The sequence below is a fragment of the Couchioplanes caeruleus genome (assembly GCF_003751945.1).
In the GTDB taxonomy this organism is placed as follows: Bacteria; Actinomycetota; Actinomycetes; order Mycobacteriales; family Micromonosporaceae; genus Actinoplanes; species Actinoplanes caeruleus.
Genome location: NZ_RJKL01000001.1, coordinates 3,997,379 through 4,221,915, shown reverse-complemented (window position 1 = coordinate 4,221,915; position 224,537 = coordinate 3,997,379). Strand labels below are relative to the sequence as shown.

Annotated in this window: 217 protein-coding genes, 5 tRNA genes, 3 rRNA genes, 6 pseudogenes and 4 riboswitches (2 of these 235 running past the window's edge); of the genes and pseudogenes, 136 read left to right on the top strand and 95 right to left on the bottom strand. The window is 69.8% G+C overall.

What is annotated here, in order from left to right:
* Both EDD30_RS18905 and EDD30_RS18900 read left to right on the top strand, forming a co-directional pair.
* Positions 1 to 707: the 3' portion of a DUF8083 family protein gene (locus tag EDD30_RS18905; RefSeq protein WP_071803352.1), read on the top strand. Its footprint begins 133 nt before the window's first position; only the last 707 of its 840 coding nucleotides appear in the window; its start codon lies off the left edge, out of view; the stop codon is at positions 705 to 707.
* A 304-nt stretch (positions 708 to 1,011) separates the two neighbouring features.
* Positions 1,012 to 1,221 carry a BldC family transcriptional regulator gene (locus EDD30_RS18900; protein ID WP_014687221.1) on the top strand — a complete coding sequence of 70 codons (210 nt, stop codon included), beginning with the start codon at positions 1,012 to 1,014 and terminating at the stop codon, positions 1,219 to 1,221.
* A 127-nt stretch (positions 1,222 to 1,348) separates the two neighbouring features.
* On the opposite strand, the gene EDD30_RS18895 is transcribed toward EDD30_RS18900, so the two are convergent.
* Complete coding sequence (locus EDD30_RS18895) at positions 1,349 to 1,720, bottom strand: PPOX class F420-dependent oxidoreductase (RefSeq protein WP_071803353.1); 372 nt, start codon at positions 1,718 to 1,720, stop codon at positions 1,349 to 1,351.
* Between the two features lie 18 nt (positions 1,721 to 1,738).
* Between EDD30_RS18895 and EDD30_RS18890 the strand changes: the two genes are divergently transcribed.
* From EDD30_RS18890 to EDD30_RS18875, 4 genes are read left to right on the top strand one after another with little or no spacing between them, the layout of a single operon-like run.
* Positions 1,739 to 2,515, top strand: coding sequence for a class I SAM-dependent methyltransferase (locus EDD30_RS18890; RefSeq protein WP_071803354.1), 777 nt, complete (start codon positions 1,739 to 1,741; stop codon positions 2,513 to 2,515).
* A complete protein-coding gene (locus EDD30_RS18885; protein ID WP_071803355.1) occupies positions 2,512 to 3,072 on the top strand; it encodes an RNA 2'-phosphotransferase in 561 nt (186 codons plus the stop codon). The genes EDD30_RS18890 and EDD30_RS18885 overlap by 4 nt, the downstream gene beginning before the upstream one ends.
* A 56-nt stretch (positions 3,073 to 3,128) precedes the next feature.
* Entirely contained in the window at positions 3,129 to 3,698 is a 570-nt protein-coding gene (locus EDD30_RS18880; RefSeq protein WP_071803356.1) for a hypothetical protein, read from the top strand.
* The gene (locus EDD30_RS18875; RefSeq protein ID WP_084556129.1) at positions 3,695 to 4,990 is read left to right on the top strand and encodes a PrsW family intramembrane metalloprotease; all 1,296 of its coding nucleotides are present in this window, start codon (positions 3,695 to 3,697) and stop codon (positions 4,988 to 4,990) included. Before EDD30_RS18880 ends, EDD30_RS18875 begins: the two co-directional genes overlap by 4 nt.
* A gap of 5 nt (positions 4,991 to 4,995) precedes the next feature.
* Here EDD30_RS18875 and EDD30_RS18870 read toward each other — a convergent pair whose 3' ends face one another.
* The gene (locus tag EDD30_RS18870; protein ID WP_071803357.1) at positions 4,996 to 5,244 is read right to left on the bottom strand and encodes a hypothetical protein; all 249 of its coding nucleotides are present in this window, start codon (positions 5,242 to 5,244) and stop codon (positions 4,996 to 4,998) included.
* A gap of 111 nt (positions 5,245 to 5,355) precedes the next feature.
* Here EDD30_RS18870 and EDD30_RS18865 point away from each other — a divergent pair, with 111 nt between their 5' ends.
* Genes EDD30_RS18865 through EDD30_RS18855 form a run of 3 tightly spaced genes read left to right on the top strand, consistent with a single transcriptional unit; the run spans position 5,356 to position 6,846 of the window.
* Positions 5,356 to 5,739 carry a hotdog fold thioesterase gene (locus EDD30_RS18865; RefSeq protein WP_084556130.1) on the top strand — a complete coding sequence of 128 codons (384 nt, stop codon included), beginning with the start codon at positions 5,356 to 5,358 and terminating at the stop codon, positions 5,737 to 5,739.
* A gap of 37 nt (positions 5,740 to 5,776) precedes the next feature.
* Positions 5,777 to 6,169, top strand: a complete 393-nt coding sequence (locus tag EDD30_RS18860) for a hypothetical protein (RefSeq protein WP_071803359.1) — start codon at positions 5,777 to 5,779, stop codon at positions 6,167 to 6,169.
* Complete coding sequence (locus EDD30_RS18855) at positions 6,166 to 6,846, top strand: DUF2786 domain-containing protein (protein ID WP_071803360.1); 681 nt, start codon at positions 6,166 to 6,168, stop codon at positions 6,844 to 6,846. The genes EDD30_RS18860 and EDD30_RS18855 overlap by 4 nt, the downstream gene beginning before the upstream one ends.
* Here the strand turns inward: EDD30_RS18855 and EDD30_RS18850 are convergent.
* The 4 genes from EDD30_RS18850 to EDD30_RS18835 form a co-directional block, all read right to left on the bottom strand.
* Positions 6,824 to 7,141 carry a hypothetical protein gene (locus EDD30_RS18850; protein ID WP_071803361.1) on the bottom strand — a complete coding sequence of 106 codons (318 nt, stop codon included), beginning with the start codon at positions 7,139 to 7,141 and terminating at the stop codon, positions 6,824 to 6,826. The genes EDD30_RS18855 and EDD30_RS18850 overlap by 23 nt on opposite strands.
* A 104-nt stretch (positions 7,142 to 7,245) precedes the next feature.
* The gene (locus EDD30_RS18845) at positions 7,246 to 8,289 is read right to left on the bottom strand and encodes an SGNH/GDSL hydrolase family protein (protein WP_084556131.1); all 1,044 of its coding nucleotides are present in this window, start codon (positions 8,287 to 8,289) and stop codon (positions 7,246 to 7,248) included.
* Between the two features lie 114 nt (positions 8,290 to 8,403).
* Entirely contained in the window at positions 8,404 to 8,709 is a 306-nt protein-coding gene (locus EDD30_RS18840) for an STAS domain-containing protein (RefSeq protein ID WP_071803396.1), read from the bottom strand.
* A 16-nt stretch (positions 8,710 to 8,725) separates the two neighbouring features.
* Entirely contained in the window at positions 8,726 to 9,154 is a 429-nt protein-coding gene (locus EDD30_RS18835) for an ATP-binding protein (protein WP_071803363.1), read from the bottom strand.
* 195 nt (positions 9,155 to 9,349) lie between these two features.
* On the opposite strand from EDD30_RS18835, the gene EDD30_RS18830 reads away from it, so the two are divergent.
* On the top strand, positions 9,350 to 9,946 hold the full coding sequence (locus EDD30_RS18830) for a PilZ domain-containing protein (RefSeq protein ID WP_071803364.1): 597 nt from the start codon (positions 9,350 to 9,352) through the stop codon (positions 9,944 to 9,946).
* Positions 9,947 to 10,530: 584 nt separating this feature from the next.
* On the top strand, positions 10,531 to 11,517 hold the full coding sequence (locus tag EDD30_RS18825; RefSeq protein ID WP_211277671.1) for a mechanosensitive ion channel family protein: 987 nt from the start codon (positions 10,531 to 10,533) through the stop codon (positions 11,515 to 11,517).
* Between the two features lie 1,000 nt (positions 11,518 to 12,517).
* On the opposite strand, the gene EDD30_RS38345 is transcribed toward EDD30_RS18825, so the two are convergent.
* The 3 genes and pseudogenes from EDD30_RS38345 to EDD30_RS40705 form a co-directional block, all read right to left on the bottom strand.
* Positions 12,518 to 13,039: a hypothetical protein gene (locus tag EDD30_RS38345; RefSeq protein WP_143162549.1), complete on the bottom strand. Its 522-nt coding sequence runs from the start codon at positions 13,037 to 13,039 to the stop codon at positions 12,518 to 12,520.
* Between the two features lie 69 nt (positions 13,040 to 13,108).
* Positions 13,109 to 13,522, bottom strand: coding sequence for a hypothetical protein (locus tag EDD30_RS18820; RefSeq protein WP_071803366.1), 414 nt, complete (start codon positions 13,520 to 13,522; stop codon positions 13,109 to 13,111).
* A gap of 288 nt (positions 13,523 to 13,810) precedes the next feature.
* Positions 13,811 to 13,953, bottom strand: a pseudogene (locus tag EDD30_RS40705) (IS5/IS1182 family transposase); the annotation flags it as partial.
* A gap of 506 nt (positions 13,954 to 14,459) precedes the next feature.
* Here EDD30_RS40705 and EDD30_RS18810 point away from each other — a divergent pair.
* Both EDD30_RS18810 and EDD30_RS18805 read left to right on the top strand, forming a co-directional pair.
* Entirely contained in the window at positions 14,460 to 15,149 is a 690-nt protein-coding gene (locus tag EDD30_RS18810) for a GntR family transcriptional regulator (protein WP_071803367.1), read from the top strand.
* Entirely contained in the window at positions 15,146 to 16,048 is a 903-nt protein-coding gene (locus tag EDD30_RS18805; RefSeq protein ID WP_244945311.1) for a phosphotransferase family protein, read from the top strand. The genes EDD30_RS18810 and EDD30_RS18805 overlap by 4 nt, the downstream gene beginning before the upstream one ends.
* A 6-nt stretch (positions 16,049 to 16,054) precedes the next feature.
* On the opposite strand, the gene EDD30_RS18800 is transcribed toward EDD30_RS18805, so the two are convergent.
* Complete coding sequence (locus EDD30_RS18800; RefSeq protein WP_071803368.1) at positions 16,055 to 17,416, bottom strand: NsdA family TPR-like regulatory protein; 1,362 nt, start codon at positions 17,414 to 17,416, stop codon at positions 16,055 to 16,057.
* Between the two features lie 914 nt (positions 17,417 to 18,330).
* Here EDD30_RS18800 and EDD30_RS18795 point away from each other — a divergent pair.
* The 22 genes from EDD30_RS18795 to EDD30_RS18705 all read left to right on the top strand — a co-directional run bounded on the left by EDD30_RS18795 (position 18,331) and on the right by EDD30_RS18705 (position 32,971).
* Positions 18,331 to 18,573 (top strand): DUF6284 family protein, encoded by a 243-nt coding sequence (locus EDD30_RS18795; protein ID WP_071803398.1) that lies wholly within the window; start codon positions 18,331 to 18,333, stop codon positions 18,571 to 18,573.
* A complete protein-coding gene (locus EDD30_RS39205; RefSeq protein WP_170047126.1) occupies positions 18,573 to 18,725 on the top strand; it encodes a hypothetical protein in 153 nt (50 codons plus the stop codon). The genes EDD30_RS18795 and EDD30_RS39205 overlap by 1 nt, the downstream gene beginning before the upstream one ends.
* A complete protein-coding gene (locus EDD30_RS18790) occupies positions 18,722 to 18,994 on the top strand; it encodes a hypothetical protein (protein WP_071803369.1) in 273 nt (90 codons plus the stop codon). The genes EDD30_RS39205 and EDD30_RS18790 overlap by 4 nt, the downstream gene beginning before the upstream one ends.
* The gene (locus EDD30_RS18785; protein WP_071803370.1) at positions 18,991 to 20,031 is read left to right on the top strand and encodes a DUF2637 domain-containing protein; all 1,041 of its coding nucleotides are present in this window, start codon (positions 18,991 to 18,993) and stop codon (positions 20,029 to 20,031) included. Before EDD30_RS18790 ends, EDD30_RS18785 begins: the two co-directional genes overlap by 4 nt.
* Positions 20,032 to 20,129: 98 nt before the next feature.
* Positions 20,130 to 20,285, top strand: a complete 156-nt coding sequence (locus tag EDD30_RS39200) for a hypothetical protein (RefSeq protein ID WP_170047128.1) — start codon at positions 20,130 to 20,132, stop codon at positions 20,283 to 20,285.
* A 95-nt stretch (positions 20,286 to 20,380) separates the two neighbouring features.
* Positions 20,381 to 20,569 carry a hypothetical protein gene (locus EDD30_RS18780; RefSeq protein WP_071803371.1) on the top strand — a complete coding sequence of 63 codons (189 nt, stop codon included), beginning with the start codon at positions 20,381 to 20,383 and terminating at the stop codon, positions 20,567 to 20,569.
* A 13-nt stretch (positions 20,570 to 20,582) separates the two neighbouring features.
* Positions 20,583 to 20,732: a hypothetical protein gene (locus tag EDD30_RS39195; protein ID WP_170047130.1), complete on the top strand. Its 150-nt coding sequence runs from the start codon at positions 20,583 to 20,585 to the stop codon at positions 20,730 to 20,732.
* Between the two features lie 44 nt (positions 20,733 to 20,776).
* Positions 20,777 to 22,345: a type IV secretory system conjugative DNA transfer family protein gene (locus EDD30_RS18775; protein ID WP_071803372.1), complete on the top strand. Its 1,569-nt coding sequence runs from the start codon at positions 20,777 to 20,779 to the stop codon at positions 22,343 to 22,345.
* A 25-nt stretch (positions 22,346 to 22,370) separates the two neighbouring features.
* Complete coding sequence (locus EDD30_RS18770; protein WP_071803373.1) at positions 22,371 to 22,631, top strand: hypothetical protein; 261 nt, start codon at positions 22,371 to 22,373, stop codon at positions 22,629 to 22,631.
* A gap of 20 nt (positions 22,632 to 22,651) precedes the next feature.
* Positions 22,652 to 23,230 carry a hypothetical protein gene (locus EDD30_RS18765; RefSeq protein ID WP_071803374.1) on the top strand — a complete coding sequence of 193 codons (579 nt, stop codon included), beginning with the start codon at positions 22,652 to 22,654 and terminating at the stop codon, positions 23,228 to 23,230.
* A gap of 94 nt (positions 23,231 to 23,324) precedes the next feature.
* Positions 23,325 to 23,681, top strand: coding sequence for a hypothetical protein (locus EDD30_RS18760; protein WP_071803375.1), 357 nt, complete (start codon positions 23,325 to 23,327; stop codon positions 23,679 to 23,681).
* Positions 23,678 to 25,906, top strand: coding sequence for a cell division protein FtsK (locus EDD30_RS18755; protein WP_071803376.1), 2,229 nt, complete (start codon positions 23,678 to 23,680; stop codon positions 25,904 to 25,906). The genes EDD30_RS18760 and EDD30_RS18755 overlap by 4 nt, the downstream gene beginning before the upstream one ends.
* 143 nt (positions 25,907 to 26,049) lie before the next feature.
* Positions 26,050 to 26,298: a hypothetical protein gene (locus EDD30_RS18750; RefSeq protein WP_071803377.1), complete on the top strand. Its 249-nt coding sequence runs from the start codon at positions 26,050 to 26,052 to the stop codon at positions 26,296 to 26,298.
* Positions 26,295 to 26,672, top strand: coding sequence for a hypothetical protein (locus tag EDD30_RS18745; protein WP_071803378.1), 378 nt, complete (start codon positions 26,295 to 26,297; stop codon positions 26,670 to 26,672). Before EDD30_RS18750 ends, EDD30_RS18745 begins: the two co-directional genes overlap by 4 nt.
* Positions 26,669 to 26,956 (top strand): hypothetical protein, encoded by a 288-nt coding sequence (locus EDD30_RS18740; protein WP_071803379.1) that lies wholly within the window; start codon positions 26,669 to 26,671, stop codon positions 26,954 to 26,956. The genes EDD30_RS18745 and EDD30_RS18740 overlap by 4 nt, the downstream gene beginning before the upstream one ends.
* A gap of 143 nt (positions 26,957 to 27,099) precedes the next feature.
* Positions 27,100 to 27,510 carry a thioredoxin domain-containing protein gene (locus EDD30_RS18735; protein WP_071803380.1) on the top strand — a complete coding sequence of 137 codons (411 nt, stop codon included), beginning with the start codon at positions 27,100 to 27,102 and terminating at the stop codon, positions 27,508 to 27,510.
* Positions 27,507 to 27,818 (top strand): hypothetical protein, encoded by a 312-nt coding sequence (locus EDD30_RS18730; protein WP_071803381.1) that lies wholly within the window; start codon positions 27,507 to 27,509, stop codon positions 27,816 to 27,818. Before EDD30_RS18735 ends, EDD30_RS18730 begins: the two co-directional genes overlap by 4 nt.
* On the top strand, positions 27,815 to 28,042 hold the full coding sequence (locus EDD30_RS18725) for a hypothetical protein (RefSeq protein ID WP_071803382.1): 228 nt from the start codon (positions 27,815 to 27,817) through the stop codon (positions 28,040 to 28,042). The genes EDD30_RS18730 and EDD30_RS18725 overlap by 4 nt, the downstream gene beginning before the upstream one ends.
* A gap of 355 nt (positions 28,043 to 28,397) precedes the next feature.
* On the top strand, positions 28,398 to 29,369 hold the full coding sequence (locus EDD30_RS18720) for a bifunctional DNA primase/polymerase (RefSeq protein ID WP_071803383.1): 972 nt from the start codon (positions 28,398 to 28,400) through the stop codon (positions 29,367 to 29,369).
* Complete coding sequence (locus tag EDD30_RS18715; protein ID WP_071803384.1) at positions 29,366 to 30,952, top strand: hypothetical protein; 1,587 nt, start codon at positions 29,366 to 29,368, stop codon at positions 30,950 to 30,952. Before EDD30_RS18720 ends, EDD30_RS18715 begins: the two co-directional genes overlap by 4 nt.
* Before the next feature lie 355 nt (positions 30,953 to 31,307).
* Positions 31,308 to 31,577 (top strand): helix-turn-helix domain-containing protein, encoded by a 270-nt coding sequence (locus EDD30_RS18710; RefSeq protein ID WP_244945310.1) that lies wholly within the window; start codon positions 31,308 to 31,310, stop codon positions 31,575 to 31,577.
* A 71-nt stretch (positions 31,578 to 31,648) separates the two neighbouring features.
* Positions 31,649 to 32,971, top strand: a complete 1,323-nt coding sequence (locus EDD30_RS18705; protein ID WP_071803385.1) for a site-specific integrase — start codon at positions 31,649 to 31,651, stop codon at positions 32,969 to 32,971.
* A 109-nt stretch (positions 32,972 to 33,080) separates the two neighbouring features.
* On the opposite strand, the gene EDD30_RS18700 is transcribed toward EDD30_RS18705, so the two are convergent.
* The 7 genes from EDD30_RS18700 to EDD30_RS18670 all read right to left on the bottom strand — a co-directional run bounded on the left by EDD30_RS18700 (position 33,081) and on the right by EDD30_RS18670 (position 37,835).
* Positions 33,081 to 33,157: transfer RNA gene (locus EDD30_RS18700), tRNA-Phe, on the bottom strand.
* Between the two features lie 32 nt (positions 33,158 to 33,189).
* A tRNA-Asp gene (locus tag EDD30_RS18695) sits at positions 33,190 to 33,266 on the bottom strand.
* Between the two features lie 56 nt (positions 33,267 to 33,322).
* A tRNA-Glu gene (locus tag EDD30_RS18690) sits at positions 33,323 to 33,395 on the bottom strand.
* A 148-nt stretch (positions 33,396 to 33,543) separates the two neighbouring features.
* Positions 33,544 to 34,485 carry a MerR family transcriptional regulator gene (locus EDD30_RS18685; RefSeq protein WP_071803386.1) on the bottom strand — a complete coding sequence of 314 codons (942 nt, stop codon included), beginning with the start codon at positions 34,483 to 34,485 and terminating at the stop codon, positions 33,544 to 33,546.
* Positions 34,475 to 35,080, bottom strand: a complete 606-nt coding sequence (idi, locus tag EDD30_RS18680; protein WP_071803387.1) for an isopentenyl-diphosphate Delta-isomerase — start codon at positions 35,078 to 35,080, stop codon at positions 34,475 to 34,477. Before idi ends, EDD30_RS18685 begins: the two co-directional genes overlap by 11 nt.
* The gene (gene crtI, locus EDD30_RS18675; protein WP_071803388.1) at positions 35,073 to 36,590 is read right to left on the bottom strand and encodes a phytoene desaturase family protein; all 1,518 of its coding nucleotides are present in this window, start codon (positions 36,588 to 36,590) and stop codon (positions 35,073 to 35,075) included. Before crtI ends, idi begins: the two co-directional genes overlap by 8 nt.
* A 72-nt stretch (positions 36,591 to 36,662) precedes the next feature.
* Positions 36,663 to 37,835 (bottom strand): polyprenyl synthetase family protein, encoded by a 1,173-nt coding sequence (locus tag EDD30_RS18670; protein ID WP_123678819.1) that lies wholly within the window; start codon positions 37,833 to 37,835, stop codon positions 36,663 to 36,665.
* A gap of 79 nt (positions 37,836 to 37,914) precedes the next feature.
* Between EDD30_RS18670 and EDD30_RS18665 the strand changes: the two genes are divergently transcribed.
* Both EDD30_RS18665 and EDD30_RS18660 read left to right on the top strand, forming a co-directional pair.
* The gene (locus EDD30_RS18665; RefSeq protein WP_071803390.1) at positions 37,915 to 38,820 is read left to right on the top strand and encodes a phytoene/squalene synthase family protein; all 906 of its coding nucleotides are present in this window, start codon (positions 37,915 to 37,917) and stop codon (positions 38,818 to 38,820) included.
* A 1-nt stretch (position 38,821) separates the two neighbouring features.
* Positions 38,822 to 40,156: a cryptochrome/photolyase family protein gene (locus EDD30_RS18660; RefSeq protein ID WP_071803391.1), complete on the top strand. Its 1,335-nt coding sequence runs from the start codon at positions 38,822 to 38,824 to the stop codon at positions 40,154 to 40,156.
* A 112-nt stretch (positions 40,157 to 40,268) separates the two neighbouring features.
* Here EDD30_RS18660 and EDD30_RS18655 read toward each other — a convergent pair whose 3' ends face one another.
* Positions 40,269 to 40,586, bottom strand: a complete 318-nt coding sequence (locus tag EDD30_RS18655; RefSeq protein ID WP_071803392.1) for a hypothetical protein — start codon at positions 40,584 to 40,586, stop codon at positions 40,269 to 40,271.
* 100 nt (positions 40,587 to 40,686) lie between these two features.
* Complete coding sequence (locus EDD30_RS18650) at positions 40,687 to 41,778, bottom strand: serine hydrolase domain-containing protein (protein WP_244945309.1); 1,092 nt, start codon at positions 41,776 to 41,778, stop codon at positions 40,687 to 40,689.
* A 39-nt stretch (positions 41,779 to 41,817) separates the two neighbouring features.
* On the opposite strand from EDD30_RS18650, the gene EDD30_RS18645 reads away from it, so the two are divergent.
* Entirely contained in the window at positions 41,818 to 43,179 is a 1,362-nt protein-coding gene (locus tag EDD30_RS18645; RefSeq protein ID WP_071803393.1) for a dihydrolipoyl dehydrogenase family protein, read from the top strand.
* A 30-nt stretch (positions 43,180 to 43,209) separates the two neighbouring features.
* On the opposite strand, the gene EDD30_RS18640 is transcribed toward EDD30_RS18645, so the two are convergent.
* Positions 43,210 to 44,067 carry an MEDS domain-containing protein gene (locus EDD30_RS18640; protein ID WP_071803394.1) on the bottom strand — a complete coding sequence of 286 codons (858 nt, stop codon included), beginning with the start codon at positions 44,065 to 44,067 and terminating at the stop codon, positions 43,210 to 43,212.
* Between the two features lie 91 nt (positions 44,068 to 44,158).
* Between EDD30_RS18640 and EDD30_RS18635 the strand changes: the two genes are divergently transcribed.
* The 6 genes from EDD30_RS18635 to EDD30_RS18610 all read left to right on the top strand — a co-directional run bounded on the left by EDD30_RS18635 (position 44,159) and on the right by EDD30_RS18610 (position 52,928).
* Entirely contained in the window at positions 44,159 to 45,013 is an 855-nt protein-coding gene (locus EDD30_RS18635) for a Rieske (2Fe-2S) protein (protein WP_211277673.1), read from the top strand.
* Positions 45,014 to 45,503: 490 nt separating this feature from the next.
* Positions 45,504 to 47,024: ribosomal RNA gene (locus EDD30_RS18630) — 16S ribosomal RNA — on the top strand.
* 386 nt (positions 47,025 to 47,410) lie between these two features.
* Positions 47,411 to 50,519 (top strand): 23S ribosomal RNA (locus tag EDD30_RS18625).
* Positions 50,520 to 50,637: 118 nt separating this feature from the next.
* Positions 50,638 to 50,754: ribosomal RNA gene (rrf, locus tag EDD30_RS18620) — 5S ribosomal RNA — on the top strand.
* The 16S, 23S and 5S rRNA genes sit together here, the layout of an rRNA operon.
* Positions 50,755 to 51,095: 341 nt before the next feature.
* Positions 51,096 to 51,941, top strand: a complete 846-nt coding sequence (locus tag EDD30_RS18615; protein WP_143162929.1) for a hypothetical protein — start codon at positions 51,096 to 51,098, stop codon at positions 51,939 to 51,941.
* A gap of 132 nt (positions 51,942 to 52,073) precedes the next feature.
* Positions 52,074 to 52,928 (top strand): bifunctional helix-turn-helix transcriptional regulator/GNAT family N-acetyltransferase, encoded by an 855-nt coding sequence (locus EDD30_RS18610; protein WP_071808290.1) that lies wholly within the window; start codon positions 52,074 to 52,076, stop codon positions 52,926 to 52,928.
* Between the two features lie 17 nt (positions 52,929 to 52,945).
* Here the strand turns inward: EDD30_RS18610 and EDD30_RS18605 are convergent, their stop codons facing one another.
* The 3 genes from EDD30_RS18605 to EDD30_RS18595 all read right to left on the bottom strand — a co-directional run bounded on the left by EDD30_RS18605 (position 52,946) and on the right by EDD30_RS18595 (position 55,252).
* Positions 52,946 to 53,509, bottom strand: a complete 564-nt coding sequence (locus EDD30_RS18605; protein ID WP_143162930.1) for a hypothetical protein — start codon at positions 53,507 to 53,509, stop codon at positions 52,946 to 52,948.
* A 484-nt stretch (positions 53,510 to 53,993) separates the two neighbouring features.
* Positions 53,994 to 54,365 (bottom strand): hypothetical protein, encoded by a 372-nt coding sequence (locus tag EDD30_RS18600; RefSeq protein ID WP_071808292.1) that lies wholly within the window; start codon positions 54,363 to 54,365, stop codon positions 53,994 to 53,996.
* A gap of 56 nt (positions 54,366 to 54,421) precedes the next feature.
* Entirely contained in the window at positions 54,422 to 55,252 is an 831-nt protein-coding gene (locus tag EDD30_RS18595; protein ID WP_071808293.1) for an alpha/beta fold hydrolase, read from the bottom strand.
* A gap of 85 nt (positions 55,253 to 55,337) precedes the next feature.
* Between EDD30_RS18595 and EDD30_RS18590 the strand changes: the two genes are divergently transcribed.
* Positions 55,338 to 56,300 carry a sigma-70 family RNA polymerase sigma factor gene (locus tag EDD30_RS18590; RefSeq protein WP_394328304.1) on the top strand — a complete coding sequence of 321 codons (963 nt, stop codon included), beginning with the start codon at positions 55,338 to 55,340 and terminating at the stop codon, positions 56,298 to 56,300.
* A 519-nt stretch (positions 56,301 to 56,819) separates the two neighbouring features.
* Here EDD30_RS18590 and EDD30_RS18585 read toward each other — a convergent pair.
* On the bottom strand, positions 56,820 to 57,851 hold the full coding sequence (locus EDD30_RS18585) for a medium chain dehydrogenase/reductase family protein (RefSeq protein WP_071808341.1): 1,032 nt from the start codon (positions 57,849 to 57,851) through the stop codon (positions 56,820 to 56,822).
* A 106-nt stretch (positions 57,852 to 57,957) separates the two neighbouring features.
* Between EDD30_RS18585 and EDD30_RS39190 the strand changes: the two genes are divergently transcribed.
* Positions 57,958 to 58,302, top strand: coding sequence for a TetR-like C-terminal domain-containing protein (locus EDD30_RS39190; protein ID WP_244945308.1), 345 nt, complete (start codon positions 57,958 to 57,960; stop codon positions 58,300 to 58,302).
* The gene (locus tag EDD30_RS41795) at positions 58,241 to 58,474 is read left to right on the top strand and encodes an ATP-binding cassette domain-containing protein (protein WP_084557128.1); all 234 of its coding nucleotides are present in this window, start codon (positions 58,241 to 58,243) and stop codon (positions 58,472 to 58,474) included. Before EDD30_RS39190 ends, EDD30_RS41795 begins: the two co-directional genes overlap by 62 nt.
* A 70-nt stretch (positions 58,475 to 58,544) precedes the next feature.
* On the opposite strand, the gene EDD30_RS18565 is transcribed toward EDD30_RS41795, so the two are convergent.
* The 5 genes from EDD30_RS18565 to EDD30_RS18545 are packed head-to-tail and all read right to left on the bottom strand — an operon-like array spanning position 58,545 to position 64,783.
* Entirely contained in the window at positions 58,545 to 60,902 is a 2,358-nt protein-coding gene (locus tag EDD30_RS18565) for a bifunctional salicylyl-CoA 5-hydroxylase/oxidoreductase (RefSeq protein ID WP_071808295.1), read from the bottom strand.
* Positions 60,899 to 62,542: an AMP-binding protein gene (locus EDD30_RS18560; protein ID WP_071808296.1), complete on the bottom strand. Its 1,644-nt coding sequence runs from the start codon at positions 62,540 to 62,542 to the stop codon at positions 60,899 to 60,901. Before EDD30_RS18560 ends, EDD30_RS18565 begins: the two co-directional genes overlap by 4 nt.
* A 23-nt stretch (positions 62,543 to 62,565) precedes the next feature.
* Entirely contained in the window at positions 62,566 to 63,477 is a 912-nt protein-coding gene (locus tag EDD30_RS18555) for an acyl-CoA thioesterase (RefSeq protein ID WP_071808297.1), read from the bottom strand.
* Entirely contained in the window at positions 63,474 to 63,956 is a 483-nt protein-coding gene (locus EDD30_RS18550) for a cupin domain-containing protein (protein WP_071808298.1), read from the bottom strand. The genes EDD30_RS18555 and EDD30_RS18550 overlap by 4 nt, the downstream gene beginning before the upstream one ends.
* Positions 63,957 to 63,964: 8 nt before the next feature.
* Positions 63,965 to 64,783 (bottom strand): fumarylacetoacetate hydrolase family protein, encoded by an 819-nt coding sequence (locus EDD30_RS18545; protein WP_071808299.1) that lies wholly within the window; start codon positions 64,781 to 64,783, stop codon positions 63,965 to 63,967.
* 83 nt (positions 64,784 to 64,866) lie between these two features.
* Here EDD30_RS18545 and EDD30_RS18540 point away from each other — a divergent pair, with 83 nt between their 5' ends.
* Positions 64,867 to 65,280: a RidA family protein gene (locus tag EDD30_RS18540; RefSeq protein ID WP_071808300.1), complete on the top strand. Its 414-nt coding sequence runs from the start codon at positions 64,867 to 64,869 to the stop codon at positions 65,278 to 65,280.
* Here EDD30_RS18540 and EDD30_RS18535 read toward each other — a convergent pair.
* A complete protein-coding gene (locus EDD30_RS18535; RefSeq protein WP_071808301.1) occupies positions 65,270 to 66,124 on the bottom strand; it encodes a PaaX family transcriptional regulator in 855 nt (284 codons plus the stop codon). The two genes, EDD30_RS18540 and EDD30_RS18535, sit on opposite strands and share 11 nt — an antisense overlap.
* A 192-nt stretch (positions 66,125 to 66,316) precedes the next feature.
* On the opposite strand from EDD30_RS18535, the gene EDD30_RS18530 reads away from it, so the two are divergent.
* A complete protein-coding gene (locus tag EDD30_RS18530) occupies positions 66,317 to 67,114 on the top strand; it encodes an FHA domain-containing protein (RefSeq protein ID WP_244945306.1) in 798 nt (265 codons plus the stop codon).
* Between the two features lie 21 nt (positions 67,115 to 67,135).
* Here the strand turns inward: EDD30_RS18530 and EDD30_RS18525 are convergent, their stop codons facing one another.
* The gene (locus EDD30_RS18525; RefSeq protein ID WP_071808302.1) at positions 67,136 to 68,695 is read right to left on the bottom strand and encodes a serine/threonine-protein kinase; all 1,560 of its coding nucleotides are present in this window, start codon (positions 68,693 to 68,695) and stop codon (positions 67,136 to 67,138) included.
* 107 nt (positions 68,696 to 68,802) lie between these two features.
* Between EDD30_RS18525 and EDD30_RS41490 the strand changes: the two genes are divergently transcribed.
* From EDD30_RS41490 to EDD30_RS18485, 8 genes are all read left to right on the top strand, one after another.
* Positions 68,803 to 68,937 carry a hypothetical protein gene (locus EDD30_RS41490; protein ID WP_280526153.1) on the top strand — a complete coding sequence of 45 codons (135 nt, stop codon included), beginning with the start codon at positions 68,803 to 68,805 and terminating at the stop codon, positions 68,935 to 68,937.
* A 32-nt stretch (positions 68,938 to 68,969) separates the two neighbouring features.
* Complete coding sequence (locus tag EDD30_RS18515) at positions 68,970 to 69,560, top strand: fibronectin type III domain-containing protein (protein WP_143162931.1); 591 nt, start codon at positions 68,970 to 68,972, stop codon at positions 69,558 to 69,560.
* Between the two features lie 76 nt (positions 69,561 to 69,636).
* Entirely contained in the window at positions 69,637 to 70,881 is a 1,245-nt protein-coding gene (locus tag EDD30_RS18510; RefSeq protein ID WP_071808305.1) for a cytochrome P450, cyclodipeptide synthase-associated, read from the top strand.
* Positions 70,878 to 71,270, top strand: a complete 393-nt coding sequence (locus EDD30_RS18505) for a hypothetical protein (RefSeq protein WP_071808306.1) — start codon at positions 70,878 to 70,880, stop codon at positions 71,268 to 71,270. The genes EDD30_RS18510 and EDD30_RS18505 overlap by 4 nt, the downstream gene beginning before the upstream one ends.
* Positions 71,271 to 71,274: 4 nt before the next feature.
* Entirely contained in the window at positions 71,275 to 73,272 is a 1,998-nt protein-coding gene (locus EDD30_RS18500) for an ATP-binding protein (protein WP_244945305.1), read from the top strand.
* A gap of 89 nt (positions 73,273 to 73,361) precedes the next feature.
* A complete protein-coding gene (locus EDD30_RS18495) occupies positions 73,362 to 74,822 on the top strand; it encodes an MFS transporter (RefSeq protein ID WP_071808308.1) in 1,461 nt (486 codons plus the stop codon).
* A gap of 20 nt (positions 74,823 to 74,842) precedes the next feature.
* A complete protein-coding gene (locus EDD30_RS18490; RefSeq protein ID WP_071808309.1) occupies positions 74,843 to 76,204 on the top strand; it encodes a carotenoid oxygenase family protein in 1,362 nt (453 codons plus the stop codon).
* A gap of 82 nt (positions 76,205 to 76,286) precedes the next feature.
* On the top strand, positions 76,287 to 76,925 hold the full coding sequence (locus EDD30_RS18485; protein WP_071808310.1) for an ABC transporter permease: 639 nt from the start codon (positions 76,287 to 76,289) through the stop codon (positions 76,923 to 76,925).
* Here EDD30_RS18485 and EDD30_RS18480 read toward each other — a convergent pair.
* The 11 genes from EDD30_RS18480 to EDD30_RS40695 form a co-directional block, all read right to left on the bottom strand.
* Complete coding sequence (locus EDD30_RS18480) at positions 76,897 to 77,904, bottom strand: aldo/keto reductase (RefSeq protein WP_244945304.1); 1,008 nt, start codon at positions 77,902 to 77,904, stop codon at positions 76,897 to 76,899. The genes EDD30_RS18485 and EDD30_RS18480 overlap by 29 nt on opposite strands.
* 9 nt (positions 77,905 to 77,913) lie before the next feature.
* Positions 77,914 to 78,657, bottom strand: a complete 744-nt coding sequence (locus EDD30_RS18475) for an amino acid ABC transporter ATP-binding protein (RefSeq protein WP_071808312.1) — start codon at positions 78,655 to 78,657, stop codon at positions 77,914 to 77,916.
* Positions 78,654 to 79,415, bottom strand: a complete 762-nt coding sequence (locus EDD30_RS18470) for an amino acid ABC transporter permease (RefSeq protein WP_071808313.1) — start codon at positions 79,413 to 79,415, stop codon at positions 78,654 to 78,656. The genes EDD30_RS18475 and EDD30_RS18470 overlap by 4 nt, the downstream gene beginning before the upstream one ends.
* Positions 79,416 to 79,420: 5 nt before the next feature.
* Positions 79,421 to 80,284 carry an ABC transporter substrate-binding protein gene (locus EDD30_RS18465; protein ID WP_071808314.1) on the bottom strand — a complete coding sequence of 288 codons (864 nt, stop codon included), beginning with the start codon at positions 80,282 to 80,284 and terminating at the stop codon, positions 79,421 to 79,423.
* 185 nt (positions 80,285 to 80,469) lie between these two features.
* Positions 80,470 to 80,583: riboswitch (SAM riboswitch) on the bottom strand.
* A 65-nt stretch (positions 80,584 to 80,648) separates the two neighbouring features.
* On the bottom strand, positions 80,649 to 82,304 hold the full coding sequence (locus EDD30_RS18460; RefSeq protein WP_211277952.1) for a GH3 family acyl-acid amido synthetase: 1,656 nt from the start codon (positions 82,302 to 82,304) through the stop codon (positions 80,649 to 80,651).
* Complete coding sequence (locus EDD30_RS18455) at positions 82,255 to 82,938, bottom strand: hypothetical protein (RefSeq protein WP_211277953.1); 684 nt, start codon at positions 82,936 to 82,938, stop codon at positions 82,255 to 82,257. Before EDD30_RS18455 ends, EDD30_RS18460 begins: the two co-directional genes overlap by 50 nt.
* Positions 82,939 to 82,962: 24 nt before the next feature.
* The gene (locus tag EDD30_RS18450) at positions 82,963 to 83,652 is read right to left on the bottom strand and encodes a DUF6182 family protein (RefSeq protein WP_071808317.1); all 690 of its coding nucleotides are present in this window, start codon (positions 83,650 to 83,652) and stop codon (positions 82,963 to 82,965) included.
* Positions 83,652 to 84,770: a hypothetical protein gene (locus tag EDD30_RS18445; protein ID WP_071808343.1), complete on the bottom strand. Its 1,119-nt coding sequence runs from the start codon at positions 84,768 to 84,770 to the stop codon at positions 83,652 to 83,654. The genes EDD30_RS18450 and EDD30_RS18445 overlap by 1 nt, the downstream gene beginning before the upstream one ends.
* 136 nt (positions 84,771 to 84,906) lie before the next feature.
* A complete protein-coding gene (locus tag EDD30_RS18440; protein WP_071808318.1) occupies positions 84,907 to 85,329 on the bottom strand; it encodes a hypothetical protein in 423 nt (140 codons plus the stop codon).
* Positions 85,330 to 85,910: 581 nt separating this feature from the next.
* Positions 85,911 to 87,008 (bottom strand): hypothetical protein, encoded by a 1,098-nt coding sequence (locus EDD30_RS18435; protein ID WP_071808319.1) that lies wholly within the window; start codon positions 87,006 to 87,008, stop codon positions 85,911 to 85,913.
* 619 nt (positions 87,009 to 87,627) lie between these two features.
* The gene (locus EDD30_RS40695) at positions 87,628 to 87,891 is read right to left on the bottom strand and encodes a hypothetical protein (RefSeq protein WP_071808320.1); all 264 of its coding nucleotides are present in this window, start codon (positions 87,889 to 87,891) and stop codon (positions 87,628 to 87,630) included.
* 417 nt (positions 87,892 to 88,308) lie between these two features.
* Between EDD30_RS40695 and EDD30_RS18425 the strand changes: the two genes are divergently transcribed.
* Positions 88,309 to 88,380: transfer RNA gene (locus tag EDD30_RS18425), tRNA-Lys, on the top strand.
* A gap of 229 nt (positions 88,381 to 88,609) precedes the next feature.
* Here the strand turns inward: EDD30_RS18425 and EDD30_RS40690 are convergent.
* Positions 88,610 to 89,176 carry a site-specific integrase gene (locus EDD30_RS40690; RefSeq protein ID WP_071808321.1) on the bottom strand — a complete coding sequence of 189 codons (567 nt, stop codon included), beginning with the start codon at positions 89,174 to 89,176 and terminating at the stop codon, positions 88,610 to 88,612.
* A gap of 615 nt (positions 89,177 to 89,791) precedes the next feature.
* Here EDD30_RS40690 and EDD30_RS39185 point away from each other — a divergent pair.
* A complete protein-coding gene (locus EDD30_RS39185) occupies positions 89,792 to 89,950 on the top strand; it encodes a hypothetical protein (protein WP_170047576.1) in 159 nt (52 codons plus the stop codon).
* A gap of 184 nt (positions 89,951 to 90,134) precedes the next feature.
* The gene (locus EDD30_RS41485) at positions 90,135 to 90,263 is read left to right on the top strand and encodes a hypothetical protein (RefSeq protein WP_280526152.1); all 129 of its coding nucleotides are present in this window, start codon (positions 90,135 to 90,137) and stop codon (positions 90,261 to 90,263) included.
* Positions 90,264 to 90,411: 148 nt separating this feature from the next.
* Here the strand turns inward: EDD30_RS41485 and EDD30_RS18415 are convergent, their stop codons facing one another.
* The 3 genes from EDD30_RS18415 to EDD30_RS18405 form a co-directional block, all read right to left on the bottom strand.
* A complete protein-coding gene (locus EDD30_RS18415) occupies positions 90,412 to 91,470 on the bottom strand; it encodes a HupE/UreJ family protein (RefSeq protein ID WP_071808322.1) in 1,059 nt (352 codons plus the stop codon).
* A gap of 81 nt (positions 91,471 to 91,551) precedes the next feature.
* Positions 91,552 to 92,610 carry a cation diffusion facilitator family transporter gene (locus EDD30_RS18410; RefSeq protein WP_342353739.1) on the bottom strand — a complete coding sequence of 353 codons (1,059 nt, stop codon included), beginning with the start codon at positions 92,608 to 92,610 and terminating at the stop codon, positions 91,552 to 91,554.
* Positions 92,611 to 92,773: 163 nt separating this feature from the next.
* Entirely contained in the window at positions 92,774 to 93,436 is a 663-nt protein-coding gene (locus EDD30_RS18405) for a HupE/UreJ family protein (RefSeq protein WP_071808323.1), read from the bottom strand.
* Between the two features lie 589 nt (positions 93,437 to 94,025).
* On the opposite strand from EDD30_RS18405, the gene EDD30_RS42050 reads away from it, so the two are divergent.
* From EDD30_RS42050 to EDD30_RS18390, 3 genes are all read left to right on the top strand, one after another.
* Positions 94,026 to 94,226, top strand: a complete 201-nt coding sequence (locus EDD30_RS42050) for an Imm1 family immunity protein (RefSeq protein WP_071808324.1) — start codon at positions 94,026 to 94,028, stop codon at positions 94,224 to 94,226.
* A gap of 111 nt (positions 94,227 to 94,337) precedes the next feature.
* Positions 94,338 to 94,661 (top strand): hypothetical protein, encoded by a 324-nt coding sequence (locus EDD30_RS18395; protein WP_071808325.1) that lies wholly within the window; start codon positions 94,338 to 94,340, stop codon positions 94,659 to 94,661.
* 732 nt (positions 94,662 to 95,393) lie between these two features.
* Positions 95,394 to 95,792, top strand: a complete 399-nt coding sequence (locus tag EDD30_RS18390; RefSeq protein WP_071808326.1) for an ATP-binding protein — start codon at positions 95,394 to 95,396, stop codon at positions 95,790 to 95,792.
* Between the two features lie 105 nt (positions 95,793 to 95,897).
* Here EDD30_RS18390 and EDD30_RS18385 read toward each other — a convergent pair whose 3' ends face one another.
* The gene (locus EDD30_RS18385; RefSeq protein WP_071808327.1) at positions 95,898 to 96,563 is read right to left on the bottom strand and encodes a GAF and ANTAR domain-containing protein; all 666 of its coding nucleotides are present in this window, start codon (positions 96,561 to 96,563) and stop codon (positions 95,898 to 95,900) included.
* Positions 96,564 to 97,543: 980 nt separating this feature from the next.
* Here EDD30_RS18385 and EDD30_RS42045 point away from each other — a divergent pair.
* From EDD30_RS42045 to EDD30_RS18365, 3 genes are all read left to right on the top strand, one after another.
* Positions 97,544 to 98,161 carry a DUF5994 family protein gene (locus EDD30_RS42045; RefSeq protein ID WP_425321270.1) on the top strand — a complete coding sequence of 206 codons (618 nt, stop codon included), beginning with the start codon at positions 97,544 to 97,546 and terminating at the stop codon, positions 98,159 to 98,161.
* On the top strand, positions 98,074 to 98,319 hold the full coding sequence (locus tag EDD30_RS18370; protein WP_071808330.1) for a DUF5994 family protein: 246 nt from the start codon (positions 98,074 to 98,076) through the stop codon (positions 98,317 to 98,319). Before EDD30_RS42045 ends, EDD30_RS18370 begins: the two co-directional genes overlap by 88 nt.
* Before the next feature lie 902 nt (positions 98,320 to 99,221).
* Complete coding sequence (locus EDD30_RS18365) at positions 99,222 to 100,280, top strand: PP2C family protein-serine/threonine phosphatase (RefSeq protein ID WP_244945303.1); 1,059 nt, start codon at positions 99,222 to 99,224, stop codon at positions 100,278 to 100,280.
* A gap of 241 nt (positions 100,281 to 100,521) precedes the next feature.
* Here EDD30_RS18365 and EDD30_RS38340 read toward each other — a convergent pair whose 3' ends face one another.
* Together EDD30_RS38340 and EDD30_RS40680 are read right to left on the bottom strand one after the other, a co-directional pair.
* Complete coding sequence (locus tag EDD30_RS38340; protein WP_071808332.1) at positions 100,522 to 100,719, bottom strand: hypothetical protein; 198 nt, start codon at positions 100,717 to 100,719, stop codon at positions 100,522 to 100,524.
* A gap of 172 nt (positions 100,720 to 100,891) precedes the next feature.
* A pseudogene (locus EDD30_RS40680) lies at positions 100,892 to 101,101 on the bottom strand (MerR family DNA-binding transcriptional regulator); the annotation flags it as partial.
* Positions 101,102 to 101,115: 14 nt separating this feature from the next.
* Between EDD30_RS40680 and EDD30_RS18355 the strand changes: the two are divergent.
* Positions 101,116 to 101,661: pseudogene (locus EDD30_RS18355) on the top strand (IS5 family transposase); the annotation flags it as partial.
* Positions 101,662 to 102,258: 597 nt separating this feature from the next.
* Positions 102,259 to 102,331: transfer RNA gene (locus tag EDD30_RS39175), tRNA-Lys, on the top strand.
* A gap of 206 nt (positions 102,332 to 102,537) precedes the next feature.
* Here EDD30_RS39175 and EDD30_RS38335 read toward each other — a convergent pair.
* Complete coding sequence (locus EDD30_RS38335) at positions 102,538 to 102,735, bottom strand: hypothetical protein (protein ID WP_143162933.1); 198 nt, start codon at positions 102,733 to 102,735, stop codon at positions 102,538 to 102,540.
* A 229-nt stretch (positions 102,736 to 102,964) separates the two neighbouring features.
* Between EDD30_RS38335 and EDD30_RS18350 the strand changes: the two genes are divergently transcribed.
* Positions 102,965 to 103,501: a DUF4396 domain-containing protein gene (locus EDD30_RS18350; RefSeq protein WP_071808333.1), complete on the top strand. Its 537-nt coding sequence runs from the start codon at positions 102,965 to 102,967 to the stop codon at positions 103,499 to 103,501.
* 205 nt (positions 103,502 to 103,706) lie between these two features.
* Positions 103,707 to 104,573, top strand: coding sequence for a L,D-transpeptidase (locus tag EDD30_RS18345; protein ID WP_084557137.1), 867 nt, complete (start codon positions 103,707 to 103,709; stop codon positions 104,571 to 104,573).
* A 49-nt stretch (positions 104,574 to 104,622) separates the two neighbouring features.
* Here the strand turns inward: EDD30_RS18345 and EDD30_RS18340 are convergent, their stop codons facing one another.
* Positions 104,623 to 105,147, bottom strand: coding sequence for a DUF2269 domain-containing protein (locus EDD30_RS18340; RefSeq protein ID WP_211277954.1), 525 nt, complete (start codon positions 105,145 to 105,147; stop codon positions 104,623 to 104,625).
* Entirely contained in the window at positions 105,144 to 105,341 is a 198-nt protein-coding gene (locus EDD30_RS38330; protein ID WP_143162934.1) for a hypothetical protein, read from the bottom strand. The genes EDD30_RS18340 and EDD30_RS38330 overlap by 4 nt, the downstream gene beginning before the upstream one ends.
* 110 nt (positions 105,342 to 105,451) lie before the next feature.
* Between EDD30_RS38330 and EDD30_RS18335 the strand changes: the two genes are divergently transcribed.
* From EDD30_RS18335 to EDD30_RS18310, 6 genes are all read left to right on the top strand, one after another.
* Positions 105,452 to 106,012: a TetR/AcrR family transcriptional regulator gene (locus EDD30_RS18335; RefSeq protein ID WP_071808334.1), complete on the top strand. Its 561-nt coding sequence runs from the start codon at positions 105,452 to 105,454 to the stop codon at positions 106,010 to 106,012.
* A 54-nt stretch (positions 106,013 to 106,066) separates the two neighbouring features.
* Positions 106,067 to 106,510 (top strand): DUF6153 family protein, encoded by a 444-nt coding sequence (locus EDD30_RS18330; RefSeq protein ID WP_071808335.1) that lies wholly within the window; start codon positions 106,067 to 106,069, stop codon positions 106,508 to 106,510.
* 87 nt (positions 106,511 to 106,597) lie between these two features.
* Positions 106,598 to 107,263 carry a DUF305 domain-containing protein gene (locus EDD30_RS18325; RefSeq protein WP_084557139.1) on the top strand — a complete coding sequence of 222 codons (666 nt, stop codon included), beginning with the start codon at positions 106,598 to 106,600 and terminating at the stop codon, positions 107,261 to 107,263.
* A 225-nt stretch (positions 107,264 to 107,488) separates the two neighbouring features.
* Entirely contained in the window at positions 107,489 to 107,698 is a 210-nt protein-coding gene (locus tag EDD30_RS18320) for a heavy-metal-associated domain-containing protein (protein WP_071808336.1), read from the top strand.
* 2 nt (positions 107,699 to 107,700) lie between these two features.
* Positions 107,701 to 108,663, top strand: coding sequence for a hypothetical protein (locus tag EDD30_RS18315; protein ID WP_071808337.1), 963 nt, complete (start codon positions 107,701 to 107,703; stop codon positions 108,661 to 108,663).
* An 11-nt stretch (positions 108,664 to 108,674) separates the two neighbouring features.
* Entirely contained in the window at positions 108,675 to 110,942 is a 2,268-nt protein-coding gene (locus EDD30_RS18310; RefSeq protein ID WP_071808338.1) for a heavy metal translocating P-type ATPase, read from the top strand.
* Between the two features lie 63 nt (positions 110,943 to 111,005).
* Here the strand turns inward: EDD30_RS18310 and EDD30_RS18305 are convergent, their stop codons facing one another.
* Positions 111,006 to 111,305 (bottom strand): metal-sensitive transcriptional regulator, encoded by a 300-nt coding sequence (locus tag EDD30_RS18305; protein WP_071808339.1) that lies wholly within the window; start codon positions 111,303 to 111,305, stop codon positions 111,006 to 111,008.
* 25 nt (positions 111,306 to 111,330) lie between these two features.
* On the opposite strand from EDD30_RS18305, the gene EDD30_RS18300 reads away from it, so the two are divergent.
* Positions 111,331 to 112,206 (top strand): DUF1775 domain-containing protein, encoded by an 876-nt coding sequence (locus tag EDD30_RS18300; protein ID WP_170047581.1) that lies wholly within the window; start codon positions 111,331 to 111,333, stop codon positions 112,204 to 112,206.
* Between the two features lie 47 nt (positions 112,207 to 112,253).
* On the opposite strand, the gene EDD30_RS18290 is transcribed toward EDD30_RS18300, so the two are convergent.
* A complete protein-coding gene (locus EDD30_RS18290) occupies positions 112,254 to 112,862 on the bottom strand; it encodes a TetR/AcrR family transcriptional regulator (RefSeq protein ID WP_071808349.1) in 609 nt (202 codons plus the stop codon).
* 149 nt (positions 112,863 to 113,011) lie between these two features.
* On the opposite strand from EDD30_RS18290, the gene EDD30_RS18285 reads away from it, so the two are divergent.
* Positions 113,012 to 113,959, top strand: a complete 948-nt coding sequence (locus EDD30_RS18285; RefSeq protein WP_143162936.1) for an MBL fold metallo-hydrolase — start codon at positions 113,012 to 113,014, stop codon at positions 113,957 to 113,959.
* Between the two features lie 57 nt (positions 113,960 to 114,016).
* Here the strand turns inward: EDD30_RS18285 and EDD30_RS18280 are convergent, their stop codons facing one another.
* Complete coding sequence (locus tag EDD30_RS18280; protein WP_244945302.1) at positions 114,017 to 114,811, bottom strand: C40 family peptidase; 795 nt, start codon at positions 114,809 to 114,811, stop codon at positions 114,017 to 114,019.
* Between the two features lie 6 nt (positions 114,812 to 114,817).
* Positions 114,818 to 114,940, bottom strand: a riboswitch (cyclic di-AMP (ydaO/yuaA leader).
* 789 nt (positions 114,941 to 115,729) lie between these two features.
* Between EDD30_RS18280 and EDD30_RS18275 the strand changes: the two genes are divergently transcribed.
* From EDD30_RS18275 to EDD30_RS18270, 3 genes are all read left to right on the top strand, one after another.
* Complete coding sequence (locus tag EDD30_RS18275; protein WP_071805134.1) at positions 115,730 to 117,154, top strand: MFS transporter; 1,425 nt, start codon at positions 115,730 to 115,732, stop codon at positions 117,152 to 117,154.
* A 780-nt stretch (positions 117,155 to 117,934) separates the two neighbouring features.
* Positions 117,935 to 118,105 (top strand): hypothetical protein, encoded by a 171-nt coding sequence (locus EDD30_RS39170; protein WP_170047240.1) that lies wholly within the window; start codon positions 117,935 to 117,937, stop codon positions 118,103 to 118,105.
* Between the two features lie 598 nt (positions 118,106 to 118,703).
* Entirely contained in the window at positions 118,704 to 119,105 is a 402-nt protein-coding gene (locus EDD30_RS18270; RefSeq protein ID WP_071805133.1) for a DUF6766 family protein, read from the top strand.
* Between the two features lie 106 nt (positions 119,106 to 119,211).
* Here the strand turns inward: EDD30_RS18270 and EDD30_RS18265 are convergent, their stop codons facing one another.
* The 6 genes and pseudogenes from EDD30_RS18265 to EDD30_RS40675 form a co-directional block, all read right to left on the bottom strand.
* Positions 119,212 to 119,424 (bottom strand): hypothetical protein, encoded by a 213-nt coding sequence (locus EDD30_RS18265; RefSeq protein ID WP_071805132.1) that lies wholly within the window; start codon positions 119,422 to 119,424, stop codon positions 119,212 to 119,214.
* Between the two features lie 911 nt (positions 119,425 to 120,335).
* Entirely contained in the window at positions 120,336 to 120,716 is a 381-nt protein-coding gene (locus EDD30_RS18255; protein WP_071805131.1) for a response regulator, read from the bottom strand.
* A gap of 490 nt (positions 120,717 to 121,206) precedes the next feature.
* The gene (chrA, locus tag EDD30_RS18250; RefSeq protein ID WP_071805130.1) at positions 121,207 to 122,607 is read right to left on the bottom strand and encodes a chromate efflux transporter; all 1,401 of its coding nucleotides are present in this window, start codon (positions 122,605 to 122,607) and stop codon (positions 121,207 to 121,209) included.
* A gap of 32 nt (positions 122,608 to 122,639) precedes the next feature.
* Complete coding sequence (locus EDD30_RS18245) at positions 122,640 to 122,789, bottom strand: chromate resistance protein ChrB domain-containing protein (protein WP_244945301.1); 150 nt, start codon at positions 122,787 to 122,789, stop codon at positions 122,640 to 122,642.
* A complete protein-coding gene (locus EDD30_RS18240) occupies positions 122,786 to 123,295 on the bottom strand; it encodes a Chromate resistance protein ChrB (RefSeq protein WP_244945300.1) in 510 nt (169 codons plus the stop codon). The genes EDD30_RS18245 and EDD30_RS18240 overlap by 4 nt, the downstream gene beginning before the upstream one ends.
* A gap of 92 nt (positions 123,296 to 123,387) precedes the next feature.
* Positions 123,388 to 123,576 (bottom strand): annotated as a pseudogene (locus EDD30_RS40675) (IS701 family transposase); the annotation flags it as partial.
* A 153-nt stretch (positions 123,577 to 123,729) separates the two neighbouring features.
* On the opposite strand from EDD30_RS40675, the gene EDD30_RS18230 reads away from it, so the two are divergent.
* The 3 genes from EDD30_RS18230 to EDD30_RS18220 all read left to right on the top strand — a co-directional run bounded on the left by EDD30_RS18230 (position 123,730) and on the right by EDD30_RS18220 (position 125,876).
* Positions 123,730 to 124,476, top strand: coding sequence for an aminoglycoside phosphotransferase family protein (locus EDD30_RS18230; RefSeq protein WP_211353777.1), 747 nt, complete (start codon positions 123,730 to 123,732; stop codon positions 124,474 to 124,476).
* Positions 124,477 to 124,684: 208 nt separating this feature from the next.
* Positions 124,685 to 125,125 (top strand): VOC family protein, encoded by a 441-nt coding sequence (locus EDD30_RS18225; RefSeq protein WP_071805198.1) that lies wholly within the window; start codon positions 124,685 to 124,687, stop codon positions 125,123 to 125,125.
* Between the two features lie 187 nt (positions 125,126 to 125,312).
* Positions 125,313 to 125,876, top strand: a complete 564-nt coding sequence (locus EDD30_RS18220) for a hypothetical protein (protein WP_143162666.1) — start codon at positions 125,313 to 125,315, stop codon at positions 125,874 to 125,876.
* A gap of 78 nt (positions 125,877 to 125,954) precedes the next feature.
* Here EDD30_RS18220 and EDD30_RS18215 read toward each other — a convergent pair whose 3' ends face one another.
* From EDD30_RS18215 to EDD30_RS18195, 5 genes are all read right to left on the bottom strand, one after another.
* Positions 125,955 to 126,977 (bottom strand): right-handed parallel beta-helix repeat-containing protein, encoded by a 1,023-nt coding sequence (locus EDD30_RS18215; protein WP_143162665.1) that lies wholly within the window; start codon positions 126,975 to 126,977, stop codon positions 125,955 to 125,957.
* A gap of 126 nt (positions 126,978 to 127,103) precedes the next feature.
* A complete protein-coding gene (locus EDD30_RS18210; RefSeq protein ID WP_071805195.1) occupies positions 127,104 to 127,661 on the bottom strand; it encodes a PadR family transcriptional regulator in 558 nt (185 codons plus the stop codon).
* Positions 127,662 to 127,697: 36 nt separating this feature from the next.
* Complete coding sequence (locus EDD30_RS18205; RefSeq protein WP_071805194.1) at positions 127,698 to 128,513, bottom strand: crotonase/enoyl-CoA hydratase family protein; 816 nt, start codon at positions 128,511 to 128,513, stop codon at positions 127,698 to 127,700.
* A gap of 145 nt (positions 128,514 to 128,658) precedes the next feature.
* Positions 128,659 to 130,716 (bottom strand): NADPH-dependent 2,4-dienoyl-CoA reductase, encoded by a 2,058-nt coding sequence (locus EDD30_RS18200; protein ID WP_071805193.1) that lies wholly within the window; start codon positions 130,714 to 130,716, stop codon positions 128,659 to 128,661.
* 94 nt (positions 130,717 to 130,810) lie between these two features.
* Positions 130,811 to 131,131, bottom strand: coding sequence for a hypothetical protein (locus EDD30_RS18195; protein ID WP_071805192.1), 321 nt, complete (start codon positions 131,129 to 131,131; stop codon positions 130,811 to 130,813).
* Positions 131,132 to 131,328: 197 nt separating this feature from the next.
* On the opposite strand from EDD30_RS18195, the gene EDD30_RS18190 reads away from it, so the two are divergent.
* On the top strand, positions 131,329 to 131,751 hold the full coding sequence (locus tag EDD30_RS18190) for a PRC-barrel domain-containing protein (RefSeq protein WP_071805191.1): 423 nt from the start codon (positions 131,329 to 131,331) through the stop codon (positions 131,749 to 131,751).
* A 70-nt stretch (positions 131,752 to 131,821) separates the two neighbouring features.
* On the opposite strand, the gene EDD30_RS18185 is transcribed toward EDD30_RS18190, so the two are convergent.
* Entirely contained in the window at positions 131,822 to 132,262 is a 441-nt protein-coding gene (locus EDD30_RS18185) for a PaaI family thioesterase (RefSeq protein WP_084556364.1), read from the bottom strand.
* A gap of 63 nt (positions 132,263 to 132,325) precedes the next feature.
* On the opposite strand from EDD30_RS18185, the gene EDD30_RS18180 reads away from it, so the two are divergent.
* Complete coding sequence (locus tag EDD30_RS18180; protein WP_071805202.1) at positions 132,326 to 132,985, top strand: winged helix-turn-helix transcriptional regulator; 660 nt, start codon at positions 132,326 to 132,328, stop codon at positions 132,983 to 132,985.
* 92 nt (positions 132,986 to 133,077) lie between these two features.
* On the opposite strand, the gene EDD30_RS18175 is transcribed toward EDD30_RS18180, so the two are convergent.
* Positions 133,078 to 133,785 carry a rhomboid-like protein gene (locus EDD30_RS18175; RefSeq protein WP_211277772.1) on the bottom strand — a complete coding sequence of 236 codons (708 nt, stop codon included), beginning with the start codon at positions 133,783 to 133,785 and terminating at the stop codon, positions 133,078 to 133,080.
* 78 nt (positions 133,786 to 133,863) lie between these two features.
* Here EDD30_RS18175 and EDD30_RS18170 point away from each other — a divergent pair, with 78 nt between their 5' ends.
* Entirely contained in the window at positions 133,864 to 134,040 is a 177-nt protein-coding gene (locus EDD30_RS18170; RefSeq protein WP_071805190.1) for a YegP family protein, read from the top strand.
* Between the two features lie 98 nt (positions 134,041 to 134,138).
* Positions 134,139 to 135,647 (top strand): glycosyltransferase family 2 protein, encoded by a 1,509-nt coding sequence (locus tag EDD30_RS18165; protein WP_071805189.1) that lies wholly within the window; start codon positions 134,139 to 134,141, stop codon positions 135,645 to 135,647.
* 8 nt (positions 135,648 to 135,655) lie between these two features.
* On the opposite strand, the gene EDD30_RS18160 is transcribed toward EDD30_RS18165, so the two are convergent.
* Entirely contained in the window at positions 135,656 to 136,414 is a 759-nt protein-coding gene (locus tag EDD30_RS18160; RefSeq protein ID WP_211277771.1) for a VanZ family protein, read from the bottom strand.
* A 41-nt stretch (positions 136,415 to 136,455) separates the two neighbouring features.
* On the opposite strand from EDD30_RS18160, the gene EDD30_RS18155 reads away from it, so the two are divergent.
* The 4 genes from EDD30_RS18155 to EDD30_RS18140 all read left to right on the top strand — a co-directional run bounded on the left by EDD30_RS18155 (position 136,456) and on the right by EDD30_RS18140 (position 142,393).
* Positions 136,456 to 137,961, top strand: coding sequence for a CehA/McbA family metallohydrolase (locus EDD30_RS18155; RefSeq protein WP_071805187.1), 1,506 nt, complete (start codon positions 136,456 to 136,458; stop codon positions 137,959 to 137,961).
* Positions 137,962 to 138,327: 366 nt separating this feature from the next.
* Positions 138,328 to 138,672 (top strand): hypothetical protein, encoded by a 345-nt coding sequence (locus EDD30_RS18150; RefSeq protein WP_071805199.1) that lies wholly within the window; start codon positions 138,328 to 138,330, stop codon positions 138,670 to 138,672.
* 51 nt (positions 138,673 to 138,723) lie between these two features.
* A riboswitch (cobalamin riboswitch) is annotated at positions 138,724 to 138,928 on the top strand.
* A 124-nt stretch (positions 138,929 to 139,052) separates the two neighbouring features.
* Positions 139,053 to 141,398: a ribonucleoside-diphosphate reductase subunit alpha gene (locus EDD30_RS18145; protein ID WP_071805186.1), complete on the top strand. Its 2,346-nt coding sequence runs from the start codon at positions 139,053 to 139,055 to the stop codon at positions 141,396 to 141,398.
* On the top strand, positions 141,398 to 142,393 hold the full coding sequence (locus EDD30_RS18140; RefSeq protein ID WP_071805185.1) for a ribonucleotide-diphosphate reductase subunit beta: 996 nt from the start codon (positions 141,398 to 141,400) through the stop codon (positions 142,391 to 142,393). The genes EDD30_RS18145 and EDD30_RS18140 overlap by 1 nt, the downstream gene beginning before the upstream one ends.
* On the opposite strand, the gene EDD30_RS18135 is transcribed toward EDD30_RS18140, so the two are convergent.
* Positions 142,348 to 146,004, bottom strand: a complete 3,657-nt coding sequence (locus EDD30_RS18135) for an ATP-binding protein (RefSeq protein WP_123678348.1) — start codon at positions 146,002 to 146,004, stop codon at positions 142,348 to 142,350. The two genes, EDD30_RS18140 and EDD30_RS18135, sit on opposite strands and share 46 nt — an antisense overlap.
* A gap of 144 nt (positions 146,005 to 146,148) precedes the next feature.
* Here EDD30_RS18135 and EDD30_RS18130 point away from each other — a divergent pair, with 144 nt between their 5' ends.
* A complete protein-coding gene (locus EDD30_RS18130; RefSeq protein ID WP_170047616.1) occupies positions 146,149 to 146,727 on the top strand; it encodes a response regulator transcription factor in 579 nt (192 codons plus the stop codon).
* A gap of 20 nt (positions 146,728 to 146,747) precedes the next feature.
* On the opposite strand, the gene EDD30_RS18125 is transcribed toward EDD30_RS18130, so the two are convergent.
* Positions 146,748 to 149,120, bottom strand: coding sequence for a SpoIIE family protein phosphatase (locus tag EDD30_RS18125; protein WP_071808514.1), 2,373 nt, complete (start codon positions 149,118 to 149,120; stop codon positions 146,748 to 146,750).
* A gap of 315 nt (positions 149,121 to 149,435) precedes the next feature.
* Between EDD30_RS18125 and EDD30_RS18120 the strand changes: the two genes are divergently transcribed.
* A complete protein-coding gene (locus EDD30_RS18120) occupies positions 149,436 to 151,031 on the top strand; it encodes a tetratricopeptide repeat-containing diguanylate cyclase (RefSeq protein WP_244945299.1) in 1,596 nt (531 codons plus the stop codon).
* Positions 151,032 to 151,061: 30 nt separating this feature from the next.
* On the opposite strand, the gene EDD30_RS38325 is transcribed toward EDD30_RS18120, so the two are convergent.
* Both EDD30_RS38325 and EDD30_RS18105 read right to left on the bottom strand, forming a co-directional pair.
* A complete protein-coding gene (locus EDD30_RS38325; protein ID WP_143162959.1) occupies positions 151,062 to 151,832 on the bottom strand; it encodes a hypothetical protein in 771 nt (256 codons plus the stop codon).
* A 52-nt stretch (positions 151,833 to 151,884) separates the two neighbouring features.
* On the bottom strand, positions 151,885 to 152,385 hold the full coding sequence (locus EDD30_RS18105; protein ID WP_071808518.1) for a sigma-70 family RNA polymerase sigma factor: 501 nt from the start codon (positions 152,383 to 152,385) through the stop codon (positions 151,885 to 151,887).
* A gap of 130 nt (positions 152,386 to 152,515) precedes the next feature.
* Between EDD30_RS18105 and rho the strand changes: the two are divergent.
* Positions 152,516 to 153,745, top strand: a pseudogene (rho, locus tag EDD30_RS18100) (transcription termination factor Rho); the annotation flags it as partial.
* Positions 153,746 to 153,760: 15 nt separating this feature from the next.
* Here the strand turns inward: rho and EDD30_RS18095 are convergent.
* Complete coding sequence (locus tag EDD30_RS18095; protein WP_071808521.1) at positions 153,761 to 154,573, bottom strand: L,D-transpeptidase family protein; 813 nt, start codon at positions 154,571 to 154,573, stop codon at positions 153,761 to 153,763.
* A 221-nt stretch (positions 154,574 to 154,794) separates the two neighbouring features.
* On the opposite strand from EDD30_RS18095, the gene EDD30_RS18090 reads away from it, so the two are divergent.
* Entirely contained in the window at positions 154,795 to 155,433 is a 639-nt protein-coding gene (locus EDD30_RS18090) for a CGNR zinc finger domain-containing protein (protein ID WP_071808520.1), read from the top strand.
* A 60-nt stretch (positions 155,434 to 155,493) separates the two neighbouring features.
* Complete coding sequence (locus EDD30_RS18085) at positions 155,494 to 156,396, top strand: zf-HC2 domain-containing protein (RefSeq protein ID WP_123678345.1); 903 nt, start codon at positions 155,494 to 155,496, stop codon at positions 156,394 to 156,396.
* Positions 156,397 to 156,404: 8 nt separating this feature from the next.
* On the opposite strand, the gene EDD30_RS18080 is transcribed toward EDD30_RS18085, so the two are convergent.
* The 3 genes from EDD30_RS18080 to EDD30_RS18070 all read right to left on the bottom strand — a co-directional run bounded on the left by EDD30_RS18080 (position 156,405) and on the right by EDD30_RS18070 (position 157,580).
* Positions 156,405 to 156,638 carry a hypothetical protein gene (locus EDD30_RS18080; RefSeq protein ID WP_071803628.1) on the bottom strand — a complete coding sequence of 78 codons (234 nt, stop codon included), beginning with the start codon at positions 156,636 to 156,638 and terminating at the stop codon, positions 156,405 to 156,407.
* A gap of 52 nt (positions 156,639 to 156,690) precedes the next feature.
* The gene (mscL, locus tag EDD30_RS18075; protein ID WP_071803634.1) at positions 156,691 to 157,131 is read right to left on the bottom strand and encodes a large conductance mechanosensitive channel protein MscL; all 441 of its coding nucleotides are present in this window, start codon (positions 157,129 to 157,131) and stop codon (positions 156,691 to 156,693) included.
* 95 nt (positions 157,132 to 157,226) lie between these two features.
* Positions 157,227 to 157,580 carry an anti-sigma factor antagonist gene (locus tag EDD30_RS18070; RefSeq protein ID WP_071803627.1) on the bottom strand — a complete coding sequence of 118 codons (354 nt, stop codon included), beginning with the start codon at positions 157,578 to 157,580 and terminating at the stop codon, positions 157,227 to 157,229.
* Positions 157,581 to 157,764: 184 nt separating this feature from the next.
* Between EDD30_RS18070 and EDD30_RS18065 the strand changes: the two genes are divergently transcribed.
* The 7 genes from EDD30_RS18065 to EDD30_RS18035 are packed head-to-tail and all read left to right on the top strand — an operon-like array spanning position 157,765 to position 165,832.
* Entirely contained in the window at positions 157,765 to 158,631 is an 867-nt protein-coding gene (locus EDD30_RS18065; protein WP_071803626.1) for an STAS domain-containing protein, read from the top strand.
* Between the two features lie 4 nt (positions 158,632 to 158,635).
* Positions 158,636 to 159,046 (top strand): STAS domain-containing protein, encoded by a 411-nt coding sequence (locus tag EDD30_RS18060; RefSeq protein ID WP_071803625.1) that lies wholly within the window; start codon positions 158,636 to 158,638, stop codon positions 159,044 to 159,046.
* The gene (locus EDD30_RS18055; protein WP_071803624.1) at positions 159,043 to 159,450 is read left to right on the top strand and encodes an ATP-binding protein; all 408 of its coding nucleotides are present in this window, start codon (positions 159,043 to 159,045) and stop codon (positions 159,448 to 159,450) included. Before EDD30_RS18060 ends, EDD30_RS18055 begins: the two co-directional genes overlap by 4 nt.
* Positions 159,447 to 160,478: an ATP-binding SpoIIE family protein phosphatase gene (locus EDD30_RS18050; protein ID WP_071803633.1), complete on the top strand. Its 1,032-nt coding sequence runs from the start codon at positions 159,447 to 159,449 to the stop codon at positions 160,476 to 160,478. The genes EDD30_RS18055 and EDD30_RS18050 overlap by 4 nt, the downstream gene beginning before the upstream one ends.
* Positions 160,475 to 161,818, top strand: coding sequence for a sensor histidine kinase (locus tag EDD30_RS18045; protein ID WP_071803623.1), 1,344 nt, complete (start codon positions 160,475 to 160,477; stop codon positions 161,816 to 161,818). Before EDD30_RS18050 ends, EDD30_RS18045 begins: the two co-directional genes overlap by 4 nt.
* Entirely contained in the window at positions 161,815 to 163,353 is a 1,539-nt protein-coding gene (locus tag EDD30_RS18040; protein ID WP_071803622.1) for a SpoIIE family protein phosphatase, read from the top strand. The genes EDD30_RS18045 and EDD30_RS18040 overlap by 4 nt, the downstream gene beginning before the upstream one ends.
* A gap of 25 nt (positions 163,354 to 163,378) precedes the next feature.
* On the top strand, positions 163,379 to 165,832 hold the full coding sequence (locus EDD30_RS18035; protein WP_071803621.1) for a hypothetical protein: 2,454 nt from the start codon (positions 163,379 to 163,381) through the stop codon (positions 165,830 to 165,832).
* A gap of 42 nt (positions 165,833 to 165,874) precedes the next feature.
* Here the strand turns inward: EDD30_RS18035 and EDD30_RS18030 are convergent, their stop codons facing one another.
* Positions 165,875 to 167,950: a S9 family peptidase gene (locus EDD30_RS18030; RefSeq protein ID WP_394328216.1), complete on the bottom strand. Its 2,076-nt coding sequence runs from the start codon at positions 167,948 to 167,950 to the stop codon at positions 165,875 to 165,877.
* Positions 167,951 to 168,075: 125 nt separating this feature from the next.
* Between EDD30_RS18030 and EDD30_RS18025 the strand changes: the two genes are divergently transcribed.
* Entirely contained in the window at positions 168,076 to 169,218 is a 1,143-nt protein-coding gene (locus EDD30_RS18025; protein WP_244945298.1) for an FAD-binding oxidoreductase, read from the top strand.
* A gap of 16 nt (positions 169,219 to 169,234) precedes the next feature.
* On the opposite strand, the gene EDD30_RS18020 is transcribed toward EDD30_RS18025, so the two are convergent.
* Positions 169,235 to 169,912: a dihydrofolate reductase family protein gene (locus EDD30_RS18020; RefSeq protein ID WP_084556160.1), complete on the bottom strand. Its 678-nt coding sequence runs from the start codon at positions 169,910 to 169,912 to the stop codon at positions 169,235 to 169,237.
* A 140-nt stretch (positions 169,913 to 170,052) separates the two neighbouring features.
* Here EDD30_RS18020 and EDD30_RS18015 point away from each other — a divergent pair, with 140 nt between their 5' ends.
* Positions 170,053 to 170,829 (top strand): poly-gamma-glutamate hydrolase family protein, encoded by a 777-nt coding sequence (locus tag EDD30_RS18015; RefSeq protein WP_071803619.1) that lies wholly within the window; start codon positions 170,053 to 170,055, stop codon positions 170,827 to 170,829.
* Between the two features lie 115 nt (positions 170,830 to 170,944).
* On the opposite strand, the gene EDD30_RS18010 is transcribed toward EDD30_RS18015, so the two are convergent.
* Together EDD30_RS18010 and EDD30_RS18005 are read right to left on the bottom strand one after the other, a co-directional pair.
* Positions 170,945 to 171,511 (bottom strand): dihydrofolate reductase family protein, encoded by a 567-nt coding sequence (locus tag EDD30_RS18010; protein WP_071803618.1) that lies wholly within the window; start codon positions 171,509 to 171,511, stop codon positions 170,945 to 170,947.
* A gap of 31 nt (positions 171,512 to 171,542) precedes the next feature.
* The gene (locus EDD30_RS18005) at positions 171,543 to 173,549 is read right to left on the bottom strand and encodes a SpoIIE family protein phosphatase (RefSeq protein WP_071803617.1); all 2,007 of its coding nucleotides are present in this window, start codon (positions 173,547 to 173,549) and stop codon (positions 171,543 to 171,545) included.
* 113 nt (positions 173,550 to 173,662) lie between these two features.
* Between EDD30_RS18005 and EDD30_RS18000 the strand changes: the two genes are divergently transcribed.
* Positions 173,663 to 178,057, top strand: coding sequence for a HAMP domain-containing protein (locus EDD30_RS18000; protein ID WP_071803616.1), 4,395 nt, complete (start codon positions 173,663 to 173,665; stop codon positions 178,055 to 178,057).
* Entirely contained in the window at positions 178,050 to 178,598 is a 549-nt protein-coding gene (locus EDD30_RS17995; RefSeq protein WP_071803615.1) for a response regulator, read from the top strand. Before EDD30_RS18000 ends, EDD30_RS17995 begins: the two co-directional genes overlap by 8 nt.
* A 4-nt stretch (positions 178,599 to 178,602) precedes the next feature.
* On the opposite strand, the gene EDD30_RS17990 is transcribed toward EDD30_RS17995, so the two are convergent.
* Positions 178,603 to 178,929, bottom strand: a complete 327-nt coding sequence (locus EDD30_RS17990) for an STAS domain-containing protein (RefSeq protein WP_071803614.1) — start codon at positions 178,927 to 178,929, stop codon at positions 178,603 to 178,605.
* Positions 178,930 to 179,075: 146 nt separating this feature from the next.
* Here EDD30_RS17990 and hemL point away from each other — a divergent pair, with 146 nt between their 5' ends.
* Genes hemL through ccsB form a run of 6 tightly spaced genes read left to right on the top strand, consistent with a single transcriptional unit; the run spans position 179,076 to position 184,953 of the window.
* Positions 179,076 to 180,410, top strand: coding sequence for a glutamate-1-semialdehyde 2,1-aminomutase (gene hemL, locus EDD30_RS17985; RefSeq protein WP_071803613.1), 1,335 nt, complete (start codon positions 179,076 to 179,078; stop codon positions 180,408 to 180,410).
* The gene (locus tag EDD30_RS17980; RefSeq protein WP_071803612.1) at positions 180,407 to 181,063 is read left to right on the top strand and encodes a histidine phosphatase family protein; all 657 of its coding nucleotides are present in this window, start codon (positions 180,407 to 180,409) and stop codon (positions 181,061 to 181,063) included. The genes hemL and EDD30_RS17980 overlap by 4 nt, the downstream gene beginning before the upstream one ends.
* Positions 181,060 to 181,623, top strand: a complete 564-nt coding sequence (locus EDD30_RS17975) for a TlpA family protein disulfide reductase (RefSeq protein ID WP_071803611.1) — start codon at positions 181,060 to 181,062, stop codon at positions 181,621 to 181,623. The genes EDD30_RS17980 and EDD30_RS17975 overlap by 4 nt, the downstream gene beginning before the upstream one ends.
* On the top strand, positions 181,623 to 182,381 hold the full coding sequence (locus tag EDD30_RS17970; RefSeq protein WP_071803610.1) for a cytochrome c biogenesis CcdA family protein: 759 nt from the start codon (positions 181,623 to 181,625) through the stop codon (positions 182,379 to 182,381). Before EDD30_RS17975 ends, EDD30_RS17970 begins: the two co-directional genes overlap by 1 nt.
* Positions 182,378 to 183,985 carry a cytochrome c biogenesis protein ResB gene (resB, locus tag EDD30_RS17965; protein ID WP_071803609.1) on the top strand — a complete coding sequence of 536 codons (1,608 nt, stop codon included), beginning with the start codon at positions 182,378 to 182,380 and terminating at the stop codon, positions 183,983 to 183,985. Before EDD30_RS17970 ends, resB begins: the two co-directional genes overlap by 4 nt.
* Complete coding sequence (ccsB, locus tag EDD30_RS17960) at positions 183,985 to 184,953, top strand: c-type cytochrome biogenesis protein CcsB (RefSeq protein WP_123678343.1); 969 nt, start codon at positions 183,985 to 183,987, stop codon at positions 184,951 to 184,953. The genes resB and ccsB overlap by 1 nt, the downstream gene beginning before the upstream one ends.
* On the opposite strand, the gene EDD30_RS40670 is transcribed toward ccsB, so the two are convergent.
* The gene (locus EDD30_RS40670; RefSeq protein ID WP_244945297.1) at positions 184,950 to 185,945 is read right to left on the bottom strand and encodes a hypothetical protein; all 996 of its coding nucleotides are present in this window, start codon (positions 185,943 to 185,945) and stop codon (positions 184,950 to 184,952) included. The two genes, ccsB and EDD30_RS40670, sit on opposite strands and share 4 nt — an antisense overlap.
* Before the next feature lie 88 nt (positions 185,946 to 186,033).
* Here EDD30_RS40670 and EDD30_RS17950 point away from each other — a divergent pair, with 88 nt between their 5' ends.
* Genes EDD30_RS17950 through EDD30_RS17940 form a run of 3 tightly spaced genes read left to right on the top strand, consistent with a single transcriptional unit; the run spans position 186,034 to position 189,038 of the window.
* The gene (locus EDD30_RS17950; protein ID WP_071803607.1) at positions 186,034 to 187,494 is read left to right on the top strand and encodes a menaquinone biosynthesis decarboxylase; all 1,461 of its coding nucleotides are present in this window, start codon (positions 186,034 to 186,036) and stop codon (positions 187,492 to 187,494) included.
* Entirely contained in the window at positions 187,491 to 188,387 is an 897-nt protein-coding gene (gene mqnP / locus EDD30_RS17945; RefSeq protein WP_071803606.1) for a menaquinone biosynthesis prenyltransferase MqnP, read from the top strand. The genes EDD30_RS17950 and mqnP overlap by 4 nt, the downstream gene beginning before the upstream one ends.
* 3 nt (positions 188,388 to 188,390) lie before the next feature.
* Positions 188,391 to 189,038, top strand: a complete 648-nt coding sequence (locus tag EDD30_RS17940) for a UbiX family flavin prenyltransferase (RefSeq protein ID WP_071803605.1) — start codon at positions 188,391 to 188,393, stop codon at positions 189,036 to 189,038.
* Here the strand turns inward: EDD30_RS17940 and EDD30_RS17935 are convergent.
* On the bottom strand, positions 189,011 to 189,286 hold the full coding sequence (locus EDD30_RS17935; RefSeq protein WP_071803604.1) for a BldC family transcriptional regulator: 276 nt from the start codon (positions 189,284 to 189,286) through the stop codon (positions 189,011 to 189,013). The genes EDD30_RS17940 and EDD30_RS17935 overlap by 28 nt on opposite strands.
* Positions 189,287 to 189,508: 222 nt before the next feature.
* Here EDD30_RS17935 and EDD30_RS17930 point away from each other — a divergent pair, with 222 nt between their 5' ends.
* From EDD30_RS17930 to EDD30_RS17920, 3 genes are all read left to right on the top strand, one after another.
* Positions 189,509 to 189,970, top strand: a complete 462-nt coding sequence (locus tag EDD30_RS17930) for an Lrp/AsnC family transcriptional regulator (RefSeq protein ID WP_071803603.1) — start codon at positions 189,509 to 189,511, stop codon at positions 189,968 to 189,970.
* A gap of 6 nt (positions 189,971 to 189,976) precedes the next feature.
* Positions 189,977 to 191,074 carry an L-cysteine desulfhydrase Cds1 gene (gene cds1, locus EDD30_RS17925; RefSeq protein WP_071803602.1) on the top strand — a complete coding sequence of 366 codons (1,098 nt, stop codon included), beginning with the start codon at positions 189,977 to 189,979 and terminating at the stop codon, positions 191,072 to 191,074.
* 92 nt (positions 191,075 to 191,166) lie between these two features.
* A complete protein-coding gene (locus tag EDD30_RS17920) occupies positions 191,167 to 192,582 on the top strand; it encodes a hypothetical protein (RefSeq protein WP_071803601.1) in 1,416 nt (471 codons plus the stop codon).
* On the opposite strand, the gene EDD30_RS17915 is transcribed toward EDD30_RS17920, so the two are convergent.
* The 3 genes from EDD30_RS17915 to EDD30_RS17905 form a co-directional block, all read right to left on the bottom strand.
* Positions 192,579 to 193,202, bottom strand: coding sequence for a putative glycolipid-binding domain-containing protein (locus tag EDD30_RS17915; protein WP_211277695.1), 624 nt, complete (start codon positions 193,200 to 193,202; stop codon positions 192,579 to 192,581). The genes EDD30_RS17920 and EDD30_RS17915 overlap by 4 nt on opposite strands.
* A 266-nt stretch (positions 193,203 to 193,468) precedes the next feature.
* Positions 193,469 to 195,271, bottom strand: coding sequence for a DEAD/DEAH box helicase (locus EDD30_RS17910; protein ID WP_071803630.1), 1,803 nt, complete (start codon positions 195,269 to 195,271; stop codon positions 193,469 to 193,471).
* Between the two features lie 494 nt (positions 195,272 to 195,765).
* Positions 195,766 to 196,647, bottom strand: coding sequence for a hypothetical protein (locus EDD30_RS17905; RefSeq protein WP_143162573.1), 882 nt, complete (start codon positions 196,645 to 196,647; stop codon positions 195,766 to 195,768).
* A 1,117-nt stretch (positions 196,648 to 197,764) separates the two neighbouring features.
* Between EDD30_RS17905 and EDD30_RS17900 the strand changes: the two genes are divergently transcribed.
* On the top strand, positions 197,765 to 198,175 hold the full coding sequence (locus tag EDD30_RS17900) for a hypothetical protein (RefSeq protein WP_071803599.1): 411 nt from the start codon (positions 197,765 to 197,767) through the stop codon (positions 198,173 to 198,175).
* A 237-nt stretch (positions 198,176 to 198,412) separates the two neighbouring features.
* On the opposite strand, the gene EDD30_RS17895 is transcribed toward EDD30_RS17900, so the two are convergent.
* Positions 198,413 to 200,269, bottom strand: coding sequence for a C40 family peptidase (locus EDD30_RS17895; protein ID WP_071803598.1), 1,857 nt, complete (start codon positions 200,267 to 200,269; stop codon positions 198,413 to 198,415).
* A 216-nt stretch (positions 200,270 to 200,485) separates the two neighbouring features.
* On the opposite strand from EDD30_RS17895, the gene mqnE reads away from it, so the two are divergent.
* The 7 genes and pseudogenes from mqnE to EDD30_RS17860 all read left to right on the top strand — a co-directional run bounded on the left by mqnE (position 200,486) and on the right by EDD30_RS17860 (position 207,071).
* Positions 200,486 to 201,655: an aminofutalosine synthase MqnE gene (gene mqnE, locus EDD30_RS17890; protein WP_071803597.1), complete on the top strand. Its 1,170-nt coding sequence runs from the start codon at positions 200,486 to 200,488 to the stop codon at positions 201,653 to 201,655.
* 185 nt (positions 201,656 to 201,840) lie between these two features.
* Positions 201,841 to 202,269, top strand: coding sequence for a hypothetical protein (locus EDD30_RS17885; protein WP_071803596.1), 429 nt, complete (start codon positions 201,841 to 201,843; stop codon positions 202,267 to 202,269).
* Positions 202,270 to 202,281: 12 nt separating this feature from the next.
* Positions 202,282 to 202,614, top strand: a complete 333-nt coding sequence (locus EDD30_RS17880; RefSeq protein WP_071803595.1) for a DUF4229 domain-containing protein — start codon at positions 202,282 to 202,284, stop codon at positions 202,612 to 202,614.
* A 177-nt stretch (positions 202,615 to 202,791) separates the two neighbouring features.
* Positions 202,792 to 204,084: pseudogene (locus tag EDD30_RS17875) on the top strand (M14 family metallopeptidase); the annotation flags it as partial.
* Between the two features lie 63 nt (positions 204,085 to 204,147).
* A riboswitch (cobalamin riboswitch) is annotated at positions 204,148 to 204,288 on the top strand.
* Between the two features lie 64 nt (positions 204,289 to 204,352).
* A complete protein-coding gene (locus EDD30_RS17870; protein WP_071803593.1) occupies positions 204,353 to 205,270 on the top strand; it encodes an ABC transporter substrate-binding protein in 918 nt (305 codons plus the stop codon).
* Positions 205,267 to 206,310 carry a FecCD family ABC transporter permease gene (locus EDD30_RS17865; protein ID WP_071803592.1) on the top strand — a complete coding sequence of 348 codons (1,044 nt, stop codon included), beginning with the start codon at positions 205,267 to 205,269 and terminating at the stop codon, positions 206,308 to 206,310. The genes EDD30_RS17870 and EDD30_RS17865 overlap by 4 nt, the downstream gene beginning before the upstream one ends.
* A complete protein-coding gene (locus EDD30_RS17860; RefSeq protein ID WP_071803591.1) occupies positions 206,307 to 207,071 on the top strand; it encodes an ABC transporter ATP-binding protein in 765 nt (254 codons plus the stop codon). The genes EDD30_RS17865 and EDD30_RS17860 overlap by 4 nt, the downstream gene beginning before the upstream one ends.
* A gap of 57 nt (positions 207,072 to 207,128) precedes the next feature.
* On the opposite strand, the gene EDD30_RS17855 is transcribed toward EDD30_RS17860, so the two are convergent.
* Positions 207,129 to 207,890 carry a VOC family protein gene (locus tag EDD30_RS17855; RefSeq protein WP_071803629.1) on the bottom strand — a complete coding sequence of 254 codons (762 nt, stop codon included), beginning with the start codon at positions 207,888 to 207,890 and terminating at the stop codon, positions 207,129 to 207,131.
* A 307-nt stretch (positions 207,891 to 208,197) separates the two neighbouring features.
* Here EDD30_RS17855 and EDD30_RS17850 point away from each other — a divergent pair, with 307 nt between their 5' ends.
* The gene (locus tag EDD30_RS17850) at positions 208,198 to 208,623 is read left to right on the top strand and encodes a hypothetical protein (protein WP_071803590.1); all 426 of its coding nucleotides are present in this window, start codon (positions 208,198 to 208,200) and stop codon (positions 208,621 to 208,623) included.
* On the opposite strand, the gene EDD30_RS17845 is transcribed toward EDD30_RS17850, so the two are convergent.
* Positions 208,620 to 210,644 carry a HelD family protein gene (locus tag EDD30_RS17845; protein ID WP_071803589.1) on the bottom strand — a complete coding sequence of 675 codons (2,025 nt, stop codon included), beginning with the start codon at positions 210,642 to 210,644 and terminating at the stop codon, positions 208,620 to 208,622. The genes EDD30_RS17850 and EDD30_RS17845 overlap by 4 nt on opposite strands.
* 238 nt (positions 210,645 to 210,882) lie before the next feature.
* Here EDD30_RS17845 and EDD30_RS17840 point away from each other — a divergent pair, with 238 nt between their 5' ends.
* Complete coding sequence (locus EDD30_RS17840; protein ID WP_071803588.1) at positions 210,883 to 211,737, top strand: menaquinone biosynthetic enzyme MqnA/MqnD family protein; 855 nt, start codon at positions 210,883 to 210,885, stop codon at positions 211,735 to 211,737.
* A 98-nt stretch (positions 211,738 to 211,835) separates the two neighbouring features.
* On the opposite strand, the gene EDD30_RS17835 is transcribed toward EDD30_RS17840, so the two are convergent.
* Together EDD30_RS17835 and EDD30_RS17830 are read right to left on the bottom strand one after the other, a co-directional pair.
* The gene (locus EDD30_RS17835; protein ID WP_123678342.1) at positions 211,836 to 212,801 is read right to left on the bottom strand and encodes an alpha-hydroxy-acid oxidizing protein; all 966 of its coding nucleotides are present in this window, start codon (positions 212,799 to 212,801) and stop codon (positions 211,836 to 211,838) included.
* Positions 212,802 to 212,808: 7 nt separating this feature from the next.
* The gene (locus EDD30_RS17830) at positions 212,809 to 213,753 is read right to left on the bottom strand and encodes an aldo/keto reductase (RefSeq protein WP_071808084.1); all 945 of its coding nucleotides are present in this window, start codon (positions 213,751 to 213,753) and stop codon (positions 212,809 to 212,811) included.
* A gap of 279 nt (positions 213,754 to 214,032) precedes the next feature.
* On the opposite strand from EDD30_RS17830, the gene EDD30_RS17825 reads away from it, so the two are divergent.
* Complete coding sequence (locus EDD30_RS17825) at positions 214,033 to 215,631, top strand: glycoside hydrolase family 64 protein (RefSeq protein ID WP_071807331.1); 1,599 nt, start codon at positions 214,033 to 214,035, stop codon at positions 215,629 to 215,631.
* A 205-nt stretch (positions 215,632 to 215,836) separates the two neighbouring features.
* The gene (locus EDD30_RS38320) at positions 215,837 to 216,289 is read left to right on the top strand and encodes a hypothetical protein (RefSeq protein WP_143162825.1); all 453 of its coding nucleotides are present in this window, start codon (positions 215,837 to 215,839) and stop codon (positions 216,287 to 216,289) included.
* 630 nt (positions 216,290 to 216,919) lie between these two features.
* On the opposite strand, the gene EDD30_RS17810 is transcribed toward EDD30_RS38320, so the two are convergent.
* The 3 genes from EDD30_RS17810 to EDD30_RS17800 are packed head-to-tail and all read right to left on the bottom strand — an operon-like array spanning position 216,920 to position 221,229.
* Positions 216,920 to 217,750 (bottom strand): SWIM zinc finger family protein, encoded by an 831-nt coding sequence (locus EDD30_RS17810; RefSeq protein ID WP_071807334.1) that lies wholly within the window; start codon positions 217,748 to 217,750, stop codon positions 216,920 to 216,922.
* Position 217,751: 1 nt separating this feature from the next.
* The gene (locus EDD30_RS17805; protein WP_071807335.1) at positions 217,752 to 220,793 is read right to left on the bottom strand and encodes a DEAD/DEAH box helicase; all 3,042 of its coding nucleotides are present in this window, start codon (positions 220,791 to 220,793) and stop codon (positions 217,752 to 217,754) included.
* Positions 220,794 to 220,848: 55 nt separating this feature from the next.
* A complete protein-coding gene (locus EDD30_RS17800) occupies positions 220,849 to 221,229 on the bottom strand; it encodes a VOC family protein (protein ID WP_071807336.1) in 381 nt (126 codons plus the stop codon).
* Between the two features lie 70 nt (positions 221,230 to 221,299).
* Between EDD30_RS17800 and EDD30_RS17795 the strand changes: the two genes are divergently transcribed.
* The 4 genes from EDD30_RS17795 to EDD30_RS17780 form a co-directional block, all read left to right on the top strand.
* Positions 221,300 to 222,052, top strand: coding sequence for a TetR/AcrR family transcriptional regulator (locus EDD30_RS17795; RefSeq protein WP_244945295.1), 753 nt, complete (start codon positions 221,300 to 221,302; stop codon positions 222,050 to 222,052).
* Positions 222,053 to 222,085: 33 nt separating this feature from the next.
* Positions 222,086 to 223,321, top strand: coding sequence for a cyclic dehypoxanthinyl futalosine synthase (gene mqnC / locus EDD30_RS17790; protein ID WP_071806975.1), 1,236 nt, complete (start codon positions 222,086 to 222,088; stop codon positions 223,319 to 223,321).
* A gap of 328 nt (positions 223,322 to 223,649) precedes the next feature.
* A complete protein-coding gene (locus EDD30_RS17785; RefSeq protein WP_071806976.1) occupies positions 223,650 to 224,345 on the top strand; it encodes a demethylmenaquinone methyltransferase in 696 nt (231 codons plus the stop codon).
* A 134-nt stretch (positions 224,346 to 224,479) separates the two neighbouring features.
* Positions 224,480 to 224,537 carry the start of a hypothetical protein gene (locus tag EDD30_RS17780; protein WP_071806977.1) on the top strand. The gene runs 236 nt beyond the window's last position, so 58 of the gene's 294 nt are visible here — the first part of the coding sequence; it begins with the start codon at positions 224,480 to 224,482; the stop codon falls past the right edge of the window.

The following is a 224,537-nucleotide window of genomic DNA, read 5'->3' as shown; positions in this document are numbered from 1 at the left end:
AGCGCACCGCCGTGCTGGAGGCGCTCGGCGCCGGCTGGACTCGGCTGCCCGACCTCCCCGATGAAGCGTACGTGCTGGAGTGGGGCGACACGCTGCTGATCTGTCCCTGGAACCTGCGGCTGCGCGTGGCCGAGGCCGCGCTGAACGCCCGCGACGGGGTGCCGAGCGTCCTCGCGGACGCGTTCGTGCCCCCGGTGCTGGCCGGTCAGGCCAAGGCCGTCGTGGAGGACTGGCGCAGTGGGGCCAAGGTGCTCGAGCACGGGGTGCCCCGGGTGCACGAGCAGGTCGCCACGTGGGGTGTGCCGCTGCGCTGGTTCGTCTTCGTCGACCTGGACGAGCGGGAGATCAACCTCAACGGCGGCCGGCGCTCGCTGCGCTACCGCACCGAGATCTCGAAAGCTCGCCGGCGTGCGCACCGGGGGGTGTCGGTGCTGCGCAAGTCGCTGGGCGACGCGCCGATCACCGAGGCCGTCGAGGAGGGTACGCGCTGGCTCGAGGAGTTCCATCCGCGGTCGATCGTCGAGCTGGACTACGGCGGCCTGACCGGGCTGCTGCAGGACACCGATCTGCGCGACGACGATTCACCCGGATTGGTGGCCGCCGGTCTGTCGGCACTCTCGAGGGGTGACGCGGACGCCGCCACGGAGGCGTACGAGAAGCTCGTCGCCCGCTGGCGTGCGGTGCAATTGCTCGAGCGTTGCAACTGAGGCCCTGGGGGTAGCGCCATGACCAGCCGAAACGAGGACGAACCCGCCCGGATGGGCAGACGAGAGAGCGCTCTCTAGGCGAATACTCTTCGTGATCGCCCTCCCGCGAAGCGTGACTTTCGGTCCAAACAAGACACTTTCTGGCGTAGAAAACCCGTATAAATCGGTCATGCTTCAACCGTCTATCTAGGGACGTTCGGCCGTTCGGCCCATGTCGGACATCGGGGACTAGCCGGACCATGAGAGACGCACCGGCCGGCGGGACCCCGGCCGATGTCTTTAGGTACCTGTGGAGGAGTGACCGATGGCATCGCGTACGCATGATCCTGAGCCGCTACTAACCCCGGCCGAGGTGGCGTCGATGTTCCGCGTCGACCCGAAGACCGTCACCCGGTGGGCAAAGGCGGGGAAGCTCAGTGCAATTCGCACTCTGGGCGGACACCGTCGCTACCGGGAGTCGGAAGTTCGTGCCTTGCTGCAGGGGCAGATCCCCACGCAGCGCCAGGGCGACTGAACGCGGTCGAGGCGAAGGATCGATATAAGGGGCGAGCGCCGGGGAAGGCGATCGCCCCTTCTGCGTTCCTGGGATTCGACTCGAGGGCCGCCCTCGGTTCTCGGGTTTTGCTCGACGGCACAGAAACTCAGGACACCAGGATGGTCGTCGTGCCGTGCAGGCCGCGGCGCAGCCGGCTGCCCAGCAGGGTCAGGTAGCCCATCAGGCCGTACTTGCGCTTGAGGGCCTCGCCGACCCGTACCCGATCGGCCTCGCCGCCGATGCGCGCGGTCGCCTCGATCGCCTCGCCCGCCGGGTTGCCGCGCAGGTCGCAGGCGGCGACCGTGACGCGGCCGGAGTTGCGGATGCGCTTGAGCTTTCCGGTGCCCTTCGGCGTCCAGAAGGCCAGCCCCGAGCCGTCGGGGACCACCCAGAGCGGCGTCGCCACGGCCCGGCCGTCGCGCCGGAAGGTGGTCAGGAGGACGTACTTCTCGGTACCGAGTTGCTCCAGCGTCGGCATGGGTCAAGAGTAGTGACAATGGATCAGCCGACGCTCGGGGACGTGTTCGGAGAGATGATCCGGGACGCGTACGCGGTGCGCACCGGGATCGGGCCACGGCCGCTGGCCGGCGGGCGGGTGCCGCGGCCGGTCATCGAGATCATCGAGCGCGACGACGGCCTGATCAACGGTGCGCCCGCCGACCACTACCTCGCCGAGCCCGGCGAGTGGCAGCCGCATGACGTCCGCGCCCTGCGACTCTGCCGCGGTGCGGTGCTCGACGTCGGCTGCGGCGCCGGGCGTACGGCGCTCGCACTGCAGCGCCGCGGCATGGCCGTGACCGGGCTGGACACGTCACCGGGTGCCATCGAGGTCGCCCGTCTCCGAGGGCTGCGGGACACCGTCACCGCCACGGTCGACGACTATGCCCGGGCGCCGGCCCGCTACGACACCTTCCTGCTGCTGGGCAACAACCTCGGCCTGCTGGAGGGGCCCGGGCGCGCGCCGGCCTTCCTCGCCGCGCTCGCCGCGCTGGCCCGGCCGGGTGCCCGGATCGTCGCGCAGGGCACCGACCCGTACGGAACGACCGATCCGGTGCACGCCGGCTACCACCGGCGCAACCGGGAGCGGGGTCGCATCGGCGGCCAGCTCCGGCTCCGGCTGCGGTACCGGCTGCTGGCCACCGACTGGTTCGACTATCTGAACTGCTCCGTCGACGAGCTGGAGGAGTTGCTGCGCGGCACCGCCTGGCGGCTCAAATCCGTCGACACCCAGGACCGGCCTTACTACCTTGCGGTCATGGAGTTGCACACGTGACCACACTGACCCGAGAGCAGGTACGACTCAGCAAACGCCTGTCCATGCTGCTGCGCCACCGGCCCGAGGCGGCCGGTCTCACCCTGGACGCGAACGGCTGGGTGCCGGTCGCCGACCTGCTGGCCGCCCTGTCCATCGCCCGCGCCGACCTCGATGTGGTCGTCGCCGGCAACGACAAGGCCCGCTTCGCGATCGCCGCCGGCACCGACGGGGTCGAGCGGATCCGCGCGAACCAGGGGCACTCCCGGCGGGTGGACATCGACCTCGGCCTGCCGCCGGCGGAGCCGCCCGCGCTCCTGTTCCACGGCACGCCCCGGGAGAACCTGCCGTCGATCATGAAGGACGGGCTGCGGCCGCGGAGCCGCCATCACGTCCATCTCTCGCCGGACGTGCCGACCGCGCTCATCGTCGGGCGCCGCAGGTCGGCGGACGTGGCGATCCTTCAGGTCGAAGCCGCTGCGATGACGACGGAGGGCCACGTCTTCCACCGCAGCGACAACGGTGTCTGGCTCACCGCCGCCGTACCCGCGGGGTTTATCCGCGAACGATCCGCATAAACGGACAAAACACTCTCCATCGGGGGCCTGTACGCGGGGACCGTTAGCGTATGGGGATGGGAGGGGTTACGCGCAGTCAGCGGACGAACCTCCTCGGTGCTGTCAGCCTCGTCGCCGCCCTCGGTGGGCTCGCCTTCGGACTTCCCGCCCTCAACCACGCGCTGCCGGCCGACCGCCCGGTGCCGACGGATCGCCCGTACGAGATCGGGGGCGGGGTGAGCGTCGTGCCGCCGCCCGGCGCGCGCATCGACGTCACCGAGACCCGGCCGGCCGACGACTCCGGCACCGTTCTCTTCCGCCTCGGCCCGGTCCGCTACCTGGTCAGCGTCCAACCCTTCGACGGCACCCTGGACACCGCGGCCGCACGGCTGCGCCAGCGCATCACCGGCACGTCCGGCTACCAGGTCACCGGCACCGAGCTGACCGTCGCGACCGTGAGCGGCCTGGCCGGGGTCCAGGGAGGCTACAGCGGCCCCGGCCGCGGCGGCCGGTATGCGGTCTTCGTCGCCGACGGGCGCACCATCGAGGTCACGGTCAGCGGGGACGACCTCTACCTGGGCCGGACGCTACCGGCCATCGACGCCAGCACCGGCACCCTCCGGTACACGCCGGAGCAAGCCGGATGACCGCGGAGTCCCGGTTGCGCAGCGCCCGGTCCGCGCCCGTGCAGCCCGGTGCCGAGCCGGACCTCGGCCTGCTGCGCCGGCCCGCCTTCTGGATCGTGATCGCCGTCGTCCTGGCCGGCGCCGCCCGGACGTCCCTGATCGCGGCGCGATTCGCGCAGGCGTACCCGCTCGCCCTGATCACCGCGACGGCGCTCTTCGCCCTGCTCGCCGTGCCGTTCTGGTTCATCGTCTCCGAGCTCGACTTCCTCGAAAGGGAGCCGCCCGCCCTGCTGATCCTCGCCTTCGCCTGGGGCGCGCTGGTGTCGACGGCCGTCTCGATCCCGGGCAGCGCCGCGCTCGACGACCTGATGGCCAAGCTCGGCTCGCCCCACCTCGCCGCCGACTGGGGCGCCGCGCTGGCCGGCCCCACGGTCGAGGAGATCGCCAAGGCGCTCGGCGTGGTCGCCATCGTGCTCGTCGCCCGGGCACAGGTGAACAGCGTGCTGGACGGCGTCGTCTACGGCGCGATGGTCGGTCTCGGCTTCCAGATCGTCGAGGACATCGTGTATGCGATGGGCGCGGTCGCCCTGGCCGGCCGCGGCGACCACGTCGAGCCGGTCGTCACCACGTTCCTGCTGCGCGGTTTCGTGTCCGGGGTGTGGAGTCACACCCTCTTCGGTGCGCTGGCCGGTGCGGGCATCGGATATCTCGTCGTGCGCGCCGACCGGCTCGCGCGGGTCCGGATCGGCGTGGCCATGCTCGGCGTGCTGGGCGCCTGGGCGTCGCACGTGCTGTGGAACTCGCCGCTGCTGCGCGACGGGCTCGGCAACGGCGCCGTGGCGCTGCTGGCCGTACTCGTGCTCAAGGGTCTGCCGCCGTTGCTGTTGACCTGGCTCCTCGTGCGGTCCGCGCACGACCGCGAGGCGGACTACTACACCGCGCAGTTGGCGACGCTCGACGATCCCGAGCTCGTCACGCCCGCCGAGCTCGACGCCCTCCGGTCGGGGTCGCGGCGGGCCAGCGCACGGTGGCACGCCCGGGTCCGTGCCGGGTTGCGCGCCTGGGCCGCCGTACGCCGCCTGCAGCGCGCGCAGGCCCGGCTGGCGGTCGAGATCAGCCGCGGTACGCCGGATCTGAGCCGCCGGTGCCAGGAGGTCCGCCGGCACCGCCGCACGCTCGCCGGACTCGGCCATCCGGAGGCGGTCGTCCCGGCCGGCAAGGGGCCGTGGCGACGTACGGCCTCGGCCGCCTTCTCCACCGCCCTCGCCGTCGCCGTCCTCTGGGCCGCCGTCAGCACCCTGGGCGGGCGATGACCGGATCAGGCGGTCGGGGGAATGCCGCCGTCGCCGTCGACGATCGCGTCCGGGGTGCCGTCCTGGTCGAGGTCGACCATGGTGATGTCGACCTTGCCGTCGTTGTCGGTGTCGAACTGGAACAGGTCGGCCTTGCCGTCGCCGTCGGTGTCCGCGACCCACACGTCGGGCCGGCCGTCGCCGTTGGTGTCGGAGGCGAGCAGGTCGACGCGGTCGTCCCCGCGGGTCTCCACGATCTCCTGGGGCTCGCTCATGGCAATCTCCTCGCTCTGGTCCGGGCTCTGGGACCAACGTAGGACCCGGTTCCCACCCTCGCGACCCGTGAACCCAACTCGCCGGTAGCGTTGCCCCCCGTGACTTCAACTATGAACGGGCTGCACGGCGCCCTGGCCGAGCGGATGGGCATCCAGATCACCGAGGCGACTCCGGAGCGCGTCGTCGCCACCATGCCGGTCGACGGCAACACCCAGCCGTTCGGGCTGCTGCACGGCGGCGCCTCGTGCGTGCTGGCGGAAACACTCGGATCGGTCGGAGCGGTCCTGCACGGCGCGACCGTCGACCGTCCGTTCGCCGTCGGGGTGGACATCAACGCCACGCACCACAAGGCCGTGCGCTCCGGGGTCGTCACCGGCGTCGCCACTCCGGTGCACCGGGGCCGGACGGCGGTCACCTACGAGATCGTCATCACCGACGAGGACGGCGACCGGGCCTGCACCGCCCGGCTCACCTGCCTTTTGCGGGGCGCTTGAGAGGCGCTGGTTGACGAATCCGCGTACCTTTCTTGACGTGACCGACGTACCACAGCACGCACTGGACGACGCAACGCAGGTGCTGCACTGCGCGCTCAGCGGCGACAGCGACGCTGTGGTCGGCACGTTCGACGCGGTCGTGGACCGCTCGGGCGTGGTGGGCGCCTACGACGTGGCGTGGTGTCTCGCTGCGACGATGGTGGGACGCAACGTGCCCACGGGCGGCGCCTGGACCCTCGATTTCCCCGGGATCGACGACGCGCGCTACGACAAGCGGTGGGTGGCGCGGTTCGTCAGCGCGTACGTCAACGGCGACGTCCCGACCGGCGAGGCCCTCTTCGGCGCGGCCATCGCGGACGGCCAGCTCCCGGACTGCCTGCTCGCGCTGGCGGGTTCCACCGTGGCGACCCTTCGCCACCGCGCGGCATGACCGAGGATCCCCTTCTTTCCCGCGTCCGCAAGCTGCTCGCCAAGGCCGAGGATCCGGCCTGCACGCCGCCGGAGGCCGAGGCGTTCATGGCGAAGGCCGCCGAGCTCATCGCCAAGTACGGCATCGACCGGGCGCTGCTCGCCGGCGCCGATCCGGCACTCGACCCGGTCGGTGACCGGGTGGTGGCGGTGGAGCCGCCGTACTCCCGGGACAAGGCCGCGCTGCTCGGAGCCGTCGCCCTCGCGCTGCGCTGCAAGGCCGTTCATCTGGAGCGGCGCGGCACCGCCCGGGTGCATCTTTTCGGGCACGGCGCCGACTTGGAACGGGTGGAACTGCTCTTCACCTCGTTGCTGGTCCAGGCGGCCCACGGGCTGGCCGCGGCCGAGGTGCCCGGACACGACCACCCCGCGGCGTTCCGGCGATCCTGGCTGGCGGGCTTCACCGAGGCGATCCGGGCCCGGCTCACCGCCGCGGAACAGGCGGCGGTCGCCTCGGCGCCGGGCGCCGAGTTGGTCCTGGTCGACCGCACCGAGCTGGTCGAGCGCCGCCGCGACGAGACGTATCCGAGGCTCGCCCGGCCGGGTCCCCGCCGGCTGTCCGGGACCGGCCGGCGGCAGGGCTACGCCGCCGGCCGGTCCGCGGACCTGGCCGGCGCTAGAGGCCTTCGCAATTCTTGAGGTAGAGCGCCTTGGCGTACTGCGCGGCGGCCGCTTCGTTGTACATCGACGCCTGGGACATGTACCAGCCGTTGTCGGCGAGCGCCTTCTTCGCCCGCGTGGTCCCGGACCACCGAATATCGGCATCCACTTCGGACAGGCCGCGGGCCTTGAAGTTGCGCCGCATCTGCACCTTGCCGACGCGGAAGTTCTCCGCGGCCTGCTCGGCCTCCCGCATGCACGCCATGGCCTTCTCACTGAGAGCCTCGGCGAGCGACCAGGCGGCCTGCTCCTCCGCGTTGCTGAATCTCGGCACGTGCTTCCTCCCGCGAACTCGGTTCCCGGTTAGCACTACGTAACACGTGCCGATTGCGCTAGGTCCCTGCAAGAAAGGTCAAACTGTCCCGATGTCGCCGGACCTCAGACGTCGAGCAGGTTGCCCGGCCCGGTCCAGCGTCGGACCACGCGGGTGCGGGTCTCGAGCTTGCCGTCCACCCGTACGCGATAGGTCTGCGGGACGTCCCGCAGCGTCAGCCAGGCGCGGACCCGGCGGTTGACGCCGTTGACCTGCACCGTGGTGGTGCGCAGCCGCCAGGTGCGGCACTCGGTGTGGTGGTCCGACCTGCCGCCGACGTTCACCTTCCGGAGCAGGCAGCGGACCGTGTTCTGCATCCTGTACGGGTTGTTCCCGGTGAAGCCCGAGGCGCCGAGGACGGGCGCCATGGCCCGGTACCAGTTCCAGGCCATCTTCGAGTAGCCGAACTCATTCGGGTGGCGCAGGTCGTGCAGGTCGATGCCGCTGACCGAGGACTGGTCGACGACCTTGATCCGGTCGTCCCGCTTCTCCGCCACGAGCTTGGGAATCAGACCGTTGTAGACCCGGCCGTCGGCGGCCTCGCGGGGCACGCGCGACATGGCGATCTGGGCGACGAAGATGTACGCCTCCGGTCGGGCCGCGCGGACCTTGTCGATCATCGCGGAGAGCTTGCGGGCGATGGCGTTCGGGTTGTGGCCCTCTTTGACGCTGTTGGTGCCGACATGCATCAGCACCACGTCCGGGCGGGCGGCGGCCAGCCAGCCGTCGAGCTGAGCCGACAGCTCGTCGATGTTCCAGCCGCCGTGGCCCTCGTGGTTGTTGTCGGAGCCGACGCCGTTGCGCTGAGAGCCCACGAAGTTGATCTGCACTCCGCCCTTGAGCAGCCGATCCGCCAGCGCCTTCCGGTACGAGTTGCCCGACGGTGCACCGGTGCCCTTGGTGATCGAGTCGCCGAGCGGCATGACCCGGAGGAGCTCGACGGCATTCGTCCGAGGCGCGCCGACGCTCGCGAGCGCGGGGCGCGCCGGCTCGGCGGAGGCAACCCGCGGCGATCCGGCGCTCGTCGTCAGGCCCGCGGCGAGCACGCCCGTCATGGCCATGACGCCCATCCGGCGGGCGCCGGACCAGCTCTGCCCCAGGACTCCCACTGTGCATCCCCCGATCGTCAGCGGCTCTCGCTGAACAGATCGGTCGTGACGGCACCTACACGATTTCCGACCGGTAGCCGTGGGTTGTGATCAAGGTGCGAGCGGGTATGGGGGCTATTCGAACAGCTCGAGGACCCCGGACACCTCGAGCACGCGGTGGACGAGCCCGTGGGCGTTGACGATCGACAGCTTCACTCCGGCGGCCCGCCCGGCGACGAACCCGTCGATGAGCGCGCCCATGGCCTCACTGTCGAGGAAGGTGACCCCGCCGAAGTCGACCACGATCGCCGCCGCGCCGTCCTCGTCGATGGCCTGCAGAAGCGTGGTCCGCAGCTCGTCCCGGGCGTTGATGTCGAACTCGCCGGCCAGCCGGACGGCACCCGCGTCCCGGGCGATCCGATAGCTGACGTCGCGGTCCATCATTCGTGATCATGATTCAGGCAGGGACCGGGAACTCGGCCCAGACGTGTTTGGTGTCGTCCTCGACGTACCAGCCGATCTCGAGCGAGAACTGCTTGGCGAATTGGAGCCCTAACCCGCCGTGCCCGAGCGGACGGCCCGCCTGGTATTCAGGCGGCGCGTCCGGCGAGTGATCGGCGACGTCCAGCACGAACCGGTCCCCGGCCCGCCCGAGCCGCACGATCGTCGGCGGCAACCCGTGCCGCAGGGCGTTGGTGGCCAGCTCGGTGGCGACCAGGACGACCTTCTCGGGAACCTCGTCGAGGGCTTCGCCCTCCGCGAGGACCTGCCCGGTGATGGCCTTGTGCAGGGAAGCCCGCAGGGTCCTCAACTGCGTGGGACTGTCCAGCACCCACCGCTGGATCTCGATCGTCCGGGGCGGAGACTGCGCGCTGATGAAGGCCATGCGGTCTTATGCCCACCGACGTGGCTCATCATGTACGCAGATGCCCCGATGTCCGTTTTCGGACCCCCGTTCCAATGGCACAGGTCATATCTCCTGATAAACGGACCTTCTCGGACGATAATGACCTCAACTGCGGTCTTCGAGAGGCGAGGTGTACGGGTGCCACAAAACGCGAAACACCTCACCGTGGGAAGCTTGATCAACCCTGAAGTCCAGGGGACCGAGTGGGAGACCCGGGTCGACGACCTGGAGGACGACATCCTGCTGATGCCTTCTCCGGCTCCGGAGCTGGAGGTCGGCACCCCGGCGGTCGGCGCCCAGATCGCGATCGCCTGGAATCGCCCCCCGCATCGCTACCGGGTGCGCACGGAGATGGTCGGCACCATCGGCGAACGCTGGCGGCTGCGCATCCTGGGCGAACCGGAGCCGGTCACCCGCCGGACCTTCTTCCGTGGCGGCGGTGGCGAAGCGGCGCTCCTCCGCCACGAGGAGGACACGCAGTGGCAGGTCGCGTCCGTCCATGACATCAGCGAGGCGGCACTGCGCTGCGCCGTCGACGAACTGCAGTTCGTCGAGGGTGACCCGATCCACGCGCGCGTGACCCTGGGCGACGGGCACTTCGAGGTGAGCGGGACGGTTCTCCTCACCCGGGAGGCGGACAAGCCGACCGAGGAGACCGCCGAGGTGGTCATCCTCTACACGCTGTCGGAATCCCAGGCCCAACAGGTGCGCCGCTATCTGCTCGAATGGCAGTTGGCCGAGCGGCGCCGCGCCAGCGCGGATGACGACTAGCGCTGTCGGTTGCGACGGCTTCCCGCTCTGCGGCGGGCAACCTGAGCTCAGTCGGAAGCGAGTCGGAATTCGCTTCGTATGACGCCGTATTCAGCGGGAACGACCCAGCAACTGAACCGCCTGCGACCAGATCCGTGACGCTGATTCCGAGATGCCGGCCGGCGGTGTGCCGATCGAGATCGTGCAGATGATCCTTGGGCACTCCTCGCCGGAGGTCACCCGCCGTGGGCGAACTGGCTCCGACAGCAGAACGCCCACCATACGTTTCCGCAGGTGGGCGACGCTCAAAGCCCGGCGAGAGGCTTGGTGGCCAGGGGCGGGGTCGAACCGCCGACCTTCCGATTTTCAGGCCGCGAGTGCGCTTGTTGGCTGATGCCGACCGTTGGCCAGTGACCTGCGCTGCCGCAGGTCAGGACGCATCCGCGTTGTCGCTGGTTGCTGTCTAGACCCATCCATTGTCAACGCTTGTGTGAGCAATCCGTGAGCAGTCCGCAAGGACCTTCCCGGGCGGTGTAGGTGCCGATTCGTTCGCGCACAGACGGCACTGGGCAGCACACCTACAGCCGATCGAGGGACAGCGCGGGTTGCGCACCCTGCCTAGACGCGTCGACTTCACCTTCGTCATCGACGACGGACCCGATCCCGTGCTGCAGGACTCTCCAACAGACGTGCGAGAATCAGCAACCATGGTCTTGGCAAGCGGTTCCCTTGGCGACCTTGTGAACTGGCTCCGTAGTAGCGGGCTAGAGATCGTCTTGTTCATCACCGGTTCGGTCCTTTTAGCCCGATATGTACGGTGGATGGCGTACCGGATCACTCGTCGCATCGACGTGACATCGTCGGCCGGCGACGGGCTAGTACGTTCTGAGAACGCCAAGCATAGCCACGTGCTTACACAGGTCATCACGTGGTCGATGATTGTGCTGATCTATTGCGTCACGGTGATCAGCGTAATCAGTAGGCTCGGCGTGCCCATTACCGGACTCGTGGCTCCCGCGGCAGTGGTCGGTGTAGCAGTAGGCTTCGGCGCGCAGCGGCTAGTACAGGACATTCTGGCTGGCCTTTTCATCATCGTCGAACGCCAGTACGGTTTTGGCGATGTCGTCCGGATCTCTGCGTTGGGTAAAGAAGACGGAATTTCCGGAACTGTCGAGGAAGTCAGCCTTCGAGTCACACGGCTCCGCACGGTCAGCGGCGAGGTGGTAATAGTAGCAAACGGGCAAATTGTGCAGGTAACCAATATGTCGAGAGACTGGGCCCGGGCGATCGTTGATGTTCCGGTGCCGTGGAGTGCAGATATCAATCTAGTTCGAGAAATTCTGCACCGGGTCAGCGAAGAGGTCACCGTCGATGACGATCTCGGTAAGCTGCTCTTGGATGCGCCGTCCGTAGTGGGTGTGGAGCGAATGGAGTTGGATACCTTGCATGTACGTGTGGTGGCTCGTACCTTGCCCGGCAAACAGTTCGAGGTTGGGCGAGAGTTGCGCGAACGAGTCGCCGTGGCCTTTCTGGCCGAGAATATCGCGGTCGCCCCGGGACTAGGCACTGCCGAGCCGATGGGAATGTCCTAATGCGTCGGCATTTGTTGAATGGGCACTTCCGTATCTCCACCCTAATTCTTGCGCTTATATTCGCGATTGCCTTGGTGACGTATTTCTTGGTGTAATGCAGGGTCCACGTCGCGGTTTCGAGCACCGCAACTTTGGCCTGCCGACAAGCATCGCCGCTTGCGCCATTTGCGGCTCAGCTCTTTGTTCACAATCCTAGCCCACCATCGCTGATGATCTACAACGCGGCTAAGCTGGGTTCATAGAACGCACGTTGACGGCGCCCAAACCACGTCATGTAAAACCGGTATGTCGAGGGATATTCTGTTGCCCCAGCCTAGCTCGGGCCCCCATTACCCGGACCGGCTCTCCCGGCTCGGGTACGTGGCGACCGATCATCGGAGGCTTGTGGTGAATGTGTCGCTGGACTTCCGTTACCTAAGGAGGCTACGTGAAAAACAACAATAACAGAAGTCTGTGGACCAAAGTCGCATTCTTTCTCAAGTTGGCACTCATGGCGTTCGTTGCCACCGCTGGATGGGCGGTCGGATCTCTTATAGGTCCAGCCGTTTTCGACAACCCTGCCACAGGACCAGTTCTTGGTTTGGCTATTGGCCTGAGTCTCGGTATAACTTTGCTTACTCTCGGCAGGACGAGGCAAAGAATATCCAGGCGCTGAGAGGTGTCTACACCAAGGAGCGGTGTTTCCGGCGTGACATGACGGGCTGAGGTCCGGCGAGGGGCACCGCAAGTGATGCGTCGAACGTGCGATTCCCCGGTAGAAGATCGAAGGTGACGGTGGAAGTGTCGTCGGAGTAGGCCCCCGCACGGCGCGCAGCTGGCCACGGGGACGGTCATCCAGGCTCGCTACCGCATGACACTTGCTCATCGGCACCGCTTTATCCAGCATCATCCGGTCCGCGCGGCATCTTCCTGCATCGTGCCGAATTAGTCCGTTGCTGCTGCTGAGAACAGTTCAGCCGATCGAACCATTCTCGGTCAAGCGCCAGGCAACGCGGACTCGCTAACCAGACCGATTCGAGCGCGGACAGTTGGCGTCCACAATCGCTCGAAAGGCAACGGAGTCACCATCTTGGAGGGCCGAGAGCGATCTTTCATTATCCAGTTTGTCTTGACCTTCGAGGAACGCGGTGAAGTATACAGTTTCCCTAACCTTCAGAATCTGCGCCAAGGCAATCTCTTTCCCCTCTGGGGCCATTTTCTCGAAGTATTGCCTTCCCCAACTGCAGAACCAGTAAAGAGTAGCGTCGCTGCGCCCAGTATTTAACCTGTAGGCACTAAGGCTATTCGACGATTCTTCCTCATACATTTTCCCTTCGGGCCATTTCCACCCTGGTGCAAGAGCCAGTTTGGAAGCTTCATCGCGATACTCCGCTTCCACCTGCTCCGAATTGATCCAGCCGGGTTCTAACTCCTCCCCTTGGGTTGGCGCATTACCGCAGCCTGAGTTCAAGATTATGAATATCGACGATGCGATTAGTTTCGCCAGCAAAGCTCGCCGCAAGGATTCAACCTGCCTTTTCACGTGAAAATGTGATGTTGAGCAGAATATGCATCTGCTCAACACCACAAGTCAAAATCCGCTACTACGAAGCTACTTGGTCCAACAGGCGTACCCACTGGTTTTGCTGCCGTTCGCCTTTACCCAGACGGCGCAAACGCGGTGGCCCGACGGCCAGTTCTCATTGATGTGCCACCACGGACCATCGTAGTCATCCCCGGGCAGGACCTCGACCGTGGGGCTAGTGCGCTTCTTGGTTCCCTGCTTGATTTCAAGGTATCCGGTATGCGAGTGGTCGCCGAGGTTCCTGTGCTTGCCTCTCACCTCGCCGACGTAGTTACCGAGCCGGCAGACCGCCAGCATGGTCCTGCCATTAAGCCCGCCGCCGGTAGTGGTGTTGTACCAGATGCAGCTCACGCGAGGTGCGGCGTTCGCCGGGGAAGGGGCCAGCCCCAAGGACAACACGGCGGTGATCGCCGCAAAGGAGGCGAGCAGGGTCCTGCGCATACAACTACCTTCTTTCAGAGTACGCCGTGGATGAAGAGGCTTGCGTAAGCAACGACGCGTATCCATTGCACGAAACAAGGAGCCCTTCTCCACCGGCGCTTGGTCAACTATCAGATCTCAGCCGCAGCGTCGGGCCTTCCGGCCTCCCTCATCAGGGCTTCTGATCCGGAACGGGACGGTATCAAACTTGATCTAGTCTATGGGGTCTTGCAAGACAGAAATCACATTGACCTAACGGAATGTGTGAATGCGGATTAGCGGGGATATTTGCCGATTCGGTCGGACCAGGGCGCGACGGTAGTCGCGCAGGATCTTGTAGGTCTTGAGCCGGGCCAGGGCATGTTCGAGCCGAGCCCGGACCTTGCGGTGCCGCGTGCTGTAGTCCTTCTTCCATGCCGCAGGTCGCTGCCGTCGCGGGGCTTGCGGTACGGCGTGGGGCGCCATCCCCCGACGCGGCGGCCGACGGCTACCTCATGGCGCTTGGCTGTGGCAACGAGGAGGGCCTACTTCCCCTCCTGGACGACGGACGCCAGGACGACCTGCTGAGGCAGGGGCGCGATTACCGACGCGCCATGGTGGCACGCAGCCGGCACCATCGAGGCTGGACTTTGGCACGTTGACTCCCGTTCCTCTGGCAGAGGGCGAAGCCGTTGTTGCCGTCGACGTCTCCGCCACTTGGTGGCCCACCGACGGCAGCGGCGTGTCGTACACCAGTGACGCGTTCGCCTGGCGAATCCGAGTGCGCGACAGTGATGGTTGGCGAGTATCTGAAGTCCAAGCGCCCGCGTGGTGTGGAGGCTATGTACGACTTGACGCCTGCCATCCATGAAAGCTCTGTCGCCTCGGTGGGGGCCACGGGGGTTGCCGCGAGCCGACGGTGGCCGCATCCGAGCCGCTTCCCCTAGCCTTGAGCCAACACACAAGCGCAAGGAGACCCGTGGAGAGCGCACGAATCTCAGGTGCCGGGTATCGCGAGATTGCCGAGACACTCCGGGACTCGATCAACAGCGGCGAGCTTGCTCCGGGTACGCAGCTTCCGGCCGAGATGGAGGTGTGTCGGCGCTGGGGCGTGTCTCGTGTGACGGCCCGCAGAGCGCTCGCCTCACTTGAGGCCGACGGCCTGGCGGACTCAATTCAAGGCCGCGGCCGGTTCGTGAAAGGCCCCGAGGGCACCAGAACGACCGGGAGTCGCGCAGAGGCCATCGCCGCAGAGATCCGCGGCGATGTCACTGCGGGACGCTTGTCACCCGGGGACCGGATCGCCAGCGAGGCCGCCCTCAGCGAGCGCCATGGCGTCGCACGCGGTACCGCTCGTGAGGCATTACTCATCCTCGACCGCGAGGGGTTGACCACGGTTGTCGCAGGCCGGGGGCGGTTCGTTGCAGCGCCCGATGAGCAGCTCCTCGACAATCGTGCAGAGGAAATCGCACGCGATCTACGTACGCAAATCGCCACCCAGCAGCTAGCACCAGGTGACTCTCTCGCTGGCGAGGGAGAGCTTGCGAGCGTATATGGCGCTGCTCGCGGCACGGTCAGGCGAGCGCTTGAGATGCTTGAGCTTGAAGGCATTGTGAATCGGGTTCCCGGCCGGAGCCGCGTCGTTGCCGACGTCAAGGAAACTCAGTGACCGACCGAACGCCGTTCAGTGCCGAATCAGCCGGAGAAGTCCTCAAGGATGCCTGCTCTGCAATCGGTGCAGACGCCACCACTGCGAAGCTCCTGCGCCTCGGTGAAAACGCCATTTTCATCCTCGACACCCCGGCGGTTGTCGTACGCATCGCCCGTGGACCGCGCTACGCGGCCGACGCGGAAAAAGAGGTTCGAGTAGCGAGTTGGCTGGCGCAAAACGGCATCAGCGCCGCTCGCCTGTTCTCCACCCCGCAACCCATCAACGTGGACGGTCATCCGGTCACGTTCTGGGAGGTCGTGCCAGATTCAGGCAGTAAAGTCCAGGCGGGCGAACTCGGTTCGGTGTTACGAGCGGTTCACGCGTGCCCGGTTCCAACTCAACTCGACCTTCCCGCCCTCAACATCTTTGGCCGGGTAGAGGGACGCATCGATGCTGCTAGCGGGATAGGCGGCGCCGTCCTGACGTTCTTGCGCAAGCGGTTGCACGACCTGGTGGATGCCTACGAACAGCTTGTATTCAATGGCGAGCCGGTCGCGTTGCACGGCGATGCGCACGTCAAGAACCTTATCCGTACGCCGGAGGGCGAGGCTGTCCTCATCGACTTCGAGGGGTTCTGTCTAGGCCCTCGCGAGGTTGATCTGGCAGTTACTGCTACTGAATACGAGATCGGTTGGCACAGCGACCGCGATTACGAGAACTTTTGCTCGACATATGGCATGGACGTTCGCTCGCGGCCCGGGTTCCAGATCCTTCGCGATGTCAATCTGCTCAAGATGACCACGTGGCTCATGCAGAATGTGCAGGAGTCACGCGAAGTCGCGGACGAGTTCGAACGGCGCCTTGAGGCGTTGCGATGTCCAGCCAAACTAGCTGGCTTGGCCTGGCAGCCGTTCTGATGCTGATCAGCTCGGCACCGCGCTGAGCGCCCCGTCGAACACCGCCAACGCCCGCGTTACGTCCGCATTCCTGCGATGGGGCATGAAGTCGACGTAGAGATCCCGAATGTAGCGCAGGTAGCGTTCGCTCTTGAGCGGCCCAGCCAGCTCGATCGCCTTGATGGCGATTTCCGCCGCCTGCTCGATGTCTGCGGCGTCGCCGTGCAGGCAGCTCACCGCGTGCACGAGTCGGATGAAGGCGTGCGTCCGGACGTAGCCGGGATCGGTCAACTCGATGGCACGCGACACGAACTCGACTGCCAGTCCGGGATTACGAAGATCGCGGAAACAGTGAGCCGCCTCGCCCGCAAGTTCTGCGTCGTCAAAGTACTCGATCCACGGCGGATCTTCGCAGAGCACGCGCTTGTCGAAGAGCTGCTCCGCTTCCCGGAGCGCTATGGCGCAGTTTCGGCCGTCGCCCGCGCCTGCGCGTGCGCGTGCCTCCATCGCGAGGAACATGGCCGTGACGGTAGGGGTCGCTGCCCCGCGGGCACCCTCCTGGGCAGCCCGCGCAAGCTGCGCCGCTTCGCTGAAGAATCCGAGGTAGTTGGCCTGATGGCTCATATTGGACAGGAGCCGACCCCCCATGACGCGGTCGTCTCCCGCCTGCGCCAGTCGAAGCCCCTGCACAAAATACCGCTGAGCGAGCCCGTGACGGCCGAGGTCGTAAGCAGTCCACCCGAGCAATTGGGCTGCTTCCGCTGCGGCTGAGAACAGCTTGCGCCCAACGGCCTCCGAGTAGGTGCCGTCGAGAAGTGGCAGTACGTCGTGCCGGAAGTACTGTGCGAGGGCCGATCGCGCGTGCCCTCCGCCGAACTGGAAGTCAAGCTGCATGAACAGCTTGATGGTTGAGCAGATGGCGGCAACCTCGGGCATCCCCACCCGCCTGCCGGTCGGGCTGGTCTGAAGTGGCTCCGGCCGACCCAACAACCACGCCATCAGCGGCGCGGTCCACGCAACGGACGTCGCGGCGGCCTTCTGCAGTTCGACCGAATCGGCGATGTCGTGTTCGGCCGTGCTGGCGAGGCCGCGGAGCGTCTCAGGAAGATCTTCGCTAAAGCTCAACGGCAGCAGGACTCCCGACTCGGAGACGAATCCGAGCGCCTCGGGAGTGACCAGCTCGCCGAACGCCTCGCTGAATACCTCGGCGACGACGGCCGCCGTACGCGGCCGAATGCCTCCGCCTTTGAGCCATCGCCCGACGTTGATGTGAGTGCAACTGATCTTGATGCCGAGGCGATCGGCGCGGGTCTGGATACGGAGCGCCAACCCCTTATTCGACCAGCCCGCACGTTGAATCGCCTGCGCCAGTAGGTCGTTCGACACCACGCCCCCTTCGCCTGATTCGCAGTCAATCGCGGCCAACGTGGCAGGTCAAGACCGTGCACCCCCAGGATGCACCCCCATGGGCATCGATGCACCCCCTCGATCACCCTGCCGATCCGCTTACGAACCGGCTTAGCTGGTCTCAGCGCCAGCGAGCGAGGAACCCGGGCAGTCGAACCGCAGTGCTTGACAGGGTTCAGGTATACGTGTTCTATGGTGCCTAGTACATGCATACAACCGAACAGGGTTGTCTCGGCGGGCGGATCGGATCTCCGCTTCGTCCATCCGGGCCACCGGGCATGGCTGCATCGGCGAGAACTCCATAGAGGCAGTGTTGACCGAACTGCGTAGTGCGAACCGGTCAGGTGCTCTACCTCCCGCTGGGAAGCGGGGAACGTTCCAGGCGGCACCAGCAGTACAGCGACAGGTCTAGGCCCCGCTCAGCGGCCAGCAGAACACTGGCTGTCCCGTATCCCGTCGGCATCGGCGGTGGGCACGCGATGAGGCGACCGGCGCAACCCCGGCGAGGTACGGCGGGTGGTGTGCGGCGGCGTGAGCGCGCGGTGGCGGACAAGTAGACCTAGCTCGACTCGAACGGCCTGCCCGAAGGCCGAGATCGACGCTTCCGGGCGGGCCGGCCCCCTATGTTGGCCGGTCCGCCGGGCGTTCCTCGTACCGCATTGCCTAGTTCTCCGATCGATTGCAAGGAGATCCACGTCATGGCTTCCCTCGCTTCGCTCGTCACCGTTTCCGCACGTCAGGGTGCCTGCTGGCGCCAGTGCAAGGGCTGCACGAACCTGGCGCCACTCGCGCCGGCCGAGACTCACTGCCGCGGCTGCCGCGCCGGGCACCGCCCGGTGAGCGCCCGCCGGACACTGCGGGCCGCCTGACCTGTTCCGGAAGGACTTCCGTTGACCATGGACGACTTTGACTCCGTTGAGCCGTCTGCCGCCGACCTCGCCGCGATCGAGCGTGAGGAATCGCTGATCTTCGCCGAGATCGAGGTGTTGACCGCCGAGATCGGCATCCTGGCCGCCGCCGACCGGGGCGGCCCGTCGCCGCTGGACTGGCGCCGCCTGCGCCGCGCGAATCGCCGCGTCATCCGCGCTGCCCTCGACCTGGCCGTGAAGCACCACGACGACGCGCGGGAGGTGGCCTGATGCACCTGCGCAAGCTGGGCGGCCTGGTGCTGCTGGCCTTCGCCGCGTTCTACGCGATCACCAACCCCACCGAAGCCGCCGACTTCATCCGCACCATCGCGTCGGGCATCGGCTCGTTCGCGTCTGAACTCGCCACTGGAGACAACTCATGACCACTGCAACCGGTCCGGGCCTCGTGAAGGACAAGCCCGTGAAGAAGCGTTACGCCGTCCGTTACCTGATCGTGAACGCCGCTGGCGACCTCCTCTGGAACGGCAACGCAGACATCACCAGCGACCCAATGCCGCTCGACGGCGACCTCGCGGAAGTAGCCCTCTGCCACGCCGTCACAGCGAACACCCTGCGTGCCGACTGCGACCGAAGAGGCATCGGTACCCCCGGCAGGGTGCTCATCACCGCCATGTGGGAGGTCGCCGGATGACCGCCGCCACGACGGGGGGCAGCGCCTATCCGCCGAACGTCAATGACCTGCTGCCGCGGGCCATCGAGTACGCCAAGCAGCTCGGCAAGGTGCCCTCGCGCAACATGCTGATGAAGCACTTGAAGGTCGGCGCGGACAAGGCCAAAGCGGTACGCGAAACCCTGCAACGGCTCGCCGAACGCGACCAGGACGCTACCGACCTGCACCTGCACATGGTGAGCCGAGGCAGCCTTGCGGAGGCGCCGCGGCTGCACCTAGCCCCCAACCCGGAGGCCGACTCGGACTCCGCCGATGACGCACCGGAAGACCTTGCGTCGGTGCTGCCGCTCACTGCCGCGCCCGAGGAGCCACAGCCGCCAGCAGCACCCGATTCGGTCCAGCCGGGTCCGCCCTCGGCGATCGCCGTGCGGCGCATCCCGGTGGCCCGCTACGGCATGGCCGCCTTGCTCACCGTGATTGGGGTGCTGTTGGCCGGGGTGATCGTCGCTCCGATCGCCTTGTCGAGTCAGGACATCATCGCGTGGGCCGCGAGCCCGACCGGGCTGGGCTTGTCCGGGCCGTGGCCGCTGATGACGTTCTTCGCCCTGGACGCCGCCGCCGCGGTATGCGTCGGCCTGGTCGTCTACTGCGCCTGGCGCGGCGAATCGGCGGGGGTGTTCGCGTGGCTGGTGTGGGCGTTCGCCGGCATGTCCGCCTACGCCAACTACTCCCACAGCGCCGGAAGTCCGGCACGTGACGCGGTGTGGTTCTTCCCCGCCATGAGCCTGGCCGGGCCGTTCCTGCTGGAAATCGTCGTACGACATGTGCGCCGCTGGGTGCAGGAAGGCACCGGTCGCCGTACCCGCCATCACGTGGCGTTCGGTCTGACTCGCTGGATCCCCGGCGTCGGCGCGCTGCGCGAGACCTACGGCGCGTGGCGGCTGGCCCGCCTCGACGGCATCGACGACGCCGACCAGGCCGTCTGGGAGTACCGGCGGCTGTGCCCGGATGGCTCCATCCGCGTGCTGTCCGCTCTGCGCGCCCGCGACCAGCTCTGAATTCGCCCGGCGGCACGACCCCACGGCTTCCCAACCAAGCGTCGTGCCGCCGGCCCCACCCCGTCAGCCCTCAAGGACCTTCGGGAGAGGTGCCCAGTATGTCCGAGCGTCACCTGCACATCCAGCACGCCGAGGTCATCGACCGCAACCGCCGTCAGCGTCTCGCCACGCAGGTCGAGGCGCAACGTCAGGCCGATCAGCGCCGCGAGGCTCAGGCCCGCCGCGCGCAGCGCGACGACGCCGACGAGTTCTGACCCGCGTCTTGGGGCGCGGCCCGGTGTGACGGGCCACGCCCCACCCTCCTTCTTCACCTTCTGCCCCGACCCTGTTGTGAAGGACGTGACCTGCCATGACCCGTTGCTGGGACGGCACACCCGAAACCCCCGCCGAGACCCGCTTCTTCAATCTGCGGGAGTCCGGCTACGACGGCCCGATCGACTCCGACGGCTACCGGGTGACCGACCCGGACGTCCTCGCCACGTTCGCCCGCATGGACGCCGTGTGCGCGGCCCGGATGGCTGACGAAGACGAGCAGTGAGCGGAGACGACGGATGCTGACTGGAAAAGCGCTCGCCCGGGTCATCGGTACCGGGCTCCTACTCACCGCCGCCGGGTGGATCCTTGCCGGCTATCCCGGCCGTCGTCTCGCCGGTGCCGGCCTCATCCTCCTCGGGCTGGCACTGACGGTGCTGCCGCGCTAGGGCTGCGCACCCGCGCGTCCAGTTCCGCCGGGCTGATCGGCCGCTTGGACCGCGCGTCGCGCCGCAACTCGGGAACGGCGTCGCGGTGGGACATCTTCCGCACCTCCTCGAGCTGGGCGATGCGCCGCAAGGCCACCGTCATCCGCCCCTCCCTGCGGGCCTTGTCCTGGTGGCAGCGGATGCGGGTCCCGGTCAGGCAGTTTGCGACGCCGCTGGCCCGGGTGGGCTGGCAGACTGTGCACACCTCCGGCGAGGAATCCACACTGCGCATCGGCATCCCCGGCACCGGCAAGACCGCTGAGATGGCCTGCCTGGTCCTCGACGCCCCCGGCGGGGTGGTCACCACCTCCACCGCCACTGACCTGTACGAGCTGACCGCCCGGCTGCGGGCGGCGCGCGGCCCGGTCGCGGTGTTCAACCCCGGCGGTCTCGGCGCCATCGTCTCCACGCTGCGCTGGTCACCGCTGAACGGCTGCACCGACCCGGCCACCGCCGCCCGCCGCGCCGCGGACCTGATGGGACCGGGAACGCCGGGCACCGAGGGGGAGCGGTGGGAGGCTCAGGCCCGTCGGGTGCTGGCGGTGTGGCTGCACGCCGCCGCCCTCGGCCGGCACCGGATGAGCGACGTGCAAGCCTGGATCGCCGACCCGCACGCCGCCAAGGCGACCATCTTGGCCGCGCTGCGGCACTCGCCTCGGCGTGAGCAGATGCGCCAGGCCGCCACTCAGTCGATCGACATGAGCCCGCGCACCCGTGACGGCATCATGCTCGCGATGGCCCCGGCCCTGGCATGGACCACTCTGCCCTGCGCGGCGGTCGCCGGAGACCCCGCCACCAACGATGGCGGGTTCCGCGTCGCGGACCTCACTGACCGGCGCGGCACCCTGTATCTGCTCGGCGACGACGACGGCACCGTCGGCCCCCTGGTCGGCGCGCTGGTCGCCGAGATCGCCTACCAAGCCCGGCACACCGCCGCGACCCGCCCAGCCGGGCGCCTCGACCCGGGCCTCGCGTTCGTGCTGGACGAGGTTGCCCTGGTCTGCCCGACACCGCTGGACCGGTGGATGGCCGAGCTGCGCAAACGCAACATCGTCATCCACGCCGCCTGCCAGGGCTACGGCCAGCTCCGCGACCGGTGGGGCAAGGACAAAGCCTCAATGATCCTCAACACTGCCGCCGCGGTGCTGGTCTACGGCGGCTGCAAAGACGCCGACGACCTGGCCGCGTTCACCACACTCGCCGGCGACCGCGAAGAAACCACCGAAACCCGCAACGCCGACGGCCGGGTCAGCTCCACCACGACACGGATCGTGCCGGTCATCTCACCCGCGATGCTCGCCGGCCTGCCCAACTTTCAAGCCCTGCTGATCCGCCGCGGCATGCCCGTCGCTCTCGCCCGCACCCCGATCGTCTGGAAACGCCGCGACGTACGCCGCGCCCGCCGCGGCCTCATCCGCGTCCCCGCCGACCTGCCCACCCCCGCCCGGCCGCTCACCGAACGCCTCGCCCGACTCATCCGCCGCCCCCACCACCCGGCCTGGTCTCCGGCTGATCCGCACCGCCACCGGCGCGCGGCCGACCCGAGAAGCCAGCCCACCCGCACCGCCGCCTAGTCACCATCCAGAAAGGACGTCTCGCATGCGCCTGTTCAGCGACGACACCCGCCGCGACCGCGAAACCCTCATCCAGGCCCGCCAGCACCTCGCCGAGGTCAGCGACCGCGACCGCTACGAATCCGACGACTACCTCGACGCCAACGACGCAGTCATCGACGCCGAACAGCCCCTCAAGTGGTGGCAGCGCCTCGACATCGACCTCGACCTGCACCACCGCCGCGACGACGGCGACGCGGACACCCCCGACTCGGCCCGGCGCCGTGCTGACGCCGACGAGTTCTGACCCCTCAGGAGAAGCGCTTGATGTTCAGCTATGAACACCTGACCGCCCGGCAACAAGCGATCTACGACGCCGCCGAACAGCAAGCCCCCGCCGAGGGCCGAGACACCCAAGACGTCCTGCTGGAGCACCCCGGCGACCTGGATGACAAGGCCCACGTCGCCGAGGTGTTCGGCGGCCCCGGCGCCGGAGCCGCACTGCGCGAGGCTGTGCACCGGCGGACCCTCGACCACGCCGCGCAGCGCAGCGACAGCGATGAGGACCTGCCGGTCGTGCGGCGCCTCGATGACGGGCGCACCGCGATCGTGCGCGCCATGTACGACGGGCGCAGCCTGCTCGAATACGCCGACGGCAGCCGCGAGATGGTGAGCGCCTGCGACACCCAGCAGGTCGGCCCCGACCCGGACGTCATGGCCACCGCCCAAGCGTTGCAGGACCGCGCCGACGCCGCCCGGACGGCGGCGGACCTGGACATGGACCCGGCCAGCGCCGCTGTCCGTCACCAGACCGCAAGCCAGCTCCAGCACGCAGCCGACGACCAGCGTGCCCGCGCGTTCGACTGGATGAAGCCCGCCGAGCGCCATGACAGCGACGAGTTCTAGCTGCGCCCGGCGGCGCGATCCCACGGCTTCCCACCAAGCGTCGCGCCGCCGGCCCACCCCGAAACCCCACCCGATCGACCTCGGGAGACACCTGATGCTGCCCCACCCGACCACACCCACCCGAACGCGCTGGCGGAGCCTGCTGCGCGGCTTACTGTCCCGGGTCCGGCCCCGTCGTCTGTGGTGGCTCGGCACCCCGTACCGGGTCACCATCGCCGCCGTCGCGGCCGGCGGGTACGTCCTGCAGATTCACCACACCCAGGGCGTCGAGTGGGTGGATCTGCCCCGACGTACCCGGGTCTGCGACCACCCTGACGAGCGCGAATTCGTGGCCACCGTTGCCGCCCTGGCCGAACGCGGGCTCGTCTGGGTCCTGCCCTGGCAGCTCGACGAACACGGCAACCTCACCGCCCCCGTCGTCCCACTCGTGCGAGAGGAGAACCGCCGATGACGACCCCACGCCCGGACCCGGACGACGTCGACCGGACCGCCGCCGAGAACGACGTCGCCGACGCTGAAGTCGTCGACCTGGACGCTGCCCGGTCGCGGCGCACCGGCATCACACCGCTGGACGACCCGAACGGCGCAGACCTCGACCTCGACGACACTGGCGCAGACGAGCCGGTGATGGTCGACAGCATCGCCGCGCAGCGCCGCCCGCGGTTTTCCCTCGCCGCGTTCCGCGATGCCGAGCGGGTGAACATCATCCCGTCGTGGCTGCGCTCGACCACGGAGTTCGGCAAGAACGCCGCTTGGGCGGCCGGGTTCGGCGCGCACACGCTGACTTTCCACAGCGTCCGGCTGCCGGTGTACGCCGTGAAGCTGACCGCGCGAGCGCCCCGCGGATTCGGCCGGGTGTGCAAGGGCTATAACCGGTGGCTGTGGGACCTGGAAGGTGAGCCGGTGCGCCAGTCCGTGGTCCGAGCGGCGATCAACAAGCCGGAAGAGGCCAAAACGTACGACCGGTTGACCAACAAGCGCGATCGGCGCGTCCGCTGGCGTGGCCTGATCACCATGTTCCTCGCGATCATGCTCACGGTGGCCATCGGCGCGTTGATGCTGGCCCCGGTCATCGCGCAGTACACGTGCCTCGTGGTGCTGGTCGCGGTGCTCGGCTACCTGGGCACCTCGGCAGACAAGCCGCTGTTGGGCACGGCCGTGGTGCGTCACGACGCCGCGCCGCTGACCTCCGTCGAGGTGTTCACTGCTCTGGCGGCGCTCAACATCAAAGGCATCAACGACGCCATCCGGCGCGGCGACGACGGCAGACGCTGGTTTCCCGCGCCGATCCAGCGCGAGACCGGCGTCGGCTGGCGCGCCGAGGTCGAGCTGCCGCGCGGCGTGACCGCCTCCACCGTCGTCGGGAAGCGCGAAGAACTGGCCGCCGCGCTGACCCGGCCGCTGGGCTGCGTGTGGCCGGAAGCCAACGCCGACGTTCACCCCGGGCGGCTGATCCTGTTCGTCGCCGACAAGGACATGAGCCGGGCCAAGCAGAAGCCGTTCCCGCTGCTCAAGTCCGGCACGGTGAACCTGTTCAAGGCCGTACCGTTCGGCACCGACCCGCGCGGCACGCTGGTCACCATCACCCTCATGTACGCGTCAATGATCATCGGTGCGTTGCCGCGATTCGGTAAGACGTTCGCACTCAGGTTGGCGCTGCTGCTGGCCTGCCTCGATCCGCGGTCGTGGATCCTGGCGTTCGACCTCAAAGGCACCGGCGACCTGTCGCCGCTGGAACCGGTCAGTCACGCCTACCGCGCCGGTGACGACGAGGAAGACATCGAGTACGTAGTGACCGCGCTGCGCGAAATCCACACCGAGATGCGCCGCCGGACCAAGGTGATCCGGGACCTGCCGCGCGACCTGTGCCCGGAGAACAAGGTCACCGACGAGCTGGCCTCCAACCGCAAACTCGGCCTGCACCCCATCGCGATCGGCATCGACGAGTGTCAGCGCGGCTTCGAACACCCGAAGTACGGCGCGGAAATCGAAGAGATCTGCGAGGACCTGATCCGCCGCGGCCCGGCCGTCGGGATCTTCCTGCTGCTGGCCACCCAGCGCCCGGACGCCAAAAGCCTGCCGACCGGCATCTCCGCCAACGCGGTGCTGCGGTTCTGCCTCAAAGTGATGGGTCAGACCGAGAACGACATGGTGCTGGGCACCTCGATGTACCGCAACGGCATCCGCGCCACGATGTTCTCCCGCCGTGACAAGGGCATCGGCTACCTGGCCGGCGAGGGCGACGAGCCGGTCATCGTCAAAACGTTCGAAATCGACGGCCCGGCCGCCGAGGCCATCGTCGCCCGCGCCCGCACGGCGCGGGAGCGCTACGGCAACCTCACCGGCCACGCCGCCGGGGTCGTACTCGACACCACCGCCGTGCGCCGAGACACCATCCTCGAAGACGTCGCCGCGGTCATGACCGACGCCGAGGCGAAGCTGTGGTCCACCGTGATCGTCAAGCGTCTCGCCGTGCTGCGCGGCGACGCCTACGCCGGATTCACCGCCGACCAGCTCCGCGAAGCCCTCAAACCCTGGGGCGTGCGGACCGGGCAGGTGTGGGGCAGCGACCCGGACACCGGCGAGACCGGCAACCGCAAAGGCATCACCCGCGCCCACGTCCTCGACGCACTCACCAAACGTGACCGCGACGCGGGCGGCAGCGGCCGGAAGTAGGCCACGTTTCGCCGCTAGGTCTAGCGCCCGGCATCGCTAGACCTAGCGGCACCGCTAGCGACACCAAGAATCCCTGGCCAGCGCCCTAACCCCTAGCGGCGCCAGCCCACGGTGCCCTCAAAACCGGCTCAGGAGGCTCCCGGATGGACCCCATCGCCCTGCTAGCTATCCTCGCCGCCCTCGGTTACGCAGCGTTCTACCTGATCATGTGCGCCGCGTTCCCGTTCGGCCACTGCCGCCGCCCCCGCTGCCAAGGCGGACGCCTCTACTCCCGCATCTACACCAAAGCCTTCCGCGACTGCCCCCGCTGCGAAGGCACCGGCCGGCGCGTCCGCATCGGCCGCCGCGTCTATGAATACCTGCGCGGCGAGTACAAGGCGGGCAACCGATGACCGCCCGCACCATGCGCCGCCACCACCGCACTGCCACCGCCCACACCGGCTGGTGTGCCGCCGATCACCGCTGCAACCTTGCCGAGCACCGCAGCCACGACATGGTGATCGACCTGCCCGACCACGGCCGCGCCGTCCTCACCCGCGTCCAAGGACCCGACGGCCGCCAACACGCCGAAATCCGCGCCCGCATCGTCCTGCACACCGAAGACACCGCCGCCCGCTGGCAACTGCGCACCGCCCTGGCCGGCCTACGGCAACTCCTCGGCCACGTCGCCATCCGCCCCGGCGTGATGCGAACCCCAGCCACCCGACACACCGCCATCACCACGGCACCCGCCACCCAGCCTCCGACCCGAAGGAACGCCGCATGACCTCGAACCAGCCCAGCCCGCGCAGCGACCACCAACGCTGGCAACCCACCGCACGATCCGCACACGGCCGCCACGTCCAGGCATCCCAGCACCGGCAAGCCCTCATCGAGGCCATCGCCGCACGCGGCCAGCAGCTCGGCATGGCCCCCGGACAGGTCAGCGCCGCCATCATCGCCGCCGACGACCAGCTCCGCGCTCACGGCTGGCACCCCGAGCAGTTCGCCTACGGCGACCCCATCGACGACTTCGTCACCGGCGCAGACGCCGACTACGACGAGTACTGACCCGATCCGGCACGGCACTGACCCTGCCGGAGGCAGCCCCCGATGACCAGCTCCGTCACGGCGGCCCTCGTCGTCGCCGTTCCCGCGAACGCACACGCGACCGGCTTCGTCGCCGCCGACCACCGCACCAGGAAGGCCGCCCGATGACCCTCACCGCCGCAACCCCCACCACCGACATGCACACCCCTGACGTGCCCGACCTCCGGGAACTCCGCACCACTGTCCTGCGTTTCCTGCTGGCCCTGACCGACGCCCACGGACTGCCCATGCCCGCCGACATCGGCCTGACCGACCACACCGAACGCGGCGGCTACCGCCACCTGGAGTTGCGCATGGACCGCAACGCCGCCCACGACTTCCACCGCTGGGCCGCCGTACTCGGCCTCACCGCGCAGCAACCGTCCGACTTCGACCTCGACACCACCCAACCCTGGCGAGCGCTCACCGCCAGCCAACACCACCCCGACGGCCCGTTCACCGGATGGGGGCTGATCGAGGTCTCCTGCTACCTCGACCTGCCGGCCCGCGCCCAGACCCGGGAGGGTGCCGCGTGACCGCCACAATCCGCGTCGGGGTGATCCCCGCCGTCGAGCACGGCACCGGGTTCGTCGCCGTCGCGGTGCGCTTCCCCGCCGCGCCGGTCGCGCACCGTGTCACCCGGCTGTTCCACCGCCCGGACGGCACCCAGGGCGGCATACCCGCCCGCTTCGACGGCACGGAACAGTGCCGCACCGAGATACGGCCCGCCTGCCGCCCGGACAGCGACCCGGGCGAACGGCTCTACGAACTGTCCGTCCCAACCGCGCTCGCCCGCGGCGCTACCGCATGCGGACACGACGACTGTTTCGGAGGTGCCGCATGAACATCCGCCTGATGGGGGACGGCAATCAGGTCGCCGCCGCCGTCGCCGTCCTGGAAACACTGCCCGGCCTGCGGATCGCCTCGGTGTCGCGGCCGTACGCCAACCGCCGCGACCCCGAACAGATGCGCATCTACCTCGACGTCGAGATCACCGCTGTAACGGTCGGTGGTGACCAACGCGCCGTCGAGGCCAACACCGGCGAAGCCAGCGATATCGCGGCATGACCGGCGCCGCCCCGGCCGCGCTGGTCTGCGCGGCCGGGTGCGGCATCGCTCTGCACCCAGCCGCCGCCGCGGGTGGGCACACCACGCACCCCGGATGCGACCCCACCGTGCCGTCCTCGGGCGGGCCGCACGTTTTCCGGTGGCTGTGCCTGGGCTGCGCTGCAAACGGCCCGGCTGATTCCGCCCGGCACGCCGCGAGTCTGATGCGAATGCACGACGTGTTCGCCTGCCCAGCCGCACCGTCGATCAGCGCCGAGGAACGCACCTTGCGCGTCGCCTGCCGCCGCGATCTCTCCCGCCGCTATCCCGGCCAGGCGCCGCCTTGGCCACCCGCCGATCGAGAAGGAGGGTTCTCATGCTCGACCCCGGCCCGCTGCGTGCCGCCGCCCTCGGCCACGCCGCCCGCGGGTGGCACGTCCTCCCGCTGCGCCCCGACAACCGACCCAGCGACCGGGACCATCCGAAGAAGCCCGCGTTCCCGGACCACGGCGCGGACCGCTGCTCCGGCACCGATCCGCGTTGTCGTGCCGGGCACACCGGGTGGGAGCCCCGGGCGACCTGCGACCCGGCCCGCATCCGGCGGGCGTGGCAGCACACCGCGTTCAACATCGGCATTGCCTGCGGCCCCTCCGGGCTTGTGGTGATCGACCTCGACGTCCGCAAACCCGGCCAGCAACCACCGCCGAAGTGGGCCGACATGAACCCTCGTCACGGCGCAGACGTGTTCGGGCTGCTCTGTGCCCAGCACACCGACGACGGCGCCCCCGACGTCTGGGATACCTACACCGTGGGCACGGCCAGCGGCGGCACCCACCTCTACTACCTGCACCCCGACGGGCTGCCGCTGCGCAACACCCAGGGCGAGCGCGGCGGCCTGGGCTGGCTGATCGACACCCGCGCCCACGGCGGCTACGTCGTCGCCGCCGGCTCCACCGCCGCCGAGCGGCCGTACCGGGTGCTGCACGACCGGCCGCCCGTCGTGCTACCCGCCTGGATCGCCGACTTGCTACGCCGGGCCGCACCGGCCGGGCCGCGCAAGGTCCAAGGCGACTTCTCCGCATACCGGCGCAGCGCGTACGTGCGCGGTGCGATCAATCGCACGCTTGACCACCTCGCCGCCGCTCCCGTCGGGGAACGTAACACCGCTCTTCTGGGCGGGGCCGTGTCCCTCGGCCAGCTCGCCGCCGGAGGCGCCCTGCACGAAGCAGAAGTGATCGAGGCGCTGACCCCGACCGCCTTGGCAATCGGGCTCTCCGAGCGGGAAACCGCCCGCACCATCCGCTCCGGGCTGCGCTACGGCGCCTGCAACCCGAGGAAAGTGGCATGACCGACGTCGACCAGCACGACCGCCGCCGGCCCCGGGTGAAAGTCGGCACTGGCCCGGAGACGATCCGCACCCTCAAGCGGGAGCTGACCGAGGGCTTGCTGCCCGACACCTACGTCTCCGACGGCGCGCTCACGCACATGGAAACCGTCTCGGGCGGCCTGGCCGGCGCCGCCGACGAGGACTCACCACTGCCGGTCGCCGCGAGCCCGCTCAACCCGGCCGGGCTCGCGGGACTGCTCGCGCAGCACGCGCACGTCTACCGCACCAAGTACCGCAAGAACGCAGGAGGCGAGATGGAACCCTACGACGAGGAATGCACCCCACCACGCGAAGTCCTGTCGGCGGTCCTTGCCGGCAAGACCTGGCCCGGCGTGCCCGCCCTACGGGCGATCATCGGCGCGCCGGTGCTGCGCCGCGACGGCACCCTGTTGCAGATACCCGGCTACGACCCCACGACCGGCCTCTACCTAGCGTCCAAGGTCGACCTGCCGCCCGTACCCGACCGGCCCAGCCCGCAGCAGGTGGCAGAGGCGCGGACGTTTCTGCTCGGCCGGTTCCTGCGCGACTTCCCGTGGGCGTCGGCGGCCGACCGGGCCAACTACGTCGCCCTGCTGGCCACGCCGATCCTGCGGCACTTCACCCGATCTCTGACCCCGTTCGGGATGATCGACGCGACCATGCCCGCGTCGGGTAAGAGCATTCTGACCGGCGGGCCGGGGATGCTCTACGGGCAGAAGATCCTCACCTGGCCCGACGAAGACGGCGAACTGCGCAAGTCGATCACCGCCGTGTTCGCCGAACAGGTCGGCGTGGTCATCTGGGACAACCTCGCGGAAGGCACCGTCATCGACTCCGCAGTCCTCGCCCAGTTGATCACTCAGCGGGAGTGGTCGGACCGGCAGCTCGGCGCGTCGCGCAACATCGCCAGCGTGAACGACCGGCTGTGGATGGCCACGGGCAACAACCTGCAAGTCGGCGGGGACATGGCCTCGCGCACCGTGCGGGTGCACCTGGATCCGAACATGCCGCACCCGGAGGCGCGGGATCAGTCCGGGTTCGGTATCCCGCACCTCGACCAGTGGATCACAAGCCCGGCTCATCAGATGACGGTGCTGTGGCACCTGCTGGTCATGGTTCTCGACTGGACCCGCCACGGGGCGCCCCGCGCCGCCGGGCTCTCCATGCGGCAGTTCACGCCATGGGCGCAAGCCCTCGGCGGGTTCCTCGCCCATCACGGCATCGGCGGGTTCCTGACCAACATCGCCGACGTGCGCGAGGTCGACGAGGACGCCACCCGCTGGCGCGGCTTCCTCTCCGCCTGGCACGAACGGCACGGCGCCTCTCCGGTCACCGCGGCCGAGCTACGCCGCAGCGCCGAACCGGTCCACCTCGGCACCGACCTGCATGACCCCTGGGACGGGCTGTTCATCACCACCAAGAGCGGCCGGCTTCCCAACGCCATCGTCCTCGGGCGCATGCTCACCGGGCAGAACGGCAGGTGGCGCGGCAACTACGTCATCCGCGCGGAGACCTCGGAACGCGGCGACCGCTCCGTGTTCCGCGTCGAGCACCACGACGGGTAACCCGAAACCGCTGAAACATCTCCGCATCTCCGCAAGCCACCCACCAAACGTCCCTCTACCAGGGACAACAGGCTGCGGAGATGCGCTCACACCGATCTCCGCACATCTCCGCATCTCCGCAACCCCACCCCTCCCAAGATCATGCGGAGATGCGGAGATGTGCGGAGATGGTTTTCAAGCATCTCCGCAGCTCAAAACCGCAGGTCAACCGCCCTGCTGCGGAGATGCGGAGATGTTTTAGCTAACCCACCCCGATTCGAAAGCCCGTGCACGCCGCCGCCTTGAGAGCCACGCGGGGACGTCGGCGTGTCCTCAGGTGCTTTCAGTGGGCCATTCCCAGCACAAGGAGAACCGCGTGACGACCACCGTCTTCCCGCTGACCAGTAACGAACCCGACAGCCGAACCGAATGGTTGACCCCACAGCCGCGCCCCGCGGCGACGTACACCGTGAAGGAAGTAGCCAAACTGCTTCGCCTCAGCCTCGGCGGCACCTACCAGGCCATCAGGGCAGGGGAGATCCCCGCCAAGCGCATCCGCGGCCGTTGGATCGTGCCGGTGACCCGATTCCATGCGTGGCTCGACGCCCAGGACGATGACCCGGCCGGGACCCAGCTCGCCGCATGACCATCCAGCCGCAGACCCTTGGCCGCCGGTATGTGCCAGCGGCCCCATCATCGCCATGAGAGGGGATCCGCTTGCGAGGCTCCGTCTTCAAGCGCTGCCAGTGCCGCGACGACAACGGCAAACGCATCAAGAACTGCCGCAAGCCCCACGGCTCGTGGTCGTACACAGTCGATGCCGGGACCGATCCCGCTACCGGCAAACGTCGACAGACCACCCGGGGCGGCTACAAAACCAAGACCGAGGCGGAGGACGCACTCACGGAAGAGTTGGGCAAGCTCAACGCCGGGACGTGGACCGACGACCGTCGGATGACGCTGGGCAAGTGGCTCGATCAGTGGGTGGAGAGCCTGATTGCGGCCAAGAAGTCGCCCAACACCATCAAGAACTACCGAGGGCATATCCGCGACGCATGGAAGCCGCATCTAGGTCACGTGCTGCTGCGCGATCTTCGACGCAGCCATATCGAGCAGGTGCTTGCCGACCTGGCGCTGCCGATCGAGGGGGAGCGCCCTACCGGCAACGTTGGTCGGCGGATTGAGCAGCGAACGCCGGCCACCATCGACGGGTACCGGCGTACCATCCGCGCTGCGCTCTCGGCAGCGAATCGCCGCGGACTGATCGCGGTCAACCCCGCAGTCGGGCGAATGGACTCGATTCCGGTGGCGGACACGATCGATGAGGATGACGAACCTGAGGTATGGCAGCCCGAGGAGACGGCCCGGTTTCTGGAACATGTGTTCGATGATCGGCTTTCGGCGCTCTATGAACTCGCTGCGTACGCTGGCCTGCGCCGGGCTGAGTTGTGCGGGCTGCGGTGGTCAGACATCGACGCGAACGGCGCCGGCCTTAGGGTGCGCCAGACGATCGTCTCCGTCACTCGTAAGCAGGTGACGCCTGAGCAGGCCACCTGCCCGGTGTGTAGTGAGATCCACGTGGGCCGTCTGTTCAAGGCACCCAAGTCGCGCAAGGGGCGCCGTTGGGTGCCGCTCGCCGCTCCTGCTCAGGAAGCCCTCTCCCGGCATCGAGGGGCCCAGGCGCAGGAGCGAGAGTTCTTCGGGGTCGACTACCAAGACCATGGCCTGGTCTTCTGCCGGGCGGATGGAACGCCGCTACGACCGGACCGCGTGACGGTCGAGTTCCGCCAGCACGTAGCGAACTGCGGCCTGCCGCCGTGCCCTCTGCACGACACCCGGCACGGCGCGTGCTCCCTGATGCTGGCCGGCGGTGTACCGATCGAGATCGTGCAGATGATCCTCGGGCACTCCTCGCCGGAAGTCACCCGGCGGGTCTATGCCCACTTGATGCGCTCCCAGACGGCCGCGCAAGTGGAAGCAGCGGCCAAGCTTCTGACGCATCACCGGCCCGCTCGCCGAGCTGCCGTGAGCAATCTGTGAGCAATCCGCACGATCGGAAGGCGGGCGCGGTGGGCGAGTCGGCGCCAACAGCAGAACGCCCACCATACGTTTCCGCAGGTGGGCGGTGCTCAAAGCCCGGCGAGAGGCTTGGTGGCCAGGGGCGGGGTCGAACCGCCGACCTTCCGATTTTCAGTCGGACGCTCGTACCAACTGAGCTACCTGGCCGTGCCGTGCGAGAAATCCGCGCGGCTGGGCACTGGCGGTCCTGACGGGACTTGAACCCGCGACCTCCGCCTTGACAGGGCGGCGAGCACTCCAACTGCTCCACAGGACCTTGCTGATGCTGCTCATTCTTACCACTTGCGCTTGCCCTGACCTAAGTCAGGTCCGTACCCCCAACGGGATTCGAACCCGTGCTACCGCCTTGAAAGGGCGGCGTCCTAGGCCACTAGACGATGAGGGCAACTCCGCCATCATTGCACATTCACAATTCCTGCGGTGTGGGCCCCAACCGGCCCCGCTTGAGGCTTGGAAAGCATACGTGATGGGCCGCCCATCATCCAAACCGGTATCCCCTTCGCCGCGCCGAACCCTCTGACCAGGGCAGACCGTCAGCGGGGGGCGGGGCATCCGCGGGCGGCCGCCGCCACCAGCCGGACCGCTTGGTCGAGGCTGTCCAGGCGCACGACACCCTCCGGCAGTCGATCGGCGGGCCATCCCGGCCCGGCGGCGGCAGCCAGCAGGGGGCCGTGGCCGGACGACAGCAGCCGCGTCCACTGCGTGGGGTCGCCCGTCTCGGCAAGCTGCGACCACAACACCACCGCCGCCGGTCCCGTGCGCGCGACCGCGTCCGTCAGTGCCTGCGGTGGCACCCGGGCACCCAGCAGTCGACTCGGGACGCCTGCCTCGGCCAGCGCCGCGGCGAGGGCCTCCAGCGGCAGCGTGTGCTGCTCCTCGTCCGCCGCGGCGAGCATGACCCGAGGGGCCTGGCTGCTGGGTGGCCTGGCCACGGAGCCCAGGACCTCGGTGATGGAGCGCGAGAGCAGGTGCTCGACCTCGATGAAACGCCGGGTGGCCGCGTAGCGGTCGCCGATGCCGATCAGGACGGGCATGATCACGTCGTGCCACGCGCCGATGACGCCGCGGCCGGCCACCGCGGTCTCGAGGATTTCCCGCAGGGCGGGCGCGTCGAGACGCATGGCGGCGCGGGCCAGGCCGCGGGCTGCGGGGCCGGCTCTTCCCGTACGGATGGTGTGCCCGCCGCCGTCGCGGGTCGTGACGGTGAGCCCGCCGCCCACCTCGGGCCAGACGACGTCGATGGGCATGGGCACGCGCCGGGCCCACGCCGCCGCCTCGGCCGGTGCGACGCCCTGGGCGGTGAGCCGGCGCATGACCTGCAGCCGCTCCAGGTCCTCATCGGTGTATCGCCGGTGCTGCCCGGGCAGGTGCTGGCTCGGCCCCAGCCCGTACCGCTGGTGCCAGGTGCGCAGCGTCGTGACGGCGACCCCCAGACGGCGCGCCACCGCCCCGGCCGTCAGGGCCTCATCGGCCACCCGACCGCTCCGCCTGGTCGTCGGGATGCAGGTGCCGCCGGAGCCGGTCGGTGACGCCGGGCAGCCAGGGGGCGTACACCCGGGGCTCGCGCTCTAGGGCGAGCTCCAGCTCGTCGAGCGGCGCCCACCGCACCTCGGCTACCTCGTCGGGATCGGCCAGCAGAGGCGCGTCGGCGTCCAGCCGGCCGAGCAGGACGTGGTCGTACTCGTATTCGACCCGTCCGGTGGTGGGGTCCTCCGCGTAGTACGAATACACTCCCACCTCGATCAGGTCGACGCCCTCGACTCCCACCTCCTCGGCGAGGCGGCGCTTGGCGGCGACGTCGAGCGGTTCGCCGGGCGCGGGATGCCCGCAGCACGTGTTGGCCCAGCGCAGCGGAAACCGGGTCTTGGCGGCCGCCCGCTGTTGCAGGAGCACCCGGCCCGAGGCGTCCTGCAGGAACACCGAGAAGGCGCGGTGCAGCAGCCCTGGGGCGCGGTGGGCCCGGTCCACGGTGGCCTCGCCGGTGATCGACCCGTCCTGGTCCACCAGCTCGACCAGATGGGCCTCGCGGGACCGCGTCCCGCCGATCTCCTCGTCCCGCAGCTCACTCATGCCGGCCTCCCACCATCTGCTCGGGCCCCTGGGTGGAGCCGGTTATCCGCGAGGCCGCCAGCTTCCCGGAAATCAACACCATCGGTACGCCGACACCCGGCTGCGTCCCGGAACCCGTGAACACCACGTTGGGTAGGGAGGGATGCAGATTCCCGGGCCGGAAGGGGCCCGTCTGCGTGAACGTGTGCGCGGACGCGAACGGTGTGCCGGCGGCCATGCCCTGCTCCGCCCAGTCGGCCGGCGTGATGATCCGCTCGACCTCGACGCCGTCTCGGAAGCCGACATATCCGCGCTGCTCCAGTACGCGGAGCAGCTCGTCCGCGTAGCGCCGGTCGAGACCTTTTCGCCAGGCGAGCGGCGCCGAGTCGAGGTGGGGCACCGGAGCGAGCACGTAGTAGCTCTGCCGTCCCGGCGGGGCGACGCCCGGGTCCGTGCGGCTGGGGTTGGTGACGAGCAGCGACGGGTCGCTCATCAGCAGGCCCTGGCGGATGACCTCGTCGAACGTGCCCTTCCACGCCGCCCCGAAGTGGATGTTGTGGTGCGCGATCCGGGAGTAGGCCCGGCCGGAGCCGAGGTGGAGCACCACGCACGAGGGGGAATACCGCAGCTTGCGCGGCCGCGCGGACGGCGGCAGCAGGTCGCGGAAGGCTACCGGTAGATCGGGATTGAGGACGACGACGTCGGCGGCGATGCGCTCGCCCGAGTCGGTGACTACGCCCGTCGCGCGTCCGCCGGCAGTCTCGACCCGGGCGACCGTCGTTGCGTAGCGGAACTCGACGCCGTGCTTCTCCGCGGCTCCGGCCAGCGCCTTCGGCACGGCATGCATGCCGCCTCGGGGAAAGAAGACCCCGGCGACCGCGTCGAGATACGCGATCACCGCGTAGATCGCGAGCGCGTCGTGCGGCGCCAGGCCCGCGTACATGGCCTGGAAGGAGAAGATCCGCCGGGTACGGGGATCGCGGAAGTACTGGTTGATCTTCGGCTGCAGCCGGCGGAAACCGCCCATGCCGAGCAGCTTGACGAGGCTGAGGTTGAGCAGGTCGAGCGGTGTGTCGAGATTGCGGTCGATGAAGTTGTCTCGTTCGAGGCGCCACAGTTTGCGGGCGAAGTCCACGAACCGGAGATAACCGTCGGCCTCCCTCGGCCCGCACACCCGGGAGATCTCCGCCGTCATCCGCACGGTGTCGGTCAGCACGTCCAGTGTGGATCCGTCCGGGTAGTGCGCCCGGTAGGCCGGGTCGAGGGGAGTCAACTCGAGCCAGTCGGACAGCTTCTCGCCGACGGCGGCGAGCGGCTCGGCGATCAGCTCCGGCATGGTCAGCACGGTGGGTCCGGTGTCGAACTCGTACCCGTCGACCGAGAGCCGCCCCGCCCGCCCACCCGGCACCGGCTCCCGCTCGACGACCGTCACCTGCCGGCCCGCGCCGGCGAGATGAAGAGCGCACGCCAAGCCGCCGAGCCCGGCCCCGACGACGACGACGCGATCGGTCGGCCCTGTCACTCGTCGCACGTCACCAGCTCCAAAACGGTCGAGGGGGAGTGAGCTCAGCGGCTCCGGGCGGTCGTCCGTGGCCCGATCCCATCATGCTGGCCGGTGGGTGGCGGTGGTGGCCAGCTCGGTCAGGGCGGCACGTGCGTCGTCGTGGACGGGTGCGTCGCGAAGGGCCGTGACGGCATGATCGACCCGCCGCCGGATCATCGCCTCGACCCGGGTCACGGCCCCGGTCTCCGCGATGATCTCCGCCTGCCGGGCGATCCGCTCGTCCGTCGCCGCGCGCGACGCCGGCGAGGCGGGTTCGGGCCCGCCGGAGCCGTCGGCGGGGTTGACGGCTCCGGCGGGAGTATGGGCCAGCGCGGCGCGCTGGGCGGGCGTGGCGAGCTGTCGTGCCAGCATCACCAGGACGGTCGGCTTGCCGGTGCGCAGGTCGTCCCCGGCCGGCTTGCCGGTCACGGCAGGATCGCCGTAGACCCCGAGCAGGTCGTCGCGGAGCTGGAACGCCTCGCCGATCGCGAGGCCGTACTCGTGGTAGGCGTCGTTGACCGCGGTCGTCCCCGGCCGCGCCGGTCCGGCGAGCGCGAGCCCGAAGAGCAGGGGACGCTGCACCGTGTAGCTCGCGGTCTTGTGCCGGGCGACGACCAGCGCCCGGTCGAGTGACCACTCCTGCGGCTCTGTTTCGCCCAGCACGTCGAGGTATTGGCCCGCGACCGCCTCCACGCGCATGCGGTCGTAACAAGCGCGCACCGCAAAGTGGGTGGCCGTGGTGAGCGCGGCCTGGGCCAGAAGCTGATCGGCCCAGACGAGGCAGAGGTCGCCGACCAGGATCGCCGAGGTGGCACCGAAGTGGTCCGGGTCGCCGAGCCTGCCGCCGTGACGATGCTGAGCGGCGAAGAGGCGATGTGCCGTCGGGCGGCCGCGCCGGGTGTCGGAGCCGTCCATCACGTCGTCGTGCACCAGCGCGAACGTGTGCATGAGCTCGAGTGCTGCCAGCGCCGGCAGCACCGGGTCGATCGGCTCGCGCCCGCCGATGACACCGCGCCAGCCCCAGTGGGCGAACGTCGGCCGGAGCCGCTTGCCGCCCGCGAGCACCAGGTCGCGGCTGGTGCGGGCGAACCGGCCGAGCGCCGGGTCGACGGCGTCGAAGGTGGCGATCTGACTGCTCAGAAACTCGGCCAGCGTTCCCTCGACCGCGGTCACCAGAGCGTCCGAGGGGCTCGGTTGACTGGGAATCCCGCAGCGGAGGCTTCCCACCAGCATGTCGTTGGCCACGACGAGGAGATTACCGTAAGCTGCGTGTTGCGTCGATTCCTGCGTCGATTCTCTTTCAGGAGGTCCGGTGGACACCGATCTGGCGGCGGCCTACGAACGCTGCCGTGAGCTGCACCGGAGCCATGGCCGCACCTATTTCCTCGCCACCCGCCTCTTGCCGGCGTGGAAGCGGCGGCATGTGCACGCTCTCTACGGCTTCACCCGCCACGCCGACGAGATCGTCGACCGCACCGAGGAGCTGCCGCCGGCCGAGCGTGCCGCCCGCCTGCGGGAGTGGTCGGACGGCTTCGTCGCCGGCCTGCGGGGCGAGCCGGTCGACGACCCGCTGCTGCCGGCGGTGCTGCACACGATCGCGGTCTTCGACCTGAGCATCGACGACTTCGACGCCTTCCTCCGCAGCATGGCCATGGATTTGACCGTCACCTCCTATGCCACCTACGACGACCTCCTCGCGTACATGGAGGGCTCGGCCGCGGTCATCGGCACGATGATGCTGCCGATCCTCGGGTCGAGCGATCCGGCCGCCGCCCGCGAGCCGGCCCGCCAGCTCGGGCTCGCCTTCCAGTTGACCAACTTCATCCGCGACGTCGGCGAGGACCTCGACCGCGGCCGTGTCTACCTCCCGGAGGCTCACCTGGCCGAATTCGGGGTCACCCGGGACGACCTGCGGCAGGCGCGGACGGCAAGACGTTCGACATCGGCCATCAAGGCGCTGATCAGGGCGGAGGTGGCCCGCGCCGACGAGCACTACGCCGCCGCCGCGCCCGGCATCCCGCTGCTGCTGCCCGGCTCACAGGCCTGCATGAGGACGGCCTTCCAGCTCTACGCCGGCATCCTCGACGAGGTGGCGGCCGCCGGCTTCGACGTCTTCGGCCGCCGGGCCACCGTGGCCGGGCGCCGCCGGGCCGGGGTGGCGATGCGGTCCCTGCTGACCCGGCCCGGCCGCCCGGTGCCCGCTCTGGTGCATTCCTGACATGCGTACGGTGATCGTGCTCTTCACCCGAGACCTCCGGGTGCACGACAATCCGGCGCTCGCCGCGGCCTGTGCCAACGCGGAACGCGTCGTGCCGCTCTTCGTCCTCGACCCGCACCTGCGAGCGTTCTCGCCCAACCGCTCCCGTTTTCTGCACCAGTGCCTGGCCGACCTTCGCGCGAGCCTGCGGGCGCGCGGCGCGGACCTGGTCGTCCGCGAGGGCGACCCGGTGGCCGAGACCGTCCGGCTCGCCGGCGAGGTGGAGGCGGACGGCATCGCTCTCGCTCAGGACGTCAGCGGCTACGCGCGGCGCCGCGAGGGTCGGCTGGCACGGGAATGCGAGCGGCACCGCATCTCACTGCGGCTCTTTCCCGGGACCACCGTGGTCCCGCCCGGCGAGGTTCGTCCGGCCGGTGGCCAGGGGCACTACAAGGTCTTCTCCCCGTACCACCGCGCCTGGGAGTCGGCGAAGTGGCGGGACGAGGTGGCCACGCCCGCCCGGATCCTGCTTCCGGACGACCTCGCCGCCGGCAGGCTGCCCGCACTCCCCGGCGGAGAATCGCCCCAGGCGGTGGCGGGCGGCGAGACCGAAGGGCTGCGGCGGCTGAAGGCCTGGCTGCGTCAGCTTGGGCCGTACGACGACCTGCACGACGACCTGGCGGCCGATGGCACCTCGCGGCTGAGCGCGTACCTTCGCTTCGGTTGTCTGTCGCCGTTGACCGTGGCGAACGCGGCGCGGGAGGTCGACGGTGCCGGACCCGCGGCGTTCGTCCGCCAGCTCGGCTGGCGCGACTTCTACTACCAGGTCACTCACGCCTTCCCGACGATCTCGACGGAGGCCTACCGCAAGGCCGGCGACACCGACTGGCGAGGCGACCCGGACGCGCTCGCGCACTGGCAGGACGGGCTCACCGGAGTTCCCGTGGTGGACGCCGGCATGCGGCAGTTGCGGGCCGAGGGCTGGATGCACAACCGGGCCCGGTTGATCACCGCCTCTTTCCTGACCAAGCATCTCGGCCTCGACTGGCGCGACGGCCTGAAGTGGTTCTTCCGCTGGCTCAACGACGGCGACGTCGCCAACAACTCGGGTAACTGGCAGTGGGTCGCCGGCACCGGCAACGACACGAAGCCCTACCGGCGCTTCAATCCCATCCGGCAGGCCGAGCGCTTCGACCATGACGGCGTGTACGTTCGTCGTTACGTACCGGAGTTGGCTTCGATCGCGGGCAAGGCCGTGCACCAACCCTGGCGCCTGCCGGATACGGTGCGGGCGAGGCTGGACTACCCGGGGCCGCTGGAGTCGCATCGCGACGAGGCGGTCTGGTTGCGGCCGTGAGGTTTCCGCCCGGCGTGCCGGACGGAAAGCGGGTCCTGCCGACCCGTTGCGTTCGTCCGTTGAAGGCCGGCAGGATCCGCGACCACCTGCCCACGGGGCCGGCGCCGAAACCTCAGTTCGGCAGCGCCCGCCGCGTGCCGTACCGGTGCACCGCGATGCCGGCGAAGGCCGGCGCCGTGCGGGTCGCCGCATCCTTCGGCCCGGTGCCGGTGTCGCGGTAACTCATGACCGTCACGGCGTTGACCCGCCGCAGCACCTCGTCCGCGAAGTTCCTGCCACCGATCTCGTACTCGCCGTACCAGAACGGCACGTCCGCTTCGAGGGGCAGCGTGCTGCCGAGGCGGAGCCTGTCCAGCAGAGTCAGGAAGGCGGGGGTGAGCCCGACGCTGCCCGCGGACGATGCCGCGGGCAGCGCCAAGGCGGCGGTCATGAGGATGGCGGGTACCAGCCCGGCCCGCCATCGCCCCCTCACGACCGCCCCTACTCGGTGTTCCTCTTCCGCGGGGGTTCAGAATCGGACGCGGCCCGGCCTAGCTGAGCGATTCCACCGACGAGATCGAGGCGTCGATCGCCGTCACCCGGTCGAAGTCGCCGAGCCGCCGCGTGACATAGGCGATCGCGCGACCCCGGGCCGGATCCGCCCAGCCGGCGTTGCCGCCGAGGCCTCCCATGCCCCAGGTGCCGTCGCTCTCCCGCCGCACGCCCAGACCCCACGTGGTCTCCGCGCCGATGAAGCGGTCGAAGCCGGTGAACTGGGCCGTGGTCATCTGGTCCACCGACGAGCGGCTGAGCAGGCGGTGTCCGTCGAGTTCCCCGCCGTTCAGCAATCCGGCGTAGAAGCGTGCCACCGCCTCGGCGGTCGTGTGCAGGTTCACGGCCGGCACGACCGCGCGGCGCCACGCCTCGCCGTTGACCACGGTGAGGTCGCGCGCGCCCTCGGGGTTCGCCAGCGCTCGGGCACGCACCGACCCGGGCTCCAGGCGTTCCGGCATGTCGGGGTCGTCGTACTCCAGGTCGGCGCACCGGTCGAGGTCCGCGCCGGCCAGTCCGAACGCGAGGTCGAGCCGCCATGGCCCGGCGATCTCCTCCGCGACGAAGGGACCGGGGGCGCGGCCGGTGATGCGCCGGACGAGTTCTCCGAGCAGGTGCCCGTAGGTAAGTGCGTGCTCCGCCGCGACGGTGCCGGGGGGCCACTCGGGGCTCGCGGTCGCCAGGTCGCCGCAGAGCAGGTCCCAGTCGGCCCATGCCGCCGGCCCGCGCGGCACCGGAAACGTCACCAGGCCGGAGGTGTGGGTCAGCAGTTGTCGTACGGAAGTGTCGGTCCGGAACTCCGGCCAGTGCCGCGCGACCGGATCGTCGAGATCGAGCAGCCCCCGCTCGGCCAGCAGGAGAACCGCGGCGGCGATGACGGGCTTGCCCACCGAGTAGGCGTTGACCAGCGTCCGCGCATCCCACGGCCGGGTGCGGCCGGGATCGCGCCACCCCTCCCGCAGGTCCACGACCACGGTGCCGTGGCGCAGCACGCACAACGCCGAGCCACCGCTCGCATGCTGGGCGAACGCCTCCCGTACGGGCTCGTAGCCGGGGGCGACCCACCCCGTTGTCCACAGGTCTTCACACACGCCGCGCACCGTACCCGCGATCGGTGGAAAGCTGGCCCCATGGGTGAAGCAGAGCAGGTCGACATCGTCGTCATCGGTCTCGGCGTCGGCGGCGAGGAAGCCGCCGGCCGGCTCGCCGGGGCCGGGCTCTCGGTGATCGGCGTCGAGCACACACTGGTGGGCGGTGAGTGTCCCTACTGGGGATGCATCCCCACCAAGATGATGATCCGCGCCGGCAACGCGCTCGCCGAGGCCCGTCGGGTCCCCGGCATCGCCGGCGCCTCGCAGGTCCAGCCGGACTGGGCGCCGGTCGCCCGCCGGATCCGCGAGGAGGCCACCGACACCTGGGACGACAAGGTCGCCGTCGATCGCTTCACCGGCAAGGGCGGGCGGTTCGTCCGCGGCCGCGCCGCGATCACCGGCCCCGGTCGGGTCAGGGTCGGCGAGCAGGAGTTCCTCGCCCGCAGGGGCATCGTGGTCGCGACCGGCACCGCGGCGGTCATCCCTGCGATCGACGGCCTGGCCGGCACGCCCTTCTGGACGAACCGCGAGGCCGTCGAGGCCCAGACCCTGCCCGCCACCATGCTGGTCCTCGGCGGGGGCGCGATCGGCCTCGAGCTGTCGCAGGCCATGGCCCGTTTCGGGGTGGACATCACGATCATCGAAGGCGGCGACCGAGTCCTCGCGATGGAGGAGCCGGAGAGTTCCGAGACGGTGGCCGCCGCCCTCGCCGAGGACGGCATCACCACCCGCACCGGTGTACGAGCCCAGCGCGTCGACCACTCCGGCGATCTGTTCTCGCTCACCCTCTCCGATGGATCCACGGTGGCCGGGGAGCGCCTCCTCGTCGCCACCGGCCGTGCCGCCCGCCTCGACGGCCTCGGGCTGGACACCGTGGGCCTCGACCCGTCGGCCCGTTTCCTCACCACCGACGAGTGGATGCGCGCGGGCGACAAGATCTGGGCTGTCGGCGATGTGACCGGCAACGGTGCCTTCACCCACATGGCTATGTACGAGGCCGACGTCGCCGTCCGAGACATCCTCGGCCAGGGCGGCCCTCCGGCGGCCTACCACGCCAGACCGCGGGTGACCTTCACCGATCCGGAGATCGGGGCGGTGGGGCTGACCGAGAAGCAGGCACGGGAGGCGGGCATCGACGTGCGCGTCGGCTACTCCAGCCTGCCGTCGTCGTCGCGCGGCTTCATCCACGGCCCGGGCAATGCGGGCTTCATCAAGCTGATCGCCGACCGCTCCCGCGGGCTCCTCGTCGGCGCCACCAGCGCCGGGCCCAGCGGCGGCGAAGTGCTCGGAGCGTTGTCGGTGGCGGTCACGACTGCGGTGCCGATCGCCGCCCTGCAGGGCACCATCTGGGCCTACCCGACGTTCCATCGAGCGATCGGAGACGCGATGCGGCAGCTCTGAGACTGGTCCGTCCGCCGGTCCACCGACGACTCAGTGCTCGGCGTGGCGCACCAGCATGCGAAGGGCCGGGATGTCGGCCGCTCCCGCCACCGTCAGCGTCCGCTCGACCGGTTCGGTGCAGACCACGATCATCCGGCGCCGGCCGGGCAGATTCGCGGCCGTCCGCAGGATGACCGCGGCGGCGCCGGGGTCGAGGAAGCGCAACTGGTTCAGGTTGAGATGGACGTCCTGATCCAGCCGTACGGCCTCGGCCAGGGCGTCGCTGAGGGCGCCCGCGCGGGTGTGGTCGAGCTCGCCTGCCACCCGTACGCCGGGCGGCACATGCTGGCGGCAGATCCGCAGCAGCGGATCCTCGTGATAGACCGTGGCCGCGACCGTACGGGGATGGACGCGCGACGCGTATCCCAGCGTGACCGGGTCGAAGCTCTCGCGGTCGTACTCGCAGATGGCCGTGAACCGGCCGTCCTCGAAGAGCCGCCCCACCTCGGACTCGAACACGAGGAGCTGCTCCGCGTTGGCCTGAGGGCGTGCCGCCCAGCACATGTCCGCCGTGATCCGGAGCCCCCGGTGGCCGTCGGCCAGAGCCTGCCGCAGTTCGCGGGTGAGCAGCTCGACCATGGTCGTCGCGACCGGTGCGGCGGCGTCGCCCCAGAGCCGGTCGCTGGGCGTCACGCGGACGTCCGCACCGGCGTCGAGGCCGCGGTGCAGCAGGTCGGCGCGGAGGTCGTCGACGCTCACCGCGGACGTGAAGCAGATGACGCGGTCGCCCCGGTCCCGGCCCGCGGCCACGAACGCGGCCAGGATGTCGAGCCGCTCGTCCGGGTCGGAGAACGTCAGGCAGGCGTGGTCGCCCGGCCGGAGCCGGTCCACCGGTGTCGCGAGGGCCATGTGTCCTCCCATCTCGGAGCACCTACGTACCCGGATGGATCGGCGTGCATGCGAAGGAATGACCGCGCCCCGAGCGGGGTAACACCTTGGCATGGTGCGGCAGATGATCTCCCGGCTCGAGAAGACCACTGCCCTGGATGCGGTCAGCGACCGCCTCCAGAGCGCCGTCCAGGCCGTGGCCAGGCCCAAGCGGCTTCGCGACCTGCTGCACGGCACCTGGCTGGGACACCCGCTGCACCCCGTCCTCGTGCAAGTACCGGTCGGCGCGTTCATGAGCGCCGCGGTGTTGGACGCACTACCCGGCCAGCGGAAGGCGGCGACCACGCTCATCGCCGTCGGGACCGCCGCCGCGGCTCCGGCCATCGCCGCCGGCTGGGTCGACTGGTCCTCGCTCTCCCGGGACCAGCGCCGGATCGGCCTGATCCACGCGACGGCCAACGCCGTCGCTCTCGGCCTCTACGCCGGGTCGCTCGTCGCCCGTTCCTCCGGTCGGTGGGGGCGGGGCCGCCTCCTTGCGTACGCCGGGTTGAGCGTGGCCGGCGGTGGGGCCTACCTCGGCGGTCACCTGTCCTATGAGCAGGGCGCCGGAATGAACGTGGCCGCACCGGAGAAGCTGAGACTGCCCGCGGACTGGGCCGAGGTGGGGGAGGTCGCCTCACTTCCCGAGGGCCGTCCGACGGTACGGACCATCGACGGCGTACGGGTCCTGCTGTACCGGGTCGGCGACGACGTGACGGCCATGGTCGAGCAGTGCGGGCATCAGGGCGGCCCCCTGGGCGAGGGTGAGATCGAGGGCTCGGGTGCGGACGCCTGCGTCGTCTGTCCCTGGCACGGAAGCACCTTCCGGCTCACCGACGGAGTGGTCCAGCACGGGCCGGCGGCAGGGGATCAGCCCACGCTTCGTACGCGCATCAGGGACGGCGTCCTGTCGATCGCCACCCCCTGACCACCGTCTGCCCAGGTCAGCGCCGTGTGTTCGGCGACACGGGGGGCCGATTTGGCGCTGCGGGAACGACCGGGTAATGTTTTGCGAGCCGGCAGGGAAACGGGCGAGGCAAGCGGAACGACCTGAGAGATCAGGGAGATCGGCTACCGGCCGTCCTGCCAAATCCTTCGAACTTCGGGATCGTAGCGGTGCTGCCTTGCGCAGAGTCGCCCCGAGCCCGGGACGAAGGGTGCGCTAGGAACGAACGGCACGAACCGGGGAATACCGGTTGACAGGGCCTGAAGGACCTAGTAAAGTTGAACGAGTGCCCCGAGGGCGGGTCGCCAAGCAAGGCGGCAAGTTTCTCGGTGTGTGGTTGTTCTTTGAGAACTCAACAGGGTGCTTGATAAGCCAGTGCCAAGAATGATTTACCCGGCCAGGCGTTTTGATTGTCTGGTGGGATTCCTTTGGCAGCATTACATGTTGCCGGGATGGATTCACAACAAGGTTTTTGTTGGAGAGTTTGATCCTGGCTCAGGACGAACGCTGGCGGCGTGCTTAACACATGCAAGTCGAGCGGAAAGGCCCTTTCGGGGGTACTCGAGCGGCGAACGGGTGAGTAACACGTGAGCAACCTGCCCTGGACTTTGGGATAACCCTCGGAAACGGGGGCTAATACCGGATACGACACGCCTTCGCATGGGGTGCGTGTGGAAAGTTTTTTCGGTCTGGGATGGGCTCGCGGCCTATCAGCTTGTTGGTGGGGTGATGGCCTACCAAGGCGACGACGGGTAGCCGGCCTGAGAGGGCGACCGGCCACACTGGGACTGAGACACGGCCCAGACTCCTACGGGAGGCAGCAGTGGGGAATATTGCACAATGGGCGGAAGCCTGATGCAGCGACGCCGCGTGAGGGATGACGGCCTTCGGGTTGTAAACCTCTTTCAGCAGGGACGAAGCGTAAGTGACGGTACCTGCAGAAGAAGCGCCGGCCAACTACGTGCCAGCAGCCGCGGTAAGACGTAGGGCGCGAGCGTTGTCCGGATTTATTGGGCGTAAAGAGCTCGTAGGCGGCTTGTCGCGTCGACTGTGAAAACCCGCGGCTCAACCGCGGGCCTGCAGCCGATACGGGCAGGCTAGAGTTCGGTAGGGGAGACTGGAATTCCTGGTGTAGCGGTGAAATGCGCAGATATCAGGAGGAACACCGGTGGCGAAGGCGGGTCTCTGGGCCGATACTGACGCTGAGGAGCGAAAGCGTGGGGAGCGAACAGGATTAGATACCCTGGTAGTCCACGCTGTAAACGTTGGGCGCTAGGTGTGGGGGACCTCTCCGGTTCTCTGTGCCGCAGCTAACGCATTAAGCGCCCCGCCTGGGGAGTACGGCCGCAAGGCTAAAACTCAAAGGAATTGACGGGGGCCCGCACAAGCGGCGGAGCATGCGGATTAATTCGATGCAACGCGAAGAACCTTACCTGGGTTTGACATCACTCGAAAACTCGCAGAGATGCGGGGTCCTTCGGGGCGGGTGACAGGTGGTGCATGGCTGTCGTCAGCTCGTGTCGTGAGATGTTGGGTTAAGTCCCGCAACGAGCGCAACCCTCGTTCGATGTTGCCAGCGCGTTATGGCGGGGACTCATCGAAGACTGCCGGGGTCAACTCGGAGGAAGGTGGGGATGACGTCAAGTCATCATGCCCCTTATGTCCAGGGCTTCACGCATGCTACAATGGCCGGTACAAAGGGTTGCGATACCGTGAGGTGGAGCGAATCCCAAAAAGCCGGTCTCAGTTCGGATCGGGGTCTGCAACTCGACCCCGTGAAGTCGGAGTCGCTAGTAATCGCAGATCAGCAACGCTGCGGTGAATACGTTCCCGGGCCTTGTACACACCGCCCGTCACGTCACGAAAGTCGGCAACACCCGAAGCCGGTGGCCTAACCCCTTGTGGGAGGGAGCCGTCGAAGGTGGGGCTGGCGATTGGGACGAAGTCGTAACAAGGTAGCCGTACCGGAAGGTGCGGCTGGATCACCTCCTTTCTAAGGAGCAACTAGACCGCGAAAGTGGTCCAGTAGCCCGCACTGCCCGGATGTGGTGGTGGGGTGCTCACAGGCGGAGACACTGGCCAGTGTTTGTCGGCAACGGTCACCACGATCTAGTACAGCCTCGTTTTGCGGGGTGGGAACGACACGGTGATGCGGCTGGCGGAACATGATTAGCACCCTGTTGGGTCCTGAAAGAACAACCGTGGCGGTCGTGGACCGTGGGTTGTTGTTTCGGACTTCGCCAGGCATGACCTGGCTGCTCATACCGCTCGAAATATGTCGGCTGGTGCCGTGATCGGGGTTTGGTGGGTGGTCGTGTGGGTTGTGGGTTGGTTGTTGGTTGAGAATTGCACAGTGGACGCGAGCATCTTGTTTTCTGTGGTTAAGTTGTCAAGGGCGAACGGTGGATGCCTTGGCACCAGGAGCCGATGAAGGACGTGGGAGGCCGCGATAGGCCTGGGGGAGCTGTCAACCTAGCTGTGATCCCAGGGTGTCCGAATGGGGAAACCTAGCACGAGTCATGTCGTGTTACCGCTAGCTGAATTCATAGGCTAGTTGGGGGGAACGCGGGGAAGTGAAACATCTCAGTACCCGTAGGAAGAGAAAACAACAGTGATTCCGTGAGTAGTGGCGAGCGAAAGCGGATGGAGCCTAAACCGTGCGCGTGTGATACCTGTCAGGGGTTGCGTGTGCGGGGTTGTGAGACCCGCATGTCTGTGCTGACACGCAGGCGAGGAGTTACAAAGTTGCTGGTTAGTCGAACGACGTGGGAAAGTCGGCCGTAGACGGTGAGAGCCCGGTAGACGAAAATCTGTGACCTCCTTGTGGTGTTCTCGAGTAGCAGCGGACCCCTGTAATCTGCTGTGAATCTGCCAGGACCACCTGGTAAGGCTGAATACTTCCTGGTGACCGATAGCGGACAAGTACCGTGAGGGAATGGTGAAAAGTACCCCGGGAGGGGAGTGAAATAGTACCTGAAACCGTTCGCCTACAATCCGTCAGAGCCTTTCGGGGTGATGGCGTGCCTTTTGAAGAATGAGCCTGCGAGTTAGTGGCATGTGGCGAGGTTAACCCGTGGGGGGTAGCCGTAGCGAAAGCGAGTCTGAAGAGGGCGTCTGAGTCGCATGTTCTAGACCCGAAGCGGGGTGATCTAGCCATGGGCAGGTTGAAGCGTGGGTAAGACTGCGTGGAGGACCGAACCCACCAACGTTGAAAAGTTGGGGGATGACCTGTGGTTAGGGGTGAAAGGCCAATCAAACTCCGTGATAGCTGGTTCTCCCCGAAATGCATTTAGGTGCAGCGTCGCGTGTTTCTTGCCGGAGGTAGAGCACTGGATGGTCTAGGGGGCCTACAAGCTTACCGAAATCAGCCAAACTCCGAATGCCGGTAAGTGAGAGCGCGGCAGTGAGACTGCGGGGGATAAGCTTCGTAGTCGAGAGGGAAACAGCCCAGATCACCAGCTAAGGCCCCTAAGCGTGTGCTAAGTGGAAAAGGATGTGGGGTCGCATAGACAACCAGGAGGTTGGCTTAGAAGCAGCCATCCTTTAAAGAGTGCGTAATAGCTCACTGGTCAAGTGGTTCCGCGCCGACAATGTAGCGGGGCTCAAGCACACCGCCGAAGCTGTGGCACTCACACAATGACTCCGCCATGATCCTTGAGGTTGTGGTGCAGGTGTGTGGGTGGGTAGGGGAGCGTCGTGTAGCGGGTGAAGCGGCGGAGTGATCCAGCCGTGGACGCTACACGAGTGAGAATGCAGGCATGAGTAGCGAATGAAGGGTGAGAAACCCTTCCGCCGGATGACCAAGGGTTCCAGGGCCAGGCTAATCCGCCCTGGGTGAGTCGGGGCCTAAGGCGAGGCCGAGAGGCGTAGTCGATGGATAACGGGTTGATATTCCCGTACCCGCAAAGGAGCGCCCACGACGAACCTCACTGTGCTAACTGCTTGAAGTGCCGGCGGTCTTCGGACCTAAGGCATGGAGACCAGGACCCTGGTGGGTAGTAGTTGAGCGATGGGGTGACGCAGGAAGGTAGCTGATCCCGGCCGGTGGTTGTGCCGGGGTAAGCGTGTAGGCCGGACTATAGGCAAATCCGTAGTCCATGAGGCTGAGACGTGATGCCGAGCCGATTCAGGTGAAGTCAGTGATCCTATGCTGCCGAGAAAAGCCTCTAGCGATGTTCCGAGCGGCCCGTACCCCAAACCGACACAGGTGGTCAGGTAGAGAATACCGAGGCGACGGGCGAACTGTGGTTAAGGAACTCGGCAAATTGCCCCCGTAACTTAGGGAGAAGGGGGGCCGGACGCGTGAAGCCCCTTGCGGGTGGAGCGTGGTATGGCCGCAGAGAGCAGGGGGAAGCGACTGTTTACTAAAAACACAGGTCCATGCGAAGTCGTAAGACGATGTATATGGACTGACGCCTGCCCGGTGCTGGAACGTTAAGGGGACCTGTTAGCTCTTCGGGGCGAAGCGGAGAACTTAAGCGCCAGTAAACGGCGGTGGTAACTATAACCATCCTAAGGTAGCGAAATTCCTTGTCGGGTAAGTTCCGACCTGCACGAATGGCGTAACGACTTCCCCACTGTCTCAACCACAGGCCCGGCGAAATTGCAGTACGAGTAAAGATGCTCGTTACGCGCGGCAGGACGGAAAGACCCCGGGACCTTTACTATAGCTTGACATTGGTATCCGAATGTAATTGTGTAGGATAGGTGGGAGCCGGTGAAGCTCGGACGCCAGTTCGGGTGGAGGCAATCTTGAAATACCACTCTGTTGGATTTGGGTATCTAACTTGCGGCCCTGATCGGGTCGAGGGACAGTGTCTGGTGGGTAGTTTAACTGGGGCGGTTGCCTCCTAAAAGGTAACGGAGGCGCCCAAAGGTTCCCTCAGCCTGGTTGGCAATCAGGTGTTGAGTGTAAGTACATAAGGGAGCTTGACTGTGAGACTGACAGGTCGAGCAGGGACGAAAGTCGGGACTAGTGATCCGGCACTTGCGTGTGGAAGCGGTGTCGCTCAACGGATAAAAGGTACCCCGGGGATAACAGGCTGATCTTCCCCAAGAGTCCATATCGACGGGATGGTTTGGCACCTCGATGTCGGCTCGTCGCATCCTGGGGCTGTAGCAGGTCCCAAGGGTTGGGCTGTTCGCCCATTAAAGCGGTACGCGAGCTGGGTTTAGAACGTCGTGAGACAGTTCGGTCCCTATCCGCCGTGCGCGTTGGATACTTGAGAAGGGCTGTCCCTAGTACGAGAGGACCGGGACGGACGAACCTCTGGTGTGCCAGTTGTCCCGCCAGGGGCACGGCTGGTTAGCTACGTTCGGAAGGGATAACCGCTGAAAGCATCTAAGCGGGAAGCTCGCTTCGAGATGAGGTATCCCACCACCTTGAGTGGGTAAGGCCCCCAGCTAGACGACTGGGTTGATAGGCCGGAAATGTAAGCCAGGTAACTGGTTCAGTTGACCGGTACTAATAGGCCGAGGGCTTAACCACATCATATTTGATACTCTATGCGTCCACTGTGTGATTCACAGCAAACAACCACCCCTCACCCCCCTGGGTGATATTCCAGGGGGTTGCTGGTGAAGAGGTTGTTTCCGCTGATAGATGTTTCGGTGGTTATAGCGGAGGGGAAACGCCCGGTCTCATTCCGAACCCGGAAGCTAAGCCCTCCAGCGCCGATGGTACTGCACTCGGGAGGGTGTGGGAGAGTAGGACGCCGCCGGACTTAACGTGAAGAAACGCCCACCCCCTGGCCGGGGGTGGGCGTTTCTGCGTTTACCTGAAAGGTTTCCAGGCCGATCCCGGGTAGAAGGGGTCGGCCTTTCGCCATTTCTGGGAATCAACTTCCGCCGTCGAATCAGCGATGGACCCGGCTGGTGCGGTGGGCCGGGCGATCGCCGAGGTCAACCTGGCCGCCACCCCTGTACGCCCACCTCGGGCAGTTGTCGACGGCGGCGGGCACGCCCGCGCATTCGGCATCGCCACTGGATACCGGGGTGACGCAGGGCGTAGGTTGACCTTCCTGAAGGGACGCGCCGTGTAGGGAACCGAGGGGTCGGGTAATAGGTGGACATGATTGTCCGGGTGCTGCGGGCGGCCGTCCTGGCGGCTGCCCTTGCGTTGGGCGGGTGCTCGCTGGCCGACGACGGTGGGCGGGACTACAACCCGGCCCATCAGCCTGACTACGTCCTTCCCGCCCATGACGGCTCCTCGGATCCCGCGCCGCTACCGACGTGGCCGGGGTCCGGGACTGGCCTGGGACTCCCCGGGTTGGGCCAGGCCGCACCGAGCGAACCGGACCAGAGCGTCCGCGGCGGCACCGGGTACGCCGCCAAGCCGTACACCTTCCAGCTCGCCAGTGGCGCCGATGTCGTGCGGGTGAGCGTCGCCGACCTCGGCGGCGCGCTGTACGACGTCTCCACCCCGGGCGACTCGAAGGCGGCGCCGACCGTCGACGTTGACAAGGCGTCCGTGGTGGCCCGCCTGCGGAACACCGGAAAGGCCGGCCCCTCCCTCGTCACCGTGCTGCTCGCCCGGGACGTGCGGTGGCATGTGCGGCTCACCGGCGGCGCCAGCGACGAGGCCGTCGATCTCACCGGGGCGACGCTCGGCGGGGATGTCGAGCTCAGCGCCGGCACCAGCCGTGCCGAGGTGACCCTGCCGGCGGCCGCCGGTACGCAGAAGGTCGCCCTGAGCGGCGGTGCGAGCCTGCTCGAGGTTCGCCTCGGCGGCTCCGCGCCGGTGCGGGTCGCGGCTCGGGACGGGGCCGGAGATGTCAGGATCGATGGTCAGCCACAGGCCGGGGTCGCCGGAGGCTTCGTCTACGCCGCGCCCGGCTGGGAGACGGCCAAGGACCGGTTCGACATCGACGCCGCCGAGGGCGTCTCTTCCCTCACCGTCACCCACGGCTGACCGCCGCCACGGCGATCGTGGGAACGAGGGTTCGACGCATGTCTGGAGACGCTTCTCGATCGGCGTGGCCGGCGAGTGAATGAGCGGTGGCAACCGTCTGACCAAGGTCAGAGAAGCTGCTACCGTCAGAAGATGGACCAGGCCGAGCTGGTGCTGGAGTTCAACCGCAACTACACCCGGCGCATCGGGGACCTGACCGACCGGTATCTCGGACAGCGCCGCCCGCTGGGCGAGGCCCGGCTGCTCTTCGAGATCGGCGCGGGAGCCGAGGTGCGCGATCTCCGCATGCGGCTCGGGCTCGACTCCGGCTATCTGAGCCGGCTGCTGCATTCCCTGGAGGCCGAGGGCCTCGTCGAGGTCGCCGCGCGGCCGGACGATCGCCGGGTGCGAGTCGCCGAGCTGACCGATGCAGGGGTCCTTGAGTTGGCCGACCTGGACGCCCGTTCGCGGGAGGCGGTCGATGCGCTGCTCAACCCGCTCACCCCGGAGCAGCGGGAGCGGCTGATCGCCGCCCAGGAACAGGTATGGCGTCTGCTGCGGCTCGCCGCCGTGGACATCCAACGGCTCGACGACGCGTCGGGGATCGCGCGGGAGTGCCTGCTGACGTACGCGGCCGAGCTCGAGGACCGGTTCCCGGAGGGTTACGACGCCTCCACCCTGACACCGCCGGGGCAGTTGGCGCTGCTCGTGGCTTGGGAGGACGGTGGTGCGGTGGGCTGCGTGGCATGGCGGCGGCTCGGGCCGAAGACGGCCGAGGTGCGGCATCTCTGGGTCGGGCGGCGGGCTCGCGGCATCGGGCTGGGGCGCCGGCTGCTGCAGGAGATCGAGGCGGATGCGGCGGCGCACGGGTTCACGACGATCCGGCTCGGCACGCACCGGGCGCTGACGGAGGCGATCGAGCTGTACCGCAGCAGTGGGTACCGCGAGATCGAGCCCTACGACGGCTCGCCGTACAACCAGATGGCCTTCGAGAAGGGCGCCGCCTAGCCGGTCGACGCGTGGATCTACGGCGCCTTCTCGCACAATGCCTTGATCGGCATATCCGCGTCGGGAACGTGGCCGGGCGGCCACGGGGAGCCGTACAGCTCGGCCGACATCACCACGGTCATCCACGGCACCCACGGGCTGCGCAGCATCATCGGCTGGGCGCCCGCGAAGTAGAGGTTCACCGACCAGTCGAGGGGATTCGGCTGGATCAGGATCAGCGAGCGGAATTCGTACTCCTGTTCGCCGTTCCGGTCGCGCAGCACGAGTCGCTGGCTGGTGATGGTGGCGGCCTGCCGTCCCTCGTGGCGCCAGCCGGCCCGGGTCCGGGCGCAGTTGCCGTTGCTGGTGAAGAAGTAGCCGCCGCTGGCGAAGATGCCGCTCGAGTAGTCCACGTCTGCGGAGAAGTACGCGAGTACGTCGACGGGAAAGGCGCCGTACTCGTGCTCCTCCGGGCGGAGCGCGACGGTCGGCGTCACCGGAGCGGGGTGCCCGCCGCGGTGGACGAGGCGGGCGAGCAGAGACATGGAGCGCCATCCCGCGTCGGTCTGTTCCTTCGTGAAATCCCACGTCACCCTGGTCACGACACCCACCGTGACACGCTCCGCCGAGCCGCCACCAGTGCTTTCGCCCGGCCGTGCGGCGAATTGCCCGGAGCGCGGAGACCCCTCAGCCGAACGTCCGGTATGAACCCCCCACCGGATGCCACCCGGACGAAGGACAACCCGGCGAGTCGGCACCCGGAAGCCTCACCGCCTGGTAAGGCCGGTCGCGGCACAACACGCGCCGAAGGTGGAGTGCGACCCGCAGGGGCAGGGGTGGGCGTGCCGGACGACGCGAAGCCGCGGCGGCGCATAGGCGACGAAGGCCATGCCCAGCGGGTCCCTCGCCGAGCGCATGGCCTGCGCCACGGACTCCCGGCGGACCAGGAAGTTGTCGAGGAAATGCTGGCCGAAGCGGGCTCCCAGACTTTCGTCTGGACCGCCACATAGGAAACCGGCGCCAGGAGCAGGATCGGAAGCGGCAGGTTGCCGAGGTAGTCGAACAGGTCGGTCAGTGCGGACATGGTCAGCGCCCGCCCTGGACACCGCCGCGCTCGGTCAGCATCGGATGGGTGGCGTCACTCTCCTGGTTGTCGCCGAGGGCGGGCCTGCGTCCGTCCAGGAAGTACGCCAGGGTCCAGCCCTTCTTGCGCTGCGTCAGGATGAAGACCACGAGCAGCAGGAAGTACGTGGCGAAGCCGGCGAAGAGCCCGATTCCGTACGCCGCGAACAGGGTGGTCTGTTCGGGGAAGAGCGCCAGTATCGCGCCGCCGCCGACCGCGCCGACGAGGGACAGCAGGTCGAGCAGCTTGACCGAGCCGCGGTAGCGGTTGACGAAGTAGGTGTTCCAGCCGATGACGACGCCGAAGAAGAACGCGCCCCATTCGATGAAGGTCATGGATTATGGTTTGCGGCTCCGTATCCTTCGGACAATCCGTCATTCATCCCGTACTCTTAGTGATCTTCCTCGAGGAAGGCGAGAGTCGTCGACGCGAACAGCGGGGACAGGAACAGGTTGTAGTGGGTGAGGCCCGGCAGGATCGCCAGGGCGTGCCCGCCCTTGGGCCGGCCCTCACCGGTCCACCCGCCGTCGCGGAGCCCGCCGTCGAGCAGCTCGAAGATCTCCACGAAGTGGCTCGGCGGCACCAGGTCGGCGTCGGCGCCCATCACCAGCGTCGGCACCTGGAGGCCGCGCACCTCCTCGGTGAAGTCGAAGTCCTTCGCCATCGCCGCGCCGATCTTGTCGAGCAGCCGCGGGAAGTCCTCCGGCCGGGGAGCCACGCGCTGGTAGAGCTCGTACATCGGGGTGTCCTTCATGAACTCGGCCGCCGCGGCGCCGACCTGGCCCTGCTGTGCGAGGATTTCCGGGTACGTGGCGTCGCGTCGGATTCCGGCCGACGCGGTGACCAGGCGGCCCACCTTCTCCGGGTGGCGGATCGCGACCAGCAGCGCCACGCCGCCGCCGAGGGAGTAGCCGACCACGTCCGGGCGCTCCAGCCCGAGGTGGTCGATGAGGGCGGCGACGTCGTCGGCCATCGACCGGATGTCGAGCGGGCGGTCGATGTCGGCGGTCCGGCCGTGACCCTGCAGGTCGACCAGGACGACCTGGTGGTTCTCGCTGAAGGTGCCGATGAGCGGCCCGAACATCTCGCCCGAGCCGAGGCCGCCGTGCAGGAGGACCATCGGACGTCCCGTCCCGTAGGTCTCGTAGTAGAGGTTGATCCCGTTGACGTCCGCGTACCGGCCCGAGCCGGCGCTGTCGGCGGTCCACTGGGTGGCGGTCATGTCGACTCCTCGTGCGCTTCGTGCGATCTGACGTAGGGGTAGACCGGGTCCGCACCCCGAACTCATCGCTGAGTTCGGCTATTTTTTGCCCGTGGATGATGTGGCGCGGCTCGAGGCGTACCGGCCCGAGCTGACGGCGTACTGCTATCGCATGCTGGGTTCTGCCTTCGAGGCCGAGGACGCGGTGCAGGACGCCCTGCTCCGGGCCTGGCGCGGCCTCGACGGCTTCGAGGGGCGTTCCGCGCTGCGGTCCTGGCTCTACCGGATCGCGACGAACGTCTGCCTGACAATGCTGGACAGCGCCCAGCGGCGGGTCCGGCCGATGGACCTCGGACCGGCCGGGTCGGGCCGGTCGACCGGCGCGGGGGAGCCGCGACCGGAGGAGATCTGGGTGGGACCGGTGCCGGACACCCGGGTGCTGCCCGAGCGCGCCGACCCGGCGGACGTCGTCACCGTCCGCGAGTCGATCCGGCTGGCTTTCGTCGCCGCGCTGCAGCATCTGCCGCCGAAGCAGCGGGCCGTGCTGATCCTGCGCGAGGTTCTCGCCTGGTCGGCGCAGGAGGTGGCCGACCTGCTCGACACGTCGGTCGCCGGCGTCAACAGTGCCCTCCAGCGGGCCCGCGTCACGATCGCGGCCGCGGACACCGACGCCGATGTTCACCGGCCGCTCGACGACGAGCAGCGGACGCTGCTGACCCGCTACGTGACGGCGTTCGAGGCGTACGACCTGCGGGCGCTGACGACGCTGCTGCACGAGGACGCGACGCTGTCGATGCCGCCGCTGCCGCTGTGGCTGCGCGGCCACGACGACATCGCCGCCTGGATGTCCGGCACGGGCAGCGGGTGCCGCGGCTCCCGCCTCGTGCCGGTGGTGGCCAGCGGCCTTCCGGCCTTCGGCCAGTACCGGTCCTGCCTGGACGGCACCGGCCACGACCCCTGGGCGCTGATCGTCCTGGAGATCTCGGCCGGGCGGATCGCGGCGGTCAACAATTTCCTCGACACGGCCCGCCTGTTCCCGCTCTTCGGTCTGCCCGCCCACCTGGAGTAGGAGCGGCGGAACTCACATCATTGCGGTAGAGCAGAGGGCGACCGCGGAGCACGAGACCGCACGCGCTGTTCGGCGGCACGGGTCCGGTCAAGTCCTCGCGGTAGGCGGCCCGGCACACGTGCCGTAGCCCGTCATCGTCGCGATCAGCTCGTAGTTCTCCCGCAGCTCCACGTTGTGGAACGGAGACATCGGGCCGAGCAGCATGGCCTGCCGCGGGCTGAACAGGGCGTGCCAGAAATGGGGTCGGAGTCCGTGGACATGGTCACCGGGACGAGCTGATCCACGGGGTCGAGTGGCAGGTCCGGGTAGGAGGAGTCCGGCTCGCCGATGGGTTGGGCCCGGTAGCAGTGCTCCCCGTCCGGCAGCGTGCCGTCGAGTGGGCACATCTGCGAGTACAGCGGGTGGAAAGAGGACTCGGAACTGGTGCTGTAACGAAAATACTTGCGGCTCCCGTCGGGGAAGTGCACTGTCGCCATCCACGGACCCATGGACCGTAGGGTACGAAGGTCGCGTCCCTGTTCACGGAGTGAGGACGACTTTGCCGGCCGTGGTGCCGGACTCGGCCAGGCGCAGAGCCTCGGCGGCGCTGGTGAGCGGGAACCGGGCGCCGATCCGGGCGGTGATGTGCCGCTGCGCCATGGCGGTCAGGACCTGGGTGAGGTCCTGGCGCAGCCGGGCCTGGAAGCGCCGTCTGGCCAGGCCGCGGCCGGCCCAGATGTTGTAGAAGTAGGCGTGCCGACCGTTGGGCAGCGCGTTCCACGCCCACACCCTGCCCAGGACCTTGAGAACGGGAAGCTGCTTGGAGCCGGAGTCGTCGCGGGTGGCCGCGCTGCCGTAGGCGACCAGGGTCCCGCCCCGGGCGAGCAGCCGCCACGAGTCGGGCACGCTGGCGGGACCGAGGTGGTCGAAGACCGCGTCGACGCCGCCGGGTGCCAGCTCACGCACGGCGGTGGCCACGTCGGTGCGGTAGTCGATCGGGATGACGCCCAGCTCACGCAGGCTCTCGTGGTGGCGGGGGGAGGCGGTGCCGATGACCCGTACGCCGGCGAGCCGGGCCAACTGCACCAGCGTGGAGCCGACACCACCGTTGGCACCGTGCACCAGGATCGTCTGACTGGCCCGGATCCGGGCCTTGCGGTGCAGCATCTGCCAGGCGGTGATGCCGTTGACCACGACGGTCGACGCCTCCACGGGGTCGAGGCCGGCGGGCAGCGGCACCAGGTCGGCGGCATCCACGACCACGTGGCTGGCCCAGCCACCCACCTTGGTCAGTACGGCGACGCGCTCGCCCAGCCGGGCGGTGGCGTCGTCCCCGATCGCGTGGACGACGCCGACCAGGTCATAGCCCGGCACGAACGGGAACGGCGGCTGGTCGTAGTAGCGGCCCCGGCGCATCTGCTGCTCGGCGAAGGAGACCCCGGTGGCCTCCATCCGGACCACCACCTGTCCCGGGCCGGGGACCGGCACCGGCACCGTGCGCACCTGCAGTCCTTCGGGCTCCGCCACGCCGGGGAGCACGATCTCGGTCCGCTGCTCGGTCGTCTCGGTCATCGCCGTCATCTCCAGATCGCTACCGCCTCTCAGGAGTGTTAGAGGCTCTAACGGAAGTATTATGGGCTCACTGAGCGGTTGTCAACCGCGAAAGGAAGGGAAGGCGATGGCCGACGACGACAGGCTCATCTTCGGCACGCCGGTGCCGGGCTACTCCGCCCCGCCCGAGGCGACCACGATCGCCGACAGCCTCATGAGGGTCCTCGTCGAGGCGTTCGCCGGGGACGCCGCGCCCGCCGGCCGGGCGCTCACCTTCTGGACCCGGCTGCACGGCGTCGTCAGCCTCGAGATCGCCGGCCATTTCGCCGGCATGGACTTCGACCCGGCCCTGCACTACGCCGCGGAGACCTGTGGAGCGGTGGTGAAGGCCGGTGCCCGCCCTCGTCGATATGCGTCTGCGGGTCGGCCGCGGCGACTACGTGAGCATCGTGGGACCGTCCGGGTCGGGTAAGTCGACGTTGCTCGACATCCTCGGCCTGCTGGCCGCCGGCGCTCCGGCCGTCGGCGCCGTGGTGGGCCTGCTCGCGGGGCTCTACCCGGCCATGCGCGCCGCCCGCCCGTGCGAGCGCATGAGCTCGGCCTGTGCGGCCTCGACATATCGGGTGACCGCGGAGTTGTGGTAGATGCCTGCCGCGTCGGTGTCGATCCAGCCCACCCGGGTGCGGTGCACCCCGCGTGGGGTGTAGGCGTCGCTCACCGCGGCGTCCAGCGCAGATGCACCTGCTGGCCGGCCTGCTGCCGCAGGAGCGCCAGCCGCGGCGGGATCTTGTCGGTGCGCGACGTCGGCGGCTTGCGGCTGCCGGCCCGGAACTGGATCGGCCAGTCGGCACCCTCGCCCCGGTAGCCCTGCTCCGCCGCGGCGTGCAGCGTCCACTGGGGATCGTAGAGGTGGGTACGGCCCAGGGCGCACAGGTCCGCCCGGCCCGCCAGCAGGATGGAGTTGACGTCGTCGTAGGAGGAGATGGCACCCACGGCGATGACCTTGGCGCCCGCCGGCCCGGCGACGAGCTGGCGGATCCGGTCGGCGAACGGGGTCTGGTAGGAGCGGCCGTACGCCGGTTGCTCCTCCTCGGTGACCTGCCCGGAGGACACGTCGATGGCCGCCGCTCCGTGCTCGGCGAAGGCCCGGGCGATCTCGACGGCGTCGTGCTCGGTGTTGCCGTCGGGCACCCAGTCGGTCGCCGAGATGCGTACGGTCACCGGGATCTCGCCGGGCACGGCCGTGTGGACCGCGTCGAAGACCTCCAGGGGGAACCGCAGGCGGTTGGCCAGCGTGCCGCCGTACTCGTCGGTGCGCTTGTTCGCCACCGGCGAGAGGAAGGAGGACAGGAGATAGCCGTGCGCGGCGTGGACCTCGACCAGGTCGAAGCCCGCGTCGACGGCACGCCGGGCGGCGTCCACGAAATCGGCCACCACCTTGTCCAGGTCGGCGCGGCCGGCCTCGCGGGGTAGATGACAACCCTGACCGTACGGCAGCGCCGACGGGCCGATGACCTCCCAGTTGTCCTCGGCGAGGGGTCGGTCCATGCCGTCCCACATGAGCCCGGTGGAGCCCTTGCGCCCCGAGTGGCCGAGCTGGACGCCGATCTTCCCCGTCGTCCGGGTGTGCACGAAGTCGGTCACCCGCCGGTACGCGTCGCGCTGCTCGTCGTTCCACAGCCCGGTGCAGCCGGGGGTGATCCTGCCCTCCGGCGAGACGCAGACCATCTCGGTCATGACGAGCCCCGCGCCGCCGAGCGCCTTGGAACCGAGATGCACCAGGTGGAAGTCGTCGGGTACGCCGTCGGTCGCCGAGTACATGTCCATCGGCGACACGATGATCCGGTTCTTCAGGCGCAGCGGCCCGATGCCGACCGGCTGGAACATCGCGGGCACGACCTCGGTCGACCCCACCGCCTCGGCGAACGCCGCCTCGATGCGGTGGGCGAACTCCGCGTCGCGCTCCTTGAGGTTCTCGAAGGTGATGCGCCGGGAACGGGTCAGCAGGTTGAAGCAGAACTGGGCGGGGTCCTGCCCGGCGTACATGCCGATGTTCTCGAACCACTCGAGCGAGGCCTGCGCCGCGCGCTGGGTCGACTCCACCACCGGCTTGCGCTCGGTCTCGTACGCCTCGAGCGCGTCGGCGAGCGACGGCCGCTCGTGCAGGCACGCCGCCAGGGCGAGGGCGTCCTCCATCGCGAGCTTCGTGCCGGAGCCGATGGAGAAGTGCGCGGTGTGCGCGGCGTCCCCGAGGAGGACGACGTTGCGGTCGTGCCAGCGCCGGTTGCGTACGGTCGTGAAGTTGAGCCACTTCGAGTTGTTGGTGAGCACCTCGTGGCCGGCGAGCTCGCCGGCGAAGATCGCCTTGATCTTCTCGACGGCGTGCTCGTCGGAGGCGCCCGGCGGCAGCGCCACGCCCTCGGTGGCGTCGAATCCGGCGCGGCGCCAGACGTCCTCGTGCATCTCGACGATGAAGGTCGATCCGCTCGCGGAGTACGGGTACCCGTGGATCTGCATGGTGCCCCACTCCGTCTGCTTGACGAAGAACTGGAACGCCTCGAAGACCAGGTCGGTGCCCAGCCAGATGTACTTGTTCGCCCGGTGGTCGAGGGCCGGCGCGAAGGTGTCCGCGTACTTGGTCCGGATCCTCGAGTTGACGCCGTCGGCGGCCACCACCAGGTCGAACGACGTACGCAGCTCGTCGGCGTCGGGGGCCTCGGTCTCGTAGTGCACGGTCACGCCGAGGTCCGCGGCACGCCGCTGGAGCAGGTGCAGCAGGTCCTTGCGGCTCATCGCGGCGAAGCCCTGCCCGCCGACCGTGAAGCTGTGCCCGTCGACGTCGATGTCGATGTCGGTCCAGCGGGCGAAGCGGCGGGCCATCTCGTCGTGGATGACCGTGTCGGCGTTCTCGATGCCGCCCAGCGTCTCGTCGGAGAACACGACGCCGAAGCCGAAGGTGTCGTCGGGGGCGTTGCGTTCCCAGACGGTGATCTCGTGGCCCGGGTCGAGCTGCTTCATCAGGGCGGCGAAGTAGAGGCCTCCGGGGCCGCCGCCGGCGATGGCGATTCTCACGCGGATTCCTGCTCTCGTTCGACGTGCTGCCGCAGCACGTAGCGCTGCAGCTTGCCGCTGGGGTTGCGGGGGAGCGACGTGCAGAAGCGGACTTCGCGGGGATATTTGTACGGCGCCAACTGCTGCTTGACGTAGTCCTGGATCTCCTTGGCCTTCGCCGCGTCGCCCTCGACGCCGTCCACCAGCACGACGAAGGCGCACACGATAGAGCCCCGGTCGGCGTCGGGCTTGGCGACGACCGCGGACTCCGCCACGTCCGGGTGCGTGTTGACGGCCGACTCGACCTCCGGCCCGCCGATGTTGTAGCCCGACGAGACGATCATGTCGTCGGTCCGTGAGCAGTAGAAGAAGTAGCCGTCCTGGTCTCGGTAGAAGGTGTCGCCCGTGACGTTCCAGCCGTCGACGACGTAACCGGCCTGGCGCTCGTCGTCCAGGTAGCGGCAGCCGACCGGGCCGATCACGGCCAGCCTGCCCTCGGCGCCGGGTGGCAACTCCTTGCCGTCGGGTCCGAGGATCGTCGCCCGGAAGCCGGGCACCGGCTTGCCGGTCGCGCCGGGACGGATGTCGTCCCCGGCCGCGGAGATGAAGATGTGCAGCAGCTCGGTGGCGCCGATGCCGTCGATGATCTTCAGCCCGATGGCGGCCTCGGTCTCGTCCCGGACGCTGCGCGGAATGTGCTCTCCCGCGCTCACCGCCACGCGGAGGCCGCGCAGCTTCTCGATCTTTCCGGACTTCAGGATCTGCCGGTACGCCGTCGGCGCGGTGGCCAGCGCCGTGACCCCGTGCTCCGCGACGAGGTCCGCGAGCTGCGTCGGTGTCGCGCTTTCCACCAGGAACACACAGGCGCCCGCCCGGAACGGGAAGACCACGAGCATGCCGAGCCCGAAGGTGAACCCGAGCGGGGCCGTACAGGCGACGACGTCGTCGGGGGTGAGCTTGAGGACCTCCTGGCCGAACGTGGCGTCGATGGCCAGCAGGTCTCGGTGGAAATGTGTGGTGATCTTGGGAGTGCCGGTGCTGCCCGAGGTGGGCCCGAACAGGGCGACGTCGTCGGCGGCCGTCGCGACGGCCGCGAACCCGCCCGGCTTGGCGGCGCAGAGCGCGGTCAGATCGCCCTCGCCGGGGCCACCGAACGGCACCACCGCGAGGTCGAGGGCCCCGGAGTCGCGGACGGTCTCCACCTCCGCGGTGAACCGGTGGTCCACCAGCGCGATCGCCGGTCGTGCCTTGGACACCACCGGGGCGAGGTCGCGGGCGCGCAGCGCCGCCATCGTCGTGACGGCGATGCCCCCGGCTTTCAGCACGCCGAGCCAGCAGGCCACCATCCACGGGTTGTTGGGGGAGCGGAGCAGCACCCGGTTGCCGGGTTCGAGGCCGAGGTCCTCGACCAACACCTGGGCGACCTGGTCGGCATGCCGCTGGAGCTCCCCGTAGCTCCACGTCTCGCCCGAGTCGGTGCGGATCGCCGGTCGGTCGGGGCCGAAGGTGGCGACCGCGACGTCCACGAGCTCCGCGGCCGCGTTGAGGCGTTCCGGATACTGCAGCAGATCGGTGGTGAACTCGAGATGCGGCCACTGGTCGAACGGCGGCAGGTGGTCGCGGGCGAAGGTGTCGGTGTGGGCCGAGGGGGAGAGCTGCATCGGAAGTCCTTTCCAGGGGTGGGTCAGGACGCGCGGATCATGCCTTCCTGCACGACCGTGGCCAGGTGTTCTCCGTCGCGGGTGAAGAAGCTGCCCTGGCCGAGCCCGCGCCCCGAGCCGGCGGAGCCCGCCTGCTGCGCGTAGAGCAGCCAGTCGTCGAGGAGGCCCTCGCCGGGGACGCGGTGGAACCACATCGCGTGGTCCAGGCTCGCGGTGACCAGGCCGGGCCTCGCCCAGGGCAGGTCGAGCACGCGCAGCACCGGCTCGAGGATGGTGTAGTCGCAGACGTAGGCCAGGGCCGCCAGGTCGCGTTGGGTGCGGGTCAGGCCCTCGACCGGCCGCAGGGCGTCGTACGGCTTCACCCAGACGGCCTGGTGCGGCGCCCGTTCCCCGTCGACGGTCAGGTAGACCGGCCCGGGAAGATGCCGCATGTCGAAGCTGCGTCCGCCGCCCCAGTACGCCTTCGACTCCTCGGTCATCGTCCCGCCCTCGCGGGGCGCCAGGTATTCCGCCGAGGTGGGCAGCGTCTCGGGGCCGGGGACCTCGGGAGGCCGGACGGCGAAGGTGCCGGAGGGCTCGCCCTTGGCGAAGGAGGCGAGGGCGACGTACACCGGCTTGCCGGACTGGAAGGCGCGGACCTGCCGCGTGGCATAGCCGCGTCCGTCGCGCAGCACCTCCACCTCGTAGCGGACCTCCGCGCCGATGTCGGCCGGGCGCATGAAGTAGGAGTGCATGGAGTGCAGCGTCTTGCCGTCCTCCGGGCCCTCGGGAACGGTCCGCATGGCGGCCGCCGCGGCCGCGGCCACCAGGTCGCCGCCGTACGCCTTCGGCCAGGGGCAGGGCTGGGTGACCGCGGTGTAGGCCACGTCGAAGTGCTGCGGCTCGGCCTCCTTCAGGGTGATGGAGGCGCTGAAGATCTCCGAGGTCGGCGTCACGGGCGCTCGCTCCAGTCCCGCAGCGCCTCGTCCGCGACGTCGTCGAGGTTGACCACGATGTTGTCGGGGGTGCGCGTGGTCATCCAGGTGAGCGGGTTGTTGCGGTCCAGGTTGCACTCGACGTGCGGCATGTAGGGCGGGACGAAGACCCAGTCGCCCTCCGCCATGTCGATGTAGTCCTCGAACTTCGCTCCGAAGTAGATGCGCGCGCGGCCCGACAGGACGAATCCCCCGGTTTCCGCCTCGCCGTGGTGATGCGGGACCGACCGGAAGCCGGGCTCGTTGCTGACCTTGCCGAACCAGAGCCGTCGCGCCGGCGTGTGCTGGGGGCTCACGCCCGCGATGCGCGTGGCACCCGCCGACTGTCCGGTCAGCCCGGATTCGAGTCCTCCTCGGGTGACGACCGGAACGACCAGGCCGTTGGTGGCGTACATCGAGTTGTCCCCGTCGAGCGGGAAGTCACCCTCGGTCAGATGCATGTCGACTCCTAGTCCTTGACGACGATCCGGTTGCGCAGAACGCCGATGCCGGTGATCTCGGTTTCCAGGACGGCGCCGTCGGCGAGGTAAACCGGGGGCGTCATTCCCATTCCGACCCCTCCGGGCGTGCCGGTCAACACCAGGTCGCCGGGGCGCAGGCGGGTGAAGGTCGACACGTACGCGACCAGCGCGGCGGCGTCGAAGACCAGCGAGCTCGTGTCGCCGCGCTGACGCTCGACGCCGTCGACCCGGCAGACGACCTCGAGGCCCGCGGCCGGGTCGAGCGCGTCCGCGGTGACCACGACCGGGCCGATCGGCGTGGTGCGGTCCCACGCCTTGCCCTGGAACCACTGCAGGGTCCGCTTCTGCCAGTCGCGGACCGACACGTCGTTGGCGATCGTGTAACCCCAGATGGCGGCGGCGGCCTCGGCCCGGCCGGCGCCGCGGATCTCGGCGCCGACGACCACCGCCAGCTCGGCCTCCCAGTCCACGTGCAGCCCGGGTGGCAGCGCGATGTCGTCGGCCGGGCCGGTGAGGGTGTCGGCGTACTTGGCGAAGAGGGTCGGGTGGGCGGGCAGCTCCCGGCCCATCTCGAGGATGTGGTCGGCGTAGTTCAGGCCACAGCAGATCACCTTGCGCGGCGCGGGAAGGGGCAGCGCCATGCCGGCGGGCCGCACCGGCTCGCCGATCAGGCCGCTCACCGGCCGGTCGGAGAACTCGTCGAGATAGGCGGACAGATGCGGTGCGGGCAGCCGGCGCCACCCGTCGCCCGGGTCGACCGCGGCCGTCGTGCTGCCGTCCGCCGGGGTCACCGTCGCGAACCTCATGCGTCGCACTCCTCCAGGCCGGGTATGCAGTTTTTTTCACGCTCGTCAGCTAAAGTCAATAGTCTAGACCCGACGGAGGCCCGATGCTGCCCATTCCTGTCAATCCGGATGCCCTGCCCGCCCCCAGCGGTTACTCGCACGGCACTCTGGTCGGCAACACGCTGTATCTGGGCGGCCAGACCGCCCTGGACCGAGACATGAGGATCGTCGAGGGCGGCATCGTCGAGCAGTTCCGTCAGGCCTTCGGCAACGTCCTCACCACGCTGCGAGCGGCCGGAGGCCGGCCTGAGGACCTCGTCAACATCACGATCTACCTCACCGACATCCCCGACTACCAGGCGCACGGCAAGGAGATCGGCCGGGTCTGGCGCGAGCTTGCCGGGCCCGTCTATCCGGCCATGGCCGGCATCGGCTGCACCGCGCTGTGGCAGCCGGAGGCGCTGATCGAGATCCTGGGCGTCGCCGTGATCCCCGAGGAGCGGCTCGTCAGGCCGTGACCCCGCCCATCACCGAGCTCGCGAAGCGGTGCGCGGGCTCGGTGAGCCGCCCCCTCAGCTCGTCGAAGAGGGCGGCCGCGCGTACGCCGTTCCAGTCGCCCGGCAGGAGCTCCGGCGGCAGCCCCGGATCGAGGAACGGGAGCCGTCGCCACGCGGTCAGCGCCCGGACGTAGTCGTCGAACGCCTCCCCGTCGCCGCCCTCGGCGCCGCTCACCCAGCGCGCCAGCACCGGATCGAACGAGTCGAGGAACTCGCCGTAGAGCTTCTGCAGCCCTTCCAGGTCCCACCAGCGGCCCGCCAGCTCGGCGACATTCCCGGGCGCCGGGTAGTCGGCGTCGAACAGGTCCACGAACCCCGACAGCTCGTAGCGCTCCAGGACCTCCTCGGTCTCCCGGCGCAGGTGGCGAGGCGCGATCCACACGCCCGAGGCCACCGTGCCGAACCCCAGCCAGCTCAGCCGGGAGCGCAGCACGTGCCGCTGCTGGCGCTGGGACTCGGGAACGCTGAAGACCGCGAGCAGCCACCCGTCGGCCAGCTCGGCGCGCGGCCGGCCGAAGATCCGCTGGTCGCCCTCGTCCAGGATGCCCCGGGCCTGCTCGGACAGGCTGTATCCGGCCGAGCCGCCGACCTTGCGCGCCTCGAGCAGTCCCCGGCGCTTCAGTCGGGAGATCGCCGAGCGTGCCGACGGCGCATCGATCTTGAGCCGGTCCATCAACTGGATCAGCGCGGACACGCTGATCCAGCCGCCGGCCTCGCGCGCGTACAGGCCGTAGATCGTGACGATGAAGGCGCGGGGCCGGGTCGACCTCGGCTCCTCCTCGGTCGCACCGTCCGCCGTCGTCACGAGGTCACGATATCGCGGGCCCTTACAACCGTACGTACGTCTTGTTCGTGCGCCAGGCCGGCCGGCGGGTCGGCAACATGGTCGCGCCGCCGCTGCTCACCGGGCTGGTGATCGGCTGGGATGTACCCGGCTGGCATGAGCGATCCGCAAAGCGCCGGTTCCATCCGTGGCGGATCCTGCGACAATGGCCCGGTGTCACGCGATGGAGCCGGCGCCGGTCCGTCGTTCCCGGCGGTCCCGCCGGCGGGCGACCGGGTCGACTGGCGGGGCATCGTCATCCAGGGCGCGGGCGACCCGCCCGCGATCGTGAACCTCGCACCGGGCGACAGTGCGACGTTCGGCCGGGGCACCGCCGAGCTGCCGGTCGATCTTGCGCTGCCGGACGCCGGGGTGTCCCGCCTCGCGGGCGCGATCACCGCGGTGGAGGACCACTGGCTGATCAGCAACCTCAGCCGTCGCAACACGTACGTGGTCAGGAATCCCGAGGGCGGCGGCGAGTTCGTGAAGCTCGCCCCGCGTCGCCTCGACATGCCGGTGCCGTTCGAGTTCTCCCAGGTGTTCCTGCCCGGCCTGCAGGATTCATGCTCTTTCTACGTGTTCGCGTCGCAGCATCTTTACGCCGATCACCACGAGCGTCCCGACGGCACGGCCGACGCGACCCGGATGGCGTTCCCGCTGGACGAGACCGCGAAGTACTTCCTCGTGCTGGTGGCCCTCTGCGAGCCGCGGCTGCGCGACCCCTCGTCACCGGTGATCCGTACCGTTCCGGAGATTCTCGACCGCCTCGGCGGCACCTGCGATCTCACCCGATCGGCCGTGAACTTCCACATCGATTACCTCGCCCGCTCCAAGCTCAGGGTGAAGACGCCGAGGCTCACCGCCGACGGCGGAGAGGGCTCGAAGGCGGACTGGCAACGCGCGGCGTTGATCTCTCTGGCCCTTCAATTCGACCTGGTACGCGAGGAGCACCTGAGCCTCCTGCCCCGCTGATGAGCGCAAGCGGGTCAGGAACTACTTCGGCTGATAGGCATCGAGGTTCGCGCGCAACCGCGGCATGTACTCCCGCAGGGCCGGGCGGTCGGGCACGCCATTGGCCGCGCGAACCATCTCGGCGGAGGTGCGCCATGTCGCGACCAGGTTGATCCTCGGGTCTCCCGGGATGTCACGCAGCTCAGGCGCGAATCTGCAGAGGAAGTCGCCCACGTGCGGGATGGACATATCCGGCGGGAACGGTGGTTTCGGCACCACCTTCCGCTGTTCCGCCGGCAGGTAATACTGCAGGACGCTGGGCGTCCACCGGGCGATGCCGTACTCGTCCTTGCCGGGATCGTGCAGAGTGGGATCGAAGTTGCTCTCCGTCTTGAGAATGGCCGCCACCAGGTACGGCGTCACGGCGGGATAGCTCGGGCACTTCGTCCCGGCCGTCACGATGAGGTCGTAGTACTGGGGCGGGATGTCCATGTCCGTGCGGAAATACCGCTCGTATCCGCTCGCCGAACTCTTCGGCTCCGGGGTCGCACCGGCGCTCGCTTCCCAGGGCTTCCACACCGCGAGGGAAGCGATGCACGAGGCCACCGCGATGGATCCCACCGCGCCGGCCGTGCGCCGGTTGCGGGAGAAGCGCCGGATGATGCTCGAGGAGGCGACGGTTCTCGTATCCGTCGCCGAGTCCCCCTGGGCCGCGGCGCGTGCTCTTCTCGCCAGCTCCGCGGCGGTGTGTGCGGCGCGACCGGCATGATCCGGGGCCAGGCAGTCGGCGATGAACTGCTGCCACTGGGGAGGAATGGTGGCCGGCAGCGAGAGATTGCCGCGGCCCTCGGCATACGCGGAGGCCGCCGCCATGCGGGCGCGTGACGTCACGCCGGGGAACGGCAGGCGGCCGGAGAGAAGCTGACATGCGGTGACCCCAAGTGCCCAGATGTCCGCTGTCTGGCGTACGAGGGTGCCGTCGGGGGTGATGCCCTCGGCCCACCGTTCCGGTGGCATGTGATCGGCGGAACCGCCGGGCGGTAGATAGGCGTGCGTGCCGTTCAACTCGGCGGAGAGCCCGAAGTCGGCCAGCCGGACCGAGCCGTCCGCCATCAACAGGATGTTGCTCGGTTTCAGATCGCCGTGCACCCACCCGGACGCGTGCAGGTGGGCGAGGCCGGCACAGATCTCCTCGATGAGCCGGGGTGCATCGGCCAGCCCTCGACCGTCGGCGTCGGCCAGTGCCGCGGCCGTCGAGCGTTCGGCAAGCTCCATCGCGATCACCGTGGCCCCGTCGAGATCGGGAGTGCCGGGATCGTCGACCACATAGGTGCCCAGCACCGAGATCACGTGGGGATGGTCGAGCCGCCGGTGCGCGGAGAGTTCGCGGTCCGTCATGGCGGCGAGATGGGAAAGCTGACGTGGGGTCAGCGTGCCGGTCGGTAGGAACTTCAGCGCGGCGTGCCGCGGTCCCTCCGCCGCTCCTTCGTGCACCGCGGCATAGACGCTGCTCCAGCTCCCGCTGGCCAGTCCCCGCGTCACCTGCCACGGGCCGACGCGGTAGCCCGCGGCGACATGCACCGTCCAGTGCTGGTCGTCCATCGACGCTCCTCGGCTGTTGCCCTGCCTCGGCCGGAGGGGCCCGCCCCTCCTCGGTGGGAGAGGCCTGCCTCGGTGGGGAGAGGCCCGCCCTTCCTCGGCTGGAGAGCATGGCAAACGAGATCGTCGATGTCCAAAAGATCAACGACCTGCGGGATCGGAGCGACCTGGAAGAAGCGGCTCAGCCGGCTGCGTCGGTGGCCGATCCGTACCTTGACGCGGCCTATGGGAAGGGGTGCCGGTGACCGTTCGTAGCTGGAGTCTGCGGCTGGCGGCTGTGACGCTTATCCCTGTCGGGCTCGGCGGCTGCGCGGTGCCCGAGGTGCTCGGCGGCGCCGGCACCGAGGCGGCGGAGCCGGTGGCGGCCGAGCCGTCAGCCGGCTGGATCGTCGTGCAGGAGGGTGCGCGGCAGGAGGAGCCGGTTCCGGTGAAGGCGGCGCCGACGCCCACCGCGGTACCCACGCTCGCGCCCCCGGCCCCTGCCGAGTCGTCGTCGCCCGAAGATGCCGGCGAGCCGATGGATCCCCGCTGCAACGGCAGCCTCCAGCCCGGCAAGATCGCCGGGCTGGACGTGGTGGCCGGCGCGACGAGTGCCACCGTCCGGTGGTTCCACGCCAGTGACAAGAACGTGCGCACCTACCGCATCACGAGCATCCCCCAGCGACTGGTCTCCGGCCGGCAGGCTCCGCTGAAGTGGCAGGAGGTCAAGCCCGGCGACAAGTGCTCCCCGCTCTCCGCCACCATCACCGGACTGCGGCCCGGCACTCCGTACACGTTCTCGGTCGACGTCGTCCGTGCGACCTCCTGGCAGAACGGCAATCTCGCGGCCACCATCGCCCGGTCCGCCGTCGTCACCACCGCCACCTGACGTCAGGGATCCGGTGCCCTTGTAAGGCCTTGATACGGTTGCTAGAGCATTTAGCAACCGTGAGAGGCCCGTTGCCATGGTCCCGGCCGAGTCCGGTTTCAGCATCCTGTCCGACGACTTCGCCGCCGACCCCTACCGACATTTCCCGCGGCTGCGGGAGCAGTTGCCGGTGCACTACGAGCCCTCGATCAACAGTTACTTCGTCTCCCGTCATCACGACGTAAAGAGGGTGCTGACCGACCACGAAGGGTTCAGCACCGAGACGTTGCAGGAGCGCGCCGAGCCGGTGATGCGCGGGCCGGTCCTCGCCCAGATGACCGGGGCCGAGCACACCGCCAAGCGGAAGATCGTCGTCCGGGGCTTCACCGGGCAGGCCCTCCACGATCAGGTACGCGCCATCCACGCCAACGCCGCGGAGCTCATCGCGCCGTTCCTTCCCCAGGGCCGGGTGGACCTCGTCAACGACTTCGGCAAGCCCTTCGCCGTCCACGTGACGCTGGACGTCCTCGGCCTGGACAAGGCGGACTCGCGGCAGATCGCCGCCTGGCACAGCGGGATCGCCGAGTTCATCACCACCATCGCTCTCACCCCCGAACGCCGCCGGCATTGCATGACCTGCGCCGAGGAGCTGGAGGCCTATCTCGTCCCGATCATCGAGCAGCGGCGTCGCCGGCCCGGCGACGACCTCATCTCGATGCTGTGCACCGCCGAGTTCGACGGCATCGCCATGAGCAACCGCGAGATCATCGCGTTGGTCAACAACGTCCTGGTCGCCGCCGCCGAGCCCGCCGACAAGACCCTCGCGCTGCTCTTCAAGCACCTCATCGACCATCCCGCGCAGTTGGCCGAGGTCCGCCGGGATCCCGCCCTGCTACCCGCCGCGATCGCCGAGACCCTGCGCTACACGCCACCGGTCCAGCTCATCCCCCGGCAGGCGGAGCGGGACGCTGTGTTCGCGGGCGGCACCGTACCCGCGGGCGCCACCGTCTTCTGCATGATCGGCGCGGCCAACCGGGACCCCGAGGTCTTCGCCGCCCCGGACGCCTTCGACATGCACCGCCCGGACCTGGGCACCGCCCGCGCCTTCACCGCCGCCGCCCAGCACCTTGCCTTCGGTGCCGGGCTCCATCAGTGCGTCGGCACCGCCTTCGCCCGTGCCGAGATCGAGACCGTCGCCGCGATGCTCCTGCCCCTGCTCGACGAAGTGCGCTTCAGCGAGGGTTTCCGCTACCTGGAGGCCGGTCTGTACACTCGCGGCCCCGTATCTCTGAGCCTGGACTTCACTCCCGTTCCGCCATCCCCCTCCAGGAGACGGCAATGACGCCGACCGACATCGCCCGAGCCCTGAACGATCTGCTGTTCGATCCGATCCCCGACCTCGCCGAGGCCATCGACCGGCACTTCGCCCCGGGTTACCGCCAGCGCACCGACGGTGTCTGGAGCGACCGCACCGCCTTCGCCCAGCACATCACCCGCCTGCGCTCCGTCGTCCAGAGCGGACAGGTCGAGGTCCACGAAGAACTCCGCGACGGGCTGCGCTACGCCGATCGCCACACGGTCACGATCACTCAGCACAACGGCCGCACCTCCCGCACCGAGGTGTACCTCTTCGGCGAGTGCGCCCCCGACGGGCGTTTCCATCGCATCGAAGAGACCACTCGGCTGGTCTCCGGCCACTCGGAAGACGAGAACCTGGGACGCATCCGCTGAGATGGTGTCCCTGGGTGAGAGGCTGAGCAGTGCGCGGGCGCGCGCCTTCATCGGCCGGGAGACGGAGCTCAGACGCTTCGAGGAGGCGCTGAGCGGGGATCCGCAGGCGCCGTTCGCGTTCTATGTGTTCGGGCCCGGTGGCATCGGCAAGTCGGCGCTGCTGCGGCGGCTGACGGACCAGGCACGCTCCGCGGGACGCCCGTTCGTCGAGCTCGACGGCCGGTTCACCAGCCGGGACCCGGCCGACTTCGAGCGCGCGGCCGGCGGCTTCCTGGATGTTCCCGGCACGGTGCTGTTCCTGGACTCGTTCGAGCACTGTCAGTGGCTGGAAAGCTGGCTGTGGCAGCGGCTCCTTCCCCGCGCCGCGGCCGGTGCCCTCGTCGTACTGGCCGGCCGGATCCCGCCGCAGGCGCAATGGGCGGCCGATCCCGCCTGGGCCGGGGTTCTGCACGTCACCGAGCTTCAGCCGTTCTCCGAGGAACAGTCCCGGAGCCTGCTGACCGCGGCGCAGATCCGGCCCGAGCTGCGGGACCGGGTGCTCCGCTTCGCCGGCGGCAACCCGCTGGCCCTGTCGCTGGCGGCCGCCGCGGGAATGCCGGGCTGGAGCAGGGACGACATGCGGGCGCCCTCGGCCGACGTGCTGCGCACCCTGCTGGCCGGGTTGATCGGCGAGGTGCCGACGGCGGCCCACCGCCGCGCCCTCGAGGTCGCGGCGCAGGCGCACTCGACATCCGAGGAACTGCTCGCCGCGGTGCTGCCCGACGAGGATGCCCCCGAGCTCTTCTCCTGGCTGAGGGATCTGCCCTTCATGGAGGCCACCCATCGGGGGCTGCACCCGCACGACGCCGCGCGCGAGACGCTCGCCGCCGACCTGCGCTGGCGCGCACCCCACGCCTTCGTGGCGATGCGCGAGCGGTTGATGGAGGAGTATCTGCGCATTCTGCGTGAGGCACCCGAGGAGCGGGTCTGGACCGTCACGGACGAGCTCTTCTACCTCTTCCGCGAGGTGGAGAGCCTGGCCCGGGTGCGTACGTGGTCTCGCGACGAAGAGGTGCACGACCGTCCTCTGCACGAGGATGACATCGATGTCATCCTGGGCATGGCCGAGGAGACCGAGGGGCCCGAATCCGCCGAGCTGGTCCGCTACTGGATGGATCGCCAGCCGCAGGCGTTCAGCGTCTATCGTCTCGTCAGCACGGGCCGGACCGTCGCTTTCACCGCCCGGCTCGCCCTGTCGGCCCCGCCCGACCCCCAGGATCTTGTTACCGACCCCGTCGTGGCGGCGGCCTGGCGTCATGCGGACGCCACCGCGCCGGTGAGCCCGGGCGAACACATCGGCATCAGCCGATTCACGGTCTACCCCGAGCGATACCAGGTTCCCTCGCGGGTCATCGACCTGAGTAGTTCCCGGGCCCAGGCGGAGTCCGCCCGGGCCCGCGGTCGCGCGTACGGCTTCGCGGTCTGGCGCGACGCCGAGGCCTGGTCCGCGCGCGTCAAGGGCACCCTTGTGGACACCGGCGAGCGGCCGCGGGTCGGTGCCCACACGTACGGAGTGTTCGGCATCGACTGGCGGCGGATGCCCGTCGAGAACTGGCTACGCCGTTTCATCTCGGCCACCGACGTACCGTTGCAGTCCGGCCCGTCCGGAGTCTCGCGCAGCGCCTTCGACCAAGCCGTCCGCGAGGCCCTGGTGCACTGGCGCGATGCCGCCGCCTTCGCCGCCTGTGCCCTGATGCGCGTCCGCCTTGCGGCCGACCTCGCCGATCCCGTCGCGGAGCTGCGCGACCTGCTGCGCCAGGCCGTCGACGAACTGGCCCAGGATCCGCGCGGAGTGCGGGCCCGCGACGCCCTGACGGCGGGCTACTTCTCCGGTGCGCCCACGCAGGAGGCCGCCGCCCGCCGCCTCGGCTTGCCGTACGGTACCTATCGCCGCCACCTGCGCCACGGCCTTGACCTGCTCTGCGATGCCCTGTGGCAGTGGGAGCTGCACGGCGTCCGATAGGCCGGGTGGACAGGTGCGGACAGGACTGGACAGTCCTCGCCCTCGCCAGGCCTGGAGAGTGAACAGCGCTCGCCCACAGGCTGTGCGTCATGAACCTCCGACGCCCCCAGGGCAAGGCACGCCTCTCGCCGACGGTCGCGCTCACGGCGCTCGCCGCGGCGCAGTTCACCGTCATGCTCGCCACCTCGATCGTGAACGTGGCGCTGCCGCAGATCCGTGCCGGGGTGGGCCTGTCGGACGGCGGCATCACCTGGGTGGTCAACGCCTACGGCCTGGCGTTCGGGGCGCTGCTGCTGGCCGGAGGACGGGCGGCCGACCTGCTCGGCCGCCGCCGGGTGCTGATCGCCGGCCTCGCGCTGTTCGCGGGATCCTCCCTCGCGGCGGGGCTGGCCGCGTCCCCCGGCGTGCTGATCGCGGCCCGCGCCGTGCAGGGTATCGGCGCCGCCGCCATCGCCCCGGCCGCGCTCGCCCTGGCGATGGGCCTGTTCCCGTCCGGAGCCGGGCGCGGCAAGGCCCTCGGCGTCTGGGGCGCGGTCTCCGGCGCGGGCGGGGCCGGCGGCGTGCTGCTGGGCGGCGTACTCACCCAGGCGTGGGGCTGGTCCTGGGTCTTCCACTCCATCGCGCTCCTGTCGGCGCTGGTCATGGTCGCCGTGGTGGCGCTCGTACCAGAGGCTGCCGCGCAGAAGGCCGGGGGCTTCGACCTGCTGGGCACCGCCACCGTCACGCTCGCCCTCACCAGCCTGGTCTGGGGGCTGACGACCGCCCGCGGCGCCGGCTGGACGGACGCCACGGTGCTGGGCGCCCTCCTCGGCGCGGGTGCGCTGCTCGCCGCCTTCGCCGTGATCGAGCGTCGCCGCCCGGACGCCCTGATACCACCGCGGTTGTTCGCCACCGGCCGGGTCGCCGCGGGCAACCTGCTGATGGCACTGCTGGGATCCGTGTGGATCGCCTTGTTCTTCTTCCTGCCGCTCTACCAGCAACAGGTCCTCGGTATGAGCCCCCTGGCCACCGGGGCCGGGCAACTCCCGCTCGCCGTGGCCAACATGCTCGGTGCCGCCCTGACACCCGCCGTCGCCCGGCGCCTCGGCGGCACCGCGACCGTGACGCTGGCCCTGCTCACCGAGGCCGCCGGACTGCTGTGGCTGTCCCGGATGAGCACCGACGGGAGCTACCTCGTCGACGTCCTCGGTGCGAGCGTCCTGGTCGGACTCGGCCTCAGCGTCGCCTTCGTCCAGCTCACCGCCCTGTCCGTGGACGGCGTCCCCCCGCAGGACGCGGGCCTCGCCGGCGGGCTGGTGAACACCACCCGCCAGGTGGGCGGCGCGATCGGCCTCGCCGCGCTGGCCACCCTGGCCGGCTCCGTCACCGCCCAGGCATCCACCCACCAGCCCCCACTGGAGGCGCTCACCGCCGGATATCGAATCGCCTTCGCGGTGTCGGCCGCGGTCCTCGCCGTCACCGCACTCCTGGCCGTACCGCTCACCCGCCGCACCGGCCGGACCCGCGGCGCCCTGCCGCGCCGAACAGCCGCGACCACGACAGCCAACTGACTGCGCACAGAGGAGAGAAGATGACCAGCAAGCCGTACCTGACCGGCCACTACACCCCCGTCGCCGACGAGGTCACCGGCCTCGACCTCACCGTCGAGGGCACGCTGCCCCCCGAGCTGACCGGCCGCTTCATCCGCAACAGCCACAACCCCAAGCCCGGCGTCACCCCCACCCACTGGTTCAAGGGCAGCGGCATGGTTCACGGGATCCGCCTGCGGGAGGGCCGCGCCGAGTGGTACCGCAACCGCTGGGTGCACACTCCCGCCCTGGACGGCGCCCCGTACATGACCGAGCGCGGCCCGGACCTGGCCGCCAGCACCGCCGGCACCCACGTCATCGAGCACGCGGGACGGCTGCTCGCGCTCTGCGAGGCGAACCTGCCGTTCGAGCTCACCGCGGACCTGGAGACGGTCGGCGCCTTCGACTTCGACGGCAAGCTGCGCACCGCCATGACCGCGCACCCCAAGGAAGACCCGGTGACCGGCGAGCTGCACTTCTTCGGCTCGTCGCCGTTTCCGCCGTACCTGATGTACTACGTCTCCGACGCCAAGGGCGAGATCGTCCACAGCGCCGAGATCCCGGGAGCGACCGCCTCCCTCAAGCACGACTTCGCCATCACCCGCCGGCACGTGGTCTTCGTCGAAGGCAACGTCACCTTCGATCCCACCGAGCACTCCGGCATTCCGTACGCCTGGAGCGACCAGCAGCCGGCGCGCATCGGCGTCATGCCCCACGGCAGTGACGGCACCCGGCACATCCGCTGGTTCTCGATCGAGCCCGGCAACATGCTGCACGTCTCCAACGCGTACGAGGACAGCCAGGGCCGCATCGTCCTGGAAGGTCCCACCGTGGACCGCGAGGGTTTCCAGCTCTCCTGGAACTGGTGGGTCGGCGCGCCCGGGCGTGGCAGCGAGCCCAACGCCCGCTCGTACATCCGCCGCTGGATGATCGACCTGGCGGCCGGCACCGTCGACGAGCAGATCATCGACGACCTCGCGGTGGAGTTCCCGACCCTCAACGAGGACTACCTGGGCGCCGAGAACCGCTACGGATATGCGGTGTCCTTCCCGGACCAGGAGGGCTTCGGCGGCTACGGCGTCGTCAAGTACGACCGCACCACCGGCGCCCGCCGGATCCACCAGGTGGGCGACGCCCGGATGCCCAGCGAGGCGGTGTTCGTCCCCGCGGCCGGCGCCACCAACGAGGACGACGGTTACCTGCTCACCGTGATCTCCGACCTCAAGCAGGACTCCTCGCAGTTGCTGGTCCTGGACGCCGTCGGCCTCAACCGGGTCGCTACCGTCCACCTGCCGCGCCGGGTGACCGCCGGCATCCACGGCTCCTGGATCCCCGACAGCGAGCTGGACAACAACGAGAACTGACCCCGCGACGGGCGGCGCCGGATCCACAGGCCGGCCGCCGCCCGTTTCTCCTCACCGACCAACCACATTGGAGGCTTCCGCCATGTCCCTCGCCACCGCCGTTGCGCCGATCGCTCCCCGCGCCGGTCGTCCCCGCCGCCTGATCGAGATCGACAGCCGGGCGACGTACGTCAGCTTCGGGCTCGCCTATCTGGGCGGCCACGGTGCCGCCGCGGTCTCCCAGGGCGACACTCCTCTGCTCGACCTGCCCGGCTGGCTGCCGACGGCGCTGCTCGGCATCGGGCTGATAGTCGGCATCACCCAGGCCACCATCGCCTCGTCACGGGTCCAGCGCGCGGCCAGCGAGCCGGACGTCCTCGCCTGCAAGCTCCTCGGCGCCGGCTGGGTCATCGGCTTCATCGCCCTGTTCTTCGCCATCACCGCCCTGACGGCCCACCTCGGCATGCCGGAACTCCAGTCCATCCTGTGGCCGATCGGCTCCGGCCTCGTCGTCGGCCTGCTCTATCTCGCCGAGGGCGCCGTACGCCGCAATCTCATGCACTACGGCCTCGGCGCCTGGCTCGCCCTCATCTCGACCACGGCACTCTTCTTCGGCACTCCCGGCCTGTTCTGGATCCTCGCCATCGCCGGCGGCGGCGCCTACGCCGCCGCCGCGGTCCTCGAACAACGCCGCCTCATCTCACTCGCCGAGGTCAGTGCGTCTCGGATATCTCGGCGATGAAGGCGTAGGGATAGTCCGGCGTCGGCGGCTCGCTGACGGCGTCCAGGCGCTGCGTGGCGGCCGGGTCCAGGTGCAGGTCCGCGGCCGCCAGGCAGTCCCGCAACTGTCCGGCGGTGCGCGCGCCGACCAGCGCGGCGCTGACGCCGGGCCGGTCCATCACCCAGGCCAGTGCCGTCTGAGCCGGGGTGAAGCCGTGCTGATCGGCGACATCCAGCAGCGTCTCGACAATGCGCCAGGTCCGGTCGGTCCCGCGCCGGGAGAGCGCCTCCAGGCCCCGATCCGGATCGTCTCCGAGCCGGCTGTCGGACGGCAGCCCCTCTCCCCGCCGGTACTTGCCGGTCAGCCAGCCCGCGCCGAGCGGACCCCACACCATGGCACCCATGCCGAGCGACTCCACAGCGGGCAGCAGCTCCCACTCCGGCTCCCGCACAAGCAAGCTGTACTGGGGTTGCAGCGATATCGGCGCTTCGACGCCGCGCCGGACACAGCCGGCATGGGCCAGGACGATCTGCCATCCGGTGAAGTTGCTCAGCCCGGAGTGAGTGATCTTCCCGGCACCGATCGCCTCTTCTGCGAACTGCGCGAATTCATCCAGAGGTACGCGAGGATCGGGGCCATGCGCCTGGTACACGTCGATCCGATCGAGACCCAGCCGGCGCAGACTGGCCTCCAGGGCCCGATGCAGGTATTCCCTGCTGAGTCCCGCGCCCGGCTGGCCGGTGATCGGGAACCGCGCCTTGGTGGCGATGACGAGACGGTCGCGCAGCTCCGGACGGGCCTTCAGCCATCGTCCGATGATCTCTTCACTGCGGCCGTCGCCGTAGACGTCCGCGGTGTCGATGAGGGTGCCGCCCGCCTCGACGAAGGCGTCGAGGATCGCGTGGGAGGCATGTTCGTCGGCCTCCTGCCCGAACGTCATCGCCCCCAGCGCAAGGCGTGAAATTTCTGGTCCTGCGGCGCCGAGCCTGCGAAGTTCCATTGATCAAGGTTAAAGGACCTGGGAGAGGAACCGGCGCAGCCGGGGGTGGGTGGCCCGCTCGAAGATCTCGGCCGGCGCGCCGGCCTCGAGCACGACACCCCGGTCCATGAAGGCCACGGTATCGGCGACCTCCCGAGCGAACCCCATCTCGTGGGTGACCACGACCATGGTCATACCCTCGGCCGCCAGGTCCGCCATCAGGCCCAGCACGCCCTTGACCAGTTCCGGGTCGAGTGCGGACGTGGCCTCGTCGAAGAGCATCACCTGCGGCTGCAACGCCAGGGCGCGGGCGATCGCGACGCGCTGCTGCTGCCCGCCGGACAGGTGGGCCGGCCGGGCGTCGGCCTTGGCGGCGAGCCCGACGAGCTCCAACTGGGCGCGGGCGATCGCCACCGCCTCGTCCTCGGAGAGCTTCTTGAGCCGGCGCAGCGCCAGAGTGATGTTGTGCAGCACGCTCATGTGGGGAAAGAGATTGAACTGCTGGAACACCATCCCGACCCGCTGCCGCAGCCGGTCCGGGCTTTCCCCCAGTACGCTGCGGCCGTCCAGCAGCACGTCACCGCGATCCGGCTCGATCAGGCGGTTGATGGTGCGCAACAGCGTCGACTTGCCGGAGCCGGACGGGCCGATGACACACGCGGTCTCCCCGCGGGCCACGTCGAGGTCCACGCCGCGCAGCACCCGGTTCGGCCCGAACGCCAGGTGGATGTCGCGGAGGCTCAGGCTGACCGAGGTGGTGGTGGCGGCCGTCATCGTTCATTCCCCTGTACTGCGCCGGACAGTGCCAGATCCGTGTCGTCGTCGTCCGTGGCCGGCGGCCGGCCGTGCCGCAGCCGTCGGTCGATCCAGTTGACGACGTGGGTCAGCGGCACGGTCAGCGCGAGATAGAAGAGCCCCGCCAGCAGCAGCGCGGACTCGTTGCCGGTCGTGGCGGCGTGGTCCTGGCCGATCCGGAACAGCTCCCGCTGGCTGGCCACCAGGCCGAGGAAGTAGACCAGGCTGGAGTCCTTGATCAGGGCGATCAACTGGTTCACCCAGGCCGGCAGGACCCGGCGGACCCCCTGCGGGATGATCACCAGCCGCATCGACTCGGACCAGGAGAAGCCCAGCGCCCGGGCCCCCTCGAGCTGGGCGGCCTCCACGGACTGGATGCCGGCCCGGAAGATCTCGCCGATGTATGCCGCCGCGATGAGCGACAACGCCAGGATCCCCAGCGGGTACGGGTTGGGCCCCCAGATCTCCATGCCGAGCGGTGCCAGCCCGACCCCGATCAACAGAATGGTCGCCGCGGCGGGGAGACCGCGGAACACGTCGGTGTAGACCCGGGCCGGCCAGCGCAACCAGCGGGTACGCGAGATGCCGGCGACCGCCAGCAGCAGGCCGAGCACCGAGCCGAGCAGGGCGGCGGAAACCGCCAGCACCAGCGTGTTGCGAAGCCCGACGGTCAGCATCTCGGGCAGCGCCGCCCGCATCGACGACCAGTCGAAGAAGGTCTCCCAGAGGGTGCTCATCCTTGTCAGGAGGTGGCCGAAGCCGACGTGCTCGGCGAAGCTGCGGCCTTTCCGCTGCCCGGCGTGAAACCGGCGGGAATCGGGCGGCCCGGGTAGTACTGCTCCTGGAGTCGCTTCCAGGTGCCGTCGGCGATGACCTCGTCGAGGCCCTTGTTCAGCGCCTCGCGCAGCGCGTTGTTGCCCTTCGCCACCGCGTACGCGGTCGGGGCGGGACTGAGCTGCTTGGCCGCCACCTTGATCTTGAAGCCGCTGTCCGCGGCCGACTTCTCGCCGATCTCCGCAGGCGCGATCCAGGCGTCGGCCGTGCCGGCCTTGAGCTGGTTGATGGCGCCGTTGTAGTCGGGCACCCGCACCGGGTCGAGGCCCTTGCCGGTGGCGTAGTCGTCCTGGACGGTTCCCTGCACGACCACGACCCGCTTGCCGCTGAGCTGGTCGAAGCTGGTGATGGTGGAGTTCGCCGGTACGTCGAGTCCGAAGTAGCCGAAGTCGTACCCGTTGCCGAAGTCGACCGTCTTCTTGCGCGCCTCGGTCACGGTGATCGAGGAACTGCCGACGTCGAACTTGCGGTTGTTGACCTGGGACAGCAGGGCGGAGAAGTCGGTGCCGACGAACTCCACCTTCAGACCGAGCTTGGCAGCGACCGCGGTGAGCAGGTCGTTGTCGAAGCCGGTGAACTTGCCGTCCTTCAGATAGACGTTCGGCGGCGCGTCGGTGAGCGTCCCGGTCCGCAGTACACCGGGCTGCTGTAGGCCGTACGGGTTGTCGGCCGAGCTGGACGCCGCGTCGCTGCAAGCGGTGAGCATGGTGGTGCCGAGGATCGCGGCAACGCCGAGGGCGGCGGCCCGGATGAGGGCAGGCAGAACTCGCACAGGGGTCTCCTGAGAAAGGGGCGTATCGAGAAAGAGGGGTGTGGGCGCGGTCTAGCGCGCAGCGCAGGGCCGACACACGGCGCTGCAGATCCGCATCATGTCGACGTGCCGGCGCCGGGTCAGGGCCGGTGCGCCAGAACTGCGGGAAGACATGGTTCTCCTAGGTCGGTAATGACCTGGGAACCAGGCCACGCTTGCACGGGAGCCTTGCTCCGGTGCCTGGTCTTCACCCGGGGCACCCCACCGCGGAGGAGGGTTGCCGGCCAGCAAGCCGGGGCTCGATGCTGGCGCTCATGACCTGGATTCGAGGCTAGCAGCCCCTCACGGTGGGTCGTCCAGCCGTTATGACAACGCTCACGCTCTGTCATAGGGGACTGAGCAGACGCTCCCAGCTCGCGTCGTCACGCTGGAAGACGCGGTCCTTCACCTGGGCGGGACGCACGCCCTGCGCGACCCGGTGGTGCCAGTCCTCGGCGAACCGCTCGGCCCCGACCACGTGCAGCTTCGCGGCATCCAGCCGGCCGCCGGCCCGGGCGGCGCGGTAGCCGTCGGCGATGCCGCTCAGCGCGGCGTCCAGCGCCGTCGTCAGCGCCCCGACCTCATCGGCTCCCCAGTCGGTGAAGGAAGCCACGGCGAACTCGTAGCTCCCCCGGATCGGACGGCAGGTCGCGTTGACGACCTCCAGGCCGGTGCGGTCCAGCGCGGTACGCAGCGCGCGGACGACGTGCGACTCGCGGAGCCGCTCGCCGGCCACATCGCTGAGGTTGCGACGCCCGGCGTACTCGACGCGGGGCACCCCGGCCACCCGGTCGACCACGCGCACCACGTCGCCCACGGCGTGCCGGTAGAGCCCGCCGACGTGGGTGAAGACGACGTGGTACTCCTGCCCCTCGGCGAGCTCCTCCATGAGCAGGGTCGCACTGTCCGGGCGCAGGTCCTCGTCGGCGGGGACGAACTCGTACAGGGCGGCCGGAACGATCAGGGAACCGGCCGTCGCGTGGCGGTCCAGGGCCACGGCGACGGGACCCTCGGACGCGGCGACCGGAGCCGGTAGGACGGTCACCCGGGGACCGAAGCTCTCCCGGAGCCGAGGCAGGTAGAGCGAGGCCAGCCCCGTCGTCCAGCAGAAGATGAGCTCCATGTTCGGCCAGACGTGAGCCGGCAGCAACGTGCCGTGGTATGCGGCGAGCCGCTCCAGCTCCGCGGCCCGGGCGCGGTTGGCGGCGCCGAACGGCCTCCCGTCGAGCGTGCCGTCGTGGAGATCCTTGACGATCCTCGGCAGCCACTGGGCGAGCTGGTACGGCAGTGCCGCCACCATGGCGGGGTTGATGCCGATGACGCAGCGCAGATCGGACTCGACGGCGAGCCGGAGTCGCGCGTAGGACCGGTCCCACTGGTGCTCGGTCCAGACCTCGGCGCTCAGCGTGGACCAGGGCGCCCGGGTGCCGGGCTCGGCCGCCAGATGCTCACCGAAGGCCGCGCCGAAGTCGACCTGGCTGGCCCCGGCGTGGGGTCGGCCCGAGGCGGTGGTGGCGAGGCGGGGGACCGGGTCGTGTTTGAGATTGAGAGTGGTGTCGTCGCGTTCCAGTACCCGCGGGAAGTGTTCGGCGAAGTTGGCCCAGGCCGCGTAGTAGAAGGGAAAGAAGCTATGCCGCATGAAGCTGCGGGTGATCGGAATCTTCTTGTTGTCGCCCGTACTGCCGCTGCTCATGAAGAACACGACCGGATCGTCGGCCGTGAGGACATGTGATTCGCCGTCGGCCGCCCGGTGGATCCACGGCGCCAGGGCGTCGTAGTCACGGATCGGCACGGCGGCGCGGAACTCGTCGACGTCGCGGATTGCGGCGAAGCCGTGCTCCACCCCGAAGGCCGTGCCGACGTTCTCGGTGAGCACGTGGGTGAGGGCGCGCCGCTGGTGAGAGACGGCATCCGCCAGCGCGGCGCGGAGCCCATCGCGTTCGGCGACGGTCCTACGCCGGTACTGGGCGACCCGCGCTGCGATTTCCGGATCGATGGCCACGATCACTCCTCACGATTCTCTCGACCTGACGGGCGATGTCGTCGACGTCGGCGGCGGTGCCGATCACGCTGGTCGGCACGTTCTGGACCTCCGCCAGCATGAGCCGGCGGAGATCGGCCTGGAAGCTGACGAACGCCTTCCGGCTCGGCCGGTCGCCGTAATGCTCGAAGCGGTTGACGGCGGCGCCGTTCCCGGAGCGCCGCCATGCGACGCCCGGGTCGGTGTCCAGATAGACGACCTCCCGCGGCGGCGGAAACGAACGCCACCAGGCGAAGATCTGTTCGTTGATCAGCCCACTCAGGCGGCACTTGGCCAAGATCTTGTAGTAGTAGGAGTCGACCACCACCGGGCCGGCCATGCCGCCGGCCAGCGCTTGATCGCGCAGGAAGACCACGGCGGTCTGCACGATGCTGAGGACGAAGTCGGCGGAATAGCGACGGCCCGCCTCCCTCAGCGCCTCCGTGAGGAATTCGGTGCGGAGCCGCGAGACCAGGGGAAAGCCGTCGCCGAGAAAGTCGTCGTCATAGGAGGCGACGCGCCAACCGGTGCGGCGCGCCAACGCGGACAGAACCGATGATTTGCCCGCATGGTCGGCACCGAGGAGCACCCAGAATTCCGAGCCGGGCATGAGCACCTCCGCAAGCGAAGCGAAATCGGCTCAGCGTATCGAGATCGGCGAATTCGTGATGTCCCCGCGACGGTCGGAGGTGCTCAGGCAGGTGTACGCGCGCAGGCGGTCAGGATCGGTGGTGTCCCGGTGCACCCGGATCATCGCCGCGGTCCGTAGGTCCGCGTCCGCCAGCTCCGGTACATGATCGATGACCAGCGCCGAACCCGGCCGGAGCAGGCCGCGGAGGAGCGCTTCGGCCAGCGTGTGGTTCAGGTGGACGAGATAGGCGGCGGTGCTCAGACCGGCTGTCGCCAGGCGCAGCCGGCAGGAGTGCGTTCCCACTTCGCCGACGGTCACCCGGGCCGGAACTCGCAGGGTGCCCGCCGGGAAGGCCTTGAGCAATCGGCGCAGCCCCGTGAAGTCCGCGGGCGGTGCTGGTCCGTACCAGGCGATCGTCTCGTCCGCGGCGAGGTGCGACGGAGGGAAGCGGTCCCGCAGGTTCACGGGATTGCCCGCCAGGAAAGCGGTGCGGGTCAAAGCGGCCAGCCAGTCCGCGCCCTCCTCGTCGGTCAGGCCCGCCGCGAAGCGCAACGCCGACTCCGCGAACGTTGTCACGTCGAATCGGCGCAGCACGGCGACGACGGTGTGGTCATGCTCCGGCTCGAGCGTGGCGGCATTGATTCCGGCTCGGATCAGCCGCTCGTGCAGGAGGGCGGCGAGGTGCTCCTGGGTCGCCATCAGCAGAAGACCGCCCGCGCAAGCTGCCGCACGGGCGGATTGCCACGGCTCAGCAGGGCCGAGGTGAGCCGGTACGGGTCGACGTAGTCCAGGTGGCCCATGCTGCGCCGCAGAACCCGGTCCATGCCGACCGGGTCGGCGGGGAAGCCGGCGGCGAGAAGCCGCCCGGCCCGGACGACCGACTGGCGCAGGAGATCCATCCGGAACGACTGCTGTACGCCGCGACCCAGCACCGCGATGAAGTACAACCGCAGGCCCAGCCGTACCGCGTCGGTGTCACCCGCATCCCGCACGGCGGCCAGCAGATCCGCGACGGTGTACCCCGCCCAGCCCCCATGGCGGCTGGAGCGGACGACGCCGTCGATCGGGACACGCTCCACCACCTCCCGGGAGATGACGCCACCCACCACTTCGAGAACCTTGGACAGGAGTACGTAGTCCGCGTGCAATTCCCGGTCGTACAGCAGGACGACACGGTCGTACTCTCCGGCCAGCGGCAGGAGATCCCGCAGAGCGCAAGCCAGGTAGTTCGGCTGCCCCTCGGCCGACACGATCCTGCGCAGCGGAACCCCGAACCGCGTGGCATCGAGATAGACAGGGCCGCCGTCGTTCCGAAGATCCAGGCACAGCCCATGCGCGGTGAGCAGGTGCAAGACCCCGGCCATTTCCAGTCCGGGCGGCTGAACGGCGGTCAACCCGGGATCGTGCAGCCCCAGGGCCGCATAATGACCGGCCCAGATCCGCAGCAATCGAGCGCTCACCGGATGCACCCACCCGGTCGCCTCCACCCGTTCCTCGTAGGACCGGAGTACGGCGTAGGAGGGAGGCGAGGCCCGTGCCTGATACCGCACATAATGCCTACCGATGGCCTCCTCGGTCAGCGACTCAGGATCCAAGGCCGGACATTCGCTATCCAGGTACGCCCAAAAGCCCAGCGTCTGCGCCGTGACGTTGTACGTCGTGAGGCTGTACCGATAATCGACGTCGGCCACCAGGGCGGTCGCCCGGCACAACACGTCGACCCACAACAGCCCTTTGACATGACTGGGCGTCAACGGCTTGGTCGGCGTCACGGTGACCGGCGCGACGAGCACCCGAGGCCGTGCGTACGTCGTCATGGTCTCCCTCTCGCCGAGCCGATCCACTCACGATCAACGATGAATGCTCCCGGCGTCCCGGCGCATCCCCTCGTCGTCCTGGAACGACGCAGATATCCGACGCATCGTCGTCACCGGTCAGCACGCCGATCATGGGCTATCGGCGATAGATGAGGATGGCGTGGCCGACGGTGTCGATGTGTGTGCTGCTGTCGAGTAGCTCTTGCAGCCGGCGCGGGCCGGTGGGGATGTCAGTTCCGGCGGGGATGCAGGTCTGGAGACGCAGGCAGGTGGTGGAGACCACGATGAGTCCGTGTACCTGGTCTGCTGGGACGGTGAGGGGATGCCGGGCGTTGATGCCGTAGTAGGTCGGCTCGCCGCGGCCCTCGTAGACCAGCCAGACCGGTTCGCCGGGGTACTTGTCGGCGAGTCGGTCGCCGAGTCGGGCGAGGTCCTGGCCCCAGTCGACGTTCGAGTCGGTGAGCTGCGTGTGGGTCCGGCTGGTGCCGCCGAACGCCTCGTTGGAGTAGGGCAGGTAGTAGGGAAAGGTCCGTAGCGATGGACTCGGGCGACCCCGCACTTGTCGCTCGCCGAGGCGGGTTCGCCGGTGAGCCGGGCCAGCTCCGCGCCGGTCTTGCCGTCGTCGACCACGACGTGGTCGATCTTCTCACTGACTCGCACGTCGATGGTGACGGCAGCCCCGGTCCGGACGTAGGAACCCGGGCGAGGCGAGATGTAAGCCACCGTCGGCGCCGCGGCGGCGGTGACCTCGTCCGCCGACGCCGGAACCGCGGTCGTAACACTGAGAAGGAGAGTGAAAAGCAGCGCAACCGCGGCTCTTCGCAAAGTGCTCAAGGTAAGCCCCCGCTGATCAAATCTGCGCGGCAGCCTATCCCCATTCATTCAACTGGGTCGATCTGATAGGCCGTGGGCGGGGACCGTCCGCAAAGGAGCGCGGCGAGCAGGGCGGCGGTCTGGGCCGCGTCAGCGTCCGCTTCGGAGGCCCTACCACCTCACCCGGACCGGAACGGACCTTCGCCGTCGACGATGCACACCTGCGTAACGCCGACCCGCCGGACTGGACGCCACCGTTCGCGCAACGCCTCCGCCGTCCGAAAACCTGAGCGGATCGATGCGACGCACGCCGCCTTACAGGCGCGGCTACCTCTCACTGGGCATGACACGTATCGCCATGGCGGCCAGGTCGAGAGCCGACGACAGTGAATCCCTTGCCATTTCGGGTATGCGCCCGATGCCTAGCCCGCTCGCGTTGATCAAACGCATGAGCTTCCCATGGTGTTCTGGACCGACCGCGCGGTGTTGATGGAGGTCGAGTGCTGCGTTCGCGTCTTCGCCCCGGAGCACATCGGTGACCAGCCGACTGATCGTGTTCTCGACGACGGCCGGCGGTACTTCAGTGGCGAGGTCGATGGCCGCGAGGCAGAGGCGGGTACGGAACACGGAGAGTCCGGGTGCCGAGGGGATTTCTAGTGACCGGCCGAGCAGTTCAGCCTGATCCGTCGGCCGATCAACGCCGGTGGTTTGTGCGTGCCAGTTCTGCAAGAGATCGCGTACCACCAGTTCCCAGGGCTGCTTGATGGTGGTTTCCCTGAGAAGGGCGGCGGCGGCAGCTCTGTCCCCTTGCATCGTGAGCGCTATGACCGCCACCTGCCGTCCCTCGTGCAGGGTGGGGCCGATTCCGTCGCAGCGGCGCACGTGGGCTAGGGCGTCGTCCCAGCGTCCGGCGACGGTGAGCGCGCGAGTCCCATCAGCAAGCATGATGTCGCGTAGCCAACTGATAGTTTGATCGCGCGCGAGGGGGTCTGTGGGTAGTTGCTCAGGACGCAGCTCAAGGCCATCGATGACGGCAGGGGCATGGCCATGGACCACCTGGTACAGGTCGGTGAGCAAGCTGTACGCGTCGTCTCCGTCGCCCGCTCTGATGCGCAGGCGGGCCAGGTTGACGACCGTTTCGAGGGCGATGCGGACGTTGGAGCCGTTCAGCGGAGCTTGGCTCAGGTAGAGGTTCACGTGGCGGTGGCACCAGGTGCGGGCGAGTTCTGGGTCTCCGCAGTCGGACGCGACGAGGGCCGCGCCGTTGAACGCCACGGACGCTTTGTTGAAGTCACGGTTCCGATGGGCGCTCTCGGCCATTTCTACAAGCCGAGCGACGCGTACGTCGAGCGGTATGGCCGGCGGGCGATTGCGGGCGACGAGGGGGAATCGGGCCGTGATGGTCGAGGCGAGGGGCAGGGTCATGGGTCCTCCTCTGCTGCGGGCGGTCGCCCGTTGACAACGCGGATGGCGATTCGGCCACGGTGATGCCTCGGCATAGGGCCACTCGTTCGGGGTTGCCGGGGTGGGGGCGGGCGTTCCCGCCGCGGCGGCATGACGGGGGTCAGAAGGACATCGTGAGGATGGTGTCGGGTCGACTGAAGTCGCCGGGCTCGCGCGGTCGGTTCCGGCCCGGTGGGCGGTGACGGTGGGCTGGTTGGTGCGGCCCGCCGTGTCCCACCGGTCGTCGAGCAGGCTGTTTGAGAAGAGTGACGAGCTGGTCGCGGAGCACGACGGCGCCGGCGGAGTTCGGGACGGTTTGGGCGGTTTTCACTGCTCTTATCTTACTGTGGGCCTGTCAAGAAGACGGTGTAACCCAGATTGTTGAGGAATACTTGCGGGCTGCGGCAAGTCGGCCTTTGAGGGCCATCTCGAAGGCGTTCCACGCTGGGCGCGGCAGGCGACCGCATCCTGGCCGGTCGGGCGCTCACCCTCGCCGCAGTCGGCGCTCCAGAGAAGGTCGCCGCTTTCCTCGATCAACTGGATCTCGGTGGCGGAATGGGCAAGGCCATGCCCTACGCCCCGGAAAGGAGGCCCTCCGGGATCAGTGCGGGAAGGCGTGTGGCGTCCGGGTCGCCGTGAGCTCGTCACGGAACTCTTCGATGTGCAGGGCGACCTGTCGCATGTCGAGGGTGTTCTCCAGCCGGTCCAGGTAGAGCGACCGGGCGGCCAAGGCGTCGAGTCGGACGGTGAAGTAGACGGCCATCAGCGGATTGACGAACAAGGTGCTGCCTCGCGTCCGCCGCGTGAACTGCACGTCGCCGGACGCGCCACGGGTGGCTGCCGCGATCCAGGTCCAGCAACTCAAGCTGGGTGAATGCCAGGTTGGCCAGGTGCACCTCGACGCCGAGGTCGGCCAAGGCCAGGGCCAAAAGGTAGGCCGGCATAGACATCGAAGCCGCCGCCGGCGCCGGCGCCGGCGACCAGGACACGACGAGATCCGCTCAACGCGGCGAACAGCGGAGGCGTCGACAACGAGTCTCTGCTGTCGCGCTTGCGGTCGTGCTGCGGGGGAAGGTGTGTCACCTCACCATGATCTTCAGATGGACCGCCCGCTCGCCAACGGATTTGGTACCGCATCGCGCGCGGGACGCACGGGTACACCGACCAGCGCGCAGCCTCGCCGCCCCTGTGAATTCGCCCCGCAGGTCGTCGATGACCTCAACGGTCGCCAAGCGGGTATCGCTTAGGATTACGTGCCTCGTCCAGGTACCCTGGCCGTCGCGGGCCGCTAGCTCAATGGCAGAGCTGAGGACTTTTAATCCTTAGGTTCGGGGTTCGAGTCCCCGGCGGCCCACCCTCTGACCTGCATGTTTAGTGACCTCGACTGTCGGCCGTGGATGGTGGGTGCTCACTGGGTGTCTCGAGGTGCCGCTGCTTTCGATGCTTCCTTCCACGGCGCCGAGTGGGTGTGGCCTGCCGTTCCGCAGTGCCGGGGCGGGTGGGCGGCTGTGGATTGCCGCGGGGGTGTGGTGGCGCCCCGCGGTGGCGGCCGGTCATCTTCTTGCGGGCGGCGCGGGCGGTGGTCAGGACGAGGCGGGCGGTGGCGCGGCGGCTTTGTGTTGGGCGGCGGGCAGCACGCTGGTGTAGGTGTCGGCGGTGAGCACGATGCTGGCCTGCCCGAGTTGGTCTTGGACGGTTTTGAGGTCGGCTCCGGCGGTGTGGGCGAGGCTGGCCGCGCCGTGGCGCAGGTCGTGCAGGCGTACGGGTGGCAGCCCAGCGGCGGCGATGAGTTGCTGGAGCCGGTGGGTGAAGACGTTCGGGTGGTAGGGGTGGCCGTCGGTATCGGTGAACACGTACCCGTCGGGCCGCCACGCCCGGCCGTCTGCGGTAGCGCGGCGGCGTTGGTCCTGCTGGTAGCGGCGGAGCAGGGTGACGGTGTGCGGGTCGAGGGCGACGGCGCGGCGGCTCGCCGTGGACTTGGGTGGGCCTTCGATGATGCGGTAGCCGACGGTGGTGCGCTGGTTGACGATCACCAGGTGGCCCCGGTCGAGGTCGACGTCGTGCCAGCGCAGTCCGGCGGCTTCGCCGCGGCGCAGCCCGCGTAGGGCGATGAGCCACCACAGCGGGTAGAGCGGGGTCGTCGGCGGCAAAGGTGAGGAACTCGGCGAGCTGCGTGGGGGTCCAGACCGCGACCGAGGGCCGAAGGCCGTCGGCGTGCCATTGCGCGACGCGGTGCTCGGTCCAGACGAGGGCGTGCGGGCGACCGCTGGTGGGTAGTTCGACGCGGCGGGCGGGGTTGTCGGTGATCAGGCCGTCGCGGATGGCGGTGTTGAGTGCGGCGCGCAGGGTGGCCCGGATGCGGTGCACGGTGGCGGGACTGCGGGGTCGCCCTGACGGGGTGGTCCCGGCGAGCAAGGTGGTGAACATGACGTCGAAGTGCTGGCCGGTCAATGCTGCTAGGCGCACGTCGCCGAGGGCGGGGATGAGGTGTTCCTCGACGTGGTACGTGTAGATGCGCAGCGTGGTGGGACGGATGCCGCGGCGGGTGGTCAGCCAGTGGCGCAGCCAGCGGGCGACGGTCCAGGACCGGCCGGCGCGTTGCTCGCGGGACAGGGCGAGGACCTCATCGCGGGCCCGGCGGGCGGCGGCTTGCGAGGGGAAGCCGCCGCGACGTATCTGTTCCGAACGACCCCACAAGTCCGGATTGCGGCAGCGGAAATGCCAGCTGCCGTGGCCGCGCTCGCTCAGCCGCGGGCAGGATCGGCGTGGAACTTGCCCAGTTCACCGCCATCTACGTGCTGTGCCAGGTGGGTGAGGTGGTGGTGACCTTCACTCCGTGGTCGCGGGTCGAACGCGCCGGATTCGGCAGTCTGGCGACCGTCGGCCTCGCCCTCGGCGTGCTCCTTGCCGTCCCTCAGTTCTGACCCACGGCAATCTCGCCTACTTCGGTGGCACCTTCCCGAAGCGGGCCGCCCTGGGGTAATGCTGCGTAGGGGGTAGTCGCATGAGTGATCTCGCCTCAACATTCCGCCGTGGGCGCCGGTTCGGCCAGTTCCCTGGTTACGGTGGTGCTCTGACTGCTCCAGCGGTGCGAAGGGGGTGCTCGGGGTGAGTGACCCACACGTGCAGCGTCCGCAGGGCGGCACGGCCACCGAAGTGTGGCGGGCGGTGCTGCTGATCACTGGACTAGTGCTGCTCTTGCTTGTGGCGGGCTACCTGTTCGTCTCCTACTTGTAAGCGGCAACCGCCGTTTGGCACACGGATGCCGGGTTACAGGCCCCGCCGAGATCCCGAGTCGCGGCCACCGTGACCATCGCCGGGAACGGTCAACGCGTGTCCCGGCGCAGGCGGCGGGTGCGTGGACCCCGGCTGGTTGACCGTTTGGTTACTCCACGGGTTTCGAGCGGGGGTCGGCGAACCAGGTTCGGGTGAACTGGCGTGCGCCGTCGAGGTCGAATGTCGTGCATTCGGCGGTGTCGTAGGCGTTGACGAGTTTGATGGGCTCGGCCTGGCCGTCGACGGCGCTGCCGACGACGCGTCCGGAGGCGGGGTCCTCGACGAACGCTTTCAGTTGGGCCACCTGCTCGGCGGGCAGGGTGGGCGGGTAGTGCACGATCACGAACCCGTCGCCGATGACGTGTCCGAAGGCGGTGTCCGGGGCTTTCTCGCCGGGTCCGAAGAAGTCCTTCATCGGGTGAACCCCGGACTGCGGATACGTCTCGGTGCGGGCGCGCAACTGGCAGTCGCCCATGCTGCTGACCTCGGCGGTGCTGGGCGGGTCGTCGCTGCCGGTCACGGCGAGGACGATGGTCGCGGCGCCTCCGGCGGCCAGCAGTGCCGCGTACGCGAGGTCGGGGTTGCGCAGCCGCTGCGGCAGCCGCGGCAGCCCGCGGCCGATGAGGACGAACACGCCGATGGCGAGGAGCTGGCCGAGCTCGACGCCGACGTTGAAGGCGACGACCCGGGCGAGTTGCCCGTCCGGGGGCAGACCGAGGGCCTGCAGGCGGGTGGACAGGCCGAGGCCGTGGATGAGCCCGAAGCCAAGCACCATCGCGGCGAACCACCGCCAGCGTTGCGGGCGTCCCATGAGCCCGATGACGGCGACGGCGACCAGGCTCAACGCGATGACCATGTCGACGAAGGTGGCGTTGACGCGCCATCCGGCGAGGGTGGCCGCGATCAGGGTGACGCTGTGCCCGAGGGCGAACAGCGAGATCATGGTGGCGGCGCGACGGCCGGTGCCGGTGACGATCAGGACGCCGGCGATGAACAGCAGGTGGTCCCAGCCGGCGATCATGTGGGTGAAACCGAGGGTGAGGAAGTCGGTGACGCTCTCCGCGCCCGCGCCGATGCCGTGCGCCGACGCCGGTGCGGGCGCACCGAGCAGCACGACGCAGCCGGTCACAGCGGCGGTGGCGAGGCGTGCGACGCGGCGTGGCGGCATGGCGGTCTCTCCCAGGTGTCACGGGTGTCGGTGCGTTAGTCGGCGGCGTGGGCCTGATAGTTCCCGCCGCTAAGGCGCAACCTATTGGCTGGCTGGCGGGTCGGCGCGTCGGTGGTGCGAGAGGGCGACGTGGTGGTGGTCGCCGGCATGGCGGGCCGGGTCGGTGTGCAGGGTGGCGCCGGACAGCCGAGGGATGGCGTGGGTGAGCTGGTGCTCGGCGTCCGCGGCGACCTCGTGAGCCTGTAGCAGGCTCAGGTGGTCGTCGACGACGAGGTTGGCCTCGGCGTGCAGGCGGTGGCCGATCCAGCGCATCCGAACCGCCGTGACATCCCGGACCCCGGGGATGGTGCGCAGGGTGGCCTCGGCCTGGTCGACCAGGTGCGGGTCGACGGCGTCCATGAGCCGGCGGTAGACCTCCCGGCCGGCGTCTTTGAGCACCATGGTGATGGCCAGCGTGATGGCCAGGCCGATCACCGGGTCGGCCCAAAGCCAGCCCAGCGCGACACCGCCGGCACCCAGCAGCACCGCCAGGGAGGTGAACCCGTCGGTGCGCGCGTGCAGGCCGTCGGCGACCAGCGCGGCCGAGCCGATCCGTCGCCCGACGGTGATCCGGTAGCGGGCGACCAGCTCGTTGCCGGCAAAGCCGATCAATCCGGCGGCGGCGACCCAGCCGAGATGGGTCACCGGCTGCGGGTTGAGCAGCCGCCGGATCGCCTCGTAGCCGGCGAAGGCGGCCGACGCGGCGATGGTCGCCACGATCAGGATGCCGGCCAGGTCCTCGGCGCGGCCGTAGCCGTACGTGTAGCGGCGATTGGCGGCACGGCGCCCGAGCACGAACGCGATGCCCAACGGGACGGCGGTGAGCGCGTCGGCCAGATTGTGCAGGGTGTCGCCAAGCAACGCCACGGAGCCGGACCACACCACCACGACCGCCTGCAGCCCGGCGGTGAGCCCGAGGATCAGCAGGGAGATCCACAACGCGCGCAGGCCCACCCGCGACGACTCCAGCACCGAGTCGATCTTGTCGGTGCTGTCATGCGAGTGCGGCCGCAACAGATGTACGAGCCGATGCCGTAACCCGCCCGCCGCGCCGGAATGTTCATGACCGTAGGCGTGGTGGTCGTGCTCGTGGGCTGGCACGCGGATGGGCCTCTCGTGACGGTTGCTCCTCGGCTGCCCGCAATCGGGCCTGTTGGTGCCACGATAGGCGCCGCACACCCTCGACGACTACCTTGCAAATGCCTCTGACCTGCAACAACACCAGCCTTGCAGGCCCGGCGAGGCCCGGCGGAAGTGCCGGAGGCTACGCGAAACCGGTGATGGTCAGCGCGCCGGCGGCGAGTGTCCCGGCGACGATCAGGCCGAGGTGGGACAGGCGCGGATCGCGCAACCGGGGCACACGGGTGCGCAGCACGTCGGCGGCGATGGCCATCAGCAGCAGCGCCGCCAGCTGGCCGATCTCGACGCCGACATTGAACGCCAGCACCCGCGGGACCTGCCCCTCGTCGGCGAGGCCAACGTCCTGCAGCCGGGTGGACAGGCCCACGCCGTGGATCAGACCGAAGGCGAGCACGACCGCAGCGAACCAGGTCCAGTCCTTCGGCCGGCCGACCAGCCCGACGACGCCGACGACGACCAGGCTCAGCGCCACCGCGATGTCGACGAGCACCGGGTTGACGTGCCAGTCCGCCACCGTGGCGGTGAACAAGGTGATGCTGTGCCCGCCCGCGAACACGCTGATCAACTTCACTGCGCGGCGCCGGGTGCCGGCCAGCAGCGCCACACCGCCGACGAACAGCAGATGGTCCCAGCCCAGTAGCATGTGCCGCACCCCGAGATTGACGAACCCGTACGCCGTCTCACTCGAGCCACCGACACCGTGCGCGAACGCCGCCGACGGCGCACCTAGCATCACCGCGACCGCGCACATGGTCACGGCGCACGCCTGGCGCCACTTCGCTGTCATCCGATTCTCCGCTGATCTTCCGGCGACCAGGTCGCAAGCCGGCTGGCCTCGTGAGGCATGTTCGCAGAAAGACTTCCATCAAGGTTCGGCGCTCCAACGCCCGGGCTTCCTTTCCGTGCGATGCAACCAGGGCCACAGGCAACCAGGGCCACAGCAACGGCACGGTTGTCGCGTGGCCCGATAACCGGGTGTTGCTGACCTGCCGGATACCGCGGGAATCGTCAGCGCCGCCGATCGCGGTGTGGCGCAGGGTGGAATGCCTCAGCGTCGCCCCGCTCGGCGACGGGTTATCTCGTGATCGGCCGAGGCGCGGACCCGTCAGCAGATCGACTGGATCGCCGGCGAGACCGGCGAAGTCGACGGTACGTCCGACGTTTGGCTGTTCAGAGCGGCGGCTCCGCCATCGATACCGGGGCACCCCCGGTACCTAGCACCTCGGTACCCGACGCTGATCGGTCGTCCTGACCCGAGTCTTCCCGTACGGCGGACGTGGCTTCACTTCCTGGTGGGGACCGCTGTCCGCTGACCAACGCGATGACTGCCACCTGCGAGTGGACCTCGACGTCGAGTCCGGCCGCGCTGCGGTGCAATGGTTGCCCACCAAGAATCGGCCATCGAACCGGGCGTTACGGCACACCACAGCCCGCTAACCGTCACCGAATGCACCGACGACCCACCCATCAAGATTCCCGCCGACCGCGCGCTCGTCACGCCAGGCGCCGTCATCCAGGCGATTCGTCAGTACATCCAAACGGGTCAGCGGCCAACAAACCTTTCCTGGAACGGCTGAAGTCGTAGGCGGCCGGCACCCCTACTTACCGATCTTGCTGTCAACGGTCGAGAAGTGAAACACCGCCACTAGCAAGAAGCGCATTGCCTACGCCTAGTGGATACTCCTCAAATGGGACAGGACGCCGACCGGCCGGCTCTGGTTCGGCTGCCCGCGGCGAGGGCTACACAAGCCGAGCTGAAGGCCAGGCAGGCCAAGCTGTTTGAGATGCTGGCGCGGACGGCCGACGCCATCGCGCGGACGGAAGAGGAACGCGCCGAGTTTTACGACAACGCGGCGGCCCACCTCCCGGGCGCGATCGAGCGTGCTGCGCGCGCCCGCCGCTTCGCGGAGGCGGAGAGAGCTTCAGCTTCGGCGTTCCGGAGTCATGAGCTGCCATCGGAAGAACTCCGGCACGTGGTCCGTGACTGCGGTGTGGGCGCTGACGATCAGTAGCGACTGAGTGGCCTTGGTGCTTAACCTGAGGGCTATTTTCAGCATGGGCTCGAGCCGACGACCAGCAGAGCTCGACGCCACGGCTTGACCGACGTTGTGCAGAGCAAATTCGGGATGCTCACCAGTCGGTAGCGCCGCGACGCCTGGTGGCGTGCTTGTCCCTCGTTCGAGCGAGTCTGACAAGTCGCGACCGTGCTAGCTGTGGTTGACCGCTCGACTGAAGCGGTCGACACTTTGGTCACCACATTGTCACGACGGTCCGGTTTGCTCTAGAGGGTCTTAGCTTCGCTTCACGCAAGGAGGCCTCTGTGGAGGCGCGTCCGCCGTACCTGTTCACGGGCGGGGTGCCAGATCCCCGAGTGCCGTGTCTGACGCTGGTCAGCGATGTCGACTCGGCGGTGATCGAGGTGGCAGTACATGGCCAGTGGGGGCGACGGCTCGCGGTCGACGCCTCCGCCGTGGTCCGCAAGTGCCTGGTGGAGCAGCCGCGAGCGGTGATCGTGGACCTGCACGACCTGGATGACGCATCCGGCGAGAGCATTCCCCTATGGCTGTCCGAGTATCGGGCCGCCATGAGGATGCAGCCGCCGGTGCAACTGGCGCTGTGCGTGCCCACGGGTACGACGGTGGAGCGTCGATTACGGCATGTGGGGTCGCACCGCTACCTGCCGATGTACGCCACCATGCCGCAGGCACGCGCTGCGGTGACCAGCAGAACCCCCCCTGGTCGACGTGGTACGCAGGCAGCTATCGCCGGACCTGTCCTCGGCGAGAGTGGCCCGGGACCTGGTACGGCAGGTGTGCCGGGCCTGGGATCTGGGGCAGGTGTTGCACCCGGCTCGCCTGGTCGTCTCGGAGCTCGTGGCCAACGCGGTGACGCACGCCCGCACCGAGATGCTGGTCAGCATCTCCCGACGCGGCGCCGGCCTGCACCTGTCGGTCAGCGACCGTGATCCACAACCGCCGCAGCTGGTCGACCCGGTCTCGTGGACCGTACGGGAGCCAGGCGATGACTGGGGTCAGGGACTGCACCTGGTGCACCGCTGTGCCGCCGCGTGGGGGTCCATGCCGACCACCGACGGGAAGGTGGTCTGGGCCACGGTCCGTCATCGCGAGGGAAGAACCGCATGACGGCGACTTAATCCTGAGCGGCTCTCCCCCGCCGGCGAACAGGCGGCGCCAGCGCCCTCCTGCCGCGTGTCCGTTGAGGGTTCGGCTAGCGGACGCACTTTCGGTCTACTGCTCGGGGTGTGCGTCGTGGATGAGCGTGGTGGCGACCTCGTAGGTTGCACGGCCGGTGGCTTGTGCTTGCTGGGCCAGCAGGGCGAACGCGTCGTCTGGACTGCACTGGGTACGGCTCATGACGATGTTCTTGGCGCGTTCTATGACCGCTCGGTGCTGCATCGTGGTGTGCCGGTGCTGCGATAGCGCCATGTGGGGGTCGTCGCCTACGGCAGGGGCCAGCAGGACGGCAGCACTGCCGGCGAAGCCTTGCGCGAGGCTCATCGCGTCGGTGTCGAAGGCGGCCGGGCGGCGGGCGTAGAGGTTCAGCGAGCCCGGGATGCCGTCGGGCAGCCGCAACCCGACTGAGGCGCAGCTCGCCGCTCCGGCTTCAACGGCCCGGCGGGTCCAGCGCGGCCACCGTGATTCGGTGGTCAGATCCGCGGCCGTCACCGTTGCGGCGCACGCCGCCGCGTCCAGGCAGGGACCCTGACCCTGCTCGTACTGCCATTCGTCCAGCAATAGGGCGAAGTTGCTCGTGACCACCGGGGTATGCGCGTAGTTGCCACGCAGCAACGTCACTGATATCTCGTCGGCTGCGCCGATCGTTTGCCGGCCTCGCTCGATGAGTGCGGCCAATGCGTCATCCAGGCTGGTCTCATCGAAGTTGCGCGCGTCCATCGGCTCACCAGATCGGCGATTGTCGGCCACTCATGCAGGCCGAGTCCCCCTCAGGCGCCATGCCAACCCTGCCGATTCGCCTGCGTTGCCGCGGCCCGCAGGCTCGTCGACGCGCTCGCCGCGGTCTTCCCTATCGGCGTGCCTTTCGCCCCGCGCGGCAGCGACCGCGAGCTGCCCCGTGGGGCCGTACCGAGATCGGCGCGCTCCTCGAGTGGCGCGAGGCTCTCGACGCGGTGATCGACACCCGCCGCACGTTCGGCCGCCGGCGGCCCAGTTAGCGTCACCGCGCCACCTGTGACGCTAAGACGCCCCTGGCGCGCATCCGTCGGATCCTCCGCTCGGCTTTTCCGTCCGACGATCCTGCGGCGAGAAGCGCCCACCCTTCGTGAGGGTGCGCTGGCGTTGCCGTACATCCTGCGCTTTCCGCGGTTACTGACGGTGTTGCAAGGGTCGGTGAACTTGACCGGGAGTCTTGCGGGCCTGAATCTTATGGGAGACGACCTGCCGAGGTCGCCGATTGCTGTCTGTTCGACGTACTTTCACCTGGCTCGCTTCGAGACCCGCGTGGATGGCGATCTGTCTAAGCGGTGCGCTGAGCGCAACCCGAACGATGTCCGCCCCGGTGGCTTCGTCTCCGGTCAGGTCGAGCTTGTCGACGCAGGTGCGCGCATCGCATTGATCCAGTGGGCCCTTCGGGGAGCTGGGCCGGCCGGCTGGGATGAGTCTGTCAAGCGCGCCGAGCCGAACAGGCGTACGATGAGCGCATCCCGGAACCGACGACATCCCGCTTTGAGGTGCCCGCCACACCGGCTCCATCCACTCAGGGATGTCATGTCCAACAATCTTGATCAGACTCGCACGCCGCCCGCCGGACCGCCGCCGAGTTCTGCAGGTCGCTCGCAGAACCTGACGATGCCGGACGCAACGTCACCGGCAGGCCGAGTACCGCGCACCCGCACCGGCGCCGCCTGGTCCGGCATATGCGTCGCGGCGCTGCTCTTCGTCGTGCTGATCGTCTTCATGCTGCAGAACACCCGCCACGTCGAAGTCACGTTCTTGTGGTTGCACGGCAGCCTGCCCCTGGCGCTGGCCCTGCTCATCGCCGGCGTCGGCGTCGGGATCGCCACCGCGGCGATCGGCACCGCGCGTATCGCCCAGTTGCGGCGGCTGTCGCGCCGCCGTTGAGCCGTGACGTCGCCGAACCGCACGCCTGCTCACGCCGAGCCGTCGACCTGCGCCGGCCCTGCGCCGGCTCGCTGCGGCGTCCGACGAGCCGGGCCATACCGACGCCTGGAAGGAACCCACCTACCGTGTCCATCAACGAACCTCGTACCTTGAGCGTCGCACCATCGCCGCGACTGATGCAGGAAGCCACGTCCTCCCGCACGACGCTGCTCGATGGAGGCTGGTGGCCGCAATCAAGCGACGCCTGCGCTGAACTTCCGTCGCTGATCGCGGCGATGGACAGCTCCCGAGGCCCTGTCACCCATGTGCTGTTGAACGCCGCCGAGTGGGATCTACCCACCCGGGCCGGATCACCGTCGAGGGCCGAGTTGTCCGCCTGGGCTGGTACACCTCCCAACCGGCCGGTCTGCTGACCCTGATCTGCGACTTCGGCAGAGACCGCTTCGACCTGCTGGTCGTGCCCGCGCAGGCCACAGCCGCCTGCGCCGCGACTGCGATGACCGCCGCGGCCACCACGGACAACCAGCAGCGCACGCCCGCGCTGCTCGCCGACATCGAATGCGGGAACTGACCACGAATAGGCGGCTGGTCAGGCGGCGTACCAGACAGCCCGGGTGCTCAGTGCCAGCCGGAGCCGCGCGAGCTTGGGCCGGGCGACAGAGTGCCTCCGACAGCACACCCGGTGAGGCACCGCACCGAGGACACACCACGATAGAAGCGGAGATTGAGATGACATCGAGGATGCAACAGATCAAGGCATTCCTGGCAGGCCCCCGAGGACGGCGTCTGGTCACGCGGGGACGTCGGGAAATGGCCAAGCCGCAGACCCAGCGCAAGCTCCGCGAACTAGCCAACAGGTTCAACCGCAAGCGGTGACTCCTGCGTCAATGGCAGCGGTGGCGGACATCGGATCCCGTGTTCTGGGCCATTGATTTGAGCGGACAAGGCTCGGGCGGGTCAGCACTCGCTGTTTGCAGCGCCTTTCCGCCCACTCGAGGTCGTGCCGCGGCGCACCGCCAGGTGCGCCTATCGCGCAGCAAGGCAGTTCTGGCCCGGCTCTGTCGAATTAGGGCCAATCTTGAGGCCGCACCAAGCGGCGCACCACGAGCCTTCCCTTGCGGACGCTCGGATCGGCCGACGCCCCGCGATCGCGGCATGACCAGCTTGTAGGAGCGGCGCCGGTCCGGCGTCAGGCGATCCCGTGACCCGCAAGCCCAACGGTGCGACTCTATGCTGCGGGGCGTGACCGACAGTGGAACCGCCGGTATGGATCTGAGCGAGGTGCTGCTCCAAGTGGAGAAGGCCGCACCTGTCGACGCCGTGGTGGCGGTGACTCGCAGCATCGGGACGCATCTCAGCGCGTTGTGGGTGTCATTTCTGGTCGCGGACATGAGTGGTCGTGCCCTGGTGCGGCTGTCACACGTCCCGATCGGTGCCGTGTCCGACGGACGCCAGCAGGACCGGGACGTCGCGATGGTGCTGCCCTTCGACGGCGGACCTCAGGAGCAGGCACTGCGGACACAGCGCGTGCTGGTCGAGGAGTGCGGTGACCTGTTCGTGGTGAGAGCCCCGGTAACACAACGCGGGGAAGCCATCGGACTGCTGGAGGTCGCTCTGCCTGCGGCGCCGTCAGAAGCCACCGTGCAAGCGGTGTCACGGACTGCACACACACTCGCTTTCGTCATCATCGCCAACCGCCGGCATACCGACCTGTTCGAGTGGGGACAACGCACCACTGCCTTCACGCTCGCTGCGGAAATTCAACGGCGGCTGTTGCCTGCATCGTTCGCCTGCGAGGCCGACTCGTTCACCCTGGCGGCATGGTTGGAACCGGCAGCCAGCATCGGTGGCGATACCTTCGACTACAGCATCGCCCGGGACCAGCTGCATCTGAGCATCACCGACGCGGTCGGCCACGGCGTTCAAAGCGCGTTGACCGCGACCCTGTGCGTCGGCAGCCTGCGTAACACCCGCCGCCGCGGCGGCACCCTGCTCGAACAGGCACAAGCCGCGAACGACGCGCTGCTCGACCACGCTCCGGGCGGGTTTACCTTCGCCACCGGCCTGCTCGGCCGCCTCGACCTGCGCACCGGGGTCCTCGCCGTCGTCAACGCCGGACACCCCATCCCTCTGCTGATCCGCGAAGCGACCGCCCAACCCGTGGCGCTACCGGCGAACCGGCCTTTCGGGGTGCTCCGTCACCGGGCCTACCTCGAGGCCGAAATCGTCTTGCAGCCCGGCGACCGGCTGGTGCTCGTCACCGACGGCATGTTGGAACGCGACGCGGCCGCCCTCGACCTGCCGGCGCGACTGCAGGACCTGAGCGCACTGCACGCCCGTGAAGTCGTCCGCGTCCTCGGCGACCTCGTCCTCGAGGCCGCCGGGCCCACTTTGCCGGACGATGCCTGCCTGCTGGTGCTCGACTGGCACGGCGGCCACGGCGACACCCGACACACCACTGCCGGCGCCGACCCCCACCGCGCCAGCACACCAATCAGCGCCGGAGCGCTCAGTACCCGTACGGCTTCGTAGCTGTTGTCCCGCGCGTGGGTCAGGGCCAGGCTGCCTGGCCGGCCCGGATACTGCGTGAGCCCGGCCTCGGTACATCAGCTGCCTGGAGCGCCTGAGCTGCCGGGTACGTCGCCTGACAGCCGGGCGTATTTCGTGGCCAGTTTCCGGCGTCGATGTCGGCGAGCAGCGCGGGCCGTTGCTTCGGTGCCCGCGACCGGTTCATCTGATGTCGCCGTGCTCGGCGCCTGAAGCGGTAAGCCGGTCAGCGCGCCGGTCGATGGCCTTTGCCTGGGGTGGTGACCTGATCGCCGAGGGAATGTAGCCGGGTGGTGGTGGCGGGGTCCGGTGACTCTTCGACGCTGCGGTGGAGAATGGCTTCGGCTACGTCGAGCTGCTCTGCGGTGCCGTGCATTGTGGCGGCGGTCCGTTGCCGGGTGGACATCTCGTCGTGCGAAGTCATTGGCGTAGCTGTATCCGGCCGGTGCGCGGCTGAAGGCCGTGGATCGAGCTTCTGACGTCCGGCCGCACGGTGAGCGCATCGGGGCCGGTAGGTGTCGCGGGCAGGTTGGTGGGATCGGAGGACGACAAACGGTCCCTCTCATGGTGGAGAAGGACCGTGAGGCGTCGGGGTTTCAGGCTGCGTCGGCTTGCTGTTGGCGTTGGTGGCTCTGGTGGAGCCGAAGGGCTTCTTCGAGTTGGTCTTCGAGGATGATGATGCGGCAGGCGGCTTCCAGGGCGGTGCCGTGGCCGACCATCTCCCGGGCCCTGGCGGCGAGGCGCAGCTGGTAGCGCGAGTAGCGGCGGTGCCCACCGGCCGAGCGGAACGGGGTGAACAGCTTCGCCAGCCCGTAGAGGCGTTCAGCGCGAGCCCGCCGGCGGTGTCAGACCCGAGCCGGCCGATCATGCTCTGGGGCGCTCGCGAGGCGGCTGGACCACAAAGCTGCATCTCGCCTGCGAGCAGGGCGGTAAGCCGTTGTCGATGCTGCTGACCGCGGGCCACCGGGGTGACAGCCCACAGTTTGCCGCGGTGCTGGCCGAAATTCGGGTGCCCCGCTGCGGGCCCGGCCGTCCATGAGTGCGGCCCGATCTGGTCCTGGCAGATCGGGCCTACACCTCTCGCGCGAACCGCGGCTACCTGCGCCGACGGGGAATCAGAGCGTGCATTCCGAGCAAGACCGACCAGGATGCCCACCGCCTGGCGAAAGGCTTCCGCGGCGGACGCCCACCCGCCTTCAACCCCCAGCTCTACCGGCAACGCCACGCCGTCGAGTGCGGCATCAACCGCCTCAAACGACACCGAGCCGTGGCCACCAGGTTCGACAAACTCGCCGTCCGCTACGAAGCCACCCTGCACATCACCGCCATCAACGAGTGGCTACACGCACTTCGAGACGCGCCCTAGTCCGGTCAACAAATGCGAGCGCGGATCGCGCGGCGTCGGGCGCGGTCGCTAGAGCTGGGTTTGCTGGCCATCGTGATGTCCTCCAACGGAGTTCCCACGCCCCTCCGCGAGTCACGGTGGAATGCATACGCAGCGTCGTCGACGACTTGTCCTCGGTCGCACAATCGTCGGCGGCGTGGGCGCCTATGATGATCGGCTCGGAGTCAGGCCAGCGTGATGGCCGAGATCAACGATGCGGCCCGCGAGTTCGAGTGCACAAGAGTTCGACAGCGACCTTCACCCGATAGGAGTGATCGACCCACAGTACCACCGCACCATCAGATGCCCGCACGGTCGCGGACCTGTCGCACCCGGCCGGCAGCACGCCTCGGCGTCCCTGTGCGGTCTCCGCCTTGCCGCAGATCGCGCACAGAGCCGGGTGGACCGACGGCGAGGAGCGGGCTGGTCGCTCCGTGGTCGCTCGGATGTTTCGTACCCCCACCGGACGCGGCCGGATCCCACCGGATTTCCGCATGGAATGGCTGTTCTCATTCACTCGGACGTACCTGGACGTAGCCGGACTCTGCCGGACCGTGCGAGAATATAGTCCGCTTTTCTGGCCGCATCGAGAATGGCATTCACCTATGGACTTTTAATCCTTGGGTTCGGGGTTCGAGTCCCCGGCGGCCCACCTTCTGACCTGCATGTCTAGCGGCCTCGTCTGTCGGCCGTGGATGCTGGGTGCTCGCTGGGTGCTCGCTGGGTGTCGCGCGGCGCCGCTGTTTGCGGTGCTTCTTTCCGTGGCGCCGAGTGGATGTGGCCTGCGGTTCCGCAGGGCCGGGGCGAGTGGGCGGCTGTGGATTGCCGCGTAGGTGTGTCGGCGCCAGTGGCGGCCGATCATTTTCTTGCGGGCTGCGCGGGCGGTGGCAAGTACGAGGCGGGCGGTGGCCGCGGCGGCTTTGTGTTGGCGAGACTGGCCGCGCCGTGACGCAGGTCGTGCAGCCGCACGGGTGGTAACCCGGCGGCGATCAGGTCCTGGAACCGGCTGGTGAAGACGTTCGGGTGATACGGGTTGCCGTCAGGGTTGGTGAACACGTAGCCGTGGGGCCGCCATACCCGGCCGTCGGCGGTGGCGCGGCGGCGTTGTTCCTGCTGGTATCGGCGTAGACCGCCACCGTCCCGGCCTTGTCCCGAACGATCTGCGCGGCCAGCGCAGCCGTCAACGCTTGGCCCTGCTACGCGGCATGAGGGCAAGAAGATGGCGGTCACGTCTTCTCCGAGATACCCCCAGGGGGTATTGTGAGTTTGTCGAAGGAGGTCGGTCATGAACCACTTCATTGATCACTCCGGCCACCCGCAGCAGCACGCTGGCCTCGCAGCTCCGCACGCCGGTCATGCTCATCACTCGGGTCCTGCGCCGACGGGCACGTCGTGGCGGATGGCGGCGCAGGCGACCCTGCACTGCTTGACCGGCTGCGCCATCGGGGAGGTGCTCGGCATGGTCATCGGTACCGCGCTGGGCTGGTCCGCTTGGCCGACGGTGGCCCTGGCGGTCGTGCTGGCGTTCGTGTTCGGCTACGCCCTGACCATGCGCGGCGTGCTGCGCGCCGGCGTCGACGTGCGCACCGCGCTGAAGGTTGCTTTGGCAGCGGACAGCATCTCCATCGCCGTCATGGAGATCTTGGACAACGCCGTCATGCTCGTCGTTCCTGGGGCCATGGAGGCCGGCCTCGCGAGCAGGGTGTTCTGGGCCTCGCTGGCGTTCGCGCTGGCCGTGGCGTTCGTGCTCACGGTCCCGATCAACCGGTGGCTGATCTCACGCGGCAAGGGTCACGCAGTGGTGCACCAGTACCACCACTGACCTGCACCCGGCGGGCGGCGGCCGTGCCTCCATGAGGGGGCCGGCTGCCGCCGCATGGATTGCTCTTCACCGTGTTGATCAGGTCGTCCGGGGTGACCGCACGCCGTCGGTTCAGCACGCGAAGTGCTGAATCCGCCGTGCGAGCAACCGATGGTAAGGCGAACGACTGCCGGATGGTCCGCATCGAACACGGGGAGGCGCGTGTATGTCCCTGTCGCGTGTCGTCAATGTCCTCGCCGGTGTGGCCGTGGCCGCCGGTGTGGCGGTCGGCGGCCATGCCTTCGATGTGCCCGCCGTGGTGGCGGCCGCCGTGACCGGTGTTCCTTCCGTGCCTGCCGCGGCGGAGGTTACCGTTGCGCCCAGTTCGAAGGTGCGCTCTTTCGTCGTCGTACAGGGGCCGAACGCGCCAGTGAAGAACGCTGCGACACAACTGCCGGCGGCTCCTCTTGTTACTGGGTCGCCGGTGACGTCGTGCGCCGCGACGGTCCGGCAACGCGCCGTCGAGACGGCGCTGGCCACGGTGCCTGCTTACTCCTCGGTTGTCGTCGACGGCCGGCAGTCTCAGGGTGACTGCGCCGTGATTCGCCGTTTTCAGCAGCGGTTCGGCATCGAGCCGGCCGCAGGGCAGGCCGACGCAACAACGGAGGACGTCGCGCGCCGAATCTCTGACAGCTTGACGACCGAAGCGCAGCAGCAGTGTGATGCGAGGGCCGGTGTCAGCGCCTGTGTCGACCTCACCCGGCAAACCGCCTGGGTAGTCCGCGACGGTGAGATCATCGTCGGGCCGACCATCGTGCGCACAGGCTTCCGGGGGCACGCCACGCCCGCCGGGACGTACCGGATCAACAAGCGTGAGCTTCGCGAGTGGTCCGATCCTTATGAGGTGTGGCTGCCGTATTGGCAGCGGTTCATCGGCGGCATCGGTTTTCACGAGACCACCACCTATATCCACGACGGCACACGGGGTTCTCACGGCTGCGTCAATCTGCTGCACTCCGACGCGGTCGCGATGTGGGATGCCCTTCAGTCGGGTGCCGTCGTGCACACCTTCGGTCGTCGCCCCGGTACCTGACACACCACCCCGGGGCGGCATCGCGGTGGCCATCCACGCCCCGGCTACGTCAATCGATGCCGCTGGTCCGCTCTTGACGACGGCGTCCGTAGCCGGTCATTCCGCGAGGCTTGAACACGGCCAACACCGTAGCGGTGAGCAGCACGGCCAGGCCGCCGATCGCGTGCACGATCGGCGACAGCCGGGCCTCACTGAACTGACCGCTGCTCAGCCCCGTCCTGGTGACCGTCGCGGCCAGGTGGCCGATCGGCGTCAACTGCAGCAGCAGGATGACCGTGGCGACGACAACAAGCAGGAACTTGATGAGCACCCAATAGTGGCGCAGCAGACCCCACTGCGTACCCAGCGACGACAGCAGACCAGTGAGGATCGACGCGAACGCCAGCGGCACGATCGCGTACCGCGCCGACAGATCCATGGCCACGTACGCGGCGCGCACAGTGTGGTCATCGCGGCTGCGCAGGCCGGCGACGGCCAACACCAGGAACACCGCGACCGCGCCGAACCAGCCCACCGACGACGAGACATGAGCCGTCAGGGCGGCGCGGCGAACACCCGGAGACAGCCTCATCACCGCGTGCCGGTACCGATGGTCGGACCCGTCGAGGGCAGAGGGCCGCCCATGGAGTGGTCGCCGGGCCCCAGCAGCTTGTGCAGCACGGCCGCCAGGATCAGCACGGCCAGCACGATGGCGAAGACCTTCACCCACCGCGGCGTTCGGTTCGAGGGGTCGCTGTTGTCGGCGCGCCGACCTGGTGGACTGCTCATGACTCTCCCGAGGACGGCGCGGGTCACTACTCTGACCAGACTTATCGAGACAACATGTCTACGTCAAGACGCCATGTCGCGATAGTGGCATTCCGTTCTACACTCGGTCGGTGCCCCGGCTGTGGAACGACACCATCGCGGCGCACCGCCAGACGGTGCGCGACGCGACGCTCGACGCCGCCGAGGCGCTGGTCGCCGAACGCGGCCTGGCGTCGGTCACGATGTCGCAGATCGCGCAGACCACCGGCATCGGCCGGGCGACGCTGTACAAGTACTTCCCCGACGTCGACGCGGTCCTGCTCGCCTGGCACGAACGGCAGGTGCACCGCCACCTGCACTCGCTGACCCAGGCCGGCGACGGCGGCGCCGACCCGGCCGGGCGGCTGCGGGCCGTCCTGCAGACCTATGCGGGGATCCGCCACCGGCAACCGGCCGGTGAGCTCGCTGCCGGGCTGCACCGCGGCGCGCACGTCGCACACGCCCACCAGCACCTGCGGGACTTCGTCACGAGCCTCATCCGCGACGCCGCCGCGGCCGGTGACGTGCGCAGCGACATCGCACCCGACGAACTCGCCGCCTACTGCCTGCATGCGCTCGGCGCCGCCGCCGGGCTCAGCGACGCGGCTGTGGCGCGGCTGGTCGCGGTCACCTATGACGGCCTGCGAGCGTGATCGCCGCGCCTCCTGCCAGGGCAGCGCCGGGTCGGCCGCGCTAGCGTGGACGGCGTGACGACGGCAGAATCGGCATCTCTCGGACATGCCGTCCGGTGGGCGGTCCTGCTCTGCACCCTGTTCGGGCTGGCCACGATGCACACGCTCGGTCACGCCAGCATGCCCATGGATTCCCACGACCACTCGGTCGTCGAGTCGAGTGCCGGGCATTCAGCGACAGGTGAGTCGTTCGTCGGCGTACACGAGAAAGCCGTTGCAGGGCCCTGCCCGGACGGCCACTGCGGCGGCCAGCACGGCGCCATGGCCGGCTGGAGCATCTGCCTGGCGATCCTGGGCGGCCTGGCGATCGCGGGCCTTTTTGCCGCGCTGTTACTGGCCCGGCCGAAGAGTCGGGCCCGCGGCCCCTCGCGCGTCGTCACCTCGTCGAGGGCATCCCGCGCGCCACCGTGGCGCGGGCAGGGATTACGGGTCGCGTCGCTGGCGGTACTGCGCATATAGAACTGCCTGCCCCGCATCGGCACCCGCCGTTGCCAGGGCGTTCGCGCGCACACCGACCTCGACATTCTTCGAAAGGTTCGACCCGCAATGATGCGATCTACTGCTCTGCCCACCGCCGTGCTGCGCCGCGGTCTGCTCGCCGGTGCTGCCGTCACGGCCACCCTGGTGCTCTCCGCCTGCGGAGGCGACAGCTCATCGTCCGGCACCGGAATGGACCACGGCGGCATGACGGCCACGAGCGCCGCGCCAGCCGCGAGCGCACCCTCGGCGAGCGCGACGTTCAACGACGCCGACGTGACGTTCGGCCAATCGATGATCCCGCACCACCAGCAGGCGATCGAGATGGCGGCGATGGCCGACGGCCGGGCCTCCGACGCCAAGGTGAAGGAACTCGCCGCCAAGGTCAAGGCCGCGCAGCAGCCGGAGATCGACACGATGAACCAGTGGCTGACCGCGTGGGGCAAGCCGGCCGCCATGCCCGGCATGAGCTCGGACGCGCACGGCACGGGCCACGAGTCGATGCCCGGCATGATGAGCGACGCTGACATGGACAAGCTGATGGACGCCAAGGGGGCGGCGTTCGACAAGCAGTTCCTCACCATGATGATCGCCCACCATGAGGGTGCCATCGAGATGGCCAAGCAGGAGACGGCGCAGGGCTCCAGTCCGGAGGCCAAGACGCTGGCCGAGAAGATCATCACCGATCAGCAGGCTGAGATCACCACGATGAAGGGCATCCTCGGCCAGCGGTAATGACACCCCGGCCGGGCGCCTTCGCCGAAGGTGCCCGGCCGTTTGCCGTGTCGGAAGGTTGCGTCGCGGACATACGCCTGGACGGCGGGGACAGGGTTTCACTGCTGCCGCCAAGGGGGCGGTAACTGCTCGTCGGCGTGCCGACCATTCCTCTCCTTGATACCCCTAGGGGGTATGGGTATAGTGGTGGCAGTTCACCGCTCGCTCTATCGACAGGAGACCGCCATGGCAACGACGAAGACCTACACCGTGACCGGCATGACCTGCTCGCACTGCGTCAACTCGGTCAGCTCCGAGATCACGCAGATCCCCGGCGTCACCGACGTCCACGTCGACCTGGCCGGCGGATCGGTCACCGTCATCAGCGAGCAGCCCGTCGACGATGCGGCCGTGGCCGCGGCCGTCGACGAGGCCGGATACGAACTAGCGAGGTAGTCATGCGCACCCCTGTCAAGATCGGTGGTTACGCGCTCGGGCTGGCGGCCGTGTTCGCGACCGCCCTCGGGCTCGGCCACGTCACCGGCGAACCCCCGGCCGTTCCCGCCGCGCATAGCGGTTCCGCCGGGCAGCACGACGCTGCAGCCGTGCCCCCGGAAGGGGGCGGTACGCACCTGCCGGGCGGTCTGCAAGTCACCCAGGACGGCTACCGCCTGAACCCGGTGACCGCCGCCCTGGCCACCGGTGGTGCGCAACCGTTCCGGTTCCAGATCATCGGCCCCGACGGCGCCCCGGTCACCAGTTACACCCGTAGCCACGACAAGGACCTGCACCTGATCGTGGTGCGCCGCGACCTGTCCGGGTTCCAGCACGTGCACCCGAGCCTGGACGGTGACGGCACCTGGTCGATCCCGCTGAAGGTCGCCGCCGCCGGGCAGTATCGCGTGTTCGCCGACTTCCAGCCCGCCGGCCGCGCCGAGGCGCTGACACTCGGCGTGGACGTGCCCGCGCCCGGGAACTATCAGCCCAGGACCCTGCCCGCGGCCTCGCGCACGGCGAGCGTCGACGGCTACACCGTCACCCTCGACGGCGACCTGAGCCCGGGCGCATCGTCGGAGCTCACCCTGAGCATCGCCCGAGACGGGGCATCGGTCACCGACCTGCAGCCGTACCTCGGCGCCTACGGTCATCTGGTGGCCCTGCGCGGCGGTGACCTGGCCTACCTGCACGTGCACCCGGACGGCGCACCCGGTGACGGCCGCACCGCGGCCGGACCGCAGATCCGCTTCTTCGCCGAAGTGCCCAGCGCAGGCACCTACCGGTTGTACCTGGACTTCCAGCACGACGGCCGGGTGCACACCGCCGAGTTCACCGCCACCGCAGGCCCGGCCCCCTCGGTGCCACCGCCGCCGGCTGAGGCGTCGAGCGCGCCGGGCCGGCACGGCGAACACACCCACGGGTAAGGAGAGCAGTCATGGCACCTGCGGCCAAGCCGTTGCCAACGGCACCGAACCAGATTGAACTGTCGATCGGCGGCATGACCTGCGCCTCCTGCGCCTCTCGGATCGAGAAGAAGCTCAACCGCCTGGACGGGGTCACCGCCACCGTCAACTACGCCACCGAAAAAGCCAGCGTCACCTACGCGGGCGCGGTGACCCCGGACGATCTGATCGCCACGGTGGAGAAGACCGGCTACACCGCCGCGCTGCCTCCGAAGCCAAAATCGGCGGAGGACCCGGCCGGGCAGGCGCAGCCGGTGGACGAGCTGCACAGCTTGCGGACTCGGCTGTGGACCTCGATCGTGCTCAGCGTGCCTGTGGTGCTGTTGGCGATGGTGCCGGCCTGGCAGTTCACCCACTGGCAGTGGCTGTCACTGACCTTGGCCGCACCGGTGGTGGTCTACGGCGGCCTGCCCTTCCACCGGGCCGCGCTCACGAACCTGCGTCACGGCGCCGCCACCATGGACACCTTGATCTCCATGGGCACCCTCGCCGCGTTCGGCTGGTCGCTGTGGGCGCTGTTCGTCGGCACCGCCGGCACTCCCGGCATGACCCACCCGTTCAGCCTCGACATCGGCCGTACCGACGGCGCCGGCGCCATCTATCTCGAGGCCGCGGCCGGGGTGACCACCTTCATCCTCGCCGGCCGCTACTTCGAAGGGCGGTCCAAGCGCCGCGCCGGCGCGGCGCTGCGCGAGCTGCTGGAAATGGGCGCCAAAGACGTCGCCGTGCTCCGGGACGGCACGGAACGACGCATCCCCGTCGCCGAACTCGCCGTGGGGGACCGGTTCATGGTGCGCCCGGGGGAGAAGATCGCCACCGACGGGATCATCGAGGACGGCGCGTCGGCGATCGACGCGAGCATGCTCACCGGCGAATCCGTGCCCGTCGAGGTCGGTGCCGGCGACACCGTGGTCGGGGCGACCGTCAACGCTGGCGGGCGGCTGGTCGTGCGGGCCACCCGCGTCGGCGCCGACACCCAGCTCGCGCAGATGGCCACGCTGGTGGAACAGGCGCAGACCGGCAAAGCCGCCGTGCAGCGCCTCGCCGACCGGATCTCCGGGGTGTTCGTGCCGATCGTCATCGCCCTGGCCGTGGCCACGCTCGGCTGGTGGGTCGGCGCCGACGCCGGCTGGACGGCGGCGTTCACCGCCGCGGTCGCCGTGCTGATCATCGCTTGCCCGTGCGCGCTGGGTCTGGCCACCCCGACCGCGCTGCTGGTCGGCACCGGCCGCGGCGCCCAGCTCGGTGTGCTCATCAAGGGCCCGGAGGTGCTCGAGTCGACCCGCACGGTCGACACCGTCGTGCTCGACAAGACCGGCACCGTCACCACCGGACAGATGACCTTGATCGACACGCTGCCCGCCGACGGTCAGGATCTCGATGAGCTGCTGCGGCTGGCCGGTGCGGTCGAGGCCGCCTCGGAGCACCCGATCGCGCAGGCCGTGGCCCGCGCCGCCGCCGACACGATCGGCGACCTGCCGCCGGTGTCCGGCTTCGCCAACACCGAAGGGCTCGGCGTGCGCGGCACGGTCGACGGTCGTACCATGGTCGTCGGCCGTCTGCAGTTGCTGCGGCGGGAGAACTTCGCCGTCCCGGCCGAGCTGGAGCGCGCGCAGGCCGACGCGCAGGCGGCCGGGCGCACCGCGATCGCCGTCGGCTGGGACGGCGGCATGCGCGGCATCCTCGCGGTCGCCGACGTCGTCAAGCCGACCAGCCGCGACGCCGTCGCCGCGCTGCGCCGCCTCGGGCTGACGCCCGTGCTGCTCACCGGAGACAACGACATGGTCGCTCGGGCGGTCGCCGCCGAGGTCGGTATCGACGAGGTGATCGCCGAGGTCCTGCCGGCCGACAAGGTCGACGTCGTCAAGCGCCTGCAAGCCGATGGCAAGGTCGTCGCGATGGTCGGCGACGGCGTCAACGACGCCGCCGCGCTCGCTCAGGCCGACCTCGGGCTGGCCATGGGCACCGGCACGGACGTGGCCATCGAAGCCTCCGACCTGACCCTGGTTCGCGGAGACCTGATGGCCGCCGTCGACGCGATCCGCCTGTCGCGGCGCACGCTGCGCATCATCAAGAGCAACCTGTTCTGGGCCTTCGCCTACAACGTCGCCGCGCTGCCCTTGGCGGCCGCCGGATTGCTCAACCCCATGATCGCCGGCGCGGCGATGGCGTTCTCGTCGGTGTTCGTGGTCGCCAACAGCCTGCGGCTGCGCCGTTTCACCACCGCGCAGCACCTGTAGGAGTCGACGCAGGGCCGCCGCCGGGACCCGCCAGGCCCCGGTGGCGGCCGGGACCTGGCGGTGTCAGGAGCGGACCAGCCGGGCGATCGCCGCGGTCGCTTCCTTGACCTTCGCGTCGGCGTTGCCCTCCGCCGCTGCCTGCACCACGCAGTGCCGCAGGTGCTCCTCGAGCAGTCCGACGGCGACGGCCTGCAACGCCTTGGTCGCGGCGGAGATCTGCGTGAGCACGTCTATGCAGTACGTGTCATCGTCGACCATGCGCTGCAGCCCGCGGATCTGCCCCTCGACGCGTCGCAACCGCGCCAGCAGAGCCTGCTTGTCCGCGGAGTACCCGTGCGGTCCGGTCGGTGTCGCCTCGCCCATCCTCAGCAAGGTACCCGATACCGGTATGACCTCACCGCGGGCGCGAACACGCTGTTCAGCGACCGGCCCAAGCCGTCGAACCGCGATGAATGTCGTAGCCTGTGCCCGTGAGCAGTCCGCAGCCGGTATCCCGGCGAGGGCTTATGATCACGGGAGTGACCGCATGGTGCAGCAGATGCGGCGTCGGGCGAGCGGCTACGCCGCCGCGGCGCTGATCGGGTCCGTTCTTGTCCTGCCGGCGGCGAGTCCGGCGCTCGCGCACACCGGCATCAGCATCGACCCGGCGCGCGCGGGAGCCAAGAACGCCGTCGCCACGGTCAACGCCGAAGCCGAGTCCGACACCGCAGGCGTGACCAAGCTCCAGATATTCCTGCCCGTCGGGATCACCCCGGACGACGTCACGCAGGTCAGCTTGCCGAAGAAGTGGGCACTCACCAAGCAGCAAGACAGCTACACCGTCGAAGGCCCGGCGCTGGCGGTCGGCACCAACGCCGAACATAAGATTCGTATCCGGCAGCTGCCCACCTACGCGTCGGTCACGTTCAGAGTGCTGCAGACCTACAGCGACGGGCGCACCGACCGATGGATCGGGTTGCCGAACGCCGACGGCGCCGAATCGGAGAATCCCGCGCCGACGGTGAAACTCGCCGGCGGTTCCGGCGCCGCACCGACCGCCACACCGCCGCCGGTGGCATCGGCCTCGCCGCCAGCCGCGGCCACCACGCCCTCTTCGCCCGTAGCGCCGCCCTCCAGCGCCGCGGCCGCCGCTGCGACCGAACCGGCCGCGGACGAGTCGTCGGGCATGTCACCGGCCTGGTGGATCGCCGCCGCCGCGATGGTCGCAGCGCTCGTCGGCGCAGCGGCGATCCTCGCGCGCCGTCGCCGGTCGTCGGCCCGGTAGGTCGCCCCGCGCCAGGCTAGGCGCCGTCCCGGCGGCATCCGTTGCCGTCACCGCGTCGGCCGGGCCGAGCCGTCGGTGGTTGGGGCGAGGCGGGTGCCGGCCCGCAGGCCTGGTGTTACGAGGGTCTGGAAGATTCGGTCGGCCTCGTCCGGGGCCATCTGCGGCTGGTCGGTCAGCCACCATTGCAGGAGGGCCAGGTAGGCGCCGACGGTGTACCGGGCCTGGGCGTCGATGGGAATCCTCCCGGTGTCCGGGCTTCGCCTGTCGGTGAGTTCGTCACGGACGATGTCGATGAGCACCTGTTCGACCTGGCGCAGCACGGGTGTGCGACCGCCGCCGGCGAGCAGCGCCAGAAGCAGCCGGCGCTGCTGCTGGACGTGGCGCAGCAGGGGCAGGCTGAAACGCAGTCGATGCCCGGCGCTGGTTGTCGCGGTGCCCGGCTGCGCGACGATCGTACGGAGGTCGGCGAAATTGTCGCGGAGCAGGTCGTCCTTGTCGGTGTAGTGGTTGTAGAACGTGGATCGGCCGACATCGGCGCGGTCGATGATGTCCTGCACGGTCACCGCGTCGTAGCCGCGCTCGGCCATCAGGTCGAGCAGTGCCTCGCGCAGGGCGGCGCGGGTACGCCGTACCCGCCGGTCCGGTGTTGTGGCCATCGACACTTCCCGTTTCTGAACGATCGGGCTGCCGGTGTCTCGTTATGGACGGCGGCCCGGGTTTTGCCTCTTGCCGGGCCACGGCGGCCCGGCGACGATCCTGGACAGATGTTCATTAAAGAACATACCGTCTGACAGGAGGCCGCCCAGTGAGCGCTGAACTCACCACACCCACCATGTCACCGGTCCCGATCCAGGTCGGGCGGCGCCGGATCATCCCCCTCGTCGAGGCGGTCGGGCCCGCGCTGCCTGCCAAGGCCACCTACCCGCATCTGGCACCCGACCTGCTCGCCGCACTGCTGTCGGCCGCCGGCCCCACCTACACAGACCCGTCCGGCACCTTCCTGCGCATGGCCTCACAGGGATTCGCGATCCTCGGCGCCGACCGGGTGATCCTCGTCGACACCTGCCTCGGCGGCCCGAAACCGGCCCGCCCGCACCCCCGTCGAGGACTGGACTCCCGCTGGCTGTCCGCTTTGGAGCGTGCGGGCATCGCACCAGCCGACGTGGACACGGTCATCAACACCCACCTGCACCACGACCACATCGGCTGGAACACCACGCTGACCGACGGCCACCTGCGCCCGACCTTCCCGAACGCCCAGTACCTGATCACCCGACCCGAACTCGACCACGCCACCGCGACCACGCCCTCGGTCCCCGTCGCCGACAGCGTGCTGCCCGTCCAGGCCGCGGGGCAATTACTGCCGTGCCCACCCGACCACGACCTCGACGGAGAGGTCCGGCTCGTACCCGCACCCGGGCACACACCCGGACACGTCCTGGTCGAGGTGGCCAGCCAGGGACGACGGGCCCTGCTGGCCGGTGACCTGATCCACCACCCCCTGCAGTTGCGCCATCCTGACATCAGCACCGCACTGTGCATCGACCCCGTCCAGGCCGCCGCCAACCGCCGCGCGGTCCTCGACCGGTATGCCGACACCGACACCCTGCTGCTACCCAGCCACCTGCCCCTCGGCGGATTCCTCCGACGTGACGGCGACGGATACCGGCTCGCTCCCGCTACACACCTACGCCCGGAATCCCCGCCCGCGGTCGGCCAGGTAGGTCGCCACGCGGCGTACGGGTCCAGGTGAGGGGGCAACACAACGAGTTGCGCCCCCACCTGGGCTCGATCATCCGTGCTGCGGGCGTCAGATCATCCGGCGTACCACGTAGTTGCTGCTGTAGACCTTCTGCTTGCTGACGGTCTTGCCGGCGCGCGGCGAGGCCCACATGTAGCCGCCGCCCGCATAGATGGCGACGTGGGTGCCGTAGGACCCGGAGCGGAAGACGAGCAGATCGCCGGCCTTCTTGTTGCTCTTGCTGACCGCCTTGCCGTACCTCTGCTGCAAGTTCGCCTTGTGCGGCAGCTTCTTTCCTACTGCCTTCTTGTAGACGTACTGCGTGTAACCCGAGCAGTCGAAGCGCTTGGGGCCGGCTGCGCCGAACACGTAGGGCGCGCCCTTGTGCTTCCTGGCCTCAGCCAGGATCCTCGCGCCGTCGGTCCTGACGGTGATCTGGACGGGCGTGGTAGCCGCCGTGCCGTAGGTGGTGCGGAACCACCTCGTCACGTGGGGCCCGGTGCGGAACGCGACGACGCCGGACGTGTTGCGTTTGCGCTGCCAGGTCTTCCACTTGTTGCCATACTTGCCCTGGAGCAGGACGTAGCCGCCGACCAGCTTCTTGCCGGTCTTGGGGTCGATCAGCGTGGTGGTCACGCGGACCTTCGCACCTCGGCTGATCGTGCGCTTGTCGTAGGAGGCGGCGACGGCCGGCTTAACCGGCCGCGCCGCGGCGACCGTCGTGGTGACGGGAGCGGCAGCGGCTGCGGAGGCTGCCGGCGGTGCGACGAGCTGGCCGGCGCAGAGGCAGAGACCCAGGGACATTGCGACGGTTCCGGTGCCGGCGGACATGCGGCGGCCCCGGCTCGAACTGCGTTCGTGCACGGTAGAAGATTCCCTCCGGCACGCCTGCGAGGTTAGCTGTCGGGTTCGGGCGGGAAGGTGTGCCCGGTCGCCGGGTGGCGACTTCACCCCGAGGTCCGCCGGGCCAGACGACCCGGGCGCGGACCGGAAATGGGTCCCCCGTCCCTGCCCCCGTATGCCTTCATGGTTGTTCGCATACCTCGTGGTCGCACCCCCAGACCGGGGCAGGGCTCGGCGTGATCCAGGCGGTGCGAGCGGTGGGCGGTCGCTCACCGGCCCCTCCTGCCTATCCGATTTCCCGAGCCACTGCCGGGCCGCAGTCCGTCACGCTTCGTGTTTGGCATATCGGTGGCTGTCCGGTTGCAGCCTGTCCATGACGAAAACCGGCACGTTACGCATGCACCTGGTCACACGACGGTCAACATGGTGGGTGGGTCTGATCACAGAAAATGGCGTACCGGGCGCCGATCGCGGTGGGCGCTCAAGCTGAACAGATTCGCCATGAACCTCGCAGGCGGCTCAAGTTCTCACCGCAAAGCCGATGTCGGTCAAGTGTCCGATTGGCGGTCGCGACCCGCACGGCCCAGGCGTATCGGACGTGTGCGGGTCGTCGGTGCAGAAAGGTCGACCCGCGCTTCCACCACCACTCCGCGATCCCGGCAGTGATCATGCAGCGCCGTCACCTGACTCAGGTGGTCGACTTCGAGCACGATCTCGACGCCCGCCCCTCTAGGCAGCGGCGACTATGTCAGTCCGCGCCGCGGATCGGTCGTGCTCGGACTCGGGCCGGTGGCGAAACCGCCCGAGCACGGCGCCGGTCCCGGCTTCACTCGGCAGCGACTGGTCGCATGCTGCCGAGGCCTTGACGATGGATACCCCCGGGGGGTAACAATGACGGCCAACGCATATACCCCCCGGGGGTATTAAGGAGGAACGGTCATGTCCCGCAGTTCCCTACGCTGGTGGGCCCTCGCGCTCATCGCACTCGCCCAGTTCATGGTCATCATGGACACCTCGATCATCGGCGTGGCCCTGCCCCGTATGCGCGAAGACCTCGGGTTCACACCCGGCGAGCTGACCTGGGTCTTCAACGCCTACGTCGTCGCGTTCGGCGGCCTGCTGCTACTCGGCGGCCGACTCTCCGACCAGTTCGGCGCCCGCCGCGTCTTCGCCACCGGCTGGGCAGTGCTGCTGGCCGGTTCAGCCGCCGCCGGCCTGGCCGGCACCGTCGAGGTCGAGCTGGCCTCCCGTGCCGTGCAGGGTGCCGGCGCCGCCCTCATCGCCCCGTCCGCCCTGACCCTGCTCATCATGCTGTTCGGGGCCGAGCCCAAGGAACTCACCAAGGCCCTCGCCCTGTACGGCGCCGCCGCCCCCGCCGGCGGCACCGCCGGAGTGTTCCTCGGCGGCGTCATCACCGAGTACGTCAGCTGGCCGTGGGTGTTCTACCTCAACATCCCCATCGCCGCGCTCGCACTCATCGCCACCCCGGCGCTGATGCCCGCCGGCGGCGCCCGCCGCGGCAGCCTGGACGTGGCCGGCGCGCTGACCGTAACCGCGGGTCTGGCGGCCGCCGTCTACGCCATCGTCCGTGCCCCGGAAGTCGGCTGGGCATCCATGCAGACCTGGGGCGTGCTCGGCGGCGCCGCGGTGCTGCTGATCACCTTCCTCGCCGTCCAGGCCACCCGGCGTGAACCGCTGGTACGGCTGGGCATCTTCCGCAGCCCGAACCTCGGCGCCGCCAACCTCGCCCAGATGCTGCTCGGCGCGGCCTGGATCCCGATGTGGTTCTACCTCAACCTCTACCTGCAGCAGGTCCTCGGCTACAGCGCCTTCCCCGGCGGCGCCGCGCTGCTGCCGATGACCGTCCTCATCATGATCGGCATGATCGCGCTCGCACCCCGCACGATCGCCCGGTTCGGCCCCAAGACGATGATCGTCACCGGCCTCGCCGTGCTGGCCGCCGGCCTCGGCTGGCTCGCCCTGATCCGCCCGACCGGCAGCTACCTGATCGACGTACTGCCCGCCTCCCTGGTCGCCGCGCTCGGCATGGCCCTGGCCTTCATCCCCTCGCTGGGCACCGCCCTGTCCAGCGCCCGTCCCGAGGAAGGCGGCCTCGCCTCCGGCATCGTCAACACCAGCTATCAGGTCGGCTCCGCCCTCGGCCTGGCAGCCATGACGGCGCTCGCCGCCGCCCACGGCGCCGACCAGCTCGGCGACCCGCCCGCCCTCACCAACGGCTACTCCGCGGCACTGTTCGGCGCCGCCGGTATCGCCGCAGCGGCCGCCGCTCTGGCCGCCATCACCCTCAAGCGCAACACCACGCCGACCGCGGTGCAGGCCGAGACGGCGTCGACCACCCGATGACCCACGACGGATGTCCCCAGGTGCTCCGCTGAGCCGTCGACATTCCGCCTGGCTCAGCGGAGTACCGGACACAACTGACGGCACAGCAATCAAAGCAACCTGACTGCGGGTGCCGCTGGCTTGCGCGAGGCACCGGGTTGTCCCGCGGCGCTGGCTGAACTGGCGCGCCAACTGCGCACGACCGGGCTGAGCACCAACCTGAAGGTGACCCTCGGCATCGTCGCCGCCGCCCTAATCGCGGTGATCGCCATCGTCGTGGTCAACCGCAAGGGGCAGCGGGCGCCCGGTCGCCGTCCTGCCCTCGGATCGGTGCAGCCGCGTCGGCGGTGCACTCCAGCAGGTTCACCGCCGTTCATGATCGCCTCCTCCCGAGCTCTTGTACCTCGGGGATAGGGCCACCGTGGGTTGGTTCGCGCCGTAGAGGAACTCGTTTGCTACAGCCAAATCCACTCAGCAAATATGGAACAGGACATCCGACTCAAAGATCGCGTTGGGCGAGAGCGGGGTTCTGGCCAGGGATGTGTGATTGACCGGACTCGACGCCCTGCATGGGGCCAGGGTAAGCGAGCCCTATGTAAGTGGGAGAAACGGTGCTTCGGGTGAATACAGGCAGAATTGGTGGGTCATGCGCAGGGCTAGGGCGCGTGCCCACTTTCGAGCGGCCCTTACATGCAAGTTTCGGGAGGCGCGAGGGCGTTAGGGGCGGGATCGGCCGGGTATCCGCAGCGGCGTCACGGAGGTGGCTGCTGCCGCCGTCGGAGCCTCTGATGGGAAGGCGTCATGTCGAAGAATGCGAATCAGGACGAACTGCAAGCCGCGGCGCGAGACGCCAAGCGGCAAGGCATGAGCGCCAGTGAGGCGGGTGTCTCGCAGGGTGCCTCGAAGCAGATCGACCACCACACGGACAAGGAACGAAGTAAGGAGGGCACCCCGCGGGGTGGCAAGTCCTGAGCAGGCTGGGGACTTGCCGGTGAGGGCGGCACCGGAAGGCGCCGGGCCATCCGGCAGGTCCAGTGCGTGCGCCGCGCGGCGGTCTCGGGATGTTCGCCGAACCCGCACGCCGTTCGGCGGCGCACCCGCGCGGGCCGCCGCAGGGGCCACGGTGTCGTCGAAGACGTCGGGGCGAACATGGGGGTCAATACCGGAACGTCTCCGTCGCGTACATCTCCCGCGGGGGGTTCTGTTGGGCATAGCGCCGCCACGGTGAAACAGGGGCGTTCGTATCTCGACGACACCGTGGGGCTGGCGCTGCAGGGCTACTCCTGGCTGCCCGGCCTGTGGCGCCGCGCCGACACCGACGCCGCGGTGCACAGCCGCGTGATGGGCCAGCGGGCGGTGGCGTTACGCGGTCCGAGGGACGGAGCCACTCGGTGCGGCACCGCGCCGGTGCGCGGCGTTCAGGTCCAGCAGCATGAACGAGTCGATCAGCAGCCGGCCGGCCGCAGCCTGCGCTGCCACGACTCGCACCGCGTGTGCAGGATTGATCCGGATCGTTTTCGGGCAACCCGTTACCGCCTGACCGTACGGGCGGGCATGGAGGGGAGCCGAAATGTCGGACACCGACAGTTGGCGTCGGCGCTTGCCGCCGCGCAGCGCGCGCCGCGGCTGGCTGCACGACCACATGCTGACCATCGTGCTGGTCGGCCTCTTCCTGGCCTCCTGGGTGGGGCAGTTCGTCGCCCAGGTCGCCGAGGTCAGCAACGACGCCGCAGAGCACGGCCAGTCGTTCGAGTGGGCGCAGTTCTGGCCACAGTTCCTGTCCGCCACCTTCGAAAACTGGCAGAGCGAGTTCCTGCAACTGTTCAGCTTCGTCGCGCTGACCGCCTACCTGATCCACCGCAACAGCGCGGAAAGCGCCGACGGTGACGACGAGGTCAAGGCCATGCTCGAGGAACTGCTGGCCCGTACCGAACCCAGCGACCAGCAGGCAAACCGCATCCCGCCTGCCTGACCCCCGCGGCGCCGGCGATCGCCCCGCCTATCCCCGAGGCTGCACCCCGGCGTCCGGTTGTAGCGCTGGGGCAGCCTCGGCGTGCTATTCGTTCGACCCGGCTGTACTACACGCCGTCCGCGTCGGGATCGTACGGCGCGGGCGCGTCGGTGGCCGGCGGGACGTCCTGCGACGCGTACGGCTGCAGCCCCGCCTCGACGCGCTCCCGTTCGGTCCGTAGCTCCAGTTCGTCGTCATTCGGGCGTAGCGAGGCGCCGCCGTGCTCGCCGCGGTCGCGCGGCTGCCCCGGCACGTCCGTGTCGATGGGCTCGGTCGTCATGATGTCTCCCTTCCGTCGTCGCCGGAGCCGATCCGGCTGATCATCCCGAGGCATACCCGCCGGGGCCTGCGATAACCGTCCCGATCGTCGCGCCAGCCACGGCGCCGGAGTCGTGCACGATCGTGGCGCATCGAGGACTTTGACATCGGCATGCTGCGGGCGGCGTGGCGCACCGCGCCACGAGATGGCTACTGAGCTGCCCGGACGAAACCGGCCTTGCCGATGTGGGTCTCGACAGATGCGGGTGAGCGACACTGGTGACGTGCCGGAGTTTCGCTGTGACGTGGAACGGGTCGGCACGTCCCTTCCCCTTCGGGGCATCGGAGATCTGTCCGGCGTTTCCGCGCCGCGGATCCGCGCGGCCTTGATGAAGTGCCTGGTCGAGCTGCCTGCCCGACGCGATTGTGGTGGATCTTGCCGAGGTGACCGCTATCTCATGATCGCGGTGGGCGACGGGTCGGCGACCGACCCGAACACGGCGCGTGGGCGGATGCTCGTCGAAGCGATGTCGCGCCGCTGGGGCAGCCTGGCGACCGAGGGCGGCAAGGTGGTGTGGCAGCACTGGCCCGCCGCAACAGCTCCCCCTGAAGCGGCAGGGCGACGCTGCCGCCCTCTGACCCCGGGCCTCCGGGTCATCGACGTCCGGGCGGGCGATGCGAGGCACTCCTGGCGAGCAATTCCCGCCCGGGAGTGGGCATCTTCTGCCGCGACAGGAAGAGTGCGGGCGGGCGGCCGCGGAACCGCGAGTCGACCGTCGCCCGCCGCGGAAAAGCGGAGTTCGGTGACGCAGTAGTGGCCTGTTCAGCGGTTCGGATATGAGCTGAGGGTCGATCACCCTGCCGGCGGGCATGGCAGTGCCGTCCGCTCAACGCGAAGGCATTCCACATAGGTCTGTTGCGTCTTCGCTCACGTCATCCCCGGCCCGTTTCGACGGTGAGCAGGCGGCGGACCTGGTGCAGGAGGTCATCGTTGTTCATCGGTTTCGCCATGTAGGCGTCGGCGCCGGCGGCGGCCGCAGCGTCAGCGTCGGGATAGAGGTCGGCGGTGAGCATCAGGATTCGCGTGGCCTGGGTGCGGCCATCGGCACGCAGAGCCCGGCAGGCGTTGGGACCGTCGTCGTCGCGCAGATTCAAGACCACCATGTCCGGTTGTTCCCGCGAGGCGGTGTCGAGGACGGAAAGGGGATCCGACGCGGTGAGCACCTGATAGCCGGCGCGGCGGAACAGCCGAGCGAACGCGTCGCGGACGTCATCATCGTATTCGCCGATCAGGACGGTGGCCGTGGTGGGCACGTCTTCTCCTCAGCAGAGCGGTATGGCTCTTGCCCCCGGGCCGACGGTGAGTCCTCGAGCCGAGGTCGCGTTAAGCCGGATGAATCCGACTTTACCCCGTCTGTCAGTCTATGAGATTCTCCGGCCGACGCATGTGCATCGCGGCGAGCGGCGGGGGCGGCGGGTGTCGAGCTGAAGGTGATCCAGCACGATCTCGGTATTCCAGCGCGGTCACCGCCGCGGACACGTACTGGACGCTGTTCTCGCTAGTCGGACCACCGTGCGGTCGCCGCGACCGCCTACGGCTCGCCGACCGCCTGCGCGGCGGCGCCGTGGTCAGCGCGGGCCACCGGATCGTGTCCGCGGCCGTGCGCCAGGCTACGGCAGGTCGAACATGGCGGTCACTGGCACTAGCGGGCCGCGCCCTGCCGCCCGTCGCCTTCCGCTGCCCCCACCGCGCCACGCCGCGGACGCCGCGTCGCCGGGGTGGTAGCGCACTTCTGAGGCCGGTTCAGACGCCGGGGAGACCGGCGAGCCCCGCGATGAGCCCGAGCACCGCACAGATTCCCAGAACGCGCAGCACGGACCATTTCACCTTGAAGATGAGTACGGCTGCGATCAGCGCGATCACCACGGGTACGGGCCGGACAGTGTCCAGTTCGGGTATTTGCAGGTGCAGGGGTCCGGTGGTGACCGTCCCGGTGGTGCGGAAGAGCGTGTGTCCGGCGAAGTAGAGGCCGAGGTTGGCGATGACGCCGACGATGGCGGCCGTGATGCCGGTCAGGGCCGCCGACAGGGCGTGGTTGCCGCGCAGCCGCTCGACGTACGGCGCGCCGAGCAGGATGAACAGGAAGCAGGGTACGAAGGTGACCCAGGTGGTGAGCAGCGACGCGACGATGCCGGCGGTCCAGGGGTCCAGCGGACCCGGGTGGTGGTAGGCGCCGAGGAAGGCGACGAACTGCACCACCATGATCAGCGGGCCGGGGGTGGTCTCGGCCAGGGCGAGCCCGCGGACCATGTCGCCGGCCGACAGCCAGCCGTAGTGCTCGACCGCGCGCTGCGCGACGAAGGCCAGCACCGCGTACGCGCCGCCGAAGGTGACCACGGCGGTGCCGGAGAAGAACAGTCCCTGCTGGGTGTAGACGCTGTCGGCGCCGGTGGTGACGGCGACGAGCGCGACGGGTACGAACCAGGCCAGCAGACCGACGCCGAGGATGATGAGCGCGCGGCGTCCGGAGGGCTGCTCGTGGTGCAGCACGTCGTCGGAGATCAGCGGCTGCGGGCCGTCGGCGGCCGTGCCGTGGCCACCACCGGTGCTGACCAGCTCGGGCCGCCAGCGGTGCAGTGCCCAGCCGGCTACGGCCGCGACGGCGATCACGATGGGGAACGGCACGCCGAAGACGGCCAGCGCCACGAACGCCAGCACCGCGAAGCCGACGAGGACACGGTTGTTCAGCGCGCGCCCGGCAACGCGCCACACCGCCTGGGCGACGATCGCGACCACCGCGGGGGCGAGCCCGGCGAACAGCGCGGTGACCACCTTGGTGTCGCCGAAGCCGACGTAGACGGCCGACAGGGCGAGCAGGGCGACGACGCCGGGTAGCACGAACAGGGTGCCGGCGACCAGGCCGCCGCGCAGGCCGTTCAGCAGCCACCCGACGTAGATCGCCAGTTGCTGCGCCTCCGGACCGGGCAGCAGCATGCAGTAGTTGAGGGCGTGCAGGAAGCGGCGTTGGCCGATCCAGCGGCGCTCGTCGACCAGGTGGCGTTGCATGACGGCGATCTGCCCGGCCGGGCCGCCGAAGGTCTGCAACGAGATCGCGAACCAGGCCTTGACCGCGTCGCGGAACGGCACCACGTCGCTTGTAGCCGGTGCCGCGTCGGCGTCCCGCTGGGGATCGGTGGCAGTCATCCATGGACTCCGTGGGGTTGCGCGGGCATGTCTCAGGCTGGCGGGCGGTCGAGCGGCAGGTCGGGCACGGCGGAGGGATCGGCGACGAAGACGAACACGGCGTCCGCGTCGATGTGGCGGCGGATCAGCCAGATGCAGGCGGCACGGTCGATGTGGACTCCGGCCCGGGTCGCCCATTTCACGACTGCTCCTGTTCGGCCATCTGGGAAGGCGCGTTGTCGTCGGCCAAGGACTGCACTGTGGTCCGGGCGGCGTCGCGCTCGCGCGGAGGGAAGAAGTCCCTGCGCGCAATCCGGCGAAGTTCGTTGCGCAGTCGGCGTACCACGCGGGCACGCTCGGCGGGCGAACCGGCCGCCGAGGTCGTGGTGGCCTCGTCGATCACCGCCCGATACTCCGCGGCCCTGGCCTCACGCATGGCTGCGGCGATCTCCCTCTCCTGCGCGAGCGTGGCCGGCTCCGCCAGCCATACCGTGGCAGATCCGTGCGCCTCGCCGATCTCCTCGGCGATCCGGTCGAACTGCTCACGCGTCCGCGCGTCCGCAGGCAGCGCCACCAGGCCGTCACCCAGCCGGGCCACGCCGAGACGTTCCAGCTTGCGCCACACCGCGATACGAGGACTCGACGGTTCCCGGGGCATCCGATACGCGAGCAGCACCCACCGCCCCGCTCCCGGATCACTGGCCGCCACTTACCGCCCTTCCTGATCAGACTGATGTAACCATGGTTACTTCCGCAGGGCAACCGTGTGATCGGGGGGACCCCTTCCGCAACACCCATTGGCGGTTGCGCGGCGATCAGTTCATCGACGCGGGCGAAGCCCATGCTGGCGGTGACCACGTCATCGTTGCAGCGCGTCGCGACCACGTGCGGCTGGTCGTGTTCTTCCAGCCAGACCGGCAATGATTTCGACTGCCCGTAGGCCTCGCCCATCGTCACCCAGCCTGCCGGCACGCCCGCGTCGAAGACCCGCTGCGAGGGTCTCTTGGATGTCCATGATGTCGGCGCCGGAGGCCTTTGAGGAAGGTAGAGCGCGGCTTCGTCGAGGTCGACGTTCTGGTAGGACTGTCTGCCGCGCAGTCGCCCGCGATAAACCCGGTGACGTCCTTGGTCAGCTCCGCGAGGATGGCCGACGTGGAAGAGGTCGAGGTCGTCGTCGCTCACCAGGAGCGTGCGACACTGCGAGTCGGTGACGTGTTTCTGAAGATCGACGCTGATCAGACGCGTACCGACGTCGAGGTCGAAGCGATGGCCATGGCGCCGATTCCGACTCCGCAGGTCCTGTGGCGCAAACCGCCTGTGCTCGCCCTCGCCGCCCTCCCGGGAACGGCGCTCGGCTGCCTCGGCGAGCCGTCGACCGCGTCGCCGGCGGCGTGGTCCGCGGCGGGTGCCGCCGCACGGATGCTGCACGACGCGCCGCTGCCACCATGGCCCGGTCGGAGCAGCGACGAGATCGCATCGGACCTCGACGGCGAATGCGAGTGGCTCGCGGCGAACGGCGTCCTTCCCGCCGACGTGGTCACGCGCAACCGCCAGGTGGCCGAGGCCGCGCTCCGGCCGTGGAAACCGGTGTTCACGCACGGCGACCTGCAGATCACCCATGTTTTCGTCGACGGTGACGAGATCACCGGTGTGATCGACTGGTCCGAGGCGGCCCAGGGCGATGCCCTGTACGACCTCGCCATCCTGACCCTCGGGCACGAGGAGCACCTGGGCGACGTCATCGCCGGCTACGGCGCCGACGTCGACCTCGACGTGATCCGCGCCTGGTGGTCGTTGCGAAGCCTGCTGGCGGTCCGCTGGCTGGTCGAGCACGGCTTCGACCCGTCCTTGCCTGGCTGTGAGTTCGACGTCCTGAAGTCCCGGATGTGAAGCGCTGTCGGCCGTCTGACCCGCACCGCGGCGGTCGCGCTCGGCCGCGCTCTCCTTACGAACTGCCCGTGCCACAAAGTCGCATGAGTACCGAGCGTCTCTCCCGAGGATCGCGTCGACGACCGGCCTCCGTCGGCTGGCCTAGGTACTGTGAACGCTGCCTTGCCGTGGCAGAGACAGGTTCGATACGACGACGGGAGCACGGTCCATGTCATACGTACGACGCTTCGACCACGTCGGCATCACGGTCACAGATCTCGATGTCGTGACCGCCTTCTTCGTGGCGCTCGGCCTGGAGGTCGAGGGCAGGGCATTCGTCGAGGGCGAGTTCTTGGAGACGGTCTGCGGCATTCCCGACTCCCGCACCGAGATCGTCATGCTGAAGTCGCCCGACGACGGCGCCCGCCTGGAGCTCGCGCGCTTTGTGCGGCCCGACTCCGTGCCGGGCTCGCCGGCCGCCATGGCCAACGAGCTGGGATTGCGCAACGTGTCCTTCGAGGTAAACGACTTACAGGCCGCTGTCGACTGGGCGGCGAGCGAGGGCTACGGACTGGTCGGTGGCATCGGCGAGTACGAGGGCGCTTGGCGGATGGCCTACGTCCGGGGGCCGGAAGGGATCATCGTCTCGCTGGCCGAGCGCATCGGCTGAGCTCGCACCGCCCGAAGTCTCAGCGATGAATCCCATCCGTGGTCTCCGACGACTTCTCCGCCGGTGGTCCCGCCTTCGGCGCCGCCCGTCTAGGGCGCTACGGCCGGTGATCGCCGGATGCCCGTCAGGTGAATATGCCATTCGCCCTATCCCGGTCCCGGGGCGCCCGGCACTAGCTTCGCGTGCCATGACTGTGAAGTACGGCAAGCTCCACGCTGTCACCGCTCTGGCGATGGCCTCCTCTGTCCTGACCGGATGCGGAGGCACGGACGAGCCGGCACCGGCGGCACCGGCCGACGCGGCGGCGGTGAGCGTGCCGTCCGCGGACAGCCCGGCGGGGCAGAGCACACCGACCGAGGACGGCGCGGCGGAGGCGACAGCGCCCGCCGCCTGCAGCCTGCTCTCCATTGCGGAGATCAAGAAGCTGACCGGACTGGTCGTGTCGGTCCGTACGAACACACCGGACCGGTGCATCTGGGTCGTCGAGAAGCCGAAGGACAGCCACTACGGCGGCCTGACCATCGGCGTGGAGGGGTACGCCTCGGCGGAAGAGGCCAAGGAGCAGTTCAAGTGGTACGTCAAGGAGAAGGTGCCGGGCATCGGTGACGAGGCGTCGATCAGCGATTCGGGTGTCACCAGCCTGGCCGTCCTGGTCGGCGCGGCGAAGATCACGGTCACGGAGCAGAACCCGGCCATCACCCGGGAGGTTCTCCTCGAGCTCGGCCGTTCAGCAGCCCGCAACGCCGGCTAGGTGTGTGTCGAAGTCGCTGTAGGTCTGTAGCGGCCGGGCGAGTGGGGGCTCACCCGGCCGCCATCGACCCGGGAATGATCAGCTACGGCAGGTGCCGTCGGAATCGGTGTTGCCGCCGAGGTCGACGATGCGGGCCCAGACGGCACGGCAGTTCTGCGGGCCGTCGCTGCTGGTGTTGCCGGTGATGACGCTGCCCTGCAGGGTGACCCGTCCGGGTCCGAAGGGGTTCTCGGGGCCGGGAACGTAGCCGAGGGTGATGTTGATGCCGCCTCCGCCGTCCTCGGCGTAGTTGTCGGTCACTCGTGAGTCCACGACGGCCACTGTCTCCGTGCCTCGCACGTCGATTCCGCCGCCCAGGCCGGCGAGTTCGCCGGGGCGGGTGGGGTCGTACGGGTTGGTCACGCGGTTGCGGGTGATCGTCGAACGCTCGATCCGGCCTTTCCAGTCGAAGCGCAGGCCGCCCGCTTCTCCCGCCTCGTTGTCGTCGACCAGGCTGTCGCGCAGGGTGAAGGAGGTGAACGGGATGTTCTGCACCGCCCCGCCGAACCGGGCCCTGTTGCCGGTGAGGCGCACCCGCTCCATCGTCAGGTCGGAGGCGTTGAGCAGCCCTCCTCCGCCGTAGTAGTTGTACAGGGAGGCGACCGGAGCGGAGACGCCGCCGGTGATGGTGAGGTCGGTGATCGTGGCCGGGTTCAGCACCGTGAAGACGCGGTCGAGGCCCGCGCCGTCGATCACGGTGCGGTCCTGGCCGGCGCCGGTCACGGTGGTGGGCTTGAAGATTTTGAGGTTCCCGTGCGCGGCGTCGGCCAGGGTGTAGTCGGTGAATGCCCGGCCCAGCAGGGGTGGGATCGATAGGGCGAACCGGCCCGCGGGGATGACGATGGTCGAGCCCGGCGCCGTGTTCGCTTCCATGACCGCGGCACGCAGGGTGCACGCTCCGGCCTCGTCGGCGCATCGGCCGTCGCCCGGCCGGCGGTCCGGCGCGTCGAGAGTGCTGGTGACGTCGAGGCGCAGAGCCTCCTCGGTGGACGCTGCCGCGGCCGGCGGTGCCGCGGCGATGACGGCTGCCAACGTCGTTGCGAGGGTTATCGATGTCTTCATGCGGCGGGAAGTTACTGCCCGGCAGAGCGGACTTCTGTAGCGAACTTCACTAACGCCGATAACTTCGGATAACGGCATCTATCGCCATGAAGGTTGCGTAGTTCATCCTCGACGAAACGCGGAGCTTCAGTCGTGGAAGCGGCGGTCGAGAACTCCAAGGGCCATGCGGCCCCACGCGATGTTCTCGCGTTCGAAGCTGATCCCGCGCTGGAGGGTCAGGTAGGGGCCGATGCGGTTGCCGGTCTTCAGGAACTCCTCGTCGCCGCGGCCGCCGAGGATCTCCGCCAGGCGTGCCTCGTAGGTCTCCAGACGACGGGTACTGCACTCGATGCGGGACTCGATCGAGGAGCGGACGCTGGACACGTCGGCGTGCGCCAGCGCCTCGACCTGCACCAGCAGCTCATCGCGTACGGTCGTCGGCCGTGGCTCCTGCTTCGTGAACTCGTTGAGCGCGTCGCGTCCGGAGTCGGTCAGCGAGTAGAGCCGCTTGTCCGGGCGCTTCGGCTGGGCGACGACCCGCGCCGAGAGCAGTCCCTCCGACTCCATCTTCTCCAGCTCGCGGTAGAGCTGCTGCGAGGTGGCGGTCCAGAAGTTCGCGACCGAGACGTGGAACTGCTTGGCCAGCTCGTAGCCGGACGCCTCGCGGTTGATGAGGGCGGCGAGGACTGCGTTGCGAAGCGACACGGCCTCCAGATTACGAGGTGGTGAATCGGGCGCTGATCATCGCGCACGCTGCCGGTAGTCGGGTGACGTCTTGCTGCGGGCGGCGCGCTGGGCGATCCGGGTGTTCTTGAGGAGGAGCAGCCGGAGCTGTTCCCGCCTCTCCCGGGCGAAGGTCCGCCGGGCACTGCTGGTCACGGCGCCGTCGAGCAGTCGTTTGGCGGCGGCGACGGCGTCCGGGGACCGGGTGGCGAGCTGCCGCGCGAAGGCGGTGGCGGCGGCGACCGGATCGTCGTGCACCTCGGTGACGAGGCCGATGCGGGCCGCGTCGGCTCCGGAGATCTCCTCCGCGGTCATGGTGAGACGTTTGGCGACGTCGATGCCGACGACCTCGGAGAGGCTGCGCATCCCGGTCATGTCCGGGATGATGCCCCATTTGCCTTCGAGCACCGACCATCTGGAGTCCGGTGTCGCGAAGCGGAAGTCCGCGCCGAGCGCGATCTGCACGCCACCGCCGTAGCAGTGCCCGTGCACCGCGGCGATCACCGGGACGGGAACCCGCCGCCATGCCCAGCAGGCTTCCTGGAAGAGGTTGGTCCCGCGCCAGGGCGCGGGCACGAAGGCACCGACGATGCGGCGAGGAGTGCGCAGCACGGTCGGAAAGTCCAGGCCGGAACAGAACGACTCGCCCTCACCCGCGATGACGACCGCCCGCAGGGTACGGTCGCGGCGCAGCCACCGCGCCGTACGGACCAGCTCGTCGAGGATGTCCAGGGTGAGCGCGTTGAGCTTGTCCGGCCGGTTGAGGTGGACGTGCGCGACCGCGTCCTCGACCCGGGTCGTCACGAGCCTCGTCGACGGCTGTTTGCTGGTCATTGAATGCGCTCCTCGTGGTCAGAGCCGGACGGCGAGTCGTGGTCAGAGCGGGTGCGGCGAGGCGTGGTCGGAGCCGGACGGCGAGGCGTGGTCAGAGCACGGCGGCGGCGAGGTGTGGTCAGAGCCGGGCGGCGGCGAGGTGTGGTCAGAGCCGGGCGGCGAGCTCGGTCGCCTGCTTGATCGCGCGCTTTGCGTCCAGCTCGGCGGCGACGTCGGCGCCGCCGATGACGTGGACGGACACGCCCTGCCCGGTGAGCGGCTCGACGAGGTCGCGGACCGACTCCTGGCCGGCGCAGATCACGACCGTGTCGACGGCAAGGATCCGGGCCTCGCGCGGGGACTTCGGATCGCGGGCGTCTTGCGGCACGGTGATGTGCAGGCCGTCGTCGTCGATGCGGACGTACTCCACCCCTCGCAGCATGGTCACACCGGAGTCCTGCAGAGTGGCGCGGTGCACCCAGCCGGTGGTCTTGCCGAGCCCCTTGCCCAGCGATGTGGATTTGCGCTGCAGCAGGTGGACCTCGCGGCGGGGAGGCGCCACCGTCTTGGTGGTGAGGCCGCCTCGCTGCAACGCCGGATCGGTGACGCCCCAGCGTCGCATCCACTCCTCAGCCGGCTCGCCCGGCTCGTGCAGCAGGAACTCCGCGACGTCGAACCCGATCCCGCCGGCGCCGATGACGGCGACGCGGTCGCCCACGGCGGCCCGGTCGGAGATCACCTGCTGATAGGTGAGGACCTTCGGATGCGTCGTGCCGGGGATGCTCGGCACCCGGGGAGTCACCCCGGTCGCCACGATCACCTCGTCGAAACCGGTCAGGTCCGCCGCGGAGGCGCGTACGCCCAGATGGAGGGTGACGCCCCGGACCTCGATCATGTGCTCGTAGTAGGCGAGCGTGTGGGCGAAGTCCTCCTTGCCGGGGATTCGCGCGGCCAGACGGAACTGTCCGCCGATCCGGTCCGAGGCCTCGAAGAGTTCGACGCGGTGGCCGCGGCCGGCGAGCTCGACCGCCGCCGCCAGGCCGGCGGGACCGGCTCCGACCACCGCGATGCGCTTCGTGGTCCGGGTCGGTGCGAGCACGAGCTCCGTCTCGTACCCGGCCCGCGGGTTGAGCATGCAGGTGGCGCGCTTGTTCCGGAAGGTGTGGTCGAGGCACGCCTGGTTGCAGGCGATGCAGGTGATGATCTCCCGGTCCCGGCCCTCCGCCGCCTTGTTCACGAACTCGGGGTCGGCCAGCAGCGGCCGGGCCATCGAGATCAGGTCGGCGTCACCGGCGGCGAGCACCTGCTCGGCGATCTCGGGCCGGTTGATGCGGTTGGAGGCGATCACCGGTACGGACACCTCGCGGCGCAGCTTGCCGGTGACCCACGCGAAGGCGGCCGGCGGCACCGAGGTGACGATGGTCGGCACCCGGGCCTCGTGCCACCCGATCCCGGTGTTGAGGATCGACACGCCACGCTCCTGCAGCCCGCGCGCGAGCTCGACGGTCTCCTCCCAGGACTGGGCGTCGTCGACGAGGTCCAGGAGACTGATCCGGTACTGCACGATGAAGTCGTCGCCGACCAGGTCCCGGGTCCGCCGGACGATCTCCCAGGGGAAGTTCATCCGCTTGGTTGCGCTTCCGCCCCACTTGTCGGTGCGGTCGTTCGTCCGGACGGCGAGGAACTGATTGATCAGGTACCCCTCCGAGCCCATGATCTCGACGCCGTCGTACCCCGCCTGCCGGGCCAGGCTCGCGGCCCGCGCGAACGCGGTCGCCGTACGGTCGACCTCCCGCGTGCTCATGGCCCGCGGCCGGAACGGTGTGATCGGCGACTTGCGCCGCGACGCGCCGGTGCTGAACGGGTGGTACGAGTACCGCCCGGCGTGCAGCACCTGCAGGAGGATCTTCCCGTCGTGACGGTGTACGGCGTCGGTCACCACCCGGTGGGCGCGCGCGTGCCCGGGCGACGTCATCACGCTGCCGAACGGCGCCAGCCAACCCCGCCACGTCGGCGCAAACCCGCCGGTGACCATGAGGGCGACCCCGCCCTGCGCGCGCTCGGCGAAGAACGCGGCGAGCTTCGGCAGGTCCCGAGCCCGGTCCTCCAGCTTCGTGTGCATCGATCCCATCACCACGCGGTTGCGCAGCACCGTGTGACCGAGATCCAGCGGGCTCAGCAGGGTCGGATACCGGCTCTCAGGCCGTACGGGGGACGCGCTCACGTCGTCTGCCTCCTCGCCTCGGGCTCGCGGGACGGGGGCAGCATATACAACTAATCACCTATGCAACAGGTTGCATAGTGAGCTCGGCGCCGGGTCAGCGGCGCAGGAACCCGGCCAGCCGGCGGCTTCGCGCCACGCGAGCCTTCGACGCCCGGCGACGGCCGATGAAGACCGCGGCCACGGCGGCAACGGCGGCCAGGGCCGTCGCCGCCGCCGTCGCGGGACGACTGCGGACGGCTTGTTGCGCTTGTCGGGCCCGCCGCGGCGCTGACTCCCGTACGCGGGAAGCGCCGGAGACCGACCTGCTCTTGAGGCTCGACAGGGTGCCGCCGAGGCGGCTGGGGGTATCGGCGTCCGGAACCCCGGAGGTGGCGTACGAACTCGGCACCGTCTCGGCGATGTGGTTGGTCTTCATGTCGTTCCTCCTGGTCTGCATGCCGTCGTAGCCGCGTGCTTGCCCGGCCGTCGAACCCGGCTAACGTGACTAATGCGTTCATTCACGCCTTCGGGTCCGCGCGTGCACCATCCGAAGTCCGGTCGCGGTTCGGCCCGTCCGGCAGGGGTACACGACAAGGACGGGGACATTCATCGACGACGATTGAGGAGTCTGTGATGCAGCCCTTCGTGTTCGAGCCGTGGTCGTGGCGTGACCCCACCCTTCCGGGCGGCGGTGAGCGCACCTTCGACGCCGACAGCGGCAGCGCGGACGAGCGGGCCGGGACGGACCTGACCGGCTTCCATGTCGAGGCCACCGACGGCAGCATCGGCAAGATCGACGAGGCCACCTACGACGTGGGCAGCGCCTACCTGGTCGTGGACACCGGGCCTTGGATCTTCGGCCGCAAGGTTCTGCTGCCGGCCGGCACGGTGCAGCGGATCGACCACGCCGACCGCAAGGTGTTCGTCGACCGCACCAAGGACCAGATCAAGGATTCGCCCGAGTACGACAAGGACACCTTCGACACGCCGGAGTATCGCGAGCAGGTGGGCACCTACTACACCGGCAGCTACCGCGACAGGCCACCAGTGCAGTAACCCGCACCGCAGAGGTCGCTGGACGCCGCCGTCACCTGCGAAAGGTGACGGCGGCGTCGTATCGCTCCGGTCAGGCGGGGAGGATGGCGCAGGTTGTGGTGGCGTGGGCGTAGAGCTTGCCGTCCGTTGCGCCGATCACGCGGGCCTCGGCGGTTGCGGTGGTGCGGCCGACGTGGACGGCGTGTGCCTCCGCTCGCAGCCGTCCGGCCGTGAGGCCTCGGACCAGGTGGATGTTGAGCTGCACCGTCGTGTAGCCGCTTCCCGCGGGCAGCCGGCTGAGGACGGCGCTGCCGAGGGCCGAGTCGAGCAGGGTTGCCAGGTAGCCGCCGTGTACGGTGCCCATGGGGTTGTGGACGAACTCGCCCGCGTCGCCCTCGAAGACCGCCCTGCCGGGGCCCACCTCGACGAGGCCGAAGCGCAGGGTTGCCGTGATCGGCGGCGGTGGCACCTCGCCGGCGATGATGGCCTTCAGGAACTCCTCGCCCGTGCGGGCGGCGGGTGTCGTGGTCATGCCGCCGACGCTAACCGCGTCGGCGCGGTGATCCAGTACGGATTCCGTACTAGCATCGGCGGCGTGGGAGCCGGTTATGGGCAGTTCTGCGCCGTCGCCCGGGCGTTGGAGGTGCTCGGGGAACGCTGGACGCTGCTGGTGGTGCGCGAGTTGCTGCTCGGCGCCGGGCGGTTCTCGGAGCTTCAGCGAGGGCTGCCGCGGATCTCCCGGACGATGCTCACGCAGCGGCTGCGGGAGTTGGAGCGCGCCGGGCTCGTTCTGCGTACGGCGGGGGCCGGCGGTCCGGCGTACGCGCTGACCCCGGCCGGGCGGGCGCTGGAGCCGGTGCTGCGGGAGCTGGGCGCATGGGCGTACGAATGGGACCGGCGCGGCCTGCAGCCGGAGCACCTGGATCCCGAGATGCTGGTGTGGGACCTGCGGCGCCGGCTGCATCCGGACCGATTGCCGACGGCGCTGACGGTGGTTCAGTTGACCTTCCGGGTACGGCCGGAAGGGCCGTACTACCTGCACGCCCGACGGCCCGACGTCACGCTGTGCACGGACAGCGGCGGGCATCCGGTCGCCCTGCACGTCGATGCGGACCTGGAGGCGTTGACCCGCTTCTGGCTCGGGGAGCGGCAGTGGGGACAACTCTTGCGCGCGGAAGACGTCCGGCTCGCCGGTCCGGCGACCCTTCGCAGGGCCTTTCCCACCTGGTTCTCCGGCTACGCCCTCCGCCCGTGAAACGGCTACGCACTCTGCCCCGTGAAACGGCTACGCCCTCTGCCCCGTGAAACGGCTACGCCCTCTGCCCCGTGAAACGGCTATGCACTCCGTCAATGAACCTGCTCGGACGGGGTCGCGGCGACCTGATCCCGCGACCGTCGGAACGCCAGGACGGCCGCCAGTGCGAAGCCCAGGACCGCCGCGATGAGATGGCCGACGGTGGCGAAGTCCGGCACCGATCCGTCCCATTCGGCACCGCCGAGCGCCCAGCCGAGCACGAAGACCGCCCAGTGGAGGCGGCCCCAGCGGGGCAGGGCGAGCGTGCCGAGCGCCAGCACGGTCTGGGCGCCGTAGCTGATCCCGTAGTCCGAGGCCTGTCGCACTGCCTCCGGATACCAGCCGTTCCGCAGTCCGACGGTGATGACCACGGCGGTGAGCAGAGTGGCGACGACGTGCCCGCCGAGGAACACGGCCGCGGCGCGCGCCTTTCCCCACCGGCGCTCCGCCCAGGCCAGGAAGCCGCAGATCCCCAGGCCGACGGTGATCAGGCTGCCCACGAACTCGAGGGAGGCGACATCCGAGAGCGTGGTCTGGATGAACAGCACGCTGCCGAGCATCGCCGTCACCGGATGGTCCCGCAGGTTGTCCAGGTTGGTGCTGACGTAGCCCAACAGGGTGGTCGACCGATCGTCGGACAGCCCGTAGTAGACCCAGGGGTAACCGACCAGGAGCAGACAGACATAGCCAAAGGTCAAAGGCGCGCGGCGCGGATACTCCCGGACGGCGCGGAGCGGGCCCCGCAGGGACGCAAAGTTCATGGCTTGTCATTCAACTGTGCGCTGTCCAGGTTCGGTTCCAGGCGCGATCGGGTACAGCAGGCGCGGGAGGTGAGCGACGTGAAGTTCGTCTTGAAGAACACCAGCAATGGACAGGTCCGTTTCAATCTTGTCGCGGACAACGGTCAGGTCGTGGCCACGAGCGAGGCCTACACCCGCAAGACGTCCGCAATGGACACCATCGAATCGATCAAGCGGAGCACCGGCTCGGCGACCGTGGACGACCAGACCACCTAGTCGCCGCCGCGTCCCGAGCGCCGCGTCCCGGGCTCGGCGCTCGGGACGCGGCGGCAGCCGCCGAAAGGTGAAACATTGCGGTACTAGCGTCGAGCCACGTGGTCGTCGAACTGTTGTGGCTTCCGGTGCCCGTCCTGCTGTCGCTCTACTTCGCGTTCTTCGCCGCGTACAACTACGCGTACGCCGCGGGTGCGCTGCTGCGTCGCCGGCCGCGAACGGTGCCGCTGCGTACCGATGCGCGGGTCGCGGTCGTCATCGTCTCCTTCAACGAGCGCAAGGTGATCGCCGACACCGTGGCGGCGTGCGAGCGGCTGACCTTTCCGCACAAGACCATCGTCGTCGGTGACGACTCGAAGGACCCCGAGACCGTCGCGCTGCTGCGCCGGTTGGCCACCGAGCGGGATTGCGTACGGGTGCCCGGCGCCCGATACAACGACACCGACGTCGAACTGTGGGAGTCGGACGGGTTCGTCCTGTTCCACCGCTTCCACAACGCCGGCTTCAAGGCGGGCAACCTCAAGACCCTCGAGGGCTACCTGCGCGGACGCGGCTTCGACTACATGTACCTGCTGGACGCGGACTGGCGCCCGCAGGCCGACGCGCTCGAGCGCTGCCTGGAGGTCATCGAGGCCGACCCGGCCACCGCGTATGTGCAGGCCAAACGCCTGTACCACTACGGCCGCAGGGACCACTTCCAGCGTTGCCTGGCCATCAACGAGGAGGCCTGCTACCTGGTGGACCTGGCGGGCCGCCAGCAGCTCGGTCAGATGATCCTCTTCTCCGGCTGCTGCGCCCTGTTCGACCTGAGCGCGCTGTACGCCGTCGGCGGCTTCCAGGCCGGGCACCTCACCGAGGACATCGACCTGTCCAACCGGTTCTACCTGGCCGGCTACCGCGGGGTCTACCTGGAGGAGGTGGCCAACGTGGGCGAGGTGCCGCCCAACTACCAGGCGTTCCGCCGGCAGCAGGAGCGGTGGGCGATCGGCTCCGCCCGTACGTGTAAGGAATATTTTCTTCCGGTCCTGCGATCGGAGCTGGACCTGTGGACCAAGCTCAGCCTGCTGCGGCAGAACGCCTACTTCACCGCCGCGCTGGGCGTGGAGGCGTCGGTGCTGTGGAGCTTGCTGGTGGCGGTCGCCGCCGTGGTGGGCGCCGGCCGCGGCGGGGCGACGCCGACCTTCGACGGGCCGCTGCGCGTGGTGGCCTACACGCTGGTCCCGACCGCGCTGGTGGCGTTGTTGAGCTGCGTCCTGCCGCTGGTCGTGGGCGTGGTCAAGAAGCGCGACTGGATAAGTCTGCTCTACATCCCGGCAGCCTGCTGGATCGCGCTGTCCGTGGTCCACACCTACGCCATCGCGAACGTCAAGGGCTTCCGGAACCTGGCACAGACCTGGTTCGTCACGCCCAAGACCAACCGGCGGCGCGGCCCCGTGGCGGTGCGCGGCGCCCGCCGGATCCGGGCGCTCAACGGCGCGACCCTGCTGGCGCTCGCCGCCGCATACCTGGCCGCTTTCCGCGCCGACGCGGGCGCGACCGGTGCGGCGCTGGCGACGGTGTACGCGTTGGTGTGGATCCCGTCGTTGGTCATCGCGTCGCTGAAGAGCTGAGCGCCTCGTCACCAAAGGGGCCTGAGGCTCGCGGTGGTCATCTCCTCGGGGCGGCGGGAGAGGTCGAGCGTCGGCTCCTGATGTGCGGGCAGGTCGTGCAGGCGGGGAAACTCGCGGGTCCTGTCCCCCGTGGGGGACCACGCCGGCGTTGCGGGTGACACGGGGGTGACGGCGTCCGGTCGTGTCAGGAGTCGGGCAGCCAGAACGAGCAGGCCGAGGGCCGCGCCGATGAACACTCCGCCGGTGTTGTAGATCCAGTCTGCCGCCGAGGCGACCCGGACGCCGCTGACCGCCTGCCAGCCCTCGATGCCGAACGAGAGGGCGGCTCCCGCCGCGGCGGTCCACAGCGCGTGGCGGGTGGCGAGGGCGCCCGCCACCCCCAGCGGGATGAACAGCAGCAGGTTGGCCAGCCGCTCGTCGCTCGAGGCGAATGCCTGCATCTCGGCCTGGAAGGTCGCCGTGTGCAGGAACGAGCGTACGTACTCGGCGAGCCGGTAGACCGCGCCGTCCTGCCAGCCGGGGGCCTCCAGGGGCACGGTGAAGACCAGAATCGGTGCCAGTGCCAGCATCGCCGACAGCGTCCAGCCCGGTCGCCAGCGGAACAGCCGCGACACCGGCCAGAACAGCACACCAGCCGCGATGGCGCAGCAGAGCAGCAGTGCCACCGCGCCGGGACGGTCGAGCGCCAGGTTGAGCTGATACCTCATGCGGATCATCTTGGCCGGCGAGGCGTATGGCAGAAATAAATAGCCATAGGTAACATCCATTGTCATCAATGTCTGTCCGCGCGGCAGAGAGGATGGCCGGCATGGCTCCGGAACGCCAGGTACGGCGCGCGGCCGCCCGCCGCGAGGTGCTGCGTCTCGGTGGCGCCCTCGCCGCCGGCGGGTTGCTCGCGATGGCGACCGCCCGGAGTGCGGCCGCCGGCCCGGCCGCCACGCCGCCCGTGACCACCACCTTCACGGGGCACTCGCCGCCCGGGTTCGACCAGTGGGAATACGTGCCCTTCGAGGTGCCGGCCGGGGTGAACCGCATCTCGGTGCGCCGCTCGTACGAACCGTATGTTCTCGTTCCCGGTCTGCTCCAGAACGTGCTGGACATCGGGATCTTCGGCCCGGCCGGTTGGGGGCCCGGTGCCGAGGACGGCTTCCGGGGATGGTCCGGCGGCGCCCGCGACTCCTTCACTCTCTCCGCCTCCGACGCCACCCCCGGTTATCTGCCGGGCCGCATCGACCCGGGCCGGTGGGCGGTCGCCCTCGGCCCGATCGTCGCCAACCCGCGCGGCATGGACTGGCAGGTCGACGTCACGCTGGAATTCGGGCCGGAGGAGCCGGCGTTCGTGCCGGCGCCCGCGCCCACGCGCGCCGCCGGCCGGGGAGCGGCCTGGTATCGCGGGGACATGCACCTGCACACCGTGCATTCCGACGGCTCGGGCACCCAGGAGCAGACGGCCGCGGACGCCCGCGCCCGCGGTCTCGACTTCTTCGTCTCCACCGAGCACAACACCCGATCGGCGAACCTGACCTGGGGCCGCTACGCCCGCGACGACCTGCTCATCATCGGCGGCGAGGAGGTCACCACCCGGCACGGCCACTGGCTCGCCCTGGGTCTGCCCGCCGACCGCTGGGTGGACTGGCGGTACGCTCCCGGCGACGGGTTGTTCGCCGGCTACGCCGCGTCCGTACGCGCGGACGGCGGCCTCGTCGTGCCCGCGCATCCCAGCTCGCCGGGACCCGGCTCGACGTGGGAGTTCGGTCATGAGCACGTCGACGGCCTCGAGGTGTGGAACGGGCCGTGGACGATCGATGACGTCAATTCCGTACGGATCTGGGACAAACTGCTGCGCGACGGTCGCCGGTTGGCCGCGTTCGGCAACAGCGATGCGCACAGCCCGGCCGCCGTCGCGCATCCGCAGACGGTGGTGTACGCGCCCGAGCTGTCCCGGTCGGCGATCCTGGCGGCGCTGCGGGCGGGGCGCTCGTACCTCGCCGGGGCGTCCGCCGCCACGCTGGACCTGACCGCGGCCGCCGGGGAACGGGTCGCCGGCCCCGGGCAGTCGCTGGAGGTCGGCGACGACACCGTCGAGGTCACGGCGCGGGTCGGCGGGGTGCCCAGCTCCGTCGTCTCCCTGCACACCGCGACCGGCCAGGTGGCGACCGGCTTCGTCCCCGCCTCCGGCGCGGCCACGCTGACTTGGCGTACGCGCGGGAGCAGTGCCCGTTATATCCGCGTCGAGGTGCAGCGGCCGCGGCCCACGCCAACCACTCTGACCACCATGCTGTTGCTCAGCAACCCGGTCTGGCTGCACCGGTAGCGCCAGCCTGACCCACTCTCCCGAGATCAGGCCTGGGGGATGCGTCGGACGAGTCCGGTGCTGCGGCGTGCCCGCGCCGCGCGGAGTGTGCTTCTGGCCGCGGGCCGGCGTCGCCCCGATCGCGACGACGTTGCTGACCAGCCTCGCCGCCTACAGCCGCGAAGTGGTCGCCCGGCCCGATCGTGGTCGACCGCGCCGACTTCGCCGCCCGCTTCTCCGCCCAACGCCTCGGCGGGCTGGCTCATCGCGCCCGAGCTGGACGGCGCCGGCGTCGCCGACGTCACCCGGATCGCCGACGCCGCTACGGTGGTGGCCGTGAGAGAGGACGGGACGACGGTGGCCGACGAGGACATGCCGGGGTGCACGCTGACGGTGTGCCGCGACTGCTGCTGCGGCAGCCGCGTGAAGCATCCGGCGGTGGACCATGCGGCGCAGGTCGACCGGCTGCGAGAGCTGCTTCCCGCCGCACACCGGGTCCGCACGAGCCTGTGTCTGGACGTCTGCGCCCAGTCGAACGTCATGGTCGTGCAGCCGGCGCGCACCGCGCGGCGCCAGGGTGCACGGCCGGTGTGGTTCGGCCTGGTGCTCGACGACGCGATCGTCACCGACATCGCCGACTGGGTGCGCGCGGGCGGCCCGGGCGTCGCCGGCCTGCCCGCCACGCTCGCCCTGTCGGTCATCCCGGCGCCGGCCGCGGCGGGAGAGCGGTGACACACCCGGAACACACCATGTGGGGTTGTGGTTTTCCTCCTGCGCCCAGATATGGTGTGGCCCGTAGCTGGTTCGGCCGCGTCGTCACGGGGCCGAGGCAAGAGGGAACCCGGTGCAAATCCGGGACTGCCCCGCAGCGGTGAGTGGGAACGACCGCCGTCATACAGCACTGGGCCTCGGCCTGGGAAGCGACGGCCAGTAGGCGACTTCTGTCAGGCCCGCGAGTCCGAAGACCTGCCAGCGCGTCGCACGCCGGACGGTGTGCGGCGGTCGAAGGCCGCGCGGGACGGCCGACGCCGGATCTCCTCGGGCACTTGGTGCCGGGGCGGTGGTGTCTGCTCCCGCGTGTCCGGACGGCCATGGGCTCGCGAGGAGAGGGCATGACACTCACACCGGGAAAGACCGCGCTGCCGGAGCAGCGGCGGCACACGATGCGGGTCCGCAAACGCAACGGCGACCTGGCGCCGGTCGACGTCGACAGGATCGTGAAAGCGGTCGAGCGGTGGGCTGAGGACCTGGACGAGGTCGATCCGCTGCGGGTGGCGACGAGGACCATCAGCGGTCTGTACGACGGCGCCACCACGGCGGAGCTGGACAGGTTGTCGATCCAGACGGCGGCGGAGCTCATCGGCGAGGAGCCGCAGTATTCGAGGCTCGCGGCGCGGCTCCTGGCGGCCTTCGTGGACAAGGAGGTCCGCGGGCAGGGCGTCGAGAGCTTCAGTCAGTCGATCCGCCACGCACACACGCAGGGACTGATCGGCGACGAGACCGCGGCGTTCGTGGCCCGCCACGCCCGCGAGCTGGACGACGCGGTCGACCTCGACGGGGATCTGCGGTTCGAGTATTTCGGCCTGCGGACCGTCGCCGACCGTTATCTGCTGCGGCATCCGCAGTCGCGGCTGGTGGTGGAGACGCCGCAGTTCTGGCTGCTGCGGGTGGCGTGCGGGCTGTCCGGGACGCCCGGCGAGGCGATCGGCTTCTACCGGCTGATGTCCAGCCTGGCCTACCTGCCGAGTTCGCCGACGCTGTTCAACTCCGGTACCCGGCATACACAGATGTCGTCGTGCTTCCTGGTCGACTCGCCCCGCGACGAGCTCGACTCGATCTACGAGCGGTACCACCAGGTGGCGAAGCTGTCGAAGTTCTCCGGCGGCATCGGCATCTCCTGGTCTCGGGTCCGCGGCCGGGGTGCCCTGATCCGCGGCACCAACGGCAGGTCCAACGGCATCGTCCCGTTCCTGAAGACGCTCGACGCCGGCGTGGCCGCGGTCAACCAGGGTGGCCGGCGCAAGGGTGCGGCCTGCGTCTATCTCGAGCCATGGCATCCGGACATCGAGGAGTTCCTGGAGCTGCGCGACAACACGGGCGAGGACGCCCGCCGCACCCACAACCTCAACCTGGCCAACTGGATCCCCGACGAGTTCATGCGCCGGGTCGAGGCCGACGCCGAGTGGTCGCTGATCGACCCCACCGATGCCCCCGAACTGCCCGACCTGTTCGGCGAGGAGTTCGACGAGGCCTACCGGCGGGCGGAGAAGAAGGCGGTCAAGACCGTCAAGGCGCGGGAACTGTACGGACGCATGATGCGCACGCTCGCGCAGACCGGCAACGGCTGGATGACGTTCAAGGACCCGTCGAACCGGTTGTCCAATCAGACCGGTTCCCCGGGCAACACGATCCACCTGTCGAACCTGTGTACGGAGATCCTCGAGGTCAACTCCGACGCCGAGACGGCGGTCTGCAACCTCGGGTCGATCAACCTCGGTGCGCACGTGACCGCCGACGGCGGGGTGGACTGGGAGCGGCTGCGCGCCACGGTCCGTACCGCGGTGGTGTTCCTGGATCGGGTCATCGACATCAACTACTACCCGGCCGAGCAGGCCGGGGTGTCGAACCCGCGGTGGCGGCCGGTCGGGCTCGGGCTGATGGGCTTGCAGGACGCGTTCTTCATGCTGCGGCTGCCGTTCGACTCGGCCGAGGCGAAGGAGCTGTCCACCCGGGTGCAGGAGGAGATCTTCCTGACCGCCCTGGAGACCTCCGCCGGCCTGGCGGAACGGTTCGGCGCGCACCCGGCGTACCCGGAAACCCGTGCCGCCAAGGGTGACCTGCACCCCTACCTGTGGGGAGCGGAGCCCGCGCAGACAGGCCGCTGGTCGCGGCTCAAGACCCGCGTCCAGGAGAGCGGGCTGCGCAACTCGCTGCTCGTGGCGATCGCGCCGACGGCGACGATCGCGTCCATCGCCGGCTGCTACGAGTGCATCGAGCCGCAGGTCTCCAATCTGTTCAAGCGCGAGACCATGTCGGGCGAGTTCCTCCAGGTCAACACCTATCTGGTACGCGAGCTCAAGGCCCGCGGCCTGTGGACGGCGCCGGTCCGCGACCGGATCAAGCGGGCCGAGGGCTCGGTGCAGCAGATCACCGAGCTGCCCGCCGAGGTGCGCGAGCTGTTCCGGACCGCGTGGGAGCTGCCGCAGCGGGCATTGATCGACCTGGCCGCGGCGCGGGCGCCGTACATCGATCAGTCGCAGTCGTTGAACCTGTTCTTGAGCGCACCGACCATCGGCAAGCTGTCGTCGATGTATCTCTACGCCTGGAAGTCGGGGCTGAAGACGAGCTATTACCTGCGCTCGCGCCCGGCGACGCGCATCCAGCAGGCGACGGTCGCGGTCACCCCCGCCGAGGTCTGCTCCCTGGAGAACCCCGAATCGTGTGAGGCCTGCCAGTGATGCTGCTCGATCCCGGAATGGACCTGACCCTGCGGCCGATGAAGTACCCGCACTTCTTCGACCGCTTCAAGGACGCCATCAAGAACACCTGGACCGTCGAGGAGGTCGACCTGCACTCCGACCTCGCCGACCTGGCCAAGCTGAGCCCCGCCGAGCAGCACCTCGTCTCGCGGTTGGTGGCGTTCTTCGCCACCGGGGACACCATCGTGGCGAACAACCTGGTGCTCAACCTCTACCAGCACGTCAACTCCCCGGAGGGCCGGCTCTATCTGTCCCGGCAGCTCTTCGAGGAGGCGGTGCACGTCCAGTTCTACCTGAACCTGCTGGACACGTACGTGCCCGACCTCGACGAGCGCGCGGCCGCGTTCGCCGCCGTCGACAACATCCCGTCGATCGCCCGCAAGGCCGAGTTCTGCTTCAAGTGGATCGACTCGGTCTTCGAGCTGCGTGCGCTCGTCTCCAAAGAGGACCGACGCGCGTTCCTGCTCAACCTCATCTGCTTCGCCGCGTGCATCGAGGGCCTGTTCTTCTACGGCGCTTTCGCGTACGTGTACTACCTGCGTTCCCGCGGCCTGCTGCACGGCCTCGCGTCCGGCACCAACTGGGTGTTCCGCGACGAGAGCATGCACATGGCGTTCGCGTTCGACGTGGTCGACCAGGTTCGGGCCGAGGAACCCGACCTGTTCGACGCCGAGATGGAGCGGCAGGTCCGCGACATGCTGACCGAGGCCGTCGAGTGCGAGGTCCAGTTCGCCGCCGACCTGCTCGAGCAGGGTGTCTCGGGGATGAGCCTGGCGGACATGCGCCAATACCTGCAGCACGTCGCCGACCGGCGGCTCGTCACGCTCGGCATCGCACCGGTGTACGGCAGCGGGAACCCGTTCGCCTTCATGGAGCTCCAGGACGTGCAGGAGCTGTCGAACTTCTTCGAGCGGCGGGTGTCGGCGTATCAGGTCGGCGTCTCCGGCACGGTGAGCTTCGACGACGACTTCTGACGGGCTGGAGGCGAGGACGTCGCCGATCCGACCAGTGCCTCGCGCAGGCCGGATCGGTCGACGCCGAGCGACCGGCTCGCCTCGGACAGCCGGTCGCGGACCGTGCCGCGCGTGGTGAACAGCAGTTGGGCGATCTCCGCGTCGCTGAGACCGCCGGCGGCAAGGCCGGCCAGATGCCGTCCGACCGGGTCCAACCGGTCCGCCGGGCGGTCGCGCCACCTCGGGCCCAGTGCCGTCCCGGCCAGGGCGAGAGTCTGCCGTACGCCGGAGAGCAGAGCCCGCGCGCCACATTGCCGGGCAAGGCCGGCGGCACTCCGCAGGTTGTCGAGTGCCGTCGCCCGCTGGCCCGCGCCGAGTTGGCAACGCCCCAGCTCGTAGCGGGCCCTGGCCTCCTCCAGCCGCGACGGCGACCGCTGGAGCTCGGTGACCGCCTCGGCGAGCAGGGCCAGCCCCTCATCGCCGCCGGTGACCACGCCGAGGCTGCGCAGGCTGACGCCGATGGCGCGGGGGGTGCCCCAGCGGCGGGCGAACACCAACTCCTCGGCGGCGAGTTCGCGGGCGGGGCCGGGCTGGTCCAGGGCGGCGTAGGCCAGGGCCGCCTGGGACCGCCACGGTGCGACGGCGGGGTTGACGATGCCGGCGGCCGCCTGGGCACTGCCGCATTCGAGCAGGGCCGCCAGTCCGCCCGCGAGGTCGCCGGCCGCCACCCGCAGCCGTCCCCGCATCAGCAGGAACCGGCCCCGGTCCCAGGCCGCGTCGGGCGCGTGCACGGTGCCGTGCCGGCGCAGAGTCTTCTCCGCGGCGGCCACGTCACCGAGCTCGATCTGCGCGTTCACGGCGAGTGCCACGAACGGCAGTACCGAGTAGCCGAGGTCGAGCGGCGTCAGCTCCAGGACCGTCTGCGCGACGTCGAGCGACGACATCACGTCGCCGCGCAGGCTCGCGATCGAGGCGCTGCCGAATCTCGAGATGATGGACAGATACGGTGAGCCGCTGGAGGCGGCCTGCTCGCCGATCTCGCGGAACCAGCCGGATGCCTCGGCGAGTCGGTCCGCCGTGAGCAGCCCGATCGCGGCCAGGGCGAACAGCACCCCGGCCGGGCCGTGCAGTTGCAGCCCGCCGTGCAGGGCGCGGCCGAGCAACTCGCCGGTCCGTTCGGCGCTGAGGTGCCCGGCGAGTCCGTCGAGCGACAGCGCGGCGAGCAGGGCCCGCTCCCCGGGGGTGTCACCGCGAGGCGGTGCGGCGGCGAGGTCGTGCAGGCGCGCCCGGACCACCGGGATGGTCGACACGTTCTCGTACGCGACCTGGATGAGCTGCGCCTGCAGCAGCAGCGCCAATTCGCGTCGCGCTGCCGGGGCGTCGGCGGCGTCGCCCAGCTCACGCACGGCTTCCTCGAGCACCGCCACCGCCTCGGGGCCGCGTCCGGCTACCAGAAGGGCGTTGGCGAGCAGGCCCGCGGTACGGCCGCGCTGTTCGGTGTCCGTCATCAACGTCAGAGAGTCGCGGAGGTGGCGGGCCGCCCCGGCGGGATTGTGGAACAACAGGTCGGTGCCGAGCGCGAGCAGCACCCGCATCCGCTGCGGTTTGTCGAGCGGCTCCCGCAGCGCGCGTCGCAGGAACCGCACGGCGACGTCCGGTGCCCCCCGGCCCCGAGCGAGCTGCGCCGCGTCCTGGAGCACCTCGGCCGGCCACCGGCCGTCCACATGGTCGGCGTGCATGAGGTGGCCGGCGACCACCTCGCTCGGAGCGCCCTCGTCGTAGCGCACCCGCGCCGCCCGGACGTGCGCGGCGGTCAGCTCGGCCGGGCTCATGGTGCTGAGCACGGCGGGGCGGACGAGGCGGTGGCGGAAGCGGGGCGGGTCCGCCGTACCCAGAACGCCGAGCGCCTCCAGCCGGCGCAACTGCTCCGCCAGGTCGAAGTCGCTCAGCTCGGCCACCGTGGCGAGGGTCGTGCGGCTCGCGTCGTCGCCGAGCACGGCGAGCGTAACGGCGACCCGCCGCGGCCGATCCGGTTCGCGGGCCAGCCGGTCCACGATGCCACGGGTGAGCGCCTGGGCGCCGTACTCGTGGACCTGGCCGGCGTTGTCCGCCGTCGGGCGCAGCCCGCTCTCGCCGATCGTCCGCAGCAGCTCGGCGAGGAACAGCGGGTTGCCGCCGGAAGCCTCGCGGCACGACTCGCAGAATCGGTCGTCGGCCTCGGCGCCCATCGCGGCCCGGACCATGCGGGCGACGCCGGTCCGGTCGAGTGGGCCCACCGTCAGGGTCCGGCAGCCTCCCTGCGACAGCAGCTCGGCGAGCTGCGGGTCGTCCTCGCCGGACCGGCGGGCCAGCACGAGCAGCACCGGCATCCCGGCCAGCCGGCGCCCCAGGTACGACAGCCAGCGCAGCGACGGCGGGTCGATCCGGTGCAGGTCGTCCACCACGAGGATCACCGGCCCGCGCTCGGTGAGGTTCACGAGCAGCCAGTACAGCGCGTGCAGCAGCAGGGCCGACGGCACCGGCGGAGTCGCCTCCGCCGGGGCCTGAAAGGCCAGGACCCGCAGGGCGAGCGCGGCCTGCCCGGCGAAGAGTGGTTCGCGCTCGGCCTCCGGAAGGGTTGATACCGGGTGGAGCAGCTGCCGTACCGCGGCGAACGCCCATCCCTGCTCGGACTCGGCGCAGGTGGCGCGCAGCACCGTCGTACCCCGGCCGCGCTCGCGTGCCGCCCACTCGTGCAGCAGGGCGCTCTTGCCGATGCCGTCCGGCCCCTCCACGCAGATCAGGCCGGGACTACCGGCGCGGGCCGCCGCCGCGAGCTCCTCCAGAGTGGAGAGCTCGACGGGGTGGTCCCGCACGACCGGATGGGTGGCGGCCGGCGCCGGTGCGGCCGGGGCCGGCTCGGAGCGCAGGATCCGCTGGTGCAGGTGCTGCAGCTCGGGGCCCGGTTCCACGCCGAGCGCCTCGACGAGTTCCTCCCGGAATCGCGGATAGAGGGCGAGCGCCTCGGCGTTGCGGCCGGACCGGTGCAGGGCCTGCATGAGCTGGCCGCGAAGCTTCTCGCGCAGCGGATGTTCGGCGATGAGGCCGTGCAGCTCCGGGATGACCTCGTCGTGCCGGCCGAGCCGGAGGTCCGCCTCGACGCGCCCCTCGACGGCCTGGATCCGCAGCTCCGCCAGGCGTCCGCCCTCGTCGCGGCGCAACACTTCGGACGGAACGTCCACGAGGGCCGTACCGCGCCAGAGCGACAGCGCGTCCCGCATCAGCGCGGCCGCGGCCGGCCAGTCGAGGGCGCGCGCGGCCGCGCGGCCGTCGTCACACCGCGTGGTGAACTGCCGCAGGTCCAGCTCGTCGTCCGTGACCTCGAAGAGGTAGCCGGGCGGCCGGGTGCGCAGCCGTGCCCCGGCCCGCTCGCCGAGGCACTTGCGGAGCCGCATCACGTGGTTGTGCAGCGCGCCCCGCGCCCTGCGGGGCGGCTGGTTCTCCCAGATCAACTCCGCCAGTTCGTCCGCCGGCACCACCGTGTTGGCCCGGAGCAGCAAAGTGGCGAGAAGGACCCGTTGCCGGGGGGCCGACACCGGTCGCGGCGATCCGGCTTCCTCGACCAGCAGCGTTCCTAACAGACCGAACCGCACGTCATCTCCTCCAGGAATCCGGCGTCCGCCGCGCGGGTGAGCGGGCGCGTGAGCGAGATGTGAGCGAACCGGGAGCGGAGCCTAGCAAGCTGCGGGCGGCGCGTGATTTTCGATGCGTGTGCGTGTGATCGGGGGGATGAAATGGTGGTAGGCGATCGTCCCGCCGTACGGGTGTTGGTCGTCGCCGCCGATCTGGTGCGCGGTGCCGGGCTGGCCTCGTTGCTGCGGCGGGCCGGCGGGATAGACGTGATCGGCGAGACCTGCGAGGAGTCGGCGGCGCTGCGGCAGGCGAGCGACGACCGGCCGGACGTGGTGGTGCTCGACGGTCCAAGTTGGTGGGCGGGCCGCGCCTGCGCCGCCGTGTCGGCCCACGGGCCCGTCCTGCTCGTCGGCGACCGGGCGCCGCGGCCGCACGCCGCGGGGCACCTGGTGGCCGGCGAGTTCTCCGTCGCCGAGTTGGCCGGCTCGGTGCGCCGGATCGCCGCGGGCCGCCGGAGCGCGCCTCCGAAGATCCCGACGACGACGCGGTTCGGACTGTCCCGGCGGGAGGGTGAGGTGATGGAGCACGTCCTGCGCGGGGTGGACAACGGTGAGATCGCCCAGCGGCTGTTCATCAGCGAGAAGACGGTGAAGAACCACGTCAATCACATCTTCCGCAAGCTGCGGGCGAGGACCCGCGCCGAGGCGATCGCCCGCTGGCTCGGCCTCGCCGTCACGTCCTGACCGCCCACACGGGCCGTCGATCAGCCCGGCCCGCTTCCCAGCCGGAACCAGACGCGTTTCCCTCCGCCGGGCAGTGACTCCGTGCCCCAGGCCGAGGCGAGCCGCTCGACGATTTCCAACCCGCGCCCGTTCTCGCTCTCCGCGTCGGCGATCCGTCGCGCCGGCGCCCGGTCGCTGGAGTCACCGACCTCGACCCGCAGCCCGTCCTCCAGCCGCAGCTCGACGACCACGTCCCCGGCCGTGTGCTGGATCGCGTTGGTGACCACCTCGTCCAGCAGCAGCAACGCGTCCTTCATGAGCGGCTGCTGATCCCAGACGGCGAGCAGGTCCGCCGCGAAGCGTCGCGCCGCCGACGCGCTGATCGGCTCTCCGCGGAAGCGGCGCTGTGCCCAGCGGTGTGCCGGCGGCGGGGTGTCGTTGGTGAGGCAGAGCACCGCGACGTCGTCGGTGCGGGGCCGTGGCCCGACCCGGCTGCTCAGCAAATGGTCGAGCACCGCCTCCGGGTCGCGGCTGGGCGCGGTGCGCAGTGCGGCGCACAGCTCGTCGAGGCCCTGGTCGATGGGGTGTCGGTGGTCCTCCACCAGGCCGTCGGTGTAGAGCACTAGGTTCGCCGACGCCGGCAGCAGAAACGTCGTCTCTGAATAGAAGGCCGTCCGGGTGACGCCGAGCGGAATGCCTCGGCGTAGGTTCAGCACCTCCGCCGTCTCTTCCGTACGCAGCACCGGCGGCGGATGCCCGGCGAGCACCGCGGTGGCCGTGCCCTCGGTGAGATGCAGCTCGAGGTAGCAGCACGTGGCGATGGCGTCGAGACGCAGGTCGTGCAGGAGCTGGTTGGCGTGGTGCAGCACACCGGACGGGGTGTGCCGTTCCGCCGCGTACGCCCGCAGCGCGTTGCGGACCTGGCCCATGGTGGCGGCGGCCGCGGCGCTGTGTCCGGCGATGTCGCCGATGACCACGCCGACGACGCCGTTGCCGAGCGCGATCACGTCGTACCAGTCGCCGCCGACGTCGGCGCCGTGGGTCCAGGGCAGGTAGCGGGCGGCGTGCCGCAGTCCGGGAACCTTCGGTAGCCCGGCGGGCAGGAGGGCTCGCTGCAATTCCGCCGCGATCGAGGTGCGGGTCTCGAACAGCAGGGCGCGTTGCAGCGCCTGCGCGCTGAGCCCGGCCAGTGCCGTCAGTGTGTCGCGCTCCTCGGCGTCGAAGACGCGCGGCTCGCTGTAGCCGACGACCAGCGTGCCGAGCACTTCCCCGGCCGTGGCGAGAGGCAGGAACGCCCAGGCCTTCCGCCCGCCGCGTGGCACGCGCGTGGCTTCGGGCTGCACCGCCTCGAACTCGTCGATCGACGTGAGGAACTGCGGCCGGCCCGTACGGGCGACCACAGTGGCCGGGTATGGATCGTCGAGCGGCAGCCGGCTCAGCCGCTCGACCACATCCGGCTCGTAACCGGCGTGGTAGTGCACCCGCAGGTGGTCGTCGTTCCGCAGCAACAGGGCGAGGCCCTGGCCACCGGCCGACGGGCGCAGCACCGCACCGATGGCGGCGTACACCTCGGCGGTGGTGCTCGCGGAGACCAGCGCGGTGGTGACCTTCTGCAGCGCGCCGGCGCGCGTGGCGGCCTGTTCGGCGCGGGCGACGCTGCGGATGAGCTCCTGCTGCTGGTCGACCTGCTCGGTGATCTCCCGGAACGACACCGCGACGAATCCGGCCCCGGCCCGGCCGATGTTGATCTCCCATACCTGCCCGACCCCGGGGTACGCCAGTTGCCGCCGGCACGGCTCCCCGGTGGTGGCGACGGTGCGGTACCGGTCGAACAGGCCGTCCTGCCAGCTCGACGGGGTCACCTCGCTGAGCCTGGCGCCGATGACGTCCTCGGTGTTGCGTCCGGCCAGTTTGGCGCCGATCTGGTTGACGTACTCGCAGACGAAGTCGGTGATCTCGCCGCGGTCGTCGGGTACCGCCCGCAGCAGCGTGAAGCCGTCGAAGGCGGCGTCGAGCATGTCGTAGAGCCGGCTGCCACCGGCGGACCGCGGCGCCACGGTGACCTGGCGCAGGTCGACGAAGCGCACCCCGAAGCCGTCGCCGTACGGGCCGATCGACAGCTCGAAGTGTCCGGTGATGGTGGCCCGGTCGTAGTAGACGGTGCGGGTCACCGGCTTGCGGGTCTCCACCACCGAGCGGTACAGCGGCAGTGTGCCGTTGTGGACGGTCTCGGGCCACAGCTCGCGGTAGCGCCCGCCGATCAGCTCGCACCTGCGGCGCCCGGTCAGCCGCAGTCCCACGTCGTTGATGTAGAGCAGCTCGAAGTCGACGATCTCCCCGTGCTCGCGGACGGCGCGGGCGAGCACCCATCCCTGCGGATCGTTGTCGAGCAGGGCGAGGAGCTCCGCGTCCACTCGCACCTCCTGCGTCTCAAAGGCCACTTGAGGCCCATCTTCTCCCGGAAGACGTGATCACGTCATTGCCCGACGTGGTGAGACGTATGGACGGTTGTCGGCAATGTCCGCACGATCCGCTTCGATGGCCCACTGTCCGACCTCACGGTCGGCAATCGAAGGTTGACCCGGCGTGCAAGGCTTGCCGATGTGCGCCGATAGTGCCCTGTGGGTTGCCGGCGCGGTGCAGCTCGGCCAACCCGCCACGGGCGAAGGGGAAACCGCTTCAGCCGGCCGGACGGGGACCGATGAGTCACGCGGAAGGAGGGCCGGCCCGTGGAGCGCAATATGAACGCCGAACAGTTGTCGGTCGCCTTGTTGGCGATCGAGGACCGCATGATGTGGGACGCGGCCGCCACCTTCCGTGCCGCCACGGAGCTGGAGCACCGGGCCGCCGAGCTGGGCGACGAGAGCCTGGTCGTCCGCGCCCGGCTCTGCCGGACCAACATGCGCCTGCGGATGGGCGAGCTCGCCGTCGCCGACCGGGAGATCCACGAGATCTACGCCTGGGCCGTCGAGCACGGCGATCGCATGCTGCTGGCGCGTGCCCACCTCGTCTGGGCCAACATCGACCGGCTGCTCGGCGACGCCGCCAAGTCGCTGGAGCACTCGCTGAGCTCGGTGGAGCTGCTCGACGACACCGCCACCGCGCACATGCAGGTGTGGCACGTGACCAAGCTGGCCGACGCGCTCGGCTTCGCCGCCTCCATGGACGACGCCCGCGTCCGGTACGCCCAGGCCATGGAGATCGCCCAGGCGCTGAACGAGCCGTGGCTGCACATGCAGGTGTTCAACAACCACGCCTACCTCGAACACATCACCGGTAACCCGGAGCGGGCCCACGAGGTGTCGCAGCGACTGCTGAGCCACGCCGAAGAGCATGGGTTCGAGGTCGACGCCGCGATCCTCGACACCGTGGCCGCCATCCACATCGCCAACGGCCGGTACGCCGAGGCCGAGCAGACCATGGAGCTGTGCCTCGCCCGGCACGAGACCGGCGAGCGGGACGACGCCGACGCACTCGCCGAATACCTGCTGACCCTGGCACAGGCACAGCGCGGACTAGGCGACACCGAGCTGGCCCAGCAGAGCCTGGACTCCTCCGAGGCGGAAGCGGTCCAGCGCGGGCTGCACGAGGTCCTGGTGCGCATCCGTCGCGAGCGGGCCGAGCTGCACGCCGCCCGCGGTGAGTATGCCGAGGCGTTCGCCATGCACAAGCAGTTCTTCGAGGCGCACGAGCAACTCCACTCGCAGCAGCAGGAGGCGCAGGCGCGCACCCGGCAGGCGATGTTCGAGACGGCCGAGGCCCGCGAGGAGGCCAAGCGCTTCCGGGAGCAGGCGCGGCGGGACGCGCTGACCGGGCTGCGCAACCGGCGCTACGTCGACGAGGAACTGCCCGCGCTCATCGCCTCCGACCCCCGGCTCGCCGTGGCGATCGTGGACCTCGACCACTTCAAGCGGATCAACGACCAGCTCTCGCACGACGTCGGCGACCAGGTGCTCGTCCAGGTGGCGAAGATCCTCGACACCGAGCTGTCGGCGTTCTGCCCGGACGGTTTCGTGGCCCGGTTGGGCGGCGAGGAGTTCCTGCTGGCGCTGCCGCACACGCCGCCGGCCGTCGCGGTCGCCCAGCTCGAGACGGTGCGCCGGGCGGTCGGTTCGTACTCCTGGGCGGGCATTTCCCAGGGACTGCCGGTGACGGTCAGCATCGGGGTCGCCGGAGTGTGCGAGGCCGCGCACCGCACCCAGCCCGGAGTGCTCTCGACGGCCGACCGCAACCTGTACGTGGCGAAGCGCGCCGGCCGCGACCGCGTGGTGGGCGGCACCGCCGGCGAGGAACCGGCGCTTGCCTACAGCGCCCGCGCCGCCTGACCGGCGACGCCACGGGCGCGGTCGGGACCGTCAGAGTCGAGCCGCGGCCTTTCGCGCCAGCTCGCGCATCGCCGAGTCGCTGGGAGCCTTCTTCCGCCAGATGTCGGTCAGCACGTCGCCCTTGCGGACCAGCACTCTCTTGCTGATCGACCCGTCTCCGTTGTCGGAGGCCACCATCAGCGCGTCGTCGCCGGCGAAGCCCTCGGCCGTGATCTCCATCGGCGACGACCGGTCTTGCGGGCAGTCGGGAATCCGCCTCCGGATGTCCTGCAGATACTTCGCAGCGTGGCCCTTGAGGTACAGGACGGTGCGTTGCTCCACGTACATGCTGTCCTGCTCGTCGTCGTTCCTGAGCGAGCGCCAACGTTGGGAGACCATCTTCGGTCGGAAGCCGTCGACGGAGCAGCCTTGGCTGTTGGCGCCGGCTTCGAAGATCCAGTCGCCGTGGTAGTCGCTGGGGGGAAGCACGGTGAATCCGGAACCCACGTCCTGCGGCTGCAACATCATCGCGGAAGTGATCTCGGTGATCGGCGGTGGCGACGACTTGGTGGTGGCCGGGGGCGGGGCGGCGGGCTTCGACGAGGAGTCGGCCGGTGTGGTCGGCGAAGTCGACGGCGGCAGTGACGGGACGGACGGCCGCGACGCCGACGGTGACGACGTGGCTGCGGGAGTCGTCACCGGGCCCTGGCGGACCTGAGCGACGGCGACGCCACCGGCCACCATGGAGACTACGGCGATGCCCGCCACCGCGACGGTCTGGCCGACGGTGCGGCGGCGAGCGCGCGCGCGTACCTCAGTCATGGAATCCCACCTGGTGTTCTCGGTTTCGGTGAACAGGGAGCGGAAGGCCTGGTCAGGCATGGGCGTACTCCTCGGATGCGTCCTCGTCGAGGAGGCCGGCGAGCGCGCGGCGGCCGCGCGCCAATCGGGTCTTGATCGTGTTGACCGGAATTCCGGTCTGCGCCGCCACCTCGGCGACGGAGAGGTCCATGAGGTGATGCATGGCGATGGCTTGACGTTCGGCCACGGACAGCCGCTTGAGCGCGGTGATCAGCGCCACCGTGTTCTCGCCCGGCGGATCGGCGTCCCGCCCGGTCCCGTGCCGCAGATAGGCGGTGACCCGGTTCCTCGCCTTGCGCCAGTGGTTCATGCACAGCCGATGCGCGACGGTGCGGACCCAGGCCTCGGGATCGTCGTAACCGGACACGGTGGACCAGCGCTGCCAGGCGCGGTCGTACGCCTCCTGCGCGGCGTCCTGTGCCTGCGCCCGGTCGCCGGTCATGGCATACAGATACGTGATCAGCCGATGTCTCGTGCCGGCGTAGAACTCCTCGAAGCCGATGTGTTCGGCCACCCCGTGTCCCCCTTCTGCGGTGCTCACTGACTGACACCCGCCAGCGCACCCCGAGGTTTCAAGAAATTTCGATCGAGGATCACACCACGCCCGTCGTCGATAGTGCTAACCTGTCGACAGCCGTGCCCTGGATGCCGGCGGCCCATGCCGCCCCCAGAGGCCTGTCACGCGGCCGTTTCGCTTCTCCTTCTCGCGCTCTTCCGACGCGCGTTTCCGCTGCTCCCCTGGAGTGCCCCCAATGGACAATTCCCGTAACTCCGGCGTCGACGTACCCGTGGACGCCCTCCTCGACCTCGTCGGCGATCAAGCCTGGCTGCGAGCCGACGGCTATCTGCCCGGCCCCGACGACATCCGCATCTCCATGGACCAGATCCGCCGGCTCGACCTGCGCCGCGGCGACCGGATCACCGGCACCGCCCGGGCCGACGGCCGCAAGCCCACCACCGTACGGGTGGACACGGTCAACGACCGCAAGCCGGGTCGCCGGCCCGACTTCTACAAGCTCACCCCGCTCTACCCGCAGGAGCGCCTGCGGCTGGAGACCGAGGCGCACATCCTGACCACGCGCGTCATCGACCTGGTGATGCCGCTCGGCAAGGGCCAGCGTGCCCTGATCGTCTCGCCGCCCAAGGCGGGCAAGACCACCATCCTGCACCAGGTGGCCGACGCGATCGCCCACAACAATCCCGAGTGCCACCTGATGGTCGTGCTGGTCGACGAGCGGCCCGAAGAGGTCACCGACATGCAGCGCTCGGTCAAGGGCGAGGTCATCGCGGCCACGTTCGACCGGCCGCCGCAGGACCACACCGCACTCGCCGAGCTGGCGATCGAGCGGGCCAAGCGCCTGGTCGAGCTGGGTCACGACGTCGTCGTGCTGCTCGACTCGATCACCCGGCTCGGCCGGGCGTACAACCTGATCGCGCCCGGCCGGGGGCGTACGCTCTCCGGCGGCATCGACTCGACCGCGTTGCACCCGCCGAAGCAGTTCCTGGGCGCGGCCCGCAACATCGAGGGCGGCGGCTCGCTGACCATCATCGCGACCGCGCTCGTGGAGAACGGGTCCGCCATGGACACCGTCATCTTCGAGGAGTTCAAGAGCACCGGCAACGCCGAGCTCAAGCTCGACCGCGGCCTGGCCCAGGCCCGCCTCTTCCCGGCCGTCGATCTCGCCGCCTCCGGCACCCGCCACGACGACAACCTGCTGGCCCCCGGCGAGCTGGCGGTCGCCGCCCAGATCCGCCGGGCCCTGAACGGTCAGGGCCGCGAGGGCCTGCACCACTTGCTGGAGCAGCTCCGGGGCACCGGCTCCAACCCCGAGTTCCTGCGCCGGGTGGCCCGCTCGCTGGCCGTCGCCGGTTGAGCGCGGTCCCGGCGGTCAGTAGACCCAGACCTTGGTCTTGAGCGGGATCTGGTCGCTGCCCCAGAGGTGGTTCATCGCCGAGACGGAGAGCCGGGCGCAGCCGTGCGATGCCGGGTACGGCGGCACGCTCGGGGCCCCGTGCACCGCGATTCCGCCGTTGAAGTACTTCGGGCGCCACAGCATGCCGAGGGGCGCGTTCCGCCAGCCGTCGATCTGGCGATAGACCTTGAACTTTCCGCTGGGCGTGGCCGCTATGGCCGTACCGCCGCTCGCGGTCTCGTAGCGCTCGTACGAGCCGGTCGACGTGTTGAAGATCTGGGTCACCTCGCCGTCGTCGACGAGCATGAGGAGTTGGCGCTTCTTGTTGATCTCGATGACCCGGCCGCTGTCGCTCTTCGCCTGGGGGCGTACGCCCTCGTCCAAGGCCTTGCGGGTCTTGGGCCCGACCACACCGTCACGGGTGAGGCCGGCCGCCTTCTGCAGGGCGAACACCGCCTGCCGGGTGAGCGAGCCGAAGGTGCCGTCCGCCTTGCCGTTCCAGTAGCCGAGCTTCGTCAGGCTCTGCTGCAGCGCGATGACCTCCTGCCCCTTGGCTCCGGTCTTGAGCTTTTCGGGCGCGGACGACGGTGCGGTCGTCGGGCCGGGCATGGTCGGTGCCGCCGAACCTGTCGGCGCCGGATTCGACGGTGGCGGTTCCGGCAGCGGCGTCGAGGGCGCGGTGGCGGGCGCGGAGGGTGCCGGCGCGGCCTGCTCCGGACCGCTCGTGTCGCAGCCGGCGAGTACCGCCGCGGTCGCGAGCGCCACGGCGTAGGTAATGGTCCTTCGCACCACGGCTCCCTCCATACCCGATGATCACACGCGAAAACTGTTCATGGTGGCGACTCGGGCGCCAAGGCCGACATTTGTCTGACGGCAAGCATATTCGTCACTGTCCCGGGTGATGATCGACGCGGTGTCAGGACGAGAATGCGCAGCGTAGAGCGGCTATCCCGGCCTGGTCGGGTGACCGGTGGATACGAGCGTGAAAAAGAGTCCAGTAGCCTTCGCTTATGTCATGGAAGGCGAGTCTGCGGCACGGCGTACGCGAGGCGCCCGCCGGCCTCGCCCTCCTGCAGGACCTCGTCAACACCCGGGCGACCATGTCATACGCCCCCGACCTGCTGGCGACGGCCGACGACGCCCAGCGCTGGGTGACCGACGCCCTCGCCACCTGGTCACGCGTCGCCGCCCTCCCCGCGCCCGTCCTGCTGCTCTCGTCGACCGACCTGCGTTCGCTGCGCCGGCTGCGCACCACGTTCGAGGGCGTCATCCTGGCCGGCAGCGGCCGGGGGCCGGAGCAGGACGGCTCGCTGCCGCCGGCGGACGTGCCGGTCACCCTGGTGCCCGACGCCGAGGGCTGGGTACGGATCGTGCCCTCCGGCCGCGGCACCCGGTGGCTGGCGTCCGCGCTCTGGGCCGAGGCGCTGATGGCCCAGCAGGCGGGGCTCTGGCCCCGGCTGAAGCTCTGCAACAACACCGAATGCCGGGCGGCGTTCTTCGACACGTCGCGAAACAACAGCGGAGTCTGGCACGACGTGAGCACCTGCGGCAATACCGCCAATCTGCGCGCTTTTCGCGAACGCAAGCGTCTGCTGGGCGGCTCCGGGGACCACTCCGACCCCTCGATTCCCCGCCCTGAGCTGCGTTGACGGCCAAAAGTCCGGTCATCCGCCGGGAACCAGGGGCCCGCGCGGAGCGACTATGGATGCATGGCGTGTGAGCGTTGGCGCGAAATGCTGTCCGCGCAACTGGACGGCGAGGACGATCCGGCCGATCGGGAACGGGTCGACGAGCATCTGGCCGGCTGTGCCGGCTGCCGCGAGTGGCTGGAGCGTGCCGCCGCGGTCAACCGGCTGACCCGTACGGCCCTGGTCGCGGACGTTCCGGATCTCAGCGACGCCATCCTCGCGGCCTTCGCCGCCGAGAAATCGGCGCAGGACGCCGGGGAGGCGACCGTAAGGGCGCGGGCCGGGCGTGGCCGGTGGAACTCCCTCGTGCGGGAATGGTTCGCCGTGACCCGGGCCGAGGCGCCTTCCGGTTCCCGCGCCGGCCACGCGCTCCCGTGGCGGGCGCGGATCGGCACGGTGCTCTACGTGGCCCTCGCGGCGGTCGGTGCGGTGCAGCTCATCCTCGGGCTGGCGCAGGTCGGCGGTGGGGCCGGAAGCCTGCACGTGCACTCCGGCATGGAAGCGACCCCCGGCCACCTGTGGCACGAGTCGGCGGCCTGGAACGTGGCGGTCGGCGCCGGTTTCCTCTTCATCGCGCTGCGGCGCAACCGGCCGACCGGCCTGGTGCCGATGCTGACCGCCTTCGTCGGGATGCTCCTGCTGCTGTCGGTCAACGACCTGTCGGCGGCCCGGGTCGACGCGACGCGGCTGGTCAGCCACGGCTTCGTGATCGCCGGTTACCTGATCGTGGTGGCGCTGTCCCGGGTGACCGCCGGCCCGGCCCGGCCGCCCGGCGACCGGGCGGGCATCGGCACCGGATGGCATCTCGCGCAGGACGACGCCGACGAGTCCGGCGCGGCGCCCCGGCAACCGAAGCTGCGGCTCGTGCCGCCGGGTCCGCTCACCGCCGCGCACGAGCCGGGCACGAACCGCCGGGCCGCCTGAGGAACGCCTCAGCGCTCGCGGGGGCGGACCGACAGCTCGCGCCAGTCGTCCATGCCGGTCAGCAGGGCGCGGACCATGTCGAGCGCCGCCTCCTCGCTGTCGTATTCGAAGAAGTGGGAGACGCCGTCGGCGCCGCCCGCGCGCTGCTCCACGTACCACTGGTTGCCGCTCGTCCGCAGGTACACGTCCTTGCGGGCGACACGTCCCCACCTGCCGTTCCACCAGTGCTTACGCTGTTCCATCCCCGCACTGTATCGAACATGTGTTCGAACAACGCGGGTCGGGTGATCTTTTTCAGCGCGGGGGTTCCCGGTGCCGGCCGAGGATGTCGTCCACCGCTCCGGGCGCGACCTGCTGGCGCACCAGGGCGTCGCGGATCTCGGTCAGCAGCTTGACCTCCTCGCTGGGCGCGGCGGGCGGCGGCTCCTCGCCCCGCTTGCGCCGCTCCGCCAGCTTGTTCAGCGGAAAGACGACGAGGAAGTAGACCACCGCGGCCGTCAGCAGGAACGTGATCACCGCGTTGAGGAACCCGGCGTAGTCGAAGATCACGCCCTCCCTCGGCTGCCACGTGCCGGGGTTCACGCCCGAGCCGCCGGCGATGAGCTGGATGAGGGGCTTGAGGAAGGAGGTGGTGAGGGCGGTCACGACCGAGGTGAAGGCGGCGCCGATGACAACGCCGACGGCGAGGTCGACGACGTTGCCGCGCATGATGAAGTCTTTGAAGCCTTTGAGCATCGAGTTCACGCGCACTCCTGCGAAGAGCCGAGGGGGTTCGAAGGCAGCAGTTTCCCGCGGCCGGTTCGCGACAAACTACGCCGGTCGGCCCTCACTCAGTCGAGCGCCGGCTCCTCGGCCGCCACGGCCTCGTCCACCGTCGGGTACGTGTGCAGCACCTCGACCAGCCCCGACACCTCGAGGATCCGCAGCACTCCCCGCTGCGGCGCGGCCAGCCGGACCACACCACCCGCGTCGTCGGTGCTGTTCTTGGCGCGGACGAAGACGGACAGGCCGGTGGAATCGCAGAACGAGACCTCGGCCAGGTCGAACACCAGCCGGATGCGGCCCTTCTCGAGCAGGTCGCTGATCTGGTCCTGGAGCTGAGGGGCGGTGGCCATGTCGAGCTCGCCGGCCACCGACACGACGACCACGTCGCCGCGCTGCTCTGTTTGTACCGTCAGGGACATTCAGGACCTCCCAGTTATGGCCAGAACGTTACTCCACGCTGCGGGGGATCCGCAGAATGGGCGACCGGCTGACCCCGGCATATTAGTTGGCCGATGACAAGTAAGAATCGGCCTCGATGGTAAAGTCCGCCCGAGCTGCCCGCACCCGGCGGCGAGCCGTCCGGCGGAGGTCACAGGAGGAAACGTGGCGTTGAGTTCGGGCGGGGTGGGCCGCTTCGCGGATCTGCTCCAGGGGCACGAAGACGCGATCGTGGCGTCCTGGACGGACGAGGTCGCCACCCAGATGCGCGGCCGTCTGAGCCGTGCCGAGCTCCAGCGGCAGACGCAGGAGTTGCAGAAAGGCTTCCAGGCGGCGCTCGCCGGCGGCGCGCAGGAGCTCGAGGACGACGCCGCGGCCGAGCTGCGGGCGCAGCTCAGCGAGCTCTCCGGCAGCCGGGCGCGGCAGGGTTTCACCGCCACAGAGACGGCGGTCAGCGTCTTCGCGCTCAAGGATGCCGCCCTCAGGGTCATCGGGGCGGGCGAGGGCACGGACGCGGCCACCCTGCGCGACTTCGTCGCCTTCTCCGCGTTCGTCGACCGCGCGGGCCTCTTCACCTTCGACACGTACACCCGTGCGCGTGAAGAACTCATCGCCGATCAGGCCGAACAGCTCCTCGAGCTCTCCACCCCGGTCGTGAAGCTGTGGGAGGGCGTCGTCGCGGTGCCGCTGGTCGGCACGCTCGACTCGGCCCGGGCCCAGGTGGTCATGGAGCGTCTGCTGCAGACCCTGGTGGACACCGGCTCGCCCTACGCGATCATCGACATCACCGGCGTGCCGGCGGTGGACACCCAGGTCGCCCAGCACATCCTCAAGACCGTCGTCGCGGCCCGGCTGATGGGCGCCGACTGCATCATCTCGGGCATCCGCCCGCAGATCGCCCAGACCATCGTGGCCCTCGGCATCGAGTTCGGCGACATCGCCACCAAGGCTTCCCTGGCCGACGCTCTGCGGCACGTGCTGCGCAAGAGCGGCGACAAGGTCGCCCAGAAGTCCGTACGCCGGGAGGAATGAGCCGATGGAACGCGTGCCGGTCCTGAAGATCGGCGATATCCTCCTGGTCTCCATCCAGACCGACATGGAGGACCAGGTCGCGCTGCAGTTGCAGGAGGACCTGGCCGCGCGGATCGTGGCGACCGGCTGCCACGGCGTGATCATCGACATCAGCGCACTGGACATCGTCGACTCGTTCGTCGGCCGCACGCTGGCCACCATCGCCTCGATCTCCCGGGTCCTGGACGCCGAGACGGTCGTCGTGGGCATGCGGCCTGCGGTCGCCATCACCCTGGTCGAGCTCGGGCTCTCCCTGCCGGGCATCCGGACGGCGCTCAACGTCGAGCTGGGCATGGCCATGCTCGCCAGGGAGCGCGCCGCGGACGACGACGAGCAGAACGACGACGCGGAGGAACCGGCGGTCACCCAGCCATGACCGCTGGGGGCGCCGAGCGGATCGCGGTCAGCTCCGACCAGGATGTGGTCCGGGTCCGTCAGCTCGTGCGTACGGTGGCCGTGGCGGTGAAGTTGTCCCTGGTGGACCAGACCAAGCTGGTGACCGCCGCGAGTGAGCTGGCTCGCAACACCCTCGTCTACGGTGGCGGCGGTACGGTCGAGGTGACCCGGGTGGAGAACGGGCGCCGGGCCGGTATCCGCATCGTTTTCGCCGATCAGGGTCCGGGAATTCCCGACCTCGACCAGGCTCTGACGGACGGCTTCACCACCGGCGGCGGTCTGGGCCTCGGGCTCAGCGGCGCCCGCCGGCTGGTCGACGAGTTCGACATCGACACGACGGTGGGCCGGGGCACGACCGTCAGCGTGACCAAATGGTGTCGATGAGCGGAGGCGCGGTGGCGTCGCTACCGGAAGGACTGCTCGACCAGGGAGTCTGGTTCCGGGTGGAAGCTGCCGGCACCGCCGCCGCCGTCCGGCGCACCGCGGAACGTCTTGCCGCCGAGCTGGGGATTCCGGAACGACGGATCGCCGACCTCTCGATCGTCGTCGCCGAGGCCGCCGGCAACCTCGTCAAGCACGCCGACGAGGGTGTGCTGCTCGTTCGCCCGACCCGCGCGAACGGCAACGCGGGCGTCGAGATCGTGGTGATCGACCGAGGTCCGGGCATGGCGGACGTGTCGCACGCTCTCGACGACGGGCACTCCACCGTCGGCACCCTGGGCATCGGCCTCGGCGCGATCGTGCGCCAGGCGAGCTGGTGCGACATGCACTCCGTGCCCGGCAAGGGCACGGTGCTCGTCGCCCAGGTGTGGCCGGAGAAGGCGCCGGAGCCGGCCTGGGCGGCCGGGCTCACCCGCCCGCTGACCGGCGAACCGGTCAGCGGCGACGCCTGCGCCGCCCGGGAGGTGGACGGCCGTCGCCAGGTCATGGTCTGCGACGGGCTCGGGCACGGGCGGCTGGCACACGCGGCCGCGCAGGAGGCCGTCCGCGTCTTTCACGGCGCGCCGGCGGCGGCACCGGCCGCGCTGCTGGACACTTTGCACCGTACGCTCGGGCACACCCGGGGTGCGGCCGTGGCCATCGCCGAGATCGACCCGCTGCGGCAGGTGGTCCGCTATGCGGGCCTGGGCAACATCGCCGGGACGGTCCTGACGCCGGACGCCCCGCGTCGCGGCATGGTGTCGCTGCCCGGCATCGCCGGGCACCAGAGACGACAGATCCGGGAGTACGACTACCCGCTGGCACCCGAGGCGGTGGTGCTCATGCACACCGACGGCGTGGTCGACCGCTGGAATCCGGCCGACTATCCCGGCCTGCTGATCCGTTCCCCGCAGGTCATCGCGGCGACCGTGCTCCGCGACGCCGGCACCCGCCGGGACGACGCGGGCGTGCTCGTGGCGCGGTCGTCATGAACCGCGAGCCGCTGATGCGGATGCGCATCCGGGTGGAGCAGGACGTCTTCGCCGTCCGCCAGCTCGGCCGCGAGGTGGCGCGCGAGGTCGGTTTCGAGGCTCAGGACCAGACCCGCCTCGCCACGGCGCTGAGCGAGGTGGGGCGCCTGCTGGTCGCGGCCGGGCGCGACGCGGACGTGGCGTTCACGACGACGGCCGACGGGGTACCTACGCTGCACGTGGAACTGGCGCACCCGGTTCCGGGCGACGGCGCCCGGCTGCGCCCGCAGCTGGCTCAGGTAACCCGCCTGGTCGACACTATGGAGGTAGGGGATGGAGAGACCGGTACGGTCGTGCGGATGTCTCGACGTCTGCCGCCGAGCTCGCCGGCCCTGAACCCCGACCGTATGGACGAGATCCGCGAGCGCCTCGCCGAACACGTGCCGGGCACGCCCTTCGACGAGCTGACGGTCCAGAACCAGCAGCTCATCGCGGCCCTGGACGAGGTACGCGCGCAACGAGACGACCTGGCCCGGCTCAACGTCGAGCTGGAGGAGACCAACAAGGGCGTGATGGCCCTCTACCACCAGCTCTCCGACGAGCTGGAGGAGACCAACCGGGGTGTGGTCGCGCTCTATGCCGAACTGGACGAGAAGTCCGTGCAGCTCCGCACGGCGAGCGAGGCGAAGAGCCGATTCCTGGCCAACGTCAGCCACGAGCTGCGCGCCCCGGTGACCGCGATCATCGGCCTGGGCCGCCTGCTCGCCGACGAGGCGTCCGACAAGCTCACCACGGAGCAGTCCCGGCAGGTCGAGCTGATCCGCGGGTCGGCCACGGATTTGCTGTCGCTGGTCAACGACCTGCTGGACCTCGCCAAGGCCGAGGCCGGCCGGATCGAGCCGCACTGGTCCGATGTGGATCTCAAGGCGGTCTTCGGGCAGTTGCGCGGCACGCTGCGCCCGCTCGCCACCCAGCCGGACGTCGACTTCGTCGTCGAGGAGCCGGCGGTGCCGCGGATGCGCTCCGACGAGGTGCTGCTCGCCCAGGTGCTGCGCAACCTGCTGACCAACGCGATCAAGTTCACCGAGGCCGGCTCGGTGCGCCTCGGCGTGGCCCGCGTCGGCGACAATGTCGAGTTCACGGTCGCGGACACCGGCGCCGGCATCCCGCCCGAGCTGCACGAACGCATCTTCGAGGAGTTCTACCAGGTGCCCGGCAGCCATGCCCTGAACGGCAAGGGGACCGGGCTGGGGCTGCCGTACGCCCGGCGCCTCGTCGGCATCCTCGGCGGGGCGATGCGGGTCTCCTCCGTCCCGGGTGCGGGCAGCACGTTCGTCGTCTCGCTGCCGGTGTCGCCATGACCCCGGCCACCGTCCTCGTCGTGGACGACAGCGCCACCAAGAGGTATCTCCTGGTGAGTTGGCTGACCCGCGCAGGGTTCACGGTGGTCGAGGCGGAGACTGGCTGTGCGGCCCTGTCCCTGCTCCGGGAGGCCGAGGTCGACCTGGTCGTGCTCGACGTGAAGCTGCCGGACCTCAGCGGCTTCGAGGTCTGCGAGCGGATCAAGACCGATTCCGCGTACGGGGTCCTGCCGGTCATCCACGTGTCGGCCCATGCGGTGGACGTGGTCGACCGGACCCAGGGACTGAACCGGGGCGCGGACGCGTACCTGGTCGAGCCGATCGAGCCGGACGAGCTGATCGCGACCGCCCAGGCGGTGCTGCGCTACTACCGGGCCCGCCAGCGCGCGGAGTCCCTGGCGGCGCGCATGATCAAGCTGGCCGAGACCACCCTGGCGATCAACTCGGCGTCGACGCTGACCGGGCTGTTGCAGGAGGCGGCGGACGGGGCCTACCAGATCTTCGGCGGTCCGGCCGTGGTGGTCGCGGAGACCGCCGACGGCGACGGCCTGGCGGCGGTCGCGAGTGCGGAGTCCGCCATGGTGCGGCCCTGGACGGTCGAGCACCACGAGACGGCGGCGGGTTCGACCGTGCGCACGGAACAGCCCGAGGCGTGGCGCCTGGCCGACTGGCCGGAGCGCGAGTCGGTCGCGGTGGCCTCGGCCAAGCTGCGCGGCGCGCGTAACCCGGTCTACGTGGCGGTGCCGGCCAGCTCGCAGACGCCGGGCTTCCCGGTGCTGCGCCAGCTCTCGCAGGCCGTCGCGGCCGCGGTGGAGGCCCAGCGCTCCTACGACGAGGAGCACCGCATCGCGGTCACCCTCCAGCGCAGCCTGCTGCAGAGCCGTCTGCCCGACGTCCAAGGCCTGGAACTCGCGGTCCGCTACGAGCCGGCGGGCGCACAGACCGAGGTGGGCGGCGACTTCTACGAGCTCACCATGCTGGACGGTCGCCTCCTGGTGGCCATCGGCGACGTGGCCGGCCACTCGCTGCACGCGGCGACGGTGATGGCGGAGCTGCGGCACGCGGTCCGCGCGTACGCCGTGGAGGGGCACCCGCCGGGAGCGGTCCTCGAACTGGTCAATCGCTTCATGCGCACGGTCCTGCCGATGGAGTCGGCGACGGTGTGCCTGCTCACGCTGGAGCCCGACACCGGCCGGGTCAGGCTCGCCAGCGCGGGCCACCTGCCGCCGCTGCTGCACGTCGAGGGCGCCGGGGCCAGTTTCCTCATACCGCACGGCCCGCTGCTGGGCATCAACGCGCCGCGGCCGGACGACCTGGAGTTCGTCCTCCCGCGAGGCGGCACCCTCGTGCTCTACACGGACGGGCTGATCGAGCGCCGGGACAGCGACATCGATGTCGGCTTCGCGGCGCTGGCGGAGTGCGCCGGGCACGTGGACCGGAGTCTGGACGCGTTCTGCCAACGGCTTCTGGTGCAGCTCGCGGGTGCGGGCGAGCAGGCGGACGACATCGCGGTGGTGGCGCTCCGGCGTACGTGACGCTTAGTAGCGTCATGATGGACTCATGGGCCGACGGCGGTGGCGGGCGGCGGCGTGGGGTGCGCTGACGGTGGTCGTCGTCGCGATTCTGGTGGCCGGCGGCGCGCGGCTCGGCGTCTGGCGCGCGCTCGCCGGCGACGACGCCGAGAAGCCGTGGGACTGGGTGGAGCGTCTCGGCTGGCTCACCGGGCTGCTGGGCCTACCGGTAACCGTCGTCCTCGGATTCCTGGCCCTGCGGCAGCACGGCGACCCCGGGGCGCCGGAGCGGTCCTCCTGGCGGCTGGTGCCGATGGCCCGCTGCCGTCCCGAGGAAGTCGGGGTGCACGCCGGGCGGCTGACCCCGTACGTGATCCGTGATCACGACCGCGACCTGCGCACGCGGCTGCGGGAGGCGGCCGCGACCGGCGGTCTCGTGGTCGTCGTCGGCGGCTCGTCCACAGGCAAGTCCCGCAGTCTGTACGAAGCCGTCCGGGAGCTGTTCGGCGACCGGCACCTGCTGCTCGCCGACGACGCGGAGGCGGTGCGCCGAGCCGGGCGCGCGCTGCCCGCTGGCGCGGTGGTGTGGCTCGACGACACCCCGTCGGTGCGGTTCCTCGGCGCCGGCGGCCTGAACCGCACGGACCTGCTGGCGCTCATGGGGGACGACCGGCGCGGCCGCCCGGTGGTGATCATCGTGGTCCTGTGGCCGGGGCCCTACCGGCAGATCGCCTCGGTGCCGCAGGCCGCGGAGCTCGACGGCGCCGCCGGCGACCCCTGGCGCGACGCGCGGCAGGTCCTCGGCTTGGCGGGGCACCGGGTGGTGCACGTGAGCGAGCACTTCAGCGCGGCCGAGCGGGCCCGGGCCCGGGAGGCGCTGCGCGGTCACGGCGATCCGCGGCTGGCGGACGCGCTCGACTCGCGGTACGGCGTGACCCAGCATCTGGCCGGCGCACCCGAGCTGATCAGTCACTGGGAACATGCGGCGACGCTGCAGCCGTACGCCGCGGCGGTCCTCACCGCGGCCGTGGACATCCGGCGGCTGGACGTCCGGGCCCCGCTGACCGGGGCGATGCTCCGCGCGGTCGCGCCGGCGTACCTGAGCGAGGACCATCTCGCGGAGGCTCCCGCCGACTGGTTCGACGTGGCGCTCGGCTATGCCACCCAGCGCCTGCGGGGCGGCATCCGTGCCCTGCATCCGCTGGCCGGCTCCGACATCGGCACGATCGCCGGCTACGAGCTGGCCGACTACCTGCACGACCACGGCGACGACGCGCGGTACTACACGATCGTGCCGCCGCCGGTCTGGGAGGTCTTGCCGAACCACCTGGCCGACCCCGAGGACATGGCCCGCCTCGCCGACGCCGCGCGCGACCGCGGGTTGTATCCGCTCGCCCGGATCCTCTATCGCCGGGCCGGCGCCCGCAGTGAGTACGCCGCCCGCGAGCTCGTGGATCTGGTCGAGGTCCAGGGCCGGGTGGAGGAGCTGAGGCAGCTCGCCGCGGGCGGCAACCGGTACGCGGCCGCACGGGTGGCGTGGCTCGACCGGCGCCGCCGGGAGACCGGCGAGGCGTTCGAGCGGATGGTGGACAACCCCGCTGTGGTCTTCACGGAGGAGGACCGCCGGGCGCTGGCCGAGATGCACCGCCACGAGCTGCGGCGGCTCGCCGACGCCGGCTACGAGCACGCCCAGATACTGGATGACCTCGTCCGGCACGGCCGCCGTGCCGAGGCCATCGCGTACGCGCGGCGGCTGTCCGACGCGGGGGACGGCTATGCCCGCGAGGAACTGGTCACCTTGCTGGCCGCGGAGCGGAGGACGGCCGAACTGCGCGAGCTGGCGGTGCGCGGAGACGGCTACGGCTGCCGCAGCTTCCTCGAGCTCGTCGACGCCGACCGGCGTGAGCACGAGGCCCGCCTGCTCGCCGCGGCGGGAAGCGAGTATGCGGGCTCCTGGCTGGTGGACCACCTGACCGCCCAGGGCCGCGAGAAGGACCTGCGGGTGCTGGCGAGCGAGGGTCACGTGTACGCCCGCCGCTGGCTGGTCGAGGCGCTGGCCGAGGAGGGCCGCGTCCGGGAGGCGCTGGCCGAGGCCACCCGGCTCGTGGCGGACGGTGACGAGTCGGCCGCCGCGATGGTCGCCGAGCTGCTCGCCGACCTGGGCCGGGAGGAGGAGCTTCAGGAGCAGATGCTCGCCGGGAACCCGTACGCGAGCGGCGAGCTGGCGGTGCTGCGGGCGCATCTCGGCCGCGAGGACGATCTGCGCGTGATGGCCCTGGCCGGCGACGGCGACGCCCGCTTCTGGCTGGCCGCGCTGCTGGCGTACCGGGGGCGGGAGGCCGAGTTGCGGGAGATGGCGGCGGCGGGCGACATCGAGGCGCGGACCAGCCTGGTCGGCATGCTGCTGGCGCAGGGGCGGCTGGACGACCTGCGCCGGATGGCGGCCGACGGCGACCGGGAGGCGGCGTACCTGCTCCGCAGCCGGGGGCACCGCGCCGCCTGACCACCCTGACAGAGGCCCGGCCGAGACCGGGCCTCCGGGTGATCAGGCCAGGCCGACCGTGTCCAGGATCCAGGCGATCACGAACGCCTCTTCCTTCCAGGAGTCGTAGCGGCCGCTGGGCCCGCCGTGGCCGGCGCCCATCTCGGTCTTGAGCAGGTACGAGCCGTCCGGCGCCGTCGCGCGCAGCCGGGCGATCCACTTGGCCGGCTCGTGGTAGAGCACGCGGGTGTCGTTGAGGCTGGTCACCGCCAGGATGGCCGGATACTTCACCTTCGCGACGTTCTCATAAGGGCTGTAGGCCTTCATGTACGAGTAGACGTCCGCGTTCTCCAGCGGATTGCCCCACTCCTCCCACTCCGTCACCGTCAGGGGCAGCGACGGGTCCAGGATGGAGGTGAGCGGGTCGACGAACGGCACCTGCGCCACGATGCCGGCGAACGCCTCCGGGGCCAGGTTGGCGACCGCACCCATCAGCAGCCCGCCCGCCGAACCGCCGCGGGCCACGATCCGATCCGGGCTCGTCCACGACGCCCGCACCAGGGACCGCGCGCAGGCCACGAAGTCGGTGAAGGTGTTCCGCTTGGACAGCAACTTGCCGTCCTCGTACCAGCGCCGGCCCATCTCGCCGCCGCCGCGGACGTGCGCGATCGCGTAGACCATGCCGCGGTCCAGCAGGGAGAGGCGGGCGATGGAGAAGTACGGGTCGATGCTGATCTCGTACGAGCCGTAGCCGTAGAGCAGCAGCGGCGCCGTGCCGTTGCGCGGGGTGCCCTTGCGCGCCACCACCGAGATCGGGATCTTCGTGCCGTCCTCGCCGACCGCCCACTCCCGGAACTGCTCGTACGCGTCCGGGTCGTAGCCGCCCAGCACCGGCTTGCGCTTGCGCAGCACCATCGCGCGGCTGATCAGGTCCACGTCGTACACCGAATCCGGCGTGATCATCGACGTGTAGGTGATCCGCACGATGTTGGTGTCGTACTCCGGGTTGCCGGAGAGCCCGACGCTGTAGAGCGGCTCGGGGAACGCCATGTCGTAGAAGTCGGTGCTGCCGTCGGCGATGACCCGCAGCCCGGTGAGCCCGTCGCGGCGCAGCGAGACGACGAGGTGGCGCTGGAACGCGTCGACGGACTCCAGCCGGATCCCCGGGGTGTGCGGGATCAGCTCCACCCAGTCCCCGGGGTTGTCCACCGACGTGTACGAGAGCGCGAAGTCCTCGGCGTTCTCGTTGTGCAGGATCAGGAACCGGTGCCCGTGGTGCTCGATCGAGTACTCGACGTTCTGGACCCGGTCGCGGATCACCGCCGGCTCGGCCGTGGGGCGGTCGGCCGCGATGACCCGTACCTCGGACGTGGTCTTGCTGTGGATGTCGATGACGATGAACTTCTCGCTGCGGCAGAGCTCGACGCCGACCCAGAACCGCTCGTCGGGCTCCTCGAAGACGATCACATCGTCCGTCGCGGGCTGCCCGACCACGTGCCGCCACACCCGGTGCGGCCGCCAGGCCTCGTCGACGGTGATGTAGAACAGCGTCGAGCCGTCCGCGGACCAGGCGCTGCCGTAGAAGGTGTCCGGGACCTCGTCGGCCAGCGTCTCGCCGGTGCGCAGGTCTTTGACCTTGAGCACGAAGCGCTCGTCGCCGTCGAAGTCCACGGAGTAGGCCAGCCGGCCGCCGTCCGGGGTGACGTCGAACGTGCCCAGCGCGAAGAAGTCCTTGCCCTCCGCGAGCTCGTTGCCGTCGAGCAGCACCTCCTCGCCCGGCAGCGGCGCGCCGTCACCCGTCGCGGGCGGGTCCACGTCGTCCGGGGCGGCCGCGACGCGGCACTGGATGCCGTACTGCCTGCCCTCGACCGTGCGCGTGTAATACCAGTAGCCGCCCTTGCGCTGCGGCACGGACAGATCCGTTTCCTGGGTGCGGCCCTTGATCTCTTCGAAGATCGTGCTCCGCAGGCCTCCGAGGTGTGCGGTGGCCCGCTGGGTCCAGGCGTTCTCCGCCTCCAGATAGGCGATCGTGTCCGGGTTCTCCTTCTCGGCGAGCCAGGCGAACTCGTCCGTGACGGTGTCGCCGTGGAACGTGCGCTCGGTCGGAACCTGGCGTACCGCGGGCGGGGTCGTGGGCATGTCGGTCGTCACGATTGTCCACGTTACCGGTGTGCAGGTCGCTGCCCCGGCCCCTGGGCTCATTAGAACATGTGTACGATGAACGAGGTGATGATCGCAGGGGTGACGGACGGCAGGGGAGAACGATGGGTATGGATCTGCCCGCCCGGGAGCCGCTGCTCCGGGCCCTGATCGACATCTGTGGCCCGGATTTCGCGCGGAGGGCACGCCGGTCCGACGCGGTGGCCGGACGCCCGGCCAGCTTCGTCGCGGTGCCGGCGACCGGCGACGCGGTCACGGACACCATGCGGCTGGCGGCCGACCGCGGCCTCGCGGTCGTCCCGCGCGGCGGCGGGTCCAAACTCGACTGGGGCAGCCCGCCTCCCGGCGTCGACCTGCTGCTCGACACCCGTCGCCTGGCAGGCATCCGGCACCACGACGTGGCGCTGATGACGGCCGAGATCAGCGCCGGCACGCCAGTCCGTGCGGCCCAGGCGGCCCTGGCCCTGCGCGGCCAGCGCCTGGCGGTCGACCCGCCCTCGCCGGCCGCGACCCTCGGCGGCATGCTCGCGCTCAACGAGACGGGCCCGCTGCGCCACCGCTTCGGCACGGCGGCCGACCAGGTCAACCACCTCACGTACACGACGAGAGACGGCCGGCAGCAGACGTCGGGCGGCTCGGGGCCAGCGGAGATCGACGGTGTGATCCTGTCGGCGCACGTGCGCCTGGAGCCCGTCCCGGCGGCCCGGCGCTGGGTGGCCGTGCCGGTGACCACCCCGCGCGACATCCACGACCTCGTCCGGGAAACGCTGACTCTGCGGCTGGCCCCGAGCGCGATCGAGATCGACCTTCCCGCGGCGCCGCAGCCCGGCGCGCTCGCGGTGCTGCTCGAGGGAGACCCGCCGGAGGTGGCAGATCGAGCGGCTCGCCTGCAGGGGGCGCTGGCTGCCCCGGCGGCACCCTCCCCGATGCCGCCGCTGTGGTGGGGCCGCTATCCGTTCGGCGGGTCGGACGTGGCGCTGCGCATCGAGGTCCCGACGGCGGATCTGCAGGCGGCGGTGTTCGCCCTGCGAGACGTGGCGGGCACGCCGGTGCCGGTGCGGGGCGCGGCAGGGCGAGGAGTGGTCCACGCGGCGCTGCCGGCGGCGCTGGGCTGGCAGCGCACGGAGCGCGTCCTGGACGCGCTCCGCGGAGTTCTCCTGGCCCGCGGCGGCCGCTGCATGGCGATCGCCGCCCCGCCGGAGATCAGCGCCGAACTCGACATGGCGAGCCGACAGGATCTCTTCTAGCCGAGGGGCTGCCCGCTCAGAGACGGCCGAGACGCTCGGCAGGCCGGTCGGGATGGTCCCAGGGGAGTCCCAGGGGGGCTGAGGAACTCGAGAGGAGGTCGGCGGCCATGTGGCGGCCGAGGTTCGCGAGCGTGCCCACCGCGTAGGACAAGTAGGCGAACTGGCCGATCTGCGTCACGTTCGTCAGAGCGAGCTGCTCGGCGGAGAGTCGTCGAGGCAGCAGCGGAGTGCCGGCCCCGAGCATGACCGGTGCGACGGCGAGGATGATCTCGTCCAGCAGCCCGGCATCGGCGAACTCGGCCACCAGGTCGCCGCCCCCGGCGAGCCAGACATTGCGGCCCTGGGCGGCCACCGTCATCGCCTCGTGGACGCGGCGCACATCCCCGCTGACCATGAAGATGTTGGCGTCCGGCACGAGGGGCAGCTCGCGGTGGGTGAAGACCCAGCAGGGCACGTCGCCGTACATGTCGTGCCAGTTCTCGGGCTCCTCGATGACGTTGTCGTTCGCCACCACCCACTCGTACGTCGTCGCCCCCATCGCGAACGCGCCGACGTTGGAGAAGAACGCCCCGAACGGATTGTCCGTCCCCTCATCGACCTCGAACAGCCAATCGAGCGAATTGCCCGAATCCGCGGTGAAGCCGTCGATGCTGGTCGCGGTGTAGTACTGAGTCTTCGCCACGACAAACACCATGCCATGACGCAGCCGACAAAAGGGTCGGATCGGCCCAGGACCACCGTCCGATCCAGGGCGGCCGCGGAACGGGTGCGGCGAGACGCTACCGTGCCCGCCGGGCCGGCCTTTCCTGCCCGTCGTACGGACAGGAGATGCGCATGACCAGCCGCAAGCAGTGGGTCCTCAGCGCCCTCGCCGTCCCCCTCGCGTTGTCGGCCGGCTATGTGCTCGCCGGCAACCGCCAGGCGCCGGTGCAGCAGAATCTCGATCGCCCGGCGACAACGCAGCAGAACCTCGGCACCCAGGCGGCGGCGCAGCGGAGAGTCGCCGCGCCGGGCAAGGTCGCCGAGTACCCGTCGATGACCGCGCTCCGCATGGTGGAGCAGAGCGGGACCGCCTACGACCTCAACTGGACGGTCACCCGCTCGCCGCTGATCGTGGTCGCACCCCACGGTGGCAACATCGAAGTGCGCACCAGCGAGATCGCCGCGGCGATCGCCGGCAATGACCACACCCAGTGCCAGTTCCGGGGCAAGCTGCCCGCCGGTCAGAACGCCCGGCTGCACGTCACCAGCGAGAACTGGGACGTCAAGGAGTGTCTGATCCTGATCGGTCAACGCACCCACGCCCTGTCGATCCACGGCACCGCCAAGGAGGGTAAGAAGGTCTACATCGGTGGCCGGGACACCACCACCGGTGCCGAGCTGGAGACCGCCCTTCGCACCGCCGGTTTCGACGTCGTGCGGCCCGCACCCGCCGACATCGGGGGCACGTCGCCCGACAACTTCGTCAACAAGGACGCCGACGGCGCGGGTGTCCAGTTCGAGCTGACGCGCGAGCTCCGCGACGAGCTTTTCCCCACGGAGGGCGGACCGATCTCGGCACGAGGGCAGAAGTTCGTCGACACTGTCCGCGGCGTCTACGCCCAGCCCTGAGGCGGCCTTCTCTCCGGCCATTGCCGGAGAGGGCCGAGGTGACCGCGGCCGGCACCGACCGGCGGAATCCGGACGAAGCCGGCGACTTGCGCCGACCGCGTCGTTCCGCCGGTGTTCACCGGGTCGGGGCGACCGCGTACGTCAGGTAGGCGAACGGTCCGTGCTGTTCCATCGAGGTCAGCGACAGGCGCGCCGAGGTCAGACGGCGTGGCAGGAGCGGCGCGCCGGCGCCCAGGGTCACCGGGGCCACGCCCAGGACGAGCTCGTCGAGCAGGCCGGCGTCGGCGAAGGCTCCGGCCAGCTCGCCGCCGCCGACCACCCATAGATTCTTGCCCTGTGCCGCCTCCGTCATGGCCTGGTGCACCGGGCGGACGTCGCCCTGGACGAAGGTGAGGTTGGCGCCGGGGATGCGGGGCAGGTCGCGGTGGGTGAAGACCCAGGCCGGGGTGTCGCCGTAGTAGTCCGCCCATTTGAGGGGCTGCTCGAGGAGGGCGTCGTGCTCGAGGATCCACTCGTAGGTCGTGGCGCCCATGGCGAAGGCGCCCACCTGGGCGAAGAAGGTCGCGAAGGGGTTGTCGTCGTCGCCGCCGTCGCCGACCTCGAACAGCCAGTCGAGGGAGTTGTGCTGGTCGGCGATGAAGCCGTCGATGCTCGTCGCGGTGTAGTACTGCGTCTTGGCCACGACGTCACCCTGCCACGGGGGTACGGCAACTTCAGGCGTCGTTGCGCAGCACCAGGATGGCGATGTCGTCGCGCGGTTCCTCGACCGAGAAATTGATCGTCGTGGAGCGCAGGCGGGCCGCCATCACGTCCGCGGGATAGCCGGCCAGGGGTGCCGCCGCGTCGCGCAGGCGTGCCGTGCCGAACAGTTCGCGGCCCCGGCGGCGTTCCGTCACGCCATCGGTGTAGAAGATCAGGGAGTCGCCCGCGTGCAGGCGTACGGCCGCGTCCGGGGAGGTGATGCTCTCCAGCAGGCCCAGGGCCGTGCCGCCCTCGCCCACGAACGACGTCTTGCCGTCCGCGCGGACCAGGACCGCGCGGTCGTGGCCGGCGAGATGCAGGCAGACGTCCAGCTCCGCGTCGTTGCGGGTCACCGAGGCCATGGCCAGGGTGCAGTAGCGTCCGCCGCCACGCTGGACCAGGGTGCGGTTGACCCGGTGGAGGACTTCCTTCATGGGCTTGCCGTCGTCGACCAGGATCCGGATGACGTCGCGGACCAGGCCCGTCACCGTCGCCGCCTGGACGCCCTTACCGGACACGTCGCCGACGACCACTATCCAGCCGCCGTCGGTGGGGACCACGTCGTAGAAGTCGCCGCCGACCTCCGAGCCGGTCGGTACGTACTCGGCCGCGAAGCCGACGCCGGGGACGTGCGGCAGGGCCGGGGGGAGCAGCGAGGCCTGCAGCGTACGGGCGACGCGGCGCCGCTCGTCGTGGATCCGCGCATTGTCGATGGCGAGCGCCGCCCGGCGGGCCACGTCCTCGAGGACGGCGACCTCGTCCACGTCGTGCCGGTGCCGCAGGTGGCGCCCGACCGCGAGGGTGCCGAGGCGCTGCCCCCGGGCGACCAGCGGCACCGCGAAGCCCTCCGACGGGTTGCCGAACATGACCTGCTGACCGAGCCGGGACGCCTCCTCCAGCCGGGCCAGGATCGAGTCGGGGCCGGTTTCGGAGAGGAAGCCGTACAGGTGGGAGACGGCCGATTCCTCGGCGTGCGTGGCCGCGGCGAGCTGGAGCCGCCCCCAGGTGTCGGTGGTGTGCACCGCGCACCACTGGCCCAGCCGGGGCACGACGAGCTGGGGGATCAGGGCCATGGTCAGGTTGACGTCCAGGGACTGGGCGAGCAGCTCGCTCGCCTCGGCCAGGAACGTGAGCCAGGTCTGCCGGCGCAGGTCGGTGCGGCGCAGCCGGTCGTTCTCGAGGTGCAGCGAGAGCCGTTCGGCGACGATCGCGGCCAGCGGCATCGCGTAGCCGTCGGGGGAGGAGTCCAGCTCCAGCTCACCCACGTACGGCCGCTGCACCGCGAGCGGCACCCGGATGGTCGCGGCGTCCGTACGCGGGGTCCGGCCGTGCCGGGCGAGGACCTGCCGGCCGGTGCCGTCGCCGCGGTCGAGCCGGAGCACCCCGCCGGTCGCGCCGGTGAGCCGGGCCAGCCGCGCCAGCAGGTCGGTGGCGAACTCGGCGAGCGCCTCCTCGGTCGGGCGCTCGGGGTCCGTCTGCAGCAGCGTGGTGAGCTCGCCGACGCTGGGAGCCGCATCTCCCTCGGTCACCGGCAGGGCGGTGGCCGGGGTCGCGCGGGTCTCGAGACGGAACCAGACGCCCTTGCCGGTGCCCTCGTGGACGGTGCCCCAGCGGCTCGCGAAGTGGTCCACGAGCAGGAGGCCCCGACCGCGCTCCGCAACCTCTCCGATGTCGGATTTGTCGTTGCGTGGGCCGACCGCGAGCTCCTCGACGGGACCGGGCGCGAAGTCGGTCACGGTCACGGTGAGCCCGCTCGGGTCGGCGGCGACCTCGATGTCGAGTTCGGTGCCGGCGTGCACGACGGCGTTGGTGGACAGCTCGGTGGTCAGCAGCAGCGCCTCATTGACCAGGCTGTCGAGCCCGGTCTCCTCGAGTACGGACCGCACCAGAGCGCGGGCGGCCGCCGGCGTACGCCGGTCGTTGGGCAGCCGGACACGGCGCACCAGCGCACCCGCCGCCCCTCCTTCCTCCACCGACACGCATGCATCCTCTCCTGTCGGTGGCGGTATGCACAAAGCCATCACTCGCAATGACCCGGCCGGGCGAGAGATGATGGAACGCCCCCAGACGGTGGACAGCGAGTGAGGACAGCATGACTGCGGCGAAAGAGGTCGGCGTCGGCGTGACCGACGAGACCGCCCTGCTCGGTGAGGTCGCCGACGCCCTGCGGCGGGTCCGCCGTGGTGATCTCAAGGTGCGCCTGGCCCGCCGGAGCGGGTCGTTCGGCGCACTCGTGGACGCATTCAACGAGGTCGTGTCGTTGCAGGAGCGGCAGAATCTCGACGTCCGGCGCATCAGTCGCACGGTGGGGCGCGAGGGGCGGCTGACCGATCGCCTCGACGAGGAGGGCCTCGACGGTGCCTGGGCCGACTCGGTGCGCTCGGTCAACTCGTTGATCGACGACCTGGCCCGGCCGACCACGGAGATCTCCCGGGTCATCGTCGCGGTTGCCGAGGGTGACCTCTCCCAGCACATGGCATTGGAGATGGACGGACGACCCCTGCGGGGTGAATTCCTGCGGATCGGCCGGACGGTGAACACGATGGTGGACCAGCTTTCGTCGTTCGCCAGCGAGGTGACGCGGGTGGCCCGTGAGGTGGGCACCGAGGGTGAGCTGGGCGGCCAGGCCGACGTCCGCGGCGTCGCCGGCACGTGGAAGGACCTCACCGATTCCGTCAATACGATGGCGTCCAACCTGACCCACCAGGTGCGGTCGATCTCGCAGGTCGCGACCGCGATGGCCCGCGGCGACCTGTCGCAGAAGATCACCGTGTCGGCCCGGGGCGAGGTCGCCGAGCTGGCCGACACGATGAACGGCGTGACGGACACGCTGCGGCTCTTCGCGGAGCAGGTGACCCGGGTGGCCCGCGAGGTGGGCACCGAGGGCAAGCTCGGCGGCCAGGCGGACGTGCCGAACGTGGCGGGCACCTGGAAGGACCTCACCGACTCGGTGAACTCCATGGCGTCCAACCTGACCAGTCAGGTCCGCAACATCGCCCAGGTCTCCACGGCGGTGGCCAAGGGCGACCTGTCCCAGAAGATCACGGTGGCCGCGCAGGGCGAGATCCTGGAGCTGAAGGACACCGTGAACACGATGGTGGACCAGCTCTCGTCGTTCGCCGACGAGGTGACGCGGGTGGCCCGCGAGGTCGGCACCGAGGGCCGGCTGGGCGGTCAGGCGCAGGTGCGCGGCGTCTCCGGCACCTGGCGGGATCTGACCGAGAACGTCAACCAGTTGGCGGCCAACCTCACCGACCAGGTCCGCAACATCTCGCAGGTGTCGACGGCGGTGGCCAAGGGCGATCTGTCGCAGAAGATCACGGTCGACGCCCGCGGCGAGATCGCGCAGCTCAAGAACACGATGAACACGATGGTCGACCAGCTCTCGTCGTTCGCCGACGAGGTCACCCGGGTGGCCCGCGAGGTCGGCTCGGAGGGCAAGCTCGGCGGCCAGGCGCAGGTCAAGGGCGTCTCCGGCACCTGGCGGGACCTGACCGACAACGTCAACTACATGGCGTCCAACCTGACCAGCCAGGTCCGCAACATCGCGTCCGTGACCACCGCGGTGGCCAAGGGCGATCTGTCGCAGAAGATCACCGTCGACGCCCGCGGCGAGATTCTCGAGCTGAAGTCGACGGTGAACACGATGGTGGATCAGCTCTCGTCGTTCGCCGACGAGGTGACGCGGGTGGCCCGCGAGGTCGGCACCGAGGGCAAGCTGGGTGGCCAGGCGCAGGTCCGCGGGGTGGCCGGCACCTGGCGGGACCTGACCGACAACGTCAACTCGATGGCGTCCAACCTGACCGCCCAGGTCCGCAACATCGCGCAGGTCTCGACCGCCGTCGCCCGCGGTGACCTGTCGCAGAAGATCACCGTCGACGCTCAGGGCGAGATTCTCGAGCTGAAGTCGACGGTGAACACGATGGTGGATCAGCTCTCGTCGTTCGCCGACGAGGTGACGCGGGTGGCCCGCGAGGTCGGCTCGGAGGGCAAGCTGGGTGGCCAGGCGCAGGTGCGCGGGGTGGCCGGCACCTGGCGGGACCTGACCGACAACGTCAACTACATGGCGTCCAACCTGACCGCCCAGGTTCGCAACATCGCCTCGGTGACGACGGCGGTGGCCAAGGGCGATCTGTCGCAGAAGATCACCGTCGACGCCCGCGGCGAGATCCTGGAGCTGAAGTCGACGGTCAACACGATGGTGGATCAGCTCTCGTCGTTCGCCAACGAGGTCACCCGGGTCGGCCGTGAGGTCGGCATCGAGGGCAAGCTCGGCGGTCAGGCCCAGGTCAAGGGCGTCTCGGGTACGTGGCGCGACCTCACCGACAACGTGAACCAGCTCGCCTCCACGCTGACCACCCAGCTCCGCGCGATCGCCGAGGTCTCCACCTCGGTGACCCGCGGCGACCTCACGCAGAGCGTCACCGTCGAGGCCCAGGGCGAGGTCGCGGAGCTCAAGGACAACATCAACCAGATGATCGTGACCCTGCGGGAGACCACCAAGACGAACGCCGAGCAGGGCTGGCTGGACTCCAACCTGGCCCGGATCGGCGGCCTGCTGCAGGGCCAGCGCGACCTGGGCGAGGTCTGCCGCATGATCATGACCGAGGTGACCCCGCTGGTCGACGCCCAGCTCGGCGCGTTCTTCCTTGTCGACAACGAGGAAGCGGTGATGCGGCTGCGGCTCGCGGCGTCGTACGGCTACGTCGCCCGCAACCACGAGGTGACGTTCGGCCCGGGCGAGGGACTCGTCGGGCAGGCGGCGGTGTCGCGCCGGACCATCCGCGTGCGCGCCACCCACGACGGCGTGCTGACCATGCGGTCCGGCCTGATGTCGATGCCACCGAGCGACCTCGTCGTGCTTCCGGTGCTGTTCGAGGGCGAGATGCTCGGCGTCATCGAGTTCGCATCGGTTGCCGCGTTCAGCGGGCTGCACCTGACCTTCCTCGAGCGCCTGGTCGCCACGATCGGCATCGCGCTCAACACCATCCAGGCCAACCGGCGTACGGAGGAACTGCTCGCCCAGTCGCAGCGGCTGGCGCGCGAGATGCAGGACCAGTCGGCCGAGCTCCAGCGCACCAACGCCGAGCTGGAGGACAAGGCGCAGTTGCTCAGCGAGCAGAAGGGCAACATCGAGACGAAGAACCGGGAGATCGAGCTGGCCCGGCTGGGGCTGGAGGAGAAGGCCCAGCAGCTCTCCCGGGCCTCGGCGTACAAGACGGAGTTCCTGGCGAACATGAGCCACGAGCTGCGGACACCGCTCAACTCCCTGCTGTTGCTCGCCCGCCTGCTGGCCGAGAACTCCGAGAAGAACCTGACGGAGAAGCAGATCGAGTTCGCCCGGACGATCCACAGCGCCGGCTCCGACCTGCTGTCGCTGATCGACGACATCCTCGACCTGAGCAAGATCGAGGCGGGCCGGATGGACGTCGACCCCGACGAGGTCGACTTCGAGGAGGTCCGTAGCTACGTCGAGCAGGCGTTCCGCCCGCAGACCGACGAGAAGGGCCTGGAGTTCCGGGTCGACGTCTCGCCGGAGCTGCCGCAGTCGATCGTCACGGACGCCCAGCGCCTCCAGCAGATCCTGCGCAACCTGCTCTCCAACGCGGTCAAGTTCACCGACACCGGCTCGGTCACATTGAGCATCTTCCCGGCGCCGCCGGACAGCGAGTTCGACATCCCGTCGCTGGCCGCCGCGGACCGGGTCGTGGCCCTCGCGGTGACCGACACCGGCATCGGCATCTCGGACGAGAAGCTCAGCCTCATCTTCGAGGCGTTCCAGCAGGCGGACGGCACGACCAGCCGCAAGTACGGCGGCACCGGCCTGGGCCTGTCCATCAGCCGCGAGTTCGCCGCCCTGCTCGGGGGCACGATCGTGGTCTCCTCGGTGCCGGGGGAGGGTTCCACGTTCACCCTCTACATGCCGGACGCGCTGGTTCCCGACAAGTTCCAGGTGACGGTGCCGCCACTACCGGTGGAGGCGGTGGTGCCGGCCCGGGCCGTGCTGCCGCCGCTGGACGTACCGCTGCTGGCATCCCAGCCGGGCGCGGACCATACGGTGACCCCGGCGAGCCGGCAGCTCGACGGCGCCACGGTGCTCATCGTCGACGACGATGTCCGCAACGTGTTCGCCTTGACCAGCGCGCTGGAGATGCACGGGCTCAACGTCCTCTACTCGGACAACGGCGTCGACGGGGTGCGGCTGCTCGCGGAACATCCCGAGGTGGACATCGTGCTGATGGACGCGATGATGCCGGACCAGGACGGGTACGAGACGACCCGGGGGATCCGCCGGAACCAGCGCTTCCGGGATCTGCCGGTAGTGTTCCTCACGGCGAAGGCGATGCCCGGCGACCGAGAGTCGGCGCTGGCGGCGGGGGCGAGTGACTACATCACCAAGCCCGTCGACCTGGACCGGCTCATCGAGCTGATGGCCCGATGGGTGAACGCGTCCGACCGCTCCGGGACGGAGAGTGAACGTGGCTGACCGCGCGAAGGCCCTTCTGGTCGACGACCGCCGTGACAACCTGCTCGCTCTGGAGGCGATACTCCAGGGCCTGCCCGTGCAGGCGGTTGCGGTGGAGAGCGGCGAGGCAGCGCTCAAGCAGCTCCTCGTCGACGACTTCGCGGTCATCCTGCTGGACGCCCAGATGCCCAACATGGACGGCTTCGAGACGGCGAGCCACATCAAGCGCCGGGAGCGCACCAGGCACGTCCCGATCCTGTTCCTGACCGCGGCGGACCGTGACGCACAGCTCGCGTTGCGTGGCTATGCGGTCGGTGCCGTGGACTACCTGACCAAGCCGTTCGACCCCTGGGTCCTGCGCGCCAAGGTCTCCATCTTCGTCGAGCTCTGGACCAAGACCCAGCAGCTCAAGGCCCAGGCCGACACCGTGCGCGAACGCGACGCCCAGTGGCAGCGGCTGACGGATCTGGTGGACGAGGCGGCGCGGAAGCTGCGCGCCGGCGGCGGCGACGCGCCGGCCGAGGCGCTGGAACTGCTCGAGAAGGCCCGCTGGGGAAACTGACGCCTCAGGCGGTCGACGAGATCATCAGGGCGGACCGCAGGCCCGTGATGTCCAGTACGCGCATCAGGAAGTCGCCGACGTTGGTGAGGGCCAGGACGGCCCGGGCGTGCTGGGCCTTGCGGCTGAGCACCACCAGCGTGCCGAGGCCCTGGGAGTCGCAGAACGTCACGCCCGCCATGTCGAGCTCGATGCGGGCCGGCGGCTCCTGTAGGACCTCGTTCACCATCGCCGACAGCCGCGCCACGGTCAGCACGTCGATCTCCCCGGCAAGGTGGAAAACCACCTCGTCGGGGGCGCGCTCAACGGCGATGGACAGCTCCGGTCGCTCCACCCCGCCACCCTATCGCGGGTGGTCGAATCCGGCCTGTTGGGCGCGATTTCGTGCGTCCCTCCGGCGGGTCTCCCAGTGATGTGAACAACCCTCGTACGGGGCTGGGCGGACGCCGCCCGGACCGCGCTGACAGAATAGGATCCGCCGTGACCACCTCATACCGCACCGCCGGCGCCCCGTACCCGCAGGACGCCCCGGTTTCCCAGGCCCTGTTCGACCGCGCCCAGGCCATCGTGCCCGGCGGGGTCAATTCACCCGTGCGTGCGTTCCGGGCCGTCGGCGGAGTGCCGCGGTTCATGGCGCACGGCGAAGGTCCGTGGATGGTCGACGCCGACGGGCGCCGCTACGTGGACCTGGTCTGCTCGTGGGGTCCGCTGATCCACGGGCAGGCGCACCCGGCGATCGTCGCCGCGGTGCAGGCCGCCGCCGCGCGCGGCACCAGCTTCGGCACGCCCACCGAGGGTGAGGTCGAGCTCGCCGAGGAGATCGTCCGCCGTACGCCGGTCGAGCAGGTGCGCCTGGTCAACTCCGGCACCGAGGCGACGATGACGGCGATCCGGCTGGCCCGCGGCTACACCGGCCGGTCGAAGATCGTGAAGTTCGCCGGCTGCTACCACGGGCACGTGGACGCCCTGCTCGCCGCCGCCGGCTCGGGCGTCGCGACGCTGGGCCTGCCCGATTCGCCCGGTGTGACCGGTGCGGCGGCGAGCGAGACCATCGTCGCGCCGTACAACGACGTCGCCGCGGTCGAGGCGATCTTCGCCGAGCGGGACGACATCGCCGCGATCATCACCGAGGCCGCGCCCGGCAACATGGGCGTGGTCGCGCCTCGCGACGGCTTCAACCGGCGGCTGGCCGAGATCGCGCACGCGAACGGCGCCCTGCTCATCGTCGACGAGGTCATGACCGGCTTCCGGGTCTCGGCGGGCGGCTGGGCCGGCCTCGAGCCCGTCGACGCCGACCTCTTCACGTACGGAAAGGTCATGGGTGGCGGCCTACCGGCCGCGGCCTTCGGCGGCCGGGCCGAGATCATGTCGCGGCTCGCCCCTGCGGGGCCGGTTTACCAGGCCGGCACGCTCTCCGGTAACCCGCTGGCCTGCGCCGCCGGGCTGACCAGCCTGCGCCTCGCCGACGCCGCCGTCTACCAGCGCCTCGACGAGCTCTCCGGCACGGTCGGCAAGCTCGCGTCGGAGGCGCTCGCCGCCGCCGGCGTCGCGCACCGGCTCTCGTACGCCGGCAACATGTTCTCGATCTTCTTCACCGATGCCGAGGTGGTCGACTACGACTCGGCGAAGACGCAGAACGCGGCCGCGTTCAAGGCGTTCTTCCACGAGATGCTCAGCCGCGGCGTGTACCTGCCGCCGAGCGCGTTCGAGTCGTGGTTCGTGTCGACGGCGCTGAACGACGACGCCCTGGAGACGATCGGTGCGGCGCTGCCGGCGGCGGCACGGGCCGCCGCGGCAGCGGGAGATGACACATGAGCGAGCCGACCAAGACCACGGTGCACGTGCTGCGGCACGGCGAGGTCTACAATCCCGCCAAGATCCTCTACGGGCGTCTGCCCGACTTCCACCTCTCCGAGCTCGGCCGGCAGATGGCGAAGGCCGCCGCCGAGGTGCTCGCCGAGCGCGACGTCACGCACGTCGTGGCGAGTCCGCTGGAACGCGCCCAGGAGACCGCCGAGCCGTTCGCCGAGCGGTTCGGGCTGGAGACGGCGACCGACATCCGGCTCATCGAGAGCGCGAACTTCTTCGAGGGCAAGAAGGTCTCCGTCGGCGACGGCGCGTTCAGCAACCCCCGGCACTGGTGGGTGCTGCGCGACCCGATCACGCCGAGCTGGGGCGAGGCCTACCTCGTGATCGCCCAGCGGATGTTCGCCGCGGTCCAGGCCGCCCGGGTCGCCGCGGAGGGACACGAGGCCGTCTGCGTGTCGCATCAGCTACCGATCTGGACGCTGCGCCGCTACGTCGAGAAGAAGCGCCTCTGGCACGATCCCCGCCGCCGGCAGTGCGGGCTGGCGAGCCTCACCTCGTTCCGGTTCGAGGGCGCGAAGGTGGTCGGCATCGACTACTCCGAGCCGGCCGCCGCCCTGATCGCGATGTCGCCCGGCGCCGGGACCGCCAAGGGGGCATGACCGTGCGCCGGCTTCCCGCTGTCGTTCTCACCGCCGTCGTCACGGCCGGAGCGCTGACCGGCTGCGGCGAGCAGAGCTGGGAGAAGAAGTGCACCACGAACGCGGACAACGTCATCGAGTGCACCCCTGAGCAGCGGCCCGAGGCCCGCGAGGTGACCGGCGAGCTGCTCAGCGGCGGCACGTACGACGTGACCCAGGACCGCGGCAAGGTCGTGGTGGTCAACTTCTGGGGCTCCTGGTGCAATCCGTGCCGGGCCGAGGCGGACGACCTGGAGGGCACGTACCAGGCGACCAAGGCGAAGAACGTCACCTTCGTCGGGGTCAACTCGCGCGACGACCGGGACTCGGCGAAGGCGTTCGAGCGAGGCCGGGTGACGTACCCGAGCATCTTCGACCCGGATGGCAGCGTCGCGCTGAAGTTCGACGTCACCCAGGTCAGCACTCCGGCGACGCTGGTGCTCGACCGCCAGGGCCGGATCGCTGCCGGCATCCGCGGCGCGACCACCATCGGCGTCCTGCAGCCGGTAGTGGAGCGTATCGCCGCCGAGGTGAACGGCTGATGGGGGAGTCGTTCGCCGACACCGCCAGCAGCGGACCTCTCCTGCTGGCGATCGCGGCCGCGGCGGTGGCCGGACTGGTCAGCTTTCTGTCGCCGTGCGTCCTGCCCCTCATTCCGGGCTATCTGTCCTATGTGACCGGTCTGGCCGGTTCGGATCTGGACGCCACCCCGCAGGCCCGCGCCAAGGGGCGCATCCTTGCCGGGACCAGCCTGTTCGTGCTCGGGTTCGCGGTCGTCTTCTCGCTGTCGGCGGCGTTGGTGGCGAACGTCGGCAAGACGCTGCAGACCCACCGGCAGGCGCTGAACATCGTGCTCGGCGTCCTGATCATCCTGCTCGGTCTCGCCTTCCTGGGGCTCGTCCCCGGCATGCAGCGCGAGGTGCGGATCCATCGCCTGCCGAGCGCCGGGCTGCTCGGCGCGCCGGTCTTCGGGGCACTCTTCGCGATTTCCTGGATCCCGTGCGTGGGCCCGACCCTCGGCGCGGTCCTCGGCCTCGCCACGACGGCGGGACAGACCGACCGCGCGGTGACCCTCGCGTTGGCGTACAGCCTGGGTCTCGGTCTGCCGTTCGTGCTCTTCGGGCTCTTCTTCCGGCGGCTGCTCGGCGTCTTCAAGGCGGTCCGGCGCAACAGCCGGTGGGTCACCCGGATCGGCGGCGCACTGCTCATCGGCGTCGGCATCACGCTGGTCACGGGCGGCTGGGACACCTTCCTCATCTGGCTGCAGACCACGATCGCCTTCGACGGGACGCTGCTGTGACGGCCGTCGACGAACGTCTGGCGCCGGCCGCCGCGCCGCCGCCGCGCCGGCCGAACCGGCTCCGGGCCCTGCTGCGCAACTCGTGGCGCCAGCTCACCAGCATGCGTACGGCGCTCGTCCTGCTCTTCCTGCTCGCCGTCGCCGCGATCCCCGGCTCGGTGCTGCCGCAGCGCTCGGTCAACGCCGAGAACGTCGCCGGCTACTTCCGCGAGCATCCCGACCTGGCGCCGGTCCTGGACCGGCTCGGCGGCTTCGAGGTGTACGCGTCCCCCTGGTTCGCCGCCATCTACCTGCTGCTGTTCACCTCGCTGATCGGTTGTGTGGTGCCGCGGCTGCGGGACCACGTCCGCGCGCTGCGCACCGTTCCCCCGGATGCGCCCCGGCGGATGGAACGGCTGCCGCAGTTCGCGAAGGCGGAGGAGCGACCCGACGATCCGGCGGCCGCGGCGCAAGCCGCCGCGGCCGTGCTGCGCAAGCGCCGCTTCCGCACGGTCGTCCGGGAGGGTGGGGGCGGCATCACGGTCTCGGCCGAGAAGGGCCACCTCAAGGAGACCGGCAATCTGCTCTTCCACCTGGCCCTGCTCGCGGTGCTGATCGGGGTGGGTTTCGGCCACTGGTACGGCTGGCACGGCAACCGCCTCCTGGTGCAGGGCGCGGACCAGGGCTTCTGCAATTCGGTGACGCAGTACGACGAGTGGTCGCTCGGCCCCCGCGTCGAGGCCGCCGACCTGCCGTTCTTCTGCCTGCGGCTGAACAACTTCGAGGCCGCGTTCCAGGCGAGCGGCCAGCCGAAGGAATTCGAAGCCAGCGTCGAGGTGCAGGAGAAGCAGGACGGCGCATGGCGGCAGGCCCGGTTCACGGTCAACGACCCGCTGCGGCTGTCGCGGGCGAACATCCACCTGCTCGGCCACGGCTACGCGGTGGAACTGCGTTACACCGACCGGTACGGCGCCCAGCAGACCAAGATCGTCCCCTTCCTGCCCCGCGACGGCATGTTCACCAGCGAGGGCGTCGCCCAGTTCCCCGACGTCAACATCGACCCGAAGACGAACCGGCGCGAGGAGAACCTCCAGGTCGGCTTCGAGGGCGTCTATCTGCCCACGGTGGATCCGAGGGGCGGTCCGGCCTCGATCTTCCCGGACGAGAAGGACCCGGTGCTGTTCCTCAGCGCGTACCGGGGAAACCTCGGCCTCGACGCCGGCCTGCCCGGCTCGGTCTACGCCCTGGACCGCTCGCAGCTCGTCAACGGCAAGCTCAAGCAGGTCAGCGGCGAGCGGCCGCAGCGGCTCACGCCGGGACAGTCCTGGACCCTGGACGACGGCACCAAGCTGGAGTTCGTCGGCACCCGGCCGTTCGCGACGCTGGCGGTGCGCGCCGACCCGACCCAGTCGCTGGTGCTCGGCGGTGCGGTCCTGGGACTGATCGGGCTGATGCTCTCGCTGGCCGGGCACCGGCGGCGGCTGTGGTTCCGGATCACGCCGCGCGACGGCTCCGGTAGCTTGATGGAGGCCGGTGGCCTTCCCCGCACCGACTATCCGGGCTTCGACGAGGAGTTCGACCAGATCGTGGGGGCTGCCCGCGGTCGGAGTGAAGGGACGCCGTGATGGCGGAGTTGTCGAATCAGTTGATGGCCGTCACGGTCGTCGCCTACCTCGTCGCGATGGTCTGCTACGCGGCCGAGTACGCGTTCGGCGACAAGAGCCACATCGGGCGCGCGGCGGCCCGACCGGCCCGCCAGCTCGTCGGCGCGGGCGCCCCGGTCGTCGACGAACCCGCCGTGGCAGCGGTCGAGGAAGCCCCCCGACGCGACCGCGGCGTCCTGCTCGGACTCGCCGGCGTCGCCCTCACCTGGCTCGCCTTCGCGCTGCACATCGGCACGGTGGTCACCCGCGGTGTCGCGGCGGACCGCATGCCCTGGGGCAACATGTACGAGTTCATCCTGGCCGTCACCCTGGTCGGCTCCGCGGTGTGGCTGGGCGTGCTGACCCGCAAGCCGGGCGTACGCCACCTCGGGCTCTTCGCCGCGCTGGCGCTGGTCGTCATGCTCGGCGCGGCCGGGCTGATCGCATACACGCCGGTGGGTCCGCTGGTGCCGGCCCTGAACTCGTGGTGGTACATCATCCACGTCTCCACCATCATCCTGTCCAGCGGCATCCTGCTGGTCGGTGCGGTGCCGGCCACGATGTTCCTCATCCGCAGCGGGTACGACCGGGGGCGGCGCAGCTTCCCGTACACCCTCGGCGCGAAGGCCCCGGCCGCGGCGACGCTGGAGCGGCTGACCTTCCGCATGCACGCGTTCGCGTTCCCGCTCTTCACCTTCGGCGCGCTGATCGCCGGCCCGCTATGGGCGGAGGCGTCGTGGGGCCGCTACTGGGGTTGGGATCCCAAGGAGGTCTGGGCGTTCATCTCCTGGATCGTGTACGCCTGCTACCTGCACGCCCGCGCCACTCCCAGCGTCAAGCGCACGGTGGCGACGTGGATCGCCCTGCTCGGCTTCGCGACCATGCTGATGAACCTGTTCGGCGTGAACCTGTTCTTCGAAGGCCTGCACTCGTACGCGAACGCCGGCTAACCGCCGAGGACGTTCAGCAGGCTTGTCGCCCGGCTCGTCTCCGCGGGCTGGATGTCGCCGACGACGTCCGCCTCGCCCGACGGCTGCGGCGCCGGTGCGAGCGGCAGGCCGCCGCCGATGCCGCCACCCGGGCAGTCACCCGCGGTCCAGGTGTCGTAGTGGGTGATCCAGTCGAGGCAGAAGCCGCCGCCACGCTGCTGGGCCATGTCGCCGGTAAGGGTCTCCACGTCCTCGCGCCAGAAGCGGCCCTGGCCGCCGCCCGAGGGACGGAGCTGGACGTTGTCCACGGTCACCCGCGGGACGCGCAGCCGCGCCGCCCGGCCGGAGTCGACGTGCACCTCGACATACTGCTCGACGTAGGCGCTGGCGCCGATCGGCAGCTTCTGCGCGGTCAGCAGGTTCCAGCGGTTGTTCCACCACAGCCAGGCCTGCCAGACGTTGTCCGCGTCCGTGTGCAGGTCCAGCCAGACCTTGTCGCCCGGCTTGAGCCGGTACTGGTCGTAGAACTGCCAGGTCTTCGTGTTGGTGTTGAACGTGTAGATGTGCTGGCGACCCTGGCCGGCCCACCCGGTCTCGGCCCAGCCGGCCTCGAGCCACGCGATGCTGCCGCCGCCCATGTCGCGCTTGACCATGAAGCGGCCGGCGACGAAGTCGTAGGTGTTGCGCCGGATCCCGCCGTCGACCACGCCGATGCGTCCGGTGACGCCGCTCCACTCGCCGCCGGTGCCCGCGCCGAGGTGGTGGTACCCGCTCGGCGTGCTGGTCTCGCGCATCCGGTCCAGGCGTACGGCGGACTCGAGCACCCGGGTCGAGGCCTGGCAGGCCCCGCGCGAATCCCGGCTCGCCGGGCCGGTCGGCGCCGTCGTGGAGGCGCCGCCGGGCTCGCAGACCGGCAGCCGTCCGCCGCGGTGCGACGCCGCCGGAGCCGCGATCGCCACGCCGGCGACCAGTCCCGCCAGGGCACACCACCGTGCCACGCCCCGGAATCTCACGCTGCCACCGCCCCCGACCCGTGTGCGAATCAACCGCTGACTCAACGCCGGACGAGATCGCCGGGTGACGGGTGACAGACTGGGGGGCATGGCTGCGAAAGGCTTTCCGTTCCACGATCTGCAGAGCTTCATCTCGGGCCTGGAAGCGGCCGGTGAGCTGCGCCGGGTGCGCGTACCCGTCGATCCGACGCTGGAGATCAGCGAGATCGTGACCCGGACGGTCCGCGCCGGTGGCCCGGCCCTGCTCTTCGAGCGGCCCACCCGCGGTGAGATGCCGGTCGTCGTCAACCTCTTCGGTACGGAGAAGCGGATGGCGATGGCCCTCGGCGTCGAGACGCTGGACGAGGTCGGCGACCGGATCGGCGCGTTGCTCAAGCCCGAGCTGCCGGTCGGCTGGTCCGGCATCCGCGAGGGGATCGGCAAGGTGCTCCAGCTCAAGTCCGTGCCGCCGAAGAAGGTCAAGACGGCGCCCTGCCAGGAGGTCGTGCTCAAGGGCGACGAGGTCGATTTGGACCGGCTCCCCGGCCTGCGGGTGTGGCCGGGCGACGGCGGGATCTTCCACAACTACGGCCTGACCCACACGAAGGATCCCGACACGGGCAAGCGCAACCTGGGGCTCTACCGGCTGCAGCAGCACTCGAAGAACACGCTGGGCATGCACTGGCAGATCCACAAGGACTCGACCGCCCACCACGCGGTGGCCGAGCGCCGTGGCGAGCGGCTGCCCGTGGCCGTGGCGATCGGCTGTGACCCGGTGGTCAGCTACGCGGCCAGCGCGCCGCTGCCCAGCGACATCGACGAATACCTGTTCGCCGGGTTCCTGCGCGGCGAGCGGGTGGAGATGGTCGACTGCCTCACCGTGCCACTGCAGGTGCCCGCCCAGGCGCAGATCGTGCTCGAGGGCTATCTCGAGCCGGGGGAGCGTGCGCCCGAGGGCCCGTTCGGCGACCACACCGGCTTCTACACGCCGGTCGAGCCCTTCCCGGTGCTGCACATCGAGTGCATGACCATGCGCAAGAAGCCGATCTACCACTCGATCATCACGTCGAAGCCGCCGCAGGAGGACCACGGGCTCGGCAAGGCCACCGAGCGCATCTTCCTGCCGCTGCTGCGGATGATGGTCCCGGACATCGTCGACTACGACATGCCGGCGGCCGGCGTCTTCCACAACTGCGTGATCGTCTCGATCCGCAAGCGCTTCCCCAAGCACGCCCAGAAGGTCATGAGCTCGATCTGGGGCGCGCACCTGATGTCGCTCTCCAAGCTGATCGTGGTGGTGGACGAGGACTGCAACGTGCACGACTACCAGGAGGTCGCGTTCCGGGCCTTCGGCAACGTCGACTACGACCGCGACCTGGTGCTCACCCAGGGCCCGGTGGACCACCTGGACCACGCGTCCTACCAGCAGTTCTGGGGCGGCAAGGCGGGCATCGACGCCACCCGTAAGCTGCCCGCCGAGGGATACACCCGCGGCTGGCCGGAGGAGATGACCATGTCGAGCGAGGTGGTCGCCCTGGTGGACAAGCGGTGGAAGGAATACGGCATATGACGGCGGTGGCGTCCGCGCCGGAACAACCGGGCCGGATCAAGGCGTTCCTGCGGCTGGTCGCCATCGAGCACTCGGTGTTCGCGCTGCCGTTCGCGTACCTGTCCGCCGGGGTCGCGATGGACCGCGCGGGCGACGTGCGCTGGTGGGACCTGGTGCTCATCACGGTCGCGATGGTGGCCGGGCGGACGTTCGCCATGGCGGCCAACCGCATCCTCGACCGGAAGATCGACGCGCTGAACCCGCGGACGCAGAACCGGGAGCTGGTCACCGGCGCGGTGAGCCTGCGCACGGCCTGGACCGGCGCCGCCGTCTCCCTGGCCCTGCTCTTCCTCGCCGCGGGCCTGCTCAACCCGCTCTGCCTGCTGCTCTCGCCGCTCGCGGTGCTCCCGCTGATCGTCTATCCGTACGCGAAGCGCTTCACGAACTTCCCGCACTACGTGCTGGCGCTGGCGCAGTCGGTGGCGCCGGTCGGGGCCTGGCTCGCCGTCACCGGCACGTTCGACGGGTCCGGCCCGGCCTGGCTGCTCGGTGTGGCGGTGGGGTTGTGGATCGGTGGCTTCGACCTCATCTACGCCTGCCAGGACGCCGAGGTCGACCGGCGGATCGGGGTGCACTCCACCCCGGCGCGCTACGGCGTGCCCGCGGCCCTGCATCTTTCGACCGCCACGCACGTCGTGACGTTCGCGCTGTTCGTGTGGTTCGGTCAAGTGGTCGGCCTGGGCTGGCTGTGGTGGATCGGGCTGGCGCTGACCGCGGTGGCCTTCGCCTACCAGCACATGGTCGTGACGCCGAACGACCTGTCGAAGGTGAACCGGGCTTTCTTCACCGCCAACGGCTTCGTGGGTATCGCCCTGTTTGTCTTCGCCCTGCTCGACCTCGTGCTGCATCCTTAGTCGATGCGCACCCCGTGGATCGTCGGCGTCTCAGGCGCCTCCGGCACGCCCTACGCCCGGGCGGTGATCGGTGCCCTGCTCGATGCCGGCGAGGCCGTGGACCTGGTGATCTCGCGGGCCGCCCGGCTCACCCTGCTCGACGAGACCGGGGCGAGCGTCCGCGACGCGCACTGGAAGGACGACGTCGCCGCGTGGCTGGCGCGGGATCTGGGCCCGGCCGACCTCGCGTACTGGCCGGCCGGTGACCTGGCCGCCGGGCCGAGCAGCGGCTCCTACCCGGCCAAGGGCATGGCGGTCGTGCCGGCCAGCACGGCCGCCTGCGCGGGCATCGCGATCGGGCTCTCCAAGGATCTGCTCCAGCGCGCCGCCGAGGTCAACCTCAAGGAGCGCCGGCGTACGGTCGTCGTCCCGCGCGAAACCCCGGTGACCCGCAGCCATCTGGAGCACCTCATCGCCCTGCACGACGCCGGCGCGGTGGTCCTACCGGCGTCTCCCGGCTTCTACGGCTCCGGTGCCGACGCCACGGCGCGGCAGCTCGTGGACTTCGTGGCGGGCAAGGTGCTGGACGCCCTGGCCGTGCCGCACGACCTCTTCACCCGCTGGCGCGGTGAGCTGGGCGGCGGTCAGCGCAGCCCGTTGGGCGGGCCGTAGCCCGCGCCCGGGTTCGACGGGCCGGCGTTGCGTGGCCGGTTGGCGGCGTCGTCCTCGCGCATCTCCTCGACCACGCCGTCGCCCTCGAGCAGCGCGCGCACCTCCGACTCCCGGAACCGGCGGTGGCCACCCGGAGTGCGGATGCTGCCGATGCGTCCAGCGGCCGCCCATCGCGTAACGGTCTTGGGGTCGACCCGGAACAGCGCGGCAACCTCCCCTGGCGTCAGCAGTCGATCTCCTGTGTCCACGGCCCTCTCCCTGCGTCGTTGTGGAGCGCCGGTGGTCACGGTGCGTGTTCGGCGTGCTCGATCGGGACGTACAGCCATTAGAGCATCGGCAAAAACAGCAAGTCGCTGAAATGCGGAAAAAGCCCTGATTGCGACGTTGACCATTATCCTTGCTGGCTCGGGTGCTGGTGGCCCGCTACCGGGCGTGAACTACCCGGACGGGTCGCATTAACCTCTGAAGCCATGGACGCCATCGACCTGCGCCTGATCGACCTTCTGCGGGACAACGCCCGCTCCTCGTACGCCGAACTGGCCCGCCAGGTCGGCCTGTCCGCCCCCGCCGTGCATGAGCGGGTCGGCAAGCTGGAGGCGGCCGGGACGATCCGGGCCTACCGGGCCGAGATCGAGCCCGAGTCCATCGGGCTGGGCGTCACGGCGCTGATCGGCATCGTCGAGGACTCCGGCGCCGACACCGACGACGTCCTCGCCGCGCTGCGGGTCATGCCCGAGATCGAATCCTGCTACTTCATGGCGGGCGTCGAGTCGTACCAGCTCACCGTGCGGGTCGGCACCATCGCCGAGCTGGAGCAGCTCATCGTCCGGATCAACCGGACCGCCGGGGTGGCCTCGACGCGCACGGCCATCGCGCTCTCCACCAAGTGGGAGAATCGCCCCCAGCCGGGCCGCGACCCGGCGGTAGGTTGAGACATCATGGTTCAGCTCGACCGATGCGACTCGGCCCAGCGGGAATGGGCGAGCGACGCCATCGCCCGGGTCGAAGCCGACGCCAACCGCTCGGCGGACACCCACCTGCTGCCGTTCCCACTGCCTCCGGCCTGGGGCATCGACCTCTACCTCAAGGACGAGAGCTCCCACCCCACCGGATCGCTCAAGCACCGCCTGGCAAGGTCGCTCTTCCTGTACGCCCTCTGCAACGGCTGGGTCGGCCCGGACACCCCGGTCGTCGAGGCCTCCTCGGGCTCGACGGCGGTCAGCGAGGCGTACTTCGCCCGGATGCTGGGCCTGGAGTTCATCGCGGTCATGCCGGCGAGCACCTCGCACGAGAAGATCTCGCTGATCGAGTTCCAGGGCGGCAAGTGCCACCTCGTCGACGACCCGACCACGGTGGTCGCCGCGGCCCGCGCCCTCGCCGCCGAGCTCGGCGGGCACTTCATGGACCAGTTCACCTACGCCGAGCGGGCCACCGACTGGCGGGGCAACAACAACATCGCCGAGTCGATCTACGCGCAGCTCGCGCTGGAGCGGCACCCCGAGCCGGCCTGGATCGTGGTCGGCGCGGGCACCGGCGGCACCAGCGCCACCATCGGGCGGTACGCCCGCTACCGCCGCTTCGCCACCCGGCTGTGCGTCGTCGACCCGGAGGGATCGGCGTTCTGGCCCGCGTACCTGAGCCAGGACTGGGAGGTCTGCACCGGGCGCGGCTCGAGGATCGAGGGCATCGGGCGGCCCCGGGTGGAGCCGTCGTTCCAGCCCTCGGTGGTCGACCGCATGATCCACGTGCCGGACGCGGCGTCGCTGGCGGCCATGAGGGCGGGCTCGGCGGTGCTCGGCCGCCGCGTCGGCGGGTCCACGGGTACGAACCTGTGGGGCGCGTTCGCGGTGATCGCCGAGATGCTCGAGGCGGGCCGTACGGGCTCCGTGGTGACCCTCATCTGCGACGGCGGCGAGCGGTACGCCGACACGTACTACTCCGACGACTGGGTCCGCTCCCGTGGCATGACCCTGGAACCATCGCTGACCACCATCGATGCATTCCTGTCCACCGGGGTGTGGAGACCGCCGACGTGATCCCGGCCGCAACGGCCCCGACGGGTCACCGCGGCCGGAGCCGACCTGGGAGGATGAGGGCGCAAAAGGATTCACGTCCAAGGAGCGGCCCGGTGCCTCACGGCGACGACGTCACCACCCCGCCGGCCGTTGTGCCGTCGCCGCGGCTGCCGCATCCGGCCGACTCGGCGCCGCTCCCGCCGCTCCCGCCGCTCCCGGCACTTCCACCCTTTCCCGAGCCCGCCGAGCCGCGAAGCCGCGGCAAGCTCGTGCTGACGGGAGTGCTGGCCCTGTCCGCCGCCGTGGCCCTCGGCGTGGGTGCCGCCTTCATCGTCCATGACGAGCCGCTCGACGCCCCGGCGGAGGCCGCGGCGTCCATCGCCCCGGCCGCCCCCATCGAGCAGGCGAACGCGGTGCTCAGCCGGCAGGCGGCGGCCCTGCTGCGAGGCGATGAGAAGGCCTGGCTGGCCGCCGTCGATCCGCGGCAGCCCAAGCTCCTCGCCCGCTACAAGACGATGTTCCGGTCGCTGCGCGCGCTCGGCGTCAGCCATTTCCAGTACCAGACGTCCATCGCCAACGACAAGAGCGCCGCCGGCAGCCTCGGCATCTTCGCCGACGTCGCTTACTGCCTCGCCGGAGACAACTGCGTCAAGGAGAGGGGCGCCGACTCGGCCGGCCCGCCGATCATCGCCCAGACGCTCAAGCTCAAGACGGTCAAGGGTCAGTGGCACATCACCTCGGTCAACAACCAGCGGCGAGCCCTGGAGCACCAGCCGGTGCCCTGGGAGAACAACGCGCTGGCGACCGCCGAGGGCAAGCGCGTCACCCTCGTCGCACTGCAAGGCGAGAAGGACCTCCACCGGCTTCTGCCGATCGCCGAGCAGGCCGCCACGACCACCGACCGCTTCGCCGGCCTCGTCGGCAACCCGCAACAGCGTTACCGCATCTACCTGGCCGGCCGCAAGAACTGGAAGGTCTGGTACGGCGGCATCAAGGACCAGTGGGTCGTCGGCTACGCACTGCCGCGCAACGAGGCCGGCACCGACGTCGTGCTGAACCTGACCAAGCTGAGGAACGACGAGCGCCTCCTAGCCACCACCATCCGGCACGAGCTCGGCCACGTGGTGACGGTCGGCGGGGTGCGCCGCGGCACGCGGGACGGCACGAGCGCCATGTGGCTCAAGGAGGGCATCGCCGAATACATCGGCTGGCACCCACGACCGGCCACCGCGAGCTGGCGCCGCCAAGCGGTCCGCGACGCGGTGCACAGCAGCCGGCCACCCACGTCCATCGCGGTCGACGCCCTCGGCGAGAACGCCTCCGCCGAGGAGGGCGACGCGTTCTACGGCCTCGGCCACTTCGCCGCCGACTGCATGGCCAGGAAATACGGCGAGCGCGCCCTTTTCACCTTCGTCCGGCTCCATCTGCGCGAAAACCGCGAGCTCGACCCGGCCTCCCAGGAAGCCTTCGGTACGCCGTTCCAGGCCGTCGACAAGGCCTGCGTCGCCTGGATCCGCGACCGCGCCTAGCATCGGCGCTGGGCAAGGCCCGGATACTCGAGAACGAAACCGTCGTCGTCCACGGTCAGATCGGCGCTGAACGTCTCGTTGGCGAACCGCACCCGCCCGTCGCCCAGCGCGGTGTAGATCTGGTCCGCCTGCATCACCTCCAGGCTGGGCAGCAGCACCCACGCCACGCTGACCCGGTGTGCCACCCCGGGCTCGGACTTCGCCAGGCCCAGGCGGCGGATCGGCAGCGTGTTGGTCAGCGGAGAGCCGGTCAGATCCACGTCGTACGCGCCGACGAGAAGGTCGGGATCCTCGCTGCCGGGTAGCCCGGCACCGGGATGCCCGCCCGCGGTCAGCGCGGCGTCGAGGTCACCCTGCTCGGCGGTGGTCGCTTGCCAGCGACCGCCCTCGGCTGTCAGGCGCAACGTCCGGCTCCAACCGGCGCCCTCGGTGCCGACCTCGAGCGACGTGGTGATCCACGCCGGATCGGTCCCGATCTCGTACCGCGCGGTGTAGGGGATGGGATCGACCGCCAGCGCGACGCCGCGGGCGTGCAGGCCGCCGCGCGCATCGATCAGCGCATGCTCGGCGCCGGTGGTGTCCCGGCGCTCCCAGAACAACGAACCAGGCAGGACGGACATGCGTCTGGTGTACCCGCCCGCCGTCGCCGGAACCCCTTCCGGCTCTTCGCAGCTTTCCTCGCGCCGCTTTCCTCGGCCTTTTCCCCGTCCGCCCAGCTTTCCCGGCCCTGCTCGGCTTTCCCAAGGTCTTGCTGGGCTTTCCCCGGGTCTTGCGGGGCTTTCCCGGGGTTTGCTCGGTTTCTCGGCGCTCTGCCCGCCGCTTTCCGTGCTGTAACGACGGAGGGCCCCCGGCTGATGCCGGAGGCCCTCGTCAGATGCTGGTGCGATCAGTGCGTGTGCGCCGGACGGCCCTGGTAGCGGCCGTTGCCCGGCTCGCGCCGATCGTTGCGGCCGCTCTCGCGGCGGAAGCCGCCCGGACGGTCGCCGAAGTTGCGGGACGGGCGGTCACCGAAGCCCCGCTCACTACGCGGCCGGTCGCTGTACGAGTGCTCACCGCGGGGGCGGTCGCTGAACGAACGCTCGCCCTGGGGACGGTCGCCGAACGAACGCTCGCCCTGGGGACGGTCGCTGAAGGTCCGCTCGCCGCGGGGGCGGTCGCTGAAGGTCCGCTCGCCGCGGGGGCGGTCGCTGAAGGTCCGCTCGCCGCGGGGGCGGTCGCTGAACGTGCGCTCGCCGCGGGGGCGGTCGCCGAACGAGCGGTCGCGGTCACCGGAGGGCCGGTCGCCGTAGCTGCGCTCGCCGCGCGGGCGGTCGCCGTGGCCACGGTCGCCGCGCGGACGGTCGTAGCCGCCGCGTTGCGGGCGGTCGCCGAAGCGACGCGGACGGTCGCCCCGCTCCCGGCGCGGCTCCGGCTCGTCCTTCACCGGCACACCGCTGGGCTCGCGGGCCCCGGTGATCTCGGCCAGCTTCTCGTCGCCGAGCCGCACCCGGAACTCGCCCGGCGCGACGCCGGCCTTCTGCATCATCGCCTGCGTGCTGCGGCGCTGCTTCGGCAGGACCAGCGTCACCACCGCGCCCGACTCACCCGCGCGGGCCGTACGGCCGGCACGGTGCAGGTAGTCCTTCGGGTCCTTCGGCGGGTCGACGTGCACGACGAGCGAGATGCCGTCGACGTGGATGCCGCGGGCGGCGACGTCGGTGGCGACCAGCACGTTCGTGCGGCCTTCCTTGAACTCGGCCAGCGTGCGGGTGCGTACCCGCTGGGTCTTGCCGCCGTGCAGCGCACCGGCCCGCACGCCCACCGCGGCGAGCTGCTCGACCAGCCGGTCCACACCCATCTGTGTACGGGCGAAGACGATGGTCTTGCCCGCCCGGTTGGCGATCGACGCGGTGATCGGGAACTTGTCGTGCGGCGGGATCAGCAGCAGGTGGTGGTCCATGGTGGACACGCTCGCCTCGGCCGGGGCCGTGGAGTGCGTCACCGGGTCGGTCATGAACCGCTTGACCAGCGTGTCGACGTCGCCGTCGAGCGTCGCCGAGAAGAGCAGCCGCTGAGCGTCCGCCGGGGTCTTGGCGAGCAGCTCGGTGACCTCGGGCAGGAAGCCCATGTCGGCCATCTGGTCGGCCTCGTCGAGGACGGTCACCTCGACGCTGTCGAGCTTGCAGGCGCCCCGCTCGATCAGGTCACCCAGGCGGCCCGGGGTGGCGACGATCACCTCGACGCCACGGCGCAGCGCGTCCATCTGCCGGTCATACGGCACGCCGCCGACGGCGGTCTTGAGGAAGACGCCGACGGCCCGGCCGAGCGGCATCAGCGCGTCGGCGACCTGCATGGCCAGCTCGCGGGTCGGCACCAGGATCAGGGCCTTGGGGTGGTGCGGCAGCGCGCGGCCGCCCTGGGCGACGCGGGCCAGCACCGGCAGGCCGAACGCCAGGGTCTTGCCGGAGCCTGTCTGGCCGCGGCCGAGCACGTCGCGGCCGGAGAGCGCGTCCGGCATGGTCGCGGCCTGGATCTCGAACGGGGTGGTGATGCCCTCGCGCTTGAGCACGCGGACCAGCTCGGCGGGGAGGCCAAGGTCGGCGAAGCTCTTGCGCGCCTCGACGATCTCCACATCGGCGTCGGCGTCGTCGGCGGTCTCGCTCTGCGCCGTGGTCACGGCGTCGTCGGCGACCTCGCTCTGCGCGCTCATCACGGCGTCGGTGGCGGTGGTCTCAATCTCCGCGGTGGCCTTCTCGGCGTTCGGTGCGGCAGCCTGCGTGCCGGTCTCCGCGGTGGCCTTCTCGGTGGCCTGAGTGACGGTCTTCGCGTCGTCGGAGCTCGCCGGGTCCGCGGTCGCGGTGTCGGCGGTGGCGATGATCTCGACCTCGGCGGTCGTCGGATCCTGCTCCAGGACGGGGGTGTCGAAGACGGACGGGAACGTGCTGGGATCAGCGAAAGTGGTCAAGAGAACCTCTCTACGGGGGCGCATGCTCGCGAATGGCCCGCCGCGGCTGCCGGAAGCCTGCCGCTGAAATGCCCGCAAGAACGCCCGTGGCGTGCACCATGTGGGCACGCCAGGTCAATTACTGCCATCAGTGTACGGGTCAACGTCGCAGACACTGACCGCATTCCGCGCCGGTAGTGGGCAGGCTCACCCTGCGGCGCAACCTCGCCAGCTTAGGCGCGGGAGGGTTTCGGGGCAACTTATCCCTGGAAAACCCCGCCGATCATGTCGCTGAACGCGTCCCCGACGGTGAACAGGAAGAGCAGGCTCACCCCGACCAGGAACGCCAGGACAAGCAGCATGGCGACGATCACCTTGACGTTGCTGTTCCGCTGGGTCTCCGGGGCGTCGCGCCACCCTTGGGCCAGGATGTGGCCGGTCAGCGAACCCGAGTTCTCCACCGGGTTGGTCATGATCGGCATCGTCATGTCGGAGGGCGCGTAGTCCGCGAGCCCCCCGTACACGGTGCCCTCCCCACGCTGATGCGGCACGCCCTGTCCGGAACCCGACCCGTACGTCGAGGGGCGCGCGGACGGGCTACCCATGGACGATCCCGCTCCACCGAACGTCTGCCGCGTGCCGGCCGACGCGCCGACCCCGAACGAGGCGGGGGCATGTGAAGACCCCGTGGCCGCGAACGGCATGGTCGCGTCACTCGGACCGTGCAAGCCTCCCTGCACCGCACCCTGCGTCGCTCGTTGAGCCGCGAACGGGGTGGTGGCGTCGTTCTGTGCTGTTCCTTGGGCGGCGAACGGGGTGGTGGCGTCGTTCTGTGTCGTTCCTTGGGCGGCGAACGGGGTGGTGGCGTCGTTCTGTGCTGTTCCTTGGGCGGCGAACGGGGTGGTGGCGTCGTTCCGTGCTGTTCCTTGGGCGGCGAACGGGGTGGTGGCGTCGTTCTGCGTCGTCCCTTGGGCGGCGAACGGCGTGGTGGCGTCGCTCCGCGACAGTTCCTGCGTCGCGAACGGCATCGTCGAGTCGCTCTGCGCGGGCGACGTCGCGTGGCTGCTAGCCGGACCTGAGGTCGGAGGGACGGTGTAGGCCGGCAGGCCGTTCGTCGACGAACCACCGGGATTGACCGGCACGTTCGGCACCGCAATCTTCGCTGCCGGGGCGCTGGACGCTGCCGGGAATGTCGGCGGCGCGGGAAATGGTGTAGGCGGCGGTCCGGGAACCGGCGAGGGGCCGGGGCCCGGCGGCACCGGGTGAGGACTCGGACCCGGCGGCACCGGCGAGGGCCCCGGAGCCGGGGGCACGGGGTCCGGGCCAGGCGTCGGCGGCACAGGGTCTGGATTGGGCCCGGGCGGAACCGGACCCGGCGGAACGGGCGACGGCCCCGGCGAGGGAGCGGGCGACGGTCCCGGAGCGGGCGGCGCCGGCGAGGGAGTCGGGAACGGGACCGGCTCGGGACGGGTGGGCTTCGGCGGCTCGGGCTTGGCGGGCCGCGGCTCCGGAGTCGACGGCTCAGGCAGGTCAGGCTCCGGAGCCGCTGCCTCATCCGTCTCTGAGACCTCTGCGGCCTCAGTAGGCTCGGAGGCCTCCACCGTCGTGGCTTCCTCGGCGTTGGTCTTCTCGACCTTTGCTTTCTCCGCGGTCTCGACGCCTACGCCCGCCTTGATGTCACCAGGCTCGACGTCGCCCGCCTTGGTGCCACCAGGCTCGACGTCGCCCGCCTTGATGTCACCAGGCTTGATATCGCCGGCCCTGACCCCGTCGGCTCCCTCAGCCCCGTCGGCTCCCTCGGCCGCGTCGGCTCCCTCAGCCCCGTCGGCTCCCTCGGCCGCGTCGGCCGCGTCGGCCTTCACGGCTGTCTTGGCCGCCGCGGCGGGAGCTACCTCCGGCGCCTGCACCCGGGTTGCCTCGTCCTTCGCGGCTTCGACGGGCGCGGAGTCGTCGGCCGGCTTCTCCGGAGCGGGATTTTCGGTCGCACGCGTGCCGTAGACCTTGGCCTGACCACCCTTCCGCGCCGCGGCGCCGCGGTCGGCGGGCTCAGCCTGCGCGGAACCCGGCACGCTGGCCCGGGCGGCGTTCGAGCTCGGCGGCACCGACACCGGCCGCGACGAACCGCCGTCCACCGAGGCGGAACCCTGTGAGCGGCCGGACGAGGCAACGGAGGAAGTGCCGGACACGGATGCGGAACCCTTCGAGCTGTTACCTGATACGGATGCGGAACCTTGTGCGCCGGTCCCGCCTGACGCGGCGGTGGATTTGGCGGGGCTGACAGGGAAGAACGCCGAGCGGTTCGAGTGCACGGACGCCCGCCCAGCAGCGCCCCCGCTCACCGGCGCGGAGCTGGGAACAGGCGCGGAGCCGGAGACCGGGGCGGAGCTGGGAACGGACGCGGAGCCGGAGACCGGGGCGGAGCCGCTGACCGGCGCGGAGCTGGGAACGGAGCGGGAGGCGGAAACGGGCGCGGAGGCGGAAACGGGCGCGGAGGCGGAAACGGGCGCGGAGGCGGAAACGGGCGCGGAGGCGGAAACGGGCGCGGAGGCGGGAACCGATGCGGAGCCCGAGGCAGGGACGGGTGCGGATCCGGACACGGGCTTCGCAGCACCGGCCGGGGCGGCCCACAGCGCGCCCGCGGCCGGGGGTGGGGGGAGCTGGTACTCCTGATCTTGCGGCCCGGAGCCGACGGCGGGCGGCTGCGCAGCGGGCGGCCTGATGCCGTCGCTGGCCGGTGTCGCCTGCTGCTCGTCCATGGGTCCTCCCGATCGCCGCCACCCGCGTGCCGACGCCACCTATCGGACGCCGGGCAAGCCGGATGCCGGGCGCTCGTCACTACCGTGCCACATCAGCGCTCGTGAGCACACCCGGCGTCAACCGGTCGCGGTGTAAAGATCGGGTCTGAGCTCAGCCGTTACCGGATTGTTTCGCTTCGGCCGCCCTGGAAGCCGAGGCGGACGGGGTTACCGAGGCGGTGCCGGACGTCGCGGCGCCGGCCGAGGTCGACGCGGCGACAGGCTTGGACGTGCTGGCCGACGTCGTCGGGGACTTCGTCGAGCCTGCGGTGGCCGACGTGCTCGCGGTGGCGGACGTGCCCGCGGAGCCCGACGGCGGCTTGCCTCCCGCGGTCGTGCTCGCGGAGCCCGTCGGGGGCTTGGCTCCCGTGGAGGTGCCCGTCGAGCCTGACGGCGGCTTGGCTCCCGTGGACGTGCCCGCGGAGCCCGACGGCGGGTTGCTGCCTCCCGTGGGCGTCGACGGCCGGCCGGAGGTGGTCGGCGTGCCGGTGGTCGGTGTGCCGGTGCTCGGCGTGCCAGTGGACGGCGTGCCGGTGCTCGGCGTGCCGGTGCTCGGCGTGCCAGTGGACGGCGTGCCAGTGCTCGGGGTCGACGGCCGGCCCGTAGAGGGCTTGCCCGGAGTCGACGGCGTGCCGGGGTCGCTCGGCTTCGTCGGAGGCTTGGTGCCCGGCTTCGGCGTGGGCGAGTGGTCGCTCGGCTTCTCCGGGTCCGGCGCGCCCAGCTTCGGGCCCTCGACCTTGCCCTCGACCGAGCCGTAGATCCGGGTCGCCGCGAAAAGCTGGGTCCAGCGCATGGGGGTGAGCATCACGTCCATGCCGGCGCGCGGGGCTTCTACCATCATGCCCTTGCCGGCGTACATGGCCACGTGGTGGATGCTCGTCCAGCTTGGCGTCGAGTTGAAGAACAGCAGGTCGCCCGGGAGCAGTGAGTAACGGTCCACCGTCTTGTCGCGGGTCTGGAAATACTGGTCCTTCGCCACCCGGGTCAGCGGGAAGTTGCCCGCCGCGTCCGAGCGGTAGGCGTAATACATCAGCCCGGAGCAGTCGAACATGTCCGGGCCTTCCTCGGACCAGACGTACGGGTCGCCGCGCTGAGCCAGCGCGATCTGCAGGGCCGCGATCGCCCGCGGGTCCGCGCCCCGGCCCGCGTTCTCGCCCGCCAGGAAGCCCACCCCGGCCTGGGCGTCCCGCGCGGCCTGGGCGGCCTCGGCCGCCTTGATCTCCTCGGTGTGCTTCTGCTCGAGCTTCTGCTGGGCCGCGGTCTTCTTGTCGAGGACCGCCTTCTTCTTGGTGTGCTCGGCGGTGACCAGGTCGAGCTTCGCCCGCAGGCTTTGCTGCTCGGTTGTCGCCGTCGTGTACGCCGACTGCGCGATGCTCAGATGCCGGCTGGCGGCCTCCTGGGTCGACGACTCGCCACGCTGGATGCGAGCGAGGGCGTCGAGGTCGTTCAGGCCTGAGCCGGCGGTGCCCGGAGGCAACGCGGCCGCGTGGCGTACGGCATTGGCTGCCGCGGCCGCGACCGCCTGCTCGGCTGCCGTCACGGCCGACTGGCCTTGCAGGACCTTCTGGTCCGCGGTCGTGAGCTGGGTGCGGGTGAGACTGAGATCCTCGTCGAGCTTGGCGAGCTCCTCGCCCTTCTTGGCGATCTCGATGCGGCCCGCCTCGATCTTCCTCAGCAGCGGGCTGGTGGCACCGCCGGTGGCGACCGGAAGGGTGGACGCCGGGGTGGTGCTCGCGCTGGTGCCGGGCCGCTGCCCCGGCAGGGTGAGCGAGCCGGTGGCGATCGGGCGGGAACCGGCGTCGGGCACCGCGGCCGGCGCACCCGGAGGCGCCACCGGAACCGCGACGGCAGGGAGCGGGTTGAAGAGGGCGGCGATGACGGTGGCGGTCGCGGCGGAATAAGCGAGCGGGCGCCACCAGGGAAGCACCCCGCGGGCGGCGCGGCGCCGGTTCTGCCTCAACTTCGCCAATGCGCTCCCCGTTCGCGAACGGTCCCCGTCCGGCGACTGCCGTCCCTTAAAGGTCATACCGCAACACCTGCACCGGTGTCGATCCGTCTGAGATGGGAGGACCCTGAGAATCGTAATCCCATTCACGTGAGCTGCGCCGCGGGAGGACCACACGGGCGGAGTTCCCGTCAGGGGTAGGACGTACGCTCGACGCACGCGAACGTGAGAGGGGCCCAGATGGACGTCGGACTGAAGCGCGAGCTGGAGGCCAAGGTCTACGCCGGCGAGCGGCTGACGCGCGAGGACGGCATCGCCCTCTACGAGTCCGACGATCTCGCCTGGCTCGGGCGGCTGGCGCACCACAAGCGCACCGAGATGAACGGCGACCGGGTGATGTTCAACGTCAACCGGCACCTCAACCTCACGAACGTCTGTTCGGCGAGCTGTGCGTATTGCTCCTTTCAGCGCAAACCGGGCGAGAAGGATGCGTACACGATGCGCATCGACGAGGCTGTCCGCAAGGCCAAGGAGATGGAGGACGAGCAGCTCACCGAGTTGCACATCGTCAACGGCCTGCACCCGACGCTGCCCTGGCGCTACTACCCCAAGGTGCTGCGCGAGCTGAAGGCGGCACTGCCCAACGTCAAGCTCAAGTGCTTCACCGCGACTGAGGTGCAGTGGTTCGAGAAGATCAGCGGATTGCCCGCCACCGAGATCCTCGACGAGCTGATGGACGCCGGCCTCGAGTCGCTCACCGGCGGCGGCGCGGAGATCTTCGACTGGGAGGTCCGCCAGCACATCGTCGACCACGCCTGCCACTGGGAGGACTGGTCGCGGATCCACCGGCTGGCACACCAGAAGGGCATGAAGACCCCGGCGACCATGCTGTACGGGCACATCGAGGAGCCGCGGCACCGCGTCGACCACGTGATGCGCCTCCGTGAGCTCCAGGATGAGACGGGCGGGTTCGCGGTCTTCATCCCGCTCCGCTACCAGCACGACTTCGTCGACTCGGCGGACGGCAAGATCCGCAACCGCATCCAGGCGCAGACCACGATGGCGGCGCCGGCCGAGTCCCTGAAGACCTTCGCGGTGTCCCGGCTGATGTTCGACAACGTGCCGCACGTCAAGTGTTTCTGGGTCATGCACGGCCTGTCGGTCGCGCAGCTCTCGCTCAACTTCGGCGTCGACGATCTGGACGGCTCGGTGGTCGAATACAAGATCACGCACGACGCCGACTCCTACGGCACCCCGAACACCATGCACCGCGGCGACCTGCTCGACCTGATCTGGGACGCGGGCTTCCAGCCGGTCGAGCGCAACACCCGGTACGAGGTCGTCCGCGAATACGACAAGCCGACATCGCTGGCCGAGCGGCGCAGCGAGCCGCAGCAGGTCTGGGCGTAACGGCGGCGGGCCCGGCCTGGCCGGGGACCTGATCGAGGAGGTCCCTCGGCGCGGGCCGGGTTGGGTGCGAGCCGGGCCGGGTTGGGTGCGAGCCGGGCCGGGTTGGGTGCGAGCCGGCGCCGGGGCCTGGGGCGGGTGGGTGTGGGCTTCGATGGCTGGTCGGGGGCGCGTACCCTCGTGGTGTCATGGCGGAGACTCAGAGTGCGCGCCGTCCGCGCCGGGATGCGGACGGGCGGTTGGCGACCGTTCAGGACCTGGTGGGTGTGGCGCTGGCCGGGCTGGTGTCCGGACTGGTCGTCCTGCTGATCTTCGAGGGTGTCATGTCGCTGGTGCGGGTCTCCGAGTTCGGGGCCGCCAGCGGGTGGATCGCGCTCGTGCTGCCCGTGTGGCTGTTCACCGAGGAGTTCCGGGCGGCCCGTCACGGGGCGTTCCGGATCGTGGTCACCGCTCTGGGTGCGGGGTTCGGGGTCGCCGTCGGGATGACCCTGGCCGGGCTCGTCGCCCCGATCTTTCCCGCGCTGGTCAGTGGGGCGATCGGCGCCTTCGGTCTCACCGTGGTGTACTGCCTGGTCTGGTTCTACGGCCTGCGGTGGCTTAGCCACCGGGCGGGCTGACAGGAGTTCGTGATGAGTCCCGCCATCAAGTACACGCTCGGCCGTATCGGGCTGTTCGTCGTGGTCTTCGTGATGCTTCTGCCCGTGCCGCTGCACATCCTGGTCAAGGCGATGATCGCGCTGGTCGCCTCGGCGGCCTTCTCCTACTTCCTGCTGGCCAAGTGGCGTAACGAGATGGCCGAGCAACTAGGCGAGGCCGCACAGCGGCGCTCCGCGGAGAAGGCGCGGCTGCGCGCCGCCCTGGCCGGCGACGAGACCGCCGCCGCGGCCGGCGACCGGGCCGCCGCACCGGCGCAGCCCGGCAGGGCCGAAGCCGGCAAGGACGGTCCGGCGCAGACCGTCTGACGCGCCACGCCACGCAGCGGAAACGACGAGGATGAACTACGGGTTTCCGGACGTCATCACGTCGACGTAGGGGGCACATTGACATGGCCGTCAGGTGGCCAGCTCATTGCCAAACGTCGATCCCGGGTGATGCAGTGACGTCAGCCCGAACCCTCTGATACCCCCCGGAGGTCGTTCATGAGACGACGAGTCACCGGCCTGGTCGCGGCGGCTGCCGTCGGCCTTGCCCTGATCGCCGCTTCCGCCGCCACCGCGCCGCCCGCCACCGCGGAGCCGCGTGCCGACAGCTCGGCCCAGTACGAGATCCACGACGTGCGTACGCTCGCCCAGCGCAACACGATCGCCAGCACCGGCGTCGCCATCGACGCGGTGGAGCACGCGGTCGTCGAGGTCACCGCCACGCCCGGCGAGGTCAAGGCGCTACGGGCGCTCGGCTTCACCGTCAGGAAGATCGAGGTTGCCGCGGCGAGCGAGGGGGTGTCCACCCGGGACTTCCCCCAGCAGGACGCCGCGTACCACAACTACGCGGAGATGATCGCCGACGTCAACGCGGTCGTCGCGCGGTATCCGGCCATCGCGAGCAAGCGGGTGATCGGCAAGTCGTACCAGAACCGGGACATCGTCGCCGTGAAGATCTCCGACAACGTCGGCACGGACGAGAGCGAGCCCGAGGTCCTCTACGATGCCAACCACCACGCCCGTGAGCACCTGACCGTGGAGATGGCCCTCTACATCCTGCACCTCTACACGGACAACTATGCGAGCGACTCCCGGGTCCGCGACGTCGTGAACAGCCGGGAGATCTGGGTCATCCCGTCGGTCAACCCGGACGGCGCCGAGTACGACGTCGCCACCGGCAGTTACCGCTCGTGGCGTAAGAACCGGCAACCCAACAGCGGTTCTTCGTACGTGGGCACCGACCTGAACCGCAACTACGCCTACCACTGGGGCTGCTGTCGCGGTTCCTCGGGCAACCCCGCATCGGACACCTACCGCGGTCCCTCGGCGTTCTCGGCGCCCGAGACCCAAGCGATACGGGACTTCGTCAACGGACGCGTGGTGGGCGGCGTCCAGCAGATCAAGGCCGCCATCGACTTCCACTCGTACTCGGAGCTGGTGCTCTGGCCCTTCGGCTACACGACGGCGAACACCACCACCGGCATGAACGCCGACCAGTACAACACCTTCGCCACGCTGGGCCGGCAGATGGCCGCGACGAACGGCTACACGCCCGAACAATCCAGCGACCTTTACATCACCGATGGTGACTCGCTCGACTGGCTCTGGGGTACGCACCGGATCTTCGCGTACACCTTCGAGCTGTACCCGCGGAGTTCCTCCGGCGGCGGCTTCTACCCGCCTGACGAGGTCATCTCCCGCGAGACCAGCCGGAACAGGACCGCGGCGCTGATGATCGCCGAGGTGGCGGACTGCCCGTACAAGGTGATCGGCAAGGAATCCACGTACTGCTGACGGCGCCGGAGACTACCTGTCATGGCTCACCCGCCGTGACAGGTAGTTTTCCGTATCCGGCAGAACGGCCGGTGAGCCTGTGGGATAGCGTCAACCTGACCGCGTAGCAGCGAAGCCGGTGGGATTCCGGCGCTGTCCCGCAACTGTGAAGTCCTGTACCCCGGGCGTAGCCAGGTCGCCTGCACGCTGGTCGCGATTCCGCGCTCTCGCAGGAAGAGCGCTCGCGGGCCGGGCTCCGGCCGGCGAGCCCGGCAGGAGGTTCAGGATGAAACGGCTCATGACCGCCGCGGTCGCGGTGACCGCAATGCTGCTCGGCGGCTGCGGTGGTGGTGGCGACGCGGGCGGGAACGCGCAACCCGCGGCGAGCGCGAGCGGCGCCGCCTTCCCGGTGACGGCGGGCGGGGTGACGCTCGACAAGCGGCCCGAGCGGATCGTGTCGCTGGCACCGACCGCCACGGAGATGCTCTTCGCGATCGACGCCGGTAAGCAGGTCACGGCCGTCGACGACCAGTCGACCTATCCCGCCGAGGCGCCCCGGACCGACCTGTCGGGGTTCAAGCCCAACGCGGAGGCGATCGCGGCCAAGAACCCCGACCTCGTGGTGCTCTCCGACGATCTCAACAAGATCGTGGAGCAGCTCACCAAGCTGAAGATCCCCGTCCTGGTGACACCGGCGGCGAAGACCCTCGACGATTCGTACACCCAGATCGGTCAGCTCGGCGCGCTCACCGGGCATCCGGCGGAGGCGGCCGCGCTGGTCGAGCGGATGCGTACCCAGATCGACAAGATCGTCAAGGGTGTGCCGCCGCGGTCGGCGCCGCTGACGTACTACTACGAGCTCGATCCGACGTACTTCACCGTGACGTCGGAGACCTTCGTCGGCTCGATCTTCGCGCTCTTCGGCCTGAAGAACGTCGCCGACGGCGCCAAGACCGCCTATCCGCAGCTATCGCAGGAGGCGCTGATCGCTGCGGATCCCGACATGGTCTTCCTGGCGGACAGCAAGTGCTGCGCCCAGTCGCCGGAGACCGTGGCGAAGCGCAAGGGCTGGGCCGGGGTGACCGCGGTCAAGAACAAGCAGGTCGTGGCCCTGGACGACGACATCGCGTCGCGCTGGGGACCGCGAGTCGTCGACCTGGTCCAGTCGGTCGCGGACGCGGTGGCCAAGGCTCCGGCGGCGTGACTGTCCGGCCCGCCGGACTGCGGGCCGCCTGGTTCATCGGCGGCGTCGCCGCCGTCGTGGTCGCGCTGGTCGCCGGCGTCGCGGCCGGGCCGATCACCCTGCCACCCGGCGCGGTCGCGACCGAGCTGCTCAATCTCATTCCCGGGGTACGGCTGGACAGCGGCCTGACCGAGCGCGAGGTCGCCATCATCACCGAGCTGCGCCTGCCGCGGGTCGTGCTCGGCCTGCTGGTCGGCGCGCTTCTGGCCCTGGCCGGCGCCGCCTACCAGGGCGTGTTCCGCAATCCGCTCGCCGACCCGCACCTGCTCGGCATCGCGGCGGGTGCCGGGCTGGGCGTCACCGCGGTCATCACCTTGCGGGGCGGCACCGGCGACGTCACCGCCGACCTGCCGGTGGGCGTGCCTCTGGCGGCTTTCGTCGGCGCGATCGTCGCCGTGGTGCTGACCTATCTGCTCGGGGCGGCCGGGGGCCGGACCCGTACACCCGCGACCTTGATCCTTTCCGGTGTGGCGGTCTCCGCATTCCTGGCCGCCGCCCAGACGTTCCTCATGCAGCGGCACACCGAGTCGCTGCGCGAGGTGTACGCGTGGCTGCTCGGCCGGCTGGCCACCGCCGGTTGGCACGACGTGCTCGTCGTCCTGCCGTACGCGGCGGTCACGGGTTTGATCGTGCTGATCCACCGCCGCGAGCTGGACGTGCTGACGGTCGGCGACGAGGAGGCGACGAGCCTGGGTCTGCATCCCCAGCGGAGTCGCTATCTGCTGGTGGTCGCCGCATCGCTCGGCACCGCGGCGGCCGTGTCCGTGTCGGGCCTGATCGGCTTCGTCGGCATGATCGTGCCGCACACGGTGCGGCTGCTCGCCGGCCCGAGCTACCGGTCGATTTTGCCGCTGTCGGTGCTCTACGGCGGTGCCTTCCTCGCGCTGACCGACCTGGTGGCGCGGACCGTGGCGAGCCCGGCCGAGGTTCCGATCGGCGTGGTGACCGCGTTCTTCGGTGCGCCGTTCTTCGCCGTCGTGCTGCGCCGGACGCGCACATGATCGCCGTACGGGACCTGCGGATCCGCCTCGGCGGCGCGCTGATCGTCGACGGCGTCGAGCTCGACGTGGCCGACGGCGAGTGGGTGACGATCATCGGACCGAACGGCGCCGGCAAGTCGACCGTGCTGCGGGCGGTCGGCGGACTCGTCCCGTACGAGGGCTCGATCGCGCTCGGCGACACCGCCCTGGACCGGCTGACCCGCCGGGAGCGGGCCCGGACGCTCGCCACGGTCGCCCAGTCGCCGGTCGTGCCGCCGGCGATGCTGGTCTACGACTACGTGCTGCTCGGCCGCAGCCCCCACATCCCCCCGCTGGGCCGCGAGTCCGCCTCCGACCTGGCCCAGGTCGACGAGGTGCTGGCGGTGCTCGACCTGGAGGCCTTCGCCGGCCGCCGGCTGGAAACCCTCTCCGGCGGCGAGCGACAACGGGTCTTTCTCGCGCGGGCGCTGGCCCAGGAGGCGCGGATTCTGCTGCTGGACGAGCCGACCAGCGCGCTGGACATCGGTCACCAGCAGGAGGTTCTCGAGCTCGTCGACCGGCTGCGGGCCGAGCGCGGCCTGACCGTGCTCGCCACCATGCACGACCTGACGACGGCCGGTGAGTATGCCGACCGCATGGTGCTGCTCTCCGGCGGCCGGGTGGTGGCCAAGGGCACCGCCCGCGAGGTGCTCACCGCGGAGCTGCTGGCCCGGCACTACCGGGTGCGGGTCCGGGTGATCGACGGCGAGCACGGCCCGCTGGTCGTCCCGGTCAGGCGTTGACGTTCCGCGGCGGCAAGAGTCGGTCAGGCGTTGACGTTCCGCGGCGGCAAGAGTCGGTCAGGCGTTGACGCTCTGCAGGATCGAGAACGCCCCGCCCTGAGGATCCTGGAGGAGCGCGCAGCGGCCGATCGGCAGGTCCGTCGGCGCTCGGAGCACCGTGCCGCCGAGCGACCGGGCATACGCCGCAGCGCCGTCGCAGTCGATCACCGCGAAGTGCACCATCCAATGTGGCAGCAGATCGTCGGGGCACGTCTCGTCCATTTCCTTCATGCCCGCGATGGTGGCGCCGTCGAGCTCCCAGGAGAGGTACGGCCGCCCGCCCAGCTCGATCTCCCGGCCCAGCCACCCGAACACCGCCCCGTAGAACGCCGCGGATCCCTCCACATCCCGGGTGGCCAGCTCGTTCCAGGTCAGCGCGCCGGGCACGTCGAAGACGTCGGCGCCCCTCATGGAGCCCGGCTGCCACACGCTGAAGGGCGCGCCGGCCTGGTCGAGGAACGTGGCCATCCGGCCCTGGTACATCACGTCGAAGGGCGCCACCAGCACCTTGCCCCCGGCGGCCTCCACCCGGGCGGCGACCGCGTCGGCGTCGTCGGTGGCGAGGTACATGCTCCACGCCGTCGGCTGCCCCTCGCCGAACAACGGACCGGCGCCGGCGGCGGCGTGGCCGTCGAGCCGGAAGGTGGTGTAGCCGCCGTACTCCTCACCGGACACGTCGGCCTCCCAGCCGAACAACTCCGCGTAGAAGCGGGTCGCGTCCGGCAGGTCCGCTGTTCCCAGGTCGACCCAGGTCGGCACACCGGGCGGCGGATGGGGCATGACCTTCTCCTCGTGTGTCACGGCAGACGGCACATCGATCGTCGCACCGCTCTGCGAGTGGGCCGGTCATGAGTCGGAAGTCCAACTGAACCGCCGGCGGGTGGCCCACGACGCAATCCTGCTCCTACCCGGGTCGAACCCTTCAGCCAGGCGCACGTACGTCGCCCGTCGGTGGTTCAATGGCCGCTTCGTGTGAGCGGAGAACAGCGGGGAGCGTTCAAGTGCCACGGCCGGAGCGCGACTGGACACCGCTGGTGGGACGATCGAGCGCTTTGCGGCCGGGCTGCCGTGCGGCGGCGATCGGGCGGTGTGGGAGCAGCGGTGGCGGCCTCCGCCACCGACCTCGACGGCGATCCGGAACTCGACGCCGGCGCTGTCGCGGGCCGACGACGGATCCGCCATCGGCACGGCGACCGCAGTCAGTGCGGTCACCGCCCCGGTGCGCGCCACGCAAGTTGCGGCCACGGACGGCATTGACATGTTCATCAGCGCGCAGTGCCCGGACGACCTCGGCCAGGACCGGCCCTCCGGCCATCCCGACGCCTGGACCTGCATCTACCGGGCCGCCTCCGGGAAGAAGCCCGTGGTGCTGACCAAGGCGCCACCGCTGACCCAGAACCTCTCCTACTCCCGGTTCTCCGGCCGGTTGTGGGGTCTCAACGAGCGGATCAACACGACCCAGGGCGTCCGGACGGTGTTCTCGATCAAGGTGCCGGCCGCCGCGAGGCGCTAGACGGTCAGCGGCTCCGGCAACGGGGCCGAGTGGACCACCGAGAGCCGGGACACCGCGCGGGTCAGCACCACGTAAAGCCGGTGCAGGCCCCGCGGCTCCGCGGCGACGATCTCCGCGGGCTCGACGACGATCACGTGGTCGTACTCGAGGCCCTTGACGATCGTGGCCGGCACGACCGTGACGCGCGCCTCGGAGTCGACGTCGCCGGGCGTCGCGGCCGTCAGCCCCGCCGCGTCGAGGTGGCCGCGCAGCCGGTCCACCGCGGCGTCCGCCGCGATGACCGCGACCGAGCCCTCGTGCTCCAGCGCCGCGGTCACCTCGACCAGCGTCGCGGCGTCCAGTTCGGCGGGGTCGGCGAGACCCACGACGGTGAGGTCGCCGTCGCGACGCAGCGACACAGCCTCCGGTACGTCCACACCCAGCGCCGGGAGCAACCGGTTGGCAAGGGCCACCACCGCCGCGGGTACGCGGAAGCCGACCGTCAGCGGCACCACGGTGGCGTCCGGCTTGCCCAGATGCGTCAGCGTGTCCTGCCACTGGGCGGCCGCCCACGGCGCGGTGCCCTGGGCGAGGTCGCCGAGCAGCGTGATGGAGCCGTGCTCGCTGCGCCGCGCGATGGCGCGGGCCTGCATGGGTGAGAGGTCCTGCGCCTCGTCGACCACCACGTGCCCGAAGCTCGCCTCGCGCTCCAGCAGGCCCGCGGCCTCGTCGAGCAGCAGCAGGTCGGCGGCGCTGAACCGGGCCGACTTCGGGGTCTTGGGCGCCTTCGGCCACAGCAGCGCGGCCTGCTCGTCGGCGGTGAGGATGCCCTCGGCGGCGGACGCCAGCAGCGCCGCGTCGGTGAGCAGCGCGACGACCAGCGCCTCCGGGGTGACCGCGGGCCAGGACGCGTCGAGGAAGTCGCGGACCGGCGCCACCTTCGCCATCCTGCGCAGCCAGCCCTCGCCCGGCGAGTTGCCGGTGCGGTATTCCGACTGCCGCTGCAGCAGCCCGACGACACGGGCGCGGACCCGCTCGCGTCCCACCGCGTACGGCAGGTCCTCGCGCCGCGCCTCGTCGACGATGCGGCGCAGCGGCTCGGCGTCGATCCGCCACCGGTACGAGCCGTCCGACACCATGATCGGCTCGGTGGGCTTGGCCAGCCTGCTCCACAGCGCCCGGCGCAACACCTCGGCGAGGCGTACGTCGTGCTTCAGCAGGGTGGCCGCGTCACTGTCGGAACCCTTCACGGGTACGCGCGCCACCAGATCGTCCACGGTGGACTGCTGCACCTCGACCTCGCCCAATGCCGGCAGCACGGCCGAAATGTACGAGAGGAACGCGGCGTTCGGGCCGACGATCAGCACCCCGGAGCGCCGTAGCCGTTCGCGGTGCACGTACAGAAGGTAGGCGGCCCGGTGCAGCCCGACCGCCGTCTTGCCGGTGCCCGGAGCGCCCTGGACGCAGATCGAGTCCTCCAGGTCCGCCCGGACCAGCTCGTCCTGCTCGGGCTGGATGGTGGCGACGATGTCGCGCATCGGCCCGACGCGCGGCCGCTCGATCTCGGCGGTCAGGATCCGGCTGCTGGTGCCGAGCTCCTCACCGCGGTCGAGGTGCTCGTCCTCGAAGCTGGTCAGCTCACCCTTGACGAACCCGAACCGGCGGCGCGTCGACACCCCCCGCGGATCGCGCACGCTGGCCCGGTAGAACGACTGCGACAGCGGGGCCCGCCAGTCGAGCACCATGGGCTCCCCGGCGTCGTCGGTGACGTGTCGGCGCCCGATGTGGTACGCGGCGTCCTGGACGTCGAGTTTGCCGAAGAACAGCGGAGTGGTCGGATCGTCGGCAAGCTCGGCGACCCGGCGGGACAGGGCGCGCCCGAGCGTCTCTGCGGCGAACGAATCGCCGGCGACGTCGGCGGAGGAGGAGAAGAGCGACTCGGCCCGGCCGCGCATCCGGCTCAGGGCGTCCCGGGAAGCGGCGAGATGCCGCCGCTCCGCGGCCAGGTCGTCGTCGAGGTCGGCGTGGGCAGGCAGCGTCATCCGAGGAACCTTCCGGCGTCGGTGTTTGTGGTTCGGCTGACCTGGGCCGCCCGGCGCTCCGTCAGGGTGCGGTGTCGGCAGTGCCCGGTTGAGAACGCGCGCGGTCCCCGCGGGCGGCCCACCAGAGTACGCCCCGCCTTCCGTACCGACGACCGAATTAGCGATCCGGAGGTGAGATAGCTCCCTCTGGGCCGCGGGAGGCGTCTCGTCTCGTGCGTGCCGGAGATAGCGTCGGAGCATGAGTGACGACGCAGTGCGGCGCCCCCGGGTCGGGCATATCCAGTTTCTCAACTGCCTGCCCATCTACTGGGGTCTGATGCGTTCCGGCGCGCTGCTCGACGTCGACCTGCATAAGGACACCCCGGACCGGCTCAACGCCGCGCTCGTCGCCGGTGATCTCGACATCGGCCCGATCTCGCTCGTGGAATACCTGCGGCACGCCGACGAGCTGCTGCTGCTGCCCGATCTCGCGGTCGGCAGCGACGGCCCGGTGCTCTCCGTGCACCTCGTCTCGACCCGGCCCCTCGCCGAGCTGGACGGCCGTCCGGTCGCGCTCGGCTCGACGTCGCGCACCGGGGTCCTGCTGGCCCAGATGCTGCTCGCCGACCGGTACGGCGCGGATCCCGAGTACTTCCGTTGCCCGCCGGAGCTCAACGAGATGTTGCTGGAGGCCGACGCCGCCGTACTCATCGGTGACCCGGCCCTGCGTGCCCTCTATGAGGCGCCCGCGCTGGGGCTCGAGGTCACCGATCTGGCCCAGGCCTGGAAGGAGTGGACGGGCCTGCCGATGGTCTTCGCGGTCTGGGCGGTCCGCAAGGAGTTCGCCGCCGCGCATCCGGGTGTGGTCAAGGAAGTGCACGAGGCGTTCCTGCGCTCCCGCGACCTCTGCCTCGACGAGCTGGACGCCGTCGCGGAGGCGGCCGCCCGCTGGGAGCCGTTCGACGCCGCCACCCTCGCCACTTACTTCCGGGCGCTCGACTTCTCTCTGGGAGAGCGGCAGATCGCGGGGGTTCGCGAGTTCGCCCGCCGTGCCGCCGAGCGGGGCGAGGCGCCTCCGTTGACGGCCGACGGGCCGATCTTCGCCGAGGTGTAGGGCGTCACCGTGGACCGCCATCGAGGTGTGGGGCGTCACCGGGAGACCGCTACCGAGGTGTGGGGCTTCACCGGGGAACCGCTACCGAGGTGTGGGCGTCACCGGGGGACCACCACCGAGGCGTCGACGTCGACGACGCGTGCCAGCCCGGCCTGCGCCATCGTGTCCGCGAGGTTCTCGCGGCAGGCGTCCAGCAGGTCCCGGACGCCCTCGGCGCCGCCGGTGGCGAGCGCCCACAGCACCGGGCGGCCCAGCAGGACGGCTCGCGCGCCCAGCGCCAGCGCCGTCAGCACGTCGGCGCCGGTCCGGATGCCGCCGTCGACCAGGACCGGAACCCGGGCGCCGACCGCCTCGACGACCGGACCCAGGGCGCGCGCCGAGGCGACGACCCGATCGAGCTGACGCCCGCCGTGGTTGGACACGATCACCCCGGCCGCGCCGGCCGCCACGCAGGCGAGCGCGTCCTCCGGCCGCAACACCCCTTTGACGAGTACGGGCAGACCGGAGATCTCCGCCAGCCAGCCGACGGCATCCGGGCCGAGCGCCGGATCCTGCCGCCGCTCGAGCGGCCGGTTGCCCGGTGCGGCGGCGCCGGCCTCCGGCACCGCGGACCGGTGGACGTACGGCGCGTCGGCGGTGAGCACGACGGCCCGCGCCCCACGGGCGGCGGCGTCGCGCACCTGCGCCTCGGTCAGCGACCGGTCCCGGAGCACGTACGCCTGGAACCACCACCGGTCCGACTCGATGGGCAGCCCGGCCCGGGCCGAGTGCACCAGCAACGACCCGGCGGCGGCGACGCCTCGGGCGGTCGCCGCCTCGCCCTCGGGATGCGCGAGCGTGTGGAGCGCCGTGGGCCCGGCGAGGATGGGCGCGGCGACGGTCGTGCCGAACAGCGTGATCTCGGTGCTGATCCGCGAGACGTCCTGGAAGAGGCGGGGCAGGAGCCGCCAGTCGCGCCACGCGGCGGTGGCCTCGTCGCGGCTGATGCCCGCGCCGGCGCCGCCGCGGTAGTACTCGAACACGGCCGGCGGCAGGACGGCCCGCGCTCGCTCCTCCAGGTCCATTCCAGGATCAGTCCAGGATCTCGTCGAGGGCGGCGACGTCCTCCACGGTGAGCTGCCAGGCGCCGGCCGCGGCGTTCGCGCGCACCTGCTCGGGCGTGGTCGCGCCGGCGATCACGCTGGTCACCGCCGGACGCGCGGCGAGGCCCGCGATGGCCACGTCGAGCAGGGAGCGGTCGCGCTCCTTCCCGTACGCCGTCAGCGCCTCGATCGTGTCCCAGTCGGCGCCGTCGAGCCACCGCCGGTAGCGCTCGAGGGAGAGTCGCGTGCCCTCCGGAGGCTGCTGTCCCCGCTGGTACTTGCCGCTGAGCAGGCCGCTGTCGAGTGGGAAGAACGGCAGCAACCCGAGTCCGAACTGTTCGCAGGCGGGCACGACCTCGGTCTCCACCTCCCGGTGCAGAAGGCTGTACTGGTTCTGCGCGCTGACGAAGGGCGTCCAGCCGGCGGTCCGCGCGGTCCAGTCGGCGTCGGCGATCTGCCAGCCGGCGAAGTTCGAGTTGCCCAGGTAGCGCACCTTGCCACCGCGTACCAGGTCGTCGAGCGCCGACAGCGTCTCGTCGATCGGGGTGGCCTCGTCGGGCTCGTGCAACTGATAGAGATCGATGTAGTCGGTGCCGAGCCGGCGCAGCGACGCCTCGACCGCCCGCACGATGTACCGCCGTGAGGCCCGGGCACCCCAGTCGTTGCCGTTGATGCCCTCCATGTCCATGCCGAACTTGGTGGCGAGCACGATCTCGTCCCGGCGCCCCTTGAGCGCCGCGCCGAGGCACTCCTCGGAACTGCCGTGCGGGGTGCCGTAGATGTCGGCGGTGTCGAAGAGGGTGATCCCGGCGTCGAAGGCCGCGTCGACGACGGCCCGGGTTCCGTCCAGGTCGAGCTTCCGGCCGAAATTGTTACAGCCGATGCCGACGACGGAGACGACGAGCCCGGACGTGCCGAGGCGGCGGTAGCTCATCTCGCTCATGCCCCGACCCTATGTCGCGGCTTGCGGGCACCATCCGCCGCGGGCTTCTTCGAACCGCCTGTTACATCATCGGTTATCTATTGACATGAGATGTTAACTATTTGATGCTGTGAGAGCGCTCTCTAGAAGCGCGGATCACCGCTTATCCCCGCCACCGGCGCCCCCCTCCGCCATCCCGCCACCCCGCCACCCCGCCATACCCGCCACCCGCGCCACCCCGCCATACCCGCCATCCCCGCATCGTCTCCGCTTCGTCCCCGAGGAGTTACCGTGCGTATCAAGAGAAAGCTGTCGCAGGCGCTCGCCGCGCTGGTCATAGCCGTGCCGGCGGCCGTCTCGGCCGCCGCACCGGCCCATGCCGTCGGCCCCGCCCTGCTGCCCGTCACCGTTACGAACAACACCGGCCGCGGCGAGGCCGTCCACCTGTACGTCATCGGCATCAACCTGAACACCAACCGCCTCGGGTACGTCACCAAGAGCGGCGCCTTCACTCCCTGGCCGGCCGGAAGCATTCCGCCGTCGCCGGCACCGGACGCCTCCATCGCCGGGCCCGGCAACGGGGGCGCGACGACGCTCCAATTCCCGCGCGGCTTCTCGGGGCGCGTCTACTTCTCCCTCGGCGAGAGGCTGAAGTTCTTCCTGACCCCGGACGGCCTGGTCCAACCGGCGCCGTGGGCCGCCGGCGACCCGAACCGGAACATTCTGTTCGACTGGAGCGAGTTCACCTACAACGACGCCGGGCTCTGGTTGAACAGCTCCCAGGTGGACATGTTCGCCGTACCGCACGCGGTGACCGTGACCGGCGCCAACGGCGTGACGGCGAAGACGGGCGAGCCGGTGAACAACGGCCGGAACGCCGTGATCAACGGCATCAAGGCGCAGCCGGGCTGGGGAAACACCGTGTACACCCGTCCCGACGGCACCGTCCTGCGCGTCCTGGCGCCGGGCAAGGCCGCGCAGGCGGGGTTGATGAGCGCCAACTACCTCGACTCGTACATCGCGTCGGCATGGAACGCGTACACCGGCAAGACGCTGACGGTCGTGCCGTTCGCGGACCAGCCGAACACGAGATACTTCGGGCGTACGTCCGGGAACGTCATGAACTTCACCAACTCGGCGGGACAGCGAGTGGCGTCGTTCAACAGGCCGTCGACGGCGTCGGTCTGGGGCTGCGACGGCGACCTGCCGGCCCCGAACGACCTGGTGGTGGGGCCGATCTCCCGCACTCTGTGCGCCGCGCTCAACCGCGGCACCCTGGGCACGATCGACACCCAACCGAGCACGAACGCCGCGCAGTTCTACCAGAACAGCCCGACGAACCAGTACGCGAAGATAATCCACCAGCACATGGCGGACGGTAAGGCGTACGCGTTCGCCTTCGACGACGTCGGCGCCTTCGAATCGCTGGTGCACAACGGCGATCCCCGCGCGGCCGGCCTGATCCTCACCCCGTTCGGCGCGGGCGGTCCCAACCCGCCCCCGCCGCCCGGCGCGGTTCCGGTGGTCAGCGACTGGCACGGCAAGTGCATCGACGTGCCCAGCGGAACCTTCGTCGACAGCGCACCGCTGCAGGGCTGGACCTGCAACGGATCCGGCGCTCAGAAGTGGACCTTCACCAACGGCACCCTCCAGGCCGGCGGCAAGTGCATGGACGTGGCGGCCGGGTCGACCGCGAACGGCGCGGCCGTGCAGCTCTACACCTGCAACGGCACGGGGGCCCAGCAGTTCGTCCTGTCGGCGGCGGGCGACCTGGTCAACCCGCAGGCGAACAAGTGCGTCGACATCAAGGACTGGAACTCCGGCGACGGAGCTCGCCTACAACTGTGGGAGTGCGCCGGCACGGCGAATCAGAAGTGGCACAAGGGCTGACAAGGAATCTCATCGATGGGCCCGCGTCGTGACGCGGGCCCATCGCTGGCGAAGAGCTTGCTATCGCGATACAGCATCCACTGTGCTGCGACGCGTGGAAGGCATGCCAAAGCGCAGGGTCCGCTGTGCTGCACCGTGCGTGAAAAGCTTGCCTAAGTGCAACATTGTCTCTGCTCCGTCACGTTGCGGGGACATCGTCGTGGCGATGCAGCATCCACTGTGCGGGGCCGTCCAAGGGCACTCATGTGCGACCCGCGTTCAACTCGCCGCGCTGACCTCCCATGACGGTCAGGCGCCGTTCACCAACCGGACATATGGGCTGATAATGGCTCACCGACGGGCGTTGGCTCGTCCACGAGAAGGGAACCCCATGCGCATTCATACGGCTCTCGCCCTGGCTGCGGCCGGCACCGCTGCCGCGATGTTCTTCGCTCCGCTGGCGCAGGCTGATGTGAACATCGGCAACGTCGACGTCACGGTGACCGAAGTCGCGTCGGGCAACACGTTCTTCGTGCTGCAGAACGTATCGGTAGATCAGGCGGCCCAGGTCTGCCAGGTGAACGTCGACGTGGTGACCGCGACTCTCCTGCGCGGCGACAGCGCGAAGTGCAACAGCAAGACCAACAACCACCAGAAGGCATGGATCAAGAAGCACTGAGCTGCGTGACCCGCTACTGAGGACGGCAATGCGCTTGCGCCCCGGATTCGCGTGTCAGCAGGCGAACCGGGGCGCTCAGCGATTGCGGATATCGCGGTTGACGCCGGGTCACACTCCGATTGAGACGCGGAATGCGCGAACCGTTGGCGCCTCCACGACGCGCGCCGGAGTGGAACGCGTGCACGGGATGGAAGGCCGTACGCGGGTTGTGGGACGCCGTGCGCGGGCGTGGAAAGAAGCGCGCGGGCCCCGGAAGGCCGCTACATCTGGCCTGCCGAGTGCGACCTCATGGCGCGGCTGGCCGGCCTGGTGCTGGAGCAGCGCGTCGCTGATTGGACCGGAGCGCCGTTTACGTCCGACAGCGAGAGCCACGTGTCAGTTTGGCGCAAGCCGCTTGACGACCATGAGGAAAGCTAGCCAGCTACGCCGCACAGCACGCTATCGGGATGCGCAGAGTCAACCGGTCTCCAACAGATGTTCGGATCGCCGTCACCGTGACGGCAATCCGAACGCTGCCAACGCGCTCCAATGAACCCACAGTCGCTCTAGCTGCAAGAACAGGTTGAGAGACAGCCACTTACCCTCGCCGGGATCCTGCACTAAACCAAACCATGATCCGCGAGACGGTCCCTAGGTGGGCGGGTTGGCGAGGTCTCGGTAGGCCGGGCGGAGCACGTCTGTCAGGGGAATGTGGCGGACTCGGATCGGTGGGGGATCCAGGACCCGGAGCAGGAGTTCCGGGGGTGCGGTCCGGCGGGCGGGCCGTTCGCGGAGGCGGCTCAGGGACGTGGCCGGCGTGTAGAAGTCGGTGAGGCGGCTTTCCAGCGGGGTTTCGTCGACGGCGAGCGGGTCGGTGGTGTCGTCGGCGGGCTCGGGGAGGCCGCGGAGGGCGGTCAGGACGTCGTCGCGGTTGCGGCCGCGCCAGGCGAGGACCAGGAAAGGGTCGTCGTCGAAGGCCTCGGCGAGCACGTAGAGGATCGCGGACACGTGCTTGCAAGGAATGCCCCAGTCGGGACACGTGCAGCGCATGTGCAGAGTGGACGGGAAGAGCGGCATGTCGATCTCGTCGAAGAGGTCGACGATCTCGTGCGGCATCTCGCCGGCGAGCAGCGCGGCGCGATAGATCGCTTGCGAACCCAGCGCCGCCAAAGCCAGCGTCCACTGTGCTTCGACATAGGCCGGAATCGTGATGGTTACCTGGTAGGGATCCGGGCGAGAGCCTTGGACGCGGCCGGCCACCACGCCGGGAGCGAGCTCGAAGTCGATGACCTGGCCCTTGCGGGCGTACGAGCGTCCGCGCGCGAGGCGGCCGGAAGCGCAGGTGCGTTCCAGGATGTCGACGAATCGGCGTGACCACCACTGCTCGCCGATCTTGCCGCGCTGGGCGCGCACGGCGATGCCCCCGTCGACGCGGATCGGCCCGCTGGTGTCGAACCAGCGTCCCTCGGGGTTGATCGGCATGTCAGCTCACCGCCACGGGGTCCAGGGCGAACAACTCGCGGAGCTGATCGGTGGAAAGGTCGGTGACCCAGTCCTCGCCCGCGCCGACCACTGTGGAGGCCAATGCCTTCTTGCGCTCGATCATGGCATCGATCTTCTCTTCGAGCGTTCCCGTGCAGATGAACTTGCGCACCTGCACGTTGCGTGACTGTCCAATGCGGAAGGCGCGGTCGGTGGCCTGGTCCTCCACCGCCGGATTCCACCACCGATCCACGTGGATGACGTGGTTGGCCGCCGTCAGGTTGAGGCCTGTGCCCGCGGCCTTGAGGGAAAGCAGGAACAACATCGGCTCCGCGTCCGCCTGGAAGCGCTCGACCAGCTCGTCACGCTTGCCCTTCGAAAGTCCACCATGGAGCCAGAGCACCGGTCGGTCGACGTGGGCGGCCAGATAGGGCTGGAGCATCGCGCCGAACTCGGCATACTGCGTGAAGATGAGTGCCTTGTCGCCCTCGTCGACGATCTCCTCGGTCAGCTCCTCGAGGCGGGCGAGCTTGCCGGATCGGCCCGGCAGGCGGGAGCCGTCCTTGAGGAGATGCGCGGGATGGTTACACACCTGCTTCAGCTTGGTCATCGCAGCGATCACGTTGCCGCGCCGCTGAATGCCCTCGCTGCCTTCGATCACCGCCATCATGTCCTCGACGACGGCCTGATAGAGCGTGGCCTGCTCGGCGGTGAGGGTGCACCACACCTTCATCTCGTTCTTCTCCGGGAGGTCGGAGATGATCGACTTGTCGGTCTTGAGGCGGCGCAGCACGAACGGACCGGTTGCCCGCTTGAGCGCCACCGTCGCGTCGGCGTCGCCACGCACCTCGATCGGCTCCTGGAATCGCTTGCGGAAGCGTTTCACCGGCCCGAGCAACCCGGGGTTGGCGAACTCCATGATGGACCACAGCTCCGCGAGATGGTTCTCCACGGGGGTTCCGGTGAGCGCGAGCCGCGTGCGCGCCGGAATCGCCCGCACCGCCTGCGCCTGCCGGGTGCCGCTGTTCTTGATGGCTTGCGCCTCGTCGCAGACCACCCGTCCCCAGTGGACATCCCGCAGGACGCCGAGGTCACGGAGTGCGGTGCCGTATGTCGTGACCACGACGTCCGCCTCGCGTACGGCGGTCAGGAACTCGTCGTCGCGCTTGCGCGTGCCGCCGTGATGCACATGCACCCGCAGCCGGGGGGCGAAGCGTGCCGCCTCCTTCTGCCAGTTGCTCACCAGAGACATTGGACAGATCAGCAGCGTCGGCGCCGGCTTCTGTCCCTCCGCCCGCTCGGTCAGCAGCAGCGACAGCGTCTGCGCGGTCTTGCCGAGGCCCATGTCGTCGGCCAGGATGCCCCCGAGCCCCAGCCGCGCGAGGAAGAAGAGCCAGGACAGACCCCGCTCCTGGTACGGCCGCAGCACTCCCTGGAAATCCGCGGGCGTGGCAATGGGCGTCAACCGCTGGGCCGCCTCTCCGGAGATGAGGTCGCCGAGCCGCCCGTCGGCGTCCACGTCGACGAGCGGCAGATCCTCGTCGCCCCCGTCGGCCACCTGCTGGAGCACCTCGCCGACCGTCAGCTCGCCCTCGCGCCGGCGGCTCACAGCCTTCAGTGCCGCCTTGAGCTGCCGGTCGTCGAGCTCGACCCACTGGCCGCGCACCCGCACGAGCGGAACCTTCAGCCGGGCCAGCTCGGCCAGCTCCTCGGCGCTGACCGTGCCGTCCCCGATGACCAGGTCGATCCGGAAGTCGACCAGCTCCTCCAGCCCGAACCCGGAGTCGGCGGCGGCCCGTCCCTTCGGCGACGTGCTCTTGGTGCGGGTGGTCAGCTTGAGCCCGACCGCCTTGCGTCCGGCCCAGGCCGGCAACTGCACGCCGAAGCCGGCCGCCTGGAGCAGAGGCGCCGCCTGCCTGAGGAACTCGTGTGCCTCCGTCGTGCTGAGCGCCATGCCCTGCGGCTGGGCCCCGAGCAGCGCCTCGTGCAGCGCGGGAAAGAGCCGGACCGCGCGGCCCAGGCCGGCCAGCAGCGTCTCGTCGGCCCGGCCGGTCAGGCCCGGCATGCGCGCGCCGGACCACAACTCCTCCGCGGGCAGATAGAGGCTCGGATCGTCGGCCGACTGCAGCGCGAACCCGAGCGCCCAGTCGTCCTCGCCCGGTACCGGCTCGACGAGCCGGAAGCTGACCCGAACCGGCCCGTTCGCGTCGTGCGCGGCGCGCAGCCAGCTCTCGAGAGGGCGGCTCAGCTCGGCCGCGTCGGCGGCGCTCGCTCCGGGCAGGGTGGGGTCGGCCGCGGTGAGGGCGGCGATCCACCGGTCGGGGAGCGGTGCCCTGAGCCCGGGCCGCATCCCGACGAGCAGCCTCTCGGGCATCAGCGTGCGCGCCGAGGCGTCGAGCAGGGCGTGCAGCGCGTCGCGGAGGGTGCGGGCCGCCCCCGCCTCCGGTTGCGCCGAGGCGCGGCAGACGGGCGGCATCGCCTCGGCGAACTCTCGGAAGGCCGCGGCGTCGGCGCCGGTCAGGACCGGCCGCCAGCGCGCGGTGTGCACACCCGCCTCGAGCACGAGCTGGGGCAGCATGCGGCCGCGGCGGGCCAGGTCGCAGGCGTGCCCGGCCAGGAGGGAGAGATAGCGCAGGGAAGCGGCCGCCGTCCACGGACCGTCCGGATCGGGCTCGGTGAGCGCGCCGAGCGCGCCGAGGGCCTGATCGCCCGGCAACACCAGCGCCGGCGTCTCCCACTGCGCCAGGCGCAGCCCCCGGGGCGGCGCCTCGCTGCCGGTTTCCGGTGAGGGCAGCGGACCCTTCGACGTGCCGGGAAGCCGCAGGGTCAGGACGGACTCGTCGGCCTTGGCGAGAGCGTCGCGGACGTCGTCGGAGGAACCGGTCAGGGCCGCCGAGAGGGCGGCGGCGGGGGCGGCGAAGGGATGCGGACGGCGTCGTGCCCGGGAGCTTGCGGTCAGGGGGAGGGCGGGGTCCTCCGCCCAGAGCACCAGCCGTCCCGGTGCGGACTCACCGGCGACCCAGACGCCATGTACGACGAGCAATGCGACTCCGATTTCGATCGACCCATCGAGATTAACGACCGGGGCGTCCCGGAGCTCACGGCGTGGCCCACTCGACCAGCTCGTAGACGATGCCGTTCGGGTCGGTGACCATGAACAGGCGCTCGCCCCAGGGCTCCTCTCTCGGGGGCAAAGTGATCGGCGCGCCCTCGGCCTGGAGGCGCTCGTGCTCGGCCGCGAGGTCGTCGACCACGAACGCGACGATGGTGCCGCAGGCAGGGCGATCGCGCAGCTCCTCGGGCAGGATCTCCAGGCCGCGTCGCAGGAAGATCACGTCCATCGCGGCGTCGTCCCGGCCGAGGGAAGCGAAGCCGTCGGCCGACATCCGCTCGGTGAAGCCGAAATGGGTGGCGAGAAACTTGCTGGAGGCGGGGACGTCGTCGACGGTGAGTGAGACGGCGGACGAAGAGATGCGCATGGTGCCTCCAGGGTCTGCGACTTTCTGGACGCCGTATAAGATACACCGTACAAGAAAGGATGGCAACTCCGTGGCGGAGGCGCGACGCACGATCGATTTGCTGTGGTTCGAGGAGCCGCAGAGCCGGCGTGGGCGCCGGAAGGGACTGACGCTGACTCAGGTCGTCGACGCCGCCATCGCGCTCGCCGACGCCGAGGGGCTCGACGCGGTCAGCATGCGGCGGGTGGCCCAGGAGCTCGGCGTGGTGCCCATGACGCTGTACACGTACGTACCCGACAAAGCGGCCCTTCTTGATCTCATGCTGGACGCGCTCTACCTGCGGATGCCGCGCTCGCGGGAGGAAGCGGCCGGCTGGCGCGAGCGGGTCGTGGCGGTGGCGGCGGAGAACCGCCGGCTCTACGACGAGCATCCGTGGGCCGCGGAGCTCTCGGCGAGCCGGCCGCCGCTCGGACCGGGCCTCATGGCGAAGTACGAGCACGAGCTCGGCGCTTTCCACGGCTCCGGGCTCAGCGAGGTGGAGACCGACTCCGCGCTGACCTTCCTGCTGGGATTCGTGCAGCACTCGTGCCGGGCGGCGGCCGAGGCGCGGGCGGTCGCCGAGCGTACCGATCAGACCGACGCGCAGTGGTGGGAGGAGAGCGGCCCGCTGCTGGAGAAGGTGTTCGACCGGCATCGTTACCCCCTGGCCGTGCAGGTGGGGGAGGCGGCGGGAGCCGAGCTGGGTGCGGCCTTCAACGCCGAGCACGCCTATGCGTTCGGGTTGGCGCGGGTGCTCGACGGACTTGCGGCGATCATCGAACCGAGCAGTGACCCTCGCCGCTGACCGTCGGTGGCGGGGGGACGTAGTCTTCGAGGCGTGACGGTGAACGCGGAGATCGACAGCATTCTGCAGCGGGGTGCCGACGGCGGGCGGATCACGCCCGACGAGGCCCTGCTGCTCTACACCGACGCGCCGTTCCACGCCCTGGGCGAGGCGGCGGACGCCGTCCGACGGCGGCGTTTCCCGGACGGCATCGTCACGTACCTGATCGATCGCAACATCAATTACACGAACGTCTGCGTCACCGCCTGCAAGTTCTGCGCCTTCTACCGCGCGCCGAAGCACAAAGAGGGCTGGTCACACCCGATGGAGGAGATCCTTCACCGGTGCGGCGAGGCCGTCGAGCTCGGCGCCACCCAGGTGATGTTGCAGGGCGGGCACCACCCCGACTATGGCGTCGAGTACTACGAGAACCTCTTCTCCTCGGTCAAGGCGGCCTACCCGCGGCTCGCCATCCACTCCATCGGGCCCAGCGAGATCCTGCACATGGCCAAGGTCTCCGGCGTCTCCATCGAGGATGCGGTCGTGCGGATCAAGGCCGCCGGGCTGGACTCCATCGCGGGCGCCGGCGCGGAGATGCTGCCCGAGCGCCCGCGCACCGCGATCGCCCCGCTGAAGGAGTCCGGCGCGCGCTGGCTGGAGGTCATGGCGGTCGCCCACCGCAACGGGCTGAGCTCCACCGCGACCATGATGATGGGTACGGGCGAGACCAACGCCGAACGCATCGAGCACATCCGGATGATCCGCGAGGTGCAGGACCTGGCCGTCGCCAACGGGTACGTGGACTCGCCCGTCGAGGCGGCCGGCGGCGTGGGCGGCTTCCGGGCGTTCATCCCGTGGACGTACCAGCCGGAGAACAACCACCTCAAGGGCCGCACCCAGGCGACCACCATGGAATACCTGCGGTTCATCGCGGTGTCCCGGCTGTTCTTCGACAACATCGCCCACCTGCAGGCCTCGTGGCTGACCACGGGCAAGGACGTCGGCCAACTGTCGCTGCATCTTGGCGTCGACGACCTCGGCTCGATCATGCTCGAGGAGAACGTCATCTCCTCGGCGGGCGCCCGGCACCGGTCGAACCTGCACGAGCTGATCTGGATGATCCGTACGGCGGGACGCATCCCCGCTCAGCGCGACACCCTCTACCGCCACCTCGCGGTGCACCGCACGGAGGCGGACGACCCCACCGACGAGCGCGTGGTCTCGCACTTCTCGTCCATCGCGCTGCCCGAGGGCGGTCGCAAGAACCTTCCGCTGGTCGACGCCGGCTGACCGCCGGGCGGTGCGTTGAGGGGTGTCGATGGGCCGTACGGCAGGCCCGATCGGCCGATCGGTCAGGTGCGGGTCAGTGGACCGGAGAGGTGCGGATTGCTCCTCGATAACGAGGCCCGCGTGTCTCTGGGCTGACGGTGTTCTCGCTGGTTACGGTGCCTGCGTAACAACCGGTAGCACCCGCAACACTCAAGCGTCGCCGAGGCCTCTGACCGCCGGCGGTGGGTTCGGACCCGACCGATGGCGGTCGTATATATAACGCACAAGGAACGGGCGGGATGGGTGACCATCCCGCCCGTTCTGTTTCGCTCGGTGAGAGAGTGGCAGCGTGACGCGCGCAGACCTGGACAAGCAGCCGCACGAGGTCGCCGAGATGTTCGACGGCGTGGCCGAGCGGTACGACCTCACCAACACCGTGCTCTCCTTCGGGCAGGACCGCGGCTGGCGCCGGGCGACCCGCACCGCGCTGGGCCTGCGGCCGGGGGAGCGGGTCCTGGACGTTGGCGCCGGCACCGGCGTATCGACCGAGGAGCTGGGCCGCTCCGGAGCCTTCGCGGTCGGCGCCGACCTCTCGACCGGCATGCTGCGGGCGGGGCGCCGGGTGCGCCGGGACGTTCCGCTGGTCGCCGGGGACGCGCTGCGGCTGCCGTTCGCCGACGAGGCCTTCGACGCCGTCACGATCTCCTTCGCGCTGCGCAACGTCGTCGACACCGACGCGGCGCTGCGCGAACTGGCGCGGGTCGTGCGGCCGGGCGGCCGGCTGGTGGTGTGCGAGTTCAGCAGCCCGACGAACGCTGCCTTCCGTACGGTCTACATGTCGTACCTGATGCGCAGCCTCCCGGCGGTGGCGCGCGGGGTCTCCAGCAACCCGGACGCGTACGTGTATCTCGCCGAGTCGATCCGGGCCTGGCCGGACCAGGAGGCACTCGCCGCCCGCATCGCCGGGGTCGGGCCGTGGGACCGGGTCGCCTGGCGCAATCTCAGCGGCGGCATCGTCGCCCTCCACCGCGCGACCAAGAGCTGAGCCGCCTCCGCCGCGCGACCAAGAGCTGAGCCGCTCCCGCGGCGTCACCAAAAGCTGAGCGGCGGTGGAAACCGAGAAGAGCTAAAAAAAGCTGTTCACCCGATTTCGTCCCGCCCGAGGTGTTAGCTCGGGGTATGACGACTATCGACCTTTTCGTCGACGACTCGGACATCGATGTCGCGATCGACGACC

Bases quoted from the DNA above. Each gene is read 5' to 3' on its own strand.
- EDD30_RS18900 (WP_014687221.1), top strand. From the start codon at position 1,012: ATGGCATCGCGTACGCATGATCCTGAGCCGCTACTAACCCCGGCCGAG.
- EDD30_RS18895 (WP_071803353.1), bottom strand. From the start codon at position 1,720: ATGCCGACGCTGGAGCAACTCGGTACCGAGAAGTACGTCCTCCTGACC.
- EDD30_RS18890 (WP_071803354.1), top strand. From the start codon at position 1,739: ATGGATCAGCCGACGCTCGGGGACGTGTTCGGAGAGATGATCCGGGAC.
- EDD30_RS18880 (WP_071803356.1), top strand. From the start codon at position 3,129: ATGGGAGGGGTTACGCGCAGTCAGCGGACGAACCTCCTCGGTGCTGTC.
- EDD30_RS18875 (WP_084556129.1), top strand. From the start codon at position 3,695: ATGACCGCGGAGTCCCGGTTGCGCAGCGCCCGGTCCGCGCCCGTGCAG.
- EDD30_RS18870 (WP_071803357.1), bottom strand. From the start codon at position 5,244: ATGAGCGAGCCCCAGGAGATCGTGGAGACCCGCGGGGACGACCGCGTC.
- EDD30_RS18865 (WP_084556130.1), top strand. From the start codon at position 5,356: ATGAACGGGCTGCACGGCGCCCTGGCCGAGCGGATGGGCATCCAGATC.
- EDD30_RS18855 (WP_071803360.1), top strand. From the start codon at position 6,166: ATGACCGAGGATCCCCTTCTTTCCCGCGTCCGCAAGCTGCTCGCCAAG.
- EDD30_RS18840 (WP_071803396.1), bottom strand. From the start codon at position 8,709: ATGGACCGCGACGTCAGCTATCGGATCGCCCGGGACGCGGGTGCCGTC.
- EDD30_RS18835 (WP_071803363.1), bottom strand. From the start codon at position 9,154: ATGGCCTTCATCAGCGCGCAGTCTCCGCCCCGGACGATCGAGATCCAG.
- EDD30_RS18820 (WP_071803366.1), bottom strand. From the start codon at position 13,522: ATGCGCAGGACCCTGCTCGCCTCCTTTGCGGCGATCACCGCCGTGTTG.
- EDD30_RS18795 (WP_071803398.1), top strand. From the start codon at position 18,331: ATGGACGACTTTGACTCCGTTGAGCCGTCTGCCGCCGACCTCGCCGCG.
- EDD30_RS39205 (WP_170047126.1), top strand. From the start codon at position 18,573: ATGCACCTGCGCAAGCTGGGCGGCCTGGTGCTGCTGGCCTTCGCCGCG.
- EDD30_RS18790 (WP_071803369.1), top strand. From the start codon at position 18,722: ATGACCACTGCAACCGGTCCGGGCCTCGTGAAGGACAAGCCCGTGAAG.
- EDD30_RS18785 (WP_071803370.1), top strand. From the start codon at position 18,991: ATGACCGCCGCCACGACGGGGGGCAGCGCCTATCCGCCGAACGTCAAT.
- EDD30_RS39200 (WP_170047128.1), top strand. From the start codon at position 20,130: ATGTCCGAGCGTCACCTGCACATCCAGCACGCCGAGGTCATCGACCGC.
- EDD30_RS18780 (WP_071803371.1), top strand. From the start codon at position 20,381: ATGACCCGTTGCTGGGACGGCACACCCGAAACCCCCGCCGAGACCCGC.
- EDD30_RS39195 (WP_170047130.1), top strand. From the start codon at position 20,583: ATGCTGACTGGAAAAGCGCTCGCCCGGGTCATCGGTACCGGGCTCCTA.
- EDD30_RS18770 (WP_071803373.1), top strand. From the start codon at position 22,371: ATGCGCCTGTTCAGCGACGACACCCGCCGCGACCGCGAAACCCTCATC.
- EDD30_RS18765 (WP_071803374.1), top strand. From the start codon at position 22,652: ATGTTCAGCTATGAACACCTGACCGCCCGGCAACAAGCGATCTACGAC.
- EDD30_RS18760 (WP_071803375.1), top strand. From the start codon at position 23,325: ATGCTGCCCCACCCGACCACACCCACCCGAACGCGCTGGCGGAGCCTG.
- EDD30_RS18755 (WP_071803376.1), top strand. From the start codon at position 23,678: ATGACGACCCCACGCCCGGACCCGGACGACGTCGACCGGACCGCCGCC.
- EDD30_RS18750 (WP_071803377.1), top strand. From the start codon at position 26,050: ATGGACCCCATCGCCCTGCTAGCTATCCTCGCCGCCCTCGGTTACGCA.
- EDD30_RS18745 (WP_071803378.1), top strand. From the start codon at position 26,295: ATGACCGCCCGCACCATGCGCCGCCACCACCGCACTGCCACCGCCCAC.
- EDD30_RS18740 (WP_071803379.1), top strand. From the start codon at position 26,669: ATGACCTCGAACCAGCCCAGCCCGCGCAGCGACCACCAACGCTGGCAA.
- EDD30_RS18735 (WP_071803380.1), top strand. From the start codon at position 27,100: ATGACCCTCACCGCCGCAACCCCCACCACCGACATGCACACCCCTGAC.
- EDD30_RS18725 (WP_071803382.1), top strand. From the start codon at position 27,815: ATGAACATCCGCCTGATGGGGGACGGCAATCAGGTCGCCGCCGCCGTC.
- EDD30_RS18720 (WP_071803383.1), top strand. From the start codon at position 28,398: ATGCTCGACCCCGGCCCGCTGCGTGCCGCCGCCCTCGGCCACGCCGCC.
- EDD30_RS18715 (WP_071803384.1), top strand. From the start codon at position 29,366: ATGACCGACGTCGACCAGCACGACCGCCGCCGGCCCCGGGTGAAAGTC.
- idi (WP_071803387.1), bottom strand. From the start codon at position 35,080: ATGAGTGAGCTGCGGGACGAGGAGATCGGCGGGACGCGGTCCCGCGAG.
- EDD30_RS18670 (WP_123678819.1), bottom strand. From the start codon at position 37,835: ATGCTGGTGGGAAGCCTCCGCTGCGGGATTCCCAGTCAACCGAGCCCC.
- EDD30_RS18660 (WP_071803391.1), top strand. From the start codon at position 38,822: ATGCGTACGGTGATCGTGCTCTTCACCCGAGACCTCCGGGTGCACGAC.
- EDD30_RS18655 (WP_071803392.1), bottom strand. From the start codon at position 40,586: ATGACCGCCGCCTTGGCGCTGCCCGCGGCATCGTCCGCGGGCAGCGTC.
- EDD30_RS18645 (WP_071803393.1), top strand. From the start codon at position 41,818: ATGGGTGAAGCAGAGCAGGTCGACATCGTCGTCATCGGTCTCGGCGTC.
- EDD30_RS18640 (WP_071803394.1), bottom strand. From the start codon at position 44,067: ATGGCCCTCGCGACACCGGTGGACCGGCTCCGGCCGGGCGACCACGCC.
- EDD30_RS18635 (WP_211277673.1), top strand. From the start codon at position 44,159: ATGGTGCGGCAGATGATCTCCCGGCTCGAGAAGACCACTGCCCTGGAT.
- EDD30_RS18610 (WP_071808290.1), top strand. From the start codon at position 52,074: ATGGACCAGGCCGAGCTGGTGCTGGAGTTCAACCGCAACTACACCCGG.
- EDD30_RS18600 (WP_071808292.1), bottom strand. From the start codon at position 54,365: ATGACCTTCATCGAATGGGGCGCGTTCTTCTTCGGCGTCGTCATCGGC.
- EDD30_RS18595 (WP_071808293.1), bottom strand. From the start codon at position 55,252: ATGACCGCCACCCAGTGGACCGCCGACAGCGCCGGCTCGGGCCGGTAC.
- EDD30_RS18585 (WP_071808341.1), bottom strand. From the start codon at position 57,851: ATGACCGAGACGACCGAGCAGCGGACCGAGATCGTGCTCCCCGGCGTG.
- EDD30_RS39190 (WP_244945308.1), top strand. From the start codon at position 57,958: ATGGCCGACGACGACAGGCTCATCTTCGGCACGCCGGTGCCGGGCTAC.
- EDD30_RS41795 (WP_084557128.1), top strand. From the start codon at position 58,241: ATGCGTCTGCGGGTCGGCCGCGGCGACTACGTGAGCATCGTGGGACCG.
- EDD30_RS18560 (WP_071808296.1), bottom strand. From the start codon at position 62,542: ATGCAGCTCTCCCCCTCGGCCCACACCGACACCTTCGCCCGCGACCAC.
- EDD30_RS18550 (WP_071808298.1), bottom strand. From the start codon at position 63,956: ATGCATCTGACCGAGGGTGACTTCCCGCTCGACGGGGACAACTCGATG.
- EDD30_RS18545 (WP_071808299.1), bottom strand. From the start codon at position 64,783: ATGAGGTTCGCGACGGTGACCCCGGCGGACGGCAGCACGACGGCCGCG.
- EDD30_RS18540 (WP_071808300.1), top strand. From the start codon at position 64,867: ATGCTGCCCATTCCTGTCAATCCGGATGCCCTGCCCGCCCCCAGCGGT.
- EDD30_RS18525 (WP_071808302.1), bottom strand. From the start codon at position 68,695: ATGGACGACCAGCACTGGACGGTGCATGTCGCCGCGGGCTACCGCGTC.
- EDD30_RS41490 (WP_280526153.1), top strand. From the start codon at position 68,803: ATGGCAAACGAGATCGTCGATGTCCAAAAGATCAACGACCTGCGGGAT.
- EDD30_RS18510 (WP_071808305.1), top strand. From the start codon at position 69,637: ATGGTCCCGGCCGAGTCCGGTTTCAGCATCCTGTCCGACGACTTCGCC.
- EDD30_RS18505 (WP_071808306.1), top strand. From the start codon at position 70,878: ATGACGCCGACCGACATCGCCCGAGCCCTGAACGATCTGCTGTTCGAT.
- EDD30_RS18495 (WP_071808308.1), top strand. From the start codon at position 73,362: ATGAACCTCCGACGCCCCCAGGGCAAGGCACGCCTCTCGCCGACGGTC.
- EDD30_RS18490 (WP_071808309.1), top strand. From the start codon at position 74,843: ATGACCAGCAAGCCGTACCTGACCGGCCACTACACCCCCGTCGCCGAC.
- EDD30_RS18485 (WP_071808310.1), top strand. From the start codon at position 76,287: ATGTCCCTCGCCACCGCCGTTGCGCCGATCGCTCCCCGCGCCGGTCGT.
- EDD30_RS18480 (WP_244945304.1), bottom strand. From the start codon at position 77,904: ATGGAACTTCGCAGGCTCGGCGCCGCAGGACCAGAAATTTCACGCCTT.
- EDD30_RS18475 (WP_071808312.1), bottom strand. From the start codon at position 78,657: ATGACGGCCGCCACCACCACCTCGGTCAGCCTGAGCCTCCGCGACATC.
- EDD30_RS18470 (WP_071808313.1), bottom strand. From the start codon at position 79,415: ATGAGCACCCTCTGGGAGACCTTCTTCGACTGGTCGTCGATGCGGGCG.
- EDD30_RS18450 (WP_071808317.1), bottom strand. From the start codon at position 83,652: ATGGCGACCCAGGAGCACCTCGCCGCCCTCCTGCACGAGCGGCTGATC.
- EDD30_RS18445 (WP_071808343.1), bottom strand. From the start codon at position 84,770: ATGACGACGTACGCACGGCCTCGGGTGCTCGTCGCGCCGGTCACCGTG.
- EDD30_RS18435 (WP_071808319.1), bottom strand. From the start codon at position 87,008: ATGACCCTGCCCCTCGCCTCGACCATCACGGCCCGATTCCCCCTCGTC.
- EDD30_RS18415 (WP_071808322.1), bottom strand. From the start codon at position 91,470: ATGCCGCCACGCCGCGTCGCACGCCTCGCCACCGCCGCTGTGACCGGC.
- EDD30_RS18405 (WP_071808323.1), bottom strand. From the start codon at position 93,436: ATGACAGCGAAGTGGCGCCAGGCGTGCGCCGTGACCATGTGCGCGGTC.
- EDD30_RS42050 (WP_071808324.1), top strand. From the start codon at position 94,026: ATGGTTGCCCACCAAGAATCGGCCATCGAACCGGGCGTTACGGCACAC.
- EDD30_RS18395 (WP_071808325.1), top strand. From the start codon at position 94,338: ATGGGACAGGACGCCGACCGGCCGGCTCTGGTTCGGCTGCCCGCGGCG.
- EDD30_RS18385 (WP_071808327.1), bottom strand. From the start codon at position 96,563: ATGGACGCGCGCAACTTCGATGAGACCAGCCTGGATGACGCATTGGCC.
- EDD30_RS42045 (WP_425321270.1), top strand. From the start codon at position 97,544: ATGCGTCGCGGCGCTGCTCTTCGTCGTGCTGATCGTCTTCATGCTGCA.
- EDD30_RS18365 (WP_244945303.1), top strand. From the start codon at position 99,222: ATGGTGCTGCCCTTCGACGGCGGACCTCAGGAGCAGGCACTGCGGACA.
- EDD30_RS38340 (WP_071808332.1), bottom strand. From the start codon at position 100,719: ATGACTTCGCACGACGAGATGTCCACCCGGCAACGGACCGCCGCCACA.
- EDD30_RS18350 (WP_071808333.1), top strand. From the start codon at position 102,965: ATGAACCACTTCATTGATCACTCCGGCCACCCGCAGCAGCACGCTGGC.
- EDD30_RS18345 (WP_084557137.1), top strand. From the start codon at position 103,707: ATGTCCCTGTCGCGTGTCGTCAATGTCCTCGCCGGTGTGGCCGTGGCC.
- EDD30_RS38330 (WP_143162934.1), bottom strand. From the start codon at position 105,341: ATGAGCAGTCCACCAGGTCGGCGCGCCGACAACAGCGACCCCTCGAAC.
- EDD30_RS18325 (WP_084557139.1), top strand. From the start codon at position 106,598: ATGATGCGATCTACTGCTCTGCCCACCGCCGTGCTGCGCCGCGGTCTG.
- EDD30_RS18320 (WP_071808336.1), top strand. From the start codon at position 107,489: ATGGCAACGACGAAGACCTACACCGTGACCGGCATGACCTGCTCGCAC.
- EDD30_RS18315 (WP_071808337.1), top strand. From the start codon at position 107,701: ATGCGCACCCCTGTCAAGATCGGTGGTTACGCGCTCGGGCTGGCGGCC.
- EDD30_RS18310 (WP_071808338.1), top strand. From the start codon at position 108,675: ATGGCACCTGCGGCCAAGCCGTTGCCAACGGCACCGAACCAGATTGAA.
- EDD30_RS18305 (WP_071808339.1), bottom strand. From the start codon at position 111,305: ATGGGCGAGGCGACACCGACCGGACCGCACGGGTACTCCGCGGACAAG.
- EDD30_RS18300 (WP_170047581.1), top strand. From the start codon at position 111,331: ATGACCTCACCGCGGGCGCGAACACGCTGTTCAGCGACCGGCCCAAGC.
- EDD30_RS18290 (WP_071808349.1), bottom strand. From the start codon at position 112,862: ATGGCCACAACACCGGACCGGCGGGTACGGCGTACCCGCGCCGCCCTG.
- EDD30_RS18275 (WP_071805134.1), top strand. From the start codon at position 115,730: ATGTCCCGCAGTTCCCTACGCTGGTGGGCCCTCGCGCTCATCGCACTC.
- EDD30_RS39170 (WP_170047240.1), top strand. From the start codon at position 117,935: ATGTCGAAGAATGCGAATCAGGACGAACTGCAAGCCGCGGCGCGAGAC.
- EDD30_RS18270 (WP_071805133.1), top strand. From the start codon at position 118,704: ATGTCGGACACCGACAGTTGGCGTCGGCGCTTGCCGCCGCGCAGCGCG.
- EDD30_RS18265 (WP_071805132.1), bottom strand. From the start codon at position 119,424: ATGACGACCGAGCCCATCGACACGGACGTGCCGGGGCAGCCGCGCGAC.
- chrA (WP_071805130.1), bottom strand. From the start codon at position 122,607: ATGACTGCCACCGATCCCCAGCGGGACGCCGACGCGGCACCGGCTACA.
- EDD30_RS18230 (WP_211353777.1), top strand. From the start codon at position 123,730: ATGGCCGACGTGGAAGAGGTCGAGGTCGTCGTCGCTCACCAGGAGCGT.
- EDD30_RS18225 (WP_071805198.1), top strand. From the start codon at position 124,685: ATGTCATACGTACGACGCTTCGACCACGTCGGCATCACGGTCACAGAT.
- EDD30_RS18220 (WP_143162666.1), top strand. From the start codon at position 125,313: ATGACTGTGAAGTACGGCAAGCTCCACGCTGTCACCGCTCTGGCGATG.
- EDD30_RS18215 (WP_143162665.1), bottom strand. From the start codon at position 126,977: ATGAAGACATCGATAACCCTCGCAACGACGTTGGCAGCCGTCATCGCC.
- EDD30_RS18205 (WP_071805194.1), bottom strand. From the start codon at position 128,513: ATGACCAGCAAACAGCCGTCGACGAGGCTCGTGACGACCCGGGTCGAG.
- EDD30_RS18195 (WP_071805192.1), bottom strand. From the start codon at position 131,131: ATGAAGACCAACCACATCGCCGAGACGGTGCCGAGTTCGTACGCCACC.
- EDD30_RS18190 (WP_071805191.1), top strand. From the start codon at position 131,329: ATGCAGCCCTTCGTGTTCGAGCCGTGGTCGTGGCGTGACCCCACCCTT.
- EDD30_RS18185 (WP_084556364.1), bottom strand. From the start codon at position 132,262: ATGACCACGACACCCGCCGCCCGCACGGGCGAGGAGTTCCTGAAGGCC.
- EDD30_RS18175 (WP_211277772.1), bottom strand. From the start codon at position 133,785: ATGAACTTTGCGTCCCTGCGGGGCCCGCTCCGCGCCGTCCGGGAGTAT.
- EDD30_RS18160 (WP_211277771.1), bottom strand. From the start codon at position 136,414: ATGGATGTTACCTATGGCTATTTATTTCTGCCATACGCCTCGCCGGCC.
- EDD30_RS18155 (WP_071805187.1), top strand. From the start codon at position 136,456: ATGGCTCCGGAACGCCAGGTACGGCGCGCGGCCGCCCGCCGCGAGGTG.
- EDD30_RS18145 (WP_071805186.1), top strand. From the start codon at position 139,053: ATGACACTCACACCGGGAAAGACCGCGCTGCCGGAGCAGCGGCGGCAC.
- EDD30_RS18140 (WP_071805185.1), top strand. From the start codon at position 141,398: ATGCTGCTCGATCCCGGAATGGACCTGACCCTGCGGCCGATGAAGTAC.
- EDD30_RS38325 (WP_143162959.1), bottom strand. From the start codon at position 151,832: ATGACTGAGGTACGCGCGCGCGCTCGCCGCCGCACCGTCGGCCAGACC.
- EDD30_RS18090 (WP_071808520.1), top strand. From the start codon at position 154,795: ATGTCATGGAAGGCGAGTCTGCGGCACGGCGTACGCGAGGCGCCCGCC.
- EDD30_RS18085 (WP_123678345.1), top strand. From the start codon at position 155,494: ATGGCGTGTGAGCGTTGGCGCGAAATGCTGTCCGCGCAACTGGACGGC.
- EDD30_RS18080 (WP_071803628.1), bottom strand. From the start codon at position 156,638: ATGGAACAGCGTAAGCACTGGTGGAACGGCAGGTGGGGACGTGTCGCC.
- mscL (WP_071803634.1), bottom strand. From the start codon at position 157,131: ATGCTCAAAGGCTTCAAAGACTTCATCATGCGCGGCAACGTCGTCGAC.
- EDD30_RS18070 (WP_071803627.1), bottom strand. From the start codon at position 157,580: ATGTCCCTGACGGTACAAACAGAGCAGCGCGGCGACGTGGTCGTCGTG.
- EDD30_RS18060 (WP_071803625.1), top strand. From the start codon at position 158,636: ATGGAACGCGTGCCGGTCCTGAAGATCGGCGATATCCTCCTGGTCTCC.
- EDD30_RS18055 (WP_071803624.1), top strand. From the start codon at position 159,043: ATGACCGCTGGGGGCGCCGAGCGGATCGCGGTCAGCTCCGACCAGGAT.
- EDD30_RS18050 (WP_071803633.1), top strand. From the start codon at position 159,447: ATGAGCGGAGGCGCGGTGGCGTCGCTACCGGAAGGACTGCTCGACCAG.
- EDD30_RS18045 (WP_071803623.1), top strand. From the start codon at position 160,475: ATGAACCGCGAGCCGCTGATGCGGATGCGCATCCGGGTGGAGCAGGAC.
- EDD30_RS18040 (WP_071803622.1), top strand. From the start codon at position 161,815: ATGACCCCGGCCACCGTCCTCGTCGTGGACGACAGCGCCACCAAGAGG.
- EDD30_RS18035 (WP_071803621.1), top strand. From the start codon at position 163,379: ATGGGCCGACGGCGGTGGCGGGCGGCGGCGTGGGGTGCGCTGACGGTG.
- EDD30_RS18030 (WP_394328216.1), bottom strand. From the start codon at position 167,950: ATGCCCACGACCCCGCCCGCGGTACGCCAGGTTCCGACCGAGCGCACG.
- EDD30_RS18025 (WP_244945298.1), top strand. From the start codon at position 168,076: ATGGGTATGGATCTGCCCGCCCGGGAGCCGCTGCTCCGGGCCCTGATC.
- EDD30_RS18020 (WP_084556160.1), bottom strand. From the start codon at position 169,912: ATGGTGTTTGTCGTGGCGAAGACTCAGTACTACACCGCGACCAGCATC.
- EDD30_RS18015 (WP_071803619.1), top strand. From the start codon at position 170,053: ATGACCAGCCGCAAGCAGTGGGTCCTCAGCGCCCTCGCCGTCCCCCTC.
- EDD30_RS18000 (WP_071803616.1), top strand. From the start codon at position 173,663: ATGACTGCGGCGAAAGAGGTCGGCGTCGGCGTGACCGACGAGACCGCC.
- EDD30_RS17980 (WP_071803612.1), top strand. From the start codon at position 180,407: ATGAGCGAGCCGACCAAGACCACGGTGCACGTGCTGCGGCACGGCGAG.
- EDD30_RS17975 (WP_071803611.1), top strand. From the start codon at position 181,060: ATGACCGTGCGCCGGCTTCCCGCTGTCGTTCTCACCGCCGTCGTCACG.
- EDD30_RS17970 (WP_071803610.1), top strand. From the start codon at position 181,623: ATGGGGGAGTCGTTCGCCGACACCGCCAGCAGCGGACCTCTCCTGCTG.
- ccsB (WP_123678343.1), top strand. From the start codon at position 183,985: ATGGCGGAGTTGTCGAATCAGTTGATGGCCGTCACGGTCGTCGCCTAC.
- EDD30_RS17950 (WP_071803607.1), top strand. From the start codon at position 186,034: ATGGCTGCGAAAGGCTTTCCGTTCCACGATCTGCAGAGCTTCATCTCG.
- mqnP (WP_071803606.1), top strand. From the start codon at position 187,491: ATGACGGCGGTGGCGTCCGCGCCGGAACAACCGGGCCGGATCAAGGCG.
- EDD30_RS17940 (WP_071803605.1), top strand. From the start codon at position 188,391: ATGCGCACCCCGTGGATCGTCGGCGTCTCAGGCGCCTCCGGCACGCCC.
- EDD30_RS17930 (WP_071803603.1), top strand. From the start codon at position 189,509: ATGGACGCCATCGACCTGCGCCTGATCGACCTTCTGCGGGACAACGCC.
- cds1 (WP_071803602.1), top strand. From the start codon at position 189,977: ATGGTTCAGCTCGACCGATGCGACTCGGCCCAGCGGGAATGGGCGAGC.
- EDD30_RS17915 (WP_211277695.1), bottom strand. From the start codon at position 193,202: ATGTCCGTCCTGCCTGGTTCGTTGTTCTGGGAGCGCCGGGACACCACC.
- EDD30_RS17910 (WP_071803630.1), bottom strand. From the start codon at position 195,271: ATGAGCGCGCAGAGCGAGGTCGCCGACGACGCCGTGACCACGGCGCAG.
- mqnE (WP_071803597.1), top strand. From the start codon at position 200,486: ATGGACGTCGGACTGAAGCGCGAGCTGGAGGCCAAGGTCTACGCCGGC.
- EDD30_RS17885 (WP_071803596.1), top strand. From the start codon at position 201,841: ATGGCGGAGACTCAGAGTGCGCGCCGTCCGCGCCGGGATGCGGACGGG.
- EDD30_RS17880 (WP_071803595.1), top strand. From the start codon at position 202,282: ATGAGTCCCGCCATCAAGTACACGCTCGGCCGTATCGGGCTGTTCGTC.
- EDD30_RS17870 (WP_071803593.1), top strand. From the start codon at position 204,353: ATGAAACGGCTCATGACCGCCGCGGTCGCGGTGACCGCAATGCTGCTC.
- EDD30_RS17860 (WP_071803591.1), top strand. From the start codon at position 206,307: ATGATCGCCGTACGGGACCTGCGGATCCGCCTCGGCGGCGCGCTGATC.
- EDD30_RS17855 (WP_071803629.1), bottom strand. From the start codon at position 207,890: ATGCCCCATCCGCCGCCCGGTGTGCCGACCTGGGTCGACCTGGGAACA.
- EDD30_RS17845 (WP_071803589.1), bottom strand. From the start codon at position 210,644: ATGACGCTGCCTGCCCACGCCGACCTCGACGACGACCTGGCCGCGGAG.
- EDD30_RS17840 (WP_071803588.1), top strand. From the start codon at position 210,883: ATGAGTGACGACGCAGTGCGGCGCCCCCGGGTCGGGCATATCCAGTTT.
- EDD30_RS17835 (WP_123678342.1), bottom strand. From the start codon at position 212,801: ATGGACCTGGAGGAGCGAGCGCGGGCCGTCCTGCCGCCGGCCGTGTTC.
- EDD30_RS17830 (WP_071808084.1), bottom strand. From the start codon at position 213,753: ATGAGCTACCGCCGCCTCGGCACGTCCGGGCTCGTCGTCTCCGTCGTC.
- EDD30_RS38320 (WP_143162825.1), top strand. From the start codon at position 215,837: ATGCAGCATCCACTGTGCGGGGCCGTCCAAGGGCACTCATGTGCGACC.
- EDD30_RS17810 (WP_071807334.1), bottom strand. From the start codon at position 217,750: ATGCCGATCAACCCCGAGGGACGCTGGTTCGACACCAGCGGGCCGATC.
- EDD30_RS17800 (WP_071807336.1), bottom strand. From the start codon at position 221,229: ATGCGCATCTCTTCGTCCGCCGTCTCACTCACCGTCGACGACGTCCCC.